This window comes from Streptomyces griseobrunneus, from assembly GCF_046713465.1.
GTDB lineage: Bacteria > Actinomycetota > Actinomycetes > Streptomycetales > Streptomycetaceae > Streptomyces > Streptomyces microflavus.
In genome coordinates, this window is sequence record NZ_CP177080.1 from 5,058,536 (window position 1) to 5,285,900 (window position 227,365).

General features: G+C 71.0%; 197 protein-coding genes, 6 tRNA genes, 5 pseudogenes and 2 riboswitches (1 of these 210 only partly in view). Of the genes and pseudogenes, 112 read left to right on the forward strand and 96 right to left on the reverse strand.

Going from position 1 to position 227,365, the window contains the following annotated elements:
- Positions 1–38: 38 nt before the first annotated feature.
- Both ACK8N7_RS23010 and ACK8N7_RS23015 read right to left on the reverse strand, forming a co-directional pair.
- Positions 39–542, reverse strand: a complete 504-nt coding sequence (locus ACK8N7_RS23010; RefSeq protein ID WP_403213329.1) for a GNAT family N-acetyltransferase — start codon at positions 540–542, stop codon at positions 39–41.
- Between the two features lie 62 nt (positions 543–604).
- Positions 605–1,996 (reverse strand): MFS transporter, encoded by a 1,392-nt coding sequence (locus ACK8N7_RS23015; RefSeq protein WP_500443974.1) that lies wholly within the window; start codon positions 1,994–1,996, stop codon positions 605–607.
- 102 nt (positions 1,997–2,098) lie between these two features.
- Between ACK8N7_RS23015 and ACK8N7_RS23020 the strand changes: the two genes are divergently transcribed.
- The 6 genes from ACK8N7_RS23020 (at position 2,099) to ACK8N7_RS23045 (ending at position 10,199) form a co-directional block, all read left to right on the forward strand.
- A complete protein-coding gene (locus tag ACK8N7_RS23020) occupies positions 2,099–3,070 on the forward strand; it encodes a LysR family transcriptional regulator (RefSeq protein ID WP_403213325.1) in 972 nt (323 codons plus the stop codon).
- 160 nt (positions 3,071–3,230) lie between these two features.
- Positions 3,231–3,899, forward strand: a complete 669-nt coding sequence (locus tag ACK8N7_RS23025; RefSeq protein ID WP_403213323.1) for a hypothetical protein — start codon at positions 3,231–3,233, stop codon at positions 3,897–3,899.
- 138 nt (positions 3,900–4,037) lie between these two features.
- Positions 4,038–6,185, forward strand: coding sequence for a bifunctional polysaccharide deacetylase/glycosyltransferase family 2 protein (locus tag ACK8N7_RS23030; RefSeq protein WP_403213426.1), 2,148 nt, complete (start codon positions 4,038–4,040; stop codon positions 6,183–6,185).
- Entirely contained in the window at positions 6,182–7,438 is a 1,257-nt protein-coding gene (locus ACK8N7_RS23035; RefSeq protein ID WP_500443976.1) for an acyltransferase family protein, read from the forward strand. The genes ACK8N7_RS23030 and ACK8N7_RS23035 overlap by 4 nt, the downstream gene beginning before the upstream one ends.
- 153 nt (positions 7,439–7,591) lie before the next feature.
- Positions 7,592–8,923: a nitrate/nitrite transporter gene (locus ACK8N7_RS23040; protein WP_403213319.1), complete on the forward strand. Its 1,332-nt coding sequence runs from the start codon at positions 7,592–7,594 to the stop codon at positions 8,921–8,923.
- A 133-nt stretch (positions 8,924–9,056) separates the two neighbouring features.
- Entirely contained in the window at positions 9,057–10,199 is a 1,143-nt protein-coding gene (locus tag ACK8N7_RS23045) for a uroporphyrinogen-III synthase (RefSeq protein ID WP_403213317.1), read from the forward strand.
- On the opposite strand, the gene ACK8N7_RS23050 is transcribed toward ACK8N7_RS23045, so the two are convergent.
- Positions 10,151–10,783, reverse strand: coding sequence for a GNAT family N-acetyltransferase (locus tag ACK8N7_RS23050; RefSeq protein ID WP_403213315.1), 633 nt, complete (start codon positions 10,781–10,783; stop codon positions 10,151–10,153). The two genes, ACK8N7_RS23045 and ACK8N7_RS23050, sit on opposite strands and share 49 nt — an antisense overlap.
- 93 nt (positions 10,784–10,876) lie before the next feature.
- Here ACK8N7_RS23050 and ACK8N7_RS23055 point away from each other — a divergent pair, with 93 nt between their 5' ends.
- The 6 genes from ACK8N7_RS23055 to ACK8N7_RS23080 all read left to right on the forward strand — a co-directional run bounded on the left by ACK8N7_RS23055 (position 10,877) and on the right by ACK8N7_RS23080 (position 18,208).
- On the forward strand, positions 10,877–11,542 hold the full coding sequence (locus ACK8N7_RS23055; protein ID WP_500443979.1) for a CGNR zinc finger domain-containing protein: 666 nt from the start codon (positions 10,877–10,879) through the stop codon (positions 11,540–11,542).
- 114 nt (positions 11,543–11,656) lie between these two features.
- On the forward strand, positions 11,657–12,244 hold the full coding sequence (locus tag ACK8N7_RS23060; protein WP_063605777.1) for a sigma-70 family RNA polymerase sigma factor: 588 nt from the start codon (positions 11,657–11,659) through the stop codon (positions 12,242–12,244).
- Entirely contained in the window at positions 12,241–13,173 is a 933-nt protein-coding gene (locus tag ACK8N7_RS23065) for an anti-sigma factor family protein (protein WP_403213311.1), read from the forward strand. The genes ACK8N7_RS23060 and ACK8N7_RS23065 overlap by 4 nt, the downstream gene beginning before the upstream one ends.
- Positions 13,174–13,291: 118 nt before the next feature.
- Complete coding sequence (locus ACK8N7_RS23070; RefSeq protein ID WP_403213309.1) at positions 13,292–15,676, forward strand: HelD family protein; 2,385 nt, start codon at positions 13,292–13,294, stop codon at positions 15,674–15,676.
- A gap of 426 nt (positions 15,677–16,102) precedes the next feature.
- Positions 16,103–17,539: an NAD-dependent malic enzyme gene (locus ACK8N7_RS23075; RefSeq protein ID WP_500443982.1), complete on the forward strand. Its 1,437-nt coding sequence runs from the start codon at positions 16,103–16,105 to the stop codon at positions 17,537–17,539.
- Between the two features lie 387 nt (positions 17,540–17,926).
- Complete coding sequence (locus ACK8N7_RS23080) at positions 17,927–18,208, forward strand: HU family DNA-binding protein (protein ID WP_003968811.1); 282 nt, start codon at positions 17,927–17,929, stop codon at positions 18,206–18,208.
- Positions 18,209–18,321: 113 nt separating this feature from the next.
- Here ACK8N7_RS23080 and ACK8N7_RS23085 read toward each other — a convergent pair whose 3' ends face one another.
- Positions 18,322–18,777, reverse strand: coding sequence for a DUF2000 family protein (locus ACK8N7_RS23085; protein ID WP_403213305.1), 456 nt, complete (start codon positions 18,775–18,777; stop codon positions 18,322–18,324).
- Between ACK8N7_RS23085 and ACK8N7_RS23090 the strand changes: the two genes are divergently transcribed.
- Positions 18,776–19,663 (forward strand): helix-turn-helix transcriptional regulator, encoded by an 888-nt coding sequence (locus ACK8N7_RS23090; RefSeq protein ID WP_403213303.1) that lies wholly within the window; start codon positions 18,776–18,778, stop codon positions 19,661–19,663. The two genes, ACK8N7_RS23085 and ACK8N7_RS23090, sit on opposite strands and share 2 nt — an antisense overlap.
- Positions 19,664–19,780: 117 nt before the next feature.
- Here the strand turns inward: ACK8N7_RS23090 and murA are convergent, their stop codons facing one another.
- Positions 19,781–21,121, reverse strand: coding sequence for a UDP-N-acetylglucosamine 1-carboxyvinyltransferase (murA, locus tag ACK8N7_RS23095; RefSeq protein ID WP_015608864.1), 1,341 nt, complete (start codon positions 21,119–21,121; stop codon positions 19,781–19,783).
- Between the two features lie 287 nt (positions 21,122–21,408).
- On the opposite strand from murA, the gene ACK8N7_RS23100 reads away from it, so the two are divergent.
- The 12 genes from ACK8N7_RS23100 (at position 21,409) to ACK8N7_RS23155 (ending at position 33,526) form a co-directional block, all read left to right on the forward strand.
- Positions 21,409–21,969: a YqgE/AlgH family protein gene (locus tag ACK8N7_RS23100; RefSeq protein ID WP_015608863.1), complete on the forward strand. Its 561-nt coding sequence runs from the start codon at positions 21,409–21,411 to the stop codon at positions 21,967–21,969.
- Positions 21,970–21,999: 30 nt separating this feature from the next.
- Positions 22,000–22,302 carry a DUF3039 domain-containing protein gene (locus ACK8N7_RS23105; RefSeq protein WP_015608862.1) on the forward strand — a complete coding sequence of 101 codons (303 nt, stop codon included), beginning with the start codon at positions 22,000–22,002 and terminating at the stop codon, positions 22,300–22,302.
- A gap of 242 nt (positions 22,303–22,544) precedes the next feature.
- Positions 22,545–23,849 carry an extracellular solute-binding protein gene (locus tag ACK8N7_RS23110; RefSeq protein WP_403213301.1) on the forward strand — a complete coding sequence of 435 codons (1,305 nt, stop codon included), beginning with the start codon at positions 22,545–22,547 and terminating at the stop codon, positions 23,847–23,849.
- A gap of 2 nt (positions 23,850–23,851) precedes the next feature.
- The gene (locus tag ACK8N7_RS23115) at positions 23,852–24,838 is read left to right on the forward strand and encodes a carbohydrate ABC transporter permease (RefSeq protein ID WP_403213299.1); all 987 of its coding nucleotides are present in this window, start codon (positions 23,852–23,854) and stop codon (positions 24,836–24,838) included.
- The gene (locus tag ACK8N7_RS23120) at positions 24,835–25,683 is read left to right on the forward strand and encodes a carbohydrate ABC transporter permease (RefSeq protein ID WP_403213297.1); all 849 of its coding nucleotides are present in this window, start codon (positions 24,835–24,837) and stop codon (positions 25,681–25,683) included. The genes ACK8N7_RS23115 and ACK8N7_RS23120 overlap by 4 nt, the downstream gene beginning before the upstream one ends.
- Positions 25,684–25,687: 4 nt before the next feature.
- Positions 25,688–27,388, forward strand: coding sequence for a beta-N-acetylhexosaminidase (locus tag ACK8N7_RS23125; protein ID WP_500443985.1), 1,701 nt, complete (start codon positions 25,688–25,690; stop codon positions 27,386–27,388).
- A gap of 283 nt (positions 27,389–27,671) precedes the next feature.
- Positions 27,672–28,568, forward strand: coding sequence for an FAD binding domain-containing protein (locus ACK8N7_RS23130; protein ID WP_403213293.1), 897 nt, complete (start codon positions 27,672–27,674; stop codon positions 28,566–28,568).
- Positions 28,565–30,277 carry a (2Fe-2S)-binding protein gene (locus ACK8N7_RS23135; protein WP_500443987.1) on the forward strand — a complete coding sequence of 571 codons (1,713 nt, stop codon included), beginning with the start codon at positions 28,565–28,567 and terminating at the stop codon, positions 30,275–30,277. The genes ACK8N7_RS23130 and ACK8N7_RS23135 overlap by 4 nt, the downstream gene beginning before the upstream one ends.
- Positions 30,278–30,374: 97 nt before the next feature.
- Complete coding sequence (locus ACK8N7_RS23140) at positions 30,375–32,726, forward strand: xanthine dehydrogenase family protein molybdopterin-binding subunit (RefSeq protein ID WP_500443989.1); 2,352 nt, start codon at positions 30,375–30,377, stop codon at positions 32,724–32,726.
- Between the two features lie 38 nt (positions 32,727–32,764).
- Positions 32,765–33,055 (forward strand): hypothetical protein, encoded by a 291-nt coding sequence (locus ACK8N7_RS23145; RefSeq protein WP_500443991.1) that lies wholly within the window; start codon positions 32,765–32,767, stop codon positions 33,053–33,055.
- Entirely contained in the window at positions 33,042–33,401 is a 360-nt protein-coding gene (locus ACK8N7_RS23150; RefSeq protein WP_500443993.1) for a hypothetical protein, read from the forward strand. Before ACK8N7_RS23145 ends, ACK8N7_RS23150 begins: the two co-directional genes overlap by 14 nt.
- Positions 33,398–33,526: a hypothetical protein gene (locus ACK8N7_RS23155; RefSeq protein ID WP_403213286.1), complete on the forward strand. Its 129-nt coding sequence runs from the start codon at positions 33,398–33,400 to the stop codon at positions 33,524–33,526. Before ACK8N7_RS23150 ends, ACK8N7_RS23155 begins: the two co-directional genes overlap by 4 nt.
- 76 nt (positions 33,527–33,602) lie before the next feature.
- Here the strand turns inward: ACK8N7_RS23155 and ACK8N7_RS23160 are convergent, their stop codons facing one another.
- Together ACK8N7_RS23160 and ACK8N7_RS23165 are read right to left on the reverse strand one after the other, a co-directional pair.
- On the reverse strand, positions 33,603–34,154 hold the full coding sequence (locus ACK8N7_RS23160; RefSeq protein WP_403213284.1) for a hypothetical protein: 552 nt from the start codon (positions 34,152–34,154) through the stop codon (positions 33,603–33,605).
- 150 nt (positions 34,155–34,304) lie between these two features.
- Positions 34,305–34,376 (reverse strand) — tRNA-Cys (locus ACK8N7_RS23165).
- 186 nt (positions 34,377–34,562) lie between these two features.
- On the opposite strand from ACK8N7_RS23165, the gene ACK8N7_RS23170 reads away from it, so the two are divergent.
- The gene (locus ACK8N7_RS23170; protein WP_500443995.1) at positions 34,563–36,170 is read left to right on the forward strand and encodes an MFS transporter; all 1,608 of its coding nucleotides are present in this window, start codon (positions 34,563–34,565) and stop codon (positions 36,168–36,170) included.
- A gap of 194 nt (positions 36,171–36,364) precedes the next feature.
- Positions 36,365–38,149, forward strand: coding sequence for a DEAD/DEAH box helicase (locus ACK8N7_RS23175; protein ID WP_403213280.1), 1,785 nt, complete (start codon positions 36,365–36,367; stop codon positions 38,147–38,149).
- Positions 38,150–38,243: 94 nt separating this feature from the next.
- Here ACK8N7_RS23175 and ACK8N7_RS23180 read toward each other — a convergent pair whose 3' ends face one another.
- Genes ACK8N7_RS23180 through ACK8N7_RS23190 form a run of 3 tightly spaced genes read right to left on the reverse strand, consistent with a single transcriptional unit; the run spans position 38,244 to position 41,695 of the window.
- Entirely contained in the window at positions 38,244–38,903 is a 660-nt protein-coding gene (locus ACK8N7_RS23180; protein WP_403213278.1) for a hypothetical protein, read from the reverse strand.
- A gap of 39 nt (positions 38,904–38,942) precedes the next feature.
- The gene (locus ACK8N7_RS23185) at positions 38,943–41,246 is read right to left on the reverse strand and encodes a hypothetical protein (protein WP_500443998.1); all 2,304 of its coding nucleotides are present in this window, start codon (positions 41,244–41,246) and stop codon (positions 38,943–38,945) included.
- Positions 41,246–41,695 carry a hypothetical protein gene (locus ACK8N7_RS23190; RefSeq protein ID WP_403213275.1) on the reverse strand — a complete coding sequence of 150 codons (450 nt, stop codon included), beginning with the start codon at positions 41,693–41,695 and terminating at the stop codon, positions 41,246–41,248. Before ACK8N7_RS23190 ends, ACK8N7_RS23185 begins: the two co-directional genes overlap by 1 nt.
- Before the next feature lie 477 nt (positions 41,696–42,172).
- Here ACK8N7_RS23190 and ACK8N7_RS23195 point away from each other — a divergent pair, with 477 nt between their 5' ends.
- Together ACK8N7_RS23195 and ACK8N7_RS23200 are read left to right on the forward strand one after the other, a co-directional pair.
- Positions 42,173–42,817 carry an IclR family transcriptional regulator gene (locus ACK8N7_RS23195; protein WP_015608848.1) on the forward strand — a complete coding sequence of 215 codons (645 nt, stop codon included), beginning with the start codon at positions 42,173–42,175 and terminating at the stop codon, positions 42,815–42,817.
- Positions 42,818–42,949: 132 nt separating this feature from the next.
- The gene (locus ACK8N7_RS23200) at positions 42,950–43,738 is read left to right on the forward strand and encodes a S16 family serine protease (protein WP_500444000.1); all 789 of its coding nucleotides are present in this window, start codon (positions 42,950–42,952) and stop codon (positions 43,736–43,738) included.
- On the opposite strand, the gene ACK8N7_RS23205 is transcribed toward ACK8N7_RS23200, so the two are convergent.
- The 8 genes from ACK8N7_RS23205 to ACK8N7_RS23240 form a co-directional block, all read right to left on the reverse strand.
- The gene (locus ACK8N7_RS23205; protein ID WP_403213271.1) at positions 43,698–45,008 is read right to left on the reverse strand and encodes an MFS transporter; all 1,311 of its coding nucleotides are present in this window, start codon (positions 45,006–45,008) and stop codon (positions 43,698–43,700) included. The genes ACK8N7_RS23200 and ACK8N7_RS23205 overlap by 41 nt on opposite strands.
- Before the next feature lie 27 nt (positions 45,009–45,035).
- Positions 45,036–45,224, reverse strand: coding sequence for a hypothetical protein (locus tag ACK8N7_RS23210; protein WP_500445822.1), 189 nt, complete (start codon positions 45,222–45,224; stop codon positions 45,036–45,038).
- A 53-nt stretch (positions 45,225–45,277) separates the two neighbouring features.
- Positions 45,278–45,910 carry an ArsR/SmtB family transcription factor gene (locus tag ACK8N7_RS23215; RefSeq protein ID WP_500444002.1) on the reverse strand — a complete coding sequence of 211 codons (633 nt, stop codon included), beginning with the start codon at positions 45,908–45,910 and terminating at the stop codon, positions 45,278–45,280.
- 77 nt (positions 45,911–45,987) lie between these two features.
- Positions 45,988–46,920 carry a glycine betaine ABC transporter substrate-binding protein gene (locus ACK8N7_RS23220; RefSeq protein WP_500445824.1) on the reverse strand — a complete coding sequence of 311 codons (933 nt, stop codon included), beginning with the start codon at positions 46,918–46,920 and terminating at the stop codon, positions 45,988–45,990.
- A gap of 41 nt (positions 46,921–46,961) precedes the next feature.
- Positions 46,962–47,831: an ABC transporter permease gene (locus ACK8N7_RS23225; protein WP_500444004.1), complete on the reverse strand. Its 870-nt coding sequence runs from the start codon at positions 47,829–47,831 to the stop codon at positions 46,962–46,964.
- Positions 47,828–49,093 (reverse strand): betaine/proline/choline family ABC transporter ATP-binding protein, encoded by a 1,266-nt coding sequence (locus tag ACK8N7_RS23230; protein ID WP_500444006.1) that lies wholly within the window; start codon positions 49,091–49,093, stop codon positions 47,828–47,830. Before ACK8N7_RS23230 ends, ACK8N7_RS23225 begins: the two co-directional genes overlap by 4 nt.
- Positions 49,086–49,733 (reverse strand): ABC transporter permease, encoded by a 648-nt coding sequence (locus tag ACK8N7_RS23235; protein ID WP_403213263.1) that lies wholly within the window; start codon positions 49,731–49,733, stop codon positions 49,086–49,088. The genes ACK8N7_RS23230 and ACK8N7_RS23235 overlap by 8 nt, the downstream gene beginning before the upstream one ends.
- Before the next feature lie 66 nt (positions 49,734–49,799).
- A complete protein-coding gene (locus ACK8N7_RS23240) occupies positions 49,800–50,273 on the reverse strand; it encodes an Lrp/AsnC family transcriptional regulator (protein WP_326736431.1) in 474 nt (157 codons plus the stop codon).
- 122 nt (positions 50,274–50,395) lie between these two features.
- On the opposite strand from ACK8N7_RS23240, the gene hppD reads away from it, so the two are divergent.
- The gene (gene hppD, locus ACK8N7_RS23245) at positions 50,396–51,541 is read left to right on the forward strand and encodes a 4-hydroxyphenylpyruvate dioxygenase (RefSeq protein ID WP_403213261.1); all 1,146 of its coding nucleotides are present in this window, start codon (positions 50,396–50,398) and stop codon (positions 51,539–51,541) included.
- Between the two features lie 86 nt (positions 51,542–51,627).
- Here the strand turns inward: hppD and ACK8N7_RS23250 are convergent, their stop codons facing one another.
- On the reverse strand, positions 51,628–53,328 hold the full coding sequence (locus ACK8N7_RS23250) for a tetratricopeptide repeat protein (RefSeq protein ID WP_500444009.1): 1,701 nt from the start codon (positions 53,326–53,328) through the stop codon (positions 51,628–51,630).
- A gap of 97 nt (positions 53,329–53,425) precedes the next feature.
- Here ACK8N7_RS23250 and ACK8N7_RS23255 point away from each other — a divergent pair, with 97 nt between their 5' ends.
- The gene (locus tag ACK8N7_RS23255) at positions 53,426–54,793 is read left to right on the forward strand and encodes an FAD-binding oxidoreductase (protein WP_403213257.1); all 1,368 of its coding nucleotides are present in this window, start codon (positions 53,426–53,428) and stop codon (positions 54,791–54,793) included.
- A 22-nt stretch (positions 54,794–54,815) separates the two neighbouring features.
- Here the strand turns inward: ACK8N7_RS23255 and ACK8N7_RS23260 are convergent, their stop codons facing one another.
- Positions 54,816–55,298: an SsgA family sporulation/cell division regulator gene (locus ACK8N7_RS23260; RefSeq protein ID WP_032759074.1), complete on the reverse strand. Its 483-nt coding sequence runs from the start codon at positions 55,296–55,298 to the stop codon at positions 54,816–54,818.
- Between the two features lie 248 nt (positions 55,299–55,546).
- Here ACK8N7_RS23260 and ACK8N7_RS23265 point away from each other — a divergent pair, with 248 nt between their 5' ends.
- Both ACK8N7_RS23265 and ACK8N7_RS23270 read left to right on the forward strand, forming a co-directional pair.
- Complete coding sequence (locus tag ACK8N7_RS23265; RefSeq protein WP_403213253.1) at positions 55,547–57,007, forward strand: RDD family protein; 1,461 nt, start codon at positions 55,547–55,549, stop codon at positions 57,005–57,007.
- 140 nt (positions 57,008–57,147) lie between these two features.
- Complete coding sequence (locus tag ACK8N7_RS23270) at positions 57,148–57,837, forward strand: RDD family protein (protein WP_403213251.1); 690 nt, start codon at positions 57,148–57,150, stop codon at positions 57,835–57,837.
- Between the two features lies 1 nt (position 57,838).
- On the opposite strand, the gene ACK8N7_RS23275 is transcribed toward ACK8N7_RS23270, so the two are convergent.
- Positions 57,839–58,144: a hypothetical protein gene (locus ACK8N7_RS23275; protein WP_403213249.1), complete on the reverse strand. Its 306-nt coding sequence runs from the start codon at positions 58,142–58,144 to the stop codon at positions 57,839–57,841.
- A gap of 369 nt (positions 58,145–58,513) precedes the next feature.
- Here ACK8N7_RS23275 and ACK8N7_RS23280 point away from each other — a divergent pair, with 369 nt between their 5' ends.
- A complete protein-coding gene (locus tag ACK8N7_RS23280) occupies positions 58,514–60,916 on the forward strand; it encodes an immune inhibitor A domain-containing protein (protein WP_500444012.1) in 2,403 nt (800 codons plus the stop codon).
- Positions 60,917–61,040: 124 nt separating this feature from the next.
- Positions 61,041–61,409: a hypothetical protein gene (locus tag ACK8N7_RS23285; protein WP_364581753.1), complete on the forward strand. Its 369-nt coding sequence runs from the start codon at positions 61,041–61,043 to the stop codon at positions 61,407–61,409.
- A 40-nt stretch (positions 61,410–61,449) separates the two neighbouring features.
- Here the strand turns inward: ACK8N7_RS23285 and ACK8N7_RS23290 are convergent, their stop codons facing one another.
- Both ACK8N7_RS23290 and ACK8N7_RS23295 read right to left on the reverse strand, forming a co-directional pair.
- Positions 61,450–62,046, reverse strand: coding sequence for an isochorismatase family protein (locus tag ACK8N7_RS23290; RefSeq protein WP_403213245.1), 597 nt, complete (start codon positions 62,044–62,046; stop codon positions 61,450–61,452).
- A 169-nt stretch (positions 62,047–62,215) separates the two neighbouring features.
- Positions 62,216–63,544, reverse strand: coding sequence for a nicotinate phosphoribosyltransferase (locus ACK8N7_RS23295; protein WP_403213243.1), 1,329 nt, complete (start codon positions 63,542–63,544; stop codon positions 62,216–62,218).
- Between the two features lie 79 nt (positions 63,545–63,623).
- Here ACK8N7_RS23295 and clpS point away from each other — a divergent pair, with 79 nt between their 5' ends.
- The 10 genes from clpS (at position 63,624) to ACK8N7_RS23345 (ending at position 71,632) form a co-directional block, all read left to right on the forward strand.
- A complete protein-coding gene (clpS, locus tag ACK8N7_RS23300; RefSeq protein WP_403213241.1) occupies positions 63,624–63,941 on the forward strand; it encodes an ATP-dependent Clp protease adapter ClpS in 318 nt (105 codons plus the stop codon).
- A 52-nt stretch (positions 63,942–63,993) separates the two neighbouring features.
- Positions 63,994–64,605, forward strand: coding sequence for a DUF2017 domain-containing protein (locus ACK8N7_RS23305; protein ID WP_403213239.1), 612 nt, complete (start codon positions 63,994–63,996; stop codon positions 64,603–64,605).
- A 333-nt stretch (positions 64,606–64,938) separates the two neighbouring features.
- Entirely contained in the window at positions 64,939–66,384 is a 1,446-nt protein-coding gene (locus ACK8N7_RS23310) for an amino acid permease (RefSeq protein WP_500444016.1), read from the forward strand.
- Positions 66,385–66,567: 183 nt separating this feature from the next.
- A complete protein-coding gene (locus ACK8N7_RS23315; protein WP_018512377.1) occupies positions 66,568–66,990 on the forward strand; it encodes a M67 family metallopeptidase in 423 nt (140 codons plus the stop codon).
- 53 nt (positions 66,991–67,043) lie between these two features.
- Positions 67,044–67,193, forward strand: a riboswitch (cobalamin riboswitch).
- Between the two features lie 38 nt (positions 67,194–67,231).
- Positions 67,232–68,227 (forward strand): ABC transporter substrate-binding protein, encoded by a 996-nt coding sequence (locus ACK8N7_RS23320; RefSeq protein ID WP_500444018.1) that lies wholly within the window; start codon positions 67,232–67,234, stop codon positions 68,225–68,227.
- Positions 68,224–69,264: a FecCD family ABC transporter permease gene (locus ACK8N7_RS23325; RefSeq protein WP_500444020.1), complete on the forward strand. Its 1,041-nt coding sequence runs from the start codon at positions 68,224–68,226 to the stop codon at positions 69,262–69,264. The genes ACK8N7_RS23320 and ACK8N7_RS23325 overlap by 4 nt, the downstream gene beginning before the upstream one ends.
- 31 nt (positions 69,265–69,295) lie before the next feature.
- On the forward strand, positions 69,296–70,093 hold the full coding sequence (locus ACK8N7_RS23330; RefSeq protein ID WP_403213231.1) for an ABC transporter ATP-binding protein: 798 nt from the start codon (positions 69,296–69,298) through the stop codon (positions 70,091–70,093).
- 69 nt (positions 70,094–70,162) lie between these two features.
- Positions 70,163–70,279, forward strand: a complete 117-nt coding sequence (locus tag ACK8N7_RS23335) for a putative leader peptide (RefSeq protein WP_319348922.1) — start codon at positions 70,163–70,165, stop codon at positions 70,277–70,279.
- Positions 70,280–70,403: 124 nt separating this feature from the next.
- A complete protein-coding gene (locus ACK8N7_RS23340; protein ID WP_351096320.1) occupies positions 70,404–70,682 on the forward strand; it encodes a MoaD/ThiS family protein in 279 nt (92 codons plus the stop codon).
- Entirely contained in the window at positions 70,682–71,632 is a 951-nt protein-coding gene (locus ACK8N7_RS23345) for a PLP-dependent cysteine synthase family protein (protein ID WP_403213229.1), read from the forward strand. Before ACK8N7_RS23340 ends, ACK8N7_RS23345 begins: the two co-directional genes overlap by 1 nt.
- A gap of 168 nt (positions 71,633–71,800) precedes the next feature.
- Here the strand turns inward: ACK8N7_RS23345 and ACK8N7_RS23350 are convergent, their stop codons facing one another.
- A complete protein-coding gene (locus tag ACK8N7_RS23350; protein ID WP_403213227.1) occupies positions 71,801–72,304 on the reverse strand; it encodes a type II toxin-antitoxin system PemK/MazF family toxin in 504 nt (167 codons plus the stop codon).
- 249 nt (positions 72,305–72,553) lie between these two features.
- Between ACK8N7_RS23350 and ACK8N7_RS23355 the strand changes: the two genes are divergently transcribed.
- Positions 72,554–73,306 carry an MBL fold metallo-hydrolase gene (locus ACK8N7_RS23355; protein WP_403213226.1) on the forward strand — a complete coding sequence of 251 codons (753 nt, stop codon included), beginning with the start codon at positions 72,554–72,556 and terminating at the stop codon, positions 73,304–73,306.
- Positions 73,307–73,381: 75 nt separating this feature from the next.
- Here ACK8N7_RS23355 and ACK8N7_RS23360 read toward each other — a convergent pair whose 3' ends face one another.
- Together ACK8N7_RS23360 and ACK8N7_RS23365 are read right to left on the reverse strand one after the other, a co-directional pair.
- On the reverse strand, positions 73,382–74,647 hold the full coding sequence (locus ACK8N7_RS23360; RefSeq protein WP_355124541.1) for a PTS transporter subunit EIIC: 1,266 nt from the start codon (positions 74,645–74,647) through the stop codon (positions 73,382–73,384).
- 258 nt (positions 74,648–74,905) lie between these two features.
- Entirely contained in the window at positions 74,906–76,165 is a 1,260-nt protein-coding gene (locus tag ACK8N7_RS23365) for a PTS transporter subunit EIIC (RefSeq protein ID WP_403213223.1), read from the reverse strand.
- Between the two features lie 195 nt (positions 76,166–76,360).
- Between ACK8N7_RS23365 and ACK8N7_RS23370 the strand changes: the two genes are divergently transcribed.
- The 4 genes from ACK8N7_RS23370 (at position 76,361) to rdgB (ending at position 78,724) form a co-directional block, all read left to right on the forward strand.
- A complete protein-coding gene (locus ACK8N7_RS23370; protein WP_256963024.1) occupies positions 76,361–76,621 on the forward strand; it encodes a PTS sugar transporter subunit IIB in 261 nt (86 codons plus the stop codon).
- A gap of 168 nt (positions 76,622–76,789) precedes the next feature.
- Positions 76,790–77,527, forward strand: coding sequence for a ribonuclease PH (rph, locus tag ACK8N7_RS23375; RefSeq protein WP_355292826.1), 738 nt, complete (start codon positions 76,790–76,792; stop codon positions 77,525–77,527).
- Positions 77,528–77,650: 123 nt separating this feature from the next.
- Positions 77,651–78,040, forward strand: coding sequence for a hypothetical protein (locus tag ACK8N7_RS23380; RefSeq protein WP_403213221.1), 390 nt, complete (start codon positions 77,651–77,653; stop codon positions 78,038–78,040).
- An 81-nt stretch (positions 78,041–78,121) separates the two neighbouring features.
- Positions 78,122–78,724, forward strand: coding sequence for an RdgB/HAM1 family non-canonical purine NTP pyrophosphatase (gene rdgB / locus ACK8N7_RS23385; protein WP_500444025.1), 603 nt, complete (start codon positions 78,122–78,124; stop codon positions 78,722–78,724).
- A 56-nt stretch (positions 78,725–78,780) separates the two neighbouring features.
- On the opposite strand, the gene ACK8N7_RS23390 is transcribed toward rdgB, so the two are convergent.
- From ACK8N7_RS23390 to bcp, 5 genes and pseudogenes are all read right to left on the reverse strand, one after another.
- Positions 78,781–78,865, reverse strand: a tRNA-Leu gene (locus ACK8N7_RS23390).
- A 10-nt stretch (positions 78,866–78,875) separates the two neighbouring features.
- Positions 78,876–79,061, reverse strand: a pseudogene (locus ACK8N7_RS23395) (HNH endonuclease signature motif containing protein); the annotation flags it as partial.
- Between the two features lie 126 nt (positions 79,062–79,187).
- Positions 79,188–79,847, reverse strand: a complete 660-nt coding sequence (locus tag ACK8N7_RS23400) for an HNH endonuclease (RefSeq protein ID WP_500444026.1) — start codon at positions 79,845–79,847, stop codon at positions 79,188–79,190.
- 105 nt (positions 79,848–79,952) lie between these two features.
- A complete protein-coding gene (proP, locus tag ACK8N7_RS23405) occupies positions 79,953–81,449 on the reverse strand; it encodes a glycine betaine/L-proline transporter ProP (protein ID WP_500444028.1) in 1,497 nt (498 codons plus the stop codon).
- Between the two features lie 244 nt (positions 81,450–81,693).
- Complete coding sequence (gene bcp, locus ACK8N7_RS23410) at positions 81,694–82,161, reverse strand: thioredoxin-dependent thiol peroxidase (protein WP_015608808.1); 468 nt, start codon at positions 82,159–82,161, stop codon at positions 81,694–81,696.
- A gap of 131 nt (positions 82,162–82,292) precedes the next feature.
- Between bcp and ACK8N7_RS23415 the strand changes: the two genes are divergently transcribed.
- From ACK8N7_RS23415 to ACK8N7_RS23425, 3 genes are all read left to right on the forward strand, one after another.
- On the forward strand, positions 82,293–82,607 hold the full coding sequence (locus tag ACK8N7_RS23415) for a DUF3618 domain-containing protein (protein ID WP_015608807.1): 315 nt from the start codon (positions 82,293–82,295) through the stop codon (positions 82,605–82,607).
- A 136-nt stretch (positions 82,608–82,743) separates the two neighbouring features.
- Complete coding sequence (locus ACK8N7_RS23420) at positions 82,744–83,046, forward strand: GroES family chaperonin (protein ID WP_043974418.1); 303 nt, start codon at positions 82,744–82,746, stop codon at positions 83,044–83,046.
- A gap of 56 nt (positions 83,047–83,102) precedes the next feature.
- A riboswitch (guanidine-III (ykkC-III) riboswitch) is annotated at positions 83,103–83,161 on the forward strand.
- 36 nt (positions 83,162–83,197) lie between these two features.
- Entirely contained in the window at positions 83,198–83,518 is a 321-nt protein-coding gene (locus ACK8N7_RS23425; RefSeq protein WP_327218489.1) for a DMT family transporter, read from the forward strand.
- Between the two features lie 64 nt (positions 83,519–83,582).
- On the opposite strand, the gene ACK8N7_RS23430 is transcribed toward ACK8N7_RS23425, so the two are convergent.
- A complete protein-coding gene (locus ACK8N7_RS23430; RefSeq protein WP_500444030.1) occupies positions 83,583–85,967 on the reverse strand; it encodes a transglycosylase domain-containing protein in 2,385 nt (794 codons plus the stop codon).
- A 219-nt stretch (positions 85,968–86,186) separates the two neighbouring features.
- On the opposite strand from ACK8N7_RS23430, the gene ACK8N7_RS23435 reads away from it, so the two are divergent.
- The 4 genes from ACK8N7_RS23435 (at position 86,187) to ACK8N7_RS23450 (ending at position 89,727) form a co-directional block, all read left to right on the forward strand.
- Positions 86,187–86,987 (forward strand): ABC transporter permease, encoded by an 801-nt coding sequence (locus ACK8N7_RS23435; protein WP_403213212.1) that lies wholly within the window; start codon positions 86,187–86,189, stop codon positions 86,985–86,987.
- Positions 86,980–87,858 (forward strand): ABC transporter permease, encoded by an 879-nt coding sequence (locus ACK8N7_RS23440; protein ID WP_500444031.1) that lies wholly within the window; start codon positions 86,980–86,982, stop codon positions 87,856–87,858. Before ACK8N7_RS23435 ends, ACK8N7_RS23440 begins: the two co-directional genes overlap by 8 nt.
- An 11-nt stretch (positions 87,859–87,869) precedes the next feature.
- Positions 87,870–88,889 carry an ABC transporter ATP-binding protein gene (locus tag ACK8N7_RS23445; RefSeq protein ID WP_500444032.1) on the forward strand — a complete coding sequence of 340 codons (1,020 nt, stop codon included), beginning with the start codon at positions 87,870–87,872 and terminating at the stop codon, positions 88,887–88,889.
- Between the two features lie 112 nt (positions 88,890–89,001).
- Positions 89,002–89,727 (forward strand): DUF1707 SHOCT-like domain-containing protein, encoded by a 726-nt coding sequence (locus ACK8N7_RS23450; RefSeq protein ID WP_403213420.1) that lies wholly within the window; start codon positions 89,002–89,004, stop codon positions 89,725–89,727.
- Between the two features lie 50 nt (positions 89,728–89,777).
- Here the strand turns inward: ACK8N7_RS23450 and ACK8N7_RS23455 are convergent, their stop codons facing one another.
- Entirely contained in the window at positions 89,778–91,019 is a 1,242-nt protein-coding gene (locus ACK8N7_RS23455) for an SGNH/GDSL hydrolase family protein (RefSeq protein ID WP_500444033.1), read from the reverse strand.
- Positions 91,020–91,116: 97 nt separating this feature from the next.
- On the opposite strand from ACK8N7_RS23455, the gene ACK8N7_RS23460 reads away from it, so the two are divergent.
- Positions 91,117–92,652 carry a DUF445 domain-containing protein gene (locus ACK8N7_RS23460; RefSeq protein ID WP_500444035.1) on the forward strand — a complete coding sequence of 512 codons (1,536 nt, stop codon included), beginning with the start codon at positions 91,117–91,119 and terminating at the stop codon, positions 92,650–92,652.
- A 147-nt stretch (positions 92,653–92,799) separates the two neighbouring features.
- On the opposite strand, the gene ACK8N7_RS23465 is transcribed toward ACK8N7_RS23460, so the two are convergent.
- The 7 genes from ACK8N7_RS23465 to ACK8N7_RS23495 all read right to left on the reverse strand — a co-directional run bounded on the left by ACK8N7_RS23465 (position 92,800) and on the right by ACK8N7_RS23495 (position 101,483).
- Complete coding sequence (locus tag ACK8N7_RS23465; protein WP_500444036.1) at positions 92,800–93,741, reverse strand: pseudouridine-5'-phosphate glycosidase; 942 nt, start codon at positions 93,739–93,741, stop codon at positions 92,800–92,802.
- Entirely contained in the window at positions 93,738–93,992 is a 255-nt protein-coding gene (locus ACK8N7_RS23470) for a tautomerase family protein (protein ID WP_500444038.1), read from the reverse strand. The genes ACK8N7_RS23465 and ACK8N7_RS23470 overlap by 4 nt, the downstream gene beginning before the upstream one ends.
- A 103-nt stretch (positions 93,993–94,095) precedes the next feature.
- Positions 94,096–97,929: an amino acid adenylation domain-containing protein gene (locus tag ACK8N7_RS23475; RefSeq protein WP_500444040.1), complete on the reverse strand. Its 3,834-nt coding sequence runs from the start codon at positions 97,927–97,929 to the stop codon at positions 94,096–94,098.
- Between the two features lie 267 nt (positions 97,930–98,196).
- A complete protein-coding gene (locus tag ACK8N7_RS23480) occupies positions 98,197–98,859 on the reverse strand; it encodes an HAD family hydrolase (RefSeq protein ID WP_500444042.1) in 663 nt (220 codons plus the stop codon).
- The gene (locus tag ACK8N7_RS23485; protein ID WP_403213194.1) at positions 98,856–99,881 is read right to left on the reverse strand and encodes a DMT family transporter; all 1,026 of its coding nucleotides are present in this window, start codon (positions 99,879–99,881) and stop codon (positions 98,856–98,858) included. The genes ACK8N7_RS23480 and ACK8N7_RS23485 overlap by 4 nt, the downstream gene beginning before the upstream one ends.
- Positions 99,878–100,522 (reverse strand): uracil phosphoribosyltransferase, encoded by a 645-nt coding sequence (upp, locus tag ACK8N7_RS23490; RefSeq protein ID WP_403213418.1) that lies wholly within the window; start codon positions 100,520–100,522, stop codon positions 99,878–99,880. The genes ACK8N7_RS23485 and upp overlap by 4 nt, the downstream gene beginning before the upstream one ends.
- 592 nt (positions 100,523–101,114) lie before the next feature.
- A complete protein-coding gene (locus ACK8N7_RS23495; RefSeq protein WP_403213416.1) occupies positions 101,115–101,483 on the reverse strand; it encodes a hypothetical protein in 369 nt (122 codons plus the stop codon).
- On the opposite strand from ACK8N7_RS23495, the gene ACK8N7_RS23500 reads away from it, so the two are divergent.
- On the forward strand, positions 101,433–102,242 hold the full coding sequence (locus tag ACK8N7_RS23500) for an alpha/beta fold hydrolase (RefSeq protein ID WP_403213414.1): 810 nt from the start codon (positions 101,433–101,435) through the stop codon (positions 102,240–102,242). The two genes, ACK8N7_RS23495 and ACK8N7_RS23500, sit on opposite strands and share 51 nt — an antisense overlap.
- A gap of 51 nt (positions 102,243–102,293) precedes the next feature.
- A pseudogene (locus ACK8N7_RS23505) lies at positions 102,294–102,855 on the forward strand (hypothetical protein).
- On the opposite strand, the gene ACK8N7_RS23510 reads toward ACK8N7_RS23505, so the two are convergent.
- Positions 102,846–104,051: an alanine--tRNA ligase-related protein gene (locus tag ACK8N7_RS23510; protein WP_500444044.1), complete on the reverse strand. Its 1,206-nt coding sequence runs from the start codon at positions 104,049–104,051 to the stop codon at positions 102,846–102,848. The pseudogene ACK8N7_RS23505 and the gene ACK8N7_RS23510 sit on opposite strands and share 10 nt — an antisense overlap.
- 456 nt (positions 104,052–104,507) lie before the next feature.
- Here ACK8N7_RS23510 and ACK8N7_RS23515 point away from each other — a divergent pair, with 456 nt between their 5' ends.
- Both ACK8N7_RS23515 and ACK8N7_RS23520 read left to right on the forward strand, forming a co-directional pair.
- Positions 104,508–106,721, forward strand: a complete 2,214-nt coding sequence (locus tag ACK8N7_RS23515; protein ID WP_403213188.1) for a pectate lyase-like domain-containing protein — start codon at positions 104,508–104,510, stop codon at positions 106,719–106,721.
- A gap of 220 nt (positions 106,722–106,941) precedes the next feature.
- Entirely contained in the window at positions 106,942–109,092 is a 2,151-nt protein-coding gene (locus ACK8N7_RS23520) for a discoidin domain-containing protein (RefSeq protein WP_500444046.1), read from the forward strand.
- Between the two features lie 68 nt (positions 109,093–109,160).
- Here the strand turns inward: ACK8N7_RS23520 and ACK8N7_RS23525 are convergent, their stop codons facing one another.
- Positions 109,161–109,394 carry a hypothetical protein gene (locus ACK8N7_RS23525; protein WP_403213184.1) on the reverse strand — a complete coding sequence of 78 codons (234 nt, stop codon included), beginning with the start codon at positions 109,392–109,394 and terminating at the stop codon, positions 109,161–109,163.
- A 342-nt stretch (positions 109,395–109,736) separates the two neighbouring features.
- Here ACK8N7_RS23525 and ACK8N7_RS23530 point away from each other — a divergent pair, with 342 nt between their 5' ends.
- Positions 109,737–110,447 carry a DUF642 domain-containing protein gene (locus ACK8N7_RS23530; RefSeq protein WP_500444048.1) on the forward strand — a complete coding sequence of 237 codons (711 nt, stop codon included), beginning with the start codon at positions 109,737–109,739 and terminating at the stop codon, positions 110,445–110,447.
- Positions 110,448–110,780: 333 nt separating this feature from the next.
- Positions 110,781–111,854: a hypothetical protein gene (locus ACK8N7_RS23535; protein ID WP_500444050.1), complete on the forward strand. Its 1,074-nt coding sequence runs from the start codon at positions 110,781–110,783 to the stop codon at positions 111,852–111,854.
- Here the strand turns inward: ACK8N7_RS23535 and ACK8N7_RS23540 are convergent.
- Both ACK8N7_RS23540 and ACK8N7_RS23545 read right to left on the reverse strand, forming a co-directional pair.
- Positions 111,834–112,826 carry an endonuclease/exonuclease/phosphatase family protein gene (locus ACK8N7_RS23540; protein ID WP_500445827.1) on the reverse strand — a complete coding sequence of 331 codons (993 nt, stop codon included), beginning with the start codon at positions 112,824–112,826 and terminating at the stop codon, positions 111,834–111,836. The two genes, ACK8N7_RS23535 and ACK8N7_RS23540, sit on opposite strands and share 21 nt — an antisense overlap.
- A 92-nt stretch (positions 112,827–112,918) precedes the next feature.
- Complete coding sequence (locus tag ACK8N7_RS23545) at positions 112,919–113,248, reverse strand: SDR family NAD(P)-dependent oxidoreductase (protein WP_500445829.1); 330 nt, start codon at positions 113,246–113,248, stop codon at positions 112,919–112,921.
- A gap of 268 nt (positions 113,249–113,516) precedes the next feature.
- Between ACK8N7_RS23545 and ACK8N7_RS23550 the strand changes: the two genes are divergently transcribed.
- Positions 113,517–114,602 (forward strand): hypothetical protein, encoded by a 1,086-nt coding sequence (locus ACK8N7_RS23550; RefSeq protein WP_500444052.1) that lies wholly within the window; start codon positions 113,517–113,519, stop codon positions 114,600–114,602.
- Between the two features lie 56 nt (positions 114,603–114,658).
- On the opposite strand, the gene ACK8N7_RS23555 is transcribed toward ACK8N7_RS23550, so the two are convergent.
- Complete coding sequence (locus ACK8N7_RS23555; protein ID WP_500444054.1) at positions 114,659–115,585, reverse strand: LysR family transcriptional regulator; 927 nt, start codon at positions 115,583–115,585, stop codon at positions 114,659–114,661.
- A gap of 216 nt (positions 115,586–115,801) precedes the next feature.
- Between ACK8N7_RS23555 and ACK8N7_RS23560 the strand changes: the two genes are divergently transcribed.
- Positions 115,802–116,935: a M20 family metallopeptidase gene (locus tag ACK8N7_RS23560; protein ID WP_500445831.1), complete on the forward strand. Its 1,134-nt coding sequence runs from the start codon at positions 115,802–115,804 to the stop codon at positions 116,933–116,935.
- Positions 116,932–117,573: a hypothetical protein gene (locus ACK8N7_RS23565; RefSeq protein WP_500444056.1), complete on the forward strand. Its 642-nt coding sequence runs from the start codon at positions 116,932–116,934 to the stop codon at positions 117,571–117,573. Before ACK8N7_RS23560 ends, ACK8N7_RS23565 begins: the two co-directional genes overlap by 4 nt.
- 99 nt (positions 117,574–117,672) lie before the next feature.
- On the opposite strand, the gene ACK8N7_RS23570 is transcribed toward ACK8N7_RS23565, so the two are convergent.
- From ACK8N7_RS23570 to ACK8N7_RS23580, 3 genes are all read right to left on the reverse strand, one after another.
- Positions 117,673–118,572, reverse strand: a complete 900-nt coding sequence (locus tag ACK8N7_RS23570; protein WP_500444057.1) for a JmjC domain-containing protein — start codon at positions 118,570–118,572, stop codon at positions 117,673–117,675.
- Positions 118,573–118,605: 33 nt separating this feature from the next.
- Positions 118,606–118,893: a hypothetical protein gene (locus ACK8N7_RS23575; RefSeq protein WP_403213164.1), complete on the reverse strand. Its 288-nt coding sequence runs from the start codon at positions 118,891–118,893 to the stop codon at positions 118,606–118,608.
- A 252-nt stretch (positions 118,894–119,145) separates the two neighbouring features.
- Entirely contained in the window at positions 119,146–119,388 is a 243-nt protein-coding gene (locus ACK8N7_RS23580; RefSeq protein WP_500445833.1) for a DUF397 domain-containing protein, read from the reverse strand.
- A gap of 854 nt (positions 119,389–120,242) precedes the next feature.
- Between ACK8N7_RS23580 and ACK8N7_RS23585 the strand changes: the two genes are divergently transcribed.
- Entirely contained in the window at positions 120,243–121,586 is a 1,344-nt protein-coding gene (locus ACK8N7_RS23585; RefSeq protein WP_500445835.1) for an NsdA family TPR-like regulatory protein, read from the forward strand.
- 58 nt (positions 121,587–121,644) lie between these two features.
- Here ACK8N7_RS23585 and ACK8N7_RS23590 read toward each other — a convergent pair whose 3' ends face one another.
- Both ACK8N7_RS23590 and ACK8N7_RS23595 read right to left on the reverse strand, forming a co-directional pair.
- Positions 121,645–124,782 carry a DEAD/DEAH box helicase gene (locus tag ACK8N7_RS23590; RefSeq protein WP_500444060.1) on the reverse strand — a complete coding sequence of 1,046 codons (3,138 nt, stop codon included), beginning with the start codon at positions 124,780–124,782 and terminating at the stop codon, positions 121,645–121,647.
- A gap of 148 nt (positions 124,783–124,930) precedes the next feature.
- Positions 124,931–125,938 carry an SEC-C metal-binding domain-containing protein gene (locus ACK8N7_RS23595; protein ID WP_500444061.1) on the reverse strand — a complete coding sequence of 336 codons (1,008 nt, stop codon included), beginning with the start codon at positions 125,936–125,938 and terminating at the stop codon, positions 124,931–124,933.
- Positions 125,939–126,173: 235 nt separating this feature from the next.
- Here ACK8N7_RS23595 and ACK8N7_RS23600 point away from each other — a divergent pair, with 235 nt between their 5' ends.
- The 4 genes from ACK8N7_RS23600 (at position 126,174) to ACK8N7_RS23615 (ending at position 129,267) form a co-directional block, all read left to right on the forward strand.
- On the forward strand, positions 126,174–126,947 hold the full coding sequence (locus tag ACK8N7_RS23600; RefSeq protein WP_500445837.1) for a class E sortase: 774 nt from the start codon (positions 126,174–126,176) through the stop codon (positions 126,945–126,947).
- Positions 126,948–127,046: 99 nt separating this feature from the next.
- Positions 127,047–127,379, forward strand: a complete 333-nt coding sequence (locus tag ACK8N7_RS23605; RefSeq protein WP_032759949.1) for a DUF6412 domain-containing protein — start codon at positions 127,047–127,049, stop codon at positions 127,377–127,379.
- Between the two features lie 107 nt (positions 127,380–127,486).
- Positions 127,487–128,269, forward strand: coding sequence for a YidC/Oxa1 family membrane protein insertase (locus tag ACK8N7_RS23610; protein WP_403213146.1), 783 nt, complete (start codon positions 127,487–127,489; stop codon positions 128,267–128,269).
- 137 nt (positions 128,270–128,406) lie between these two features.
- The gene (locus tag ACK8N7_RS23615; protein ID WP_319349525.1) at positions 128,407–129,267 is read left to right on the forward strand and encodes a fumarylacetoacetate hydrolase family protein; all 861 of its coding nucleotides are present in this window, start codon (positions 128,407–128,409) and stop codon (positions 129,265–129,267) included.
- A gap of 64 nt (positions 129,268–129,331) precedes the next feature.
- On the opposite strand, the gene ACK8N7_RS23620 is transcribed toward ACK8N7_RS23615, so the two are convergent.
- Positions 129,332–129,811 (reverse strand): heme-degrading domain-containing protein, encoded by a 480-nt coding sequence (locus ACK8N7_RS23620; protein WP_500444064.1) that lies wholly within the window; start codon positions 129,809–129,811, stop codon positions 129,332–129,334.
- On the reverse strand, positions 129,808–130,938 hold the full coding sequence (locus ACK8N7_RS23625) for a Gfo/Idh/MocA family protein (protein ID WP_500444066.1): 1,131 nt from the start codon (positions 130,936–130,938) through the stop codon (positions 129,808–129,810). The genes ACK8N7_RS23620 and ACK8N7_RS23625 overlap by 4 nt, the downstream gene beginning before the upstream one ends.
- Positions 130,939–131,012: 74 nt before the next feature.
- On the opposite strand from ACK8N7_RS23625, the gene ACK8N7_RS23630 reads away from it, so the two are divergent.
- On the forward strand, positions 131,013–132,122 hold the full coding sequence (locus ACK8N7_RS23630) for an ROK family transcriptional regulator (RefSeq protein ID WP_500444068.1): 1,110 nt from the start codon (positions 131,013–131,015) through the stop codon (positions 132,120–132,122).
- An 18-nt stretch (positions 132,123–132,140) separates the two neighbouring features.
- Here the strand turns inward: ACK8N7_RS23630 and ACK8N7_RS23635 are convergent, their stop codons facing one another.
- On the reverse strand, positions 132,141–132,551 hold the full coding sequence (locus tag ACK8N7_RS23635) for a hypothetical protein (RefSeq protein WP_500444070.1): 411 nt from the start codon (positions 132,549–132,551) through the stop codon (positions 132,141–132,143).
- Positions 132,552–132,627: 76 nt separating this feature from the next.
- Between ACK8N7_RS23635 and ACK8N7_RS23640 the strand changes: the two genes are divergently transcribed.
- The 14 genes from ACK8N7_RS23640 to ACK8N7_RS23705 all read left to right on the forward strand — a co-directional run bounded on the left by ACK8N7_RS23640 (position 132,628) and on the right by ACK8N7_RS23705 (position 146,761).
- Complete coding sequence (locus ACK8N7_RS23640) at positions 132,628–133,236, forward strand: TetR/AcrR family transcriptional regulator (protein WP_500444072.1); 609 nt, start codon at positions 132,628–132,630, stop codon at positions 133,234–133,236.
- A 154-nt stretch (positions 133,237–133,390) separates the two neighbouring features.
- Complete coding sequence (locus ACK8N7_RS23645) at positions 133,391–134,545, forward strand: LAVTG motif-containing sortase-dependent surface protein (RefSeq protein WP_500444074.1); 1,155 nt, start codon at positions 133,391–133,393, stop codon at positions 134,543–134,545.
- A gap of 126 nt (positions 134,546–134,671) precedes the next feature.
- The gene (locus ACK8N7_RS23650; protein WP_403213130.1) at positions 134,672–135,436 is read left to right on the forward strand and encodes a GntR family transcriptional regulator; all 765 of its coding nucleotides are present in this window, start codon (positions 134,672–134,674) and stop codon (positions 135,434–135,436) included.
- 135 nt (positions 135,437–135,571) lie between these two features.
- Positions 135,572–136,696, forward strand: a complete 1,125-nt coding sequence (locus ACK8N7_RS23655) for a TIGR03364 family FAD-dependent oxidoreductase (protein ID WP_500444076.1) — start codon at positions 135,572–135,574, stop codon at positions 136,694–136,696.
- Between the two features lie 5 nt (positions 136,697–136,701).
- Positions 136,702–137,427, forward strand: coding sequence for a phosphonatase-like hydrolase (locus tag ACK8N7_RS23660; protein WP_500444078.1), 726 nt, complete (start codon positions 136,702–136,704; stop codon positions 137,425–137,427).
- Positions 137,424–138,611: an ABC transporter ATP-binding protein gene (locus ACK8N7_RS23665; protein ID WP_500444080.1), complete on the forward strand. Its 1,188-nt coding sequence runs from the start codon at positions 137,424–137,426 to the stop codon at positions 138,609–138,611. Before ACK8N7_RS23660 ends, ACK8N7_RS23665 begins: the two co-directional genes overlap by 4 nt.
- The gene (locus ACK8N7_RS23670) at positions 138,604–139,524 is read left to right on the forward strand and encodes a 2-aminoethylphosphonate ABC transporter permease subunit (RefSeq protein WP_500444081.1); all 921 of its coding nucleotides are present in this window, start codon (positions 138,604–138,606) and stop codon (positions 139,522–139,524) included. The genes ACK8N7_RS23665 and ACK8N7_RS23670 overlap by 8 nt, the downstream gene beginning before the upstream one ends.
- On the forward strand, positions 139,511–140,308 hold the full coding sequence (locus tag ACK8N7_RS23675; RefSeq protein ID WP_403213120.1) for an ABC transporter permease: 798 nt from the start codon (positions 139,511–139,513) through the stop codon (positions 140,306–140,308). Before ACK8N7_RS23670 ends, ACK8N7_RS23675 begins: the two co-directional genes overlap by 14 nt.
- Before the next feature lie 54 nt (positions 140,309–140,362).
- The gene (locus ACK8N7_RS23680; protein ID WP_500444083.1) at positions 140,363–141,427 is read left to right on the forward strand and encodes a 2-aminoethylphosphonate ABC transporter substrate-binding protein; all 1,065 of its coding nucleotides are present in this window, start codon (positions 140,363–140,365) and stop codon (positions 141,425–141,427) included.
- 155 nt (positions 141,428–141,582) lie between these two features.
- Positions 141,583–143,127 (forward strand): alkaline phosphatase family protein, encoded by a 1,545-nt coding sequence (locus ACK8N7_RS23685; RefSeq protein WP_403213116.1) that lies wholly within the window; start codon positions 141,583–141,585, stop codon positions 143,125–143,127.
- A gap of 74 nt (positions 143,128–143,201) precedes the next feature.
- Entirely contained in the window at positions 143,202–144,008 is an 807-nt protein-coding gene (locus tag ACK8N7_RS23690; protein WP_043972197.1) for an HAD-IIA family hydrolase, read from the forward strand.
- A 121-nt stretch (positions 144,009–144,129) separates the two neighbouring features.
- Complete coding sequence (locus ACK8N7_RS23695; RefSeq protein WP_403213114.1) at positions 144,130–144,696, forward strand: hypothetical protein; 567 nt, start codon at positions 144,130–144,132, stop codon at positions 144,694–144,696.
- Position 144,697: 1 nt separating this feature from the next.
- Complete coding sequence (locus tag ACK8N7_RS23700) at positions 144,698–145,357, forward strand: class F sortase (protein WP_500444086.1); 660 nt, start codon at positions 144,698–144,700, stop codon at positions 145,355–145,357.
- A gap of 366 nt (positions 145,358–145,723) precedes the next feature.
- Positions 145,724–146,761, forward strand: coding sequence for a glycoside hydrolase family 6 protein (locus ACK8N7_RS23705; RefSeq protein ID WP_403213110.1), 1,038 nt, complete (start codon positions 145,724–145,726; stop codon positions 146,759–146,761).
- A gap of 68 nt (positions 146,762–146,829) precedes the next feature.
- Here ACK8N7_RS23705 and glxA read toward each other — a convergent pair whose 3' ends face one another.
- The 3 genes from glxA to ACK8N7_RS23720 all read right to left on the reverse strand — a co-directional run bounded on the left by glxA (position 146,830) and on the right by ACK8N7_RS23720 (position 151,335).
- Positions 146,830–148,830, reverse strand: coding sequence for a radical copper oxidase GlxA (gene glxA / locus ACK8N7_RS23710; RefSeq protein WP_403213108.1), 2,001 nt, complete (start codon positions 148,828–148,830; stop codon positions 146,830–146,832).
- Complete coding sequence (locus ACK8N7_RS23715) at positions 148,827–150,749, reverse strand: glycosyltransferase family 2 protein (RefSeq protein WP_403213106.1); 1,923 nt, start codon at positions 150,747–150,749, stop codon at positions 148,827–148,829. The genes glxA and ACK8N7_RS23715 overlap by 4 nt, the downstream gene beginning before the upstream one ends.
- A gap of 512 nt (positions 150,750–151,261) precedes the next feature.
- Positions 151,262–151,335: transfer RNA gene (locus ACK8N7_RS23720), tRNA-Lys, on the reverse strand.
- Positions 151,336–151,541: 206 nt separating this feature from the next.
- On the opposite strand from ACK8N7_RS23720, the gene ACK8N7_RS23725 reads away from it, so the two are divergent.
- The 4 genes from ACK8N7_RS23725 to ACK8N7_RS23740 all read left to right on the forward strand — a co-directional run bounded on the left by ACK8N7_RS23725 (position 151,542) and on the right by ACK8N7_RS23740 (position 157,621).
- Positions 151,542–152,834, forward strand: coding sequence for a peptidoglycan-binding protein (locus ACK8N7_RS23725; protein WP_500444089.1), 1,293 nt, complete (start codon positions 151,542–151,544; stop codon positions 152,832–152,834).
- Positions 152,835–153,043: 209 nt separating this feature from the next.
- A complete protein-coding gene (locus tag ACK8N7_RS23730) occupies positions 153,044–155,101 on the forward strand; it encodes an SPFH domain-containing protein (protein WP_403213102.1) in 2,058 nt (685 codons plus the stop codon).
- Positions 155,102–155,323: 222 nt separating this feature from the next.
- Complete coding sequence (locus tag ACK8N7_RS23735) at positions 155,324–155,914, forward strand: lytic polysaccharide monooxygenase auxiliary activity family 9 protein (protein ID WP_015608743.1); 591 nt, start codon at positions 155,324–155,326, stop codon at positions 155,912–155,914.
- 45 nt (positions 155,915–155,959) lie between these two features.
- Complete coding sequence (locus tag ACK8N7_RS23740) at positions 155,960–157,621, forward strand: AMP-binding protein (RefSeq protein ID WP_403213100.1); 1,662 nt, start codon at positions 155,960–155,962, stop codon at positions 157,619–157,621.
- 55 nt (positions 157,622–157,676) lie between these two features.
- Here ACK8N7_RS23740 and ACK8N7_RS23745 read toward each other — a convergent pair.
- The 8 genes from ACK8N7_RS23745 to ACK8N7_RS23780 all read right to left on the reverse strand — a co-directional run bounded on the left by ACK8N7_RS23745 (position 157,677) and on the right by ACK8N7_RS23780 (position 163,649).
- Positions 157,677–157,750 (reverse strand) — tRNA-Lys (locus tag ACK8N7_RS23745).
- A 66-nt stretch (positions 157,751–157,816) separates the two neighbouring features.
- A complete protein-coding gene (locus tag ACK8N7_RS23750; RefSeq protein WP_403213098.1) occupies positions 157,817–158,374 on the reverse strand; it encodes a hypothetical protein in 558 nt (185 codons plus the stop codon).
- Positions 158,375–158,420: 46 nt separating this feature from the next.
- Positions 158,421–159,179: an IclR family transcriptional regulator gene (locus ACK8N7_RS23755; protein ID WP_403213096.1), complete on the reverse strand. Its 759-nt coding sequence runs from the start codon at positions 159,177–159,179 to the stop codon at positions 158,421–158,423.
- 167 nt (positions 159,180–159,346) lie between these two features.
- The gene (gene ehuA, locus ACK8N7_RS23760; RefSeq protein ID WP_403213094.1) at positions 159,347–160,210 is read right to left on the reverse strand and encodes an ectoine/hydroxyectoine ABC transporter ATP-binding protein EhuA; all 864 of its coding nucleotides are present in this window, start codon (positions 160,208–160,210) and stop codon (positions 159,347–159,349) included.
- Entirely contained in the window at positions 160,200–160,841 is a 642-nt protein-coding gene (gene ehuD, locus ACK8N7_RS23765; protein ID WP_500444091.1) for an ectoine/hydroxyectoine ABC transporter permease subunit EhuD, read from the reverse strand. The genes ehuA and ehuD overlap by 11 nt, the downstream gene beginning before the upstream one ends.
- A complete protein-coding gene (gene ehuC / locus ACK8N7_RS23770) occupies positions 160,838–161,569 on the reverse strand; it encodes an ectoine/hydroxyectoine ABC transporter permease subunit EhuC (RefSeq protein WP_500444092.1) in 732 nt (243 codons plus the stop codon). Before ehuC ends, ehuD begins: the two co-directional genes overlap by 4 nt.
- An 18-nt stretch (positions 161,570–161,587) precedes the next feature.
- The gene (gene ehuB / locus ACK8N7_RS23775; RefSeq protein ID WP_403213088.1) at positions 161,588–162,490 is read right to left on the reverse strand and encodes an ectoine/hydroxyectoine ABC transporter substrate-binding protein EhuB; all 903 of its coding nucleotides are present in this window, start codon (positions 162,488–162,490) and stop codon (positions 161,588–161,590) included.
- Positions 162,491–162,674: 184 nt separating this feature from the next.
- Complete coding sequence (locus ACK8N7_RS23780; protein WP_500444093.1) at positions 162,675–163,649, reverse strand: D-2-hydroxyacid dehydrogenase; 975 nt, start codon at positions 163,647–163,649, stop codon at positions 162,675–162,677.
- 211 nt (positions 163,650–163,860) lie between these two features.
- Here ACK8N7_RS23780 and ACK8N7_RS23785 point away from each other — a divergent pair, with 211 nt between their 5' ends.
- Together ACK8N7_RS23785 and ACK8N7_RS23790 are read left to right on the forward strand one after the other, a co-directional pair.
- Positions 163,861–164,625, forward strand: a complete 765-nt coding sequence (locus tag ACK8N7_RS23785; RefSeq protein ID WP_500444094.1) for a maleate cis-trans isomerase family protein — start codon at positions 163,861–163,863, stop codon at positions 164,623–164,625.
- Between the two features lie 165 nt (positions 164,626–164,790).
- Positions 164,791–165,906: an LLM class flavin-dependent oxidoreductase gene (locus ACK8N7_RS23790; protein WP_403213082.1), complete on the forward strand. Its 1,116-nt coding sequence runs from the start codon at positions 164,791–164,793 to the stop codon at positions 165,904–165,906.
- Positions 165,907–165,930: 24 nt separating this feature from the next.
- On the opposite strand, the gene ACK8N7_RS23795 is transcribed toward ACK8N7_RS23790, so the two are convergent.
- A complete protein-coding gene (locus ACK8N7_RS23795; RefSeq protein WP_500444095.1) occupies positions 165,931–167,826 on the reverse strand; it encodes a putative bifunctional diguanylate cyclase/phosphodiesterase in 1,896 nt (631 codons plus the stop codon).
- A gap of 403 nt (positions 167,827–168,229) precedes the next feature.
- Here ACK8N7_RS23795 and ACK8N7_RS23800 point away from each other — a divergent pair, with 403 nt between their 5' ends.
- Positions 168,230–169,471, forward strand: coding sequence for a M6 family metalloprotease domain-containing protein (locus tag ACK8N7_RS23800; protein ID WP_403213078.1), 1,242 nt, complete (start codon positions 168,230–168,232; stop codon positions 169,469–169,471).
- A 63-nt stretch (positions 169,472–169,534) separates the two neighbouring features.
- On the opposite strand, the gene ACK8N7_RS23805 is transcribed toward ACK8N7_RS23800, so the two are convergent.
- From ACK8N7_RS23805 to ACK8N7_RS23835, 7 genes are all read right to left on the reverse strand, one after another.
- A tRNA-Lys gene (locus ACK8N7_RS23805) sits at positions 169,535–169,608 on the reverse strand.
- Complete coding sequence (locus ACK8N7_RS23810) at positions 169,599–170,285, reverse strand: bifunctional DNA primase/polymerase (protein WP_403213076.1); 687 nt, start codon at positions 170,283–170,285, stop codon at positions 169,599–169,601. Before ACK8N7_RS23810 ends, ACK8N7_RS23805 begins: the two co-directional genes overlap by 10 nt.
- Before the next feature lie 156 nt (positions 170,286–170,441).
- Positions 170,442–170,786: a DUF8844 domain-containing protein gene (locus ACK8N7_RS23815; RefSeq protein ID WP_403213074.1), complete on the reverse strand. Its 345-nt coding sequence runs from the start codon at positions 170,784–170,786 to the stop codon at positions 170,442–170,444.
- Positions 170,787–170,897: 111 nt separating this feature from the next.
- Positions 170,898–172,232, reverse strand: a complete 1,335-nt coding sequence (locus tag ACK8N7_RS23820; RefSeq protein WP_403213072.1) for an AAA domain-containing protein — start codon at positions 172,230–172,232, stop codon at positions 170,898–170,900.
- Positions 172,233–172,292: 60 nt separating this feature from the next.
- Positions 172,293–173,969, reverse strand: coding sequence for a hypothetical protein (locus tag ACK8N7_RS23825; RefSeq protein ID WP_403213070.1), 1,677 nt, complete (start codon positions 173,967–173,969; stop codon positions 172,293–172,295).
- Entirely contained in the window at positions 173,960–175,213 is a 1,254-nt protein-coding gene (locus ACK8N7_RS23830) for a hypothetical protein (protein WP_403213068.1), read from the reverse strand. Before ACK8N7_RS23830 ends, ACK8N7_RS23825 begins: the two co-directional genes overlap by 10 nt.
- A complete protein-coding gene (locus tag ACK8N7_RS23835) occupies positions 175,101–176,054 on the reverse strand; it encodes a phosphatase PAP2 family protein (protein ID WP_500444096.1) in 954 nt (317 codons plus the stop codon). Before ACK8N7_RS23835 ends, ACK8N7_RS23830 begins: the two co-directional genes overlap by 113 nt.
- Before the next feature lie 241 nt (positions 176,055–176,295).
- On the opposite strand from ACK8N7_RS23835, the gene ACK8N7_RS23840 reads away from it, so the two are divergent.
- Entirely contained in the window at positions 176,296–176,931 is a 636-nt protein-coding gene (locus ACK8N7_RS23840) for a histidine phosphatase family protein (RefSeq protein WP_403213064.1), read from the forward strand.
- 175 nt (positions 176,932–177,106) lie between these two features.
- Here the strand turns inward: ACK8N7_RS23840 and ACK8N7_RS23845 are convergent, their stop codons facing one another.
- Complete coding sequence (locus tag ACK8N7_RS23845) at positions 177,107–178,501, reverse strand: NsdA family TPR-like regulatory protein (RefSeq protein WP_403213062.1); 1,395 nt, start codon at positions 178,499–178,501, stop codon at positions 177,107–177,109.
- A gap of 244 nt (positions 178,502–178,745) precedes the next feature.
- On the opposite strand from ACK8N7_RS23845, the gene ACK8N7_RS23850 reads away from it, so the two are divergent.
- Positions 178,746–179,210, forward strand: coding sequence for a hypothetical protein (locus ACK8N7_RS23850; RefSeq protein WP_500444097.1), 465 nt, complete (start codon positions 178,746–178,748; stop codon positions 179,208–179,210).
- Positions 179,211–179,303: 93 nt separating this feature from the next.
- On the forward strand, positions 179,304–180,218 hold the full coding sequence (locus tag ACK8N7_RS23855) for a spermidine synthase (RefSeq protein WP_500444098.1): 915 nt from the start codon (positions 179,304–179,306) through the stop codon (positions 180,216–180,218).
- Positions 180,219–180,233: 15 nt separating this feature from the next.
- Here ACK8N7_RS23855 and ACK8N7_RS23860 read toward each other — a convergent pair whose 3' ends face one another.
- On the reverse strand, positions 180,234–180,800 hold the full coding sequence (locus ACK8N7_RS23860; RefSeq protein WP_500444099.1) for a hypothetical protein: 567 nt from the start codon (positions 180,798–180,800) through the stop codon (positions 180,234–180,236).
- Between the two features lie 143 nt (positions 180,801–180,943).
- Between ACK8N7_RS23860 and ACK8N7_RS23865 the strand changes: the two genes are divergently transcribed.
- The 3 genes from ACK8N7_RS23865 (at position 180,944) to ACK8N7_RS23875 (ending at position 184,748) form a co-directional block, all read left to right on the forward strand.
- Positions 180,944–181,660: a response regulator transcription factor gene (locus ACK8N7_RS23865; RefSeq protein ID WP_403213055.1), complete on the forward strand. Its 717-nt coding sequence runs from the start codon at positions 180,944–180,946 to the stop codon at positions 181,658–181,660.
- Positions 181,657–183,120, forward strand: coding sequence for a sensor histidine kinase (locus ACK8N7_RS23870; protein ID WP_403213054.1), 1,464 nt, complete (start codon positions 181,657–181,659; stop codon positions 183,118–183,120). The genes ACK8N7_RS23865 and ACK8N7_RS23870 overlap by 4 nt, the downstream gene beginning before the upstream one ends.
- 155 nt (positions 183,121–183,275) lie before the next feature.
- Positions 183,276–184,748, forward strand: a complete 1,473-nt coding sequence (locus ACK8N7_RS23875) for a glycoside hydrolase family 18 protein (protein ID WP_500444100.1) — start codon at positions 183,276–183,278, stop codon at positions 184,746–184,748.
- Positions 184,749–184,844: 96 nt separating this feature from the next.
- On the opposite strand, the gene ACK8N7_RS23880 is transcribed toward ACK8N7_RS23875, so the two are convergent.
- Complete coding sequence (locus ACK8N7_RS23880; RefSeq protein ID WP_500445839.1) at positions 184,845–186,503, reverse strand: bifunctional aspartate transaminase/aspartate 4-decarboxylase; 1,659 nt, start codon at positions 186,501–186,503, stop codon at positions 184,845–184,847.
- 55 nt (positions 186,504–186,558) lie between these two features.
- Positions 186,559–188,235, reverse strand: coding sequence for an aspartate-alanine antiporter (aspT, locus tag ACK8N7_RS23885; RefSeq protein ID WP_500444101.1), 1,677 nt, complete (start codon positions 188,233–188,235; stop codon positions 186,559–186,561).
- Between the two features lie 320 nt (positions 188,236–188,555).
- On the opposite strand from aspT, the gene ACK8N7_RS23890 reads away from it, so the two are divergent.
- The 7 genes and pseudogenes from ACK8N7_RS23890 to ACK8N7_RS23920 form a co-directional block, all read left to right on the forward strand.
- Positions 188,556–189,881, forward strand: coding sequence for an ABC transporter substrate-binding protein (locus ACK8N7_RS23890; RefSeq protein ID WP_403213048.1), 1,326 nt, complete (start codon positions 188,556–188,558; stop codon positions 189,879–189,881).
- A 139-nt stretch (positions 189,882–190,020) separates the two neighbouring features.
- Positions 190,021–191,019: a carbohydrate ABC transporter permease gene (locus ACK8N7_RS23895; RefSeq protein ID WP_500444102.1), complete on the forward strand. Its 999-nt coding sequence runs from the start codon at positions 190,021–190,023 to the stop codon at positions 191,017–191,019.
- A gap of 14 nt (positions 191,020–191,033) precedes the next feature.
- Entirely contained in the window at positions 191,034–191,954 is a 921-nt protein-coding gene (locus ACK8N7_RS23900; protein WP_500444103.1) for a carbohydrate ABC transporter permease, read from the forward strand.
- Between the two features lie 82 nt (positions 191,955–192,036).
- Positions 192,037–193,494: a GH1 family beta-glucosidase gene (locus ACK8N7_RS23905; RefSeq protein WP_500444104.1), complete on the forward strand. Its 1,458-nt coding sequence runs from the start codon at positions 192,037–192,039 to the stop codon at positions 193,492–193,494.
- Positions 193,495–193,659: 165 nt separating this feature from the next.
- Positions 193,660–194,691, forward strand: a complete 1,032-nt coding sequence (locus ACK8N7_RS23910; RefSeq protein WP_015608710.1) for a LacI family DNA-binding transcriptional regulator — start codon at positions 193,660–193,662, stop codon at positions 194,689–194,691.
- Between the two features lie 190 nt (positions 194,692–194,881).
- Positions 194,882–196,975 (forward strand): TerD family protein, encoded by a 2,094-nt coding sequence (locus ACK8N7_RS23915; protein ID WP_403213402.1) that lies wholly within the window; start codon positions 194,882–194,884, stop codon positions 196,973–196,975.
- Positions 196,976–197,138: 163 nt separating this feature from the next.
- Positions 197,139–197,453: pseudogene (locus ACK8N7_RS23920) on the forward strand (lytic polysaccharide monooxygenase); the annotation flags it as partial.
- Between the two features lie 47 nt (positions 197,454–197,500).
- On the opposite strand, the gene ACK8N7_RS23925 reads toward ACK8N7_RS23920, so the two are convergent.
- The 3 genes from ACK8N7_RS23925 to ACK8N7_RS23935 form a co-directional block, all read right to left on the reverse strand.
- Positions 197,501–197,573, reverse strand: a tRNA-His gene (locus ACK8N7_RS23925).
- Between the two features lie 120 nt (positions 197,574–197,693).
- Positions 197,694–198,299: an oligoribonuclease gene (orn, locus tag ACK8N7_RS23930; protein ID WP_031126138.1), complete on the reverse strand. Its 606-nt coding sequence runs from the start codon at positions 198,297–198,299 to the stop codon at positions 197,694–197,696.
- Positions 198,300–198,309: 10 nt separating this feature from the next.
- Positions 198,310–199,512: a helix-turn-helix domain-containing protein gene (locus ACK8N7_RS23935; RefSeq protein WP_015608706.1), complete on the reverse strand. Its 1,203-nt coding sequence runs from the start codon at positions 199,510–199,512 to the stop codon at positions 198,310–198,312.
- 886 nt (positions 199,513–200,398) lie between these two features.
- Here ACK8N7_RS23935 and ACK8N7_RS23940 point away from each other — a divergent pair.
- Positions 200,399–200,920, forward strand: coding sequence for a universal stress protein (locus ACK8N7_RS23940; RefSeq protein ID WP_015608705.1), 522 nt, complete (start codon positions 200,399–200,401; stop codon positions 200,918–200,920).
- Positions 200,921–201,039: 119 nt separating this feature from the next.
- Here the strand turns inward: ACK8N7_RS23940 and glmS are convergent, their stop codons facing one another.
- The 3 genes from glmS to ACK8N7_RS23955 all read right to left on the reverse strand — a co-directional run bounded on the left by glmS (position 201,040) and on the right by ACK8N7_RS23955 (position 204,241).
- Complete coding sequence (gene glmS, locus ACK8N7_RS23945; RefSeq protein ID WP_500444105.1) at positions 201,040–202,869, reverse strand: glutamine--fructose-6-phosphate transaminase (isomerizing); 1,830 nt, start codon at positions 202,867–202,869, stop codon at positions 201,040–201,042.
- Between the two features lie 83 nt (positions 202,870–202,952).
- Positions 202,953–203,228 (reverse strand): hypothetical protein, encoded by a 276-nt coding sequence (locus ACK8N7_RS23950; RefSeq protein ID WP_015608703.1) that lies wholly within the window; start codon positions 203,226–203,228, stop codon positions 202,953–202,955.
- Positions 203,229–203,356: 128 nt separating this feature from the next.
- On the reverse strand, positions 203,357–204,241 hold the full coding sequence (locus ACK8N7_RS23955) for a DUF4429 domain-containing protein (protein WP_500444106.1): 885 nt from the start codon (positions 204,239–204,241) through the stop codon (positions 203,357–203,359).
- A 132-nt stretch (positions 204,242–204,373) separates the two neighbouring features.
- Here ACK8N7_RS23955 and ACK8N7_RS23960 point away from each other — a divergent pair, with 132 nt between their 5' ends.
- Positions 204,374–206,038, forward strand: coding sequence for a beta-N-acetylhexosaminidase (locus tag ACK8N7_RS23960; protein WP_500444107.1), 1,665 nt, complete (start codon positions 204,374–204,376; stop codon positions 206,036–206,038).
- A 60-nt stretch (positions 206,039–206,098) separates the two neighbouring features.
- Here ACK8N7_RS23960 and ACK8N7_RS23965 read toward each other — a convergent pair whose 3' ends face one another.
- From ACK8N7_RS23965 to ACK8N7_RS23995, 7 genes are all read right to left on the reverse strand, one after another.
- Entirely contained in the window at positions 206,099–207,877 is a 1,779-nt protein-coding gene (locus ACK8N7_RS23965; RefSeq protein WP_403213036.1) for an IucA/IucC family protein, read from the reverse strand.
- A complete protein-coding gene (locus ACK8N7_RS23970; protein ID WP_500444108.1) occupies positions 207,874–208,458 on the reverse strand; it encodes a GNAT family N-acetyltransferase in 585 nt (194 codons plus the stop codon). The genes ACK8N7_RS23965 and ACK8N7_RS23970 overlap by 4 nt, the downstream gene beginning before the upstream one ends.
- A complete protein-coding gene (locus tag ACK8N7_RS23975) occupies positions 208,455–209,732 on the reverse strand; it encodes a lysine N(6)-hydroxylase/L-ornithine N(5)-oxygenase family protein (RefSeq protein ID WP_500444109.1) in 1,278 nt (425 codons plus the stop codon). The genes ACK8N7_RS23970 and ACK8N7_RS23975 overlap by 4 nt, the downstream gene beginning before the upstream one ends.
- Positions 209,716–211,164 carry a pyridoxal phosphate-dependent decarboxylase family protein gene (locus ACK8N7_RS23980; protein ID WP_500444110.1) on the reverse strand — a complete coding sequence of 483 codons (1,449 nt, stop codon included), beginning with the start codon at positions 211,162–211,164 and terminating at the stop codon, positions 209,716–209,718. The genes ACK8N7_RS23975 and ACK8N7_RS23980 overlap by 17 nt, the downstream gene beginning before the upstream one ends.
- A 208-nt stretch (positions 211,165–211,372) precedes the next feature.
- Complete coding sequence (locus ACK8N7_RS23985) at positions 211,373–212,233, reverse strand: siderophore-interacting protein (protein ID WP_500444111.1); 861 nt, start codon at positions 212,231–212,233, stop codon at positions 211,373–211,375.
- 260 nt (positions 212,234–212,493) lie between these two features.
- A complete protein-coding gene (locus tag ACK8N7_RS23990; protein WP_500444112.1) occupies positions 212,494–213,135 on the reverse strand; it encodes a GNAT family N-acetyltransferase in 642 nt (213 codons plus the stop codon).
- Entirely contained in the window at positions 213,132–214,574 is a 1,443-nt protein-coding gene (locus ACK8N7_RS23995; RefSeq protein ID WP_500445841.1) for an MFS transporter, read from the reverse strand. The genes ACK8N7_RS23990 and ACK8N7_RS23995 overlap by 4 nt, the downstream gene beginning before the upstream one ends.
- Before the next feature lie 213 nt (positions 214,575–214,787).
- On the opposite strand from ACK8N7_RS23995, the gene ACK8N7_RS24000 reads away from it, so the two are divergent.
- Positions 214,788–215,231: a winged helix-turn-helix transcriptional regulator gene (locus tag ACK8N7_RS24000; protein WP_403213026.1), complete on the forward strand. Its 444-nt coding sequence runs from the start codon at positions 214,788–214,790 to the stop codon at positions 215,229–215,231.
- Between the two features lie 76 nt (positions 215,232–215,307).
- On the opposite strand, the pseudogene ACK8N7_RS24005 reads toward ACK8N7_RS24000, so the two are convergent.
- Positions 215,308–218,039: pseudogene (locus tag ACK8N7_RS24005) on the reverse strand (DUF6185 family protein).
- A 616-nt stretch (positions 218,040–218,655) separates the two neighbouring features.
- On the opposite strand from ACK8N7_RS24005, the gene ACK8N7_RS24010 reads away from it, so the two are divergent.
- Together ACK8N7_RS24010 and ACK8N7_RS24015 are read left to right on the forward strand one after the other, a co-directional pair.
- Complete coding sequence (locus ACK8N7_RS24010) at positions 218,656–219,549, forward strand: S1 family peptidase (protein WP_500444113.1); 894 nt, start codon at positions 218,656–218,658, stop codon at positions 219,547–219,549.
- Positions 219,550–220,043: 494 nt separating this feature from the next.
- Entirely contained in the window at positions 220,044–220,862 is an 819-nt protein-coding gene (locus tag ACK8N7_RS24015) for a putative adhesin (RefSeq protein WP_500444114.1), read from the forward strand.
- Positions 220,863–220,889: 27 nt separating this feature from the next.
- Here ACK8N7_RS24015 and ACK8N7_RS24020 read toward each other — a convergent pair.
- From ACK8N7_RS24020 to ACK8N7_RS24045, 6 genes and pseudogenes are all read right to left on the reverse strand, one after another.
- Positions 220,890–221,445, reverse strand: a pseudogene (locus ACK8N7_RS24020) (YdcF family protein).
- Positions 221,446–221,516: 71 nt separating this feature from the next.
- Positions 221,517–222,209 (reverse strand): hypothetical protein, encoded by a 693-nt coding sequence (locus tag ACK8N7_RS24025; RefSeq protein ID WP_403213020.1) that lies wholly within the window; start codon positions 222,207–222,209, stop codon positions 221,517–221,519.
- Positions 222,210–222,399: 190 nt separating this feature from the next.
- Positions 222,400–223,566 carry an acyl-CoA dehydrogenase family protein gene (locus tag ACK8N7_RS24030; protein ID WP_355289208.1) on the reverse strand — a complete coding sequence of 389 codons (1,167 nt, stop codon included), beginning with the start codon at positions 223,564–223,566 and terminating at the stop codon, positions 222,400–222,402.
- Positions 223,567–223,574: 8 nt separating this feature from the next.
- Positions 223,575–224,546, reverse strand: a complete 972-nt coding sequence (locus ACK8N7_RS24035; RefSeq protein WP_403213018.1) for a hydroxymethylglutaryl-CoA lyase — start codon at positions 224,544–224,546, stop codon at positions 223,575–223,577.
- Entirely contained in the window at positions 224,543–226,486 is a 1,944-nt protein-coding gene (locus ACK8N7_RS24040; RefSeq protein ID WP_500444115.1) for an acetyl/propionyl/methylcrotonyl-CoA carboxylase subunit alpha, read from the reverse strand. The genes ACK8N7_RS24035 and ACK8N7_RS24040 overlap by 4 nt, the downstream gene beginning before the upstream one ends.
- A 7-nt stretch (positions 226,487–226,493) precedes the next feature.
- Positions 226,494–227,365, reverse strand: the 3' portion of a protein-coding gene (locus tag ACK8N7_RS24045) for a carboxyl transferase domain-containing protein (protein ID WP_032758494.1). It continues 751 nt past the right edge of the window; only the last 872 of its 1,623 coding nucleotides appear in the window; its start codon lies beyond the right edge, outside the window; the stop codon is at positions 226,494–226,496.

Here is a 227,365-nt window from a genome sequence, read left to right on the forward strand (position 1 = left end):
GCTCGCGGGGCAGAGGTTTTTTCATGCCGCAGGGCTTTTCACGGCAACGATCGGGTGAGCCACACCACTTCTTTGGTGCCTTCCATGGAAACGCGGTCCCGCTCGAACCCGAGCTTCTCCAGGACGCGGAGCGACGGCGTGTTCCACGAGCCGACGGTGGACCGGAGCCGCTTCCGCCCGGTCGCGGCAGCGGCGTCGAGCACGGCGCCGGCCGCCTCGGTGGCGTAGCCGAGCCCGTGCGCGTGCCGGAACAGCTCGTACGCGATCTCGGGCTCCTCCAGGGTGGAGCGGCCGATGATCAGTCCGCAGTAGCCGATGAAGTCGCCCTCGGCCCGGCGCTGGACGGGCAGCAGCGCGATTCCCGTGGTCTCCGTCGCGGTGAGCAGCTCCACGATCCCTTTGCGGCCGCGTTCGACCGTGTACGTCTCGTCGCCGCGTTCGGAGAGGAGGGCGCTGAACTCGGCCGCGTCCGACTCCGCCCACGGCCGCAGTATCAGCCGCTCGGTCTCCAGGTGGAAGGGCATGGTCTCGTAGCTCGACATGTCCCCACCCTGCCCCATGACATGGCCGGGCCACAGCGGACACCCGTGCGGCCCGGAACGGGTCAAGCGGACAACCCCGCCCGGATCGGCTTCTGTTCCGGCCGGCTCCTGAACGTCCCGGCGGCGGCGACGGCCAGGGCGAGGGCCGCCGCGCTCGTCGGAGCCGCGTAGCCGGAGACCGTACCCGTGTGTTCCACCAGCCAGCCGCCCGCGGCCGCACCGGCCGCCACCCCGCCCAGCAGTGCGGTGACCGAGAGCGTCATGCCCTCGTTCAACTGCCCCGGCGGTGTGGCCCGTTGGACCAGTGTCATGCCCGTGACCATGGTGGGCGCGGTCGCCGCACCCGCGAGCAGCAGGCAGAGCGCCAGGACGGGCAGGGACGCCGTCGAGGAGGCGGCGAGCAGCGGCAGGGACATCAGTGCGGTCATCGCGGTCAGGCAGAGCAGCAGCCTGCGGTGGACGTTCCGGGCGGGCCGCAGTGAACCGTAGAGCAGCCCCGCCGCGCAGGAGCCCGCCGCCTGGAGCGCCAGGATCGCGCCCCCGGCGTGGGCGATGGAGACGACCTCCAGCGCCCCGAACACCGCCCCCGTGGCGAGGAAGACCGCCAGCAGCGCGGGCATGCCCGGCACGCGGAGGGGGGAGACGGCCGTGCGGTCACGGGGGGTGGGCGGCGGTTCCGTCTTGCGCTGGGCGGCGAAGACCAGGACGCCGGTCATCAGCAGGAACGCGCCCACCAGCGTGCCCGCCTCCGGGAAGAGCGCCCCGCAGAGCGTCGCCGCGACGACCGGGCCCAGCATGAAGCAGATCTCGTCGGCGGCCTGTTCGAAGGAGTTCGCGGTGTGCAGGGCCGCCGGGTCGCCCCGGTGGAGGTGGGCCCAGCGGGCCCGGGACATCCCGCCCGTGTTGGGGGTGGTCGCGGTGGCGGCGTACGCGGCGAAGAGCGTCCAGGCGGGGGCGTCGTAGTGCACGCAGAGCACCAGCGCGAGGGATCCGAGCACGGCGAGCGCGGTCGCGGGCACGGCGATCCTGGCCTGTCCGAAGCGGTCCACCAGCCGGGCCGTGAAGGGGGCGACGACCGCCGTGGCGGCGAGCCCGGTCGCGGTGACGGCCCCGGCGAGGGCGTACGAGCCCCGCGACCCGGCGATCATGATGATCGCGCTGACGCCGAGCATCCCCATGGGGAGCCGGGCGATCAGGTTGCCGGCCGTGAAGGCGCGGGCCCCGGGAGTGGCGAGCAGCCGGAGGTAGGGGTTGGTGGGTGCCCGCCGAGCCGCCCGCCGAGCCGCCCGGCGCCCCGCCCGCCGGCGCACGTCCTCCGGTGCCGCACGCCCCCCGGGCTCCGGCGCGGTGCGCGGGGCCGCGACCAACTGGCCGCCGGTCACCGCGAGCAGCACGGTGGGGGAGCGGTCGGGGAGGGCTGCGGGGAGGGGTCGGGTGGCAGGGGGATTCGGCATGGGGCCAGCCTCGCCGTGCTCCGCCGCCCCGGTCCAACACCTTCTGCCCGCCCATTCACGCACCCCTGTTGTCAATGGGCCGCCGCGTTGTAGATTCACCACGTGCCCGCCCCCGACCCCGCCCCCCGGCTCCTGCGCGCCTTCCTCGCCGTGGCCGAGGAGCTGCACTTCACCCGCGCCGCCGCCCGCCTCTTCGTCGCCCAGCAGGCGCTGAGCCGGGACATCCGCCGGCTGGAGCGCGAGCTCGGTGCGGAGCTGTTCGTCCGCACCACCCGCCAGGTCTCCCTCACCCCGGACGGCGAGCGCCTCCTCCCGTACGCCCGCCGGGTGCTCGACGCGCACGACGGACTCGCCGCCGCCTTCAGCGGCGGCCCGGCCCGGCCGCTGCTGGTCGACCTGAACAGTGACGGGACGACCGCCGCCCGGGTGCTGGAGCGGGCCCGTGAGCTCGCCCCGGAGTGCGAGCTGATGGCGCGGTTCGAGTCCGGGCTGACCTGGGCCGCCTCCGAGATCCTGGCCGGCCGGCTGGACGTCTCCTTCGGCCGGGCCGCCGGGCTCGCCCCGGGGGTGCGCGCTGGACTCTCCGTACAGCCGGTGCGGTACGAGCCGATGGCCCTGATGCTGCAGGCCTCCCACCCCCTCGCCGGGCGTGAGGCCATCGCGCTGTCCGAGCTGTCCGGAACGACCGTCTACGCGGGGGCGGGCAACGAGCGGACGCGGGAGTGGACGGACCTCGCCGCGCAGCTGTTCGCCGCGTGGGGCATCGAGCTGGCCCCGCCCGTTCCGCTCGCCGTGGGAGTGGCCGAATTTCAGCGCGTCATCACCAAGGCGGGCCACCCGGTTCTGGCGGTGGTGGACTTCCCGCCGCTGCCGGGTGCCGTGGTGCGCCCGCTCGTCGGTCCCATTCCGCTTTCGCCGCTGACGCTGGTCTGGCGCAAAGGTCTGCACCATCCCGGTGTAGACGCGCTGCGTACGGCATCTGCCCAGTTGGGTACTGCAAAAGGCTGGCTCGTACCCCCGCCCGGCGCCTGGCTGCCGGAGGGCGATCTGTCACTGATGCGCAACCGTTCCTGATCAACTCCGTTCAGGGGGACTTGGGCGTCAATGTCGTGCGCTACATTCGTGCTCCGGGTGCATGAATGCCAGTTCTCGTTGACGGTGTGGGATCCGCCCAACAGTAAAGAACCGGTCAATTTTTGGCGCCTGTCCGTTGAGTGGGGGATGGGCTACATCTGTGGAAAATTGGCGCGAAGGTGCCCAGAACGGGCATACGCATGAACCTAATGACGTCACCATCCAGCTGGACGGCCTGGGCCGCCAGCTCGCCGAGCTGCCCGGTGAGCCCGTCCCGGCGGGCGGTTCCGACGGTCCGGTCTTCGTCGACGAGAGCGGCCGCCGCAGCAAGACCTACCGCCGGCTCGGCTGGGTGGTCGCCGCGCTCTGCGCCGCGTACGCCGTGACGCTGGTCTTCGCCGTCCTCGGCGGCAACTCCACCGCCCCCTGGCTGCCGCTCTCCGGGCAGAAGGAGGAGGCGAAGGCGGAGGAGGCCGAGGTGCGTCCCGCGCCGAGCGACTCCGCGGAGCCCTCCGACGACCTGGACCCGGCCCCCGGCGCGACCGGTCCGAGCGGCACCCCGGAGCCCGGTGCCTCCGGCCCGGTGGAACCCTCGGCCACCTCCGTCACCGTCCCCGCCGGATCCGGCGGACGCACCCCGTCCGCCTCCACGTCCGTGACGCCCCCGGGCTCCACCGGCGGCGGCGCCACGAAACCGGCCGCCACCTCCCCGGCCCCCGAACCGCCCGTCTCCACCCCACCGCCGTCACCCGAGCCGGAGCCCACCGTCAGTACGAGCGCTCCCGCCGAGACCCCGGAACCTCCGGTGCAAGAAGAGAGCACCCTCTAAATGACACACCCCGCCCCGCGGGGCAGGCACGACCGGTCCCAGCGGACCGCAGGGAAGCACAACGGACCCCAGCAGCCCGCGGGGCCGCGCATCGCACGGAAGCAGAACGTGCGCAGGCGGAACCGCCGCAAGCTCCCGATGCGCTACCTCCTGCCCTTCATGCTGCTGGTCGCCCTGCTCGCCATGCTGATGCTGCGCGGCTATGTGCACAGCGAGATCCTGGCCGACCACCGGGTCCGCGACGCCGACTACAACACCCAGGTGCCGAAGGACGTCCGCTCCGGCGGACCGGTCATCGACGCCCGCTCCGGCGACGCCACGACGCTGCGCATACCCGACCGCCGGATCGTCCTGACCTTCGACGACGGGCCCGACCCGGTGTGGACGCCGAAGGTGCTCGACAAGCTCAAGGAGTACGGCGCCCACGGCGTCTTCTTCGTCACCGGGAACATGGCCGCCCGCCACCCCGGCCTGGTCGAGCGGATGGTCGCCGAAGGCCACGAGATCGGGCTGCACACCTTCAACCACCCCGACCTCTCCTACCAGTCCACCGAGCGCATCGACTGGGAGCTGTCGCAGAACCAGCTGGCGCTGGCGGGCGCGGCCGGTATCCGCACCTCGATCTTCCGGCCGCCGTACTCCTCCTTCTCGTACGCCATGGACAACAAGTCCTGGCCGGTCACCGAGTACATCGGCAAGCGCGGCTACCTCACCGTCGTCAACGACACCGACAGCGAGGACTGGAAGCGCCCCGGCGTCCGCGCCATCGTCGAGCGCGCCACGCCCGAGGACGGCAAGGGCGCCATCATCCTGATGCACGACTCCGGCGGCGACCGCTCGCAGACCGTGGCCGCGCTCGACACCCTGCTGCCGGACCTCAAGGAGCAGGGCTACACCTTCACCCGGCTCACCACCGCGCTCGACGCCCCCAGCGCGCACACCCCGGTCACCGGCTTCGCGCTGTGGAAGGGCAAGGCGTTCGTCTCCGCCGTCGCCGTCTCCGAGCGGGTCACCGGCGTCCTGGTGGTCGGCCTCGCCGCCATCGGCGTCCTGGTCCTGGCCCGGTTCGGGCTGATGCTGCTGCTCTCCTTCCTGCACGCCCGCAAGGTCCGCCGCAAGGACTTCAGCTGGGGCGAGCCCCTCACCCGCCCGGTCTCCGTCCTGGTGCCCGCGTACAACGAACGCGAGTGCATCGAGGCGACCGTGCGTTCGCTGGCCGTCAGCGAGCATCCGATCGAGATCATCGTCATCGACGACGGCTCGACCGACGGCACGGCCGACCTGGTCGAGGCGATGCGGCTGCCCGGTGTACGGGTGGTGCGCCAGCAGAACGCGGGCAAACCGGCCGCCCTCAACAACGGCATCCGGCACGCCCGCTACGACATCGTCGTGATGATGGACGGCGACACCGTCTTCGAGCCGTCCACCGTCCGTGAGCTGGTCCAGCCCTTCGCCGACCCCCGGGTCGGAGCCGTCGCGGGCAACGCCAAGGTCGGCAACCGCGACTCGCTGATCGGCGCCTGGCAGCACATCGAGTACGTGATGGGCTTCAACCTGGACCGCCGGATGTACGACGTCCTGGGCTGCATGCCCACCATCCCCGGCGCCGTCGGGGCGTTCCGCCGCGAGGCCCTGGAGCGGGTCGGCGGCATGAGCGAGGACACCCTCGCCGAGGACACCGACATCACCATGGCCCTGCACCGGGACGGCTGGCGCGTGGTCTACGCGGAGAACGCCCGCGCCTGGACCGAGGCGCCGGAGTCCGTGCAGCAGCTCTGGTCGCAGCGCTACCGGTGGTCCTACGGCACCATGCAGGCCATCTGGAAGCACCGCCGCGCGGTGATCGAGCGCGGGCCCTCGGGCCGCTTCGGCCGGGTCGGGCTGCCGTTCGTCTCCCTCTTCATGGTCGTCGCCCCGCTGCTGGCGCCCCTCATCGACGTCTTCCTGCTGTACGGGCTGGTCTTCGGCCCGACCGGCAAGACCGTCGCCGCGTGGTTCGGCGTGCTGGTGGTGCAGGCCGTCTGCGCCGCGTACGCCTTCCGGCTGGACAAGGAGCGGATGGTCCACCTGATCTCGCTGCCGCTCCAGCAGATCCTGTACCGGCAGCTCATGTACGTCGTGCTGCTCCAGTCGTGGATCACCGCTCTCACCGGCGGCCGGCTGCGCTGGCAGAAGCTGCGCCGCACCGGCGCGGTGGAGGCGCCCGGCGGGACGTCCGCCCAGCGCCCGCGGGGACCCGGCGCCGACGCCGGGTTCGGGGCCGTGGACCGGAGGCCGTACGTATGACCGCCCCGACCTTCCCGACAGCCGGCTCGCCCTTCCCGGCCGCAGGACCGCCCCTTCCGACGACCGGCCCGGTCCTCCCGCCCGATGCCGGGAACGGGGCCGAGAACGCGGCCGGGAGCGGGGCCGGGTCCCCGGCCCCCGCACGCCGGGGGCCCGTCCGCGACCGGTACTTCGACCTGCTGCGGGCCCTCGCCCTCTTCCGGGTCGTCCTGTACCACCTCACCGGCTGGGCCTGGCTGCCCATCGTCTTCCCCTCCATGGGCGTCATGTTCGCCCTGGCCGGGACCCTGATGGCCCGCTCCCTCAAGCGGCCCGCCGCCCAGGTGATCCGCAGCCGCGTCCGGCGGCTGCTGCCGCCGCTGTGGCTGCTCGGCGCGATCGGCGTCACCGGCATGGTCGCCCAGGGCTGGGGCCCGGACGCCGAGGGCCACCCCGGCTGGTGGTGGCAGCACCTGACGTACTGGATCCTGCCGCTCAGCGACCCGCCGTACGCCTACGACGTGGCGGGCATCGAGGGGATCCTCGGCGAGAGCTGGCCCGAGGACCTCGCCGGGCCGCTCTGGTACATCCGGGCCTACCTCTGGTTCGTCCTGTTCTCGCCGCTGCTCCTGCGCTGCCTGCGCAAGCTGCCCTGGCCGACGCTGCTCGCGCCGCTGGCGCTCTCCGTCGTGATGCGTCTCGAACTGTTCTCCACCACCGAACGCCTCGACTCCGCGATCACCGACTTCTCCACCTTCGGCGCCTGCTGGGTCCTCGGCATGGCCCATCAGGAGGGCGTCCTCAAGCGGCTGCCCGCCTACATCGTGCCGTCCATCGCCCCGCTCTTCGCGGGCGCCGGACTGTGGTGGGCGAGCCACGAGGGGTTCCGCAGCGGCTTCGACCTGGACTCCATCCCGCTCGCCCAGGCCCTCTGGTCCTTCGGGTGCGTCCTGCTCCTGCTGCACTACAGCCCGTCCTGGACCGAGTGGCCGAGGCGGCTGCGGGCCTTCGACCGGCCGATCACCCTGCTCAACTCGCGGGCCGTCACCGTCTACCTCTGGCACAACGTCTGCATCCTGAGCGCCGCCACGCTCTACGACCGGCTCTGGTCCGTCGACGCTCTCAGCGAGAACGTGCCCTGGCTGCTGGAGAGCTGGATCCCCGTCCTGCTCGTCACCTGGGCCCTCATCGCGCTCTGCGTGCTCGCCTTCGGCTGGGCCGAGGACGTCGCGGCCAAGCGCCGCCCGCAGCTGTGGCCGGACGGCAGGTCCTAGCGGCGCATCTCACCGGGCCGGCAACGGCCCGGTGAGAGCAAGGTTGCCCACCGGTCACCTCACGGCACCGCACCGAAACGCGCGCTCCCTAGCGTCGGGACAACACCCCGCAGCGACGGGGACACAGCCCCGACCCCCCTGTGGAGGCGCGTGATGGCAGGCCGTTGGATCGAGACCTGGGAGCCGGAGGACGAGACGTTCTGGCGGGAGAAGGGCGAGCGCGTCGCCCGCCGCAACCTGTGGTTCTCCGTGCTCTCCGAGCACATCGGATTCTCCGTCTGGACCCTGTGGTCGGTGATGGTCCTGTTCATGGGACCGGAGTACGGCGTCGACCCGGCCGGAAAGTTCTTCCTGATCTCCACCGCCACCCTGGTCGGGGCGCTGGTGCGGGTGCCGTACACCTTCGCCGTCGCCCGGTTCGGCGGCCGCAACTGGACCGTCTTCACCGCGGTCGGCCTGCTGGCCCCGACCTTCGCCGCGTTCTGGGTGATGGAACCCGGGACCTCGTACGGCACCTTCGTGGCGGTCGCCGCGCTCACCGGGATCGGCGGCGGCAACTTCGCCTCCTCGATGACCAACATCAACGCCTTCTTCCCGCTCCGCGAGAAGGGCTGGGCGCTGGGCCTCAACGCGGGCGGCGGCAACATCGGCGTCCCCGTCGTCCAGCTCATCGGCCTCCTCGTCATCGGGACGGTGGGCGCGGCCCACCCCCGGATCGTGCTCGGGGTGTACATCCCGCTGATCGTCGTGGCCGCCGTCTGCGCCGCGCTGTACATGGACAACCTCCGGCCCGTACGCAACGACACCGGGGCCGCGAAGGAGGCCGTCCGCGATCCGCACACCTGGATCATGTCGGCGCTCTACATCGGCACCTTCGGCTCGTTCATCGGCTACAGCTTCGCCTTCGGCCTGGTGCTCCAGACCCAGTTCGGCCGCACCCCGCTCCAGGCCGCCTCGCTCACCTTCGTCGGCCCGCTGCTGGGCTCCCTGATCCGCCCCGTCGGCGGCAGGCTCGCCGACCGGCACGGCGGTGCCCGGATCACCCTCGCGGCCTTCGCCGCGATGGGAGCCGCCACCGGGGTCGTCATCTTCGCCTCCGCCACCGCCTCCCTCCCCGTCTTCCTCGTCGGCTTCACCGCCCTGTTCGTCCTGACCGGGCTGGGCAACGGATCGACGTACAAGATGATCCCCGGCATCTTCCACGCCCAGGCGCTGGCGAAGGGGCTCGACGGCGAGGCGGCCGCCGCCCACGGACGGCGGCTCTCCGGCGCCGCCATGGGCTTCATCGGAGCCGTCGGCGCGCTCGGCGGCCTCGCGATCAACCTCGTCTTCCGCCAGTCGTTCCAGGCCTCCGGCACCGGAACGGCCGCCTTCTGGTCCTTCCTCGCCTTCTACGCGGTGTGCTCGGCGCTCACCTGGGCGGTATACCTTCGCCGCCCCGCGCCCGTACCGGCAAAGCCGCAGATCCGTTACGCAGAGGTTTAGGAGAGCGACGCTCCGGCGACCGGCGACGTAACGGCCGGGAAATACGGGGGAACCGAGGCTGTCACGCACCGTTGGCAGTCTCGGGCCTCCGCACCATCGCGCATCAGCAGGACACGAGAGCCGGGAACACGCCATGCAGGACGACGGCACAACGCACGGCCCCCTCGCGGGCTTCACGGTCGGGGTGACCGCCGCCCGCCGCGCCGAGGAGCTCGGCACCCTCCTCAAGCGACGCGGCGCCGTCGTCCACCACGCCCCCGCCCTGCGGATCGTTCCGCTCGCCGACGACAGCGAACTCCTCGACGCGACCAAGGAGTTGATCGACCACGCCCCCGATGTGGTGGTCGCCACCACCGCGATCGGCTTCCGGGGCTGGGTGGAGGCCGCCGACGGCTGGGGCATCGGCGACGCGCTCCTGGAGAGGCTGCGCGGTGTCGAACTCCTCGCCCGGGGGCCCAAGGTCAAGGGATCCGTCCGGGCCGCCGGGCTGACCGAGGCCTGGTCACCCGGGTCCGAATCGATGGCCGAAGTCCTCGACAGGCTCCTCGGCGAGGGCGTCGAGGGCCGCCGTATCGCTCTCCAGCTGCACGGCGAACCGCTGCCCGGCTTCATCGAGTCCCTCCAGGCGGCGGGCGCCGAGGTCATCGGCGTACCCGTCTACCGCTGGATGCCGCCGCTGGACATCGCCCCGCTCGACCGGCTGCTCGACGCCACCGCCGCCCGGGGCCTGGACGCCGTCACCTTCACCAGCGCCCCCGCCTCCGCCTCGTTCCTGGGCCGCGCGGAGGCCCGCGGGCTCCTCCCGGAGATCCTCGGGGCGCTGCGCGACGACGTCCTGGCCGCCTGCGTCGGACCGGTCACCGCCCTCCCGCTCCAGGCCCGGTCCATCCCCACCGTCCAGCCCGAACGTTTCCGCCTCGGCCCCCTCGTCCAGTTGGTCTGCGCCCACCTCCCCACCACGGCCCGGGTCCTGCCCGTCGCGGGCCACCGCGTCGAGATCCGCGGTCACGCCGTGCTGGTCGACGACGAACTGCGCGCGGTACCGCCCGCCGGCATGGCCCTCCTGCACACCCTGGCCCGCCGCCCCGGCTGGGTGGTGGCCCGCGCCGACCTGCTGCGGGCCCTGCCCGGCAGCGGCACGGACGAACACGCGGTGGAGACGGCGATGGCCCGGCTGCGCACCGCACTGGGGGCGCCCCGGCTGATCCAGACCGTCGTCAAACGCGGCTACCGGCTGTCGCTGGACCCGACGGGGGACACGCCGGGGGCACGCTGAAAGAGGGCCCCTCCCGACGGCGCCTCGCGCACATGCAGATGGCCGTCCAGCGGGAACTCCGGCGGCAGGGCACCCAGCAGCTCCGCGAACGCGTAACCGGACTTCTCCGCCACCCGGCAGGAAGCCACGTTGTCCACCTGGTGCAGCAGATCGAGACGGACCAGCCCCTCGGCGGCGAAGGCCGTGAACGCCCAGGCGGTGAGCGCCTCCAGGGCCCGGGGCGCCACGCCCCGGCCGCGCGCCCGGGCCGCCGTCCAGTAACCGACCTCGGCCCGCTCGGCGCCCCGTCCCGGCCGCTTCAGCGCGAGGTTGCCGACCAGCTCCCCGCCCCGGCCGGTGTCCGTCACGGCGAAGCTGAACCGGGTGCCCGACTCCCACCCCTCGCGCTGCACCTCCACCCAGCGGGCGGCCTCCTCGGGCGTGGACACGGGCATCCGCACCCACTGCCGCAGCACCGGATCGTCGTACGCCTCCAGCAGCGCCGGTACGTCCTCCTCGCGCCAGGGGCGCAGCAGCAGGGCACCGGCGGTGAGCGTGACGTCCGCCACAGGGTTTCCCCCGGGCCATCCCCCGTGATCGTTCATGGCCGTCACGGTAGCGGGGGTTACGGGCGGGCCCCGCCGGGGGCACTCTGGGGGGTGGCATCCGACCGGTGACCCCGAGGCGGTGACAGGCGCATGGCAGCGAGCAGGAGCGCGTACATGTGGCGGTTCGACTCCGGCCGGATCTGTCTCGACCTGGTGGCCACCGGGCCCGCCGGCGGGACATCCCGGGCCCGGGAACAACTCGAAGGACCGGGGCGGCTCGCGGACTGGCTGACCGCCGCCCGGCTCGTCCCGCCGGGCACGGCGCTCGACGCGCTGGACGCCACCTGGCTCACCCGGTTCCGCGACCTGCGGGCGGACGTGGACCGGCTGATGTCGGCCCAACTCGCCTGGACCGGAGGGCAGATCGACCCGTCGGCGGCCCAACTCGGCCTCCCTCGCGACGGGAACGCCCTGGATCGGGTCAACTCCCTTGCCGCGGCGGCCCCGCCGGGCCCGCGTGCGGTGCGCGGCGAGGGCGGCGCACTGGTGCGGACGCTGAGTACCGAACCCGACTGCGCGGGGCTCCTCGCGGTCGTGGCCAGGGACGCGGTGGACCTGCTCACCGACCCGGTGGCACGGGCCGCGCTGCGCCGCTGCGCCGGCGGGTCCTGCCACCGGCTCTACCTGGACACCTCGCGCGGGGGCCGGCGCCGCTGGTGCTCCGGCGAGGTCTGCGGCAACCGCGAACGGGTCGCCCGGCACCGGCGGCGTACCGCGGGCGCGTCCTCCGGCACGGCCGCCGACGGCAGTCCGTGAGACGGCCGCGATCCACCCCGGCAAAAAAATAGACCCGGGCGTTGAATGATCCGCGGCCCGATCCCGTATCCATCCCCGAAGAGCTCCATTCAGGGTCTCGACCAGGAGGTTCGGGTGCGCAAGGATGCGGCCGTGGCCGATGACCGTCCGCACAGGGCTCGACATCGTAGTGAGCCGCCCACGCCCCCGGCCGGAATACCGGACGAGGAGCTGATGCGGGCGCTCTACCGCGAACATGCCGGGCCGCTGCTCGCGTACGTTCTCCGGCTCGTGGCGGGCGACCGCCAACGGGCCGAGGACGTCGTGCAGGAGACGCTCATCCGTGCCTGGAAGAACGCCGGCCGGCTCAACCGGGCCACCGGCTCCGTCCGACCCTGGCTGGTGACGGTCGCCCGGCGCATCGTCATCGACAACCACCGCAGCCGGCAGGCCCGGCCGCGCGAGGTCGATCCGTCGCCGCTGGAGGTCATTCCCGCGGAGGACGAGATCGACAAGGCGCTGTGGCTGATGACGCTGTCGGACGCGCTCGAAGATTTGACCCCCGCGCACCGGGAAGCATTGGTCGAGACCTACTTCAAGGGACGTACGGTGAACGAGGCCGCCGAGGCGCTCGGCATCCCCAGCGGCACCGTGCGTTCCCGGGTCTTCTACGCACTCCGTTCGATGAAGCTCGCACTCGAAGAGAGGGGGATCACGGCATGAGCGACCAGCAGTGGCAGCCGTTCGGGCCCCGGCCGCCCGGACCCCGTACGCCCACCGGTCCCTCGTACCCCGATGGCTCCGCCCACCCCTCAGGTGCGGTCCACCACCCCTTCTACCCCTCCGGCCCCACCGGCCCCGAGCCGCCGTACGGCGGGGAGCCCGAAGGGTCCGAGCACGACGCTGCCGCCGCCTATGTCCTGGGCATCCTGGACGACGCCCAGGCGAGCGCCTTCGAGGCCCACCTGGCGGGCTGCGCCCGGTGCTCGGCACATCTCGACGAGTTCGCCGGGATGGAGCCCGTGCTCGCGATGCTGGCCGAGGCGCCCGCGGCCGTGCCCGGAGCCCGTCCCGTACCGCACGTTCCCGAGCGGCCCGCGCCCAAGGTCCTCGGCGGGCTGATGGACGAGGTCGCGCACCGCAGGCACCGGCGCACCCGGCGCAGCCGGTATCTGATCGCCGCGGCCGCGGCGCTGATCATCGGCGGCCCGGTCGCCGCAGTCGCCGTCACGGCGGGCGACGGGGACGGCGGCCGCAGCGTCGCCGCGGGGGACCCGCACCCCACCAGCCCGGCCGAGGACGCCTTCTTCCAGCACATGACGGAGAAGGTGTCGGGGACCGACCCCACCACCCGGGTCGGCGCGACGGTCGGCATGGAGAAGAAGGCGTGGGGCACCCACACGGTCCTGGAACTGAAGAACGTCAAAGGACCGCAGAAGTGCACGCTCGTCGCCGTCTCCAAGACCGGCGAGGAGGAGGTCGTGACCTCGTGGTCCGTCCCGCAGTGGGGGTACGGCATCGAGGACTCGCCGCACGCTTCGGCGAAGTCCCCCCTGTATGTGCACGGCGGCGCGGCGATGGCCCGCGAGGACATCGACCGCTTCGAGGTACGTACGTTCGACGGGGAGCGGCTGGTGGAGATCGGCGCCTGAGCGGACCCGCTCGTTCCGACGCGTAATCGCAACACTCGCCATGCGGACGACAGGTGCGCGAAGGCCCCCCTTCGCATAGGGTTGACGGCTGCCCGATGCACGTCAGAAGGGGGCCTCGGTGGCCGCGCAGGATGCCGCTGTCGATTCGCTGCGGGACCGGGAAATCGGTGTCGAGCAGGATCATCTGGACCGCGTTTACCACCGTCTCGAAGAGAAGATCGACGAGGCGGAATTTCTCATGCACGACGCCGTCAAACGCGGGCAGGTCGGCACGCCCGGCGCCCTCGCCGAACGGGACGCCCAGGTCTTCCGGGCGGGCGTCCACCTCAACCGGCTGAACAACGAGTTCGAGGACTTCCTCTTCGGGCGGATCGATCTGCTCCTCGGCAAGGACGGTGAGCGCGGCCCGGACGGCGCGTTCACCTCCGTCGAGCCGGCCGACGACGCCGTAAGGGAGGACGCCACCGCGGACATCGCCGAGACGCTCCACATCGGCCGGATCGGGGTCCTGGACTCCGACTACGCGCCGCTGGTGATCGACTGGCGGGCCCCGGCCGCCGCCCCGTTCTACCGCTCCACCCCGAAGGAGCCGGGCCGGGTGGTACGCCGCCGGGTCATCCGCTCCAAGGGCCGCAAGGTCCTGGGGGTCGAGGACGACCTGATGCGCCCGGAGCTGACCGCGTACCTGGACGGCGGGAAGCTGCCGGTGATCGGCGACGGCGCCCTGATGGCGGCGCTCGGCCAGGCCCGCAGCCACACCATGCGGGACATCGTCGCCTCCATCCAGGCCGAGCAGGACCTGGTGATCCGGGCCCCCGCCGCCTCCGTCACGGAGGTCACCGGCGGCCCCGGCACCGGGAAGACGGCGGTCGCCCTGCACCGGGCCGCCTACCTCCTCTACCAGGACCGGCGGCGGTACGCGGGCGGCATCCTCGTCGTCTCCCCGACCCCGCTCCTGGTCGCCTACACCGAGGGGGTGCTGCCCTCGCTCGGTGAGGAGGGCCAGGTCGCGATCCGTGCGGTCGGATCGCTCTCCGACGAGGCGGCGGGCACCGCCGGCGCGACGACCTACGACGAACCGGCCGTGGCCCGTATCAAGGGCTCCTCCCGGATGCTCCACGTGCTGCGCAAGGCGGCCCGGGGCGCTCTGGAGCAGGGCGGCCGGCCCGCGCCCCAGCAGGGGGGCCAGCTCTCCTTCGGCGAGGAGCCCGCCGACGGGGCGACGGCACCCGCCGCCACCCCGAACCGGCTGCGCGTCGTCGCCTCCGGCGCCCGGGTCGAGCTGGAGGCCGACGACCTCCAGCGCATCCGCAACAACGTGCTGAGCGGCACGGCCCCCGTCAACCTGCTGCGCCCGCGCGCCCGCAAGCTGCTGCTCGACGCCCTGTGGAGCAAGTCGTCGGGGCGCGGCCGCTACACCGACCCGCAGCTGGTGGCGGAGCTGCGCTCGTCCTTCGACGAGGACGTCTCCACCGAGACGCCGTTCCTGGAGTTCCTGAACGCGTGGTGGCCCGAGCTCACCCCGCGCCGGGTGCTGGCCGCGATGGCCGACGAGCGGCGGCTGGCCCGCTGGTCGCGGCGCATCCTCAACCAGGGCGAGGTGCGGCGCCTGGCGCGCTCCCTGAAGCGGCTGGACGCGGACGGCGGCGGTCCGCTCTCCGTCCACGACGTGGCGCTCCTGGACGAGCTCCAGGCGCTGCTGGGCACGGTCGTCCGGCCGAAGCGGAAGCGGGAGGCGGACCCGCTGGACCACCTCTCGGGTCTTGAGGAGCTGATGCCGCAGCGCGAGGAGACCCAGTGGGAGCGGGCCGAGCGGCTCGCGGCGGAGCGCACCGAGTACGCCCACGTCATCGTCGACGAGGCGCAGGACCTGACGCCCATGCAGTGGCGCATGGTCGGCCGCCGGGGCCGCCACGCCACCTGGACCATCGTCGGCGACCCGGCACAGTCCTCCTGGTCCGACCCGGACGAGGCGGCCGCGGCCCGGGACGAGGCGCTCGGCTCCCGGCCGCGCCGCCGCTTCACCCTGACGGTCAACTACCGCAACCCGGCCGAGATCGCGGAGCTGGCTGCGAAGGTGCTGGCGCTCGCCATGCCCGGCATGGAGTCCCCGTCGGCCGTCCGCTCGACCGGGGTGGTGCCGCGCTTCGTGCCGGTGGAGGGCGGCGACCTGGCCGCCACGGTCCGCGAGGAGGCGCGGCGGCTGCTGGCGGAGGTGGACGGCACGGTCGGCGTGGTCGTGGCGATGAACCGCCGCGCCCAGGCCCGCGAGTGGCTCGCCGAGCTGGGGGAGCGGGTGGTGGCGCTGGGCAGCCTGGAGGCGAAGGGGCTGGAGTACGACGCCACGGTGGTCGTCTCGCCCGCGGAGATCGCGGACGAGTCCCCGGCGGGGCTGCGGGTGCTGTACGTGGCGCTGACCCGGGCCACCCAGCAGCTCACGGTGGTGTCGGGGGAGCGGGACATGCCGGACGAGGACGGGGTGCCGGACCTGCTGAGGGAGTGACCCGGACCTGCTGGGAAGTGACGGCGCGCGAGTCAACCTGTCGCACGGGAATCACTTCTCCGGGGTCTTTGTTACCTTGGTACTGGCACCGACTCGATCCAAGCCCCCGGGCCCAACCTTCGTCGCTTCGAGCGACCACTTGCCGCGAGGCGAGCATGGCGGGTCGGTGCCACTCAACTGAAAAACACAGACCCGCGTCACCTGACGGTGGCGCGGGTCTGTTCTTGTTCCAGGGGCCTTTTATGTTCGCGAACGCCGTTGGGGGTTCCGCCGAACGGGTGACTTCTCGTATGGTGGAAAACACTTTCCGAAAGATGGCAGTCATTACCTGCTACCAGTCGGTAGGTGCGACGATCGGGAAGCGTGACCGGAACGAGGGTTCCGGATACGCGGCAATGAAGCTTCAGGAAAGCGAAGGACTCGGCCATGGCAACGGCGCCCAGCGTCTCGTACTCGATGACGGTCAGGCTGGAGGTGCCCGCGAGCGGCACCGCAGTCTCCCAGCTCACCACGGCGGTCGAGTCCTCCGGGGGGTCGGTCACCGGCCTCGACGTCACAGCGTCCGGCCACGAGAAGCTGCGGATCGACGTCACGATCGCGGCCTCCTCCACCTCGCACGCGGACGAGATCGTCGAAGGTCTGCGCGACATCGAGGGCGTCGTGCTGGGCAAGGTCTCCGACCGTACGTTCCTCATGCACCTCGGCGGCAAGATCGAGATGGCGTCCAAGCACCCCATCCGCAACCGTGACGACCTCTCGATGATCTACACCCCCGGCGTCGCCCGGGTCTGCATGGCCATCGCCGAGAACCCCGAGGACGCACGCCGCCTCACCATCAAGCGCAACTCCGTCGCAGTCGTGACGGACGGCTCCGCGGTGCTCGGCCTCGGCAACATCGGCCCGATGGCCGCGCTGCCCGTCATGGAGGGCAAGGCGGCCCTCTTCAAGCGCTTCGCCGGCATCGACGCCTGGCCGATCTGCCTGGACACGCAGGACACCGACGCCATCGTCGAGATCGTCAAGGCGATCGCCCCCGGCTTCGCGGGCATCAACCTGGAGGACATCTCCGCACCCCGCTGCTTCGAGATCGAGGCCCGGCTGCGCGAGGCCCTGGACATCCCCGTCTTCCACGACGACCAGCACGGCACCGCCATCGTCGTCCTGGCCGCCCTGACCAACGCCCTGCGCGTGGTGGGCAAGAGCACCGGTGACGTACGGGTCGTCATGTCCGGTGCCGGAGCCGCCGGTACGGCCATCCTGAAGCTCCTGATCGCCGCGGGCGTCAAGCACGCCGTCGTCGCCGACATCCACGGCGTCGTGCACGCCGGACGCGAGGACCTCGTCGCCGCCGACCCCGACTCGCCGCTGCGCTGGATCGCCGACAACACCAACCCCGAGGGCGTCACCGGCACCCTCAAGGAGGCCGTCGTCGGCGCCGACGTCTTCATCGGTGTCTCCGCCCCGAACGTCCTGAACGGCGACGACGTCGCGGCGATGGCGGACGGTGCGATCGTGTTCGCGCTCGCGAACCCGGACCCCGAGGTCGACCCGACGATCGCCCGCGAGACGGCCGCCGTCGTCGCCACCGGCCGCTCCGACTTCCCCAACCAGATCAACAACGTGCTGGTCTTCCCGGGTGTCTTCCGCGGTCTGCTGGACGCCCAGTCCCGCACCGTCAACACGGAGATGATGCTCGCCGCCGCCGGAGCCCTGGCCGACGTGGTCGCCGAGGACGAGGTCAACGCGAACTACATCATCCCCTCGGTCTTCAACGACAAGGTCGCCGGCGCGGTCGCCGGAGCCGTCCGCGCGGCCGCCAAGGCCGCCGCGGGCACCGGCACGGAATCCTCCACCGCCGTCTGACCCCACCCGTTCACCCCTGTTTCGGGGGTCCCTCAAGGGGTACCCGCGAAAGACCCCGGGCCGCACCCGCCCGTGCCGTACGGCGCGTCGCGGGTCGCGGCGCCCCAAACGCCCCTTTAGGGTGGGCGGGCAGTGGGCCCCGTAGGGCCCGGCATCCGCTGCGGACCGCTAAGGGAAGCCGACGGAACGTCACCACGAGCAAACAGTGGCGCTTTTCGTTGACCCTGAAGGGTTCCGGATTGGCTTTCCCGCCGCAGGTGGGGGCAGGATGCGTAATCGGGCGCGAGGGTCTGACATCAGACCCGGGTCCGGGGACTGTCAGAGGGCCCTGGCAGCATCGGCTTCGATCTCACGCCTCACAGGCAAGAAGAACACGGGAGTAACAACATGAACCGCAGTGAGCTGGTGGCCGCCCTGGCCGACCGCGCCGAGGTGACTCGCAAGGACGCCGACGCCGTGCTGGCCGCGCTCGCCGAGACCGTCGGTGAGATCGTCGCCAAGGGCGACGAGAAGGTCACCATCCCCGGCTTCCTGACCTTCGAGCGCACCCACCGTGCCGCTCGCACCGCTCGCAACCCGCAGACCGGCGACCCGATCAACATCCCCGCCGGCTACAGCGTGAAGGTCTCCGCGGGCTCGAAGCTCAAGGAAGCCGCCAAGGGTAAGTAACCCTCAAAGGCGCAAGGAGGGCGGCCACCCCCGACCAGGGGTGGCCGCCCTCGCGCATGCCAGGGGCACATGCGCCCCGCACAGGCCCCCGCACGCGGCGGCCGCCCGGAAGGTCAGGAATGCATCCGCGCGCCCTTGAGGACCTTGTCCACGGCGTTGCGCGGCCCGTACACGGCGAGGCCCACCAGATCCAGCGCGTCCCGCCCCACCGCCCGTACCGCCGCCCGGTTGTCCCGGTCGTTCCCCGTAGCGAACAGGTCCGAGGTGAACACGGCCGTCGCCAGGGACCGGGAGAGCGCCTTCGTGTGCGCGGCGGTCAGCGTCTCCTTCGCCCCCTCGAAGACCAGCACGGGCTGCCGGAGCATCGGCAGGTACGCGGTCGAGTCGGCGTCCGCGTAGGGCTCGCCGATCACCTCGGGCACCGCCGTCCCCAGGCCGCTGACCAGGAAGGCGGTCACGTTCAGGCGCTGCCAGGACTCCAGGTCGTCGCGGAGCAGCACCGCGATCTTCGTGTCGAAGCGGACGGGAGCCTCGCCGGTTCCGCTTCCGGTCTCGTGCGTGTTTCTCATGGTCCGAGACTGGCCGGTGGCCCCGGACGAGGTCTTGTACGTTCTTTGCGTGACGCCAAGGCAACAGGTACGGCATGAGATCTCGGCCTGGCGTCCGGCGGTCCCGGGCGTCGTGGAGGTCTTCCACGCCCGCTTCACCGAGCACGCCTACCCCATGCACGTGCACGACGCCTGGACGCTCCTGATCGTCGACGACGGCGCCGTCCGCTACGACCTGGACCGCCACGAGCGCGGTACCCCGGGCGGCACGGTGAGTCTGCTGCCGCCGCAGGTCCCGCACAACGGTTCGCCCGCGACCTCGGACGGCTTCCGCAAACGGGTGCTCTACCTGGACATGACACAGCTCGACGCGGGCTACATCGGGCCCGCCGTGGACACCCCCGACCTCGCCGACCCGCTGCTGCGGACCCGCGTCGCCCGGCTGCACACGGCCCTGGCGGACCCGGGTGACGCGCTGGAGGCGGAGAGCCGCCTGGCGTTCGTCGGGGAGCGGCTGCGGGGCCACCTGCGCCCCGCACAGGCCCTCACGGGCGCCCTCGCGGGCCCGCCGCCCGGCCAGGGCGTCGCCCAGGACCTGCGCGAGCTCCTGGACGAGCGGCTGGACCGGGGCATCACCCTGGCGGAGGCCGCCCGGCTGGTCCACGCGCACCCCACCCATCTCGTACGGGCGTTCAGCGCGGCCTACGCGATCGCGCCGCACCAGTACGTGACGTCCCGCCGGGTCGACCGGGCCCGCCGCCTGCTGCTCGACGGGGTGCCGCCCGGTGAGGCGGCGACCGCCGTCGGCTTCCACGACCAGTCCCACCTGACCCGGCACTTCAAGCGGATCGCGGGCACCACCCCCGGCCGGTACGCCCGCTCCCGAGGGGCCCCACGGCCCCTCTGAAGCCCGAAAGCCCGCCGCCCCGGTCCCTGGTGAAGGGGCCGGGGCGGCGGGCTGCTCACGCGGTGCGCAGCGCTGTGTGCGGCAGCACTGTGCGGGCCCTGGAGGCACGCGGGTGGGTCAGACGAGCGAACCGCCCGGCAGCTCCACCTTCGCGCCGAGCTTTTCGAGCTTGTCCATGAAGTTCTCGTAGCCGCGGTTGATCAGGTCGATGCCGTGCACCCGGGAGGTTCCCTGGGCCGCCAGCGCCGCGATCAGGTACGAGAAGCCGCCGCGCAGGTCGGGGATGACCAGATCGGCGCCCTGGAGCTTCGTCGGTCCCGAGACGACCGCCGAGTGCAGGAAGTTGCGCTGCCCGAAGCGGCAGTCCGAGCCGCCCAGGCACTCGCGGTACAGCTGGATGTGCGCACCCATCTGGTTGAGCGCCGAGGTGAAGCCGAGCCGCGACTCGTACACCGTCTCGTGGACGATGGACAGCCCCGCGGCCTGCGTCAGCGCCACCACCAGGGGCTGCTGCCAGTCGGTCTGGAAGCCGGGATGGACGTCCGTCTCCAGCGCGATGGCGTTGAGCGCGCCGCCCGGGTGCCAGAAGCGGATGCCCTCGTCGTCGATCTCGAAGGCGCCGCCGACCCGGCGGAAGGTGTTCAGGAAGGTCATCATCGAGCGCTGCTGGGCGCCGCGCACGTAGATGTTGCCCTCGGTCGCCAGCGCCGCCGACGCCCAGGAGGCCGCCTCCAGACGGTCCGGGATCGCCCGGTGGGTGTATCCGTCGAGCTTGTCGACACCGGTGATCCGGATGGTCCGGTCGGTGTCCATGGAGATGATCGCGCCCATCTTCTGCAGTACGCAGATGAGGTCCTCGATCTCCGGCTCGACGGCCGCGTTGGACAGCTCGGTGACGCCCTCGGCGAGGACGGCGGTGAGCAGCACCTGCTCGGTGGAGCCCACCGAGGGGTACGGCAGCCGGATCTTGGTGCCGCGCAGCCGCTGAGGGGCCTCCAGGTACTGGCCGTCCGCCCGCTTCTCGATGGTCGCGCCGAACTGGCGGAGCACCTCGAAGTGGAAGTCGATCGGCCGGCCGCCGATGTCGCAGCCGCCCAGGCCCGGGATGAAGGCGTGGCCGAGGCGGTGCAGCAGCGGGCCGCAGAAGAGGATCGGGATGCGCGACGAGCCCGCGTGGGCATCGATGTCGGCGACGTTCGCGCTCTCGACGTGCGAGGGGTCGAGGATCAGTTCGCCCGGCTCGTCGCCGGGGCGGACGGTGACGCCGTGCAGCTGCAGCAGTCCTCGGACGACCCGTACGTCACGGATGTCGGGAACGTTGCGGAGACGGCTGGGCCCGCTGCCGAGCAGCGCGGCGACCATTGCCTTCGGCACCAGGTTCTTGGCGCCTCGGACGCGGATCTCGCCCTCCAGCGGGGTGCCGCCGTGGACAAGCAGGACATCGTCTGTGCCGGTCATGTATCTCGCGTTCCGGAGTGGTCGGGCAGGGGGCCAACGAAAAGGGTAATGGCCTCCTACCCCCCTTCCGTAAGGCGAAGGGGGGTGTACGAACGTCATGAATCCGCCACAACACCCTCCGCGCACCTGATCTTGCGGAGGGTCACCGTCCGGATGGCCCCCTCCACACCCCCCGTGCGGTGCGCTCCCCATGCCTCCGTGCGCCCTGAGCTGCGCTCGCTCTCCTGAGGTGGTCATCACGGTCGCCGGGACCCCGCGGAGGGCGAAGATGCGGGATCATTTCTGCCATGACGGAGGTGTCCTCGCTCACAGGGCGACTGCTCGTGGCCACACCCGCCCTGGCGGACCCGAATTTCGACCGCGCGGTGGTGCTCCTCCTCGACCACGACGAGGAGGGCTCCCTCGGCGTGGTCCTGAACCGCCCGACCCCGGTCGGCGTCGGTGACATCCTCGGGTCCTGGGCCGGCCTCACCGGTGAGCCGGACGTCGTCTTCCAGGGCGGTCCGGTCTCGCTCGACTCGGCGCTCGGCGTGGCGGTGATCCCCGGCGACGAGGGCCCCCTCGGCTGGCGCCGGGTCCACGGGGCGATCGGCCTGGTCGACCTGGAGACCCCGCCTGAGCTGCTCGGACCGGCCCTGGGATCGCTGCGGATCTTCGCCGGGTACGCGGGCTGGGGCCCGGGCCAGCTGGAGGGCGAACTGGGCGAGGGCGCCTGGTACGTGGTCGAGTCCGAGCCCGGTGACGTCTCCTCCCCGCGGCCGGAGAACCTATGGCGCGCGGTGCTCCGCCGCCAGCGCAGCGAGCTGGCGATGATCGCCACGTATCCGGACGACCCTTCGCTCAACTGAAGGCCCCGGCTTTCAGTACCCTTGGCGGTTATGAGCACTCTTGAGCCCGATCGCGGGGCAGGTACGGGGACCCTCGTAGAGCCGACGCCGCAGGTGTCGAGGGGCGACGGCGACCACGAGCGCTACGCCCATTACGTCCAGAAGGACAAGATCATGGCGAGCGCCCTGGAGGGCACTCCCGTGGTCGCGCTGTGCGGCAAGGTCTGGGTGCCGGGGCGCGACCCCAAGAAGTACCCGGTCTGTCCCATGTGCAAGGAGATCTACGAGTCCATGGGCGCCGGCGGCGACAAGGACAAGGGCAAGGGCGGCGGCAAGGACAAGGGCAAGAAGTAGGGCCCGGGTCCCACTAGGTCCACGGCCCCCGGTGCGCGCGGTTGACGCGCGCACCGGGGGCCTTTTGCGTTCCCGGTCACCGAGGGTGACCGGATGCTCGCGTTGCACGGGCTGCGTCGGCTGGTCACAGAGTGGTGGAGACCACTTGTCGGGCGCCGGAACCGGACTTACTCTCCTGCCAGTTGTGCAGAACGAAACGCGCGTTGCACATGATGCAACGAATGACCGGTAGGGGTTCCCGGATGAAGCTTTCTGCCCGAATTGCCGCCCCGGTTGCGGCGCTTGTGCTGGCGGGCCTCACCGCCACCGCCTGCGCGCCGCAGACCTCCGACACCAGTGCGAAGGGTGACGAGAAGAGCGGGACTCTCCGTGTCTGGCTCTTCCAGGAGGTCGGCAACAAGCCCAAGGAGAAGGTCGTCGACGACGCCGTCGCCGCGTTCGAGAAGAGCCACAAGGGCGCGAAGGTCGAGGTGGAGTACATACCCGTCGACACCCGCGCCCAGCGCATCAAGGCCGCGTTCAACGACCCCGAGAGCGCCCCGGACCTCGTCGAGTACGGCAACAGCGACACCGCCGGATACGTCAAGGACGGCGGCCTCGCGGACATCACCGAGGAGTTCGGCGCCTGGGAGGAGGCCAAGGACACCGACCCGATCGCCAAGCAGTCCGTCACCGTCGGCGACAAGGTCTACGGCGCCCCCTTCTTCGTAGGCGTCCGCGCCCTCTACTACCGCACCGACGTCTTCAAGGACCTAGGCATCCAGCCCCCCAAGTCCCAGGCCGAGCTGGTCTCCACCGCCAAGAAGATCCACAAGGCGAAGCCGGACCTCTACGGCCTCGCGGTCGGCGGCGCCTACACCTACGGCGCGATGCCCTTCATCTGGTCCCACGGCGGCGAGATCGCGGGCGAGAGCGGGGGAACGTACAAGTCGGCCATCAACAGCGAGAAGGCCCGCAAGGGCATCGAGGCCTACACCTCCCTCTTCGGCGACGACAACTGTCCGGCCGCCAAGTGCGCCTCCATGGGCGGCAACGCCACCGTGACCGCCTTCGCCTCCGGCAAGGCAGCCATGGCGATCGGCGGCGACTTCAGTCACGCGGCCGTCGAGGCGGGCTCGGTCAAGGGCAAGTACGCCGTCGTCCCGCTGCCCGGCATCGCCCCGGACTCCATCGCCCCCGCCTTCGCGGGCGGCAACAACATCGGTGTGCTCAAGAGCAGTTCGCACCGCACCCTCGCCGTGGACCTGATGAAGTCGCTCACCGGCAAGAAGACCCAGGCCGAGATGTTCGACGCGATGGGCTTCCTGCCCACCTACACCGACGTCCTGGACAACGCCGCGAAGAAGCAGCCCTTCGTCGCCCCGTTCGTCCAGACCCTCGGCGCGGGCGCCAAGTTCGTCCCCGCCTCGCCCGCCTGGGGCCAGATCGACGCATCCCTGGTCCTGCCCACGATGTTCCAGGAGATCGTCTCCGGCCGTAAGGACGTGGCGCAGGCCTCGGACGACGCGGCGAAGAAGATGGACGCGGCCTTCACCGCCGCAGGCTGACGATGACCACGCACACCACCCCGTACAAGACCCCGGTCGCGGGCGCGTCCGCGGCGGGCACCGGCGCCCCCGCCGGCCGCCCGCCCCGGCGCGGCCGCTCCGTGTCGCCCAAGGGGCACTCCGGCTGGACCCCCTGGCTCTATCTGCTGCCCGCCCTCGTCCTGCTCGCCGGGCTGCTCGTCTACCCGATCTACCAGCTCGGCCTGATCTCGTTCCTGGAGTACACCCAGGCCCAGGTCAGCGGCGGCGAACCGACCACCTTCCAGGGGTTCGGCAACTACGCCACCCTCTTCAACGACAGCCAGTTCTGGCAGGTCCTCCTCGCCACCGTCCTCTTCGCCGCGGCCTGCGTGGTCTCCACGCTGTTCGTCGGCTGCGCGCTGGCCGTCCTGCTCACCCGCATCCGCGCCCTGCCCCGGCTCGCGCTGATGATGGCCGCGCTCGGCGCCTGGGCCACCCCCGCGATCACCGGCTCCACCGTCTGGGTCTTCCTCTTCGACCCAGACTTCGGACCGGTCAACAAGGTGCTCGGGCTCGGTGACTTCTCCTGGACGTACGGGCGCTACAGCGCCTTCGCGCTCGTACTCCTCGAAGTCCTGTGGTGCTCGTTCCCGTTCGTCATGGTCACCGTGTACGCGGGCATCCGGGCCATCCCCGCCGAAGTGCTGGAGGCCGCCTCGCTGGACGGCGCCTCCCAGTGGCGGATCTGGCGGACCATCATGGCGCCGATGCTCAAGCCCATCCTGATCGTCGTCACCATCCAGTCAATCATCTGGGACTTCAAGGTCTTCACCCAGATCTACGTCATGACCAACGGCGGCGGTATCGCCGGGCAGAACCTGGTGCTCAACGTGTACGCGTACCAGAAGGCGTTCGCGTCCTCGCAGTACAGCCTCGGCTCCGCGATCGGCGTCGTGATGCTGGTGATCCTGCTGGCCGTCACGCTGGTCTATCTGCGCCTGGTGAGGCGCCAGGGGGAGGAACTGTGAGCGCACGCACGCTTCTGCGCGTCAAGAGGCCCGGCAGGCTGGCGGCCGAGGCCACCGCCCTGCTGATCGCCGTGGCGGTCGCCTTCCCCCTCTACTGGATGGTGCTCTCCGCCTTCAAACCGGCCGGCGAGATCCAGTCGACCACCCCCCGCCCCTGGACGCTGGCCCCCTCGCTCGACTCGTTCCGCCGGGTCTTCGAACAGCAGGACTTCGGCCGCTACTTCCTCAACAGCCTGCTGGTGGCGGGCACGGTCGTCATCGCCTCCGCGCTGATCGCCTTCCTGGCCGCCACCGCCGTGACCCGCTTCCGCTTCAAGTTCCGCACCACCCTGCTGATCATGTTCCTGGTCGCGCAGATGGTTCCGGTGGAGGCGCTGACCATCCCGCTGTTCTTCCTGATGCGGGACTTCGGCCAGCTCAACACGCTCGGCTCGCTGATCCTCCCGCACCTCGCCTTCTCGCTGCCGTTCGCCATCTGGATGCTCCGCGGCTTCGTCAAGGCGGTCCCCGAAGCGCTGGAGGAGGCCGCCTACATCGACGGGGCGAGCCGCACCCGCTTCCTGTGGCAGATCCTCTTCCCGCTGGTCTTCCCCGGCCTCGTCGCGACCAGCGTCTTCTCCTTCATCACCACCTGGAACGACTTCCTGTTCGCGAAGTCCTTCATCATCAGCGACACCTCCCAGTCGACGCTGCCCATGGCGCTGCTGGTCTTCTTCAAGCCGGACGAGAACGACTGGGGCGGGATCATGGCAGCCTCGACGGTGATGACCATTCCCGTCCTCGTCTTCTTCGTACTCGTACAGCGACGCCTCGTCTCCGGACTGGGCGGAGCGGTAAAGGACTGACGTCATGACATCCAAGAACGCCGAGGGCCCGGACGCGCTGACACCCGGGGGCGAGGCGGTTCCCGGGCTCGTCCCCGCCCCGCGCGGCCTGACCTGGGGACCGCCCGGCCAGGAGCCGTTCCGGCTGGGCGAGGCAACGGTCATCAGCGCCGCGCCGGGCACCGAGGGCGTCGCCCGTCGGCTGCGCGCCACCGTCGGCGCCGCCACCGGGCTGCCGCTCGCCGAAGCCGCCGAGGGCGCCGCCGGCACCGTCGGTCCTCGCGTGGAGCTGTCGCTCGACGCGGCGCTTGCGCCCGAGGCGTACCGCCTGGCCGTCGACGCCGGTGCCGTACGTATCACCGGCGGCAGCGCGGCCGGCCTCTTCTGGGGGACGCAGACCTTCCGTCAGCTCCTGGGCCCGGACGCCTTCCGGCGCGCACCCCTCGCGCCGGGGCGCACCTGGGACGTCCCCGCCGTGGTCGTCGAGGACGAACCCCGCTTCTCCTGGCGCGGCCTGATGCTCGACGTCTCCCGGCACTTCCTGCCCAAGGACGACGTCCTGCGCTACCTGGACCTCCTCGCGGCCCACAAGCTGAACGTCTTCCACTTCCACCTCACCGACGACCAGGGCTGGCGCATCGAGATCAAGCGCCACCCGCGCCTCACCGAGGTCGCCTCCTGGCGCTCGCGCACCAAGTACGGGCACCGGGCCTCCGAGCTGTGGGACGAGACCCCGCACGGCGGTCACTACACCCAGGACGACATCCGCGAGATCGTCGCCTACGCCGCCGAGCGGCATATCCGGGTGGTCCCCGAGATCGACATCCCGGGCCACGCGCAGGCCGCCATCAGTGCGTACCCCGAGCTGGGCAACACCGACGTCATCGACACCACCACCCTCTCCGTCTGGGACACCTGGGGCATCAGTCCGAACGTACTCGCCCCCACCGACAACACCCTGCGCTTCTACGAGGGCGTCTTCGAGGAACTCCTGGAGCTGTTCCCCGCCGAGACCTCGCCGTTCATCCACGTCGGCGGCGACGAGTGCCTCAAGGACCAGTGGAAGGAGTCCCCGGCCGCCCAGGCCCGGATCGCCGAACTCGGCCTCAAGGACGAGGACGAGCTGCAGTCCTGGTTCATCCGCCACTTCGACACCTGGCTCACCGCACGCGGCCGCCGCCTCATCGGCTGGGACGAGATCCTCGAAGGCGGCCTCCCCGAAGGCGCCGCGGTCTCCTCCTGGCGTGGTTACGCGGGCGGCATCGCGGCCGCCGAGGCCGGGCACGACGTGGTGATGTGCCCCGAGCAGCAGGTGTATCTGGACCACCGTCAGGACGGCGGCCCCGACGAGCCGATGCCCATCGGGTACGTCCGCACCCTGGAGGACGTCTACCGCTTCGAACCCGTTCCGCCGGGCCTCTCCGAGGAGGCCGCCGGGCACATCCTCGGCACCCAGGGCAACGTGTGGACCGAGGTCATGCAGAACCGGTCCCGCGTCGACTACCAGGTCTTCCCGCGCCTCGCCGCCCTCGCGGAGGTCGCCTGGACGCCCCTGCCGGCCCCGGCCGACCGGGACTTCGGCGCCTTCGAGGAGCGCATGACGGACCATTACACCCGGCTCGACGCCCTCGGCGTCGACTACCGCCCGCCGGGCGGCCCGCTGCCCCGGCAGCAGCGGCCCGGCGTCCTCGGCCGCCCGATCGAGGGGGCGCCGCCGGTGGTGTGAGATCGCCGCGGGCCCGCGCCGGACCTGCTCCGGCGCGGGCCGAACACCCTGCGGCACGAACGGAATAAGTCGCACAAGCCTCGCTTAAGAGTGGCAATTCACCCTCCACTCCGAAGAGGTGCGAAACCGGATCATCCCCCAGGTCAGGGACGGATCCACCCTTCGCGGACCCTCGCGCCGGTCCCGTCGGAAGATGTGCCAGAGTTGCCACGTCCGGCCTGTGAGCACGTACCGTACGGCGGAACAGGCGGACCAGCCGGGAGACCGGGAAGGGGCAGCTGGGTTGACCACGCACGCACCGCAGGCGATGCAGTCGGTGACGCTGCCGGCCTCGCTCGACGAGGCCGTGGCGGCGCTGGAAGTCATGCCTGCCGCCGTCCCCGTGGCGGGGGGAACGGACCTGATGGCGGCCGTGAACAAGGGGCTCCTGCGCCCCTCGGGACTGGTCGGCCTCGGCCGGATCAGCGAGCTGCGCGGCTGGCACTACCAGGACGGCCACGCCCTGCTCGGCGCCGGCCTCACCCACGCCCGCATGGGACGGCCCGACTTCGCCGCCCTGATCCCCGCCCTCGCCGCCTCCGCACGCGCCGCGGGCCCGCCCCAGATCCGCAACGCCGGAACCCTCGGCGGCAACATCGCCACCTCCGCGCCCACCGGCGACGCCCTGCCGGTGCTGGCCGCCCTGGAGGCCGAGCTGGTCGTCGCGGGACCCGGCGGAGCCCGCCGCGAGATCCCCGTCTCGCACCTGCTGGCCGGCCGCGAGATGCTGGCCCCGGCCGAGCTGATCGGCTTCGTCCGTGTACCGCTGCTGCACGCCCCGCAGGTGTTCCTGAAGGCCACCGGCCGCACCGGACCCGGCCGTGCCACCGCCTCCGTCGCCATCGTCCTGGACCCGGCCCGCCGCGGGGTGCGCTGCGCGGTCGGCGCCATCGCCCCGATGCCGCTGCGCCCGCTGGAGGCGGAGCGCTGGATCGCCTCGCTGATCGACTGGGACGCTGAGCGGGGCCTGGCCCCCGACGCGCTGGCGGCCTTCGGCGAGTACGTCGCCGCCGCCTGCATCCCGGACAACGCACCGCCGGCCGACGGATCAGAGGCCCCGCCGCTGTCCCCGGCCGTACTCCACCTGCGGCGCACCGTCGCCGCGCTCGCCCGACGCGCACTGGGGAGGGCACTGTCGTGAGCAATGAGGAACGCCCCGACCAGCACGGGCAGCAGGGCCCCGACCCCCGGTACGGGGGCTGGGAGCCGACGCCGCAGAGCGGTGAGTACGACGCGGACGCCACGGCGTTCGTCCAGCTCCCGCCTGAGGACCTGGCGGGCGTCCCGCTGGCCGCGCCCGGCCACGGGTACGTACCGCCGATGATCCTGCCGCTGACCCCGGCCGCCGGTCTGGACCCGGCCGCGACGGGCAGCTGGGTCGTGCAGACCCAGAGCCAGCAGCAGGCGCAGGCCGAGCGGCGCGCCCAGGAGGCGGCCCCGGGCGCGGTGCACTGGCCCGACCCGAACCAGCAGGGCGGGTACGCGCAGCCGTACCAGGAGACCTCGCACTCCACGGCCCAGTGGAACTTCACCGAGGCGATGGGGGAGAGGCCGGGGCAGTCCGGGCAGTCCGGTGCGGGGGCGGGGCCCGGGGAGTACCAGGAGCACAGCGGCCACAACGGTCCGGCCCGCTACACGGACCACACGGGTCCCAGCGATTACGCGAGTCCCGGCGACCACACCGGCCACACCGACACGTCCGCGCACTCCGACGCCTCCGCGCACTCCGAGCACACAGGCCACACCGGCCAGTGGACGATCCCGGTCGCGGACGGGGATCTTCCGGACGAGTCGGGCGAGTTCCTGGCCTCGGCGGCGGCCTCGCAGCAGTGGTACGCGGACGACACGCGCCCGGCGACGCTTCCCGGCGGCGCCCCCGCCCCCTGGGCCACGCAGCCGCAGCCCGAGGAGTCCCCGGCGCCCGTGCGCCCCGGCCCGGACGAGGAGCACACGGCGGCCCACCCCGCCGCCGACCCCGAGACAGGTGCCCACCCGCTCTCCGCCGAGGAGACGGAGGAGCCGGCCGAACCCCTCACCGCGGCGGAAGCGGAACCCCCGGCCGACACAGCCCCGGAAGCGCCCGCCGACTCCGACTCCGGCCCCGAGCCCACCTCCGAGGACACGGCAGCAGCCGCCCCCGAGGCGGACGCGGAGCAGGCCCCCGAAGCGGAACCCGAGCCGGACCCGGCCCACGACCCCGCGCACGACCCGGCCACCGCCCCCGTCGACGTACCGAGCGAACACCCCTCCGCCTCCTACCTCCTGCACGTGAACGGCGTGGACCGCCCGGTCGCCGACGCCTGGATCGGCGAGTCCCTGCTCTACGTGCTCCGCGAGCGCCTCGGCCTCGCCGGGGCCAAGGACGGCTGCTCGCAGGGCGAGTGCGGGGCGTGCAACGTCCAGGTCGACGGCCGGCTGGTCGCCTCCTGCCTGGTGCCGGCCGCCACCGCCGCGGGCAGCGAGGTCCGTACGGTCGAGGGGCTGGCCGTCGGCGGCGAACCCTCCGACGTCCAGCGGGCGCTCTCCGCCTGCGGAGCCGTCCAGTGCGGCTTCTGCATCCCCGGCATGGCGATGACGGTCCACGACCTGCTGGAGGGCAACCACGCCCCCAGCGAGCTGGAGACCCGCCAGGCCCTCTGCGGCAACCTCTGCCGCTGCTCCGGCTACCGGGGCGTGCTCGACGCGGTCGCGGACGTCGTGGCGGGCCGTGAGGCGAGCGCGGATGCGGCCGCCTCCGCCCAGACGGCCACCGCCCAGGACGAGCCCCGCATCCCGCACCAGGCCGAGCCCGGCGCCGGCGGCGTACAGCAGCAGCACCAGCACCACCCGCACGAGGGAGGCGCGCAGTGACCGGCGCGCGCAGACCCACGTCATCCGGACAGCACCCCGCGACACCACAGCTCACCCCCCGCCCCCGTAGCGGCGGGGCGAACGACAAGGAGGCGGCGTGAGCGGCGACGCAGCCACCGCGGCCAACGCGACGAGCACCACCCTGCCCAGGATCGACGCGGCCGCCGGGCCGGGCGACGGTCCCGGCCAGGAGCCGCCCCTGATGGGCCTGGGCGCCTCGCTGCCGCCCGCCGACGCCCGTGCGAAGACCGAGGGCACCTTCCCGTACGCCGCCGACCTCTGGGCCGAGGGGCTGCTCTGGGCCTCCGTGCTCCGCTCCCCGCACCCGCACGCCCGCATCCTGTCCATCGACACCTCGGCCGCCGCCGCGATGCCCGGGGTGCGCGCGGTTGTCACGCACGAGGACGTCCCCGGGGACAGCAACTACGGCCGCCGGGTCGTCGACCGCCCGGTCTTCGCCTCCGAGCTGGTCCGCCACCACGGCGAGCCGATCGCCGCCGTCGCCGCCGACCACCCGGACACCGCGCGCCTGGCCGCCGCCGCCATCGCCGTCGAGTACGAGGTGCTGGAGCCGGTCACGGACCCTGAGAAGGCGTTCGCGGCGGAGCCCCTGCACCCCGACGGCAATCTGATCCGGCACATCCCCCTGCGGTACGGCGACGCCGAGGCGACCGGCGAGATCATCGTCGAGGGCCTCTACCGCATCGGCCGCCAGGACCCCGCTCCGATCGGCGCGGAGGCCGGGCTCGCCGTGCCCCGCCCGGACGGCGGCGTCGAGATCTACACCGCCTCCACCGACCCGCACACCGACCGCGACCTGGCCGCCGCCTGCTTCGGACTGGAGCCGGACCGGGTCAAGGTCGTCGTCACCGGCGTCCCCGGCGCGACCGGCGACCGCGAGGACCCCGGCTTCCAGATCCCGCTGGGCCTGCTCGCCCTGCGCACCGGCTGCCCGGTGAAGCTGGCCGCCACCCGCGAGGAGTCCTTCCTCGGCCACGCCCACCGCCACCCCACCCTGCTGCGCTACCGCCACCACGCGGACGCGGACGGCCGGCTGGTCAAGGTGGAGGCCCAGATCCTGCTGGACGCGGGAGCGTACGCCGACGCCTCCTCGGAGTCGCTGGCCGCCGCGGTCGCCTTCGCCTGCGGCCCGTACGTCGTCCCGCACGCCTTCATCGAGGGCTGGGCGGTCCGCACGAACAACCCGCCCTCCGGTCACGTACGCGGCGAGGGCGCGATGCAGGTCTGCGCGGCGTACGAGGGCCAGATGGACAAGCTGGCCGCCAGGCTGGGCGTCGACCCGGCCGAACTCCGCCTCCGTAACGCGCTCTCCACGGGCGACATCCTGCCCACGGGCCAGACGGTGACCTGCCCGGCCCCCGTGGCCGAACTGCTCCGCGCGGTACGCGACCACCCCCTCCCCGCCCTCCCCAAGGACACCCCGGAGGACGACTGGCTGCTGCCCGGCGGCCCCGAGGGCGCGGGCGAGCCCGGGGCGGTGCGGCGGGGCGTCGGCTACGGGGTCGGCATGGTCCACATGCTCGGCGCCGAGGGCGCGGACGAGGTCTCCACGGCGACGGTCCGGGTCCACGACGGCGTAGCCACCGTCATCTGCGCGGCGGTCGAGACGGGCCAGGGCTTCACCACCCTCGCCCGCCAGGTCGTCCAGGAGGTCCTGGGCATCGACGAGGTCCATGTGGCGGCGGTCGACACCGATCAGCCGCCCGCGGGCCCGGCGACGCACGGCCGCCACACCTGGGTCTCCGGAGGGGCGGTGGAGCGGGCGGCGAAGATGGTCCGCACCCAGCTCCTCCAGCCGCTGGCCCACAAGTTCGGCATGTCCACGGAGCTGCTCCAGATCGCCGACGGCAAGATCACCTCGTACGACGGTGTCCTGTCGACCACCGTCATGGAGGCGATGGACGGCAAGGAGCTCTGGGCCACCGCCCAGTGCCGCCCCCACCCCACCGAGCCGCTGGACGAGTCCGGCCAGGGCGACGCCTTCGTCGGCCTCGCGTTCTGCGCGGTACGGGCGGTCGTCGACGTCGACATCGAGCTCGGCTCGATCCGCGTGGTCGAGATGGCGGTCGCCCAGGACGTCGGCCGCGTCCTGAACCCCGCCCAGCTGGCGACCCGGATCGAGGCGGGCATCACCCAGGGCATCGGCGCGGCCCTCACCGAGAACCTCCGCACCGCCCGCGGCCTGATCCGCCACCCCGACCTGGCCGGCTACGCGCTCCCGACCTCGCTGGACGCGCCGGACATCCGCATCGTCAAGCTGGTCGAGGAGCGGGACGTGGTGGCCCCCTTCGGCGCCAAGCCGGTCTCCGCCGTCCCCGTCGTGACGGCCCCGGCGGCGGTGGCCTCGGCGGTCCGCTCGGCCACCGGCCGCCCGGTGAACCGCCTGCCGGTGCGCCCGCAGGCGGCGGTGGTGACCCCCAAGGGCTGACGGGGGCGCACGTGTTCGACAGTTGTCGCCCAGGGGGAGTGCCGGACACGATTTCCGAGCCGGAGCTGATCGGTGAGTTCGGGCCGGAGCACACCGCGGAGGCGGTGGGCGGGTTCGACCGGAAGCCGCCGTCCGGGCGCCGCAGCGGGCACGGCCTGCTGTGGGGCGTCGCCGGGGCGCTGGCCGCCTCCGCGGTGTGGGTGACGGCCGTCTTCGCGTACGGGGACGGCGTCACGCGGAAGCCGGGACGCGCGCGGCCACCGGGTGGACGGCCGCTCGTGTTCCGCGATGCAGCTGAAGGCGTTGACCGCGTCCGTGGGGAAGCGTGAAGACGCCCTCGCCCTCGCTCCGGGACGTATCGAACACCCGGCGCTCAACCAGGTCCGCTGCTACATGGGACTCGCCTCCGAGGAGGGCGCCGAGACGTACGCCAAGGTCTGGAGCGTCTACGCCCACATCGGGTTGACGGTCGAGCTGTACGAGGAGACCGACCCCCGGTCCGAGTTCGAGGCCCGCGAGGGGCCGTCAGCTCTGACGGATGGCGAGGAGAAAAGGCCCGAACTGGTGCCCAACCTCGGGGACCGGGCCTATCTGCCGGTCGAGGACGGGGAAGGGACGCGGCTGAGCGGCTGGACGGCGCTGTGGTCCTCACGCTCACCATCACCGCCTCCATGAACCGCGCGGAACCCGAGAGCGACGAGGAGCCGGACGAGTGGCCCGACGGCCCCGCGCCGGAGTCGTTCCACGCCGACATGATCAGTGACATGCGCGATGTGATGGAGAAGCTGAAGACGGCCTGAGCGCCGCCGGGCGCTCAGCGGGTCCGGGGGAGGGGGGGAAGCGATGAACACGGTGTCCGCACGCCACCCGCCCGGTTCAGCAAGCGCCGTCCTCGACCGTCGCGGTCAGGTCGTACGTGGCGATGGAGCCGCTGCCGCCACCCGCCTCCGGCACGAAGATCCCGCCCTGTGCCGACTTCACCTCCGTGACGTGCACGCAGACCTCGGAGCCGTCCGCCGAGATCACGTAGGAGTGACCGTCACCGGCTCGTTCGACGGAGACGCGGTACGAGGGTCCCTGACCCTCTCCTGCCTCGCGGACGGCCGCCTCGATCAGTGAGGTGTAGCCGTCCGCCGGATCGCGGCGGATCTGCGGGTCGGAGGCCATCAACTCCGCTGCGTCCTCGGAGGCTTTCCGGACCTCGCTCGCCGTCCAGGCCCCTTGGTCGGCCGCTTCCTGGGCCGAGCAGCCCGCGAAGACGAAGACCCCGGAGACCGCGAATGCGACGACCCGCCCCACCGCGAGAGCCGTCTCCGAAGGCTGCTCCGCCGCTCGCGGCCGGGCCCGCCAGTACAGCCGGTACGGGCCGATCAGGGCGACGGCGAGAAATGCCGCGGCTATGAGGAACAAGATGACGACGACGGCCATAGGTGCGATCCCTGTGATTCTGCGGGTTCGTTGCTTTCGGCGCTCAGGGGGGAGAGCGAGCCCTGGCCGCGCCGGTGCCCGTGACCCCGGACACGGCAACGGCCGCCCCCGCAGAATAGGGGCGGCCGTAGCCTTTCGGTGCCTCATCGGAGGCCGTGACCGGAATCGAACCGGTGTAACTCGAGTTGCAGTCGAGCCCCTGAGCCTCTCGGGCACACGGCCGGGTGTTGCTGTTGTGTCCTCGACGTTAGGGGGCGCGGGTAGCGGACCACAAGGGAAGCGGCCGGTACGCAATGCGACTGCCATACGCCGTTCACGCCCCGGGGCCTTCGGCCTACGACCAAGGGACGACCCCGGGCGGGCCCAGCGACAGGGCTCAAACTGCCTCACGCCCCTTACTCTGGGGCAATGACCGCCCCCGAACAGCGTGACGGCACCGATGCCGCGCGCCCCGCGCCGACCGAGCTGCCGCACGACCTGCCGGGCGGTCCCACCGACCCCGCCACCGGACTGCCCGCAGACCTCCCCACCGACCTGAAGACCGGCATACCCGGGGATCTGCGGCCCGGGATGCCGGACGCCCTGCCCGACGATCTGACCGGGGCGGTCGCGGGGGCGGCCGCCGAGGGGGTGCTCGGGCGCACCTACCGGGCGCTGAGCATCGGCATCGTCTCCGTGGTGTTCCTCATCGCGTTCGAGGCCACGGCGGTCGGTACGGCGATGCCGGTGGCCGCCCGGGAGCTGCACGGCATCCCGCTCTACGCGTTCGCCTTCTCCGCGTACTTCACCACCAGCCTCTTCGCCATGGTCCTCTCCGGCCAGTGGGCCGACCGGCGCGGACCGCTCCAGCCGCTCGCCACCGGGATCACCGCCTTCGGGGCGGGGCTGCTGCTCTCCGGGGCGGCCGGCTCCATGTGGGTCTTCATCGCGGGCCGGGCGGTCCAGGGGCTCGGCGGCGGGCTGGTGATCGTCGCGCTGTACGTGGTGATCGGGCGGGCCTACCCCGAACGCATCCGGCCCGCGATCATGGCCGCCTTCGCCGCGAGCTGGGTGATCCCGTCCGTGGTCGGGCCGCTGGCCGCCGGCACGGTGACCGAGCACCTCGGCTGGCGCTGGGTCTTCGTCGGCATCCCCGTCCTGATCGTGATCCCGCTGGCGCTGGCCCTCCCGGCGATCCGCCGGACGGCCTCGGGCCCGGCGGACCCGGACGCGCCGGCGCAGCCGTACGACCGCCGCCGCATCCGCCTCGCGCTGGGTATCTCGGCGGGGGCCGGGCTGCTCCAGTACGCGGGCCAGGAGCTGAACTGGCTCGCGGTGCTGCCCGCCGCCGCGGGTGTCGCGCTGCTGGTGCCCGCCGTACGGGGCCTGCTGCCCACCGGGACCGTACGGGCGGCCCGCGGGCTGCCGTCGGTGATCCTGCTGCGCGGGGTCGCGGCCGGTTCGTTCATCGCCGCGGAGTCCTTCGTACCCCTGATGCTCGTCACCCAGCGCGGCCTGACCCCGACCATGGCCGGGCTCTCGCTGGCGGTGGGCGGCGCGACCTGGGCTCTCGGCTCGTACGTCCAGTCCCGGCCGCGCCTGGAGCCGTACCGGGAGCGGCTGATGGTGAGCGGGATGGTGCTGGTGGCGGCCTCGATCGCGGTGGCCCCCACGGTGCTGATCGCGGCGGTCCCGGTCTGGATCGTCGCCGTGGCCTGGGCCTTCGGCTGCTTCGGCATGGGCATGGTGATCGCCTCCACCAGCGTGCTGCTGCTGAAGCTGTCGGCCCCCGAGGAGGCGGGCTCCAACTCCGCCGCCCTCCAGATCTCCGACGGCCTCTCCAACGTCCTGCTGCTGGCGACGGGCGGTGCGGCCTTCGCGGCGCTCGGCGGCGGCGCGATGGGCGCGGCGGCGCACGGCCCGGTGGAGTCCGGCGCCACGGGCTCGCACCCGGTGGCGTTCGCGGCGGTGTTCCTGCCGATGGCCGTGGTCGCGGTGGTGGGGGCGTGGGTGGCCACACGGGTACGGGAGAAGTAGCGGTACCACGAGGTTCGCCCGGTAGCCGCACCTGTGAAGAGCGTCTCAACGGACTCGAACCGCGACTCGTTCGCACGGGTTCTCAGCCGGGCCCCCGGTAGGGTGGCCCGGTTGTCGTATCGCGGGCCGGGTCCATCGGGCCCGGTGCGGTGCGGACAGCGCCCCACGTACCCGAGCGCCCCGAACCGGAGACCGTGACTACTACCACCGCCTCCCACCACCTCTCACCCGCCTTTCCCGGCCGCGCCCCCTGGGGCACCGCCGGCAAGCTGCGAGCCTGGCAGCAGAGCGCCATGGAGAGGTACCTCCAGGAGCAGCCGCGCGACTTCCTCGCCGTCGCGACGCCCGGCGCGGGCAAGACCACGTTCGCGCTGACCCTCGCGTCGTGGCTGCTGCACCACCACGTCGTCCAGCAGATCACCGTGGTCGCCCCCACCGAGCACCTCAAGAAGCAGTGGGCGGAGGCGGCCGCCCGGATAGGGATCAAGCTCGACCCGGAGTACAGCGCCGGCCCGCTGAGCAAGGAGTACCACGGCGTCGCCGTCACCTACGCGGGTGTCGGCGTCCGCCCGATGCTGCACCGCAACCGCTGCGAGCAGCGCAAGACCCTGGTCATCCTCGACGAGATCCACCACGCCGGTGACTCGAAGTCCTGGGGTGAGGCCTGCCAGGAGGCGTTCGACCCGGCGACCCGGCGGCTCGCGCTGACCGGTACGCCGTTCCGGTCGGACACCAACCCGATCCCCTTCGTCGCGTACGAGGAGGGGAACGACGGCATCCGCCGCTCCTCCGCCGACTACACCTACGGCTACGGCAACGCCCTCGCCGACGGTGTGGTCCGTCCCGTGATCTTCCTCAGCTACAGCGGCAACATGCGCTGGCGCACCAAGGCCGGGGACGAGATCGCGGCCCGCCTCGGCGAGCCGATGACCAAGGACGCCATCGGCCAGGCCTGGCGCACCGCACTGGCGCCCACCGGTGACTGGATCCCCAACGTCCTGAGCGCCGCCGACAAGCGGCTCACCGAGGTCCGCAAGGGCATCCCGGACGCGGGCGGGCTCGTCATCGCGACGGACCAGGACTCGGCACGCGCTTACGCCAAGATCCTCAAGAAGGTCACCGGCGAGACGCCGACCGTCGTCCTCTCCGACGAGAAGGCCGCCTCGAAGAAGATCGACAAGTTCAGCGCGGACGAGTCGCGCTGGATGGTCGCGGTCCGCATGGTGTCCGAGGGCGTCGACGTGCCACGGCTGGCCGTCGGCGTCTACGCGACCACGATCTCGACGCCCCTCTTCTTCGCCCAGGCCGTCGGCCGCTTCGTGCGCTCCCGCAGGCGCGGTGAGACGGCCTCCGTCTTCGTACCGACGATCCCGATGCTCCTCGACTTCGCCAACGAGATGGAGGTCGAGCGGGACCACGTACTCGACAAGCCGAAGAAGGGCAGCGACGAGGAGAACCCGTTCTCGGAGGAGGACAAGCTCCTCGCCGACGCCGAGAGGCTTGAGGACGAGGAGACCGAGGAGCAACTGCCCTTCGAGGCGCTGGAGTCCGACGCCGTCTTCGACCGGGTGCTGTACGACGGCGCCGAGTTCGGCATGCAGGCCCACCCCGGCTCCGAGGAGGAGCAGGACTACCTCGGCATCCCCGGCCTCCTGGAGCCGGACCAGGTCCAGCTCCTCCTCCAGAAGCGGCAGAGCCGGCAGATCGCGCACAGCCGCCAGAAGCCGGCCGAGGAGGCCGACCTCCTGGAGAAGCCGGCCGACGCCCGCCCCGTGGTCACGCACAAGCAGCTGCTGAGCCTGCGCAAGCAGCTCAACACGATGGTCTCCGCCTACACCCACCAGAGCGGCAAGCCCCACGGGGTGATCCACACCGAACTGCGCCGCGTGTGCGGCGGCCCGCCGAGCGCCGAGGCGACGGCCCACCAGATCCAGCAGCGGATCGCGAAGGTCCAGGAGTGGGCGACCCGGATGACCTGAGCGGGTACGCGCGGAAGTGTCCGTGCGTGGCGAGCTGAGGGAGGGCGGGACGCGTATCCGTACGTGTCCCGCCCTCTCGTCCGTTCGGAGGCCGTCAGCCCTTCGCGGGCTCGGGCACCTGGTCGGGCAGCGCGGCCTCGTCGGCGCAGCCGAGCTGCTCGGCCATGGCGCGGGACACGTCGTTGAGGATGGTCATACGGTCATCCGGGGCAGAGGCGGGGGCCAGCTGGCCCGGTGAGGAGTACATCCTCGCCCTTACGTATGGGGATGTGCCATCGGGCCCGTCGGTCGAGCAGGCAAAGTACAGATTGGCCCCACTGTCGCCGTTGACCTCGGCGTAGGAGCCCAGAGGGAAGATAAGTCGGCTCCTCTCTCCGCGTCGCGCTTCCTCCTCCGGGTCCGGGTGGTTCTTGTTGGGCTCGAACTCTATTCTTAGCAGAGGGATTCCGCTGTCGCTGTCCGCCTTGTAGATGTTACATATGTTGCGTTCTTTAACGCCTCCGTGGAGTCTTTTTGCTGCCAGCTCCAGAGAGAACTTGTTCGAATCGCCTCGTGCGTTGGTGCCGGTGAGTTCGGTGAAGCTTTCTGCTGCTGCCAGACGTTCGATGGCCTTCGTCGAGCGCGGGCTCAGTGTGCTGTCGCACACCTGCGATGCCGAAAGCGTTTCTGCTTTCCCGTTCTCTTCATCGGTGCACGCGGAGGACGCGAGGAGCATCAGGCTGCCGCACAGCACCCAGTGCAATCTATTGCGCATGACACGTTTCTGCCTTTGTGAGATCCGGAGTGGGCAGGGTCAGTCCTTGTAGGCCGGGCGTCCCCGATAGTCGTTCTGCTGAGATCCGGTGCCGAAATAGCTGTGCTCGATATCTTGAGGCCAATTCCGGAGATTCGTGTCCTGCTTGAGTTGGGGATTCCCATCGATGTACGACATGTAGGCGTCGGCCTGCTGCTGGATTCCCTGGCCGTAGAACTGCTGGCTGGTGAGCTGGGCCTGCTCCGCCGGATCCTTCTCGGCCTTGTCGATGCCCTTGTCGATCTCGTGGCCGATAAAGGTGTTCACCGCGTTTCCGACCGTGTCCGCGGCCAGCGGGGCGACCACGAGCGCGGCCGCCGTCGATCCGGGCACCGGAATCGCTGCGATCCCGCCCCCCACCACGACCCCGGCGCCCAGCTTGACCCAGTCCCCGGAACGGCCGAGCGACTTGTTCTGCTGCTCCGCCTCGTCCTTGAAAGTGGTCTCTGCCTGCTGCACACGCGAGTGGTCCAGGATGCCCCGCGCCTCACCACCGGTCGTCAACGCGTCATGCGCGTTGTTGATGTTCGCCTCGCTCGTGGGGGGATTGGCATCCAGCATGCTCAGCGTGTACAGGTGCTGCGCCGTCGTGACCACACCGTGCGAGGTTTCGTTCTGACCCAGCACGCTGAGGAAGTTGATGGCCCCCTGCTCGCCGAGGCCGGCCCGTCCTTGGTACTTCGGCGGAAAGAGCTCTTCATCCTTCGCCCGGTCGCCGATCCCCGACAAGCTGTAATTGATGTCATCGATATACGCAGCCCCCATCTTGCCCAGGCTGTCGGCCAGCTGTGACTGCTCGTGGAGCATCTTCGGCCCGTCCTCGCTTCCGTACAGGAACGCGACCTGCTCCATCACCCCCGCCGTCTCCGCCGTCCGCAGGTCGCGGTTGCCCGGGATCATCGGGTCCTTGGCGGTCATCGGATCGGCGTCGTACGCGTAACCGGTGGTGGCGGCCTCCAGGGCGTGGCCGAGGGAGTCGTGGCCGGCGATGACCTTGTTGTCGCCGCCCATGATGTAGACGTCGGACAGCCAGATGCGGTCCTTCGTCAGGTACTCGAGGTTCTCGTTCACCTCGGATTCCTTGTCGACGCCCGCTCCGGCACCGTCCGGTTGGGCGAAGAACTCCGTCGCGGCGCCGGGGTTGTGGCCGAGCGCTTCCAGGAAGCCGGTCATCGGGTCGCGGCCCCGGTCGTTCTTGCTGTAGAAGTTCAGGTCTCCGTTGTTCCAGTTGTTGATCCACGGGCTCATGTGCTCGACGTTGCGCTCCTTGTCGAACGCCACGAGCTTCTGGCCGTAGTCGTTGAGGAACTGGTCGTCGTAGTCGCCGAACCGCATGAGGTTGCTCATGACGGCGAACCCGCGCGGATTGTTCGCGTGGTCGGTGCCGAGTTCGTCCGGACCCAGCTCGACCATCTTCTGTTCCCAGGACCGCATCGCCCCACTGTCGGAGAGCGTGGCGGTGCCCAGGGCGATGCCCAGGTTCTTCTGGAGGAGCTTGGCCTGCTCCGTCCGCTGCTTCGGGTCCGCCCCGTACCCCTGGTAGGGGTCGGCGATGCCGGCGTAGAACTTCAGGAGCCCGTCGGGCGTCGTGGAGGTGGCGAGCCTCTCCGCGAACAGCGGGTCCCTGCCATAGGTGGCGAGCGTCCCGTTGACCTTGTTCAGCTCGGTCGGCGTGATGTCGGCCGGGTCCTTCTTGAGGATCTCGGCGATCGCCTCCGCCTCGGCTACGGCCTTGGCCGCCGAGTCCCGGTCCGCGTAGTCGGCACCCGAGAACCCGTACGCGGCCTGGTCGACGATGAGCCGCAGCGCCTCGGCGGCGCTGGTGTCGCTGTGCGTGGCCTTCTTCAGGATCGCCTCGACCCGGTCGCGCAGTCCGTCCACGTCGCTCTGGCTGTGCTCGGGGAGCGTGGTGCCCTTGGCGGCGCGGTCGGGGTGGATGTTCATCGTGACGGTGAACGAGCCCTCGCCCGTGTCCCTGACCGTCAGGTTCTTCTTCGCGCCCTGCGTGATCGCCTCGGTGAGCTCGGTCCGGAAGGAGACCAGTTCGTCCCGGGTGTCGCTGAGGATGCGGGTGACCGTACGGGCCTGGGTGTGGGCGTCGGCGAACTCGCCCGCGGTCTTCTCCACGAAGGCCCGGGTGACCGTGGCGTTCTCCCCGGCCCAGCGGGCCTTGGCCGCCTTGCCGCCCAGGTTGTCCTTGGCCTCCCCCTTGAGGGTCTCCAGCTGCTTGGCCATCTGGTTCCAGTCGGTGATCGCCTCACCGAGCTGGGAGAAGTTGCCGAAGCGGAGGGCGTCGAGATCCATCAGGCACCCTTCCGCTCGTTGAAGCCCGAGTCGAGTGTGGAGATGCTGCTGACCGTCCCCGCGATGTGGACCTCGTCGCCCGCGTGGGCACCCTTGGTGTAGTCGAGGTGGTTGGAGATGTGGGCCGTTGCGTCCAGTAACGACCTGGACTGGTCGATCCAGCGCGAGGCGACGTGATCCAGCGCGCCGCCGAGCGCGAACCCCTCGGACTTCAGCCCGCTCGCCGCCTTCTGCGAGGCGGTACGAGCGTGGTTGCTCACCTGCTCGAATTCCTGGCGGAGTTCGAACGCGGCATCCCCGATCGCGGCCAGGTCCTTCTGGTTGACCTCCAGGTCACCCTGCTGGTTGCCGCCTCCGCCCGGCTCGGGGGCCAGCTGGTTCAGCCGCATCCGCGTCGACCGCTCTTCGGCGGCCTGGGTCTTCAACTGTTCCCACTCGTCCCATGCCATGGATCTGAGCGCCTCCCGTGAAGCCGGCCACCTCCGGCAGGTGGCCGCTTGCCCACGGAAGGTACCAACGGCGTTGTGAGCTAAGGCCGTTCGATTGCCGTGCGAAGAAAAAACATGCACCCGTTCTTCACGATGAGTTAACGCCCATTCACACGAGGTACACGAAGCGTCACAACCGCGTCGGCCGACCTGGACGCGCGTAGATGTTCGCGTTCCGGACGCCACCGCGCTGACCGGCGGTTATGTCGTACGGTCGGGTCCCCGCCCACGGGAGCGCCCGGATTCTGGACGAGGGCTTCCGCTGAGCGGACTGGCTCGCTACTGTCCCCGCCATATGAACGCCCCGTGGCAGAGCCGCCGCGGAGCGCAGCCGGTGCCTTGGCCAGACCGGCGGCCTCTCCGTGCGTCGCCGCTGGGACCGGCGTCGCAACCGCCGGAAGAGGGCCGTCGTCGCTCACCCGAAGAGGAGAGGGCGTCGTGACCGCGGAGACTTCCCAGACGCTCGACCGAGGACTGCGCGTCCTCAAACTGCTCGCCGATACCGACCACGGCCTGACCGTCACCGAGTTGTCCAACAAACTCGGCGTCAACCGGACCGTCGTCTACCGGCTGCTCGCCACCCTGGAGCAGCACGCCCTGGTCCGCCGTGACCTGGGCGGCCGCGCCCGGGTCGGACTCGGTGTGCTGCGCCTGGGCCGACAGGTCCACCCGCTCGTCCGGGAGGCCGCGCTGCCCGCGCTTCGCTCCCTGGCCGAGGACATAGGGGCCACCGCCCACCTCACGCTCGTCGACGGCAGCGACGCCCTCGCGGTCGCCGTCGTCGAGCCGACCTGGACCGACTACCACGTGGCCTACCGGGCGGGTTTCCGGCACCCGCTGGACCGGGGCGCCGCGGGGCGGGCCATCCTGTCCGCCCGCCAGCAGACGACGGCCGGACACCCCGGCTACACCCTCACCCACGGCGAGCTCGAAGCCGGTGCCAGCGGGGCGGCCGCGCCGCTCGTCGGGGTGACGGGGGTGGAGGGGAGCGTCGGCGTGGTCATGCTCGCCGACGCCGTACCGGAGCGGGTCGGCCCCCGGGTGCTCGACGCCGCCCGGGAAGTGGCGGACGCCCTGCGGTAGCTCCCGGCGCGGAGGTGGGGCGGGGAGCGTGGCGGGGCATACGCCTGGCGCGCTCCCGGCGGCGCCGGGCCGCGAGACCGGGGGCGTACGCCTGGCGCGTTCCCACCCGTGCGCGGCGGCTAGATTGGACGAGTGCTCACTCGTCTCTCGCGCCCCCGCGCGCTCGCCCTCTGCGCGCTGCCCGTCCTCGCCCTGTTCGGTACGGCGGCCTTCGCGCCGCTGCCGTTCACCCTGGCGCAGCCCGGGGTGACCGCGGACGTGCTCGGCAAGGACCGCGGCAGACCGGTGATCACCATCACCGGTGCGGAGACCCGGCCCACCGACGGGCAGCTGCGGATGACCACGATCGTCGCCACCGGTCCCAAGGCGGACATCCGGGTCGGCAGCGTGCTGGACGGCTGGTTCCGTACGGACCGGGCGGTCATGCCCCGGGACGCCGTCTATCCGACCGGCGGCTCCGAGCAGGAGATCGAGCAGCACAACCTGAACGACATGAAGGAGTCCCAGAACGTCGCCGTCGACGCCGCCCTGAACCAACTGGACCGCAAGCCCGGCTCGATGCGGGTGACCGTGGACCTCGGTGACATCGGGGGGCCCAGCGCCGGTCTCTTCCTCTCCCTCGGCATCATCGACAAGCTCGACGGCGACGGCAGGGGCGGCGATCTCACCGGGGGCCGCACCATCGCCGGTACGGGGACGATCAGCGCGGACGGCAAGGTCGGCGCGGTCGGCGGGGTCTCCATGAAGACCCAGGCCGCCCACCGCGACGGAGCCACCGTCTTCCTCGTCCCGAAGGCCGAGTGCCGGGAGGCGGAGGCCGAGCGGCCCGACGGGCTGCGGCTGATCCCCGTCACGACACTGGGCGGCGCGGTGGACGCGCTCAAGGCGCTGGAGCACGGCGGGAAGGTGCCGAGCTGCTGACCTCAGGCGGTACGGAGACCTCCTGAGCCGCCGCCTCCTCCGCCGGCCTCTCCATCGTCCGCCACGCCGGGAACACCAGCGGGCTCAGCGTCGCCAGGAAGTACACCCCGCCCATCGCCAGCAGCGCCCCCGACGGGCCCAGGCCCTCCACCAGCAGCCCGGCCGCCAGCCCGCCCAGCGGCATCGCGAACTCGCACCCGGCCGTCAGCGCCCCCGAGACCCGGCTGCGCAGCCGGTCCGGTACGCGTTCGTAGAGGACCGTCGTCAGGATCGGGTTCAGCACCCCGCCCGCGATCCCGCCGAGCAGCATGGTCACCGCCAGCGGCAGCGTCGTCCCGGTCACCGCCGCGACCAGGAACCGCGGTGCGCCGCACAGGATCACGCACACCGTGAACACCGCCCGCCTCGGGAAGCGGTGCCCCACCGCCCCGTACACCAGCGCCCCCGTCAGACCGCCCGCCCCGAACAGCGCGGTGAGCAGCCCGATGTCCCTGGCCCCGCCCAGCTCGGACTCGGCGTGCACCGGGAGCAGGACGGCGTTCCAGCCCTGGTCGGTGCCGTTCATGAACATCACCATGACCACGACCGACAGCAGCAGTCGGTTGCCCATCAAGTGGCCGTACCCCTCGCGGAGTTCGGTGCCGTATGTGCGCATCGAGACGGGCGCCCCGCCCTTGCGCGGTTCGGCCGAGGCCACCCCCCGTACGCCGACGGCGATCAGCAGGGCGGAGAGGCCGAACGTCGCGGCGTCCAGGAGGAGTACGGTCTCCGAGCCGACGAAGGCGATGAGGACCCCGGCCAGTGCCGCGCCGACCATCCTGGCCCCGCGCGAGACCGCGTCGAAGAGGCTGGCGGCGCGGGGGAGCGTGGTGCCCGCCTGCTCCGCGAGGTCGGGGATGAGGACGTAGCGGGCGGTGTTGCCCGGGGTGTGGGCGAAGCCGTTCAGCGCCATCAGCGCGCAGAGCATCCAGAATTCGAGGGCGCCCAGGTGGTGCAGCAGCGGGATCGCGGCGATGGCGAGGCCGCAGACGGTGTCGGACGCGACGGCGACCCTGCGGCGGCCGATCCGGTCGATGAACGGTCCGCCGATCAGCGCGGCGAGGACGATCGGCAGGGTGGCGCAGAAGGCGACGACGCCGGCCCGGCCCGCGCTGCCGGTGGTCTCCAGGACGAACCAGGGCACGCCGATCAGGGTGAGTGAAGTCCCGGCGGTGGAGATGGAGTTGGCCGCCAGCGTGGCGGCGAGCGGAGTGCGGTGGTGGCGGTGCATGGCCGTGCTTCCCCCGGAGGCGGTCGGCTAGGCGGTACGGAACGTCTGGCCGCAGGTCGTCGTCGGCCCGCTCCGGGCCAGCCGGAGGCCGACCTCGACCATCGTCCAGCCGATCCGGGTGCGGAGCCGGGGCCGGGGGAGGCGGAACTCCCGTGCTTCGTGACGCAGTTCGGCGGCCCGGTCGGCGTGCAGGGCGAGGTGGATGTCGGTGTGCATGTCGGCGTGCATGAGTAATTCCCTTCGGACCCTGGGCTGTCGGGGTGCGCTGATCATTCGGACGGGCGGGGGAAGGCGTGCAGATGGGTCCGCACGACCGCCGAGCCCTCGGTGCCCTCCGGGACGCGGTCCCGGTAGCTCTCCACGACGGCGTGGAGCTTCTCGGACAGCTCCTGCGCCAGATCGGGAGTGAGCCGGATCTTGAAGTCGCTGATGTCCCAGCTCCGTTGCCACTCCTCCGGCCACTCGTCCATCGTGCCGAGCCAGGTGCTCAGCTCCTGGGCGTGAGTGGTGGCCACCTCGTGCATGACGAAATCGATCGCCCCGCGCACCTCCGGGTCGGCGTGCGTCCGGAAGTCGGCGGTCTCGAACATCGTTCCCTCGTGCACCGCCCGCCACCACCGCTCCCGGCCCTTGCCCAGGTCCGGGGCGTCCTCGACCAGCCCGCTCTCCGCCAGTTGGCGCAGGTGGTAGCTGGTCGCGCCACTGGACTCGCCCAGCCGCTCGCCGAGCCCGGAGGCGGTGGCGGGGCCGAACTCCCGCAGGGCGTTGAGCAGCCGGATCCGCAGGGGGTGCGCGAGGGTGCGCAGCGTACGGGCGTTGATGTTGTGGATGTTCCGGTCGCCGGTGGGGGCGGGGGCGGGGGCGGGGGCGTGGGTGGCCCGGCCGGTCTCGTCGTCCGTCATGCCTCGACCGTAGGCTTGCAAAGCAACCTTTGCAAGAGATTCTTTGCAACGGATCCTTTGTAAGTGGCTCCGGCTCCTCACCCCTCCTCGATGAACCCCTCCGCCACCAGCCAGTCCTTCGCCACCTCGTGCGGGTCCTCGCCGTCCACGTCCACCTTCGCGTTCAGCGTCTGCGCGACCTCGGTCGTCAGCTTCTTCGCCAGCGGGGCCAGCAGCTCGGCGATCACCGGGTACTTCTCGAAGGTCGCCAGGTGGATGACCGGGGACGCGTTGTAGTTGGGGAAGAAGTTCTTGTCGTCCTCCAGCACGTCCAGATCCATGGCCTTGATCCGGCCGTCGGTGGTGAACACCTCGCCCAGCAGGCAGGAGCTGGACTCCGAGACCTGGGTGTAGATGATCCCGGCGTCCATCTTCTGGATGTTGCCCGCAGGGATCTTCATCCCGTACCGCTTCTCCATGCCGGGCAGCCCGTCGTCGCGGGAGGCGAACTCGTTCTCCACGCAGATCGTCACCGCGCCCGGGTCCTTCTTCGCGAGGGCCGCCACATCAGAGAGGGTCTTCAGCTTGTACTCGGCGTTGTTCTTCTTGCTGATGGCCAGTGCGTACGTGTTGTCGAGCGGGGCCGGCGGCAGCCAGACCACCCCGTTGCCCTTGTCCTCGTCCCGTACCGCCTCGTACTGCTTCTGCGGGTCGACGATCGGGTCCGCGTGACCGAGGAAGGTGATCCAGCCGGTGCCGGTGTAGTCCCACTGCGCGTCGGCGTCGCCGTTGATGATGGCCTCGCGGGCGCTGATCGAGCCCGGCAGGTTCGTCCGGTCCAGGACCTCCGCCCCGGCCGCCTTGAACACCAGGCCGGTCATCTGGCCGAGGATGATGTTCTCGCTGAAGTTCTTCGAGGTCACCGTCAGCGTGGCGCCCTTGAGCGGCTCGCCCTGCCCGACCGAGCCGGGCGACACGTCGTCCACCATCGGAGAACCGCTCTTGAGCCCGCAGCCGCCCAGCAGCAGCATCAGGGACGCGGCTGCCAGGACCCGGATGCCGTACGTACCCCTCACCGCTCCTCCAGCCCGCGCGGCGTCAGCGCCAGTTCGGCCAGCGAGGCCAGCCAGTCCACCAGCAGCGCCAGCACCACCGTCAGCACCGAGCCGATGATCAGCACCGGCATCCGCTGCGTCTGGATCCCCGAGGTGATCAGGTCACCGAGCCCGCCGCCCCCGCCGAACGTGGCCAGCGTCGCCGTACCGACGTTCAGGACGAGTGCCGTACGCACCCCGGCCAGGATCAGCGGCACCGCCAGCGGCAGCTCCACCTTCATCAGGACGCCCCGCCCGGACATCCCCATCCCGCGCGCCGCCTCGATCATGTTCGGCTCGATCGCCCGCAGGCCCGTCACCGTGTTGGAGAGCACCGGCAGCACCGCGTAGATCACGATGCCGATGATCGCGGTCCGCGGGCCGATGCCCAGCCAGATCACCAGCAGCGCCAGCAGGCCGATCGCCGGGGTCGCCTGCCCGATGTTGGCCAGCGCTGTGAACGCCGGGGCCGCCTTGCGCAGCCGCCGCCGGGTCAGGGCGATGCCGAGCGGGATCGCGATGATCAGCACCCAGAAGGTGGAGATCGCCGTCAGCCGCACGTGCTGCCACCAGCGCAGCTGCACGTTGCCGCCGGAGAGCGAGTTCTCCGCGATCGAGTCCAGATGGATGTTGGTGATCCACACGTAGGTGACGACCAGGATGACCGCCAGCACCGCCGGCAGGACCACCAGCTTCCGCCAGGTGAACCGGCGTTCCGGCGCTGCCGGGGCGGGGGAGGGGTCGCTCTCCTCGTCGTGGAACGCGTGGCCCTTGACGTCGTGCTCGCCCGGCGGCCGGGTGGGGGTGGCCGGGCCCTTGCCTGAGCCGGACGTATGGCTGGGACTCATACTCCGCCGCCACCCCCCTCCAGCTCCTGCTCCGTCCGGTGGACGCGCAGCTCCTCCAGCTCGTGCTGGTGCTCCATGGCCGTCAGCCGGTCCGCCTCCAGCAGCTCCTGCACGTTGTCCATCAGCGTCTTCATGTCGACGACCCCGATGAACTCGCCGCGCCGCCCGGTCACCGCGACCCGGCCGCCGCTGTCCGTCAGTACCGCTTCCAGCGCGTCGTGCAGCGTGGCGTCCCGGGTCACCGTGTCGTGCACCAGCTGCCCGGCCCGCGCCAGCGAACCGCGCGCCCGCATCAGGTCGCCGCGCCGCAGCCACTTGTACGGGCGGTTCTGGCGGTCCAGCATCAGCAGCTCGTTGTGGGTGCCGCTGCGCAGCTTGTTGAAGATCGACTGGAGCGGGTCCTCGACCGTCACCGTCGGGAAGTCCGCGATGCCCACATCCCGTACGCGGGTGAGATTGAGGCGCTTGAGGGCCGCGCCCGCCCCCACGAAACCCGAGACGAAGTCGTCCGTCGGGTTGGTCAGGATCGCCTCGGGGGTGTCGAACTGCGCGATGTGCGACCGCTCCCGCAGCACCGCGATCCGGTCGCCGAGCTTGATCGCCTCGTCGAAGTCGTGGGTGACGAACACGATCGTCTTGTGCAGCTCGTGCTGCAGCCGGATCAGCTCGTCCTGGAGGTGGTCGCGGGTGATCGGGTCGACCGCGCCGAACGGCTCGTCCATCAGCAGCACCGGCGGGTCGGCGGCCAGCGCCCGCGCCACGCCCACCCGCTGCTGCTGCCCGCCGGAGAGCTGGCGAGGATATCGGCCGTGGAACTCGCGCGGGTCCAGGCCCACCAGGTCGAGCATCTCCTCCACCCGGTCCTTCACCCGGGACTTGGACCAGCCGACCATCTTCGGCACCAGTGCGATGTTCTCCGCGACCGTCATGTGCGGGAAGAGGCCGGAGGACTGGATCGCGTACCCGATCTTGCGGCGGAGCTTCACCGGGTCGATGTCGGTGACGTCCTCGTCGCCGATCCTGATCCGGCCCGAGGTGGGCTCGATCAGCCGGTTGATCATCTTCAGGGTGGTGGACTTCCCGCAGCCGGACGGGCCTACGAAGATCACGGTCTCGCCGGCCTTGATCTCCATGGAGACGTTGTCGACGGCCGGATTCGGGCTGCCCGGGTACCTCTTGGTCAGGTTCTCCAGCTGGATGGTGGCCCCGGAGGTGGCCGCGGTCCCCTCCTCCGTGACGGCGCCGGTCTCGGTCTCAGGCACGGATCCCCCTCGGGATGGTCAGCCGCCCCAGCAGGACGTACGCGGCGTCGAAGAGCAGGGCGAGCACGACGATGCCGAGCGTGCCCGCGAGGACCTGGTTGATCGCGTTGGCGCTGCCCAGCGAGGCGATGCCCCGGAAGATCTCGTTGCCGAGGCCGGGCCCGGAGGCGTACGCGGCGATCGCGGCGATACCCATCAGCATCTGGGTGGAGACCCGGATCCCGGTCAGGATCGGCGGCCAGGCCAGCGGCAGCTCCACCCGGCAGAGCCGCGCCACCCGGGACATCCCGATGCCCGTCGCCGCGTCGACCAGCGCCGGATCGACGCCCCGCAGCCCCACGATGGAGTTCCGGACGATGGGCAGCAGCCCGTACAGCGTCAGGGTGATCACGGTCGGCGCGACGCCGAGCCCGACCAGCGGGATCAGCAGACCGATCGCGGCGAGCGAGGGGATGGTGAGGATCGTCGCCGTGGAGGTGATGGCGAGCGAGCCGCCCCAGCCGCTGCGGTAACTCACCACCCCGATCACCACACCCAGCACGGTGGCGATGACCATGCACTGGAAGACCGCGCTGACGTGCTGGAACGCGTCCGTGAGGAGCTGCTGGTGGCGGGTGCTCAGATACTCCCAGAAGCTCACACGCACTTCCTCGGCTCAGTCGGCGGTCGGGCTTTCCGGATCATCCACTGCCCGGATTCCCCTGGCTCAGTCGGTGTCCTGGGCCGCCTGTTCCACCAGCGGGATGATCCGCAGCGGAACCGGGTTCTCCATGACGATCGCCGTGGAGGCCCGGACAATGCCATCAAATCCGACAACCCGGTCGATCACCCGCTGGAGATCGGCGTTGGAACGGGCCACCAGCCGGCAGAGCATGTCCCCGTGCCCGGTGGTGGTGTGCAGCTCCAGGACCTCCGGTACGCCGCCCAAGTGGGCCCGTACGTCGGCGCCTTGCCCCTGCTTGATCTCCAGCGTCGCGAACGCGGTCACCGGATAGCCGAGCGCCGCCGGATCGACGTCCGGGCCGAACCCCCGGATGGCGCCATTCGACTGAAGGCGGTCCAGCCGCGCCTGCACGGTCCCGCGCGCCACGCCGAGCCGCCGGGATGCTTCGAGTACGCCGATACGCGGCTCACGTGCGAGCAGCACGATGAGCCGGCCGTCCAGATGATCGATCGCCATAATCCCGCCTCCGGTGGTCACCCTGTACAGATAGCCCCGCCATCATGGCGACCGACTGCACACATTGACCAGCTGATGCGTGAACTATTGCGCACCTTGCGATGCGGGGAGAGCCTTCGAACATGACTGAGACTCTGCACACCAGCCCTGACACCGCAGCGCAGGCCGACCGCTTCCCGGTCAAGGGAATGGACGCGGTCGTCTTCGCCGTGGGCAACGCCAAGCAGGCCGCGCACTACTACTCGACCGCCTTCGGCATGAAACTCGTGGCCTACTCCGGACCGGAGAACGGCAGCCGCGAGACCGCGAGTTACGTCCTGACCAACGGCGCCGCCCGCTTCGTCTTCACCTCCGTGATCCGGGCGTCCACCGAGTGGGGCACCTTCCTCGCCGACCATGTCGCCGAGCACGGCGACGGTGTGGTCGACCTCGCCATCGAGGTCCCGGACGCCCGCGCCGCCTACGCGTACGCCGTCGAGCACGGCGCCCGCGGTCTCACCGAGCCGCACGAGGTCAAGGACGAGCACGGCACCGTCGTCCTCGCCGCCATCGCCACCTACGGCAGGACCCGCCACACCCTGGTGGAGCGCTCCGGCTACGACGGCCCGTACCTCCCCGGTTTCGCGGCTGCCACGCCGATCGTCGAGCCGCCCGCCAAGCGCACCTTCCAGGCCATCGACCACTGCGTCGGCAACGTCGAGCTCGGCCGGATGAACGAGTGGGTCGGCTTCTACAACGAGGTCATGGGCTTCACCAACATGAAGGAGTTCGTGGGCGACGACATCGCCACCGAGTACTCCGCCCTGATGTCGAAGGTCGTCGCCGACGGCACGCTGAAGGTGAAGTTCCCGATCAACGAGCCGGCGATCGCGAAGAAGAAGTCGCAGATCGACGAGTACCTGGAGTTCTACGGCGGCGCCGGCGTCCAGCACATCGCGCTCGCCACCAACGACATCGTCTCCACGGTCCGCTCGATGCGCTCGGCCGGTGTGCAGTTCCTGGACACCCCCGACTCGTACTACGACACCCTCGGCGAGTGGGCCGGCGAGACCCGGGTGCCGGTCGAGACCCTGCGCGAGCTGAAGATCCTGGTCGACCGCGACGAGGACGGCTACCTGCTGCAGATCTTCACCAAGCCGGTCCAGGACCGCCCGACCGTCTTCTTCGAGATGATCGAGCGCCACGGCTCCATGGGCTTCGGCAAGGGCAACTTCAAGGCCCTCTTCGAGGCGATCGAGCGCGAGCAGGAGAAGCGCGGCAACCTCTGAGCCCAGCCTTTTCACGGATACATACGCCACCGCGGCCCGGGGCAGCACCCCGGACCGCGGTGGCGTACGCCGTTCCCGGCCGTCCGTCACGGACTCTTCGAGGCGTCGGCCTCCACCGCCGCCGGGCTGCTCGGGGCCGCCTTCGACGGGGCAGGGGCCGTCTTCGAGGGGGCCGGTGCCGGGGCCTCCGGCCGGGGGGACTCCTGCTTCCGCTTCGGCTCCGGCTTCTGCTCCGGCTCGGATTCCCGCTTCGGCTCAGGGACGGGCGCCGGGGGCGGCGGGGGCGGCGGCTGCGTGTCCCCCGGACCGCCCGGCGACGGCTCACCGAGCGACTCCAGCGCCTCCCGGGCCTTCGGTGCGTCCAGCGGCGAGAAGGCCGGGTTGGTGCGGAGCGCCTCCTCCAGGTGGCGGCGGGCCGGACCGTACTGCGCCAGCTTCTGTTCGATCACGCCCAGGTGGTACGCGTACGAGGCGTTCCGCACACCCGTGTCCACTGCCTGCTGCGCGTACTCCAGCCCCTCCTCCGACTTGCCCGCCCGGTGCAGCGCCCAGCCCAGCGCGTCCGCCACCGCCGCACTGCGGTGCTGCTTCTTCCACTGGCCGCGCAGCAGCTCCACCGCCACCGCCGGGTCCCCGTGGTCGCTCTCGTAGCGGGCCCGGATCACGGACTCGTCGACCCCGGCCGCCTTCGCCTGCTCCAGCAGCCCGCCCAGCTTCTCGTACTGGCTCCGCGCGTCCCCGTCGAGCTCCAGGGACTCGTACAGCTCGCCCAGTTCGAGGACGTACTCCGGGCGCGGGAGCTCGGTGACCGCGCTCTGGTAAGCGGCCAGAGCCTCGTCGGTGCGCTCCAGCGCCACCAGGGCCCGCGCCCTGCCCGCCAGGGACGCGTGGTGGCCGGAGTCCGTGCGCAGCGCCGCGTCGAACTGCGCCACCGCCTCCTCCGGCTCGCCCCGCTCCCAGGCCAGCTCGCCGAGACGGTGCAGCGCCTCGGCCTTCTCGGTGGGCGTCGTCGCCCGGTCCGCGGCCTCCCGGGCGGTGGCCAGCGCGTCCTCGCGCCAGCCCTGGCCCCGGTAGAGATCGGCGGTGCGGGCCAGCGCCGGAACGCCCTTGCGCAGCTCGCCGAACTTCTCCGTCGCCGCGGTCGCCGCCTTCTGGTCCCCGAGACCCGTGTACGCGTCGATGAGGACCGGGTACACGCTCCAGGTCTTCGGCTGCTGCTTCCGTACCGTCTCGCCCCACCGCTTCGCCGCGAGGAAGTCGTGCCGCGCGTTGGCCAGCGCCGCCATCCCCACCCACGCCTCCCCGTTGCCGCGCTCACCCGGCCGGGCGTCCAGCGACCGCTTCAGCGCCTCCTCGGCGCGCCCGTAGTACGCCGCGTCCGCCGAGCGCCGCCCCCACTCCACGTACGCCGAACCGAGCGTCGCCCACGACGGGGCGTCGGCCGGGTGGGACTCCACCCACTTCTGCCGGTCCCCGATCAGCGCGGTCAGGTCCGAGAGGGAGGCGGGGGAGCCCGCGGTCGCCGCCGCCTCGGCCCGCTCCCCCGGTCCCGGCTCCTTCGGGGCGTCCCGGTCCCCGTCGGGGACCGCCACCAGCGCACCGGCCAGCAGCACACCCGCCGCCACCGCCCCGAACGCGGCCCGGCGCAGCGTCGTCCGCAGGGTGGGAGGGGGCGGGGGTACGGCGGTGGCGCCTTCGGCGGGCAGCGCGTCGGGGTCGTGCGGGTCCTGCGGGGACGGCTCGGGCGGCCGGCGGGACTCGGGATCCTGCTGGGGCATGACATCCATGGCCATCACTGTGCGTCAGTCATACGAGCACACCGCGCCTTGGGATCGCCACCGCCTACGGGTTCACACCATTGGCCCCGGGTGTCACGCTTGGATCATGAGCGATCTTCTCGAACGCCTGCGCACGGGTCTCCCGCCCGAGGCCCTGATCACCGACCCGGACGTCACCGCGTCCTACGCCCACGACATGGCGAGCTTCTGCGAGTCCGGCACCCCGGCCGTCGTCGTGCTCCCGCGCACGGTGGAGCAGGTCCAGCACGTCATGCGCACCGCCACCGCGCTGCGCGTCCCGGTCGTCCCGCAGGGCGCCCGTACCGGCCTGTCCGGCGCGGCCAACGCCTCGGACGGCTGCATCGTGCTCTCCCTGGTGAAGATGGACCGGATCCTGGAGATCGGCCCGGTCGACCGGATCGCCGTCGTCGAGCCGGGCGTCATCAACGCGGTGCTGTCACGCGCGGTGAACGAACACGGTCTGTACTACCCGCCGGACCCCTCCAGCTGGGAGACGTGCACCATCGGCGGCAACATCGGCACCGCGTCCGGCGGCCTGTGCTGCGTGAAGTACGGGGTCACCGCCGAGTACGTCCTCGGTCTCGATGTCGTCCTGGCCGACGGGCGGCTCCTGACCACCGGCCGCCGCACGGCGAAAGGCGTCGCCGGATACGACCTCACCCGGCTCTTCGTCGGCTCCGAGGGCAGCCTCGGAATCGTCGTCAAGGCCGTCCTCGCGCTCAAACCGCAGCCGCCGCAGCAGCTCGTCCTCGCCGCCGAGTTCCCCTCGGCAGCCACCGCCTGTGACGCTGTGTGCCGGATCATGGAGCGCGGTCACACCCCGTCACTCCTCGAACTGATGGACCGGACGACCGTGCGTGCCGTCAACAAGCTGGCGTCCATGGGGCTGCCGGAGACCACCGAGGCGCTCCTCCTCTGTGCCTTCGACACCCCCGACCCGGCGGCCGACCTCGCCGCCGTCGGAGCGCTCTGCACCGCCGCCGGAGCCACCGAAGTGGTCCCGGCCGATAACCCCGCCGAGTCCGAACTCCTCCTCCAGGCCCGCCGGATGTCGCTCACCGCGCTGGAGACCGTCAAGTCCGCCACGATGATCGACGACGTCTGCGTACCGCGCTCCCGGCTCGGCGCGATGCTGGAGGGCACCGCCGCCATCGCGGAGGAGTACGGCCTGACCATCGGCGTCTGCTCCCACGCGGGCGACGGCAACACCCACCCCGTCGTCTGCTTCGACCACACCGACCCCGACGAGTCCCGCCGGGCCCGTGAGTCCTTCGACGCGATCATGGCGCTCGGTCTGGCACTGGGCGGGACCATCACCGGCGAACACGGCGTCGGCGTCCTCAAGAAGGAGTGGCTCGCCCGCGAACTGGGCGAGACCGGTATCGAGTTGCAGCGCGGTATCAAGGCCGCCTTCGACCCGCTCGGCCTCCTCAACCCCGGCAAGCTCTTCTGATCCCCGCTCCCTGCCGGGGCCCTCACACCTCACCGTCCTGGGACGGCGACTCGTCCGCCGACCACGGGTCGCTCAGCCACAGGTCGTCCGCCGGCAGCGGGGCCAGCAGCTCCGCCAGCGCCTCGTCGATCCCGAGCCGGTCGCTCTCCGTGCCCGGCGGCACCACACGCAGGGTCCGCTCCACCCAGGCGGCCACGGCGGCCGAGGGCACCTCCAGGAGGGCGTTGCCGTCGGGGGAGGTGAGGGCCACGCAGATCACGCTGCGGTTGTCGATCTTCGTCGGCCAGATCCGTACGTCCCCGTGCCCGCACGGCCGGAACACCCCTTCCACCAGCAGCTCCCGGGCGAACGTCCAGTGCACGGGAGACTCGGAGCCGATGTGGAAGGCGATGTGCACGGCGTACGGGTCGTCGGTGCGATACGTCAGCCGGGCGGGTACCGGGATGGACCGCTCGGGGGACAGGACGAGCTTCAGCTCCAGCTCACGTTCCACGATGTTCATCATGAGAATGCACGACCTTCCGGTGCTCGTGGGCCGGTCCCGTGACCGTCCCGCACAAGGAGAGAGCGCCCTCCCCGCCACCTATTACGCGACTTCTCAAAAAAACTTCGATCCGTGGCGAAAGTGGTCCCAAACAGGTGGACCGGCCCGGGGATACGTGGCGGTCTGATAGATGTGGACCCTTGTATTGAGGCCGTCCGCCCTCCCGGCGCCGAACGGCCTGAGGCCTCGAAGAGATACGGGACCCGCTGATGAGCGCGCCAACTCCGGCACCCGGTGACGACAGCCCCCGTGAGGGCTACTACCCCGATCCCTCCATCCCCGGTTACGTCCGGTACTGGAACGGCGCGTCCTGGGTCCCCGGTACGAGCCGGCCCGCGCCCCCGCAGGCCGCTCCGGTGGAGGAGACCGGGCCGATCTTCTTCGACGAGGAGGAGGGCCTCCCGGCCGGTTCCGGAGAACCCGCCGCGGACCGCTCCGACGCCGGGTCCGTCTGGCAGGCGGACTCCGCGCGCCAGACCGGCTTCGGCGGCGAGCGGGACCGCCGGGTCGCGTGGGGCGGCCCGACGCCCGAGCCCGCCCCGGCCCCCGCCGACCCGCGGGCACCCCTCGCGCAGGACCCGACCGGCGGGGTGCTGCCGGGGATGCGGGACGGCGGCCGGGCACCCCAGGAGGCGGGCGCGCGCCCGCCGGCCGAGGGGACGGTCACGATCCGTGCGACGGGCCCGCAGGCCGGTGCCGTACAGCCGAACGCCTCCCTGTCCAACGCCGGTACGCCGCAGGGGCCGCAGAACGTGAGCGCGGCACAGAACCTGAGCTCGGCGCAGGCTCCCGCCCCCGCCCCCCGGGAGGCGCGGCAGGGACCGGTCCAGGCCCCCGCTGCCCCCGCCGTACCCACACCGTCCCCGGCCCCCGCCGCCACCTCCGCACCTCCGGCGGCCCTGCACACCCCGCTCACTCCGGGCCCCGGCGGCGGCTCGGCGTCCTGGGCGCAGCAGGTCCATCGACTGGCCCAGCCCGAACCGCAGCAGCAATCCCAGCATCAGCAGGCACACCAGCAGCAAGCCCCCCAGCAGCAACAGGCCCACCCCCAGCAGCCGCTCCACCCGCTGCCGCACCAGCAACAGCAGTCCCCGTTCGCGCAGTCCGGGGCGGCGGACCAGCCCGTCGTGCCCTGGAAGCCCCCGGCGGCCGACGACCCCTTCCAGCAGCTCGTCCGCGCCCAGGCGGCGGCCAGGCCCGCCGGGCTCGGCAAGCGGTTCGCCGCCCGGCTGGTCGACAACCTGGTGCTCGGCGCGGCCGTCGGCGCGGTGGCCGTCCCCCTGGCCACCCAGGCGCTGGACCACATCGACCAGAAGATCACCGCGGCGAAGCAGACCGGCGAGACCGTCACCGTCTGGCTGCTGGACTCCACCACCGGAGCGCTGCTGGGGGCCCTGGTCGCGGCCTTCCTCCTCCTCGGCTTCCTCCTGGAGGCGCTGCCCACCGCCAAGTGGGGCCGGACGCTCGGCAAGAAGCTCTTCGGGCTCGACGTACGGGACATCGAGTCCCACGACGCGCCCACGCTGGGGGCGGCCCTGCGCCGCTGGCTCGTCTACGGCGTGCTGGGGCTCCTGGTCATCGGCGTGGTCAACGTGCTCTGGTGCCTGATCGACCGCCCGTGGCGCCAGTGCTGGCACGACAAGGCGGCCCGCACGTTCGTGGCGGGCTGAGCGGGCTGAGTCACGCGGCCGGCCAGAGCGAGCTGAGCGGGCAGCCCCTGCGGCCCCGCCGTAGACTCGTATGCCGCTCCGCGTCCCCCGAACGCACCTGAGCCGTTGCGGGCCCCGGTGGCACGGGGTGCACTGCCCCCATGAGCAACGACCAGCCGACGCCCGGCCAGCCGCCCGAGGACGACGATCCGTTCCTCAAGAAGCCGCAGGAGCCCCCGCCGCCGTCAGACGGTCAGCCGCCCTACGGTCAGCCCCCGTACGGAAGTGCCCCGCCCCCTCCGCCGCCTCCGCCCCCGCCGAACGACCCGTACGGGAGCGGTGGGGGTTTCGGGGCGCCGGACCCGCTGGCGGGGATGCCGCCGCTGGCCGAGCCGGGCAAGCGGATCCTGGCGCGCCTGATCGACTTCCTCATCATCTCGATCCCGCTGTACCTGATCTCGCTGCCGTGGGGCGGCGCGGTCGACGTCACGGGCGACAACGGCGACGACGGTTTCGGCGACGCGATCAGCAACTCCTACAGCGGCCACCAGTTCCTGTGGTCGCTGATCGGCCTGGTCGTCTATGTCGCCTACGACACGTACTTCACGCACAAGGACGGCCGGACCCTGGGCAAGCGGCTGCTGAAGCTGCGCGTGGCCATGCTGAACGACGGCCGGGTGCCCGACGTCGGCTCGTCGCTGATGCGCGCGGTCGTGCTCTGGCTTCCGGCGCTGCTCTGCTGCCCCTGCCTGTGGTGGCTGATCAACATCGTGCTGATGTTCACGGACAAGCCCTACCGGCAGGGGCTCCAGGACAAGGCGGCCAAGACCGTGGTGGTCTCGGCCCGGTAGCTCAGCGGCGCAGTGAGTGCTCGCCCGCCCGCTGGGACGGGCGGGCGGCCGGCACCCGCTCCCGGGCGCCGATGCCGTCCAGGGCGTGGTGCGTACGGGCCGCTCCCTGGTGCGCCGCCCGGCCCGGCGCGGTCTGCCGGGGCTGGGGCAGGCGCACGGCCACCAGCAGGCCGAGCGCGAGCGCGGTGGTGGCGGCGAGGGCCACGCCGATCCCCGATTCCGTGCCGGAGAGCAGGAGCAGGGCGAGGGTCGTCACGACGACGGTGGCCGAACCGTAGACGAGCTGTGCGGCAGTCGGACGCGGCATGGCGGTTTCCGTCCTCGGGACGTCGGATGGGCGGGCGGTCGGCACGTTGGGGGGCGTTTTCCGACCCTACGACGGTGGATGCCCGACGGGGACCGGTAGTAAGCGTGACCTAACCCCCGGTACCGGTGCACAGGGGGCGCACGGAGTCACGCCTCTCACCAACCGGACGGCACGGCGCGCCCGTTGGCGGTGATCCTGTCCGCATACCGGTAAAGCGCTCCTGCATAGTGCACTTGGTCTGTTCAAGTCAAGGTCTGTCTTTTCTCTCGCAACTCCGATCAAATGTCGTCACTTGTGACGCGTTTACGCGCGCGGCCCTCTCCATACCCCCCTGGCCGCTGCGCGGACGCCCGGGGAGGACTGCATCAAGTGACCAATCAGAGACGGGCGCTTCGCGCCGCTGCTGTTGTCGTGGCCATGGCCGCCACCGCAGCGACGGCGTCGACCTTCGCCACCGCCCAGGCGCATGACACCACGTCAGGCTCCGCCGCGTCTTCCGCCGACCGCCGTGACCCGGCGCCGGCGAAGGGGCATGTGGAGCACAACCTCGAAGGCCCCTTCAGCGAGCAGCAGGCGGCGCAGCGGGAGGCCGCGCTGGAGCAGGTGCTCTCCGGGGACAAGAAGGTGACCACCCGCAGCGGCTCCAAGGTCGTCAAGCTCGGCGACAAGAAGTACGTGGAGCTCGGCCGCGAGAAGACCGACAAGATCTTCACCATCCTGCTGGAGTTCGGCGACCAGGTCGACGACACCACGCTGTTCGACCCGGACGGCGACGGCCCCAAGCCGCCCGTCAAGAAGTTCGGCGGCACCCCCGGCCCGGCGCACAACAAGATCGCCAAGCCGGACCCGAAGAAGGACAACAGCACCGCCTGGAAGGCCGACTACAACCAGGCGCACTTCGAGAAGCTGTACTTCGGCGAGGGCAAGAACGTCCACTCGCTCAAGACCTACTACGAGAAGACCTCCTCGGGCCGTTACTCGGTCGACGGCGCGGTCTCCGACTGGGTGAAGGTCCCCTACAACGAGGCCCGGTACGGCTCGAACTACTGCGGCCAGTCCAACTGCGCCAGCGTCTGGGACGCGGTCCGCGACGGCGTCAACGCCTGGGTCGCCGACCAGAAGGCCAAGGGCCGTACGGACGCGCAGATCAAGGCGGACCTGGCCGAGTACGACGAGTGGGACCGTTACGACTTCGACGGCGACGGCAACTTCAACGAGCCGGACGGCTACATAGACCACTTCCAGCTGGTCCACGCCGGTGAGGACGAGTCCGCCGGCGGCGGCGCCGAGGGCCCCAACGCCATCTGGGCGCACCGCTGGTACGCGTACGGCACCAACGCGGGCGCGACCGGCCCGGCCGACAACAAGGCCGGTGGCGCGCAGATCGGTGACACGGGCATCTGGGTCGGCGACTACACCGTCCAGCCCGAGAACGGCGGCCTGGGCGTCTTCGCCCACGAGTACGCCCACGACCTCGGCCTGCCGGACCTGTACGACACCTCCGGCGGCGGCGAGAACTCGGTCGGCTTCTGGTCCCTGATGTCGGCGGGCTCCTGGCTCGGCACCGGCAAGGGCGAGATCGGCAACCTGCCCGGCGACATGACCTCCTGGGACAAGCTCCAGCTGGGCTGGCTCGACTACGACACGGCCAAGGCGGGCAAGACCTCGCTGCACAAGCTGGGCGTCTCGGAGTACAACACGAAGGACCCGCAGGCGCTCGTCGTAGAGCTGCCGGCCAAGGCCGTCACCACCACCGTCGTCAAGCCCGCCGAGGGTACGAAGCAGTGGTGGAGCGACCGGGGCGACAACCTGTCGAACACCCTGACCCGCTCGGTCGACCTGACCGGCAAGTCGTCGGCGAAGCTGGACCTTTCGGGCTGGTACGACATCGAGGCCGACTACGACTACCTCTACACCGAGGTGTCCGACAACGGCGGCACGAGCTGGACCGCGCTCGACGGCACCGCCGACGGCAAGGCCATCCCGCGCGACGCCAGCGACAAGCCGGCCCTGACCGACGTCTCGGGCGCGTACAAGAAGCTCTCCTTCTCCCTCGACGCCTACGCGGGCAAGAAGGTCGACCTCCGCTTCCGCTACCAGACGGACGGCGGCGCGGGCGGCAAGGGCTTCGCGGCCGACGAGATCACCGTCACGGCCGACGGCGCCACCCTCTTCTCGGACAACGCCGAGGGTGACGACAACGGCTGGACCGCGAAGGGCTTCTCGCGGATCGGTGAGTCGTTCTCGCAGGAGTACCCGCAGTACTACATCGCGGAGAACCGGCAGTACGTGTCGTACGACGAGACCCTCAAGGTCGGCCCGTACAACTTCGGCTTCGCCAACTCCCGCCCCGACTGGGTCGAGCACTACGCGTACCAGACCGGTCTGCTCGTCTGGCAGTGGGACACCTCCCAGAAGGACAACAACACCTCCGTCCACCCGGGCGAGGGTCTGATCCTTCCGGTCGACGCGCACGCCAAGCCGCTGAAGTGGAAGGACGGCTCGATCGTTCGCAACAAGATCCAGCCGTTCGACGCCCCGTTCAGCTGGTACCCGAACAAGGGCTTCACGCTCCACAACGCGGACGTGCCGCTGAAGATCCAGCCCTCGCTGGGCAACCCGGTCTTCGACGACCGCAAGGGCACCTACTGGTACAAGGAGAACCCGACGGGCAGTGTCAAGGTTTCTGACACGAACACCCGCATCTCCATCCTCCTGGAGCCGGCCAGCGGCTCCTCGATGACCCTGCTGGTCAGCCCCTCGGGCCGATAGTTCCATAGAACCGCAGGTCAGAGCATGATCGGCCGTCGCCCTCTAGCGGGCGGCGGCCGATCGTGTTTAGGTGCGTCTTGTTCACATCCTTATTGACACGACGTCTCACGGGGGAGTGCGGAGCATGGCAGGCGGAGGTTTCTGCAGGTTGCCGAACGGCACGGTGGTGGTGGCCCTCACCCTCACCAGACCGACGGAGGGCGCACCCTCCTGCGTCGGTACGGGGGCGGGCCCAGGGGCCCCGGTACGGGTGCTGGTCCACGCGGTGAACCGGGCGCGCGCCCTGACCAGGCTGCGCAATCTGGGGCTGCGGGCGGTCTACCTGCGCGGCAACGCGCAGCCGCCGACACCGGACGAGATCACGGCGGTGCTGCATCATCCGGACGGCCTGCTGTGGCGGGCGGCGCCCCAGTCCGGCCAAGAGCTGTGGCACCCGATCAGGGCCCTGCTGGGCCCGGCGGGGCACGCCGGACCCGCCCGCCCGGCGGCGTAGGGGCGGGCTCGCACAGGGCTGTGGCGGGGCTTTGGCAGGGCTACAGCGCCTCGGCCACGACGGGTTTCCCGGAGAGCTTCACGCCCGCCGTCCGGAGCTCGTCCAGGGCCCGCTCGGTGGTCGCGCCGGAGACCCCGGCGGTCAGGTCGAGCAGCACATGGGTGACGAAGCCCTCACGGGCCGCGTCCAGGGCGGTGGCCCGTACGCAGTGGTCGGTGGCGATGCCGACCACGTCGACCTCGGTGACGGACCGGTCGCGCAGCCACTGGGCGAGACCGGTCCCGTTCTCGTCGGAGCCCTCGAAACCGCTGTACGCGGCCGAGTAGGCGCCCTTGTCGAAGACGGTGTCGATGGCCCCGGAGGCGACGGCGGGCGCGAAGTTCGGGTGGAAGCCGACGCCCTCCGTACCGGCGACGCAGTGCACCGGCCAGGAGTGCTCGAAGTCCGGGGTGTCGGAGAAGTGGTCGCCGGGGTCGACATGGTGGTCCCGGGTGGCGACCACGTGCCGGTAGCCGGGCTGGGCCTCACCGATGAGATCGGTGATGGCGGCGGCGACGTCGGCACCACCCGCCACCGCGAGGCTGCCGCCCTCGCAGAAGTCGTTCTGAACGTCCACGACGATCAATGCGCGGTGCATGGCGGGTGTCCTTAGGTGGGGGAGAGAGCGGTCATGGTCCGGCGTTCACGGGGATGCAACGAGCGTAGAGACTGGGGGCTGACAATCAACCCCTACCCCGTCCCGGCCCGTCCGGCGTTTGAGGACGGAACCCTCGCGGCGGGGCCCCCGCACCTTCCGAGGCCCGGCCTCACACGTACTCCGTCCCGATCACCGGCTCCCCACGGGACAACTGCATCGCCGACATCGGCAACCCCGCCCGCGCCACGACATGCCGCTCCCGGGCCGCCTCCAGAGGCTCCCGCGCGACGACCTCCCCGCCCCGCACCAGCTCCACCAGCAGCTCCCGCCCGGCCAGCTCCTCCGGCACGGGCCCGGTGCCGATCACCTCGGCCTCGGCGGCACCGTCCTCGTCCGCCCGGCGCGCGGCCCACTTGCGACCGCCCTTCGACGACTTCGCCCCGAGCGACTTCTTCGCCACCGGCACCAGCGGAGCATCCGGCTCCGCCGACCCGGCCCGGGCCACCAGCTTGTAGACCATCGAGCACGTGGGGTGCCCGCTCCCGGTGACCAGCTGCGTGCCGACCCCGTACGCGTCCACCGGCGCGGCCGCCAGCGAGGCGATCGCGTACTCGTCCAGGTCCGAGGTCACCACGATCTTCGTGCCCGTCGCCCCCAGCTCGTCCAGCTGCTGCCGCACCCGGTGCGCGACCAGCAGCAGGTCGCCCGAGTCGATCCGTACGGCTCCCAGCTCGGGCCCCGCGATCTCCACCGCCGCCCGCACCGCCTCGGTCACGTCGTACGTGTCGACCAGCAGCGTCGTGCCCCGCCCCAGCGAGTCCACCTGCGCCCGGAACGCGTCCCGCTCGGTGTCGTGCAGCAGGGTGAAGGCGTGCGCGCTGGTCCCCACGGTCGGGATCCCGTAGCGGAATCCGGCCGCCAGGTCGGAGGTGGCGTCGAACCCGCCGACGTACGCCGCACGCGCCGACGCCACCGCCGACAGCTCGTGCGTCCGCCGCGCCCCCATCTCGATCAGCCGGCGGCCCCCCGCGGCGGCCGACATCCGCGAGGCGGCGGCCGCGATCGCGGAGTCGTGGTTGAGGATGGAGAGGATCACCGTCTCCAGCAGCACGCACTCGGCGAAGGAGCCCTCCACCCGCAGGACCGGCGAGCCCGGGAAGTACACCTCGCCCTCCGGGTAGCCCCAGATGTCGCCGCTGAAGCGGTAGCCCGCCAGCCATTGCAGGGTCGGCTCGTCCACGATGTGCTGCTGGCGCAGGAAGCCGATCATCTCGTCGTCGAAGTGGAAGTTCTCCACCGCGTCCAGCACCCGCCCGGTGCCCGCGACGACTCCGTACCGCCGCCCCTCGGGCAGTCGGCGGGTGAACGCCTCGAAGACCGAGTGCCGGTCGGCGGTGCCCGCCTTGAGGGCCGCCTGCACCATGGTCAGCTCGTACTGGTCGGTGAAGAGCGCGGTCGACGGAACGCCGACCCGTCGCCCGAGGTCCGCTGAGTTCATGGCTGGGATGCTACCCCCTATTCGTCAAAGTGACGAGATGTGGGGTCCGTTTGTGCGTGGGGACCGCCCGGGTGGCAGCATGGGACAGGTGAGCGTTGCTACCCCCGTAGAGATCGAACGTCCTGATTCGGCCGAGGAGACCTTCGCGGTCCCCGAGCCGGACGTCCCGTGGGTCACGCTCGTCCACAACGACCCGGTCAATCTCATGAGCTATGTGGCCTATGTCTTCCAGGCCTACTTCGGCTACCCCAAGGACAAGGCGCACAAGCTGATGCTCGACGTGCACCAGAAGGGCCGCGCCGTCGTCTCCAGCGGGAGCCGCGAGGAGATGGAGCGCGACGTCCAGGCCATGCACGGCTACGGGCTGTGGGCCACCCTCACCCAGGACCGCAACTAGGGCTTCGCCCGCCCCCGCCACCTGCCCCGTTCGACCCACCATCGGAGAATCCATGGCCGGCCATTTCGAGGCCACCCCGGGCGGCGGCGCGGCCGTCGCGCTCGACGAGGTCGAGATCTCGATCCTGCGCTCCCTCGCCGTGCAGCTGCTCGAACTGCTCGGCCCGGGCGACACGCCCGCCGAGGGCGAGGACCCGCTCGCCGCGCTCTTCACCGAGGGCCCCAGCAAGCCGCCGTCCGACCCGGCCCTGGCCCGGCTCTTCCCGGACGCGTACGGGGGGCCCGACGGGCCCGCCCCGCAGGAGAAGTCCGAGGAGGAGCTGCGGGAACTGTCCGCCGAGTTCCGCCGCTTCACCGAGAACGACCTGCGCTCCCGCAAGCGTGAGGACGCCCTCGCCGTCGTCCGGACCCTGGACGCCCTCTCGCCCGCCGGGGGCGGCGGAGCCGTACTCGTCCTCACCGCCGACGAGTGCCGCTCCTGGCTCGGCTCGCTCAACGACCTGCGGCTCACCATCGGCACCCGGCTGGAGGTCTCCGACGAGGACGAGGGCGAGGAAGGCTCTCTCTACCGGCTCCCCGACAGCGATCCGCGCAAGCCCATGGTGATGGCCTACCTGTGGCTCGGGGCCCTCCAGGAAACGCTCGTCGAATCACTGATGCCGTAATCCGCCGGCTGTCCCTCCGCAGAGCCGGGAAAGACATCCTGTTCGCTCAACGGACGCTCAGATCCGGGTAACGATCCCCCCAAGTCATTGATGGCATTCATGGGGGATGGGGTTCCTTGTCCCCTTTTGCCTGTGGGGTGCGCCACAGAATGTCCCGTGGTGTCCTGTGACGGCCGTGATAAATCTTCACGATCGCCCGGGGACGCCACCCCTGTTCCCGGGGCCGCCACAAGCCGGCCGAACGCCGGTGGCACTCCATCCATATCCGGGGGGATCAGGACCTGATCCGCAGCCTTGCAGGCGCGGATCGGCGTGGAGAAAGGCGCACCACACATGACATCGGCACAGGTCGACGAGGGACAGGCCGACAAGGGAAGGCCCGGCGCGGAAGCCGGAGAGGCCGAGACCGGTGGCGAGGGGTACCAGCGCGGTCTGGGAGCTCGTCAGATCCAGATGATCGCCATCGGCGGAGCCATCGGTACCGGGCTCTTCCTCGGCGCGGGCAAAGCGATCGACCGGGCCGGGCCCAGCCTCATCCTGGCCTACGTCCTCGCGGGCCTGGTCATCTTCTTCATCATGCGGGCCCTGGGCGAACTCCTCATGTACCGCCCGGTTTCCGGCTCCTTCTCGGAGTACGCCCGCGAATTCATCGGACCGTTCTTCGGATTCGTGACCGGCTGGACGTACTGGCTGTTCTGGGTCGTCACCGGAATCACCGAAGTCACCGCCGCAGCCACCTATATGACGTACTGGTGGGACATTCCGCAGTGGCTGTCCGCACTCGTCTTCACCGTCATTCTGTACGGCGCCAACCTGATCTCCGTGAAGCTCTTCGGTGAGCTGGAGTTCTGGTTCTCGATGGTCAAGGTCACCGCGATCGTCGGCATGATCCTCATCTGCGCCGGCGTCCTGACCCTCGGCTTCTCCGACGTGGGCGACACCGCGACCGTCTCCAACCTCTGGAACGACGGCGGGTTCTTCCCCAACGGCGTCGGCGGCATGCTCATGACGCTCCAGATCGTCATGTTCGCCTTCCTCGCCGTCGAACTCGTCGGCGTCACCGCCGGTGAGTCCAAGGACCCCAAGACCGTGCTGCCCAAGGCCATCAACACCGTGCCGTGGCGCATCGCCGTCTTCTACGTCGGCGCGCTGATCATGATCCTGTCGGTCGTGCCGTGGTCCACCTTCAAGCCGGGCGTCTCGCCGTTCGTGAAGGCCTTCGAGGAGATGGGGCTCAGCGTCGGCGCCGCCATCGTCAACTTCGTCGTCCTGACCGCGGCGCTCTCCTCCTGCAACTCCGGCATGTACTCCACCGGCCGTATGCTCCGCGACCTGGCCCTGAACGGACAGGGCCCGCGCGCCTTCACCAAACTGACGAAGAACGGCCTGCCGCTCACCGGCACCACCTTCTCCGCCGCCCTGATGCTCGTCGGCGTCTGGATCAACTACCAGTGGCCGGGCGAGGCGTTCAACTACGTCGTCTCCTTCGCGACCATCTCCGGCATGTGGGCCTGGATCATGATCCTGTTCAGCCAGATCCGCTACCGCCGCCTGGCCGATCAGGGCGTGCTCCCGCAGTCCTCGTTCAAGGCCCCGGGCGCCCCGTACACCAGTTGGTTCGCGCTCGCCTTCATCGGCATGGTCATCGTGATGATGGCGGTCGACAAGGACGCCAGGATCTCGCTCTACTGCGCCCCGATCTGGGCGCTCCTCCTCGGCGTCTCCTACCTGGTGCTCAAGTCGCGCAACCCGGAGAACAACGCCTTCGTCAAGCGCTGACCCGAGGGCGGGCCCGGGTCACCGGCCCCCCTCCGCCAACCTGAGGGCGGGCCCGGTCTCCCCGGCCCACGACCACCCTCCTCCCGGACCGCCCCGGCCACCCCCACGGCCCCGGCGTCCACCATGCGGCCCTCTCCGTACCACCCACCGGTACGCAGAGGGCCGCATGCCTATCCTGGCGCCATGCTGACCATCACCCAGGCGCTCCACGACCAGATCGTCGCCCACTCCCGCGCCGACCACCCCGACGAGGCGTGCGGCGTGGTGGCGGGCCCGGCCGGAACGGGGCGCCCCGAGCGCTTCATCCCGATGCTCAACGCCGCCCGCTCGCCCACGTTCTACGAGTTCGACTCCGGCGACCTCCTCAAGCTCTACCGAGAGATGGACGACCGAGACGAGGAGCCCGTGGTCATCTACCACTCGCACACGGCGACCGAGGCCTACCCCTCCCGCACCGACGTGACGTACGCCAACGAGCCCGGCGCCCACTACGTCCTGGTCTCCACCGCCGACACCGACGGCGCCGGCCCCTTCCAGTTCCGCTCGTACCGCATCGTGGACGGCGAGATCACCGAGGAAGACGTGCAGGTCGTCGAGGCGTACTGAGGACTGCCGGCCTCTCCGGGGCCCTGCGGAGCCGCCGCCCGGGTCTGGCACACTGCCCCCAGAACCCATCAAGGCAGCAGGAACCAGGAAGCCGGTGCGAATCCGGCACGGTCCCGCCACTGTGACCGGGCCCCCTCCCGTACGGACTGACGTACCGGAGGGCGGCCCGGAAGCCAGGAACTGGCCCGCCGCCTTCTCGCATCGACCAGGGGACGCGGAAATCCCCCGGAGAGGCCCCGCCATGTCCCGGCGCACCCCCGCGCTCATAGCCGCCGCCGTGCTGCTCCCGCTCGCCCTCACCGCCTGCTCCACCCCGGAGGGCGACGAGCCCACCGGGAACAAGGCCGCGGCGAAGAGCGACGGCTTCCCGTACACCGTCACCAACTGCGGTGTCACCACGACCTTCAAGGCCCCGCCGAAGCGCGTGGTCACCATGAACCAGCACGTCACCGAGATCATGCTGGAACTGGGCCTGGCCAAGTCCCTCGTCGGCACCGCCTACCTCGACGACAAGGTCCTGCCGAAGTACGAGAAGGACTACGCGTCCGTCCCGGTCATCGCCAAGGAGTACCCCTCCTACGAGCAGGTCCTCGCCACCAGCCCCGACTTCGTCTACGGCGGCTACAGCAGCGCCTTCACCTCGGGCGACGGCCGAGGCCGCGAGGCCTTCAAGAAGTCCGGCATCGAGACCCGGCTCAACACCGAGAGCTGCGCCAAGGCCGACACCCCGATGGAGACCCTCTACGAGGAGGTCCGCGAGGTCGGCCGCACCTTCGGCGTCACCGACCGCGCCGAGGCCTGGATCAAGCAGGCCAAGGCCGGCAACGCCGCCACCGCCGAGAAGCTGAAGGACCTGAAGCCGCTCTCCGTCTTCGTCTACGACAGCGGCGACAAGACCGCCTTCACCGCGGGCGGCAAGGGCATCGGCAACGAGCTGATCAAGCGCGCCGGCGGCACCAACATCTTCGCCGACCTCGACAAGTCCTTCGGCGACGCCTCCTGGGAGAACGTGGTCGCCCGCAAGCCCGAGGCGATCGTGATCTACGACTACGGCTCCACCACCGTCGAACAGAAGAAGAAGCGCCTCCTGAGCGACCCGGCCCTCGCCGACGTGCCCGCCATCAAGAACAAGCGGTTCGCGGTCATGCCGCTCTCCGACGCGGTCCTCGGCGTCCGCGTCCCCGCCGCTGTCGAGAAGCTCGCGGCGCAGCTCCACCCGGCGGCCACCACCCCGTGACCTGCCGCACCCCCGCACCGCGGCGGCTGCTGCGCTACACCCTGGTGGTCGGCGTCCTCGCCGTACTCCTCGCAGCCGCCGTGGTCGCCGCCCTCGCCCTCGGCTCCGTCCGCATCCCGCCCGGCCAGGTGCTCGACATCCTGACCGGGCGGGCGGAGGCGAGCCCCTTCCGCACGATCGTCCTGGACGTCCGGCTGCCCCGGGTCCTGCTCGGGATCGTCGTCGGCGCCGGACTCGCCGTCATCGGCACCGTCCTCCAGGCCCTCGTCCGTAACCAGCTCGCCGACCCGTTCCTCCTCGGCGTCTCCTCCGGCGCCTCCACCGGCGCGGTCCTGGTGATCGTCCTCGGCATCGGCGCCACCCTCGCCACCACCGTCACGATCCCCGCCGCCGCCTTCGCCGGCGCGCTGCTCTCGCTGCTGCTCGTCTACACCCTGGCGCGCGGCGGAGGCGGCCTCACCACCAACCGGCTCGTCCTCGCCGGGGTCGCCGTCTCCTACATCCTCTCCGCCCTGACCAGCCTGATCCTGGTCACCTCCGCCCGCGCCGACCACCTCCAGGAAGTCCTCTACTGGACCCTCGGCGGCCTCGGCGCGGCCCGCTGGGACATGCTCGCGCTCCCCACCATCGCCCTGGTCGCCGGCACGGGCGTACTCCTCACCCTGGCCCGGCCGCTCGACCTGCTCCTTGTGGGGGAGGAGGGCGCGACCGTGCTGGGCCTGGACACCGCCCGCTTCCGGGCCGCCGTCTTCGTCCTCGCCTCGCTGATGACCGGGGCGCTCGTCGCGTACAGCGGAGCCATCGGCTTCGTCGGGCTGATGGTCCCGCACATGGCCCGGATGGCGGTCGGCGCCTCGCACCGCGCGCTGCTCCCGGTGGCCGCGCTCGGCGGGGCGGTGTTCCTGGTCCTCGCGGACCTGGCCGCCCGTACCCTCGCGGCCCCGCAGGACATCCCGGTCGGCGTGCTCACGGCCCTCACCGGCGGCCCGTTCTTCCTGTGGATGCTGCGCCGCCGCCCCGAGGGAGCGCCCGCATGACGACCGTACGTACCGCCGGGGGAGCCCGCCCGTGACCACCCTGCGCACCGAGGGCCTCTCGTACGGAATCGGCGAAGGCCGCCACCTCGTCGACGCCGTCGACCTCACCGCCGCCGACGGCGAGACGGTCGGCCTGGTCGGCCCCAACGGCAGCGGCAAGACCACGCTCCTGCGCTGCGTCTACGGCACCCTGCGCCCCACCCACGGCCGGGTCCTCCTCGACGGCGACGACCTCGCCACCCTCCCCGTGAAGGCCCGTGCCCGCCGCGTCGCCACCGTCCCGCAGGACGGTCACGCCGGGTTCGAGCTCACCGTCGGCCAGGTCGTCGCGATGGGCCGCGCCCCGCACAAGCGGTTCTGGGAGGCGGACAGCGCCGCCGACACCGCGCTCGTCACCGACGCCCTGGAGCGGGTGGGGATCGCCGCACTCGAACCCCGTACGTTCGCCTCCCTCTCCGGCGGCGAACGCCAGCGCGCCCTGGTCGCCCGCGCCCTGGTCCAGCAGCCCGCGCTCGTCGTCCTGGACGAGCCGACCAACCACCTGGACATCCGCTACCAGCTGGAGATCCTCTCCCTGGTCCGCGAGCTGGGCACCACCAACCTCCTCGCCCTGCACGACCTGAACCTCGCCGCGTACTACTGCGACCGGATCTACGTCCTCAAGGACGGCCGCGTCGTCGCCTCCGGCACCCCTCAGGAGGTCCTCACGGCGGAGCTGCTGAGCGAGGTGTACGGCGTCGCCGCCGAGGTCAGCACCCACCCGAAGACCGGCGCCCCCACGGTGATCTACCTCCCGCAGGACCACACCAGACGGCATCGGTCCGCATAGTGGTCGCTCGCCATCCATCATGTGGGATCACACTCGGGTTTCCGGACCGGGAATCGATACGATGCCCGCATGGTTCCCCATGACGTGAGCAACAGGACGCCGGGCACGCTGCTCGTCGCGCGGCTGCACGTCGACCTGTGCAGGCTCGCGAGCGCGATCTGTCCGCCGCCCGCGGCCTGCCCGTGAGCCGCCCGGCCTGAGTCCCGGTCCGCGCGAGCCCCACCCGTACGCACCACGCACCACACCCCCTGCGCGGGGGAAGAAACGCGCGCCCCACGCCACCTCCCCGCTTTCGACAGGAGCCCACGCCATGGCCATCGAGGTCCGCATCCCGACCATCCTCCGCACCTACACCGACGGCGCCAAGGCCGTCGAGGGCAACGGGGACACCCTCGCCGACCTCTTCGCCGACCTGGAGAGCCGCCACACCGGCATCCGTGAGCGCATCGTCGACGGCGAACAGCTCCGCCGCTTCGTGAACGTCTACCTCAACGACGAGGACGTCCGCTTCCTCGACGGCATCACCACCAAGCTCAGCGACGGCGACAACGTCACCATCCTCCCGGCCGTCGCCGGCGGCATGCGCTGATGCGGTACGACTCCCCGCTGGCGGCCGTGGGGAACACCCCCCTCGTCCGCCTCCCGCGGCTGTCCCCGTCCGAGGACGTCCGCATCTGGGCCAAGCTGGAGGACCGCAACCCCACCGGCTCGATCAAGGACCGCCCCGCGCTCCACATGGTCGAACAGGCCGAGAAGGACGGCCGGCTGACGCCCGGCTGCACCATCCTGGAGCCCACCAGCGGCAACACCGGCATCTCGCTCGCCATGGCGGCCAAGCTCAAGGGCTACCGCATCGTCTGCGTCATGCCGGAGAACACCTCGCAGGAGCGGCGCGACCTGCTCGCCATGTGGGGCGCCGAGATCATCTCCTCGCCGGCCGCGGGCGGCTCCAACACCGCCGTACGCGTCGCGAAGGAACTTGCGGCGGAGCACCCGGACTGGGTGATGCTCTACCAGTACGGCAACCCCGACAACGCGGGCGCCCACTACGCCACCACCGGACCGGAGATCCTCACCGACCTCCCGTCCATCACGCACTTCGTGGCGGGCCTCGGCACCACCGGCACCCTCATGGGCGTCGGCCGCTACCTCCGCGAGAACCGCCCGGACATCCAGATCGTCGCCGCCGAACCGCGCTACGACGACCTGGTCTACGGCCTGCGCAACCTGGACGAGGGCTTCGTCCCCGAGCTCTACGACGCCTCGGTCCTCACCACCCGCTTCTCCGTCGGCTCCGCCGACGCGGTCACCCGCACCCGCGAACTCCTCCAGCAGGAGGGCATCTTCGCGGGCGTCTCCACCGGCGCCGCACTCCACGCGGCGATCGGCGTGGCCAACAAGGCGGTCAAGGCGGGGGAGAGCGCGGACATCGTCTTCGTGGTGGCGGACGGCGGCTGGAAGTACCTGTCGACGGGCGTCTACACGGCAGAGACGACGGAAGCGGCGATCGAAACACTGCAGGGCCAGCTCTGGGCGTAGGGCCTGGCCAACTCCGGGCTCAAGCCCTGCTTGCAGCCCGTCCGCACCATCCCGGCCCGTCCGGCGTTCGAGGACATCTTTCAAGCCCCTCCGGCGATTGAGGAGCGGGGCCCGGGGCAGCGCCCCGAAAGGCCCCGCCCCTCACCCCGCCCGCGCCACCGCGAGGTGTCACCCCGCCCCCAGCCCCCGCACCCGCTCCCACAGCTCCGCATCCACGGCCCCCACCCTCCGGCGGAACCCGGCGACCCGCACCTCACGCAGCTCATCCGTCTCCAGGAAGCTCTGCCGCCCCCGCTGATCCCCCACCGTTCCCGCGGGCAGCGCGATCACCCCGGGCCGCTCCTCGTGATGCTTGCTGGTGATCTTGGCGACGACGGCCGTGCGCCCCCGGCCCCGGCCCCGTACGGAGAGGACCAGGCACGGCCGGTCCTTGGACCCGGGCCCGTCCTCGTACGGCACATCGGCCCACCACACCTCACCCGCCCGCGGCGTACGCCCGTCCCCGCGCCCCGCCGGGCCGGACGGCCGTGACGGCGGCCGGGTCGACCCCTCCGGCTGCCGGGGCCGCCGCGACCGGGGCCCCCGGTCCGAGCGCCCCCGCCCGTCCACCACCGCGGCGACGAGGGCCAGCAGAACCACGGCGACCAGCGCCACCCACCAGAACATGTCCATCCCCCGACCGTACCGGCGGCCGGCGGGCACCCCTCCCGCGTCAGGACGCCGCGCCCGGGCCCCACCATGGACGCGCTTCCATCGAACCGGTGACAGAGCAGGTGAGTTCCCCCACAACGGCAGGCGGCAGAGGAGCGACGCGGAGTTTTGCGCCTTACGCTCGACAAACCGCAAAACGTTCCGGCAGGAATTGCACGACCCCTTCCGCACGAACCCTCCCCGTTCCCACGTCTCGGAGGTTCACGCTCCATGAAGCTCACCGTCGTCGGCTGCTCCGGCTCGTTCCCGTCCCCGGGTTCGGCATGCTCGAGCTACCTCGTAGAGGCCGACGGCTTCCGGCTGCTCCTCGACATGGGCAACGGCGCCCTCGGCGAGCTGCAGCGCCACGTCGGTCTCTACGACCTCGACGCGATCTTCCTCAGCCACCTCCACGCCGATCACTGCATCGACATGTGCGCGTACTTCGTCGTGCGCTACTACCGCCACGACGGCGCCCGCCCCGTCCCCCTTCCGGTCTACGGACCCGAGGGCACCGAGCAGCGCCTGACCACCGCCCATGCCGACACCCCTTCCGACCGGGCGATGAGCGAGGTCTTCGACTTCCACACGCTCAAGGCGCACTCCTTCGAGATCGGCCCCTTCTCGGTCCGTACGGAGAAGCTCTGCCACCCCGTCGACACCTTCGGCATCCGGATCGAGCACGGCGGCTCCACCCTCGCCTACTCCGGGGACACGGGAATCTGCGACGCCCTGGAGGAGCTGGCCCGGGACGCGGACCTGTTCCTCTGCGAGGCGTCGTTCGTCGACGGCAAGGAAGACATCCCCGACCTGCACCTCAACGGCCGCGAGGCGGGCGAGGCCGCCGCCCGCGCCGACGTACGCCGGCTCGTCCTGACCCACATCCCGCCGTGGACGGACGCGGACCGCAACCTCGCCGACGCGCGGACGGTCTACCCGGGCCCGGTGGAACTGGCCGTGCCGGGAGCGGTGTACGAGTTCTGAGTTCCGAGTACGACGGAACCCCCGCCCTCCGGGAGGGAGGGCGGGGGTTCCGTGTGTACGGGTTGGGGCTGAGGGCTACTTGGCCTCGGCCTTCTGCAGCTCGGCGAGCTCCTCGTCCGATTCCCGGCCCGGGGTCGGGAGGTTGAACTTGGTGATCGCGAAGCGGAAGACCACGTAGTAGACCACCGCGAAGCAGAGGCCGACCAGGACCAGCAGCCAGGGCTTCGACGCGATGCCGAGGTTCAGCAGGAAGTCGACCAGACCGGCGGAGAAGCCGAAGCCGTCCTTCATGCCGAGCGCCCAGGTCAAGGCCATCGACACACCGGTCAGCACCGCGTGGATCGCGTACAGCACCGGGGCGATGAACATGAACGTGAACTCGATCGGCTCGGTCACACCGGTGACGAACGAGGTCAGCGCCAGGGAGAACATCATGCCGCCGACGACCTTGCGGCGCTCGGGGCGGGCACAGTGGACGATCGCGAGGCAGGCCGCCGGGAGGGCGAACATCATGATCGGGAAGAAGCCGGTCATGAACTGTCCGGCGTCCGGGTCACCGGCGAGGAAGCGGGCGATGTCGCCGTGGGCGCCGTTGTACTCGCCCGCCTGGAACCACGGGAAGGAGTTCAGCAGGTGGTGCATGCCGACCGGGATCAGCGCACGGTTGGCGACACCGAAGATGCCCGCGCCGACCGCGCCGGAGCCGACGAGCCACTCACCGAAGTTGTGCAGACCGGCGCCGAGGACCGGCCAGATCAGACCGAAGACGATACCGATGAGCAGACCCGCGAAGGCGGAGAGGATCGGGACCAGGCGGCGGCCGCTGAAGAAGCCCGCCCAGTCGGGCAGCTTCGTCCGGTAGAACTTCTGGTACAGCAGGGCCACGACTATGCCCATCACGACACCGCCGAGGACACCGGCGTTGACAGGGGCGTCGCTCATCACGATCTTGCCGTCGGCCACGCTCGCGACCTGGGGCAGGTTGCCGTCCGTGAAGGTGGCGAGCACCTTCTGGAAGACGAGGTAACCGGTGACGGCGGCCAGCGCGGTCGAGCCGTCCGACTTCTTCGCGAAGCCGATGGCGATGCCGACGGCGAACAGCAGCGGCATGTTGTCGAGGATGGCGCCACCGCCCGCGGCCATGTAGCTCGCGAGCTTCGTGATGAAGGTCGGGAACGATTCGCGGCCCAGCATGTCGCCGTTGCCGAGGCGTACCAGGAGCGCGGCAGCCGGCAGCACGGCGACCGGCAGCATGAGGCTGCGGCCGATGCGCTGCATGACGGCCATCGCGCCGGCGCCCTTCTTCTTCTCGGCCGCGGGTGCGGTCTCAGCCGTGGTCATCAACATCCTCCATGGGGCACGGTGCCGCCCGGGTCATTGATGCGGGGAGGCGGCGACTCGACAGACGCGGCAGACAGCCGTGGTCTGGACCACTCAGTGGTGTAGACCAGTTTTAGCACGGTGAGGGTTAGATAAGGAACCTGCAATTCCCTCCTGATTCGCGGTAGTAGATCCGGCACGTTCGGTGACATGCCGAAGGCCCCCGGACCGGAGGGTCCGAGGGCCTTGGGCGAGCGGGGCGGCAGCCCCTCTGTCCTGCTACTTCGTGAGGTCCTGCTCGATCTCCTTCTCGATCTCCTCCGGTTCGCGCCCCGGAGTCTTGAGGTCGAACTTGGTGATAGCGAAGCGGAAGACCACGTAGTAGATCACCGCGAAGCACACGCCGATCGGGATGATCAGCCATGGTTTCGTATCGAGATGCCAGTTGACGACGTAGTCGATCAACCCGGCCGAGAAGCTGAACCCGGCATGCACCCCCAGCAGCCAGGTGATGCCCATCGAGGCGCCGGTGAGCACCGCGTGCGCGCCGTACAGCAGCGGTGCGACGAACATGAACGAGAACTCGATCGGCTCGGTCACACCCGTGACGAACGAGGTCAGCGCCACCGACACCATCAGCCCGCCCACTTCCTTGCGGCGCTCGGGCCGCGCGGTGTGGGTGATGGCCAGGGCGGCCGCGGGGAGGCCGAACATCATGATCGGGAAGAAGCCCGAGGTGAACTGCCCGGCCGACGGGTCCTCGGCGAAGAACCGGGAGATGTCGCCCTGGACGGTCGCGCCGTCCGCCCCGGTGAACTCGCCCGCCTGGAACCAGAAGAACGTGTTCAGGAACTGGTGCATGCCGATCGGGATCAGCAGCCGGTTCGCGAAGCCGAAGATCGCCGCGCCCCACGAGCCGAGGTCGATGAGCTGCTTGGAGAACCAGGTCAGCCCGTCACCCACCGGCTGCCACAGCAGCCCGAACAGCACGCCCAGGATCACGCAGAGGAACGCCATCAGGATCGGCACCAGGCGCCGGCCGTTGAAGAAGCCGAGCCAGTCCACCAGCTTGGTGCGGTGGTAGCGCTGCCAGACCACCGCGGTCAGCAGGCCGATCAGGATGCCGCCGAGGACCCCGGGGTTCTGCGGCTCACCGGCGGGCAGCTCGTCCGTCACGCTGCCGTCCATGGGGAACGCCCCGAGGACGCCCCGGTAGACCAGGAAGCCGACCACGGCCGCGAGCGCGGTCGAGCCGTCGGCCTTCTTCGCGAAACCGATGGCCACGCCGATGCAGAAGAGGAGCGGCAGGCCGACCTGGCCGTCGAGGATCGCGGTGCCGCCGTTGAGCAGCACCAGGGAGGTCTTCTCCCAGAAGGCGCCGTGAAGGTAGGAGGAGAACAGGTTCCCGAGGCTGACGAGCAGACCGGCCGCCGGGAGGACGGCCACCGGGAGCTGGAGGCTGCGGCCGACCTTCTGCAAGCCCTGGACCGGCCCGTTCCACCATTTTGGCTGCGGTGCCGCAGCGGCGCTCGAACTCATCGGCATCCTTCCGGAACAAGCCTCGTTTGGCGGTCGTTGGAAACTGGTGTAGACCAGTTGCGTCACGGTCCGGGGTCCGCCCCGAAGTCAGGGCACCGGTGATCGTCATCTTTGGTGATAGTCCGGTTACCCGCCCGCGAAGTTGGGCCAACCGTGCGTTACCGTGACGAAACGGACCCGCAGCGGGCGGCCCGTCTGCACGCGAAAACCAGGGAGAAGGACATGGCCACCAAGGCTGAGAAGATCGTCGCCGGGCTCGGCGGCATCGAGAACATCGACGAGATCGAAGGCTGCATCACCCGCCTCCGCACCGAGGTCCACGACGCCAGCAAGGTCGACGAAGCCGCCCTCAAGGCCGCCGGCGCCCACGGCGTGGTCAAGATGGGCACCGCGATCCAGGTCGTCATCGGCACCGACGCGGACCCCATCGCCGCCGACATCGAAGACATGATGTGACCGGCTGACACCCCGCCGGACACCACGGCCGCCCCCCTGGGGGACGGCCGCCCCCGCAGGCCCCGCACCCCACCGGTGACGGGGCCTGCGCCGTACCGCCGGACGCCCGCCCCACCCCTCCACCGCACCCGAACGGAGCCACCCCCGCCAACGGATAAAGTCGGCCCCATGTCTCGCATCGACGGCCGCACCCCCGAACAGCTCCGCCCCGTCACCATCGAACGCGGCTGGAGCAAGCACGCCGAGGGCTCAGTCCTCATCTCCTTCGGCGACACCAAAGTCTTCTGCACCGCCTCCGTCACCGAAGGCGTCCCGCGCTGGCGCAAGGGCAGCGGCGAGGGCTGGGTCACCGCCGAGTACTCCATGCTGCCCCGCTCCACCAACACCCGGGGCGACCGCGAAGCCGTCCGCGGCAAGATCGGCGGACGCACCCACGAGATCAGCCGCCTGATCGGCCGCTCCCTGCGCGCGGTCATCGACTACAAGGCCCTCGGCGAGAACACCATCGTCCTGGACTGCGACGTCCTCCAGGCCGACGGCGGCACCCGTACGGCCGCCATCACCGGCGCGTACGTCGCCCTCGCCGACGCCGTCGCCTGGGCCCAGGGCAAGAAGATCGTCAAGGCCGGACGCAAGCCGCTCACCGACACCGTCGCCGCGATCAGCGTCGGCATCGTCGACGGCACCCCGCTCCTCGACCTCTGCTACGAGGAGGACGTCCGCGCCGAGACCGACATGAACGTCGTCTGCACCGGCGACGGGCGCTTCGTCGAGGTCCAGGGCACCGCCGAGGGCGCCCCGTTCGACCGCAAGGAGCTCGGCTCGCTCCTGGACCTCGCCACCGCGGGCTGCGTCGACCTCGCCACACTCCAGCGCGACGCACTCGCAACCACCCGGGACGTGTAACGACTCACCCTCCGCGGGTAAAGAAGCAACCAAATACGCACCACAGAGCGTCATCACGAGCACGGGCGTACGGGTCGAACCGTGCGCCCGTCCGCGTACCGATCCCCGGGGAGGGACCGCACCATGGCTTCGCGCCGCCACCAACGCCTCGCACTCGCCACCGCCGCCACCTTGCTGACACTGACCACGGCCGTGGGCTGCGCAGGGCTCGACAAGGCCCTCGACTGCGTCCGCACCGCCGACGCCATCGCCACCAGCGTCGGCAACCTCCAGCAGGCCGTGTCCAGCGCCTCCGAGGACATCACCCAGGCATCGGAAGCCCTGGACGACATCGACCGCGAGCTCAAGAAGCTCGACGACACCACGGACAACGCCGACCTCTCCAAGGCGGTCGACGACCTCCAGACGGGCGTCACCGACGTGCGGGAGTCCATCGAGAGCGGCGACGCCACCCCGGACATCACCCCGGTGACGAACGCGGCGACGGAGATCGGCAAGGTCTGCACGCCGTAGGGGCGGTGGCGGGCGGACGGGCGGGCCGGCACGGGCGAGGGGCCGGGCCGGCCGGACACCTCGCCCGGCGATAATCGGTCCATGAAGCGCCTGATCCTCGCCACCCGCAACGCCGGGAAAATCACCGAACTGCACGCCATCCTCGCCGACGCGGGACTCGACCTCGACCTCGTCGGCGCGGATGCGTACCCGGACATCCCCGACGTCAAGGAGACCGGCGTCACCTTCGCCGAGAACGCGCTCCTCAAGGCCCACGCCCTGGCCCGGGCCACCGGCCTCCCCGCCGTCGCCGACGACTCGGGCCTCTGCGTCGACGTCCTCGGCGGCGCCCCCGGCATCTTCTCGGCCCGCTGGTCCGGCACCCACGGCGACGACGGGGCCAACCTCCGCCTGCTCCTCGCCCAGCTCGGCGACATCGCGGACGCACACCGCGGCGCGTACTTCGCCTGCGCCGCCGCCCTGGCCCTCCCCGACGGCACGGAACGCGTGGTCGAGGGCCGCCTGAACGGCACCCTGCGCCACACCCCGTCCGGGACAGGAGGCTTCGGCTACGACCCGATCCTCCAGCCTGAGGGCGAGACCCGCACGTGCGCGGAGCTCACCCCGGCGGAGAAGAACGCGATCAGCCACCGCGGCAAGGCGTTCCGGGCGCTGGTGCCGGTGGTGCGGGAGTTGGCGGGGTAGGCCGGAGACGGGAAACGGCCTGCGCATCAGTACTTCGATGCGCAGGCCGTTCTCGGTGCGGCGGAAGGGATTCGAACCCTCAAGCCGTTTCACGGGCCACAGATCCTAAGTCTGCTGTGTCGCCAGTTGCACCACCGCCGCCAGACGCATGTCATCGTACCGGGCGAGGCGGCCCGGCCGGTGTGAGAGTTCCCTGGCGCGCGACCCTGCGTGCGCCCCCTCGGCACCAGGTGGTGGTGACGGTATGGCAGTTCGGGCAGAGCAACTGAAGGTTCTCGGCGCGGTCGTCGCTCCGGTCGCCGTTGATGTGGTCGATCTCCAGAGTGATGGGCGATCCGCCTCAGCAGATGGAGGTGGAGCTTCGCGTAGGGACGAGTACCAAGGAACCTGATGACCTCGTCGATGTCCGAGCAACGCTCTGCGGCCTCGATCAGCCGCTCGCGGGTGTACTGCTGTCTCTGGTTCACCGGCCGCCGCCGTGCCCGGCACGACGCCCCTTGCCGCGACCGCGGTACGTGTCCGTAGCCGAATGACAGTTGGGGCAGAGGAGCCGCAGATTCTCCGGACGGTTGTCGCTCCACCTGCCGTTGATGTGGTCCACCTCAAGCGGGAGCGGCCTGCCACGCCAGAGCGGTTCCGTTCCGCAGAGGGCACAGCGTTCCGCCACACCGAGCGCGGCCATGGCGGTCTTGAGGCGGGAGCTGGGAATACGGCGAGGGTGTGGTGAGCAGTCGACCACCAGCAGCTTTTCGGGCGGAAGGTGACGCTTCGTTGTCCCGGCACGCGAGGGTGGGGCGAAGTGTGAGGTGTCGATGCCGTACGCCTTGATGCGTCTGCTGATGTTGCTGTGGTGGCCCCCCACAGCCTCCAGGCCGAGGCGCCGCAACACGTCGTAGACGCTGTTCGACAGGGCGACCACGGGCACCAGCACTTCTCTGGTCCAGCGAGTGCCCTCGCGCTCGAAGTGCTCCGTGGCTATGCCCATCTTCCGCATGCGGTCACGGACATACCGCCGCGTCGGGCTCTTCGGATCCACCCCGAGCTTCGTCAACGCCTCCGAGAGCGTCCGCGACGACGCGGCCGCCCCCGCCAGTCGCTCCCGTGTGTACGGGCTGTTCCCCATGCCCCTCCGTCTCCGGCCGCGCGTTCGAAGCCTCGTACGGAGCAACGAACCGTTTATCGGATGGGCACGTCCGAAATCCGGAGGGGGCTTTCAAGAGGGAAGGCGTCAGAACTTCGGTTCCGGCGCCTGCGCGTGGACCAGTTCCGCCGCCTCCTCGTCCGTCTCCACCGAGGGCGGGGAGCCGGCCAGGGGCTGTTGGGCGGTCTCCTTCATGCAGGCGACCGAGATCACGCCGACCAGGGCCGCCGCCATCGCGTAGTACGCGGGCATCAGGTTGGAGCCGGTCCAGCTGATCAGGGCCGTGATCACCAGCGGGGTCGTACCGCCGAAGATCGACGCGGAGAGGTTGTAGCCCACCGACAGGGACCCGTAGCGGACGTGCGTCGGGAACAGGGCGGGCAGGGCCGCCGACATCGTGCCGAGCATGCAGACCAGGGAGAGGCCCAGCAGCAGCATGCCGACCGTGATCGGGAGGATGCCGTCGATCCGGATGAGGAGGAACGCCGGGAGGGAGAGGAAGAGGAAGCCCAGCATGCCCGTCATCAGCAGCGGTTTGCGGCCGAAGCGGTCGGAGAGCTTGCCGACCTGGCTGATGATCGCCATCAGGAACACCATCACCGCCAGCAGGATCAGCAGCCCGTGGGTCTCGCTGTAGCCGAGCTCGTCGGAGAGGTACGTCGGCATGTACGACAGCAGCATGTAGTCGGTGATGTTGTACGCGCCGACCAGGCAGATGCAGAGGATCAGCGTCGGCCAGTACTCCCGGAAGATCTTGGCGAGGTCGCCCTTGGCGGTCGACTCGACGCCGTCCGCCGCCTCGCTCGCGTGTGCCGTGCCGCCCTCCAGCTTCTGGAAGGCCGGGGTCTCGTCCAGGCGCAGTCGCAGATAGAGGCCGACCAGGCCCAGCGGGCCCGCGACGAGGAACGGGATCCTCCACCCCCAGGACTCCATCTGCGCGTCGTTCAGGAGGGCGTACAGGGCCGTCACGAGGCCCGCCGCGCCGACGTACCCCGCCAGGGTGCCGAACTCCAGGAAGCTGCCGAAGAAGCCGCGGCGCTTGTCGGGGGCGTACTCGGCGATGAACGTGGACGCGCCGCCGTACTCACCGCCCGTGGAGAAGCCCTGGAGCATCCGGAAGAAGATCAGCAGGACCGCGGCCCAGACGCCGATCGTCTCGTGCGAGGGGATCAGGCCGATGGCGAACGTGCCGACCGCCATCAGGATCATCGTCAGCGCGAGGACCTTCTTCCGGCCGACCTTGTCACCCATCGGGCCGAAGAACATGCCGCCGAGCGGTCGTACGAGGAAGGCCACCGCGAAGGTCGCGAAGGAGGAGAGGAGCTGCGTCGTCTCGTTCCCGGACGGGAAGAACACGTGTCCGATGGTGACGGCCAGGTAGGAGTAGATGCCGAAGTCGAACCACTCCATGGCGTTGCCCAGCGATGCGGCTTTCACGGCGCGCTTCACCGCGGCGTCGTCCGTGACGGTGATGTCCGTCCGGCGCAGCCTGGGGTTCCTCCGCTTCCGGACGGCCCGGAAGAGCGTGGGGTGGCGCTTGACCGCTTCGGGGTCGGCCGCCTTGTGGGGGTCGGGGGCCGCCATGGCCGGTTCCTTTCCTCGGAGGGTGTTCCAGGAAAGGCTTCTGCGCGGTCGTGGCGGTCGCAAACCGACTTCTTGGCCGGTTGCGATGTCCCTCACATGTTCTCGACATCGTTCCGGGGCGGACCCGGGGTTGCCGTGCGGGCTGGGCGCCCCCTGGTGCCCGGGGCGGAGGCCCGCCCGGCCCGGCCGCCCCGGTGGCCCATCCGGGGCGGTTGAGCCGGGGCGGACCGGGCGAGCCGGAGGGTCAGATGCCCAGGTCCCTGATGATCTTCGCCACGTGACCGGTCGCCTTGACGTTGTAGAAGGCGTGCTCGACCTTGCCGTCCTCGTCGACGACGACGGTGGAGCGGATGACGCCCGTCACCACTTTGCCGTAGAGCTTCTTCTCGCCGAAGGCGCCGTACGCCTCCAGCGTCTCCTTCGACGGGTCGCCGACCAGCGTGACCTTGAGGTTCTCCTGCTCGCGGAACTTCGCCAGCTTCTCCGGCTTGTCGGGCGAAACGCCGATGACGTCGTACCCGGCGCCCGCGAGGAGGTCGAGGTTGTCCGTGAAGTCGCAGGCCTGCTTGGTGCAGCCGGGGGTAAGAGCTGCCGGGTAGAAGTAGACGATGACCTTGCGGCCCTTGTGGTCCGCGAGCGAGACCTCGTTGCCGTCGGCGTCGGGAAGGGTGAAGGCGGGGGCGGGGTCGCCGGGCTTGAGTCGCTCGCTCATGTGGTTCTCCTCGGGTGGTGCGCGGGTCGGACGGGACCGAGCGTAATAGGGGTGCCGCCGGGTGCGCGGGGGTTCGAGCTGACAGACTGTCGATGAAGGTTTACCGGAGAGACGACCACGGAGGCGGCGCAGTGTCGGATGCCAGGACCCCTGCGCAGATCGAGGCGGACATCATCAGCAGGCGTGAGCAGCTCGCTGTGGTGCTCGACGAGATCGGGGTGCGGGTACACCCGAAGACGATCATCGGCGATGCGAAGGCCAAGGCGGCCCAGACCGTGGACCGGACCGCCGGCCGCGCGTTCGTCGCGGTGAATCGTTCGGTGTCACAGGTGAAGGCGCAGTTCGTCGCGGCGGACGGCTCGCCGCGACTGGAGCGGGTGATCCCCGCCGCGCTGCTGGTGGTGGGTGTGGTGGGCCTGCTCACCCTCTCGAAGCGCCGCACGTGACCGGTCTCCCCCGGGAGGCGCACGGGCCCCTCAGGCGTGCGCGCCGGAGCGGTGACGGTAGGTTGCGGGCGTGAGCGACAGAACCCACGACATCACGCGCGGCAGCGGCCACGACGATGACAAGCTGCCCATCCGCATGCTGCACGACCGTGTCCTGGTGCGGAACGACACCGCCGAGGGCGAGCGGCGCTCCGGCGGCGGCATCCTGATCCCGGCGACGGCGGCGGTGGGCCGGCGGCTCGCCTGGGCCGTGGTCGTCGCGGTCGGTCAGAACGTGCGGACGGTGGAGCCCGGCGACCGGGTGCTGTACGACCCCGAGGACCGTGCCGAGGTCGAGGTGCGGGGCGTGGCGTACGTGCTGATGCGGGAGCGCGATCTGCACGCGGTGGCGGCGGACCGGTTCGAGGGTTCGGTGGACTCGACCGGGCTGTATCTGTAGGACCCATGGCGGGAGGGCCTGGTGACCATGGTCACCAGGCCCTTTCCTCGTTTTTTGCTACGGTGGAACCACCCCGACGAGACGCGCCGTACCGGGTTGGCAAAGACGACGCACCCGTTCTGTTCGCGTGGTTTCGTCGGAGGTGCCTGTCATGGCCTGGATTCTGTTGCTCGTCGCCGGTCTGCTCGAAGTGGGCTGGTCGATCGGGATGAAGTACACCGAGGGGTTCACCCGGCTGTGGCCGAGCGTGTTCACCGGCCTCGGGATCGTGGCGAGCATGGTGCTGCTGTCGCACGCCGCGAAGACGCTGCCGATCGGTACGGCGTACGGCGTGTGGGTCGGCATCGGCGCTGCCGGTGCGGCGATCCTGGGCATGGTCGTGCTGAACGAACCGGTGACCGCCGCCAGGATCTTCTTCGTCTGTCTGCTGCTGGTCGCGGTGGTGGGGCTGAAGGCGACGTCCGGGCACTGACGCCTGGGGGTGCCCGGTCACTCACCTCTGGGGATGTCCGGTCACCGGTCCCTGGGGAAGTGGGTCACTCGCCCGGGTAGCGGGCGCCCCGGACGCCTTCGATGAGACCGCCGAGGGTGCCCGTTCCGCCGTCGCCGGTGTCCCCGGTGGTGCCTCCGTCCGTCCCCGTTCCGGTTCCGCCGTCTCCTCCGGTCGCTCCGCCGTCCGTGCCTCCGCTCCCGCCGTCCGTGGTGGATCCCGTGGTGTTGTCGCTGCTCGGCGGGGCTGACGAGGTGGGGGCCGAGGGGGTGGTGGCGGCCGGGGCGCTGGGGGAGGTGCCGGTGGGGGAGTCGTCGGGCGTGACCGGTTCGGTGGTTCCGGTCTCCTCGTCACCCGGCTCCTGCGGTTCGTCGGAGCCGGGGGCCGTTTCGAGATCGAACTCCTGGGCCGGGGAGGAGCGCAGGGCCGCCTCCGTGTAGGCGGCCCAGGTCTCGGCGGGGACCCCGCCGCCGTTGACGCGGTCCAGGCCGAGGGCTCCGTACAGCGGGGTCTGGACACCGGATTCGGGGTCCTGGCCCATCACGGCGACGACGGTCGCGAGGTCGGGGGTGTACCCGGCGAACCAGGCGGCCTTGTCCTCCTCGGCGGTGCCGGTCTTGCCGACGGCGGGGCGGCCCGCTGCCTGGGCGGCGGAGCCGGTGCCGCCCTCGACGACGGAGCGGAGGAGTGCGGTGGTGGTGTCGGCGGCCTCGCGGGTGACGGTCTGTTCCGTCTTCCGGTCGGGCAGCTCGATGTCCGTACCGTCCTTGGTGATCTTCTCGACGAGGGTGTACGAGCTGTGCCGCCCGTGGTTGGCGAGGGTCGCGTACGCCTCGGTGAGGTCCAGGACGCTGGCGGTGGCGGGGCCGAGCGCGATGGAGGGGGAGGCGGTGAGGTCGGGGGTGGTCTTCGGGATGCCGAGGGCGAGTGCGGTCTCGCGGACCTTGTCGGGGCCGACGTCCTGGGCCATCTGCGCGTATACGGAGTTGACGGACTTGTCGGTGGCGGTGCGGACGGTGATCTGCCCGTAGTCGACGTCGTCCTCGTTGGCGGGCTCGTATCCGGTGGAACCCTGCGGCCCCTGGACGGTCCGCTTGTTGGTGCCGTCGTAGTACGTCTCGGGGGTGATGCGCCGCCCGTCGAGGGTGGTCGAGTCGTTGGCGACGGCGGAGGTGAAGACGAACGGCTTGAAGGTGGAGCCGACCTGGTAGTCGCGGCGGGTGGCGTTGTTGACGTACTGCTTCGTGTAGTCGACGCCGCCGTACATCGCGACGACCTCGCCGGTCTCCGGGACGATGGAGGCGCCCCCGACGCGCACGTTCTTGTCGGCCTCGCGGTCGCCGCTCCGCTTCTTCATCACGTTGTCCCTGACCGCTGCGACGAAGGCGTCCTGCTTCTTCTTGTCGAGGGTGGTGGTGATGCGGTGGCCGCCGGTGGCGAGGGTCTTCGCGTCGATGACGCCGTTGCCGGTGAGGTACTCCTCGACGGCCTGCACCAGGTAGCCGCGCTGGCCGGAGAGGCCGGTGGAGGGCTTGGCCTCGCCGGGTACGGGGAACTCGGTCGTCGACCGTTCCCCGGAGTCGAGCCAGCCCTCCTTGACCATGCCGTCCAGGACGTAGTTCCAGCGGTTCAGGGCGGCGGGCCTGTTGTCGGGGTGGGCGACGACGTCGTACGCGCTGGGGGCGTTCAGCAGGGAGGCGAGGTACGCGCCCTCGGCGGTGGTGAGGTCCTCGACGTTCTTGCCGTAGTACGCCTGGGCGGCGGCCTGGATGCCGTACGCGTTGCGCCCGAAGTAGCTGGTGTTGAGGTAGCCCTCGAAGATCTGGTTCTTGCTCTGCTCGCGGTTGAGCTTGATGGCGATGAAGAACTCCTTGGCCTTGCGGACGACGGTCCGCTCCTGGCCGAGGTAGTAGTTCTTGACGTACTGCTGGGTGATGGTGGAGCCGCCCTGCTTGCCCTTGCCGGTCGCGGTGTTCCAGCCGGCCCGGAACATGGCCTTCACGTCGACGGCGGGCTGGGAGTAGAAGTCGCGGTCCTCGGCGGCCAGCACGGCCTGCTGAACGGTCCGGGGCACCTGGGAGAGCTTGATCTTCTCCCGGTTCACCTCGCCGTCGCGGGCCAGGACGCTGCCGTCCTTGTAGAGGTAGACGTTGGACTGCGCGTCGGCGCCGGCGTTGGCGGCCGGGATGCCGACGAGCTGGTAGCCGGCGAAGAACCCGCCGCCGAGCAGGAGGGCGGCGAGCAGGAAGGTCCCGAGGAGCATCCGCCAGGTGGGGAAGAGGCGGCGCCAACCGGTCCGCTTGGGGCGTTTCGTGCGCCCCTTCTTTCCCGGTGCCTTGCCCTGCGCTCCCTGCGCGCCCTCGTCGTCCCCGGGGCTCGGCGAGGCGGCTGAGGGGTCCCGAGGGGCCCAGGTCTGGTGCTCGTCGCTCATGTCGGTGGGGGCTCCTCGGGTGCGGTCGGTGCTCCCATAGTGCCCGTTTCGCGGGGAAACCCTCGTATCATCCTCCGATCTCCCCCGTTCTCCGGTACCCGGCACCGCTGGAAAAGCGGTCGCGGCCGTCCTCTTCGGTGCTCTAAGGTCTTGCGCTTTGGTGTCCGGAGCCGGGGAGCGGGTCTCCCGGCCCGGTGGCGGCGGGGGAGAGGGGGCGGCGTGCGGCTGTACGCAGTGGTGGCGGCGGGCGGGTTCCGGCGTTACGCCACGTACCGGACGGCGACGGCCGCGGGGGTGTTCACCAATACCGTCTTCGGCTTCATCCTGGCCTACACCTACATCGCCCTGTGGGACGAACGTCCCCAGCTCGGCGGGTACGACATGTCCCAGGCGCTGGCGTACGTCTGGATCGGGCAGGGCCTGCTCGCGGCCTGCGCCATGATGGGCGGCGGCTTCGAGGACGAGCTGATGGAGCGGATCCGTACGGGGGACATCGCCGTGGATCTGTACCGCCCGGTCGACCTCCAGCTGTGGTGGCTGGCGGGGGACCTGGGCCGGGCGGCGTTCCAGCTGTTGGGGCGCGGGGTGGTGCCGATGCTCGCGGGGGCGCTCGCCTTCGACATCGCGCTCCCCGGCTCGCCGTGGATCTGGCCGGCGTTCCTCCTCTCCGTGCTGCTGGGCATCGTCGTGAGCTTCGCCGTGCGCTTCCTGGTCGCGCTGTCGGCGTTCTGGCTGCTGGACGGCGCGGGCGCGACCCAGATGGCCTGGCTGCTGGGGCTGTTCTTCTCCGGGATGCTCCTGCCGCTGCCGCTGTTCCCCGGGCTGCTGGGCGAGGTGGCCCGGATGCTGCCGTGGTCCTCGCTGCTTCAGATCCCCGCCGATGTGTTCCTCGGCAGGTACACGGGGTGGGAGCTGATGGAGGCCTACGCGTTCCAGGGGGCCTGGGCGGTGGCGCTGCTGCTGGCGGGGCGGCTGCTCCAGAGCGTGGCGACGAGGAGGGTGGTGGTGCAGGGTGGCTGAGACGGTGGCGGTGCGGCCCGACGAGAGCCGGGAACCGGTCGGCTTCGCGTACGAGGAGCGGCCCGGGCTGCTGGAGGGGCTGCGCGCGTACCGGCTGATCGTGGCGATGTGGGTGCGCTCCACGATGGCGTACCGGGCCTCGTTCGTCATGACGACGTTCGGGAACCTCGCGGTGACGGCATTCGACTTCCTCACGATCGTGCTGATGTTCACCCACGTCGACGCGCTGGGCGGCTACACGCTGCCGGAGATCGCCCTGCTGTACGGGGTGTCGGCGACCGCGTTCGGCCTGTGTGACCTGCTCCTGGGGTCGATGGAGCGGCTGGGCCGCCGGGTGCGGGACGGAACGCTCGACACCCTGCTGGTACGGCCGGTCCCGGTGCTGGCGCAGGTGGCGGCGGACCGGTTCGCGCTGCGCCGGATCGGGCGGGTCGTCCAGGGGCTGGCGGTGCTCGGCTACGCGCTCATCACCCTGGACATCGCGTGGACGCCGCTGAAGGTGGCGATGCTGCCGGTGATGGTGATCAGTGGTGCGGCGGTCTTCGGGGCGGTCTTCGTGTTCGGGGCGGCCTTCCAGTTCGTCGCGCAGGACGCCTCGCAGGTGCAGAGCGCGTTCACCTACGGCGGGGCGACGCTGCTCCAGTACCCGCCGACGATCTTCGCGAAGGACCTGGTGCGCGGGGTGACGTTCGTGGTCCCGCTGGCCTTCGTCAGCTGGCTGCCCACGCTGTACGTGCTGGACCGGGAGTATCCGCTGGACCTGCCGGAGTGGGTGGCGTTCCTGTCGCCGGTGGTGGCCGTGGCGTTCGGGGCGCTGGCCGGGCTCGCGTGGCGGGCGGCGCTGCGGACCTACCGGAGTACGGGCAGTTGAGGAAGAGGGAGTTGGACACGGTGGACGGGTTCGCACAAGAGGTCACGGGCGCGGGCGGTGACGGCTTCATCACCCTCGACGGCGTCGAGAAGGTCTTCCAGGTCCGCCGCCGGGCAGGCCTGCTGCGCCGGGAACGGCATGAGGTCCGGGCCGTGGACGGGATCAGCTTCCAGGTCGCGCGCGGTGAGATGGTCGGCTACATCGGCCCGAACGGGGCCGGCAAGTCGACCACGATCAAGATGCTGACCGGCATCCTCACCCCGAGCGGCGGCCGGCTGCGCGTGGCGGGGATCGACCCGTCCCGGGAACGTACGCGCCTGGCGCACCGCATCGGCGTGGTCTTCGGCCAGCGGACCACCCTCTGGTGGGACCTGCCGCTGCGCGACTCGTACCGGCTGATGCACCGCATGTACCGCATCCCGGACCGCCGTTACCGGGAGAACCTGGACCGTTGCGTCGAACTCCTCGACCTGGCAGCGCTGTTGGAGGTCCCCGTACGGCAGCTCTCGCTGGGCCAGCGGATGCGGGGCGATATCGCGGCGGCCCTGCTGCACGATCCCGAGGTGCTCTATCTGGACGAGCCGACGATCGGGCTCGATGTGATCTCGAAGGCCAAAGTGCGCCAGTTCCTCAAGGAGTTGAACGCGGAACTCGGGACCACGGTCCTGTTGACGACGCACGACCTGACCGACATCGAGCAGCTGTGCCGGCGGGTGATGGTGATCGACCACGGCCGTCTGATGTACGACGGTCCGCTCGCCGGTCTCCATGAGGTGGGGGAGAGCGAGCGGATGCTGGTGGTGGACCTGGAGCGCGAGCTCCCGCCGATCGAGCTGAAGTCCGACGGATCGGGGCCGGGTCTGCGGGCGGTCAAGGTGGAGGGCCCGCGCCAGTGGCTGGCCTTCCCCGCCTCGGCGTCGGCCGCCCCGCTGGTGGCGCGGATCGCGGCGGAGTACCCGCTGATGGACCTGTCGGTGCGGGAGCCGGACATCGAGGCCGTGATCGCGAGGATGTACGAGGCGGCGCCGTGAGGGGTCTTCGGCCCACCGGCCGAGCCGACGCGCGCGAGGCCCGGGTCTGCATGTCTGTGCCGGAACGGCTGTGTTCAATAGGCTGCGCGGTATGACAAGTGACCGTCCGGAAATGCGTGCCTCCGATGCTGAGCGTGAGCGGATCGCCGAGTTGCTGAGGGAGGCCGTGGCCGAGGGCCGGCTGGAGATGGACGAGTTCGAGCAGCGCCTCGAAACGGCCTACACGGCCCGTACGCACGGGGAGTTGGAGCCGCTCGTCCAGGACCTTCCGGCGCCCGGCACGGCGGTGGCCCCGGTGGGCTCCTCCGCGCCCGCCCCGCTGCGGGGTTCCGCCGCGAACTGGCCCGCCCGGATCGGCTCCACCGCCACCTCCAACGGCGGGTTCGCCCTCTGGGGCGGCTTCAACCGGAAGGGCCGCTGGACGGTGGGCCGGAAGTTCACCGCGTTCGCGATGTGGGGCGGCGGTGAGATCGACCTGCGCGAGGCGGACTTCGAGGACCGCGAGGTCGTCATCCGCTGCATCGCGATCATGGGCGGCATCCATGTGACGGCCCCGCCGGAGCTGAACGTGGACGTCCGGGGCGTCGGCATCATGGGCGGTTTCGGCGAAGGCCCGAACGAGGACGGCGAGACCGTTCCGGAGGCCCCGCGTGTACGCATCACTGGCCTCGCCCTGATGGGCGGCGTCGGCGTGGAGCGCAAGCGGACGAAGGCGGAGCGCCGCCGTCTGAAGGAGGCGGAGGAGGCCGCGGAGATCGAGCGGGCGGTCCGCGCGCGGCAGCGGCTGGAGGGCCCGGACACGGGACCGGGGGGCGGCGGCCGCAAGGAGCTGGGCTGAGAGCCCTGGCCCGACGTCACCGCACGGCGCCTACGTCATCTCACGGCTCCTCACAGCTCGTCGGACTTCGGTGTGCGGGCCCGCTCCACGGACGTCAGGTCCACCCGCTCGCCGAGCGCCCGGTACCCGGCGTCGTTGAAGTGCAGGTGGTCGCCGGAGTCGTACGCCGCCCGGACCCTGTTCGGCGCGTAGGGGTCACGTACCGCCTCGTCGAAGTCGACGTACGCGTCGAAGACGGTGCCCGACCGGATCTGCTCGTTGACCGCGAGGCGTACGGCGTTGCGCTCGGGCGTCCAGGTGGGGAAGCCCTCGAACGGGGTCAGGGTCGCGCCGACGACCGTCAGTCCGCGGGCCCGCGCCTGCTCGGCGAGGGTGCGCAGGCCGGCCACGATGCGTCCGGCGTCGGGCTCCTGCGGGGCCTGCTGCACGTCGTTGATGCCGAGGGCCACGATCACGGTGCGGGCCCCGGTGACCGAGAGCGCGTCCCGCTCGAACCGGGCGGTGCCGGCCTCGCCCGCCGAGCCCCGGGTGAGGAGCCGGTTGCCCGCGATGCCCGCGTTGGCGACCCCGTACCGGCCGCCGAGGCGGTCCGCGAGGACGTCGGTCCAGCGGGTGTTGGCGTCGTCGGTGGAGCCGCTGCCCGCGGTGAGCGAGTCCCCGATGACGACGACGGTGCCGGGTACGGCCTCGTTGCGGACGTCCACGGCGGTCAGGTGGCGCCACTTGGTGGTGGACCAGGTGGCGTTCCCGTCGGCCAGGTAGGACGTCTGGTGGGTGTTCGGGTGGTAGGTCACGGGGCCGCCCGCGCGCGGGGTGCGGAAGGCGACCTGGAGGTCGGAGTCGGGTGCGACAGGCACGACGACCGGGTCGCTGACGACCCGCCCGCCGGCCGCGACGGTGACGGAGGTGGCGCCGTCGAAGGTCACCGGCCGGGTGTTGACCGTGGCCCGGTCGACGAGGAGCGGGACGGTCCCGTAGAGGTTGGAGAGCGTGATCCGGGCTGCGTCCCCGCCGACGCTGGTGTGCACGACGTTACGGATGGTGCTGCCGGGAAGACCGTTGCCGGTGCCCGGCTCCGCGCCGACGGGTGCGGTGGTCCAGGTGGCGACCCAGTTCCCGCCGGTGTTGGCGGGGGCGACGGGGTTGCGGGCCGCCGCGTGCGTCTCGGCCGGCGGCAGCGGGGCCGCCCGGGGGCCGGTGAACAGCGTCGTGCCGAGCACGGCGGCGACGGCGAGTAGGGCGGTGCCCGCCAGTAGGGCGATGAGCAGGGCGTACCCCTGGCGCCTGGGCATGTGCGGTGGTTCTCCTTGTGATGATCGTGCTGGTCCCATGATGCGGCAGGCCGCGGGGAACTCGGCGTGCGGCCCGGGAGTAGGGGAAGTAGGGACAATGCGTACCTCGCGGGGGCGAGGGGTCCGCGGACGGCTGGATCGGCGGGAACGGGTGGAACGGGTGGAGCGGATGGAACGGACCGGTTCCGGAGAGCAGGACGCGGTGCAGCAGCCAGGGGATGAGCCGAACTCCGGAGGAACCGGGTCCGGAACGCGGACCGACGCCCGTAAGGAGCTCGGACCGGGCACGGCGGGCGGCGCCGGGCTCGGGCCCGGGAGGGGTGCCGGTTCCGCGAGGGGGTCCAGGTCGTCCGGGCTGGGCCCGCTGGCCTCGTTCGCGTACACCGCCGCCGACGAGGAGAAACAGCGCGGCGTACGGCGCATGAAGCTCACGGCGACCGGCCTCCTTCTGCTCGTCGCACTGGTCTATGTCCTGGCCACCTGGGCTGAGCACTCAGGTGTGAAGGGCTGGCCGGGCTACGTCGCGGCGGCTGCCGAGGCGGGGATGGTGGGCGCTCTGGCGGACTGGTTCGCCGTCACCGCGCTCTTCCGGCGCCCGCTCGGCCTGCCCATCCCCCACACCGCCATCATTCCCACCAAGAAGGATCAGCTAGGACAGTCCCTCGGTTCCTTCGTAGGCGAAAACTTTCTCTCCGGAGACGTCATTCGTGACCGAATTCACGCTCTGGGGGTCGGCCGCAGGGTCGGCGCGTGGCTTTCTGAGCCGGCCCACGCCGACCGGGTCACCGCCGAGTTGGCGACGGCGCTGCGCGGCGCGCTGACGGTGCTGCGTGACTCCGACGTCCAGGCGGTCGTCGGCGAGGCCATCACCCGGCGGGCGAACGCGGCGGAGGTCGGCCCCGGGCTCGGCAAGATGCTGGAGCGGGTCGTGGAGGACGGCGGCCACCGCAAGGTCGTCGACCTCGTCTGCGTACGGGCGCACGACTGGCTGGTGGAGCACGGCGACTCGGTGATGGACGCGGTGCAGGGCGGGGCGCCGGGCTGGACCCCGCGCTTCGTGGACAAGCGGGTGGGCGAGCGGGTCTACAAGGAACTGCTGCGGTTCGTCACGGAGATGCGGGACATGCCGGGCCACCCGGCGCGCGGCTCCATCGACACGTTCCTCACCGACTTCGCGGCCGACCTGCAGAGCGACTCCGACACCCGGGCCCGGGTGGAGCGGCTGAAGTCGGAGATCCTGGGCCGCGGTGAGGTGCAGGACGTCATCGCGTCGGCATGGTCCTCCGTCCGTACGATGATTCTCGCGGCGGCCGAGGACGAGCGCAGCGAACTGCGGCTGCGGGCCCGCGCGTCGCTGATGTCGCTGGGCGCGAAGCTGGCGAGCGACGAGCGCCTCCAGGGCAAGCTGGACGGCTGGCTGGAGGACGCGGCGGTGTACGTGGTCACGACCTACCGGGCCGAGATCACCTCGCTGATCAGCGAGACGGTGGCGGGCTGGGACGCGGACCAGACGTCGAAGAAGATCGAGGCGCACATCGGCCGTGACCTGCAGTTCATCCGCATCAACGGCACGGTGGTGGGCGCGCTGGCGGGCCTGGCGATCCATACGGTGTCGCGGGCGCTGGGGGGCTGAGGCGCCCCACGGGGCCGGGGCTTTTTGCGGAGCCGTGGGTTCCGGGTGCGTACCCGTCCTGTCGTACGGATACGCACCCGGCTTACACGGGGGAGTTGCCCGGTAGTACGGGGCCGGGGCGGCGGGTGTTCAACGCGCCGCCCCCCGTCATGAACCGGTGCCCAGGTGACGGGCGTAGGCGGCGGCCAGTCTGCCCCCGGTCTCGGCGGTGGAGATGAGGACGGCCATGTTGGCCTGGGCCGTCCGGCCTCCGGTCGCCCGGTCGACGGCACGCATCAGGTACTTGGTGAGTCCCTGGCCGCTGACCCCGTCCTGTTCCGCCTGGGCGAGCGCCTCTGTGATCGCCTGCTCCGCCTCGGCGGAGTCCACCGCGTCCTCGGGGCGCGGGGGTGTGGTGATGACCACCGAGCCGGGGTGGCCGGCCGCCCAGTGGGTGGCGACGATCCGGGCCAGCAGGTCGTCGTCGTCCACGCGGTGCGGGGAGCGCACCCCGCTGGAGGCGCAGTAGAAGGCCGGGAAGTCGTCGGAGCCGGTGGAGATCACCGGGACGCACTGGGTCTCCAGGTACTCCATGGTCAGCTTCAGGTCGAGGATCATCTTGGCGCCCGCGCAGACGACCGCCACCTTGGACCGTGTCAGCTGGATCAGGTCCGAGGAGACGTCCATCGTGGTCTGCGCACCCCGGTGGACCCCGCCGAGGCCGGCCGAGGCGAAGAACGGGATCCCGGCGAGCTCGGCCGCGACCAGGGAGGAGGCGACGGTGGTGGCGCCCCGCCCTCCCCGGGCCAGGACGACCGGCAGGTCACGGCTGGAGACCTTCGGGATGCCCGGCTCGGAGGCGAAGCGTTCGATGTCGCTGTCGGTCATGCCGACCCTTATCGCACCGCCGTCCAGGCAGATCGTGGCGGGAACGGCGCCGCCCTTGCGCACGGCGGCCTCCACCTTGTGGGCGGTCTCCGCGTTGTCCGGGTAGGCCAGACCGTGCGTGATGACGTTGGATTCCAGCGCGACGACCGGGCGGCCCTCGTGCAGGGCCTCGCGGACCTCTTCGGTGTGGACGACCGGGATCGGGGAGGTGGCGGTGGTCATCGGCTTCCTTCGGTCGTGGCGGGCTGGTCGTAGCCGGGGCGCTTCCACAGCAGGTGGGAATGTGCCTCGATCTGCGGCCGGTAGACCCGCTCGGTCCACTCGGACGGCTCGACAGGTTCCACGGCTATGGACACGGCGTCCGGCCCGGTGCCGAAGACCCGGGTGACGGCTTCGGTCAGGGCGTCGACCAGGTCGGCCTTCTCGGCCTCGGTGAACGTGCGGGTGAAGTGCTGGATGTGTACGTGTGGCACGCGGTGGGTCCCTTTCGGTTGTGGTCACTCCCCACGGCTGAGGAACAGCGGTACGGGGGAGTGGTGTTCCGGGCCGGTGAGCGGCCCGATGGCGGAGTCCGGGCTACAGGAAGGCGTCCAGGCCGCGTATGCGGGCGGTCAGTTCCCCGACACCGTTCTCCTTCAGCACGTCGTAGTGGTCGCCCGCCAGGCAGATCACCCGTGGCGGTTCTGCCGAGTAGCCGGAGCTGTTCTCCAGGAACGAGTAGTCGTCACCCCGCGCCTTGAATATCGTCACCGGGGCTTCGATACGGCGCTCGCGCAGTTCGCGGAAGGTGTACTCGAACTCGTAGGTCGCTGCGACCACCTTGGTGATGCGGCGGATCGTCCCCTCGTCGAGCGCGGGCATCCGCCGGTGCACGAAGGCCACGAAGGAATCCTCGTCGGCGGTCTCGCGGAGGCAGGCGTCCACTGCGGGCCCGTGGACTGTCCCCGCGAACACGGAGTGGAGGATGGTGACGTAGACCGGGTTGGCGAACGACGCCTCGCGGCCCCACCGTCGGCCGGCCTCCGTCCGGACGTGCGGGTTCCCCGGGCAGATCAGCAGCAGGTTCTCCACCTTCTCGCCCGCCTGCTCCAGCTGCCAGGCGGCCTCGAAGGCGACCCGGGCGCCGAATGAGTAGCCCCAGAGCGTGTACGGCCCCGTGGGCTGGGTCCGGCGTATCTCGGCGATGTCCGCCTCCGCCATCCGCCGGATGGTGGCGTGGGGTGACTCGCCGGGGTTGACGCCGTACGCCTGGACCCCGGTCACCGACAGCTCACCGCCGAAGCCCAGCGCCAGCGCGCGCAGGTTCATGGGGTAGCCGCCGAGGCCGGGCCAGGCGAAGACCTGGGTGTCCGGGCCTTCGGCGTTGAGCCGCACCAGTCGGGAGGCTGCCCCACGGGCACCGCCGTCGATGCACGCCGCCAGATCGGCCAGCATCGGTGTGTCGAAGACCGTCTGCAGGGGGAGTCGCGTCCCGAACCTCCTGTTCACCCGGTTCACCAGCGCCACCGAGTGCAGGGAGTTGCCGCCCGAGGAGAAGAACTCGTCCTGGGTGGAGACCTCTTCGTAGCCCAGCAGCCGGCCCCACTCCGCGGCCAGCCACCGCTCGGTCGGTGTGGTCGGCTCGACGTGCGGGGCGGCGGTGCCCACGGCGCTCACCTCGGGCAGGTGAGCGGTGGCCTTGAGGTCGGTCTTGCCGTTGGCCGTGACCGGCAGCCGGTCCACCACGACCACGCGCGCGGGGACCATGTAGTCGGGGAGGAACTGTGCGGCGTCGTCGCGGATCATCTCCGCGGGCCCCTTGGTGTGCACGGCGTCCTCGTTCATCCCCTCGTGCTCGGCCTGTTCGGCGGAGACCTGTCCGCCCACGAAGAAGTACGAGGCCGGGGCGGCGGGTACGCCTGCGCGGGTCAGCAGATCGTCCAGGCGCAGCGAGGCCGGCAGCGGGTGGCCGGACCGCGAGGAGTACCCCGATGACATGAGCCCCATGCCCGGAACACGCTGGAGGCGGTGCAGCAGGGTCCCGAGGACGATGTAGTGCCGCCACGCGTCACTCGCCCGCGACACGGCGCTCACGCCGAAGGAGGCCCGGTCGAACACGCCCTGGTTGATCGCGATGACGTGGCGCCGGTCCACCACCTGCTCGCCCAGCGGTTCCAACGAGCCCTCCTGGTACCGGTACAGCCCGCCGGGCAGCCCGTCGACCCGGTCACCGTGCGCCTGGACGAACAGCTCCACCTCCTCCGGGCGGGTCCCGTCCTGGTGGGGGACCACCGCGAAGGTGCCGAGGTAGTGGTCCTCCTCCGCCACGTCGAGCCGTGACTTCGCGGCGGGGGTGAAGCCGGCCGGGAGTACCGCCAGGCCGAGGCGGGGCAGTACCTCTTCCAGTACGCCGAGCATGTGCCCGGCCTCGAACTCCAGTACCTCGACGATGTTGTTCTTGTAGACCGGCTCGATCGCCCGCCGCTTCCCGAGGAAGTGGAGCCTCAGACCGGGGGCGTTGCCCTCGTGGGGGTGGTCGCCGACGCGGACCAGGGTGTGGTCGACCGGGTGGTGGTAATAGATGCCGGAGAGCCCGGCGACGCCGTCGATCTCCAGGTAGAGCTGGGTGGCGTAGAGGGCTCCCGGTGAGGCGTAGGCGTACTTCGGCAGCAGCCTGTCGGGGCTGCGGTGCGGCCCCAACCACGCCAGTAACCATCCGAGTTCCCCGGTCGTGAGCGCGGTGACCTCGCGTGGGGGCGCGGCCTGGACCGGGCGCGGGGCGAGCAGTGCGCGCAGACCTTCCGCAGTCGCCCGTCCGCCCTCGTAGAACCGGTAGGACTTGCGTGCGAAAGCTGCCTGCCGCTGCTCCGCCGACGCCCCCGGGCCCGGGAGGCGGACGGCCGGTCGCCCGATGAGCTCGGCCGGCTCCCGCAGCCCGGGGTTGGCGAGCTGCGCCTTGACCTGGAGTTTGGAGGACTTCGACTGGTGATGCCCGGCGTCGGTGCGGCCCTGGTCCATCACCGCCGCCGTACGCTCGTTGAGTTCGACCGCGGCGACGAGGACCTGTGAGCCGGTTCTGGGGTTGTCGGTGACCACTGCGGCGGCCTTGCGCACCCAGGTGTGCTCCTCGACGCGCGAAGCGACCTCTTCCAGCTCGACCCGGTAGCCGCGCAGTTTGACCTGGTTGTCGGTGCGGCCCTCGTACTGGATCGTGCCGTCGGCGTTCCACCGTGCCAGGTCGCCGGTCCGGTACAGGCGCCGGGTGGGATCGGACGGCGGGACGATGAAGCGCTCCCGCGTCACCTCGGGCCGCCCGATGTAGCCGCGGGCCACCTGGACCCCGCCGATGAACAGCTCCCCGCTCCGTCCGACGGGCACAGGGCGGAGGTCCTGGTCCAGGATGTGGCAGGTGACGTCGTCCGCCGGTCTGCCGATGGGCAGCAGGTGGGGGCTCGCGTCGTCGAGGGCGTCCGGGTCTATTCGGTGGGAGGTCGCGTTGATGGTGGCCTCGGTCGGGCCGTAGAGGTTGACCAGTGAGATGCCCGGCAGGGTGCGGAACAGATCCTGGCCGAGGGAGCGGGTCAGCGCCTCACCGCCCGAGAAGATCCGTGTGAGTGTGGAGCAGGTGTCGAGTTCACCGGTGTCGACGAGGGCCCGCAGCAGTGTGGGCACTCCCTGGAGGGCGCTGACGCCGTGTTCGCGGATCACGGCGATGATGCTCAGGGGATCACGGAACGAACCTGGCGGGCTCATGACAATACGAGCGCCGGCCGCGCAGGCGAGGACCTCCCACTGCGCCGCGTCGAAGCTGATCGGCGTCTTCTGCAGGACGGACACTTCCGGGCCGAGGTATCCGCAGCGCTCCAGCCACCGTAACTGCGCGACGATGCTGCGGTGTTCGATCATCACGCCCTTGGGGCTGCCCGTGCTGCCCGAGGTGTGGATGACGTACGCCAGGTGGCGCTCCCGTGCCTCGGGCAGCGGATGTCCGCCGCCCGGGGCCGTGGCCTCCTCGACGGTGACCACCACGGTCCCCTCGGGAACCAGGCCCCGGAGGCGGTCGCGTAGGTGGGACTGGGTGAGGACCACCTGGACACCCGCGTCGGCGGCCATGTAACGCAGCCGCGAATCCGGATAGTCGGGCGAGAGCGGGAGATAGGCGGCGCCGGCCGCGAGGATGCCCCACACGCTCGTCACCAGGTCGGCGGAGGGCTCCACGAGGAGCCCGACACAGGTGTCGGGCGAGACCCCGATGCCGACCAGGTGGGAGCCCACCCGTTCGGCGGCGGCGTTGAGCTCTCCGAAGCTGAGGCGGCCTTCGGCCGAGACCACGGCGACGTCGTCGCGCCGCTCACGCGCCTGGCGGCGCAGCAGGCCCGGCAGCGACGCGTGCCGCTGGAGTATTTCGGGTGCCGACGTTCTTGTGCTCATTTCTGAAGATCCCCCGGGAAGTGTGATCTGCGATGGTTCCGGCCGCGTCGGCCGGGTGTGCCGGTGCCGGCTGGTGCTGATCGTGCGAGGCGAACTCATGGGCTGAGACATGCCCTGCCGCCTGCCGTGCGGCGGCAGGGCGCGGTCCGTTGCGCCGGGACAGGGCAGGCCGGATCGTCGGGCCGGGGGAACTGATGCCCCCGGCCCGGAGACGGAAGCGGGCACCGGACGCGCGCGGTTCAGCGGCGCCGGGGATCCGCGCGCGGTCTATGCGGCGTTGAGGATCTGCTCGACGGCGGCGGGGAAGGTCTGCACGGTCCAGGTGGGCTTCGCCGCCGCCAGCTGGGCGGGCGAGTGGATGCCGTAGGTGACGGCCACGCTCCGCATGCCGGCGTTGTGTGCCATGTAGATGTCGTGCGTGGTGTCACCGACCATGATGGCGCGGTCGGCGGGATGGCCGAGCTCGGCGGCGATGAGCAGGCCTGTCTCCGCAGCGGGCTTCGGCTCCGTCACGGCGTCCGCGCCGACGACCATGGCGAAGTGGCCACGGATCCCTGCCGCAGTCAGCAGTACCTCGGCACTCGCGGTGTGCTTGCTGGTGGCGATCGCGAGGACCAGGCCCGCGTCGCACAGCTCGGCCAGGCCGTCGGCCACTCCGGGGTACAGCAGGGACTGCGCCCGCGGCACGATCTGCTCGCGGTACAGCCGCTGGTAGCGCAGTACGGCCGCCTCGACCGTGGCAGCGGGGGCGGAGGCCCCGATGAGCTGGGCGAACGCCTTCTCCAGTGGCAGCCCGATGGTGCCCCGGATCTCCTCGGCAGAGATGCCGGGGACACCCAGCGAGGTGAGGGTCTCGGCGAAGGTCTCGACGATGGCGTTCGGGGTGTCGACCAGGGTTCCGTCGAGGTCTAGCAGGATCGGGCGCGTCACGGCTGCTCCCTGTCTGTGGTCTGCCGGGGGGAACGGGCAGCCGGACGGGTTCCGGCCTGGGAAGAGGGTGGCGCCGGGTGGGCGGGCCCCGCGGCCGCGGGGCTGTCCGAGCCCTGCTCGGTGACCGGCGGTGGCAGTCCGGGCTCGCGGACCGGCCGGGACTCCCGAGCTGTCGACCGCTGAGCGAGCAGGACCGCAGCCACCACAGCGATCGCGCCTGCGCCCTGCGCGAGCGTCAGACCCTGTTGCAGGAAGAGGTATCCGAGGATGGTGGCGGCGAGCGGGCTGGCGAAGCCGAGAAGCGACACGGTCAGGGCGGGGAGCCGTTCGATACCGCGGAACCACACGGCGTAGGCGAGCAGAGCACCGATGAGGCTGAGGTAGGCGAATCCCGCGAGGTTCGGCCAGGTCAGACGTGCGGGAAGTCCCTCACCCACCAGGGCCACCGGGGCGATCAGCAGACCGCCCACGGCGAGTTGCCATCCGGTGAAGGTGAGCAGCCCGACTCCCGGCGGGCGGCCCCAGCGCTTGGTCAGGACGATGCCCGACGCCATGCACAGCGCGCCGCCGAGACCGGCGGCCACCCCGATCGCGTCAAGTCCCGCCTCCGGTCCCAGGACCAGCATGCCCACGCCGGCCGTTCCGAGCGCGCATGCGCCGACCTGCCAGCCGCGGATCGCCGTGCGCAACAGCAGCGCGGACAGCAGAAGCACGAAGACCGGCTGGATGGAGCCGACCAGAGCGGCGACACCTCCCGGCAGGTGGTACGCGGCGACGAAGAGCAGGTAGAAGAAGACGCCGATGTTCAGGGCTCCCAGCGCCAGGATCCGCCACCACCAGTGGCCCTGCGGGAGCTTCCTCCCCGCCAGGGTGAGGATCAGCCCACCCGGCAGGGCGCGTACCGCGGCGGCGAGGAGCGGGCGGTCCGGCGGAAGGAACTCGGTGGTCACCAGATAGGTGCTGCCCCATACGACCGGGGCCAGGACGGTGAGTGCGGAGTCGAATCCGAGACGCTGCTTCATGAGGTGCCCGCTGGGACCGTGCCGAAGAACCTGTCTCCGAAGTCGCCGATCCCGGGGACCATGAACGCGTTCTCGTTCATTCCGTCCTCGATCGAGGAGGTCACGATCTTCACGTCCGGAGCGGCGAGGCCGACGCGCTCCAGTCCTGCGGGAGAGGCCAGGAAGTTGATCAGAACGACGTTCCCGTCCGGGACTCCGGCCTCGCGCAGCACATCCAGGGCGGCGAGCGCCGACCCCCCGGTGGCCAGCATGGGTTCCATCAGCAGGACATGGCCCGCGCCGATGTCACTGGGGAGGTGTTTGTAGAACAGCTCGGGCTGCTTCGTCCGTTTGTCCCGCTGGATCAGGATCTTTCCGATGCGGATTCCGGGAACCATGTCGCGCAGCTCGGCCTCCATGCTCTCTCCGGCACGGACCACCGAAACCCCGGTGACGCGAGGAGTGAACCCGAGGCCGTGGTAGGTCTCGCCCACCGGTGTGGTGACCTCGCACTTCTCGAAGGGGAGCAGGTCGAGCCCCGCCTCGAGCAGCAGCCGGATAATTCTTCGGGAGTAGACCTCGAAGTCCCTCCCCGACGCGTTCTTGTCGCGTATGACGGTGTGCAGCGCGCGTAACTGGTTGGTCTGCGGCAGCAGTAACACATTTCGGGCAGACATCACGACGACCCCCAATTGCGGATGGAACGGCGAGCTGGTACGCCGCAATACCACACCTGGGGCGCGATGCCATCTCCCCCCAGGTCACATCGGACGCTCCGGAGTCGAATCTTCCGACGCCGAACGGTCCGGAACACTAGGTGGCTGATATGCGCCTGTCAAACATTCGCATGCTGAGATGCCCGGCGAATCCGGGAATGGAGTTTTAAAAGGTTCTTGCATCAACATGCCTGCACGCAGGAGGGTTTGGGATTCTTTCCGTAGGGCAACCTGGCCATGGTGGCGTTGCCTGCCTGCCGCATTCTCCGGAGATGGCCAGTAAGTGAACGTTCGTGTGCCGTATATCGCGGAGTTCGACTCGCGGAGTTCGGTATTTCGGCGATTCCCAGGTTCTCCGGACCGCGTGGAGAATGAACGCCAGCCGTTCGGCGGGCCGGACGGGCGTAAGCCGGTCGTTCTTGACCGCAGCCCCTGCCCGCCGGCATGAGGCCGTTCGCGCTCCGCAACCGTGTGCTGGCAGCCACTTCACGGCCTGGGCGATCGCTGCCGCACAGGCCACCGCGAACGAGCAGGAGGACTACTGGACACGGCGGGTGACGGCCCAGGACGCGGCGGCCACGCCACCCGCGACGGCGAAGACGGCGGGCCAGGCGCCGACCTTCTTGGCGAGCGGGTGCGACCCGGCGAAGGCGGCGACGTACGCGAGGGTCAGCGCGGTGGACGCACGCGGGCCGGCCTGGCGGTTCCACTCGTACGCGGCGAGGTACCCGGCGGCGGCGGGAGCGACCCCGCCGAGCGGACGCTTCTTGGCCCACCGGGCGACGCCGTAACCCCCGCCGAGCCCACTCGACGACGATCGAGGTGGCCGGGCGAGCGCGACGACCGGCCCGTCCGCCTGTTCTGCACCGACAGCGGCGGCGACGGCCCACCGCTGCTCCTGCTGCACGGCCTGGCCGGTCACTGCGGCGAATGGGACGTGCTGGCGGCCCGGTTCACCGCCACGCACCGGGTGGTCGCCTTCGACGCCCGGGGCGGCGGCGCGAGTACGCGACGCCCCAGGGACGTCTCCCGCGCGGCCCATGTACGGGACGTGCTGGCGGTCGCCGACAGGTTCGGGCTCGACGCCGGGCAGCTGACCCTGGTGGGCCAGTCCATGGGCGGAGTCACCGCGCTGCTCACCGCGGCGGCCCACCCGGAGCTCGTCCGCGCCCTGGTCCTGATCGAGGCGGACCCCGACGGCCCCAGCCCGTCGCTGCCGGGGGCCATCGGCGCCTGGCTGGACTCCTGGCCGGTCCCGTTCCCCGGCGCCGGGGCGGCGACCGCGTTCTTCGGCGGGGGAGCGGCGGGCCTCGCCTGGGCGGCCGGTCTGGTCCCCGGCCCCGGTGGCCTGCACCCGCGCGTCGACCGGGACGTCATGGTCGCCACGGTCCAGGAGAACGCCCACCGCGACTACTGGGACGCGTGGGGCGAGGTGCGCTGCCCGGTGCTGGTGCTCCGGGCCGGCAAGGGGCTGCTGAAGCAGCAGGAGGCGGACCGCATGGCCGAGCGTCACGGGGCGACCAGGATCGCCGTGGTCCCGGACGCCGGACACGATGCGCACCTGGACGATCCGGCGGCGGTGTACGGGGAGATGGCGGCGTTCCTGGCGGAGGTGACGGCGGCGGAGTCCGAGGCGGGCGCGGCGGGGGACGGGGCCGGGGCCTGAGTGCCCGGCCTTGCGACAGTAAGGTCCGGACCCATCACACGAGGGGGCCTCATGGCTGTACGTACGACCGTCCGGAACCGCATCCGCAGATCGGCTGCCGCAACGGGCCTCCGCACCAGGGCAGTTGCCGTACTGGCGGCCGCCGCGCTGGTCTCCTGCTCTCAGGGCCGGACCGGTGGTGGCCTCGGCGCCGCCCCTTCCGCGCCGTCCGCCACGGTGTCGCCGTCGGCCGACCCGGCGGACAACGCCGACCAGGCCGAACGGGCGGCCGCGGAGGCGACGGAGGAGCCCACCGCCCCCGCCGAACCGGAGCCCGCAGCCGTACGCGACGCCTTCGCGACCCTCGGCGAGACCTGCACGCCGGGGGCGGGGGGACTGCGCCTACTTCCTCGGCCGGGTCACCCAGGAGCTCACGGAGCTGGACGAGTCGATGCGGGCGGACGGCAAGGGCCCCGGCCACTTCAAGAAGCCGCTCGCCGACCTGAAGGTCCTGTTCGACACGTTGGGCGAGGACCGGTCGACGCCCAGCCTGGAGAAGCACTTCTCCGAGATCGTCGCCACCCGCGACGGCATCAACGCATGGATGCAGGACCCCCCGGACGACTACCGCTGAGGGCGACCGCCGGCACGAGTACCTCGGTCCTCGTGCCGGCGCAGGCTCGTGATCAGGTCGCGCGGCAGCCCGTGGGTGTCGTGGAGATGGTCGAAGTCGTCCTCGGTCAGCGGGCCTTGGAACCGGGGCCGGGCGAGTACCTGCCGGCCGCGCTCCAGGAGCCGGCTGAACCGGTGCTCCTCCTCGCGGAGCATCCGGAGCACGTCGCCCGGGCGGGCGTCCTGCCGGAAGTGGTCAAGGGTGTGCCGGACCAGCTCTTCCGGCAGGTCTTCGATGCTGCGCGAGGGGTCGTCCCGCCAGAGCACGGTGAGTACCCGTCGTACCAGGCGCCGCAGCACATAGCCGCGCCCCGTGCTGGCCGGGCGTACGCCGTCGCCGAGCACCACGACGGCCGAGCGCAGGTGGTCGCAGACCAGACGCAGCGAGGGTTCGTCCAGCGGCCACAGGACCGGTAGGTGGCGGCGCCAGGGGTCGAAGACGTCGCAGGCGAAGACGGACGACCTGCCCTGGAGCAGTGAGGCCAGCCGCTCCAGGCCGAGCCCGGTGTCTACATTGCGCTGGGGAAGAGGGACGAGGGAGCCGTCGCCGAGCCGGCGATGGGTCATCGTCACGTGGTTCCACACCTCCACCCAGCGGTCGTCGCCGGTGGGTGTCGACCGCGGCGGGCCCTCACCGCTCCACAGGAAGATCTCCGAGTCGGGGCCGCAGGGTCCGACAGGTCCGTTGGACCACCAGTTGTCGTCCACGGTGAGTTCGACGGGGACGCCGAGGCCCTGCCACAGCTCGACGGAAGCGGTGTCCGGCCCTGTCCGGCTGTCCCCGGCAAAGGCGGTGGCGTGCAGCAGGCCGGGATCGATGCCCAGGCCCTCGGTGAGCAGCCCGTACCCCCAGTCGAGGCTGAGGGGGCCCTCGTAGTCGCCCAGCGACCACGTGCCGAGCATTTCGAAGACGGTCAGGTGGGTGGCGTCCCCGACCTCGTCCAGGTCCGTGGTGCGCAGACAGCGCTGTACGTTCACGAGCCGCTTGCCCAGCGGATGGGGGCGGCCCTCCAGGTGCGGAGTGAGCGGGTGCATCCCGGAGCTGGTGAAGAGTACGGAGTCGCCGTCGGGCGGCAGCAGGGTCGAGCCGGTGATCCGGCGGTGGCCGCGCTCTTCGTAGTACTCGACGAACGTGCTGATCAGCTGTTCCGTATGCATGGGATGGCTCCTTCGCGTCACAGCGGGGGAGGCACACCGGAGAACGGGACCGTTCGGTCGCCCGGCCGGAGCCAGGGGCTCCACGGCACTGCCGACGGACCGTTTCCGGTCGCCGGGGGGAGGGAACGTCAGGCGGCGGCAACCGGCGAGCTGGTCGCTCGCGCGGTCGCGGTGGTGCTGAGGCCGGTGACGTTCATGCGGGTGACCATAGCGCGGCCCGGCCGACCGCAGCACGCGGATTTACGGTCGGATCGCCTGCCCGGGCCACCGGGCCGGGCCGACGAGGGCGGTGCTGCCCGCGCAGCGGTCTGACCCGACATCAGCTCCTGCACAGGGGGAGCGACTTAATACAAGACGAAAGAAAAGTGACGTCAGGATTCTTGACCGTGACCGGCGCGACGGGCAAGGTTCCGGGAGAGCGCTCTCCCACTCAGTCTTATCTCGAGGAGCCCCCGCATGCCCGCAGTCGGCATATCCCCAGCGGCCCTTGTGCCACGCGGCCCCGGCCGCCGTACCCCAAGACCAGTGACCCGCGGCGTAGTCGCGGCGATGGTCACCGCTCTGGCCGCCACCCTTCTCGCCTTCGTCCCCGCCACGAAGGCCGAGGCCGCACCCGTACTGCTCTCCCAGGGCAAGCCGGTCACCGCGTCCAGCGAGGAGAACTACGGCACCCCGGCCACCGCGGCCGTCGACGGGAACGCCACCACCCGTTGGTCCAGCGCCGCTTCCGACCCGCAGTGGATCCGCGTCGACCTCGGTGCGACCACGCAGCTCAGCCAGGTGGTCCTGGACTGGGAGACGGCCTACGGCAAGGGCTACCGCGTCGAGCTTTCGACCAACGGCTCCGACTGGTCGACCGCCTACCAGACCACCAACGGCGACGGCGGCACGGACACCCTGAACGTCAGCGGTGAAGCCCGCTACGTCCGCGTCTACGGCACCGCCCGTGGCACCGGATACGGCTTCTCGCTCTGGGAGTTCAAGGTCTACGGCGAGTCCGGCGGCACCGGCGGCCCGCAGCTGCCCGGCGGCGGCGACCTCGGTCCGAACGTGCACATCTTCGACCCCTCCACACCCAACATCCAGGCCAAGCTCGACCAGGTCTTCGACCAGCAGGAGGCGTCGCACTTCGGCAACGGGCGGCACCAGTTCCTCTTCAAGCCCGGCACCTACAACAACCTCAACGCCGAGATCGGCTTCTACACCTCGATCTCCGGCCTCGGCCTCAAGCCCGACGACACCACCATCAACGGTGATGTGACCGTCGACGCCGGCTGGTTCAACGGCAACGCGACGCAGAACTTCTGGCGTTCGGCCGAGAACCTGGCGCTGAACCCGGTCAGCGGCACCAACCGCTGGGCCGTCTCCCAGGCCGCCTCCTTCCGCCGCATGCACGTCAAGGGCGGCCTCAACCTGGCCCCGAACGGCTACGGCTGGGCCAGCGGCGGCTACATCGCCGACTCCAAGATCGACGGCCAGGTCGGCAACTACTCGCAGCAGCAGTGGTACACCCGCGAGAGCACGATCGGCGGCTGGTCCAACTCCGTCTGGAACCAGACGTTCTCGGGCGTCGAGGGCGCACCCGCCACCTCGTTCCCCGAGCCCCGCTACACCACGCTCCAGACCACCCCGATCTCCCGCGAGAAGCCGTTCCTCTACCTCGACGGCAACACGTACAAGGTCTTCGTCCCCGCCAAGCGCACCAACGCCCGGGGCGTCTCCTGGAACGGCACCCCGCAGGGCACCTCGATCGACCTGAACCAGTTCTACGTCGTCAAGGCCGGCGCGACCGCGGCCACCATCAACCAGGCGCTGGCCCAGGGCCTCAACCTGCTCTTCACGCCCGGCATTTACCACGTCGACCGGACCATCAACGTCAACCGCGCCAACACGGTCGTCCTCGGCCTCGGTCTCGCGACGATCATCCCCGACGGCGGTGTCACCGCCATGAAGGTCGCCGACGTCGACGGCGTCAAGCTCGCCGGTTTCCTGATCGACGCCGGGACGGTCAACTCCCCGACCCTGCTGGAGGTCGGCCCGCAGAACTCCTCCGCGGACCACGCCGCCAACCCCACCACCGTCCAGGACGTCTACGTCCGGATCGGCGGCGCGGGCGCCGGCAAGGCCACCACCTCCATCGCCGTCCACAGCGACGACGTGATCATCGACCACACCTGGGTGTGGCGGGCCGACCACGGTGAAGGCGTCGGCTGGGAGACCAACCGCGCCGACTACGGGGTCCGGGTGTACGGCGACGACGTGCTCGCCACCGGGCTCTTCGTGGAGCACTTCAACAAGTACGACGTCGAGTGGTACGGCGAGCGCGGCCGCACGATCTTCTACCAGAACGAGAAGGCGTACGACGCACCCAACCAGGCCGCCATCCAGAACGGCGACACCAAGGGCTACGCGGCCTACCGGGTCGACGACTCGGTCAATGTCCACGAGGGCTGGGGGATGGGCAGTTACTGCAACTACAACGTCGATCCGACCATCCGCCAGGACCACGGCTTCAAAGCCCCGGTGAAACCGGGCGTGAAGTTCCACAGCCTGCTCGTGGTGTCGCTCGGCGGAATGGGCCACTACAACCACGTCATCAACAGCACCGGAGCCTCCACGGTCCCGGCCGGCACCTCGACCGTGCCGTCCACTCTGGTCTCCTTCCCCTGATCCGTCCCCCGCGGTGGAACGCCCTGCGGTGGCCCGCAGGGCGGGGGACGACTCCCCGGGCCGGGCCTGACCCCGGCCCGGGGCAGCTCCCCGCGGCACTCCCGTACACCGGCTCACCCACCGGGCCTCCTCCACCTCCCACGGACGGCCGCCGTCCTCCCCGACGGCGGCCGTCCGCGCCCCTCACCCCGTCATCCGCCCCCCCTCCTCAGGAGCCGCCATGCCTTCCCTGCGCAGACCCGCGCTCACCCTGACCCTCGCCGCCCTGCTCGCCTCCTCCCTCACCGTCATCACCGCGCCCACCGAGGCACGGGCCGCCGACCCCCTGATCTCCCAGGGCAAGACCGCCACCGCCTCCTCGCAGGAGGGCGACGGCCTCTCCGCCGCACAGGCCGTCGACGGCAACCTCACCGGTACCCGCTGGGCCAGCCAGTGGTCCGACCCGCAGTGGATCCGGATCGACCTCGGCAAGAAGTCCGACCTGAGCCGGGCCGTGCTGACCTGGGAGGGCGCCTACGGCAGGGCGTACGAGATCCAGGCCAGCGACAACGGCACCGACTGGACCACCCTGAGGAAGGTCACCGACGGCGACGGCGGCACCGACGACCTCGCTCTCACCGGCTCCGGCCGCTATGTCCGGATGCTCGGCACCGCCCGCCCCGGCGGCTACGGCTACTCCCTCTGGGAGTTCCAGGTCTACGGCACCCAGGGCGACACCCCGCCGCCGGCCGGCGGCGCCGTCAAGGTCACCGGCGGCCAGGGCGCGTGGCAGCTCACCGTCGGCGGACAGCCGTACACCGTCAAGGGCCTGACCTGGGGCCCGTCCATGGCGGACGCCCCGAGATACATGCCCGACCTCAAGTCGATGGGCGTCAACACCGTCCGCACCTGGGGCACCGACGCGAGCACCAAGCCGCTCCTCGACGCGGCCGCCGCGAACGGCCTGCGCGTCATGAACGGCTTCTGGCTCCAGCCCGGCGGCGGCCCCGGCAGCGGCGGCTGCGCCAACTACGTCACCGACACCGCGTACAAGACGACCATGCTCACCGAGATCGCCAAGTGGGTCGAGACCTACAAGAACCACCCGGCGACCCTCATGTGGAACGTCGGCAACGAGTCCGTCCTCGGCCTCCAGAACTGCTACAGCGGTACGGAGCTGGAGGCCCAGCGCAACGCGTACACGACCTTCGTCAACGACGCGGCCAAGAAGATCCACTCCATCGACGCCGACCACCCGGTGACCTCCACCGACGCGTGGACGGGCGCCTGGCCGTACTACAAGCGCAACGCCCCCGACCTCGACCTGTACTCGATGAACGCGTACGGCGACATCTGCGGCGTCCGGCAGGACTGGGTGGAGGGCGGCTACACCAAGCCCTACATCATCACCGAGACCGGCCCGGCGGGTGAGTGGGAGGTGCCCGACGACGCCAACGGCGTACCCGACGAGCCGACCGACGTGCAGAAGCGCGACGGCTACACCAAGGCCTGGGACTGCACAACGGGCCACCAGGGCGTGGCCCTGGGCGCGACCCTGTTCCACTACGGCCTGGAGCACGACTTCGGCGGGGTGTGGTTCAACCTGATCCCCGACGGTCTGAAGCGGCTGTCGTACTACTCGGTGAAGAAGGCGTTCACGGGCTCCAACGCCGGTGACAACCTGCCGCCGGTCATCAGCAACATGACGGTGACACCGGCCGGATCGGCCCCGGCGGGCGGGGAGTTCACCGTACGGGCGGACATCCGCGACCCCGAAGGCGACCCGGTCACCAACAAGATATTCCTCAGCGGCAACTACGCCACCGGCGACAAGGCGCTCGTGCCGGCGCAGTTCAGGTCCACGGGCAACGGAACGTTCGCGGTCACCGCTCCCGAGAAGCTCGGCGTGTGGAAGGTCTACATCCAGTCCGAGGACGGGAAGGGCAACGCGGGCATCGAGACGGAGTCGGTCAAGGTCGTCGCCCCGCCGGTGAACGGCACCAACGTGGCGCTCGGCAAGCGCACCACGGCCTCCAGCTCGCAGGCCTCGTACGGCGACTGCCCCTGCCCGCCGGAGCGCGCCACGGACGGGCGGACCGACACCCGCTGGGCCAGCGACTGGAGCGACCCGCAGTGGATAGCGGTCGACCTCGGTGCGCGGACGCCCCTCCGCACCCTGCAGCTGGTGTGGGACCCGGCCTACGCCAAGTCGTACGAGGTCCAGGTCTCGGACGACGGCAACGCCTGGCGCACCGTCCACACCACGACGACCGGCAACGGTGACATCGACACCATCGCCCTGACCGAGACGGCCCGCCACGTGCGGCTCCAGCTCACCGCCCGCGGCACGGGCTGGGGCTACTCGCTGCACGAGTTCGGCATCTACAGCTGATCGGAGCCATTCAGTGGGGGCCGTTCCGACGTGGAGCGGCCCCCACCGCATGCGGCCCGTCGGCGGCGCTAGGCAGGGGGGAGGGCCCGTACCTGCCCTTCGTCACCGAAGCGGCCGAACGCGGAGAACGCACGCTCCTCCCGCTGGGCAGCGGCGATGCGCAGACTGCTCCAGTCCAGCACCCGCCGTGCCGTGTCCTGGGTCTCCCGGGCGGCGGTGCGGGCCTCGGCCCGGACGTCCCCACGCTCCTGGACAAGGAGGTCGTAGATCGGCGTTCCCGTTGATATCGCTGAAGTACTCACGACAGGTCCTCCTGCCCGTTCTTCACCGTTTCACCGGCTGTCGCGTGCCGACAGGGTTGAAGCGCACTCACACTTTTCGCGCCCCGGCGTGAGCTCCCTCCGGCCAGGAGCGCTGCAACGGGATGAAGGTGCGGCATCGCTGCAGCTCGAAGCGGTGGGCTTCCAGAGGCGTACGCCACCGCTCACGCGCCCCGGTACCCGCCGGGCATCGGCTCCTGCCCCTGCGGTGCGGGGCCAAGGACCGCAGGGTCCTCTTGGCGGCGTTCGGCCCGGACCGCACACTCCGAGAGGGTTCTCGCACAGGGCCCCGCCGCGAGGCGTCGTACGAACCGGAAGGCCCTGATGCGTACACCGCGCCTGCCCATACCCTCCGCGTCGTCGGTAGCCACTCTGCCAGCCGCAGCTCTCCTGCTCTGCGCCACAGCCACAGCCACTGCCTCGGCCACTGCCAGTGCCCCGGCTTCGGCTTCGGCCTCGGCCTCGGCTTCGGCTTCGGCGGCGGCGCCGGGTGCGGACGACGCGGCCGCGAAGACGTTCCCCACCGGTCTGCTGTCCGGCGGTTTCGAGAACCCGGTCGTCCCGCCCCCGACTCTGTTCACCGTCCACACCGCCGGGCAGACACTCGCCCCCTGGACGGTCGGTGGCGACAGTGTCGACCTGGTCTCCGACCGGCTCTGGGACGCTGCCGGCGGCCACCAGTCCGTCGACCTGAGCGGCAACGCGCCGGGCAGCGTCTCGCAGACGGTCGCCACCCTGCCGCTGACCTCGTACATCGTCCGATTCAAACTGGCGGGCAACGTCGCGCAGCCGCCGGCTGTGAAGAAGGGGGAGTTCAGGGTCAACGGCGCGGTCGTGCGGACCTTCAGCTTCGACGGCACGGGCCGCGGGCTCCGCGACATGGGTTACGTGCAGCAGACCGCGGTCTTCACCACGCTCCTCCACACGTCCGCGACGCTGACCTTCGCCAGTACCACGCCCGGCTACGCGGGCCCGGTCATCGATGACGTCGTGGTCCAGAGCTGTCTCCTGGTCATCTGCCCGCCCACCGGCTGACCGTGCCTCTGTGTCCGGATCGCCCCGGCTCGGCTCAACCAGGCGTCGGCGTAGACGGCCATCCCATCCCGCTGGTAGTCGGCCGGCCCTAAGGGGTGACGCAGCGGCAACCGCGACCGCAACCGCCAGCGGGGCCGGGCCGGGTCGGGTCGGATCGCGGCAGGGAGAGGGAGGACAGTCTGAACGTATGTTCGCGTGGAGGTCGATGGGTCGATCGGGATACGGTGACGAAGCCATCACCCTATGTGCGCACCCGTGCGCATAGGGCGGCCCCCGGAGGTGCTAGAACACCCGCCGAGGGCCTACACCCCCAGTGGACAGGACCCACTAGAAATGCTGCGTCATGTTATCGCGCCCTCTTCGGGCTGGACCAAGGCCTCGCACACCGTCGTACGCGACCGGCGGATGAACAGCGACGCCAAGATCCTGCTCCTGTACGTCCAGGGCCTACCCGAATCCGCCACCGGCCGCCCGCTCGGCGAACTGGCCCGGAAGCTTGAGATGAAGGGCCGCGCGTACCAGCAGGCCAAGAAGCAACTGATCGAGCACGGCTACGTCCACGAGTGGCGGGGCCAGGGCGACGGCGGCCGTTGGGTGACGGAACAGCTCTTCACCAATACGCCGCTGACGCGGGACGAGGCGAGGGCGGTACGCGCCCGGCTGTCGCCCGAGGCGGCGGGGCCGACGCGGGCCGAGCGCCTCTCCGCGCCGCCGAGTGCGCAGTCTCCGACGGTCGGTGAGCCGACTCCTCCGTCGGCCGGTGGCTATGTACCGGAGGAAGAACACGTTGATGAGAACACCCCCCACCCACCCTCCGAAGCGGAGCCGGAGCCGGATCCGGAACCGGAAGCCGGGCATCGGCCAACTCCCGCACAAGAAGCGGGAGCAGAGGCGACGCCGCCCCCACCGCGCCCCTCCCCACAACTGACCCGAGCCGAAAGGGTGTTGCTCTCCCTGCGCCACACCCGCCGCGAGCTGCTGCTGGGAGTGGGCGAGGCGCGAGCCCTGGCCGTGGAGGCGGCCAAGTGGCTGGAGCGCGGCCTGACGGAGCCGGAGCTACGGCACGCTCTCCTGGCCGAGCCTCCGAAGGGCGGGGTGCGCTCGGCGGTCGGCTTCCTGCGTCACCGCCTGACCCACAAGTGCCCGGTGGCGCTTGCCCCCGTAGCGCCTCCGGAGCCGCCGCCCCCGCCGGTCCGCGCCCTGATCACCTGCACGAGCGAGGCCGAGGAGGACCACGTCTTCCGGCCGCTGGGCGACGAGACGGAGTGTGCGGACTGCCGCCGGGCCACGGCGTACGCGAGCTGGATGGTCGACACGGACACGTACGACTTCCCGCCCGACATGACCTGGCGCCAACGCTTCGTGGCGGTGGCGAAGGCGGACGCGCTACGGGGCAAGCCGGCCTGAGGCCTGGAGCGGGTCGAGGGTGACGCGGGCGGCGACGGGAAGGTGGTCGCTGCCGGTGGCGTGCAGCGTACGGATGTGGCCGACGGTCGCGGAACGGGCCAGGACCTGGTCGATCCGGGCCAGCGGAAAGGCGGCAGGAAAGCTGAGGGCGAAGCCGCGCTCGGCAACGTTCAACTGCGAGGTCAGTGGCTCCAGTCCGCGATCGTCGACGGTGCCGTTGAGGTCCCCCATGAGGATCACGGCCCCGACTTCCTCACCTCGGACGGCGTCTCCCAGCATCCGCGCGCTCTCGTCGCGCGGCGAGGAGGCGAGCCCGCCGGCTCCGACCCGTACGGAGGGCAGGTGGGCGACGTACGCGGCGACGTCCCCGTACGGCGTCCGCACGACGGCGCGCAGCCCGCGGCTCCACCCCTCCTCGAACGCACGAGGCCGGATATCCACCAACCGCTCGTCCGTGATCGGGTACTTGGACCAGAGCCCGACGGTGCCATGGACGACATGATGCGGATAGTCGGCCCCGAGAACGTCCTCGTACACGGCCAGCGCGGGCACCACCACCTCCTCCAGCGCGATGAGGTCGCCCCCGGCCGCGACGAGCGCGCGGGCGGTCCCGGCCGGATCGGGGTTCTCGTCACTGACGTTGTGCTGCACGACGACCAACTCCCGCGCACCGGAGCGGACTCCATCCCCGGGCAGGAGCAACCCCCCAAAGGCCTGCACCCAGACAGCCACGGGCAGCAGCAGAGCCACCAGGCCGACACCGGACCGCCGCACGAGGGCGGCGACGAACAACAGGACGACAACGACCCCGGCCCACGGCAGAAAGGACTCGACCAGACTCCCCACCCGCCCAGGGGAGTTGGGGATCGCCCGATGAAGCCCCATCACCCCGGCCACCATCACGGCAAGCCCGGCAACCACCATCCCCCGCCGCCCCTCACCGACCGGGGCCCGCCCCTTCGCCGCCGCCATCACACCACCGCCCGCCTGCCGCACCATGTCTTTCCGTCCCCTTGGCCTTGCCTCTCAGGACGAGCGGTGGCGGGGATCAGTTTCCGGGCGGATCACTTCGGTACGAGCGGTCCGAGGTAGGTGCCTCCGGAGACGTCGATGGTCTGGCTGGTCACCCAGCGGCCCTGTGGGCCCGCAAGGAAGCCGACCACGTCCGCGATGTCATCCGGCTCGCCCATCCGCCCGAGTGCGGTGATCGACTTGAGCGCGGCCACTGCCTCGGGAACTGTGGCGTAGTCGCCGATCATGTCGATGAGCACGACTCCGGGTTCGACCGTGTTGACGGTGATGCCGCGGTGGCCCAGTTCGTTGGCGAGCGACGGGCCGAGGGCTGCCAGCGCCGCCTTGCTGACGGTGTAGCCGATCTGGACGGAGTTCGCGATCCGGGTGGCCGTGGACCGCGATCAGTGCCCCGTCGGCGGCGAGCCGCAGGGTGACCGCGCGCCCGATCCCACGCGAGCCGCCCGTCACCAGCGCGGTCCTGCCGTCCCATTCCCCCATGGCCGCCTCCCCTCGTGTTGCCCCGGCCGGATCCGGGACCGATTCAGCCTAAGCGGCCTCGGCGAAGTGCGGTCGGCGATCTCGAAGACGTACGCTGACCGCCGCCGACGCCCATTCGGCGGGTCACCGAACGCACTGGGAAGGCTCTTCATGACCCGCACCACCCCGCCGCGTCCCGTCGACATCGAAGCGGTTTTCCCCGCCCTCGCGGCCCACCGGCGCACAGCGACACGTCTGCACCCCCGGCACGGGGTGCCTGGTGCGGAGGACAGCTCGGTGGCGGGCCCCCTGCTGTGGCCGGCCGACGAACCGTGGCCGGTGTGCACAGCCGTGCACCCGAAGGGCACCGGCCACCTCCTCTCCGACGTGCGGTCGCGCCGCCGGATCCAGGACGACGCACGGGGGCGGGACTTCACCGAGGACGAACAGCGCCTGCTGGATGCCATGAAGACGGCCGACCACGTCCCGGACCTCCGCGACGACGACGCCCTGCCGATGCTGGCCGTTGCGCAGTTGTCCACGCGGGACGTCCCGGATCTGGTGGGGCCTGAGGGCCAGGACCTGCTCCAGGTCTTCTGGTGCCCGTTCGAGGCCCATGGGCCCGACCGCACGATCGACGTCGTACTGAAGTGGCGACGCTCGGCCGATGTCGGGACCGTGCTCACGCCACAGCCCGAACCCCCGGTCGCCGGCCGTGAGGAGTGCGTCCCCACGATGTGTGTCGTGCATCCGGAGCAGGTGGTGGAGCACGAGTATCTCGGCCTGCTGGACGAAGGGCTTCAGGAGGAGGTCTCCGCATGGGAGGAGGGGCTCCTCGACGAGGACGACGACGATGACTACGAGGAGGGTCCCTCCTCGGCGGCGAGTTACGCGACGTACGAGGAGTACGAGGCCGCGATGGCCGCGGCGCGCGCGGAGGAACCCGAAGAGATCGACTACATGAGCGACCTGTCGATCGCCCCCGGCTGGAAGGTCGGAGGATTCGCCTCCTGGCACCTGACCGACCCCGCTCCGGTCGACTGCCGGATGTGCGGGACTGCGATGCCGCCCCTGCTCACCGTGGACAAGTGGGAGTGTGACGGCGCCTCGCGCAGCTGGCTGCCCCTCGAGGACCGGGATGCCGCGGACGACCCGCGCGTGATCGACCCGGTCGGTGTCTACCTCGGCCGCGGCCTGATGCGCGTGCACACCTGCCCGGCCGATCCGCTCCACCCGCACCGGCTGAGCTTCCAGTAGGCGGTGGCCACCGTGGACGAACTCGGTGGCCACCAGGCCAACCCGGATCCGACGCCTCAGGCGGGTCCCGCTGGGGCCGGAGCCTGGAGCCCCCGGCCGTCGGTGGCTGCCGTTCGGAGCAGACCGCGCAAGGTCAGCGCGGCCGGCAGCGGGGTGGCGGGCAGGGCGATGTGCAGGGTCCGGCGCAGGGCCGGGTCGGTGAGCCGGACGAGTACGAGTCCGTCCGGTACCGCCCAGGCGGCCAGGGACGGGACCAGCGCGACGCCGAGGCCCGCTGCCACGTAACCGAACTTCCCCGCCCACTCGGCGATCCGGACGATCTTCCTGGGGGCGAAGCCCGCCCGCGCGCAGGCGTCGGCGAGCATCGTGGGGCGGTCCCCGTACGCGTCCTGAAGCCAGGCCTCGTCGCACAGTTCGCGCAGATCGATCAGGTCGGCTCCGGCCAGGCGGTGCTCGCGGGGGAGGGCGACGAGCAGTTCGTCCTCGCACAGCGGTGTCGTGGTGACTCCGTCGGCGGAGGGCAGCCCGGAGGGGTAGTCGCTGACCACGGCCAGGTCGAGCGCCCCGTCCGCGAGCCGGGCCGTCAGCGTGCCGCTGCGGCCCTCGACCGCGATGACCTCGACATCCGGTCTGGCCTGCCGGAACGCCCGTAGAGCGGCGGGCACCAACGAGATGTTGGCCGTGGAGAACGCCCCCACGTGCAGCAGCCCGCCATGCCCCTGGTGGAGTACGGCCAACTCCTTTTCCGCACGCGACAGTCGGTCGAGGACGTCCACGGCGTGCCGGTACAGGGCGCGGCCGGCCGGGTTCAGCCGTACGCCTCGCGGAAGCCTCTCGAAGAGCGGTCCGCCCGCTTCCCGCTCCAGGGACGCGATGCGCCGGGAGACCGCCGACTGCGTGTAGTTGAGGCTGACCGCCGCCTTGGTGAAGGAACCCGTCCCGGCCACGGTCACCAGTAACCGCAGTGCGTCGATGTCGAACACGGGACAACCCTCCTCAGTGCGACCCATTCTCTTGCCGCATGGCTCCCATGCAATCCAGTCGCTGGTGGAATGTATCGCCTCGCCCTAGCGTCGATGAGGCGGCCGCACACGGGCCGCTCCGATCACTCCGGGGGATGTGACTCCCCCTGCCCGAAGAGGGGAAGTACCGTGCTGAACAGACGTGTTGATACGGGAGAGGCGGACGCGTTACCGGTCATGCTCGCCGATCTGGAGGCGCTGGTGCGCTGCGAGTCCTACTCGGCCGACCACGCCGCGCTCGGGCGGAGCGCCGAGGCGGTGGGCGCCCTGGGGGCGAGGCTAATGGGGACCGCTCCCGAGAGCATCGTGATCGACGGGGTGACCCATCTGCGCTGGGTCTTCGGCACCCCAAGGGTGCTGCTGTTGGGGCACCACGACACGGTGTGGCCGCTGGGCTCACTGGATGCCCGGCCGTGGTCGGTGACCGCAGGGATCGCGCGGGGACCGGGCGTGCTCGACATGAAGGCCGGACTGGTCCAGATGTTCCACGCCCTGGCCTCCCTCCGCATCCTGGACGGGGTGTGCGTGCTGGTCAACGGGGACGAGGAGATCGGCTCCCCGACCTCGCGCGAGCTGATCGAGGAGGCGGCGCGGAGGAGTGTGGCGGCGTTCGTGCTGGAGGCGTCCGGCGACCGGGACGGGGCCTTGAAGACAGCGCGTAAAGGGAGCTCCCGCTACGAGGTGACCGTGCACGGACGGGCGGCGCACGCGGGGCTGAACCCCGAGAAGGGGGTCAACGCGGCGGTCGAGGCGGCGCATCAGGTGTTGGCCATCGCGGGAATCGGAGCGGCGGTGGCTGGGGGCGCGGGGGCGACCGGGGTGGCAGGGGGCGCGGGGGCAGTCGGCGGGGGCGCGGACACGTCGACCGTCACGCCCACCCTGCTGTCGGCCGGCAGCACACCCAACACGGTGCCCGCACAGGCGCGGATCGCGGTGGACGTACGCGTACCCACCTCGGCCGCGCAGGATCACATCGACACGCTCCTACGGGGGCTCACACCCCGCACACCCGGGGCCCGGCTGGAGATCCAGGACATCGGCGGACGCCCGCCGATGGAACCCGGGGCCTCCGCCGAACTCTTCGCCCTCGCCTCCCGGATCGCCCGGGAACTGGGCCAGAGCCCCCTGCGCGGGATCGCCGTCGGCGGCGTCTCGGACGGCAACTGCACGGCGGCCGTGGGCTGTCCGACGCTGGACGGACTGGGAGCGGTGGGCGCGGGCGCTCACGCCGACGACGAGTACGTGGAGGTTGCGAGCATGATCCCCCGGTCCCGGCTGCTGGCCGAACTGATCACCAGGACCCTGCGATGAACCGCCCCGGACGCGCCCGCGTCGCACTGCTGATCACGGTCGTCACCGCTGCGCTGCTCACCGCCTGCACGGGAACCGATGCCGATCAGGCCCGGTCCGGCGCCACGCCGACCACGCAACCGACCCCAACCGTGACCCCGACCTCATCCCCGCCTCCGAGCTCGCCCCCACCCCCGTCTCCGACCGCCTCGCCCACACCGAGCACCGCCGCCGAGATCGCTGAAGCCGTCGACAAGTGGTACACGTACGGAGGCGAGACGGCGATGGTCAGCCTGATCAAGGAAGCCCGGAACGCCGAATCCGACCGCCCCCGCGAGGCCTTCGAACTCGTGATCCTGGACTTCGGCGGCCTCACGGATGCGCTCAGCACGGCCCGGCTGATGGGCCCCATCCCCGACCCCAAGACCCAGACGGCCTGGGCGGCCGCCATCGAGCACCTCGACGGGGCGGTGCGCGAGATCCTGGATTCGGTGCCGAAGGGCGGCAGAACGATCCAGTCGCCCCAGGAGACCGGACAGATGTTGCGGGGGTGGTCCACGTTCGACGAAGGGATCAAGAGCCTCAAAGCAGCGCAGGCGCTGCTGAACCGGAGGTTTGGCCTGAAGCCGTCGGTGGACCCTTGGGAGGCGGGGGCGTAGTTCTGAGGCCGTTTGCGTCCACCTCGGGTGGGCGTGAGGCGTCTCAACCTTCCGCCCCACGCCCTCTGGCAAGCCGGCCCGGACTGCCGGTTCATCGGCTCAAGTGGTGTATTCCTTCTCCGCGAGAGCGGCTCGGTGCAGGGACTGTGCGAAGCCGTCGACGTCGAGACCGGCCAAGTGCTCGACGAGGGCCTGTCTGACGTCTCGCACTTGCTGCGAAAGCCGATGCGCTCCGATGTCATGGGGAAGGATGACGCGCCGGAAGCTGTCCTTCTCGATCACGCGGTCGACGAGCTTCTCCGCGACCCAGACCGGCGTACGTTCCCGGATCGCGAACGTCAGGTGGATGCTTCGGACCTCGGAGTCGAGTGCGTGGGGATTGTGGACCCACCCCCGCGGCAGAAGCAGGGACTGACCCGGCCGGAGATCGATCTCCAGGTCGGGGCCCATGGCTTCCCACCGGGGGATGAACCCGGGGTCCCAGACACGGAAGGATTCCTGGTGCTCCCGCATCGGGGAGGGAAACATCGGGCGCCAGAGCTGCCACCGCTTGATGCCGGCGATCTGCACGATGACGGCCATCTGCTGGTCCCAGTGGTGGAGCAGGCCCTGACGTCCGGGTGGGGTCACGAAGGCGTGCAGGTAGTTGCTGTAGCCGGTCTCCTGCTGAATGCCACGGGAGACGTCCGCCAGGAAGGGGACGACCCGCTGGAGGTTGCCGAGCCGGATCGTATGGCCGTCCTCGTAGAGGCTCCGCAGCTTCGCCGGGTCGGTCCGGCCCGCCGTTCGATGGCGGTCGGGATGCAGCGCGGCACCGTTGCTCACGACGGCGATCTCGTCGGCGGGTACGCACCCGGTTTCCAGGTAGTGGTCGATGCTCTCCGGGGTGATCACACGGTCGAGTTCGCTGGCCTCACGTTCGTAAACGTGTGGCTCGTCCGGCCACGAGGTCAGGAGCGCTGTCACGCCCGGGCCGGGCAGTAAGAGACTCAGGGACATGGGTGTACTTCCTCGCTTCGCTTCGCCGAGAGGTCAGGAGGGCGGAAGGGGGCACGGGATCCCGGGATGGTGGCGGTTGAGGCAGCACACCACCGAGAAGGAGATCAAGCTCTGGGACTTCGTGTAGTGCACCCAGCAGACGTCGACCCCTCGGGGAAGGGAGTCCACCGCGTAGGCGATCTTGTCTTCGAGGGTGACGTAGGCGCGGCCGCCGTCGTCCCTCTCGCCGGGGGGATTCGCCTCGTACGTGCTCTTCAGCCAGGTGACGGCACCCACCACACGGGTCCAGGTACGCTCCACGGCCGTCTGGTTCTGTCGCATGAGCCAGTGCCCGGTCATGAGGGGCGGCAGCGTCGAAGCGACGAACGCGCGGGTCTGTTCGGAGTTCAGTTCTGCACCCGGACGGCGTAGGGCCTCCTGGCCGTACGCGTCTCTGCTCCCGGTCCACGGACCGTATCCATGCCAGTGCCCTGACCAGGTCATCTGCGCCCTTCGATAGGGGAGTCGGGCCGTCCCGGAGGGTGTCCGGTCCGGCCCACTGCGTGGTGCTTCGTGCTCAGGAAGGGGGCCAGGTCAGAGCGTCAGCCCCCTCGTCCTGACCCACCCGGCGGCGAAGTCGTCGAGCTCGGCCGCGGTGAAGCGCAGCTCCTTGCCCGCGCCCTCGGGCTTGCTGTCACGGATGACGAAGGAGGCCTCCGCGCCGGGGATGGCGGCGAGGCTCACGCAGGTCTCGTTGGAGCCGCCCGCGTTGCCGCCGCAGTGGGTGGCGAAGGCGTCGGCGGCCGGAATCGGCAGCGCGTAGAGGTTTCCGGTCATGGTCATGGGAAAGTCCTTCCGGTGCTGATGTTGCGGAGAGACGGTCTCCGCACCGTCGTGCTCCTGGCCCCGCCGGGCTGCCGACCGTCCATGGAGACAGCCGGGCGGGAGTCTGTGGGGTGGGGGCCCGAGCCGGACGTCGGCTTGCGGCGGCCCGGGGCAAAGGGCCTACGGGTAGGGCCTATTCGCGCCTACGCCGACGGCGTCACCGCTCGAACCACACCGCCGAAACGATCGATGAGCCGATCGCTGCGAGGCAGACGACGTAGGCGATCTGCCGGGCCCGTTCGCTCATCGCGCTGAGCCCCGACCCGGAGTCGGCCGTACGGGAAGAGGCGGGCGGACCGGAGCTGCTGCCCCCTTCATGGCGACAAGCCTGCGGAGAACCCGAGCCAGAGCCCTGACGTGGGAGTAGACCTCATGGGACAGGGGGCCCGGGGCCGGAGGATTGTCGAGGAGATGAGTGGCCTCCAGAAGGAAGCCACGGTCAGCGTTGCTCCAGTGGCCTTCTCCCTCCCTGGCGGATGGATCGCCGAGAAGCGCGCCGACCCGACCGTGCAATGAGGCCACGGCATCGTCGAGTTCCGAGCGGGTGGTCGTACCCAGCTGGAACGCGAGAACACGCCGCACCTCACGCTCTGCCTGCTCCGCTTCCGTACTCGCCACAGCATCGGAGGATCGGTCCGCGCCGGTAGAGCTGCTCGTCTTCATCAGGTTGGTCACCACGCATCTCCGTTCATGGCCGCTTTTGATCGCGGTCTGTGTAGAGATAACTGCGTGGAGTGCTCATCCCGGTACCGTTGGAGGCAGGCGTAACCGTGAAAGCCATGAATTTACGGGGAGTTGGTGTGACCGTGGCGCCCGAAAGCAACCGCAATTCCGGCCTTGAGAACCTCCTTGAGCAGGCGGGATGGTCCAGGACTCAGCTCGCGAACGCTGTGAACCGGACCGCTCGCGAAGCCGGCATGACGCTGAAGTACGACCAATCCGCGGTATCGCACTGGCTGAGCGGAACGCAGCCCCGGGCGCAGGCCAGGCCGGTGATCATCGAAGCGCTGGAACGAAAGCTGGGCCGCCCGGTGACTTTCGCCGAGGCAGGGCTGCGCTCGCCGAAGGCAGGTTCGACGGCGGACGCCGGAGACACCGCCGCCTCCCTCTTGGATCTCGGAAGGGCTGACATGGATCCGTCGCGACGTGGAGTTCTCGCAGCAGGCCTGTACTCGGCGGCCTTGGCCGTTCCTCTCTTCGCCGGGGAGGCTTACGCGGAGGAACGTGACCGCTCGGTCCGGCCGACCGGGCACATCGGCGCGGCAGAGGTCGCGACCGTACGTACGATGACCGACCGCATCGCGGACATCCTCGACGAGCTGGGTGCGGGGCATGCCCGGCCGATGGCAGCCGCGTTCCTGGTCAACACGGTCGCACCGTACTTGCGCGCCTCCGCCGTCGGTCCGGTCCGGCGCGACATGCTCTCCGCCGCGTCCGACTTGACGTACCTGACGGGCTGGATGGCGATGTACGAACGCGCCCATGGCCTCGGGCAGCAGTACTACGTGAAGGCGTTGCGCCTCGCCCAGGAGGCGGCCGATCACGTCACGTACTGCCGCACGCTACGCGGCATGAGCCTCCAGGCGTCCAACCTTCGCTACGGCCAAAAGGCCCTGGAACTGGCGGACTCGGCAGCCGAGGCAGCGCCGGACGCCGGCCCCCGGCTGGTGGCCTTTCTCCGCGGGCAACAGGCCCACGCGTCCTCGATGGTCGGTGACCGCCGCCAGGCCTTCGGGAGGCTGCGCGAGGCCGAGGCAGCGCTCTCGAAGGCCGATTCGCGGCGGGAATCCATCGGTGGGTACGACCAGTCCGCCTACCAGTTCCACGTCGCCCACGTCCTGTATGAGACACGCGACCTGCCGGGCTCCATCGCGGCCCTGAAGACGTCGCTCCGCACCCAGCCGAAGCAGGAGCGACAGGGCCGTCTGCACGCCAACGCGGTCATGGCCCAGCGGCAGTTCGAGTTCGGCCATATCGAGGAGGCCTGCACCACGTGGGGCACCTTCCTCGACGACTACGTGGGGCTCTCCTCGGCACGAGGCGACGAGCACTTCGAGGCGATGCGCAAGCGCATCGCGCCGTACGGCAAGCTCCGTGCGGCGCGTGAGCTACAGGAGCGGTCGCGGCAGGTGGCGGGGATGAAGGGGTAGCGTGGGCTCGGTTTCCACTGGATGGACGTGGTGGATCTTGCCCACCTGGGCGGGGGCGTCAGCCGGCGGCGATTGCAGAGTAGGTCAATACATCGGCCGGAATCTGCTGGTAGAGCTTCCACTCGATCGCCATAGGGTTACTGCCCGTGTGCTTGACGTATTCCGCCGGGCCCAAAAGCATCCACGGCTGAGGTCCACCGATATCCGTCTTCTTGTATCGGCGCACGAAGAGAAGGACGTGAGTGCCTCTCTCCTTGTGGGTCCGATAGCGGACTCCCGTGGGTGAGCTCTCCGATGTCTGGTTCTGTGACTCCCAGTGGAACAAGGAGTCGTTGAGGGCATAGTCCTGGTAGCGGGTCTCAGGCGAGAAGTCCTTTTCATCCTTCTCCAGGGTGACGAGCAGGGCATCCGTTTGGATGTTCTCGCACCACTTCACGCCCTCGCGAAAATGTCCCGGCTTGAATCCGTCAACAGCAGCCTGGCCCAGCGCGGGGAGGATTTCTTCGCGGCTGTACGAAGCGTGGACGGTCAGAGGGACGGCTCCGTGAGTCCCGAGCAGCGGCACCGGCACGTGGTCGGCCTTTTGCAGGACGTGGGCGAGTACTTGCCTGAGTTCGTCACGGAACGCGTGCTGATCACGCAGCGAATCCAGCCCTGCCTGGTAGCTGGGGAAGTCCCCGCCCAACGGCCAGAGCGAGAAGAAGAGCATGCGGGCGTACCCCTGCTCCTGCTCGCTGAGTTCGTCGTAGGCGGGAGCGTCATCGGCCAGTAGCTTGCTGTATGCCGAGACGCGCAGTGGGTCATCGACATGAAGGAAGGCTGAGACCCGCTTGAGGAGTGGCAACTCGCCTTCAGGACCGACCGCGTCCAGGAGCTTCGCTCGACGCAACAGGCCCGTCCATGAGTTTCCATTGCCGCGGTAGAGCTCCTTGAGCTCGCGGCCGCTCTCCTTGAGGAAGTCTGCAAGACGTGGTTTCGCGTAGGAAGCGACCTCGCGGGCCAGCTGAGTGACGTTGACCGCGATCTGCGTGCGGATGTTGTCAATGATCAGTTCCTTGGCCTTCGTCTCAAGGATGATCTGGCAGCCGGAGGGCAGTTGCGGAAAGTCCTGCTCGACGCTGTCGAGGAGGCGGTTGCGCGTCAGGTTCGTCAGGGCGCGGAACTGCGCCTCGAAGCGGAACTCCTTGCGGTGCTGGCCGATGAAGTCCAAGACAGTGAGGACCGCCTTGTCCTCGGTGCGACGCAACCCGCGGCCCAACTGCTGAAGGAAGACCGTGGCGCTGGAGGTGGGGCGCAGCAGGAGCAAGGTGTCGACGTCGGGGATGTCGAGACCCTCGTTGAACAGGTCAACGGAGAAGATGACTTGGAGGGCTCCCGAGCGCAGGTCATCAAGTGCTGTCTTGCGGTCGAGTGCTGGAGTCTCACCAGACAGCGCGACAGCGTTGAGGCCTGCCTGTCGGAAGAAGTCAGCCATGAAGTGCGCGTGCGCGACCGATACACAGAATCCCAGGGAGCGCATCGAGTCAGGGTCGGTGACCTTGTCCCTCACTGCTTGCACCACGAGCCGAGCTCGTGCGTGGTTACCCGTGAACAGATTGCTCAGCGCTGTCGAGTCGTAGGCTCCGCGCTTCCACGTGACAGCGCTCATGTCCGTGTTGTCGGTGATGCCAAAGTAGTGGAAAGGACTGAGGAGTTCGTTCTCCAGCGCCTCCCAGAGGCGCATCTCCGCTGCGATTCGGCCATCGAAGTACTCGTCCTGAATGTTCACGCCATCCATGCGTTCAGGGGTGGCTGTGAGGCCCAGGAGCTCTCGGGGCTGAAAATGGTCCATGATCTTGCGATAGGTGGGGGATGTGCCGTGATGGAACTCGTCGATCACGATGACATCGAAGTGATCAGGGGCGATACGGTCCAGAGCCTGCTCTGTGAGCGATTGGACACTGGCGAACACGTGGTTCCACCTGTTGGGGATCTCGCCGCTGAGCAACAGCTCACCGAAGTTCGCATCGATGAGTACGTTCTGATAGACGCGTAGGGACTGTTCGAGAATTTCCCGGCGGTGCGCTACGAAGAGCAGGCGCGGGTCGCGACCGAGCGTCTGGCGCAGGCGCTTGTAGTCCAGTGCCGCCATGACGGTCTTCCCGGTGCCCGTTGCTGCGACGAGAAGATTTTGGTGCCGGTTATGCACTGTGCGTTCTACTTCGAGGCGTTCGAGCATGTCCCGCTGGTGAGCATACGGGCGGACCTCTAGGCCGGAGAGGGTGATGCTCGTCGACCCGGGGCGGCCGCTGCCGCCAGCGCGGGACAAGGCATCGTCCAGCCGCTCTGCGTCCTTGTCAGGGTCGTACGACTCGAAAGCAGGCTCACTCCAGTACGCATCGAAGGTCGCCTCGAACTTACGGATCACCGAGGGCGTCGCGACGGAGGAGAGGCGGACATTCCATTCGAGTCCGTCGAGAAGCGCTGCTTTGGAGAGGTTCGAGCTGCCGACATATGCCGTGTCGAAGCCGCTGGCACGTCGGAAGAGCCACGCCTTGGCGTGCAGACGCGTGGAGCGGAGCTCGTAGTTGACCTTGACCTCGGCACCGAAGTCCCGCACCAGCCGGTCCAGGGCGCGGCGTTCGGTGGCGCCGATGTAGGTCGTCGTGAGTACACGGATGGGAATACCGCGCTCGCGCGCCGACGACAGAGACTTCTCCAAGACGCGGAGTCCATGCCACTTCACGAATGCGCAGAGGAGGTCGACTCGGTCGGCGGTGGCCAGCTCGGCGCGCAGCTCGAAGCCGAGGCTGGGGTCCTCCGGGGAGTTCGTGATGAGTGCTGTTTCGGACAACGGCGTTGCTGGGCGTATGGCGTAGACGCCCGGCGCCTCCTGTTCCGCGACGGCCAACAGCTGTCGCGGCCCATCAGTGACGAGATCGACCCACTCTGCCGCACCCTCTATCGTATTAAGCGATTCCAGGATGTGATTGGCCGCAATCACCTGCTCGGCAGGGGTGAGGCCCTGGAACACACGCCGCACTGTGGCTCCGATATGGCGGGAGAGCACGTGCGGTGCCGACTCCTTGCCGACCGCGGCGTCGACGGAGTGCCAGCCCGTGGAGTCGAGCTGCTTCATTCGTTCAGCCAGCCGATGAGTGATGAGCGATTCGTAAAGCCCGGCAACTGGTGCGTCGTCCGAAATGTCGTTGGGCATGCCCCGAGTTCCCCCTCATTTGGCTGTGTGCTGCATATGCAGTTGTATCAAGGAGGGCTGACAGTCGGGGCAATGGCTCTTGAAACCAGCAGGGGCCACTACCGCGAAATCGCAGTTTGTGGCCCCTGTCAGGGATGTGTAGGAGATGTCACCCGCCCCCGTGGCACCCCCCATAAGCCTCCCCCGACCCGCACCAGCAAGCAGCCGTGCGGGAAGGGGGCCAAGGGGTGGCGCGGCCCCGGGCGGCGAGGGTGGTGGCGTACTGGGGGAGGAGGTGGCCGTCGGCGGGGGAGGCGGCTTCGGAGGCGGCGAAGGCTTCGTACGAGGGGACCGTGCCCGTGACGATGCCCAGGTTCGGGGTGCCCGTCGCGTGCAGGTCGCGCAGGGACTCCTCAAGGCGGGACAGGTGGGTCGCGCGGTCCACGTACTCGTCCGCCAAGTCCGGGTATGCCGTGAGCAGTTCGCGGAGTTCGTTCGCGGGCCAGTGCAGCACCGCCACCGGGAACGGGCGCGAGAGCGCCGTGCGGTACGTGCCCAGCTCCGCGCGCAGGCGGGTGATCTCGGCCTTCAGCTCCACCGGGTCCGAGGAGCCCAGGGACCACAGGCGCTTCGGGTCGTGGAGTTCGTCCAGGGGGACCGGGGCCGTGTGCAGCGAGCCGGCCAGCTCGTCCCACGTGTCGTGGTCCAGGCCCATCAGCCGGCGCACCCGGTGCCTTCCCGTCAGCAGGGACTGCGTGGCGTACGGGACCTCCTCGCCGGGGGCCAGCAGCAGCGTCAGCGCGGTCGAGAAGAAGTCGTGCGCCGACTCCAGCTCGTCGTGCGCCTCCAGGGTCTCGGCGGCGACCTGCCAGGGCGCCGCGTCCAGCGGGCCCGCGGCGCGGATGCCCTCGATGATCGCCCGGGCCTCGGCCTCGTGCCCGTACTCCCAGAGGTTGGCCGCCTTCAGGGCCTTGACCAGGTGCGGGTTCTCGACGGTGGACTCGGGGGCGGCCAGCAGGTCGTCGTAGAGGGTGCTCGCGCGGGCACGGTCACCGGCGAGTTCGAGATGGGCCGCGGCCTGGAGGACCAGCGGTTCCTGGTCCTCGGGGTACTGCGCCGCGGTGCGCAGCAGGCGCTCGGCTTCGGTGGTGTGGTCGGCAGGCGTGTCGGGGCGCATGGACCACACGGTACTGCCGGAAAGCGGCCGCCGGGAGGAGAGGTCGGAGGAGAGGCCGGGACGTGTAGGGAGGGGTGTGGGGAGAGGTGTGGAGGAGTGGTTTGGTGGAGACGTATGGAGAGTTATGGGGTTTGGGCCTATCGTGCCCGCCGTGTCGGAGCAGGAGCAGGAGCAGGAGCAGGAGCAGGAGCAGGAGCGGGGGATAAGGCGGGGGCCGGTGTCTCTGCCCCTGGTTGTGCGGTCCACGCGGCGTGGCCGTGGTGGGCGGGACCTCCTCGCGCGCGGTCTCTGGGTCTCCGCCGAGTTCGTCGTCACCCTCGGCGTCGTCCTTCTTCTCCTTGTCGTCCATCAGCTGTGGTGGACCAATCAGCAGGCCCGCGCGGACGCCGGGCGTACCGTCCAGGATCTCCGGCGGGAGTGGGACCTGCCTCCTCCGGCCGACCCGGGCGGCGGGCCCGTAGTGCCCGAGCCCCCGCCCTCCGCCTCCGGCCCCACCGGCACCAGGAGCCCCGCTGCCCCGCCCGGCCCAGTCCCCGCCCGCACCACCTCCCCCCGCTGGGACCAGGCCTACGCCGTCCTCCGTATCCCCCGCATCGGGCTCACCGCCCCCGTTGCCGAGGGCACCAGCAAGGGCGGCGTGCTCGACCGGGGGTACGTCGGGCACTACTCCCGTACCGCCCAGGCCGGGCAGGCCGGGAACTTCTCGCTCGCCGGGCACCGCAACACCCACGGCGAGCCCTTCCGCCGCATCGACCGGCTGCGGCGCGGGGACCGGATCACCGTCGAGACCCGGGACGCCGTCTTCACGTACACCGTCGACAAGAGCCTCGCGCAGACCGCTCCCTCCGACAGCGGGGTCATCGCGCCCGTGCCCCGCAGCAACATCACCACCTCCGCCGGGTACAGCGAGCCCGGGTACTACCTGACCCTCACCACCTGCACCCCCGAGTTCAGCTCCCGCTACCGGCTCGCCGTCTGGGGGAAGCTCACCTCCATGCGGCCCCGGTGACCGGAAGCCCCCTCCGACGCGGCCGGGCCCGGCCGATCATCGTGTATAACGAATGGAGTGCCAGGATCGGCCGGTACGCCGTACGGAGAGGAGAAGCCCATGCGTGACGCCAGCCGTCTGCGCGGTGCCTTCGCCCGGCTGCTCCGGCCCGTCGGCCTCCTCGTCCTCCTCCTCGCCGAGGTCCTCCTCACCGAGGGCGGCAGCCTCTCCGCCGCCGTCGCGCTCGCCGCCACCGCCGCGGCCGGCTCCGCGCTCCTCGCCTGCTCCGTCATCAGCGCCCGCTGCGCGCCCCCGGTGCCCCGCACCCGGGTCCGTACGGCGATCAGGGACCGGGAGAAGCGCACCGCCTTCCTGCCCCAACGCGACCCCGACGCCCGCGGCAGGACCAGGCCCCGAGCACCCGGGCATGCCCTCCTGACGGCCATCGCGTAGGGCGCTCCCGCACCGCAGTCCCGTAGCGCCCCCGCGTGGGTCGTCATGCCGAGTACCGAGCACCACGTACTTCTCCCGGCACGACGAGACCCCCGGAGGGCTCATCCATGTCCGCCTTCATGTCCGCTTTCGCGAGCCTGGTCGGCTCCCTCGCCGATCTGCTCCAGCCGCTGTTCCACGGCGCGTCCGCCGCCGCCGCGATCATCCTGTTCACCGCCCTCGTCCGGCTCGCCGTCCACCCCCTCTCGCGGGCCGCCGCGCGGGGGCAGAAGGCCCGCACCCGGCTCCAGCCGCAGGTCGCCGAGCTCCGCAGGAAGCACGGGAAGAACCCCGAGCGGATGCAGAAGGCGATCATGGAGCTGCACGCCGCCGAGAAGGTCTCCCCGCTCTCCGGCTGCCTGCCGAGCCTGCTCCAGATGCCCGCCTTCTTCCTGCTCTACCACCTGTTCTCCAGCGGCTCCATCGGCGGCGAGCCCAACGCGCTCCTCAGCCACGACCTCCTCGGCGCCCCGCTCGGCGGGCGCTGGCACGACGCCCTCGCGAACGGTGGGGTCTTCGGAGCGCACGGACTGGTCTACCTCGGGCTCTTCGCGCTCGTCCTCGCCGTGGCCACCTTCAGCTACCGGCTGACCAAGCGGCAGATGGCGGCCAACCCGGTGGCACCCGCCACCGGCCCCGACGGGCAGCCCGTGCCCGGTATGGGCGCGATGGTGAAGATGATGCCGCTGCTCTCCTTCGCCACCCTGATCACCGTCGCCGTCGTACCGCTCGCCGCCGCCCTGTACGTCGTCACCACGACCGCCTGGAGCGCCGCCGAGCGGGCCTACCTCCACCGGGACACGTACCGGGACACGGCCGCCCCCAGCGGCGCCATGGCCAAAGCGGCGTAGTCGGGGCGGGCGACCGCGCCGGTCCAGTGTGTGAACGAGGTCTTGCGGAGTGATCGCAACTCTTGGAGGATCGGCCAAGTCCTTCGCCGGCCGCAACCCGCCGAGGGGCCCCACCTCGAACAAGAGGAGTTGGACCGTTGAAGCTGCTTCGAGTCGGTACGGCGGGCGCGGAGCGCCCCGCGCTTCTCGACCGGGACGGGACTCTGCGTGATCTGACGGGCATCGTCCCCGACATCGACGGCGATCTGCTCGCCGACGCCTCCGCCCTCGCCCGGGTACGGGCAGCCGCCGACGCACCCGGTGTGCTGCCCGCGCTCGACCCCGCGGGGCTGCGCGTCGGGCCGCCGCTGGGGCGCATCGGCAAGATCGTGTGCATCGGGCTGAACTACCACGACCACGCGACCGAGACCGGGGCGGCCATCCCGGCGGAGCCGATCCTGTTCTTCAAGGCCCCCGACACCGTCGTCGGGCCCGAGGACACGGTCCTCGTGCCGCGCGGCAGCCGCAAGACGGACTGGGAGGTCGAGCTCGCGGTCGTCATCGGACGCACCGCCCGCTACCTGGACTCCGCCGAGGAGGGGCTCGCCCATGTCGCCGGGTACGCGACGGCGCACGACGTCTCGGAGCGCGAGTTCCAGATCGAGCGCGGCGGCACCTGGGACAAGGGCAAGAACTGCGAGACGTTCAACCCGCTGGGCCCCTGGCTGGTGACCGCCGACGAGGTGCCCGACCCGCAGGCCCTGCCGCTGCGCCTCTGGGTCAACGGCGAGCTGAAGCAGAACGGCACCACCGCCGACCAGATCTTCCCGGTGGGTGAAGTCGTGCGCTACCTCAGCCACTTCATGACGCTCTACCCGGGCGATGTGATCAACACCGGGACGCCCGCCGGGGTCGCCATGGGGCAGCCCGATCCGAAGCCGTACCTGAAGGCGGGGGACGTGGTGGAGCTGGAGGTGGAAGGGCTCGGCCGGCAGCGGCAGGAGCTGAAGGGGGCGTAGGGCGCGGAGCGGGGGCGCCGTCACTTCTACGGTGACTGCGCCCCCGGTCGCGTACGTACGCCCCTCAGTTCCCCAGCGTCGCCGTGAACTGCTCCAGCGCCTCGACCACCATCGCGTGGTCCTCCGCCTGCGGCAGCCCGGAGACGGTGACCGTGCCGATCACGCCCGCCCCCTCCACCGCGATCGGGAACGAACCGCCGTGCGCGGCGTACGTGTCCGGGTCCAGGCGCGAGGACTCCTCGAACGTCGTGCCCTTCGACCGGAACCGGGTGCCGACCAGGTACGAGCTCTCGCCGTACCGCTCGACCACCTTGCGCTTCCGGTCGATCCACGCGTCGTTGTCCGCACTCGAACCCGGCAGCGCCGCGTGGAACAGCTGCTGCGCCCCGCGCCGGATGTCGATCGCCACCGGGGCGTGCCGGTCCCGGGCGAGTGCGACCAGCAGGCTGCCGAGCGCGAACGCGTCGTCGTAACCGAAGTGCGGGAGCGTGAGCCGGCGCTCCTGGGCGATCAGCTCGGAGATCGTGAGGGAGGTGGTGGTCATGCGCGGTTCTGCTCCTTGCCCGAAGCGTGCGGTGCCTCGTCGTGGTGGGGGAGGAGAGTTACGGAGACCCCTTCGCGGGCCGAGCGGCGCGCCGCTTCCAGGACGTCCAGGGCCGCTGCCGCCTGGAGCGCGGTGACCGGGTTCTCGCCGGTGGAGCGCACGGCGGCGGTGACGGCGGCGTAGTACGCGGGGTAGTCGCCGGGCAGCGTACGGACCGGGGCGCCGCCGCCGGTCAGCGGGGACTCGCCGGAACCGATCCGGCCCCACAGCTCCTCGGGCTCCTCGCCCCACGGCTCACCGGCCGCCGGGCGCTTGCCCTCGCGCAGGGCCGCCTCCTGGGGGTCCAGGCCGTACTTCACATAGCCCGCCGTCGAGCCGAGCACCCGGAAACGGGGGCCGAGCTGGGCCGTGGTGGCGCTGACGTACAGGTGCGAGCGGACACCGTTCGCGTGCGTGATCGCGATGAACGTGTCGTCGTCGGCGGCCGCGCCCGGACGCCGTACGTCGGACTCGGCGTACACCTGCACCGCCGGGCCGAAGAGGACGAGCGCCTGGTCGACGACGTGGCTGCCCAGGTCGTACAGCAGACCGCCGATCTCCTCCGGGTCGCCCGACTCGCGCCAGCCGCCCTTCGGCTGCGGGCGCCAGCGCTCGAACCGGGACTCGAAGCGCTGCACCTCGCCCAGCTCACCGTCGGCGATCAGGGCCTGGAGGGTGCGGAAGTCGTTGTCCCAGCGGCGGTTCTGGAAGACCGAGAGCAGCAGCCCGCGCTCCTCGGCGAGGGCCGCCAGCTCACGTGCCTCGGCGGCGGTCCCGGCGATCGGCTTGTCCACGACCACGGGGAGACCGGCCTTGAGGGCGGCCGTCGCGAGGGAGACGTGCGTCTTGTTCGGGGAGGCGATCACGACCAGGTCCAGCTCGTCCGCGCGCTCCCACAGCTCGTCCGGCGAGGCGGCGAACCGGACGTCCGGGCAGGCGGCGCGGGCCTCGGCCCGGCGCTCCTCGTTCGACGTGACGACCGTGTCGAGGACCAGGCCCTCGGTCGCGGTGATCAACGGGGCGTGGAAGACGGAGCCGGCCAGGCCGTAGCCGACGAGGGCGACGCGGAGAGGGGCATTGGCAGTCATGCATTCCACTTAAGCAACGCTGTTGCCAAAGTGCAAGCGACCGGCACAATGGGGCGGGTGAAGGGGAGTGAACCGTGAACACGAGCAGGGCGAAGGCCCCGGCCGGGGTGAACCTGCCGGCGCTGCGCCACCACAACGCGGCCCTGGTCCTGGACCTGCTGCGGGCCGCCGGGGCGGAGGGCATCAGCCGGCTGGAGCTCGCCGAGCGCACCGGCCTCACCCCGCAGGCCGTCAGCAAGATCACCGCCCGGCTGCGGGCGGAGGGCCTGGCCGTCGGCGCGGGCCTGCGCCCCTCCACCGGCGGCAAGCCGCGTACGGTGCTCCGGCTGGTCCCCGACGCCCAGTTCGCTGTCGGCCTCCACCTGGACCGCGACGGGCTCACCGCAGTCCTGGTCGACCTCGCCGGGCGCCCGGTCGCCGTCACCACCGCCCCGCTCGACTTCGGCGCCCCGGCGGAGAAGGTGCTCGCCGACGCGGCCGACGCCGTACGGGACCTGAGCGCGGCCGAACCGCACAAGCCGGTGCTGGGTGTCGGCGTCGCCGTACCCGGCCCGCTCGACCACCGGGACGGCGTACTGCACCGGGTCACCGGTTTCCCGCAGTGGGACGGCTACCCGCTGCGCGACGCGCTCGCCGAGCAGACCAGGCTGCCCGTCACCGTCGACAAGGACACCAACGCCGCCGCCCTGACCCTCTCGCTGAGTGAGCCGCCCGGCGACTTCGCCTACCTCCACCTCGGTACGGGGCTCGGCGCCGGGCTCGTCCTGGGAGGTCAGGTGCACCGGGGCGCGCGGACGGGGGCGGGGGAGTTCGGCCACCAGACCCTCCAGCTGGACGGGCCCCTGTGCGAGTGCGGCGGGCGCGGCTGCATCGAGGCCCTCTGCCTGGCCGCCGAGGCGCGCGGCGACCGGGCGGAGGCGGCCCGGGTCCTGGGCGCGGGCGCCGCGAACCTGGTCGGGCTCCTCGACATCGACCGGGTGGTGCTGGGCGGGCGGACGGTGGCGGCCGACGAGGACGCGTACGTACGAGGCGTCCGGGCCGTGATCGAGGAGCGGGCCGCCCGTGGCGGGGGCGGGGGCGGGGTGGTCGTCACCGTCGCGGGCGGCGGGGACCGGCCCGTCGCGGAGGGGGCCGCCCAGCTGGTGCTCGCGCCGGTGTTCGGGCGGGTGGGGGAGCGGGGGTAGGAAGTGCCGGGGGGCCGGTCAGGCTGCGGGGGTGTCCGGAGCCGACGGTCGTACGGAGGCGGGTGCGGGGCTGGCGGCCGCGCCCACCAGCAGTGCGGCCAGCGCGAGGGGAGCCGCCGTCAGGTACGCGGTCCACAGCTCGCCCCCGGCCGTGCTGCCCTGCCACGCCAGCACCAGGGCGACGGCGCTCGCCAGTACCCAGCCGATGTCGTAGGCGATCATGAGCCGTAGGCAGGTGGCCATCGGGCGGCGGCGGACGTGGACGGCCTCGATCCCGCCGCCGATCAGCAGGGCCGCCCCCGAGACGGCCAGCAGCCAGGTGGGCGCACCGAGCAGATTGCCGAAGCGGGCGCCGCCGATGAGGAAGGCGGCGCCGAGCACCACCTTGAAGACGCCGTCACCGATGGCCCCCGCCAGCATGCGTGTCATGAGTGTTCCTCCCTGAGGTCTGCCCTGCGTGCGTGCTCTTCCGTAATTCAGTTACTAGAATAACGAGATTATGAGAATGACGAGAGCCGAAACCAAGGAACGCAACCGCCGCGCCCTCCTGGACGCCGCGTTCCACGTCGTCTCCCGGGAAGGGCACCGCGCCAGGCTCGACGAGATCGCCGAGCGGGCCGGGCTGACCACGGGGGCCGTCTACTCGCTGTTCGGCAGCAAGAGCGGGCTGCTGGGCGCCCTGGTCACCGATCACCTGCAGCCGCACTACGAGGAGATCGAGGAGGTGATTCCGGCCGACGCGGATCTCCTGGGGGCGGTCGACGCCTTCGCCCGGTACTACCGGCGGAGCTGCGACGCCGTCGACGCGCCGGCCGGCCAGTCGCTGCAGTTCACCCTGCTGGACATGGCCCTGCGCGACCCCGAGGTGGGCCCCCGGCTGGCCGGGTCGGTCCGGGCGGAGGAGGACCGGCTGATCGCCTTGTTCACCGGCAGGCCGCATGTTGGGAGCATCGTGACGCGGCATCAGGCGCAGCGTCTGACCACGGCACTGCGGGCCGTGCTCATCGGCCTCAGTCAGGGCGTCCTGCTCGGCCTCGCCCCGGACGCCGATGAGCAGTACTTCGCGGACACGGTCCGCGCCCTGGTGTCCGGGGCGAGCCTTGTCGACCCCTGACCCTGGCTTGAGGGCGAAGCTAAAAGCCGGTCGGGTGATCGTATGAACGGTGTCGGCATGTCGACTCTCTGAGTCCGCGCGCGCGTGCTTGCGTCGGAGGCCACAACCGGTGGCCACCGCCCCGGTCGTTCGCGAGCAGCGAAGGGTGTCCCCCATGTACCCCACCTCCTGCGCGCGGCTGCGTGATGCCCGTGCGCTCGCCGCCCTCGGGCTGGCCGCCGGGATCGCGGTGCCCGCCGCGCTCCTGGGCGGTCCGCAGGCCGCCGCCCACCCCGCGTCCTTAGTGGCCGGGACGGCCGCCGAGGCTGCCGACGAGCAGCCCGCCTGCGGTGATCCGGGCGCCAAGGAGTTCCCCATCGAGACCCGGATCCAGGAGGCCCCGAAGACGTACGTCTCCGGCGGCGGCTACGGCACCTGGTTCCTCGACCTCACCAACACCACCGACACCTCCTGCCGCGCCCTGCACCCGGTGCTCGTGCTCAACGACGAGGACCGCAAGCTGACCGCCGACCAGATCCAGCTGAAGTTCTCCGAGCCCGGCCGCCCCGGAACCGAACACCGGGTCACCTGGGAGACCACCGACCGCCACGAGCAGATCGGGGTCTTCGACGGCGGCGAACCCGGCCCCGGCCACACGGAAGGCTCCGCCGACTCCGGCGGTTCCGACGGCTCCGACGACGGCTTCCTCGGGTTCACCATCCCCGCCGGAAGCACCGTCAGCGTCCGGGTCCGGATGGCCTTCACCTCCGACACCGGCCCCGGCCGGGTCACCGCCCATGCCGCGGTCGTCCAGCGCCGCCACCAGGACAAGGCCAAGGGGGGCGGCCGTGAGGACGGCGACTGGGTGGGGGAGTCGGGGGAGTACCGGTTCGTGATCGCCGACGGTTCCACCGGCGAGGTCCCCCGGCCGGAGCGCACCGGCGAGGTCCCCCGGCCGGAGCGCACCGACGAGGACAGCGACACCCGTACGGACGTCCCTGCCGAGCCCCGGCCCCGTACGGACGCGTCCTCCGGCGCACCGACGCCCGCCCGCACCCCCGCCCCCACCCACACGGGCCCCGGCAAGGAGCGCGCGCCGGAGCCCAGCGCGCTGCCCCGCCCGGACGGCTCGGCGACTTCCCGGGAGGACGGCGGCGGCAAGGAGCGGCCCGCGCGTCCGCCCCATTACGGGACGGGGCGCCCGCTCCCCGAACTGGCCCGCACCGGACCGGAGCTGCTGCCCTGGGCCGGAGCCCTCGCCGGGGTTCTCGTCCTCTGCGGTGGAGTCCTCGTGATGCAGGGCCGCCGGATGCGCCGGACGGCGGGCTGACCGCGACCCTGCCCCCGACCGCAACCGCGACCGCGACCGTGATCCCGACCGTCACCCCGACCCTGACCCGACCGCGCCACCGCCACCCCCACCGGGCCGTTCACCCGCGTCTGCCACCATCGGGCGGTGGACTACCCGAACGACCAGGCACCTGGCGCACCGATCCGCTCCGGCATCCCGGAGCACGGCCGTATTCCCAAGTACTACGCGGTAAAGGCCCAAATCTCTCTCCTCCTGGATGAGTTGGGCGAGGGTGGGCTGCTGCCCACAGAGCGGGATCTCGCCCTGCGCCACGAGGTGTCGCGCGAGACCGTCCGGCAGGCGCTGCGCGAGCTCCTGCTGGAGGGGCGGCTGCGCCGCCAGGGGCGCGGGACCGTCGTCGCCGGGCCCAAGCTGGAGCAGCCGCTCTCGCTCGCCAGCTACACGGAAGGCGTCCGGCGCCAGGGCCGACGGCCCGGCCGGCACCTCATCGGGCTGGAGCGCTTCCCGTGTCCCGAGGCGCTCGCCGCCGAGATCGGGGTGGGCCGGGGCGAACCCGTCTGGCACCTGGAGCGGGTGCTGCTCGCCGACGACGAGCGGGTCGGGCTGGAGAGCACGTACGTCAGTGTCGCCCGACTCCCGCAGCTGGATACCGGGTTCGAGCCGGACTCCTCCTTCTACGCCTACCTCCGGGACCGGCTCGGCATCGCGTTCGGGGACGCCGACGAGCGGATCGAGACCGTGCTCGCCACCCCCCGCGAGGCGCTGCTCATCGGGACCCCGCCCGCCCTGCCGATGCTCCTGATCCACCGGCTCTCCAGGGACACGGCGGGGCGGCCGCTGGAGCGGGTGCGGACCCTGTTCCGGGGGGACCGGTTCTCCTTCACCACGCATCTGGACGGCGAGCGCTGACGTAGTCCGACGGCACGGACGAGCCCTCGTCGGTAACGGAAACGTAACGGGTCTAGTCCAAGCTTGGGGGGTCGTTCACCGTCCCGTCGTCGACCGGATGCGTCCGGGACACCCGCCCCGAGGAGCGTGGCCGTCGTGAGAGTCATCGTCGTAGGAGCCGGCGTGGTGGGAACCATGCACGCCTGGCACGCAGTCAGCCGCGGCCACGAGGTCGTACAGATCGAGCGCGAGAGCGAGGCGCGCGGGGCATCGCTCCGCAATTTCGGACAGATATGGGTCAGCGGCCGAGCCGGTGGCGAGGAGCTGGAAACCGCCCTGCGGGCCAGGGAGCTGTGGGAGGGGATCGGGCAGCGCGTGCCGGGGCTCGGCTTCCGGGCCTGCGGTTCGCTCACCCCGCTGCGAACCGCCCGCGAGGTCGCCGTCGCCGAGGCGGCGCTCGCCCGGCCCGACGCGGCGGCGCGCGGCTACAAGCTGCTCACCGCCCAGGAGGCCCGCGCCCTCAACCCCGCCCTGCGCGGCACGTTCACCGCCGCCCTGTGGTGCGAGCGCGACGCGGCTGTCGAGCCGCGCACCGCCCAACTCGCCTTGCAAGCAGAGCTGTTGGCCTCCGGGAGGTACACCTACCTCGGGGGCCGCGAGGTCCGCGAAGTCGCCGGTGCCGCCTCCGTGCGCGACGACCACGGTGACGTCCACACCGGTGACGCCGTGATCCTGGCGACCGGCGCCTGGCTCGGCGGGCTCGTCCGCGAACTGGCCGGACCCGAGCTGCCCGTCCGTCGCGTCCGCCTCCAGATGATGCAGACCGACCCGCTCGGCGAGCCCCTCACCACCTCGGTCGCCGACGCCGACAGCTTCCGCTACTACCCCGCGTACCGCAGCGAGGCCCTCGACGCCCTCAACGCCCACCAGCCCCAGGACCCGGTCGCCGCCGAGCACCGCATGCAGCTCCTCATGGTCCAGCGGAACGACGGCGGGCTGACCATCGGGGACACCCACGAGTACGAGCACCCCTTCGCCTTCGACACCGTCGAGGAGCCGTACGAGCACCTCACCCGGGTCGTCGAGGCCTTCCTCGGCCGCCCGCTGCCCCGCATCCGGCGCCGCTGGGCGGGCGTCTACGCCCAGTGCACCGACACCTCACGCGTCGTCCACCGCCAGCAGGTGCGCGACGGGGTCTGGCTGGTGACCGGGCCCGGCGGGCGCGGCATGACGTGCTCGCCCGCCATCGCCGAAACGACCGCAGACCAACTGGGCTGGTGAACAACATGACTTCAGCAGAGCAAGCGAACGATGCGACCGAGCGCAACCCCTTCGGCCTCGTCGTCCTCGACATGGCCGGGACCACCGTCGCCGACGGCGGTCTCGTCGAGCAGGCCTTCTCCGCCGCCGCCGAACGCCTCGGCGTGAAGCCCGGATCCGGTGAGCACGACCGCCAACTCGCCTACGTACGGGCCACCATGGGCGAGTCGAAGATCTCCGTCTTCCGGCACCTCTTCGGGGACGAGGAGAAGGCCCAGTACGCCAACACCGCCTTCGAGGAGGCGTACGGGGCACTCGTCGACGGCGGCCGCATCGCCCCGATCCCCGGTGCCCGGGAAGCCGTGGAGCGCCTCACCGCCGAGGGACGGACCGTCGTCCTGACCACCGGGTTCGCCCGCACCACCCAGGACGCCATCCTCGCCGCCCTCGGCTGGCAGGACCTCGTCCCCCTCACCCTCTGCCCCGCCGACGCGGGCGGCCGGGGGCGCCCCTACCCCGACATGGTCCTGGCCGCCTTCCTGCGCACGGGCGCGGTGGACGACGTTCGGCGGGTCGCGGTGGCCGGGGACACCTCGTACGACATGCTCGGCGGCGTACGCTCCGGCGCCGGGCTCGTCGTGGGGGTCCTGACCGGCGCGCACGACGCCGGTCAGCTGGACCGGAACGGCGCGACCCACGTCCTCGGGTCGGTCGCCGAGCTGCCGGACCTCATCGCGCGGGCCGAGGCATGAGCCGCGGGCCCACCACCGCCCCCAGCGGCACCGGACCGGCCGCCTCCGTGCCCAGCACCACCGGACCGGCCACCACCGCCCCCAGCGGCATCCGGTTCGACGGCGTCAGCGTCGCCTACGGGGAGAACACCGTCCTGGACCGGCTCGACCTCACCGTCGAACCCGGCGAGGTCATGGCCCTCCTCGGGCCCTCCGGCTCCGGGAAGACCACCGCCCTGCGGGCCGTCGCCGGATTCGTCCGGCCGGCCTCCGGGCGCGTGTCCATCGGCGGGCGTGACGTCACCCAACTGCCCCCGCACCAGCGGGGGATCGGGATGGTGGTCCAGCAGTACGCCCTTTTCCCGCACCTCAAGGTCAAGGACAACGTCGCCTTCGGCCTGAAGGCCCACCGCACCCCCAAGGCCGAGATCGCCGGGCGGGTGACCGAGGCCCTCGAACTCGTCGGCATGGCCGCCTACGCCACCCGCTACCCCCGCGAACTATCCGGCGGGCAGCAGCAGCGCGTCGCCATCGCCCGCGCGCTGGCCATCCGCCCCGGCGTACTCCTCCTCGACGAACCGCTCTCCGCGCTCGACGCCCGGCTCCGCTCCGGCATGCTCGCCGAACTGGCCCGGCTGCACCGTGAGTTGCCGGACGTCTCCATCCTGTACGTCACCCACGACCAGGTCGAGGCGCTGACCCTGGCCGACCGGATCGCCGTCATGGACCGGGCCCGGCTCCAGGACTGCGGCACCCCCGAGGAGCTCTACCGCCGGCCCCGTACGGAGTTCACCGCCTCGTTCGTCGGCAACGCCAACCTCCTCCCGGTCACCGTCACCGGCCCGGGGCGGGTGGACCTGGCGGGCGCCGCCCTCGACGTCCCCACCGGCACCGCCGCCCCCGGGGCCTCCGCCACCCTCTGCGTCCGACCGCACCTGGTCGGCATCGGCGCCGGGCCCAACGCGCTCACCGGCACGGTCACCGAGGTCCAGTGGCGCGGCTCCACCCACCGCGTCCACGCCGACATCGACGGCCACCGCGTCATGGCCGACCTCCGTGAACTGCGCGACCCCCCGGCCCTCGGTGACCCCGTCACCCTGCACTTCGCGGCCCAGGACGCGGTGCTGCTCCCGGCGGGCACCGCCCCGGAAGCCCCGGAAGCCCCGGAAGCCCCGGCCAGGGAACGGGAGGCGGCCAGTGGCTAGCACCACCGCCCCCAGCGGCACCGCGACCGTCCGCCGGAAACCCGCGGGCCCGTCCGCCCCCGGCAAGTCACCCGCCCGCCTCACGAGGACGCCCACCTGGGCCTGGGCCCTCCCGCCCGTCCTCGTCCTCGCGCTCGGCTTCCTCTACCCCCTGGCCCTCGTCGTCCGGCAGTCCTTCACCCCCGAATCCCTGGAGGACGGCGGCGCCTCCCTCACCCCCTACACCGAGGTCTTCGCCTCCACCGCCTTCCGCGAGGCGCTCACCACCACCGTCTGGCTCGCAGCCGGCGCCACCGTCGGCTGTCTCGTACTCGGCTTCGCCCTCGCCCTGGTCATCGCCTTCGTGCCGTTCCCCGGCGGCAAGGCGGTCGCCCGGTTCATCGACGTCTTCCTCTCCTTCCCGTCCTTCCTCATCACGCTCGCCCTGCTCTTCATCTACGGGTCGGTCGGGATGGCCAACGGGGCCTGGACGGGAGTCACTGGGGCGGCCGAGGGGCCCTTCCACTTCCTGACCACCCCCTGGGGCGTCCTGCTCGCGGAGATCACGTACTTCACGCCGTTCGTGATGCGCCCGCTGCTCGCCGCGTTCTCCCAACTCGACACCGCCCAGCTGGAGGTGGCCTCCTCCCTCGGTGCGGGCCCGGTCCGGATCGTGCGGCAGGTGATCCTGCCCGAGGCGCTCCCCGCGCTGGCGGCGGGCGGCAGCCTCGTCCTGGTGCTCTGCCTCAACGAGTTCGGGATCGTCCTGTTCACCGGGGCGAAAGGGGTCACGACGCTCCCGATGCTCGTCTACAGCAAGGCGATCCTGGAGTCGGACTACCCGGCCGCCTGTGTCGTCGCCGTCGTCAACATCGTTCTCTCCGTGGGGCTTTACAGCCTGTACCGGGTGGTGAGCCGTCGTGCTGGTGCATAGCCGTACGGGCAAGTGGGCCACCTGGTCCGCGTTCGCCCTCCTCTTCATCCCCCTCTTCGCCGTGCCCCTCCTCGTCATCCTCGCCGCCTCCTTCTCGACGAACTGGTCCGGCGCCCTCCCCTCCGGCCCCACCGCCGAGCGCTACACCGCCGCGACCAGCGGCGACTCCCTCCAGGCGCTCACCACCAGCCTGGTGACCGCTCTCTGCGCCGGCGTCCTCGCCCTGGTCCTCGGCGGCTGGGCGGCGCTCGCCGCGAGCTCCCTCGGCCGGCGCGGCAAACGGCTCCTGGACGCGCTGTTCATGCTGCCGGTCGCCGTGCCGTCGGTGGTCGTCGGCCTGGCGGTGCTCGTCGCCTTCAGCCGGCCGCCGGTCCTCCTCAACGGCACCCGCTGGATCGTGATCATCGCCCACGCCGTGCTCGTCACGGCCTTCGCCTACCAGTCCGTCTCGGCCGCCGCCCGGCGCCTGGACCCGATGTACGAGCAGGCGGCGGCCAGCCTCGGCGCGAGCCCCGCCCGCGTCCTGTGGCGGGTCAGGCTGCCGCTCCTGCTGCCCTCGCTCACAGCAGCGGCGGGGCTCTGCTTCGCCCTGTCCATGGGGGAGCTGAGCGCCACGATGATGCTCTACCCGCCGGACTGGACCCCGCTGCCGGTGCACATCTTCGCCGCCACCGACCGCGGCTCGCTCTTCACCGGCGCCGCCCTCGCCGTGGTCCTGATGGGGACGACGCTCCTCGTCTTGACGGCCGTCTCCCGCATCCGGACCCGCGCCTCCTACCGCTGAAAACCCTGAACTCCCCGAACCCCTTCACGTAACCGCTCCAGGAGAAGACATCCCATGCGCACCCATGCCCTCAAGCAGCCCGTCGCCGTCCTCGGCGCCCTCTCCCTCGCCGCTCTGACCCTCACCGCCTGCGGGGGAACTTCCGCCGCCTCCGACGAGAAGGTCGTCACCGTCTACAGTGCCGACGGCCTCAAGGGCGAGAACGGCGACGGCTGGTACGACAAGGTCTTCAAGGACTTCGAGAAGGAGACCGGCATCAAGGTGAAGTACGTGGAGGGCGGCTCCGGCGAGATGGTGCAGCGCACCGTCCGCGAGAAGTCCAACACCCAGGCCGACGTGCTCGTCACCCTGCCGCCCTTCATCCAGCAGGCCCACGCCAAGGGGCTGTTGGCGGCGTACGAGCCCGAGGGCGCCGGCCAGGTCGACGCGGCGGACAAGGCGCCCGACGCCAAGTGGACCTCCGTCGTCAACAACTACTTCGGCTTCATCTACAACAAGAAGCAGCTCACCGCCCCGCCGCGCACCTGGGAGGAGCTGCTGGACCCCTCGTACAAGGAGAAGGTCCAGTACTCCACCCCCGGCGTCGCGGGCGACGGCACCGCCGTCCTGATCAAGGCGATGCACGACTTCGGCGGCAAGGAGCCGGCGATGGAGTACCTCAAGCGGCTCCAGACCAACAACGTCGGCCCGTCCGCCTCCACCGGCAAGCTCGCGCCCAAGGTCGACAAGGGTGAACTCCTCGTCGCCAACGGGGATGTCCAGATGAACTACGCCCAGTCCAAGGACATGCCCAACCTCGCCATCTGGTTCCCGGCCAAGGGCGACGGGAAGCCCACCAGCTTCGCTCTCCCGTACGCGGCCGGGCTCCTCGCCAAGGCCCCGCACAGCGAGAACGGCAAGAAGCTGCTCGACTTCCTCCTCTCCGAGCAGGCGCAGCGCGATGTCAGCGCGGTCGGCGGAGGGTTCGCCGCACGCAAGGACATCAAGGCCACCGACGCCAACGCCAGCGAACTCAACGGCCTGTTGGAGGGCGTCGAGATATTCGAGCCGGACTGGTCGGACATCGGCACCAACCTCGACACGTACATCGACGCCTGGAAGACGGCCACCGGAAGCTGACCGGCCACCTTTCGGCCATGGTCTGCTGCGAAGGTCTCATCCGCACCGCGAAGCTCTGGACTCGGCCCGCTTGTCTCGCGAAGGTAACGGGTCTGGTCCAGAGGGCAGTTCACGCCCCGCCGGCCACCTGTGTCACCGTCCCCCTGGAGGATCACGTGTCCCGATCCGTCTCCCGACGCTCCGTGCTCGCCACCACCGCCGCTGCCGCCTCGGCCGCAGCCGTCGGCTCCCTCGCCACGGCCACCACCGCCCATGCCGCCCCGCCCACGCTCCCGAACGGCACCAGCAATGACAAGGTGCTCGTCGTCGGCATCGACGGGCTCCGCCACGACGTCATCGCCGCCGCCAACGCCCCGCACCTCAAGTCGATGATGGCGAACGGCACGTACGGCACCTCGCTGCTGTACGCGAACCCGATGGCCGCCACCTCCTCCGGCCCCGGCTGGTCGACCATCTCCACCGGTGTCTGGCCCGACAAGCACGGCGTGAAGGAGAACTCCTTCGCCGGCAAGAACTACGGGCAGTACCCCGGCTTCCTCGCCCGCCTCGCCCAGGTCCGGCCCCAGCTCTCCACGTACGCCGCCGTCGACTGGAAGCCCCTGGACACCCAGGGCACGGTCACCGCGGGCGCCGACGCCAAGCTCGTCCTGGACGGCGACCGCGACGGCTACACCGGCCACGACGCCACCATCGCCGCCGACACCGAGTCGATCCTGCGCAACCAGAACCCGGACGTCGTCTTCGCCTACCTCGGCCAGGTCGACATCGTCGGCCACAACCTCGGCGCGGCCAGCCCCCAGTACCGTGCCGCGATAGACACCGTGGACGGCTACCTCGGCCGCCTCCTCGCCGCGATCAAGGCCCGCCCCTCGTACGCCACCGAGCGGTGGACCGTCATCGTCGCCACCGACCACGGCCACACGAACGCCGGCGGCCACGGCGGCAGCTCCGTCGAGGAGCGCCGCACCTTCGTCCTCGCCCAGGGCCCCGGTATCGCCGCCGGTGCCACGCCCGCCGACACCCGCCTCGTCGATGTCGCCGCCACCGTCTTCAAGCAGCTCGGCATCACACCGGACCCCGCCTGGGGTCTGGACGGCAAGCCCATCCAGGAGCGCTCCACCGACCCCTTCGAGGCCCTCTACCCGGCGCTCGCGGGCCGCGTGGACGAGACCGGGATCCCGGCCGGGGTCCTCGGCTGGACCCACACCGCGCCCAGCGGCTGGTCGGTCATCAACTCCGCGATGGGCACCGGGGGAGTGGCCGAGTGGCGCGGCTGGTCCTTCGCCACCGACGAGTTCTGGAGCCGCTCCCAGCGCGACCAGTCCCGTGAGCTGAACGTCCGCTCGCGCGGGATCTTCGCGGTCGCCGACTCCGACGAGTGGGACGACAAGGCCTCCTCCGGCCCGTATGACTCCACGCTCGTCACCCCGGCGCACGCGGTCGGCGGCAAGTCCACCGTCACGCTGGACTTCACCACCCTGTACCGGCAGGAGGGCAGCCAGAGCGCCCGCGTCCTCGCCTCCTGGAACGGCGGCACCCCGACCGCCGTCAAGAGCTACACCTCCGACGTGATCTCCCAGCCGCAGTCGCTGAAGCTGAGCGTCCCGGCCGGAGCGACCAGCGTGAGCTTCCGGTTCCACTACACGGGCGCCAACAACTGGTACTGGGTGATCGACGGGGTAAAGATCACCGCAGGCTAATTATGCTGGGGGTGCCGGGACGGTGTGGTCCGGGCACCCCCAGCGTGCAGTACGTACGGCAGGAGTCCCGACCCATGGCAGACCGCAAGCCGATCACTTCCTGGCTCACCGACATGGACGGCGTCCTCATCCACGAGGGCACCCCCATCCCCGGAGCCGACGCCTTCATCAAGCGGCTGCGGGATTCCGGGCTCCCCTTCCTCGTCCTCACCAACAACTCCATCTACACCGCGCGCGACCTCCACGCCCGCCTCAGCCGCATGGGCCTGGACGTGCCCGTGAAGAACATCTGGACCTCCGCCCTCGCCACCGCCCAGTTCCTGGACGACCAGCGCCCCGGCGGCACGGCGTACGTCATCGGCGAGGCCGGGCTCACCACCGCGCTGCACGACATCGGGTACGTCCTGACCGACCACGACCCGGACTACGTGGTGCTCGGCGAGACTCGTACGTACAGCTTCGAGGCGCTCACCAAGGCGATCCGGCTCATCAACGCGGGCGCCCGCTTCATCTGCACCAACCCGGACGAGACCGGCCCGTCCGCCGAGGGCCCGCTGCCCGCCACCGGCTCGGTCGCCGCCCTGATCACCAAGGCCACCGGCAAGGAGCCGTACTTCGCGGGCAAGCCCAACCCGCTGATGATGCGGACCGGGCTGAACGCCATCGGCGCCCACTCCGAGACCAGCGCCATGATCGGCGACCGGATGGACACCGACGTCCTGGCGGGCCTGGAGGCCGGGATGCAGACCTTCCTGGTCCTTACCGGCCTCACGGGCCTCGCGGACATCGACCGCTACCCGTTCCGGCCGTCCCACGTCGTCGACTCCATCGCCGACCTGGTCGACCTCATCGACCTGCCGGACCAGGCCGACCGCCCGTAACCAGCGGCACCGCCCCTGAGCTGCACGGATCGCATCCGCAGTCGCGCGACCTTCGCTCGAATGGAGGACTGCGGATGCGGGTCGGCACCGCAGGCGTGAACCTTCCCCTAGGAGGTTCACGATGCGTTCGATGCCCATCACTTTCTGTGCCGCAGCGGCGGCCGCGCTCATAGCCCTGCCCGTGTCCGCCGCCCAGGCATCCCCGGCCGCCCGGGCCGGTGACGACGACCGGGGAACCGGGACCGTCTCGGTCACCCCGTCCACGATCGCCCCGGGCGGGCAGGTGGAACTCTGGGTCGACGTCTGCGGCAAAGGCCGTCAGGCCAAGGGCAACTCCGACGCCTTCGTCTCGGAAGCCCACTTCACCCCCGCCGACGCCAAGGGCCTCTTCGCCGAGGCCACCATCCGCTCCGACGCCGAACCCCGCTCCTACGACGTCTGGGTGACGTGCAAGGACGGCAAGGGCAAGGCGACCGGCACCCTCACCGTCATCCACCACACCCGCCCCTCGCCCGTGGCCCCCGTCAAGGCGGGCGGCGGAGGCACCGCCACCCTCGCCGAGCGGGCCACCGAGTCCCAGGGCCCCGGCACCCGGCACGCGGTGATCGGTCTCGTGCTCGCCGCTGTGGCCTCCGTGGCCGTCGCCGTGCGCACCTCGCGCCGCCGCCGCGAACCGGCCGCGGACTGACATGTCCGCCCCGGACCGCCCGGCAGGCACCGGGCGACTGCTCACCGGTGTGGCCTGGGCCGTGCTGCTGCTCGGCCTCTGGCTCTGGGGGCGTGACGCGTCGGGCGGGATGTCGGCGCCCACGACCGGCGATGTCGCCGCGGTCGGCCGCCCGCTCGGGGCCCCGCTGCCCCCGGCGCGCGAACCGCTCGACGGCGCCGCCCCGCGCAGTGTGGAGGTCCCCTCGGTGGGGATCGACGCCCCGGTCGTCCCGCGCGGCCTCGACAAGGACGGGGCCATCGACCCGCCCCCGTACGACCTGCCGCAGACCGCCGGCTGGTACGGCAAGGGCACCGAGCCCGGCGCCGAGGGGGCGGCCCTGCTCGTCGGCCATGTCGACACCGAGACCAAGCCGGCCGTCTTCTACGGGCTCAGCGCGGTACGGCCGGGCGAGAAGGTGCGGGTGGTCCGGGACGACGGCAGCGTCGCCGAGTTCACCGTGGACGACGTCCAGGTCGTCACCAGGGCACGCTTCGACGCCGAGAAGGCGTACGGGCCCCGCGTGGACGGCCGGGCGGAGCTCCGGCTGATCACCTGCGGCGGGAAGTACGACCGGAAGACCCGCTCCTACACGGCGAACGTGGTGGTCTCGGCCTACCTCACGGGGGCGCGGGACGCGTAGGTCACCGCGGGACGCATAGGAGTCACGCGGCCCGCTCAAGAACATCCGGTCCGGCCGGCACGCCCTGGGAGGGGCGCGCCGGCCGGGCCGGCCTCGACCGCGTGCACCGGGCCGCGGGAGTTGCCCGGCGCGGTACGGGAGGTCGGTGCGGTACGGGGTCGATCTCTGCCGCCACTGTAGGGGGACGGGTACCCGGGGACACCGGTTTCGAACAGGATGTCCGGAACAGGATGCCTCTGTGCGACGGTGGTGCTCCTCGGCACCGCCGCAGGACGGTACCGGCCCCTGTGCCAGGATGGCCCGGACCGGCAGCACAGCGGTGCGACCCGTGAGAACAGTGCAGGCAGTGCACCCAAGGGGGAGTGGATGTACGGCAGTTACACCGGCCGGTCCCGGCCGCGCAGACGCGCGGCGGCCGGCTTCAGGGTGACCGGTACGGCGGCGGTCTGCGCCGCCCTGCTGCTGGCCGGCTGCTCCGGCGACGGCGACGGGGACAGCGCTCCGGTCGTCGGGCAGCAGCCCAAGGAGAAGGACCCGTACTGGGTGAACCCGGAGGGCAGCGCGGCCCGGCAGGTCGCCGCGTACGAGAAGGACGGCGACCAGGAGAAGGCCGGCCTGATCCGGAAGATCGCGGAGCAGCCGGTCGGTGAGTGGATCGGCCCCGACGCCCCCGAGAACGAGGCGCGGCGGGTCACCGAGGCGGCCGCGAAGGCCGACCGGTACGCGCTGCTGGTCCTCTACAACATCCCGCACCGCGACTGCGGCCAGTTCTCCAAGGGCGGCGCCGCCGACGGCAACGCCTACCGGTCCTGGGTGGACGGGGTCGCCAAGGGCATCGGGGACCGCCAGGCGACCGTGATCCTGGAGCCGGACGCCCTGCTCCACCTGGTCGACGGCTGCACCCCGCAGGAGCACCACGACGAGCGGTACGACCTGCTGAAGGGCGCCATCGAGCGGCTGAAGAAGCAGCCCGCCACCAAGGTCTACGTGGACGCGGGCAACGCGGGCTGGCAGTCGCCCGAGACCCTGCACGAACCGCTGTGGCGGGCGGGCATCGAGAAGGCGGACGGCTTCTCGCTCAACGTCTCCAACTTCCGGACGACGGCCGTCAGCACGGAGTTCGGCAGGAAGCTGTCGGTCAAGGTCGGGGACAAGCCCTTCGTGATCGACACCAGCCGCAACGGCAACGGCCCCTACGAGGGCGGCGACCCGGCCGAGACCTGGTGCAACCCGCCTGGCCGCGCACTGGGCGAGCCCCCGTCCACGACGACGGGCGACGAGCGGGTCGACGCCTACCTGTGGATCAAGCGCCCCGGCGAGTCCGACGGCGACTGCAAGGGCGGCCCGAAGGCGGGCGACTGGTGGCCGGAGTACGCGCTCGGCCTGGCCCGCGCCACGAAGTAGCGAGAAGGCCGCCTCCGGGGAGGCGGCCTTCTGTCATCACGTACGAACTGTCATCACGTACGTACGCCCTATGGGATCTCCACCCACGTCCCCTCGGACGGGGTGCCCTTGGCGTCGGTGACGAACAGCATGTACCAGCCCGACGGCACCAGCGCCCGGTTCTTCGGCACGGTGACCGTGATCCCGTCCGCCGACTTCTCCAGCTCCAGCGCGATGCTGCGCTGGTCGGTGTCGGTGACATGGGTGACCGCCGAGGGCCGCATCAGCTTCGCCGAGGTGATCGAGGAGGCGTGCTGCGTGGTGAACATGCCGGTACCGCCGCGCTTGACGCTCTTGGGCCCGGCCGTCAGCTCCGGCCGGGAGCCCCGGTAGAGATACGGCGGGGTGTAGATCTCGACGCGCTGCTCGAAGGTGCCCGGACGGGTGTTGAGCTTGTCCGAGTAGAGCGGGTCCGAGCCGAAGATCATGACCCGGCCGTCCGGCAGCAGTACGGACCCCGAGTGGTAGTTGCGCCCCACCGCCGGGTCCGCGACCCGCTGGTACGAGTCCGTCTTCGCGTCGTACAGCCTGGCCTCCAGCACGTCCGAACCGCCGCGGCCCCGGTAGTCGCTCGATCCGCCGGCGACGAGCAGGGAGTCGTCGGGGAGGAGGGAGGCGCTGGGGTAGCGGGTGCCCTCGTCCAGCGAGGCGCCGTCGGTGAACTTCGGGTTCTCCGCCCGGAGGTCGACCAGCCGGGACTTCGGGGTGGCCTTCTCCGACTCACCGACCCCGCCGCCGCCGATGACCACGAACTTCTCGTCCTGGGCCGGAGGCAGCCGTACGGTCGCCGAGGTCTCCATCTGGTCCGGGTCGCTGAGGCCGGGGATCTCCTCGTACTCGTTCGTCCGCACGTCCCAGATGCCGGGGGCGCGGCCCTCGTCCTGGAGGCCGTAGCCGGAGTTGGAGCCGGAGTAGAAGAGCTTGCCGTCGTTGAGCAGGAAGAGCGCCGGGTAGGTGGCGAACTTCCGGACGACCCCGCTGTACTCCCAGGTCTTGGTCTTCGGGTCGTACACCTCGGCTTTGCCCGGGTCGATCTGGCCGATCTCGTCCAGGCCGGAGACCGCGAGGACCTTGCCGTCCTTCAGCGTGGTGAGGGTGGGGTACCAGCGGGCCTTGTCCATCGGGTCGACGGGGATGTACTTCTCCGCCACCGGGTCGAACTCGTAGGCGTCGTTGATGCCCTGGAAGTCCTTCTTGTCCAGGGCCAGCTTCTGGGCGATCCCGTAGACGTTGCGGGTGTCGGCGGTGGAGAGGCCGGAGACACGGTAGTTGTCCTCGGTGCCGGTCTCGTGCTTCCGCCCGGACTTCGCGGCCTCCACGTAGATGCGGCCGACGCCCGCTTCGTTGCGGAGGTACTCACCGGTCTTCTTGTCGAAGACCTTGGTGGCCTTCTCCACCAGCAGCGGGTCCTGGGAGATGAAGGTCTTGCCGCTCTCCTTGCCCGTGAACCGGGTGCCTGCGGGGAGGGTGATCGGCTTGCGGGGGTTCTCGTTGCGGACGATCATCAGGCCGCCGGCCTTGGTGACGTCGCCCTCCAGCTTCTCGTAGCGCTTGGTGCCGCCGGCTATGAGGAGGTTGCCGCCGGGCAGCTGGGTGTGGCCGGAGCAGAACAGGTCCTTGGGCGTGTCGATGTCCTTGAAGACGTTCGTCTTCGGGTCCCACAGGATGGAACGGAAGCTCTTCGCGTCGAAGTTCTTCTGGTTGTTGCCCGAACCCGCGACGAGCAGCACCTTGCCGGTGTGCAGCAGCGCGGCGTGGACGGCGTTGACCCGGAACTCGGCGGGGATGTCCAGGAAGTCCCAGTGGCCGTTGGCCTCTTTGTAGGACTGCGTATTGATCGTGTACTCGTGGTAGCGCTCCGTGGTGAAGCGGTAGAGCCACGGTCCGTTCGCCCCCGCGAGGGCGAGCACGGCGACCGTGCCGATCGCGAGCCGGCGCGTCCGCAGACCGGAGCGGCGGGCCCGCGCGCCCGAGCGGCGGGAGGCCGGCCCGGCGGAACGGCGGGCACCCCGGCCCGATTGGCTTGTCATGACTGCTGTCCCCTCAGGGCGATCTTCATGGTCTCGTCAGGGCCGGGTCCTTGCGGGCCCCGTGGTGGTCCGGCCTGCGGCTTCGGACCGGACGGCCCCGCCCGGCGCCGGCCTCGGCGCTTCTTCTTCTCCTCGGAGCGGACCGTGTGCCGCCAGCCGATGATCGGCGCGACGGTGATCAGCAGGGCGAGCGAGGCCCAGGTGAGCATGGCCGGATGGCTGTTGCCGAAGAAGAACGAGGAGACCATCGACGCGGCGAAGACGAAGATGAAGAAGAGGTGGATGCGGAAGGTGCCGAAGAGGGTGTCCGGGCTGGAGGAGTCCCCCTTGGGGGTCACCACGAACGAGCTCTTGCGGCGCAGCGCGGCGTCCATCAGGGAGCGGGCGTAGATCGGCGCGGAGAGCGCGGACATCAGCATGCCGGCCAGTCCGCCGGAGCCCTCGGGCTCGTGCGGCGAGACGTTGTGGCGGCGGTTCCAGACGTAGAGGCCGATCTGGAGCGCGGAGGCGTTCCCGTACAGCATCATCCAGATGACCGGGTCGATCTGGACACCGGAGGCGCCCATGCCGAGGAACAGGGCGCAGCTGAGGGCCGCGAGGATCCAGTTCATGGCCGACATCGGATAGAAGATGATCATCATCGTGTAGTTGAAGAGCTTGCCCGCGGGCATGGTGCCGAAGCCGCGCCAGTACTGCTTGAGGATCGTCTCGTACGTCCCCCTCGACCAGCGCAGCTGCTGGGTGAAGAAGTCGGTCCACGCGGTCGGGCCCTCACCGACGGCCAGCACGTCCGGGGTGTATACCGAGCGCCACTTGTTGCCGGTGTGCGGATTGCGGTGGCGGTGGATCTCGAAGCCGGTGGCCATGTCCTCGGTGATCGAGTCGTACAGGCCGCCGATCTGCTTGAGCGCAGAGATGCGTACTGCGTTGCTCGTGCCGACGAACATTGGGGCGCCGTAGCGGTTGCCCGCGCGCTGGATCAGGGCGTGGAAGAGGAACTGCTGGGACTCGGCGGCCTTGGTGACGAACGTGTCGTAGTTGCCGTAGACCTGCGGGCCGATGACGAAGCCGATGTCCGGGTCGCGGAAGTAGCCGAGCATCCGCTCCAGGTAGTTCGGCAGCGGGATGTGGTCGGTGTCGACCGAGGCGAAGAAGTCGTAGTCGCCGCCGTGCGCGTCCAGCCAGGCGTTGTAGTTGCCGTGCTTGGTCTTGGCGCGGTGCGGCCCCTTGGCCTGGTTCCAGCGGGCCACTCCCTTGCGGGAGAAGTGGTGCACGCCGAGCCGGGCGCAGACCTCCTTGACCGCCGGGTCGTTGCCCTCGTCCAGCAGCCAGACGTGCATCAGACCGCGGTGGCGGATTCTGACGGCCGCCTCCAGGGTCTTCGTCACCATCTCCAGCGGTTCCTTGCCGGGGACGAAGGAGGTGAGGAAGGCGACCTTGGTGCCGGTCTCCGGCACCACCGGGATCGGGTCCCGGGCGACGAGGGTGGCATGCGCGTTCGACAGGACGTTCAGCGTGCGGAACAGCTCGATCAGACCGATCGAGACCAGCATGACGATGTCGAGGACCAGCAGCAGGTCGTTGTCGAGGTTCGGATCGCGGTCCGTCCAGTGGCCCGGCTGCATCAGCCAGGCGAAGAGCCCGAGCGAGACGAGCGGAGCCCCGCCGAGCAGGAGCGCCGCGCGCACCCGGTGCGGTTCCTGGGATATCAGCGAGCGGTAGCGCACCTTGTACGGCCTGCCCGCGGGGGGCTGCGTCAGCGGCCCGGCCAGCCGGCTGTAGTGCTCGTAGTCGTAGCGCGGCAGCTCTTTTTTGACATACCGGCGCTGCGCCCCGGCCCGTAGCTGCGGGGGTATCCGAAGCTGCGTGGTCCGGGACGCGTCGTTCTCCTGCCGGTCGCCTGGCGGCGTCGACGTCATGGGTCATCCCCCCGCACGCACGCTGGTGCGTGATTGGTCGGTCACTCGGTGCCCGGTGGTTCCCCGTCCCTCACCGCGCATGCCCGCTGGGCGGGCCGTGGCCCGCCCAGAAAGGAAAAGGTGTATTCCGCTTGCATGATGCCCCCTGGGCATCCGTCCGCGAACGGGACCCCCGCCTCGCGGCACATAAACGGAACATCACGCTCTGCTGATCCAACTGTACGGATCAGCCGCTCCCTTGGAGCTGAATGCTTCCAGATAGATTGTCCGACAGTGGAGGCGTCCGCAAGAGCGAAACAGGCTATTTGTCGGCCATGCGTACGATTTGGGTGGCCCTTGTGGCAGGGGCGTGACGAAGTGGTGATAAGCGCCCCGTAGCCTCCCCCTCATCGACCCGTGACGCTCCGCACTCCTTTTGTTGCTGTGAGTTGATGGCGTATCGGTGTCGCCGGTCCCGGGACAGGGAATGATCAAGGCCCCCTCACACTCGGTGAGGGGGCCTTGATGGTGCGTGCGCCGTCAGGGACTCGAACCCCGGACCCGCTGATTAAGAGTCAGCTGCTCTAACCAACTGAGCTAACGGCGCCTGCTGACCTGGAGAACTCTACCCGACTCCGGCGAGTGCTCCGGACCATTTACCCGCCGCCACGCCCTGTCAGATGGTCGTTTTTTCTCATTGGTCCGTCAAAATACCTTATGTCGGGAGAGTTGAGACACTGACGCCCGTCGCAGCTGCGCCCAAAGATCTTGACGAGTGACGAGTGACGAGTGACGAGTGCGGAGGGGAATCGCATGACTGTGCCGGTCTTCGAGGAGTACGAACCCGCCATCGACTGCACCTGTGCGGGGTGTGCCCTGCAGCGGCGGACCGCGGCACGGGTGGTCCCGGTGCGGTACGGCGGCCACCCCGCCGCGCACGGAGCCCGCCGGGCCCTGGTCCTGGCCACGGCCGCCGGGGTGGTCCTGTCCTGCGGGGCCGCCGGAGCGGCGGCCGCCGCGGGCCACAGCGCCGGTGCCCCCCGGGCCGACAAGGACTCCGAGCCCGTACCGGGCACCCCGCAGGGCGAGAAGGGCCCGCTGAAGGGCTCCGGCGCCTCCGGGCCGCCGTCGGACAGCGCGGTCCTGCGCAAGACGACCCGGGCCGAGATCATCAACCGGGCCAAGAAGTGGGTCGCCGCGAAGGTCCCGTACAGCATGGAGAAGTACTGGTCGGACGGGTACCGCCAGGACTGCTCCGGCTATGTGTCGATGGCCTGGAACCTCGGCACCAACGAATGGACCGGCAGCCTCGCGAACTACGCGACCCGGATCGCCCGCGACGACCTCCAGCCCGGCGACATGCTCCTCTTCCACAACCCCGCCGACCCGTCCAAGGGCTCCCACGTCACCATCTTCGGCGGCTGGACCGACTACACGCACAGCCACTACATCGCCTACGAGCAGGCGCGCCCGCAGACGCGGAGGCAGTCGACGCCCATGGCGTACTGGAGCAACTCCGACCGTTACGTCGCCTACCGCTACAAGGGCGTCAGCGGCGGCTCGCCCGGCTCGGGCTCCGACACGGCCTTCCCCGGCGCCGGCCAGTTCGGCCCCGGCGCGAACAGCGCCCATGTCACCCGGCTCGGCGAGTTGCTCGTGGCGCGCGGCGGCAAGCGGTTCTACGCGGTCGGGCCCGGCCCCGTCTGGGGCACGGCGGACCAGCGGGCCACGCAGGCGTTCCAGCAGGCCCAGGGGTGGAGGGGCAAGGAGGCGGACGGCATCCCCGGCCCGGACACCTGGCGCCTGCTGGCCACGGGCACGGGCCGCGACATCCCGGCCGCGGTCACGGGCGGCAGCCCGAACACCTCGGTGGTCTTCCCCGGGCGCGGCTATTTCCAGCCGGGTCGGTCCAACAGCCATGTCGAGCGGCTCGGCAGACAGTTGGTGAAGAAGGGATACGGCAAGCACTACGTGTCGGGCCCCGACCCCCGCTGGACCGAGGCGGACCGCCGCAATGTCGAGGCCTTCCAGCAGGCCCAGGGCTGGCGCGGCAGCGCGGCCGACGGCTACCCGGGGCCGGAGACCTGGCGCCGGCTCTTCGCCTGACGGACTCAGGGCCCTGAGGGCTTGTGGAGCCGATTGCGCGAGGCCCGAGGCCCGAGGGTCCTGAGTACCTGAGGCGCCTGAGTACCTGAGGCGCCGAGGTACCTGAGGACCTGAGGCACCAACGGACCTGAGGACCTGAGAAACCCGAGGGGCTGAGGACCCGACAGACCCTACGGACCCGACGGATGACGGAAAGGAACCGGGAACCGGTGACCCCAGACCAGAACCCCCACCCCCTGACTGACCACGACGGCCACGCCCCCCACGGCGAGACCCCGATGCCACTGGTGGACGGCGTGGCCCTGCACGGGCCGGGCCCAGCCACTCCGCCGCCACTGTTCCGCCCGAGGGAAGAGGCGGAGAAGCCCGCACCGGGGGAGATGAGCCCGGAGAAGGGCGCCACCGGCGATCCGGCCCGGGGGGCGGGTGCCTTCGGTGACCCGTTCCCGGGGGAGGGCCCCTTCGGTGACCCGGCCCCCGCCGAGGGCGCCGGCGCAGACCCGGACCCGCTCCCGGCTGCGAACGCCTTCGGCGACCCGGCCCGGGCGGGGAATGCCATGCGCGACCCGTTCCCGGAGGAGGGTGCCTTCCTCGATCCGGCCCGGGGGGCGGGTGCCGTCCGTGACCCGTTCCCGGCGTCGGGCGCCGCCGCCGACCCGGCCCCCGCACAGGGCGCCACCGGCGACCCGGCCCCCGCAGCGGACTCCATCGCTGACCCGGCCCAGGACCCGTCCCCGGCCCCTGATCCCGACCTCCCCCTCAAGCCCGACCGCCCCGATCACCCGAGCCGAAGCCTGCACCTGGAAGCGGGGGCCCCGCATGTCAGGCCCGTGGGCCCGGGGAGCCCTGCGGTCCCGGACGGACCCGCGCACTTCCAGCCCGTCCGCCGTTTGAGGACGGAACCCTCGGCGGAGTGGACCCCGCTCCCCTCGTACGGCGAAGAGGCAGGGCCCCGCCCGGAGCCGGACAGGGGCACGGGCCCGGACCGAGGCGCGGCCACCCCCTCGACCGGGACCGACGACCCCGGCCCCGGCCCGGAGCTGGACCTCGTCCTCGACCTCGCCCCCGGCGCCCGCGCCACCTCCGCCACCTTCTCCGTACCGGCCCCTTACCCTCCGCCCCACCCCCGCCGCCACTCCGTCATCGCCAACGAGTCCACCGCCTCCATCCCCGTACACCTCCTCTTCCGTGACGATCCGGAGACCCCCGAACCCACCGCACTCCCCCCGGCCGTCGGCCCCCGCCCCACCACCCCCGACCGCACAGCGCCCCGCACCGGAGCCACCACCGCCGACCGCACCCCCCGCCCCCGCTCGCCCCACCCCCGGGTCGAGCCCCCCACCCGCCCCGCCCCCCTCGCCGACCCCCGTCTCGCCGAACGCCCCGGGCCCGCCCTCTCCGGGTACGCCGCCCTGCTCACCGGAGCCGCAGGACTCCTCGGCGTCCTGGCCGTCCTGTGGTGGCGCGGCGCCCTGCCCGCCGACGCACTGAGCGCCGTCGGCCTGGCCCCCCGCCCGTACGAGGGCATCGGCGCGGGAGCCTGGGCCCTGCTCGCCCTCCTGGTCACCGTGGTCGTCCTCGCACTCGGCGGCCTGGGCCGCGGCCGTGTCGGGTACGCCTGGGTGCTCACACTCTTCGGCGACTACCGGGGGAGCGTCCGCCGCACCGGCCTGGTCTGGGTCTCGCCTCTGCTGCTGCGCCGCCGCGTCGACGTACGCCTGCGGCACTGGCGCAGCGAACCGCTCCCCGCGGTGGACGCGAACGGCACCGCCCTGCGCGTCGTCGTCCTGGTGGTCTGGCGCATCAAGGACACCGTGCGCGCCGCCCTCGGGATCGAGGACCACGAGGCGTACCTGAGCGCGCAGGTCGAGTCCGCGATGGCCCGGGTCCTCTCGCAGCTCCCCGCCGACGCGTTCCACGAGGACGCCCCCACGCTCCGTAACGCGGAGGCGGTCGGCGACGCCCTGACCCGGATGCTGAAGGCGGACTGCGAGCCGGTCGGTGTGGAGGTGTACTCGGCGCAGCCGACCGGGATCGAGTACGCCCCCGAGGTCGCGGCGGCGATGCAACGGCGGCGGATCGCCGCCATCGACGCCAAGCACCGTGACAGCGTGCTCACTTCGGTGGTGGACGCGGTCGACGACACTGTCAACCGGCTCACCACGCGCGGCATCGTGGACCTGGACGACTATGAACGTAAAGCGCTGGTCAAGGACTTGACGGTGGCCTTCTACACCGGCCGCAGCGGCGGAGGCGACGGCGCCTGAGCGGACCGTGCGCGGTGGAAGGGGCCCGGAGGCGTCACTCCGGGCCCCTTCCGCTGCTCAGGACCGGCTCCGGATTCCGATGCTCATTGGTCTGGACATGTTCATGTGGCGTCAATAATCTAAGACTTGGTCTAGACCGCAGTATCCCCACCCAGCACCAAGCGCGCAGCATGTCGAGCAATGCTCATGGAACCTCCCCCACGTTCTAGAGGAGCGACAGCAATGCGGAAAAAGGCAAGCGCGGCCGTGATCGGCCTGGCGATAGCGGGCGTTTCGGTGCTCGCGACCAGCACTGCCAGCAGTCACGGCTACACGGACACCCCCATCAGCCGGCAGAAACTCTGCGCCAACGGCACGGTCACCGGCTGCGGCAACATCCAGTGGGAGCCGCAGAGCGTCGAGGGGCCCAAGGGCTTCCCGGCGTCGGGTCCCGCCGACGGCAAGATCTGCTCCGGCGGCAACGGGCAGTTCGCCCAGCTCGACGACCCGCGCGGCGGCAACTGGCCCGCCACCCAGGTCACCGGCGGCCAGGGCTACAGCTTCCGCTGGCAGTTCACCGCCCGCCACTCCACCAGCGACTTCCGCTACTACATCACCAAGAACGGCTGGGACTCCACCAAGCCGCTCACCCGGGCCGCGCTCGAATCGCAGCCCTTCATGACCGTGCCGTACGGGAACCAGCAGCCGCCGGCCACGCTGACCCACCAGGGCACGATCCCCACCCAGAAGAGCGGCAAGCACGTCATCCTCGCCGTCTGGAACGTCGCGGACACCACCAACGCGTTCTACGCGTGCTCGGACGTCAGGTTCTGACACCGGCATTAACCTCTGACGCTTCGTCAGTTATCGTGCGGCGCCATGGAGAGTACCGGCACCGTCGCGGAGCTCGTACGACGTCAATGGGGCGACCACCGTCCCGCCGTGAAGCACGGCCCCACCGTGCTCACTCATCACCAGGTGGTCGAGGGCGCCGCCCGCCGGGCGGCGCTCCTGGCGGATCTGCTGCCGGCAGGCAGCGAACCGCACCTCGGGGTGCTGCTCGACAACACCCCTGAATTTCCGCTGTGGCTCAGCGCGGCGGCCCTGGCCGGGGCCGCCGTCGCTGGCATCAACCCCACCCGGCGCGGGCCCGAGCTGGCCCGCGACATCCTGCACACCGAAGCCCGCGTCCTGATCACCGAGCGCGCCCATCTGCCGCTGCTCGCCGGTCTGGAACTGCCGGGCGTACGGGTGCTGGTCACCGACACCGAGGCGTACGCGGAGCTGCTCGCCCCCTACACGGGCGCCCGGCCCGGCGACGCCGTCGTCGCCCCGGTGAGCCGCGACAGCCGCATGCTCCTCTACTTCACCTCCGGTTCGACCGGCGCCCCCAAGGCCGCGATCTGCACCCAGGGCCGGCTCGCCGCCGCCGGGCAGTCGCTGGCCGGGCACTTCGGGGTGCGCCCGGCGGACGTCCACTACATCTGCATGCCGATGTTCCACGGCAACGCGGTCCTCGCCGACTGGGCCCCCGCCCTCGCCGCCGGAGCGGCCGTCGCCCTGCGCCCGCGCTTCTCCGCCTCCGGCTTCCTCGACGACGTACGCGCCTACGGGGCTACGTACTTCACCTATGTGGGCCGGGCCGTGCAGTACCTGCTGGCCACCCCCGAGCGCCCCGACGACCGGGACCACCCGCTGCGGCTCGGCTTCGGGACCGAGGCGGGCGCGGTGGACGCGGCCCGGTTCCGGGAGCGGTTCGGGGTGGAGCTGGTCGAGGGGTACGGCTCCTCCGAGGGCGGCGCCGCCCTCCAGCGAACCCCCGGCACCCCGCCCGGCGCGATCGGCCGGGCCGCCCCCGCCGACGATCTCGCCGTCGTCGACCCGGAGACCGGCGAGGAGCGCCCGAGCGCCCGGTTCGACGCCGGCGGGCGGCTGCTGAACGGGGACGAGGCGATCGGGGAGCTGGTCAACCGGGGCCGGACCCCCTTCGAGGGGTACTGGCGCAACCCGGAGGCGGACGCGGAGCGGGGCAGGCGCGGCTGGTACTGGACCGGGGACCTCTTCTACCGGGACACCGACGGCTTCCTCTACTTCGCGGGCCGCACCGACGACCGGCTCCGCGTCGACGGCGAGAACCTGGCCGCCGCGATGATCGAGAACATCCTGGCCCGCTGGGACGCGGCGGCCGCCGTCGCCGTCCACGCGGTGCCGGACCCGGTGACCGGAGACCAGGTGATGGCCGCCCTGGCCCCGCGCGAGGGCCACACCTTCGACCCGGCCGCCTTCGCCGCGTTCCTGCGGGCCCAGCCGGACCTGGGGACGAAGATGGCCCCGCGGTTCGTCCGGATCGTGGAGCACATGCCGGTCACCGCGACGAACAAGGTTCACCGGGTGGCGCTGCGCCGGGAGGGGTTCCGCTGCCCGGACCCGGTCTGGTGGGACCCGGCGGGGGAGAGGGAGTACGTACCGCTGGACGGGGAGGGGCTCACCGGCCTGCTCGCCCGGTACGCGGAGCACGGGACGCGCCCGCCGGGTGAGTGAGGAGAAAAGCACTGTGGGCGGCCTCCGCGAAGGAGACCGCCCACAGGCTTTGTCGTGCGCCGTCAGGGACTCGAACCCCGGACCCGCTGATTAAGAGTCAGCTGCTCTAACCAACTGAGCTAACGGCGCCTGCTGACTCGAAAATAATACCTGGTCCCGAGGAGTGCTGATGACACCCGCCTGCCGAGGCCGCCCCTACGCGCTCCGGCGGGAGCTCAGCGCGTCCGGGATCAGCGGGCCGATCCAGGCGGCGAACGGGTCCCACAGCTCGTCCCCGGCGGCCCGGACGATCTCGTCGGGATCCTCGGCGGCGTCAAGGCCCAGCCGGTCCCGCAGCCAGCTCCGGAACGCCGGGTTCGCCGGGCAGGGGTCCCACCCGTCGCCGCCCTCCCCGTCCGCCTCCTCGCGTTCGTCGTGGTAGTCGGTGCCGTCCCACCCGCACATCGGGGCCCACCCGGCGGCGACGACGCGCAGCAGCTCGGGCAGATCGCGGGCGACGACGTGGACCCCGCCCTCGTCGCCCAGGAGGAGGACCGGGAGCGTCGAGAGGTCGGCGCGGTCGTCCCGCAGCCAGATCGCGTACGTGGAGCCGGAGCCGTTCGCCTGCGCGAAGGGCCGGATGCGCTCCGAGAGCTGGGGGTAGCCGCCGTCGTCCTCGCCGAACGGAATCAGCTCGAAGCCGGCGGCGTAGTAGTCGTCGACGCTGCCGTCGAACTCCCTGAGCTGCTCCAGCAGCGGTATCGGTGCGTGCACGGCGGTGACGCTACCGGTCGCCGGGCCCCCGCTACGGGCCCCGCCCCTACAGCGCCAGCGACAGCAGCACCGGAGCGGCGCGCCGGTTCAGGGTGTCCGCCGCCTCGCGGAGCCGGTGGGCCTCCTCGATCGGCAGGGAGAGGGCGAGGCATCCGGCGGTGGCCCCGGCCGTCAGCGGCACCGCCGCGCAGACGGTGCCCACCGCGTACTCCTGGAGGTCGAGCACCGGGACCGTCGCGGGCTGGGCCTCCAGCTTGGAGAGGAGGACCTTCTCGCTGGTGATCGTCCGCGAGGTGAGCCGGGCGATCCTGTGCCGGGAGAGGTGGTCGCGCCGCCCCTCGTGGTCGAGCTGGCCCAGCAGGCACTTGCCGACCGCGCTGGCGTGCGCGGAGGAGCGGAAGTCCACCCACTCGTTGACCGCCGGGGTGAGCGGGCCCTCGGCGACCTGTGTGACGCTGACCTCCCCGTCCACGTACCGGCTGAGGTAGACGGCGGCGCCGACCGAGTCGCGCAGCTGGTCCAGTGCGTGCTGGAGCCGGCCCTCCAGGGCCTGGCGGCGGGCCGCCCCGGAGCCGAGCAGCAGCAGGGACGCCCCTATGACGTACGCGCCGTCGCTGACCTGCTTGACGTACCCCTCGCGGCGCAGCGTCAGGAGCAGGGAGGCGAGATGGCCGGTCGGCAGGCCCGTCTCACGGGAGATCTGGGCATCGGTCACACCGTCGCCGTGCTGGGAGACCGATTCGAGCACGCGCAGGGCGTACTGCACCGAGTGGAACGGTGCGGTCGGCTCGGGCTTCAACGCCACGGTGTCCCCCTACAAGGTTGTGACCGCAAGCTTCGGCCCCACGATAGCCGCCGGGCCCCGGTTTCGGGGTGGCAGTTGACGAGTCAGTAGGGGCGCCCCACCCCTGTCAACTGGGGCGCACTCTTCTGGCATATGCCGCAGTCATGGTCGATGCCTCAACTGCGAGGTCACAGCACCGCGTTGAGGAACTCGCGCGTACGTTCGTGCGATGGATCGGAGAAGATTTTCTCCGGGGTCCCGGACTCCACGACCCGGCCCGCGTCGAACATCAGCACCTTCTCCGAGACGTCCCGGGCGAAGTTCATCTCGTGGGTCACGCAGACCATGGTGATGTCGGTGTTCCGGGCGATGTCACCGAGCAGCTCCAGCACCCCGGCCACCAGCTCCGGGTCGAGGGCGGACGTCACCTCGTCCAGGAGCAGGATCTCCGGCTCCATCGCCAGCGCCCGGGCGATCGCCACGCGCTGCTGCTGGCCGCCGGAGAGCTGGGAGGGGTGCGCGTCGACCTTGTCGGAGAGACCGACCAGCTCCAGCAGCTCCCGGGCCCGGACCTCCGCCTCCTCGCGGCCCTTGCCCAGGACGCTGACCGGGGCCTCGGTGATGTTCTGCAGCACCTTCATGTTGGGGAAGAGGTTGAACTGCTGGAAGACCATGCCGATCTTCTTCCGGGACTCCCGCAGCTGCTTCTCGCCCGCGGGCTTCAGGGCCCCGCCCGGGGTGCGGACGTGCGACAGCGGGGAGCCGTTGACCCAGATCACCCCGTCGCTGACCTTCTCCAGCGTCATCAGCAGCCGCAGGATCGTGGTCTTGCCCGAGCCGCTGGGCCCGATCAGGGTGACGTGCTCGCCGCGGTCGACCGTGAAGTCCAGCTGGTCCAGGACGACATGGTCGCCGTAGCGCTTGACGACCTTGTCGAAGCGGACCAGTGGTTCGCCCGTGCTCCCGGCCGCCGGGACGGCGTCCTCGGGGGCACCGGCCGGTCCCGGGTCTGCGGACTCCGTCTTCTGCGGGGGGAGGGGTTCAGTGGCCAAGGCGCTTCTCCAGCTTCCTCATCAACAGCGACGTGGGGTAGCTCGCGACCAGGAAGATCAGGCCGGCGAGGGTGAACACCTCGGTGTACGCGAACTGTTCGGCCCCGTACTTCCGGGCCTCGAAGACCATCTCCTGGACCGTGATCACGGCGAGGAAGGGGGTCTCCTTGAACATCGAGATCGCGTAGTTCCCGAGGGCGGGCAGCACGTTGCGTACCGCCTGCGGCAGGATCACGGCCTGCCAGGTGCGCAGGAGCGGCAGCGACAGCGCGCGGCAGGCCTCCCACTGGCCCTTCGGTACGCCGTCGATCCCGGCCCGGTAGACCTCGGAGGTGTACGCGGCGTAGTGGATGCCCAGCACCGTGATGCCGATGTACAGCGGCTCGACCGTGTTGAACAGGGCGGCCGCGCCGACCAGTTGGACGAGCAGGGGGGTGGAGCGGACGAACTCCGTGACGACCCGCACCGGGACCGTCACGAACCTGCTCGGCGCGCGTCCGGTCACCGCCACGGCCAGCCCCAGCACGGCCGCCACCAGGGTGCCGAGCACGGTGGCGAGCAGGGTGACCTTGAACCCCTCCAGCAGGAGGGGCAGGGACTCCCCGACGGCGTCCCAGTCGAAGCCGTTCATCGGGTACCTCCCACGGCGGTCGTGGACGCGCTGCGGCTCTTGAACAGGCTCTTCGCGCCGGTGTCCAGGCCGAGCCGCCGCTTGGCGCTCCGCTCCAGCAGGTTCATCAGCATCGTCAGCGCGTAGGCCAGGACGAAGTAGGCGGCCAGCAGGGTCAGATAGGCGGTGAGGGTCTCACCGGTGCGGTCGCGCAGCTGCTGGATCACCGTCATCAGGTCGGCGGCCGCGATCAGCCACAGCAGCGGGGTGGCCTTCAGCAGCTGGATCAGCAGATTGGTGAAGCTCGGGATCATCTGCACCCAGGCCTGCGGCAGGATCACCTTCCACAGCCGCCTGGACGGGGACAGGTTGAGCGCGATCGCCGCCTCGTACTGCGCGCGCGGTACGGAGTTGATGGCACCGCGCACCACTTCGGCGCCGTACGCACCGAAGTTGAGGCCGAAGGCGACCACCCCGCAGATCACCGGGGTCAGTTCGTAGCCGGTCAGCAGCGGCATCACGTAGTAGAGCCAGAACAGCTGGATGTAGAGGGAGGTGCCCCGGAAGAACTCCACGACCACCCGGGAGAACCCGCGGGCCAGGAGCAGTCGGCTGCCCGCCGTCAGACCGAGCGCGAAGGCCAGGACCACGGCCAGCAGCGCGCCCAGGACGGTGGCCTCCAGGGTCACCCACAGGCCCGACCGGACCTGGGGGAACTCCTCGGCGAGGAGGGAGAAGAAGTCACTCATGCGTGTGCGCCCGCCCCGTCAGCCCTTGCACAGATCCGCGGTCCTCAGGTCCTCCGGCGGGATCTCCGACTCCCCGAACCCGTACTCCTTCAGCAGCCCCACATAGCGGGAGCGGTCCGAGACGATCTTCTTCAGCTCGCGGTTGAAGGAGTCCCGCAGATCCTCGTTGCCCTTGCGGAAGACCGCGCCGCCCGGCGAGAACTGCGCGTTGCCGTCGATCTGCGGCACGAACGCCTCGGTGACCTCGGTGTCCGGGTTGGTCTTCGCCAGCCAGCGCAGCGAGATGCCGGTGAGCAGGAACGCGTCGATCCGGCCGCCCTTGACGGCGTCGGCCCCGTCCTGCGGCTTCTGCAGCGTCTTGATCCTGTCCTCGGCGATGCCCGCGCCCTTGGCGTACGACCCCTCCACCGCACCCGACATCACCCCGACGGTTATCCCGGCCTCCTTGGCGGAGGCGAGGTCGGTGACCTTCTTCGGGTTGCCCTTCCGCACCATCAGCGCGGTCGGCGAGATGAACTCCGGCTCGGAGAAGATCGCGTTGCCGCAGCGCTCCGGGGTGATGGCCATGCCCGCGCTGACCACGTCGTACTTCCCCGCCTGGAGCCCCGGGATCAGCCCGTCCCACTCGGAGAGCGTCGGCTTCAGCTCCTCCACGCCCAGCGCCTTGAAGATCTCCCGGTGCAGGGTCGGGGCCTCGCCCTTGAGCTCCTTGCCCTCCAGGTAGCCGTACGGCGCCTCGTTGGCGTACGCGACCCGTACGAAGCCCTGCTTACGGAGCTTGTCGAGGGCGCCCTCGCCGGTGGCGGCACCCGAGTCGGTCTTGCTGCAGGCGGTCAGGAGCCCGGGCACGACCAGGAGGCCACCCACGGCCGCCGATCGATTGAGGAAGCCCCGGCGGGAAAGGTGAGGAAAGTCAGCCATGGTTCGCGGTCTCCTGGAGGTCGAACAGTCCGGACAGGGTGAGCGCCTGCCCGATCCCGTACGTCTATGCAGGAACCCGGTCCATGTAATCGAACGGTGGCCGGAGGGTGACCTCCCCGTGGCCTGATGCGGGCGGAGGGTGACGGGACCGCTGCGGTGAGCGGCCCCCGGCGGCCTCTGTCCCTTATGTGCCGTCCGGGCCCTCGGAGTTGTCGGTGGACGGGACGTAACCCCGTTCCTTGTCCACCACGTTGGGCAACGGGCGGCCCTCCGCCCATAGTTCGTACATCGCCACGAACTGCTCGCCCAGCCGGTCCCGCCAGCCGGCCGTGTCCCCGCTCAGATGCGGCGAGACCAGCAGCCCCGGCACGTCCCACAACGGGCTCTCCTCGCCCAGCGGTTCCTCCCGGAACACATCCAGCGCCGCCCCCGCCAGCCACCGGCGGTTCAGCGCCTCCACCAGGTCCGCCTCCACCACACTCGCCCCGCGCCCCACGTTGATGAACCGGGCCGAGGGCTGGAGCACCCCGAAGAAGCGGGTGTCGAACATCCCGTACGTCGACGGGGTCAGCGGCACCGCGGAGATCACCCAGTCCGCCCGCGCCGCCAGCGGGCCCAGATCCCCGATGCCATGGATGGTGCGCCGGGCGGTCCGGCCCACCAGCGCCACCTGGACGCCCAGGCCGTGCAGCAGCCGGGTGATCTCCCGCCCGATGGGGCCCGCGCCGACGACCACCGCCCGCGAACCGGCCACCTGCCGCCCCTCCCGGTGGTGCCAGCGGTGCTCCCGCTGGAGGGCCAGGGTGGTGGGCAGGTCCTTGGCGAAGGCCAGCACCAGACCCGCCACGTACTCCGCGACCGGCCGCTCGAAGATGCCCCGCGCATTGGTCAGGACGGTGTCGGAGGCGGCCAGCTCCGGGCAGAGCAGCCGGTCCACCCCCGCGCTCGCCGCGTGCACCCAGCGCGGCCGCGGCCCGTCCCCGGGCCAGGCCTCGCGCACCGCGTCGGAGGTGAAGTCCCACACCAGCAGCACATCGGCGTCCGGCAGCCGGGCGGCGAGCTCCGCCGCACCGGTCCGCACGACCCGGGCCCGGCCGGTCAGCCGGCCGAGGCGAGGGGGCGGATCGGTGTCGAGGACGAGAACGACGGGTTCCGGCATCGGTGGCTCATCACTCCGCAACGTCGCAGGTCGCCCCAGGTGCAGGCTTGATCATGACCTCTGCGCGGACCACGCTCGCAGCAGCTTCCCTCCGCGTCAACAGGGCCCGCGGCGCGCCCCGCCCACCCGCCGTCGCCGCCCCATCGGGGGAATACTTGACAGGGACAGGGGCACCAGTGGCTTCCGTGCCGACGCCGACGGAAGGGTGAACATGACGACCGTAGGACTTCTCTATCCGGGTCACGCCGCCGAGGACGACTTCCCCCGGCTGGAGATCACGCTCGACACGGACATCAGGCTGCCGCTGTTCCACACCGAGACCGGCGAGGACACCTATCAGCCGGGCGTGCTGCTGGAGACCGGTGCGCCGGACCGGCTCGCCGAGGGCGTCGAGGAGCTGCGCCTCGCGGGCGCCGAGGCACTCGTCTGGGCGAGCCCCGCAGGCAGCTTCGTCTACGGCTGGGCGGGCGCCCACAACCAGATCGCCACCCTCGCCCGGAGCGCGGGCCTGCCCGCCTCCAGCACCGCCTTCGGCTTCGTCCACGCGGCACGGGAGCTGGGCGCCGGCCGGGTCGCGATCGCCGCCGCCTGGCCCGAGGACGTCACGACGTTCTTCACGCAGTTCCTGGTGGCGGGCGGTGAGGAGGTGGTGTCCTCCCGGAGCGCCGGTGTCACCACGGCCGCCGAGCTCGCCACGTGGGAGGTGGACCGGGTCAAGGAGCTCGCACTCGCCGCGGACCACCCGGACGCCGAGGTGCTGCTGCTCCCGGACGCCGCCCTGCACACCGCCGCGTTCATCCCCGAACTGGAGGAGGCGCTCGGCAAGCCGGTCCTCACGGCAAGCCAGGTGACGGTCTGGGAGGGCCTGCGGCTGACCGACCGCCGGATCTGGGCCCCGACCCTCGGCACCCTCTTCGCCGCCCGCCGGCCGGCACCGGGAGCGGTGGAGCCCAAGGGCATCGAGGTACGCGAGTAGCGCCGCCCGGCGCCTGACAGCCCCCGCCGCGAGCGGGCCGCCCGGCCCCCTGACGCCCCCTTCCCGGCCCCTGGCAGCCCCGCCCGGAATAACCGGAGCCATCCTCCTGTTGTACGCCTCCGATACGCGTACGTACGACGAGCAGCACCGGGAGAGGGCCGACACGTGGACGAGATCCGAGGCGACGAGACGGGCGGCGACGGAATCCGAGGTACGGCGGCCGGCAGCGCCCCCGTACCGCTCTCCGTCCTCGACCTGGTGACCGTGGGACAGGGCCGCACCGCGACCCAGGCCCTGCGCACCGGCGTGGAGATCGCGAAGCTCGCCGAGAGCCGCGGCTTCGGCCGCTACTGGGTCGCCGAGCACCACTCCATGCCCGGGGTCGCCTCGTCCTCCCCGGCCGTGATCCTCGCGCACATCGCCGCCCACACCGAGCGCATCCGCCTCGGCTCCGGCGGCGTCATGCTGCCCAACCACGCCCCGCTGGTGATCGCCGAGCAGTTCGGCACCCTGGAGGCGATGGCCCCCGGCCGCGTCGATCTGGGCCTCGGCCGCGCCCCCGGCACCGACGGCGCGACGGCGGCCGCCCTGCGCCGCAGCGACCGGCTCAACGAGGGCGCCGATGATTTCCCGCAACAGCTCAGTGAGCTGATCCGGTTCCTGGACGACGACTTCCCCGACGGGCACCCGTACGCCCGGATCCACGCCGTACCGGGCCCGGTCCAGGCGACCGCACCCGGCGGGGTGCAGTCCGCGCACCGGCCGCCCGTCTGGCTGCTCGGTTCCTCCGGCTTCAGCGCCCGGCTGGCGGGGACGCTCGGCCTGCCGTTCGCCTTCGCCCACCACTTCTCGGCGCAGAACACGATCCCGGCGCTCGACCTGTACCGCAGCTCCTTCCGGCCCTCCGCCGTGCTGGACGCCCCGTACGCCCTGATCGGCGTCTCCGCGCTGGCCGCCGACGACGAGCGCGAGGCCCGCCGCGAGGTGCTGACCGGCGCCCTGTCGATGGTCCGGCTGCGCACCGGGCGCCCGGGGCTGATCCCGAGCCCGGAGGAGGCGGCGGCGTACGACTTCTCCCCGATGGAGCGGGAGTTCGTCGACGGCTGGCTCGCCAACGTCATCCACGGCACCCCCGACGAGGTCCGCACCGGCCTGGACGACCTGGCCAAGCGCACCGGCGCCGACGAGCTGATGATCACCGCCAACGCGCACGGCGGCGACGCGCGGCTGCGCAGCTACGAGCTGATCGCGGACGCGTACGGGCTGCCGCGCGGCGCCTGAGCCGTACGGGCTGCCGAGAAGCGTCTAGCTCTCGGCGGCCGGCCGGGCCGTGATCAGCGCCGCGATCAGCTCCGGCGCCACGGCCCGGGAGTACAGCCACCCCTGCCCGGTGTCGCAGCCGATCCGGCGCAGCCGCTCCGCCTGCCCGGCCGTCTCCACGCACTCCGCGGTGACGGTCAGGCCCAGGCGGTGCGCCAGCTGCACCATCGCCTCCACGATCGTCTCGTCGGCGGGGCTGGGGTGCGTACCGTCCTCGTACCGGAAGCCCTTCACGAACGCCCCGTCCAGCTTCAGCACGGAGACGGGCAGCCGGCTGAGGTAGGCCAGGTTCGAGTACCCGGTCCCGAAGTCGTCGATGGCGATCCGTACGCCCATGTCGCTCAGCGCCTGGAGCGCCCGCAGCGGGCGGCCGCCCGATCCCATCACCGCCGACTCGGTCAGCTCCAGCTGGAGCAGCCCCGGGGCCAGGCCCGTCTCGTTGAGGATCTGCGCCACGTCCGCCACCAGGTCGGAGTCCCAGACCTGGCGTACGGCGACGTTGACGCTGATGAAGAGCGCCGGCTCGTCCGGGTGGTCCAGCTGCCAGCGCCGCGCCTGGCGGCACGCGGTGCGCAGCACCCACCGGCCGAGCTGCACGATGGAGCCGTCCTCCTCGGCGATGGCGACGAAGCGGTTCGGCGACAGCACGCCGAACTGCGGGTGGTTCCAGCGCACCAGCGCCTCCACCCCGCGTACCACCCCGTCCGCCATGCCGACCAGCGGCTGGTACTCCAGCGTGAACTCGCCGCGCTCCACGGCGGGCCGGAGCGTGGAGGAGAGCGCCTGGCGGGTCATGCGGTGGGCGTTGCGCTCGGGGTCGAAGAGGGTCCAGCGGGCCCGGCCGTCGGCCTTCGCCCAGTACAGCGTGGTGTCGGCGGCCTGCATCAGCCCGGTCGGCGAGGTGCCTGCCACCGGTCGCTCCACCACCCCGATCGAGGCGGAGACCGAGAGCCGCTGCCCGGCCAGGTCGAAGGGGTACTGGAGGGCCGCCAGGACCGAGCGGGCCAGCTCGGTCAGGGCCTCCGTACCGCCGGAGTCCTCCACCAGGATCGCGAACTCGTCGCCGCCCAGGCGCGCCACCAGGCGGCTGCCGCCGGGGCTGCGGCTCGCGTCGTTCTCGGCGCAGTCGGTGAGCCGCCCGGCGACGGCGGCCAGCAGCCGGTCGCCGATCCGGTGGCCGAGGGTGTCGTTGACCGCCTTGAAGCCGTCCAGATCGAGGTAGCAGAGCCCGATCCGGCCGTGCCGGGGGAGCATCGAGTCGTCCTGGTACGGCGGGGTCTCCAGGGCCACCGAGAGCCGCTCGAAGAACAGGGTCCGGTTGGGCAGCCGGGTCACCGGGTCGTGCATCTGGAGGTGGCGCAGCCGGTCCTGGAGCTCGCGCCGGTCACTGATGTCCGCCACCGTCAGCAGGACCCGCGCGGGCTCCGCCGCCGAGGTCCCGGTCATCGGTACGACGGTGACCTCGGCCCACAGGGTGCGCCCGTCGGGGTGTTTGAGGCGGCGGGTGCAGCGGAACCGGGAGCGGCGGCCCTGGAGCACCTCGCGGTAGGCGTGCCAGGTGCGGTCGTCGGAGGCCAGGTCGACCAGCTCGCACGCCTGCCGGTCGGCCAGCGCCCCGGGCGTCGTGCCCAGAAGCCCGCCGAGGGCGTCGTTGGCCCGTACGACGTGTCCCCGGCCGTCCACGACGGCCATGGGGAGGGTGGCGGCGTTGAACGCGGCCCGGTGGTCGCGCAGCTCGGTGGCGGCGGTGTCCGCCGCGCTCCGGATCGCTTCCGGGGGGCGTGCCGCAGGTCCTGACGTATGACGCTCCGTGACCGGGGTGTCCACGGCGTCCGGGGATGTGCCCGCCGGGATCCGGGGCCCTTCGGAGGTTCCGCTCACCGCTCGCTCCCGCTGTGAAGGTTGTCGTGAACAGGTGGGGTCGGACAGGGCGCCGGGTGGTGAACCCGTGAAGGGGCCCGATCCACGCGGGAAAGCGTGGTGAAGCATAGAGGGTGGTGCGTCGGGCGTTCCAGCTCGCATCCGGCCATGGCTCGACCGAACGGCCGGTCTGTGACGTTCCGCTTTGCCCGGTACTGATGTTTTATGCGCGGTTCTGTTGTATCGGGCCGCCGGCCTGATCGATGGTGACGTTCCGTGAAGGTCTGGGGTGTGGTGTCGACGGGGTGCCGGCGCTGCGACCCGTGTGGCCCATGTGACCCGTGTGGGGCAGCACAACAGGGCGCATCGCCACGAAACGGCACAAGGTGGACGAGACGTACCGCGTTCCCACCCGGAGGTCGATGTGCAGCGTGAGCCCGGACCCGGGGGAGCAGAGCGGCTGAAGCTGCGCAGTCTTGCGGCCGCCCTGACCTCCCTTCTGGCGCTCGCCGCCACCTCGCTCGTCGCCGGCCCCGCCGCGGCCGCCTCGCGCGATGCGACCCCGTGCGCGCTCCCGAGGACATCGGCGCACCACTCGCTGGGCCTGGACAGCTGGAACGGGGCCTACCCGCAGCCCGGCCGGCGCCTCGACGCGGTCATGATCTTCCTGTCGTTCCCGGACTCCGAGCCCGTGCTCACCCCCGAACTGCTGACCGCCGACCACTTCCCCTCGACCACCCGCTTCTTCGAGCGCGCCAGCTACGGCAGATTCACCCTGCGCCCGCACCCGCAGCGGACCTGGACACAGATGCCGCGCCCCTCCACCTGGTACGGCATAGAGCGCGACTGGGACGCCAGGAAGCGCACCGCCTACCTGCGCGACGCGATCGCCGCCGCCGACGAGGACGTCGACTTCTCGGCGTACGACATCGTCTACCTGGTAGCCGACCCGGACGCCCCGGGCGTCGACTCCGACGCCACCAAGGTCGTCAACTTCGAGCGGCCGCTGCGCGCCGACTCCACCGACATCCGGCGCGTCGTCACCGTCTTCGAACAGCACCCGCCCGACCGCAACGTCCTCGCCCACGAGACCGGACACGTCTTCGACCTGGCCGATCTCTACCACCGGCCCACCGACGGCAAGGGCGACTGGGACACCTACGTCGGCGACTGGGACGTCATGGGCAGCCAGTTCGGCCTGGCCCCGGACCTCTTCGGCTGGCACAAGTGGAAGCTCGGCTGGCTGGAGGGGCCCCAGGTCGTCTGCGTCCAGGGTTCGGCCGACCTCACCCTGGAGCCGGTCGCCGCCGCCCCCGTGCCCGGCGGGTCGATCGGGACCCGGCTCGCCGTCGTGCGCACCGGGGCGGACAGCGTCCTGGCCGTCGAGGCCCGCAGCGCCACCGGCAACGACCGGGGGACCTGTACCGAGGGCATCCTGATCTACCGGATCCGCAGCGGGACGGCCTCCGGCGGCGGCCCGGTCGAAGTGGTGGACACCCACCCGGAGACCGGATCCTGCTGGGACCGCTCGGTCTACCCGCCGCTCGCGGACGCTCCGCTCACCGAGGGCGAGACCTACACCGTGCCGGGCGAGCGCACCCGCGTGGAGGTCGCCGACCGTACGCCCTCCGGCTCCTGGACGGTCCGGATCACGGCCGGAGTCTGAAGCCCTCTTTCCGCACGGAACACGAAGAAGCCCCCCGCTTCCGCGAGGGGCTTCTTCCGTCTGTGCGCCGTCAGGGACTCGAACCCCGGACCCGCTGATTAAGAGTCAGCTGCTCTAACCAACTGAGCTAACGGCGCCTGGTGACGTCGTAGACATTAGCACCCTGATCCGCCCGAGGAAAAATCGAATGTCCGGCCCCCTGGGATGTCCTCGACCGGCTCACCCGCACACACGCCCAGAGCAGCACATCGGGCCCGGGCAGCCAGGGATTACGGGTGTCGGGCGCCACCAGCCAGCGCGGCCCGGAACCATCGGACGGGCAGGTCAGGGGCGGTACGGTGACGGCGTCGCCGGTGCCGTGGCAGAGCAGCGGAGGCACCTCCCCGCGCTGCGTGCGGGACGGCTCCCCAGCGCCGGATCCCCACTCCTCCCAGGCCAGCAGCGAGGGCAGCCGCTGGGCCGTTCCGGGGGCGGCGAAGAGCAGCATCCGGCCCCGGTGCACGGCGACGGGACCGGTGCCGGGGCCCTCGGCCCAGAGCTGCTCCAGCATCCGCCGCCCGAACAGCGCGGGCACGTTGACGACGTCGAACTGCGAGCCGCAGGGAAGCACCCCGGGCGCGGCCGGGCGCTCCTCCCACTGCGCGAGCGTGGAGCGGGGGTAGGCGGAGGCCCCCGCCAGCCAGGCGGCTCCGGCGGCGGTCACCTGGGCGGCCTGCGCCCCGGTCTGGTCCCGCAGCAGGGCGAAGATGTCGACGGCGTGGGGCGCGGCTCCGCCGGCCTGCCGGGTCGTTTCGTCTTTCAGCCAAGCGCTCATGGAGAAAAGGTCTACCGGGAGTGACGGAGCTGATTCCGAGAGTTGCCGGAAACCGGGACGCGGCGGGAGGGGAGGGAGTATCTTGCCCGCCCGGAATATGCCACGGGACCTGACCCCCGGCCTGAGAGCCCCGCGCCCTCCCCGTACGGCCGGCTGTCAGGTGGTGGAGGAGGCGTCCAGCAGGGACCGCCCGAACTCGATCATCTTCTTCGCGTAGTCCTCGGTCCACTCCGCGCGTTCCGCGACATCCGCCGCCGTCAGCCGGTCGAACCGGCGCGGATCGGCGAGCTGCGCCGCCGCCATCGCCTGGAACTCCACCGACCGGTCCGTCGCCGCACGGAAGGCCTGCGTCAGCTCGGTCGCGCGGGCCAGCAGCTCACGGGGGTCGTCCATGGACTCCAGGTCGAAGAAGTGCTCCGGATCGGCCCCCGCCTCCGACGGCTCGAAGAGCAGGGGCGCGGGGCGCAGCCGCTGCCGTTCGTTCCGCTCGGACTGTGTCATGTGCTGTTCCTCCCTCGGACGGCCCGGACGGCCACCCTCCATTGTCCAACCCCGCGCAAGAGGGCCACAGGCCTAGGACATGTCCGGCGGATCTCGGCCCCTGCGGCTTCGCTACGGCTTCCACCGCACCCGGTGCTCGGCGAGGCGGGCCAGCACCGCGTGGTTCGCCTCCCAGCCGTCGGGGAACTTCACCGTGACGCCGAGCTGCACCGGCTCCGTGGAGGGGTGCTCGTCCAGCAGGTCCGCCACCCCCTCCCGGCACACCACGATGCAGGCGTGCCGGTGGCGCGAGGCCAGCACGCACAGGCGGCCCGTCTCCAGGTGGAAGGCGGTCGCGTCGGGGCGGCCCGACAGCGGGTGCAGGACCACCGTGACGTCGAACTCGCGGCCCTGGAGGCGGTTCGCCGTGTCCACCGCGACCCCCGTGACGCCCAGCTCCGCGAGGGCCGCCCGCACCGCCGCCGCCTGGTCGCGGTGGGCCGTGCCGACCGCCACCCGGTCCGCCGTCACCGGCACCGGGTCCTCCGCCCGCTCACTGGTGGCGACGCCGCCCCGGTCCAGCAGCCGCCGGACCACCAGCGCCACCGCCCGCACCGCCTCGGGGTCCGTACGCGGGGTGTGCCGGGCCGGCAGCTCAAGCAGCCCCCACCCGGCCTCCGCCGCCTCGTCCAGCACCCGGTCTGGGCCCGAGCCGTCGGAGGCCACCCCGAAGGAGAGCTTCCGGTCCCCGTGGCCCGTACCGCTGCGGAACGGTGTGTACGGGTAGAACGCGTCCGACACCAGCGGGGCGGCCGACGCCGGCAGCCGCCAGGAGACCGGCAGCCGGTGCTGCGGCAGCTCCGGGTTGTGCGCGAGCAGCGTGGAGACCGCGCTCGCGGAGGGGTCGTAGCTCAGCCCCGCCCACTGGTCCGCGCCGACGATCGAGAACGGGTCCAGCTGCCCCGGGTCCCCGACGAACAGCGCCCGCTCGAACAGCCCGGCCACGGCCAGCAGCGCGTCGGAGCGCATCTGGTACGCCTCGTCGACGATCGCGTGCCCCCACGGCTCCACGTTCTTCACGTGCGCCCACTTGGCGGCCGTCGAGATCACCACGTCGAGCCCGGCCAGATCCGCCGCCTTCGCCGATTTCCGTACGTTGTCGAGCCCGTCCAGGACCTTGTCGTACGGGTCGGAGTCGCTGCTGTGGAGCCGGCCCACCGGCAGCTCCGGGTCCTTCTCGGCGAGCCGCACCACCAGGTCGTCGACCTGCGCGTTGGTCTGGGCGATCACCATCAGCGGGTGCCCGGCGGCGGCCAGCTCCAGCGCCGCCCGGACCACCAGGGTCGACTTCCCGGCACCGGGCGGGGAGTCCACGACGATGCCCCGGGCGCTGCCGCGCAGGGTGTCGTCGAGGATCGCCCCGGTCGCCCGCGCGGCCTCAGCACCGGGGTCGAAGACGGTCCTCACAGCAGGCCCTCCCGGGTGGCGGTCCTCACAGCGGTCCCTCCGTGGTGACGGGGGTCGAGGTCACAGCAGGTCCTCCGGGGTCACGGGGTCGGGGTGCTCCGCGCGGGTGGTGGCGTCCGCGCCCGGCGGGCCGCCGTGGGTCCACGGGGTCTCCTCCGGGTCCGGCAGCTTCGGCCCGCCGCGCTGGTCGTGCTCGAACAGGGTCCAGGTGATCCGCTCCCCGGGCTCCGGCAGCGAACCCGGCGCCGGCTCCTTGCCCCGGCCCATCCGGTCCATGATCCGCAGCACCAGGACCACGGCACCGCCGCCGGAGCCGTCCGCGCCGGAGCCGTCGCCGGTGGAGCCGCCGTCGCCGGAGCCCTCATCGCCCGGGTCCCCGGAGGCGTACCGCACGAACTCCGCCGTCTGCGGCTTGCCGTCCAGCGAGCGGTACACCTTGGTCCGCTCGCCCAGGTGCGGCCGCTCGTCCGTGCGGAGGGTGACCAGCGGGCGCGGGGACGGACGCTTGGACTCCGTGTACGCCATCTCGACCTCGGTCACATCCGCCAGGAACGCCTCGCCCGCCAGCCGCCGCCCCGCCAGCACCAGCGGATCGTCCAGCGCCTCCTGAGCCTCCAGCTGGGCCTGCGCGGTCTCCCGGGAGGCCAGCTTCTGTGCCGCCGTCACCGCGTCGTCCCGGCGGGGCTGCGGCGGCTCACCCGAGCTCACCCGGTCCCGGTGGGCGGTGAACGACCAGCGGTCCCGGGTCCAGCGGTCCTCGGCCCGGGACCCCTCGGGCAGCTCCCGCAGCAGGTCGAGCCCCTGCCACACCCGGTCCCAGGTCGGCAGCATCACCTGCGCGAGCCGCGACCGGATCTCCCGCTCGGCCTTGCTCAGCTCGCCGAGCCGCTCGTCCGCCGTCAGCCCGTCCTCGGCCGCCGCGAACGCCGTACGCGCCCGGTCGTACCGCTCGATCGCGGGGGCGAGGAGCCGGTTGTCGAAGGCCGGGTCGGTGGCGGGCCCGGCGGGCGGGCAGAGGAGCTGCCCGTCCCGGTCGCGGGCCAGCTCCGCCCGGAGGGCCTCCTCGGCGCCGGACGCGCCCTGCGGCGGGTCGATCCAGGCGAGCAGCGCCCCCAGGTGCTGGTCCTCCAGGCTGCTCTGACCGGTCGCCCAGTGCCGGTTCAGCAGGTCCGTGGCGGCGAGCAGCAGCGAGGAGCCCGGCACCCGCGCCCGCTCCCCGTAATGCGTGAGCCAGCGGCCGAGCAGCGGGACGCGCACCGGGGCCGGGTACGGCGTCTCCGGGTCGTCCTCGGCGGTCCGGCGGAACCGCATGGAGCGGCCGAGCAGCCGGACGAACTCGATGCCGGCCCGGCTCGGCACGATCAGCTGCGGCGCGTCCGTGCACAGCTCGACCTCGACCTTGGTCTTCTTGCCGGTCGCCGGGTCGGTCTCGTTGCGCTCGGCGGGCTCGACCACGTCCGCGTACGCCTCTATGTGCGGCAGCACCGCCTCCGCCAGCTCGGCCAGGAACGCGAACCGCAGGTCACGGTCGCGCGGCTGGGCGACCGCCAGCAGCCGGGGCGCCTCACGGTCGGTGCCGACCAGCGCCCCGAGCGGGGCCCCGGCCTCACCGGCGGTGGTGAGCGGCACGATCACCAGCGGCCGGTCGGTGAGATGACGGTGGCGGACGGTCGCCAGCGGCTGGGCGCGGCCCGCTTCGACGGCCTCCAGCCGGGCGAGGGTGGTGATCAGCGACATGCGGCCGCACCCTCCGGAGCCTCGGCGCGCACGGCGGCGGCGCTCTCCAGCGCTTCGGCACGCAGAACGGCAGCACTTTCCAGCGCCTCGGCCCGCAGCGCGGCGGCCCGGCGCAACGCGGCCACGGTCGGGTCGGCGGGGTCGCCCTCCTTGCCCGCGGCGGCGGCCAGCACCCCGGCGACCGTGGTCAGCCCGCCCAGCTCACCGCGCACGCTCCGGCCGAGCGACTCCACGGCCCCTTCGGCCCGGGACCGCGAACGGCAGTGGAAGGCCAGCTCGCAGGCGGCCAGGCACTCGGGGGCGTAGGCGGCGGCGACCGAGGAGACGGCGGACTCCAGCTCCTGCGGCGCGCACGCCGGGTCGAAGGTCGTCCCCTCCGGAAGGGCCTGTGCGATGTCCTCGACGCGGGTCAGCCGGGTCAGCTGGCGGCGGGTGACCGCGCGCTGCTTGCGTACGTCGACGACGGAGGCGGTCGGCAGGTTGGAGAAGTCCTTCGGGCAGACCAGCAGCACCTGGTGGCCGACCTCGGCCCCCTCGGTCACCGCCGCGACCCGCTCCAGCGCCAGCACGTAGACCGCGGCCTGACGGGCGGCGGCCCCGACCTTCGCGGCGTCGGCGGAGGCGTCGATCATCGGGAACGACTTGATCTCGACCACGGTCCAGCGGCCGTCGGGGTGGACCACCACCGCGTCCGGCTCCAGATAGGCGGGGGAGCCCGCCACCTCCAGGGCCAGCATCGGGTGGTCCAGCAGCGCCCAGCCGCCCGCCGCCGTCGCCTCGCGCAGGGCGAGCGCGGTCCGCGCGGCCCGGCCCTCGGGACCGGCGGCGCTCAGGTCGGGCGTGGCGGCGTGCTGGTCCGGGGCGGGGGCGCCGCCGCCGAGCCGCTCGTACAGCAGCCGCAGCAGCTCCGCTCCGCCGTCGGCCTTGACCTTGGCCTCGAACGCGTTCCCCCGCATGAAGGCGAACTGGGACTGGCCGAAGGGGGCGGGGGAGCCGAGGGCGGTGGCGAGCACTCCCTTGTCGACCCCGGCGCCGTCCAGCAGGGCGCGGCGCTTGCAACCGGGGTTGGCGGCCAGCGCGGCCAGCGCGCGGGCGTCGAGCGGGTGCGGTGCGACGGTGGGGCCGCGCAGCTCAGCGAGCCGCTGCCGGAGCGTCGTCGTTGGCCGCTGCGCCCGCGGTACGTCCGTCGGCTGCCGCGTCGGGGGAATCTGCGGAGGAGGTCCGCTGGCCGGGGATTCGCTCACCCGCGGAAGTCTTGCATCCGGCACTGACAATCGGGGACCTCACCGGCTCGGAGGCCGCGGACACGGGGGAGAAGGCGGCCCGCAGACGGTCCTTGACCCGGTCGGCCAGCCGCATGACCGGCCTGGTCAGCAGGGCTCCGAGCGCCATCACGGCGCCGCCCGCGACCGCGTCCAGGAAATAGTGGTTGGCGGTGCCCATCACGACGATCGTGGTGATCAGCGGGTAGGCGATGCCCGCTCCCCGCAGCAGGGGGTGCCTGGCGTGGCGCCAGAGCAGGACGCCGCACCACAGGGACCAGCCGACGTGCAGGCTCGGCATGGCCGCGTACTGGTTGGTCATCCCGCTCAGACCGCGCGGGGCGCTCGCACCGGCGCCCCACCAGCCGTACGCGCTGTACTGCGCCATCGTGTCGACGAAGCCGTGGCTCGCGTCCAGCAGCCGGGGCGGGCAGGTCGGTATCAGCGTGAAGCCGACCAGACCGAGCAGGGTCGAGTTCATCAGCCAGACACGGGCCGCCCGGTACGCGGCCGACCTGCGCCGGAACATCCAGACCAGGATCGCCGGGGTGACCAGGTAGTGCAGGGAGGCGTACGCGAAGTCGGCGGTTATGCCCAGGGAGGGGGTGCTGGTGAAAAGACGATTCAGCGGGTGCTCGGCGTTGAGATACAGCGCCTGCTCGAACCGGAGGATCGCCAGACCGTTGCCGACGGCCGTCGACACGTCCCCGCGCACCAGGAGGCGGCCCATCGAGTAGAGGCCGTACACCACCGCGATCAGTGGGAGTTCCGTCCACCAGCGGGGCCGATGACCGGTCGCGGGCGGCGCGGTGGCGTGCGGCATCCGGTAGCTCTCCCCATGTTCATGCGGCCGACGACGGGCGTTCAACCGTACGGCGGCGGTCGGCCGCCGGCTCCCCCGGGGGTCCCCGAGCGGACGCCCCCACTCAGCCTGCCCCGTCATGGCTCCGGCACCGCGGCGGGTGGCTGCGCAGGGAGGGACGCCCGGACCGCCCCGGAGGTTGCCTTCAGGGGCGGTGCGGGATGATGGAAGGCCCAGTACCACCGTTCCAGGGAGAGCCTTCATGGCACCGCGCATCCTGCTTGCCCGGCATGGTCAGACCCAGTGGTCGGTCCAGGGCAACCACACCGGCAGGACGGACATCCCGCTCCTGGACACCGGCCGCGCGGGCGCGAAACTCCTCGGCGAACGGCTGCACCGGGCGCCCTGGGGCGGGCTGCCCGGGGTCGAGGTCCGCACCAGTCCGCTCGTCCGGGCCGCCGAGACCTGCCAGATCGCGGGGTTCGGGGAGCGGGCCGAGCGGTGGGACGCGCTGATGGAGTGGGACTACGGGGCGTACGAGGGGCTGACGCCGGCGCAGATCAAGGCGGACCGGCCGGACTGGCTGATCTGGCGCGACGGGGTGCCCGAGGGCGAATCCGTCGCGGAGGTCACCGCCCGTGCGGACGAGGTGGTCGGCTGGGCGCGCTCCGCCGACCGCGACGTGCTGGTCTTCGCCCACGGCCACATCCTGCGCGCCCTCGCCGCGCGCTGGCTGGGCGAGGACCTGTCCTTCGGCGCCCGCATCCGCCTGGAACCGACGTCGCTGTCGGTGCTGGGCTGGGCGTACGGTGCGCCGGCGATGGAACGCTGGAACGACACGGGCCACCTGGAACTCCCCAGCCCGTCCGGCGCCCACCCCAGCCCGTCCGGCGTTTGAGGACGGAACCGGTAAGCCCGTTCCTGGGTGCCATCTCCGGTCTGTCCGGCGCCCACCCCAGCCCGTCCGGCGTTTGAGGACGGAACCGTCGAGCACGTTCCGGGTGCACCGCATTGGCTCTCCCGCGCCCCGGGATCCGAAAGGGTGCCCCCTCACCCAGGCAAGGGTTCCGTCCTCAAACGCCGGACGGGCTGGATGTGCGGGCCGACTCCCGGTGGCGGGTCAGGAAGGACGCCGCCCCCGGCACCCCACCCGGCCGGGCCTCCAGCACGCGGACCGCCCCCGCCACCATCCCCCGGATCCGCGAGGACTGGACCCGGTCCAGCAGGTCCAGCACCTGGTGCCCCGTCGCCGCCGCCTCCTCCACCCGCCCCGCCCGCGCCAGGTCCCCCGTCAGCTGCGCCCGGTACAGCGCGAGGTTCCGGGTGAAGTGCGCGTCCTGGAGCCCCACCGCCCGCCGCCCGTGCCGCGCCGCCCGGGACCAGTCGCCCAGCGCCGACCAGCACTGCGCCTCCAGCAGCTCCAGCTCCGCCTCCCGGAAGAAGCTCATCCACTCCGGGTCACCCCCGGCGGGCCCCCGTTCGAACGTCGCCCGGGCCCGCCCGATCGCCCGGTCGCACCCCGTACGGTCCCCGAGCCCCGCCCGGCCCCCCGCCTCCCGCAGCGCGAGCAGCGCCAGCAGCCGGGGTGAGCCCAGCGTGCGGGCCGCCCGCTGCCCGGCCTCGGCGGCCCGTACCGCCTCCCGGGGCCGCCCCGAGTCCCGGGCCAGGAACGACGTGTTGCAGAACGCGTGCGCCTCAAGACCCGCGTCCCCCGCCAGCCGCGCCGTCGCCAGCGCCTCCGCGTAGTGCGAGCGCGCGTCGTCGAAACGTCCCGAGTCGTGGGCCAGCCACCCCACCGAGATGGCCAGCTCCCCCGCGCCCGCGTGCAGCCGGTCCGCGGTGGCCCGCCGCGTGGTGGTCCCGGCGTCCAGCAGCTCGTACGCCGCCTTCAACGGCCGCGCGGCCTGCCGGTAGAGCCCGTCCGCGCCGTGCCGGTCGTCCAGCACCCGGATCCGCCGTACCGCCTGCTCCACGGCGTCCACCTCGCTCTCACCGACCCGGCGCTGTGCGGGCAGGGAGATCCGGGCGGCGGAGGCGGGAGCCCCGCCGAGACCCAGGGAAGCGGCGGCCACGGTGGCCGTGCCGCTCATCATGAACACGCGACGCAGCACGTCGCTCTCCTCGTCGGTGTGGTGGGTGCCGCCGTGCGGGGCGGCGGGCTCGGACAGCGGAGCCGGCGGCGGCTCGGAGACGACCCGCGCCCCCCGCCCCCGTACGGTCTCGCGGGCCGAGAACCCCAGGTCGGCCAGGGAGGCCCCGGGGAACATGTGCAGGAAGACCCGTTCGTACGCGTAGTTGGGGCAGCGGATCTCCCCGGACTCCACGCGTCCGATGTACCGGGCATCGCACGCGACCTGCTCACCGATCTCCCGCGCCGCCCTGCGGACGGCGGCCGCGAACTCGCCTGCCGAGCGCTGTCCGCGCAGCTGGCGGAAGACGAGGTTGGGAACTGCCCCTGTCGACACCATGGCCGGCCCCTCTCTGGCGCAAGCCGGGTTCTGCTTTCCGGTGTCCCGGCGGAGCAAGAACGTACCTGCTGTGACAGGGAACACACCCCAGCGATTCGGCATATATAAGGGCATCTCGTCCACGATCCGCCATGAACTGCCACCCTTTGCGGCGGTGTGCTCCCGTAGCCCTTGACGCTCTGCCGCCGTTGGTCCATGTGGAGACGGAGTGTGGCTCCGTTCGGCGATGAGAGGAGGGGTTCCCTTGCTGCACATCGGCCAGGAGACCGGCTCACGGACGACCGCGACGAACCCGACGACGACCACGACCCCCACCACGGACCCCGCACCGGCCCCGGCACCCGCCTCGGCACCGGCCGACCAGTCCTGCGACCTCGTCACCGTCCCCGCCCGCCAGGGACTGGAGGCCGTCGACATCCTCCGCCGCGGCCGGGACCACGAGGCCGTCGGCCCGGTCCTGCACAACGGAGCCTGCGACACCCTCGGCTTCCTCGTACCGTCCGGCACCGCCGACGCCTGGGACGTACCCGGCAGCGCCTGTACGCGGACCGACGGCCGCGGGCTGCGCCTCCCCACCACCCCGCCCGCCGCCGGTTCCGGCTGGCTGCTGCCGCCCGCCGAGGACGCCCCGGTCACCGACCCCGCCGTACTCCGCGCCGCCCTCGACCAGGCTGCCCGCCTGCTGGAGGCGGCCGACGGCTGCAGCTGAGCCTCCTCCTGGCGCTGCGCCCATAATGGCGGCACGGGCGGAACCTCCGCCGCTGCCGGTATCCCGGGCCCCCACCAGCAAGGACCAGCGCACGTGGCACGTCGAGGAGCGCCTGGCGGGGGCAAGGACAGGAGCAAGGGCAAGAAGGACCGCCCGAGCGGCAGGGTGGAGCGCGAACCCTTCTCCGGCCCCGTCGACAGCGGTCTCGCCGAGCTCATACCCGACCGGGAGCGCCCGGCCGGCTGGACGCTCCTGCTCGACGGCGCCCCGCAGTCCCACGTGGACCTCGGCGACCCCGCGTACCTCTCCTTCGCCTACCAGCGCAGGCTCGGCCACATCATCGACCTCGCCGCGCCCCCGCTCCAGCCCCTCCACGTCCTGCACCTCGGCGGCGGCGCCTTCACCCTCGCCCGGTACGCCGCCGCGACCCGCCCCCGCTCCACCCAGCAGGTCGTGGAGGTCGACGCGGCCCTCGTCCAGCTCGTCCGCGACCGGCTCCCGCTGGACCCGCAGGCCCGGGTACGGGTCCGGGCGGTGGACGCCCGCGAAGGGCTCGGCAAGCTCCCGGACGGCTGGGCGGACCTGGTCATCGCGGATGTGTTCAGCGGGGCCCGCACCCCCGCCCACCTGACCTCCGCCGAATTCCTCGCGGAGGTGCGCCGGGTGCTGAAGCCTTCGGGGCAGTACGCCGCGAACCTCGCGGACGGGCCGCCGCTCGCCCACCTGCGCGGCCAGGTGGCCACCGCCGCCGCCGTCTTCCCCGAACTGGCGCTCGCCGCCGACCCGGTGGTCTGGCGCGGCCGTCGCTTCGGCAACGCGGTCCTGCTCGCCTCCGCCCTGCCCCTGGCGGTCGCCGAGTTCACCCGCCGGGTGGCGAGCGACCCGCACCCCGGCCGGGTCGAACACGGCCGGGCGCTCACGGACTTCACCGGCGGCGCGGCGGTCGTCACCGACGCGGCCGCCAAGCCGTCACCGGCACCCCCGCCGTCCGTCTTCGAGAACCCCTGATCAGGACCTGGAGGGCTACGGTTCGACGACCTGCACGGTCGGCGGTGTCCCGTTCCAGGTGCAGAACACCGAGTACGTCTTCCCGTCCACCCCGCCCCCGTCGCTGAAGTCGACCCGGATCCAGGCGTCGTTCGTCCACACCTGCATCGACCAGCCCGGCTCCGGCGTCGCCGAGACCAGCTTCGCCGAGCTCTTCCCCAGCTCGAACACGACCCGGCCGCCGGCGGTCCGGTACCCCTTCACCTCACCGGAGTTCGCGGCCGGAATGGAGGACGCGGGCGGCTTCGCCGGGGCGCTCGACGGCGTACGGGAGGGGCGTGCGGCAGACGGGGAAGGGCTCGCACTGCTGCTGCGTGCCGAGGGGGAGGGGGACGGCGAGGAGCGGTACGTGGACGAGACGAGCGGCTCCTCGGTGGACTGCCCGATGCGCTTCGGGCCCCCCGCGCCCACGGAGATCGGCACGGCACGGGGTGGGTCGTACGCCGTCCCGGTCATGACCGTGTGCACACCCCACCACGACAGCGTGACCGCCGCGCCGGTGGCGAGCGACCACGCGAGCGCGTGTACGAGTCCTCGTTGCATCCGGCACATCCTGCACCACCCGGACCTGGACTGTCCCCCTCCGGTAGCTCCTGTTCCGGCTCCGGCCACCCCTGTTCCGGCCTTTGCGGAGGTTTCCGGCGGCGGCGGGACCGGGGCCGGCGCCATGGCGTACGGTGCCGCCCATGGCAAGTGTGCTCGTGGTCGAGGACGACCAGTTCGTACGTTCCGCCCTCATCCGGCACCTCAGTGAGGCCTCCCACACGGTACGGAGTGTGGGCACCGCGCTCGAAGCGCTGCGCGAGGTCGCGCACTTCCGCTTCGACGTGGTCATCCTCGATCTCGGGCTGCCCGACCTGGACGGCGGCGAGGCGCTCAAGATGCTGCGGTCCATCACCGACGTACCGGTCATCATCGCCACCGCGCGCGACGACGAGAGCGAGATCGTCCGGCTGCTCAACGACGGGGCCGACGACTACCTGACCAAACCTTTCTCCGTCGAGCACCTCTCCGCCCGGATGGCCGCCGTGCTGCGCCGCGCCCGCGCGGCCGGCGGCCAGGCGCCGCCGCCCCGGGTCATCCGCGTCGGCGGGCTCGCCATCGACCCGCTGCGCCGCCGCGCCGAACTCGACGGCGCCGAACTCGACCTCACCCGACGCGAGTTCGACCTGCTGACCTTCCTGGCCGGACGCCCCGGGGTGGTCGTCGCCCGCAAGGAGCTGCTGGCCGAGGTCTGGCAGCAGTCGTACGGCGACGACCAGACCATCGACGTCCACCTGTCCTGGCTGCGCCGCAAGCTCGGTGAGACCGCCGCCCGGCCCCGCTATCTGCACACCCTGCGCGGTGTCGGCGTGAAGCTCCAGCCGCCCGCCGACGCCCCGGCCGGGGAGCCGCCCGCATGAGATGGGCCCTGGTCAAGGTGTGTCTGGCCGTCACCGCGATGGTCGTCATCGCCTTCGCCGTACCGCTCGGACTGGTCATCCGGGAGATGGCCAGCGACCGGGCCTTCTCCGACGCTGAACGCCAGGCCGCGATGATCGCCCCGGCGCTCTCCATCACCACCGACCGCGAGGAGCTGACCCGGGCCGTCCTCTCCACCGAACCGGGTGACCGGGGGCGGCTCGCCGTCCACGTACCGGCGCCCGAGAAGGCCGGGGACGGAACCGAGGGCGAGGCCCTGGACGTCGGCACCCGGCGCGCGACGCCCAAGGACGTCGCGACCGTACGCAAGGCCGGGCGCGCCTCCATCACCGAGGTCACCGGCGGCTTCGCCCTCCTCCAGCCCACCGCGCTGTCCACCGGTGACATCGCCGTCGTCGAGGTCTTCGTCCCCGAGGGGGAGGTGTCCAACGGGGTCGCCACCGCCTGGCTGATCCTCGCGGGCGTCGGAGTCGCCCTGATCGTCGGCTCGGTGGCGGTCGCGGACCGGCTCGGCGTACGGATGGTCCAGCCCGCCCAGCGCCTCGCGGGCGCCGCCCAGGACCTGGGGGAGGGGCGGCTCGGCACCCGGGTCCCCGAGGAGGGCCCCACCGAACTCCGTTCCGCCGCCGTCGCGTTCAACTCCATGGCCGACCAGGTCGTCCAGCTCCTGGCCAACGAGCGAGAGCTGGCCGCCGACCTCTCGCACCGGCTGCGCACCCCGCTCACCGTGCTCCGGCTGAACGCCGCCTCCCTCGGCGAGGGTCCGGCGGCCGACCAGACCCGGGCGGCGGTCGAGCAGCTGGAGCACGAGGTCGACACGATCATCCGGACCGCCCGCGAACAGCGCCCGCAGACCCAGGGCATCCAGACCGGCGCCGGGGCCGGGTGCGACGCGTCCGAGGTGATCCGGGAGCGCATGGGCTTCTGGTCGGCGCTCGCGGAGGACCAGGGGCGCGAGGTGCGGCTCGCGGGAGTGGACCGTACGGTACGCATCCCTGTCGCCCGCCCCGAACTGGCCGCCGCCCTCGATGCGTTGCTCGGCAACGTCTTCCGCCACACCCCCGAGGGCACCGCCTTCTCCGTCGACGTCCACCACAGTGGCGACGCGGTGATCGTCCTCGTCTCCGACGCGGGCCCCGGGATCGCCGACCCGAAGGCGGCCCTGGCCCGGGGAACCAGCGGCGGCGGCACCGGGGCGGGCGCGGTCGGCTCCACCGGACTCGGCCTGGACATCGTCCGCCGGGTCGCTGAATCCACCGGCGGCGACCTGCGCATCGGCCGGTCCGTGCTCGGCGGCACCGAGGTCCGCATCTGGATCGGCCTGCACGGCAGCAGCCCTGAGCGCGGAAGGCGCGGCCACGGCCGCCGGGTCGCCCGCGGATTCGGCCGCCGGCGCCCCAAGGAGCCCCGGACCGCAGCCGGCCCCGGGGCTCAGCATTAACCCGCTCCCATGCGTTCCTTAAGCGCACCCTAAGAACATCAACTCCGGTCCGTAAAGACCGCTTTGCCCGTTCCGCTGCCGCTAGCGTCTGTCACACACCCCCAGGGAAATCAGCAGGACGCAGAGCAGCACACACAGGCAGGCAGGGCACGTTGATGGGTTCCAGTACGCACCGCCGCACGGCGAGCACCCGTACCAAGGCGGTCGGCGCGATCGTCGCCGCAGCCGTCATCGGCGGGACGGTCTTCGCCCTGACCGGTACGGCGCAGGCAGCCGCGATCGGGGCCGCGTACACCCGCACCAGCGACTGGACCAGCGGCTACACGGGCCAGTACGTCGTCACCAACGAGACGGACAAGGCCCTCACCGACTGGACCCTCCGGTTCGACCTCCCGGCGGGCACGAAGATCGGCTCGCTCTGGAACGGCGAGCACACGGTGCAGGGCAACCGCGTCACCGTGAAGCCCGCGAGCTGGGACAAGGAGCTCGCCCCCGGGAAGTCCGTGACGGTCGGCTTCGTCACCTCCGCCACCGGCACGGCGGGCGACCCGGCCTCCTGCCTCATCAACGACGTCACCTGCTCCGTGGACAGCGGCCCGGTCCCCACCCCCAGCGGCCGCCCCACGGACACCCCCACGACCGCGCCCACTCCGACCCCCACGGAGCCGGACCCGGTCACACCGACCCCCACGCCGGCCCCCACCGCCACCGGTCGCCCCGGTGGCGGCGGGGAAACCGGCTCCCGGTTCGCCCCCTACATCGACACCTCCCTCTACCCCGCCTACGACCTCCTCGACACCGCCACCAAGACCGGGGTGAAGGAGTTCCACCTCGCCTTCATCACCTCCGGCGGCAGCTGTGCCCCGCTCTGGGGCGGAGTCACCGGCCTCGCTGACGACCATGTGGCAAAGCAGATAGGCGCGTTGAGGGCCAAGGGCGGTGACGTCCGGGTCTCCTTCGGCGGCGCGGCCGGTGCCGAACTGGCCCTGAACTGCTCCTCCTCCGCCGATCTCGCCGCCGCATACGGCAAGGTCGTCGACGCCTACAAGCTCACCAAGGTCGACTTCGACATCGAGGGCGCCGCCCTGCCCGACACGGCCGCCAACACCCGCCGCGCCCAGGCCATCGCCCAGCTCCAGAAGAAGTACCCGGACCTGGACGTCGCCTTCACCCTGCCCGTGATGCCCGAGGGGCTGACCCAGCCCGGCATCGACCTGCTCGCCGACGCCAAGAAGAACGGCGTCCGGGTCGACGGGGTCAACATCATGGCCATGGACTACGGGCCGGCCTACAGCGACGACATGGGCACGTACGCGATCCAGGCGGCGACCGCCACGCAGGCCCAGATCAAGGGCGTCCTCGGACTCTCCGACGCCGCCGCGTGGAAGGCCGTCGCCGTCACCCCGATGATCGGTGTGAACGACGTCGTCACCGAGATCTTCACGGTGGAGGACGCCACGCAGGTCGTGAAGTTCGCCCAGGAGAAGGGCATCGGCCGCCTGGGGATGTGGTCCGGTACCCGGGACAAGGCCTGCCCGGGCGGGCCCAAGCCGGCCGCCGACGCCACGTGCAGTTCCATCGACCAGGAGCCGCTGGCCTTCACGAAGGCGTTCGCGGCCTTCGGATAGCCCCTTGGACCACCCCGCGCCCCCCACGCGCGCGCCCCGGCCGGGCCACCCCACCTCCGGCCGGGGCGCGTTCCTTTCGGCGCCCGGACGATGTCCTCAAGGGCTGGAAGAACCCCGCCACTCCTCCGCGTACTCGTCGAAGATCGCCCGCAGATGGTGCCCGATCTTCAGGTAGTCCAGGTCGTCCAGGTTGGCCAGCGACACCCGTACCGACCACTCCGGCCCGTCGAAGCCGCCGCCGTTGAGCAGGACCACCGACGTCTGCTCGGCCAGCCGGAAGAGCGGGTCCACCGGTTCGTAGTTCGCCTCCAGGAACTGGGCGAACGGCTTCCCGTGGACGCGCTCCGCCTCCGCCAGCAGGTCCAGTTCGATGTAGTACGCGGCCCGCTTCGGGTCCTCCGAGACCTTCATGTGCACGCCCTCCAGAAGGAGTTGGAGCCGCTGCTGCACGATGGCCCGGATGCGGTGCTTGTACGCCTGCCCCTCGTCCAGCATGTCGAAGAGCGAGAACAGCGCCATCATCACCTGCTGCGGGAGCGAGAGCCCCGCCGTGTGGTTCAGCGCCACCTGCCGGGAGTCCGCCACCATCCGGTCGATGAATTTCATCTTCTCCGGCTCCAACGACAGAGTTCCGTAACGCTTGTTGAGACGTTCCTTCTGCTCCGCTCCCTGGTCCTTCAGCATCGCGTCGATCACGTTGTCGTCGTGCAGCGCGATCACCCCGAGCCGCCAGCCGGTCGCCCCGTAGTGCTTGGAGTAGGAGTAGACGAGCAGCGTGTTCCGCGGCAGGTCGGCGGCGAGCGAGCGGAACCCCTCCACGAATGTTCCGTACACGTCGTCGGTCACGATGACCAGGTGCGGGTTCTGCTCGCCGACGATGGAGACGATCTGCTCGGTGACCCGCGAAGAGAGCGCCAGCGAGGGCGGGTTGCTCGGATTGACGCAGCAGACCATCTTCACCGACGGGTCCGCCAGCTTGGCGATCTCCTCCGGCGGGTAGCGCCACTGCCGCACCCCGGTCTCGGTGAACAGGTTCGCCTCCACGTGGACCACGTCGAAGCCGTACGTGTCCAGCTCGGGGATCTCCAGGTACGGGGTGAACACCGGGACCATCAGGGCGATCCGGTCGCCCTTCTTCAGGATCCCGTTCTTCAGCAGCGAGTCGAAGATGTAGCACATCGCCGCCGTGCCGCCCTCGGTCGCGAACAGGCTCAGCGTCTGCCCCTCGGGCGGCCGGTGGTCGAACATCTCGTCCGCGAGGTAGCCGCGCACGATCTCCTCGGTGTGGCGCAGGATCCGGTCCGGCACCGGGTAGTTGTCCCCGATCGAGGAGTCCGCCAGTTCGTGCACGAACGCGTCCCGGTCGAAGCCGAACCGCTTCACCGCCAGGTCCACGCTCGCCTTCAGCAGCTCGATGCCGGGCAGCTCCGGATGCGTACGGACGAAGTGCTCGAACCGCTCCGCACACCCCTCCTCCTCGGGCATCCCGCCGAGGTTGTCAGCCGTCCAGACCCGGCGGGACTCTTGAATCGCGAAGTAGCCGAGCGCGTGGTACGCCTCGCGCGGGCCGGTGGCGGTCCAGTTCGGGTTGCCCCGGCCCGCGTTGAGCATCGCCCGGGTCGTCTTCCCCTTCTGGCCGGGCTTGTCGCTCTGCGCCTCCGTCGCGATCCGGATGAATTTGTCCTTCAGCTCGAAGGGCGAGAGCTGGGCGAAGGACCGGATCTCCTCCCGGCTGAGGCGGGTGGTCTTGGGCATGGCGGTGTCCGCTCCGTGGAGGTCGTCGGTGGTCGGGGGGCCGGCCGTCGTCATCTCAGGCCCCCAGCACGCCGACGAGGATGGGGCCGGTCAGCGGCAGCAGGAAGTTGGAGAGCGTGTACGTGATCGTGTAGCCGAGCAGCGGTACGGAGCTCTGGGCCACCTGGGTGATGGAGGTGATCGCCGGGGTCGAGCACTGCTGTCCGGCGATGGCACCGATCAGCAGCGGTTTCTCGATCTTCAACAGCTTCCGCCCGACGACGAGCGAGATCGTCGCCGGCACGAGGACCATGGCGATCCCGGCGAACGGCAGCAGCGCCCCGTACTGCTTGAGCAGCGGCCAGGCCTGCGGCCCCGCCGCCAGTCCCGTACAGGCGATGAAGACGGCCAGGCCCATGTCCTTGAGCGTGGTCGCGGCCTGCGGGGGGAACGCGCCGAAGGTCTGTTTGCGGGAGCGGAACCAGCCGAAGACGAGGCCGGAGATGAGGCAGCCGCCGCCCGTGCCGAGCGACATCGGGACGTCCCCGAGCTTGACCACGATCTGGCCGAGCAGGGAGCCGGCGACGATGCCGAAGCCGATGTAGACGAAGTCGGTGGAGTCGTTCTTGACCACCGCGCCGATCTTGGCCACCAGCTTGTTCAGCCCGCCCCGGGCGCCGACCAGGGTGAGGACGTCACCCCGCTGGAGGACGGTCTCCCCGCTGGCGGGGAGGTGCTGGTCGTTGCGGAGGACGTCGGTGATGTAGACGCCGTCCTTGCGGAACTCCGGATGGTTCTTCTCCAGCCGGTCGATGGTCGAACCGGCGGTCGCCTTCTCGGTGACGGCGACCTGGCTGGTGGCCAGCGGGGTGTCGAGCCCCGGGACGGCCGGGGTCTCCGGGCCGATCTCCCGGCCCGCCTCGATGATCGCGGAGCGCCGGCCGACGATCTGGACCAGGTCGCTGAGGGTCAGCTCCAGGCCGGGGGAGGGCGTGAGTAGCTTGCTGCCGCGCTTGACCCCCTCGACCGTGATGTGGCCGCCCAGTGAGCTCTCCAGGTCACCGATCGTACGTCCGTCGGCCAGGGTCACCAGATAGGTGCGGCCGACCATGCCGGGCAGCGCCTCGCGTTCGTCGGACTCCAGTCCGGCGTGGCCGCCGCGCATCTTCTCCCACAGCTCGCGGGAGGCGTCGGCCAGGTTGATACGCAGCAGCATCGGCATGATCTGGCTGGTGAAGAGGACGATGGTGATCAGGCCGAAGAGGTAGCAGACCGTGTAGGCGGTCGCCACGTGCCCCTGGTACTGGGTGATCTGCTCGGAGGTCAGATCGCTGAGCTTGCCGATCGCCTCGGTCGCCGTCCCCACGACGGCGGACTCGGTGGCCGCCCCCGCCAGGATCCCGGCGGCCGTGCCGACGTCCAGGTCGAAGGCCTTGGCCAGCCCGTAGGCGATACCGAGGACACAGACCAGTTCGATCAGGCAGAGCACGAAGAAGCGCAGGCTGGAGCGGTTGAGGTTGGCGAAGAACTGCGGCCCGGCCATATAGCCGAGCGAGAAGATGAACAGCGCGAAGAAGACGGTCTTGACGTCGTCGTCGACGCTGACGTGCCGGGTGCCGATCAGCAGCGACACGATCAGCGTGCCGCAGATGCCGCCGAGCGTGATCGGTCCGACGCGGAGCTTGCCGACGAGATATCCGGCGGCGAGACAGAAGAAGAGGGCCAGTTCGGGATGGTCGCGCAGAATGCCCATCCCGCCTCACCCACCCGGTCCGGTGTCGGGGGCCAGAATGATCAAAGGGGGCATAAGGGCGAAATTAACAGGGGTGGGTCCACCTGGCATTTCGCCGGGCGCCGACCGCCCCCGTTCATCTTCCGACGGGTGGGCGGCCCGGTCGCCGCCGCGTGACGCGGTGGACATCCCTCGGCAACGGAATCGTCTTCAACTCTTGACACCCACCCCCTTGAGGCAGGAACCTTCCGGCATCGGCGCATGGGAGCGCTCCCACAACAACGGGAGGGGATCTCGCGCGCTTCCTTTCCGTAGGACTCCCCGGAACAAGGAGCAGTGGAATGCGCATCACCCGCAGCGTTGCCGGTCGACGCCGGAGAACCGCGATCGTGGCCACCACCGGCCTGACGGTCACCGCCCTGTTGCTCACCGGCTGCGGCGGCTCGTCCGACTCCGGCAGCAAGGGGGCCGACGCCGACGGCAACATCACGCTGACCCTGGCCGACTTCGGCCAGTTCGGGTACAAGGAGGCCGGGCTCTTCGAGAAGTACCACGAGCTGAACCCGAAGATCACGGTCAAGGAGGACACCACCGCCGAGGAGAAGAACTACTACCCCAAGCTGCTTCAGCAGCTGAACTCGGGCAGTGGCCTCGCGGACGTCCAGGGCATCGAGGTCGGCCGGATCAAGGAGATCGTCGACACCAAGGCGGACTCCTTCGCCGACCTCTCCAAGGTGATCGACGTCGACGAGTGGGTGTCGTGGAAGGCCAAGCAGGCCACCGCCCCCAGCGGCGCGGTGATCGGCGCGGGCACCGACATCGGCCCCATGTCCCTCTGCTACAACCGTGAGCTGTTCGAGAAGGCCGGCCTGCCCACCGACCGCACCGAGGTCGCCAAGCGGACCGCGGGCGGCTGGGAGGACTTCCTCGCGCTCGGCGAGGAGTACAAGAAGAAGGCGCCGAAGGGCACCTACTTCATGGACTCCGCGAGCGCCATGTTCAACGCGGTCGTCAGCTCCAGCCCCGAGCAGTACTACGACGCGAGCGGCAAGCCGGTCTACAAGGAGAGCGCAAGCGTCGCCAAGGGCTGGGACCTCGCCGCCGAGGCCGCCTCCAAGAAGCTGACGCAGGGCCTGGCCCAGTTCGAGGACCAGTGGCAGTCGGCCCTGCGCAAGAGCACCGTCGCCACCGTCGTCTGCCCCGCCTGGATGGCCGGCCAGATCTCCACGTACGCCGGTGACGCCAACAAGGGCAAGTGGGACATCACCAGCGCCCCCGGCACCACCGCCGCCAACTGGGGCGGCTCCTTCCTCGCCGTACCGAAGTCCGGGAAGAACGTCGACGAGGCCACCAAGCTCGTCAAGTGGCTGACCGCGCCCGAGCAGCAGGCCGCCGTCTTCAAGGCGATCGGGGTCTTCCCGTCCAACCAGGGTGCCTACGAGCTGCCCGACGTGAAGAGCGCCACCCTGCCGTACTTCAACGACGCCCCCATCGGCCAGATCTACGCGGACGGGGCGAAGTCCATCCCCGAGGCGGTGCTCGGCCCGAAGGACGGCGTGATCAAGGACTCGATCTCCACGCAGATCAACAACATGGAGCAGCGCGGAACGAAGCCGGACGCGGCCTGGGACGTCGCTGTCCGGACCATCGACAAGGCGATCGGCTGAGCTGAACCGGCCGCACACCGGGGCGGGCGGGCGACCCCTGCCGCGCCCGCCCGCCCCGGCCGCGCCCTCCGCCCCTCCACACACATTCCGCCCGCCCGTCCACCTCCGGCGGAGCGCCCCCAGGGAAGGACTCCCGCCCGTGGCAACCTCGACCCCCACCCGGGACGCGTACGCGTCCCCGCCCCGCGAACCACGGAAGGAAGCACCGTCCGAGCGGCGGCAGTTGTGGCGCAGCCGGCTGTGGCGGTTCGACGACAAGGCGTCCCCGTACGCGTACATCGCGCCGTTTTTCCTGGTCTTCGGGGCCTTCGGTCTCTACCCGCTGCTCTACACCGGCTGGATCGCCCTGCACCGGGTGGAGATGACCGGCCTGGACTCCATGGAGTGGGTGGGCTGGGAGAACTTCGACAAGATCCTGCACGACCCGGAGTTCTGGACCTCGGTCAGCAACACCTTCCTGATCGGGGTGATCTCCACCGTCCCGCAGCTCCTGGTGGCCCTCGGCCTCGCCCATCTGCTCAACTACCGCCTGCGCGCCAGCACGTTCTGGCGCACGGTCATCCTCACGCCGTACGCGACCTCCGTCGCCTCCGCGGCCCTCGTCTTCGCGCTGGTCTTCCGGGCGGACGGCGGACTGCTGAACTGGACGCTCGGCCTCGTCGGCTTCGACCCGGTCAACTGGGCCAACGGGCACTGGACTTCGAAGCTCGCGATCTCGATCATCGTGATCTGGCGCTGGACCGGCTACAACGCGCTGATCTACCTGGCGGCGATGCAGGCGGTCCCCAACGACCTCTACGAGGCGGCCTCGTTGGACGGCGCGTCGCGCTGGCAGCAGTTCCGCAAGGTCACCATCCCCTCGCTGCGGCCGACGATCCTGTTCACGATCGTCATCTCGACCATCGGGTCCATGCAGCTGTTCGGTGAGCCGCTGCTGCTGGAGGGCGGCGCGCTCGGCGCCACCGGCGGCAACGAGAACCAGTACGAGACGCTCAGCATCTACCTCTACAACTACGGCTGGAACCTCGGACACCTCGGTCCGGCGGCCGCCGTGGCCTGGGCCATGCTCGCGCTCCTGCTCATCATCGCCGCGGCCAACTGGTTCATCGGCCGCTTCGTCCGCAAGTCCGCGGTCTGACCGGGAGCCCTTCCATGACCATGACCAGCCCCACGCCCACCGCCCCGGTGAAGCTCGCGCCGGCCCCGAAGGGCAGCGCCCCGCACCGCCCCAGCCGCTTCAAGATGGGCGCCGGCCAGCAGATGAAGGGCGGCCCGTTCGCGTATCTCGCGCTCGCCGTCGTCGGCTTCGGCTCACTGCTGCCGCTGTACTGGACCCTGGTGGCGGCCTCCCGCACACAGGACGAAGTCCTCGCCACCACGCCGCCGTTCCTGCCGGGCGGCAAGTTGCTGGAGAACGTCTCCACGGCCTGGGAGCAGGCCAACCTCGGCAAGGCGATCCTCAACAGCATCATCGTCTCGTCGTCCATCACGGCCGCGACGCTCTTCTTCTGCACGCTCGCCGGGTACGCGTTCGCCAAGATGCGTTTCCGGGGCCGCGGCTGGCTGATGACCGCCGTCATCGCCACGCTCACCATCCCGCCGCAGCTCAGCGTGGTCCCGCTCTTCATGATGATGTCCGGCCTCGGCTGGGGCGGACAGCTCGAATCGGTGATCTTCCCGACGCTGGTGAGCGCGTTCGGCGTGTTCTTCATGCGCCAGTACCTGATCGAGGCGCTGCCGTACGAGCTGATCGAGGCGGCCAGGATCGACGGGGCGAACAACCTCCGCATCGTGGTGAGCGTGGTGCTGCCGGTGGCCCGCCCCGCGATGATGGTGCTGGGGATGCTCACCTTCGTCCAGGCGTGGAACGACTTCTTCTGGCCCTACCTCGCCCTCAACCAGCAGAACCCGACCCTGCAGGTGGCCCTCGGCCAGCTCAGCGCCTCGTACACCCCCGACCAGTCCATCGTCATGGCGGGCGCGCTGATCAGCACGCTGCCGCTGCTGGTGGTGTTCGTGGTCTTCGGCAAGAAGATCGTGGGCGGGATCATGTCGGGCGCGGTCAAGGGCTGACGCCACAAGCGGTGCGGTCGGCCCGGACCGCACCGCCGCCTCCACCCCTCTCCTTCCCCTACCCCCATGGGAGCGCTCCCACATGACAGTCGTACGATCCGACACCGCCCCGCAGCAGGCCCCCACGGCCCCCGCCCCCTTCCCGACCGGCTTCATCTGGGGCGCCGCCACCGCCGCGTACCAGGTGGAGGGGGCGGCCACCGAGAACGGCCGCACCCCCTCGATCTGGGACACCTTCAGCCACACCCCCGGCAAGGTCCTGGGCGGCGACACCGGAGACGTGGCCGCCGACCACTTCCACCGCTACCGGGACGACGTCGCGCTGATGAAGCGGCTCGGCCTCAAGGCGTACCGCTTCTCCGTCTCCTGGTCCCGGGTCCAGCCCACCGGCCGGGGCCCCGCCGTCGAACGCGGCCTGGACTTCTACCGGTCGCTCGTCGACGAGCTGCTGGAGGCCGGCATCACGCCCGTCGCCACGCTCTACCACTGGGACCTGCCCCAGGAGCTGGAGGACGCGGGCGGCTGGCCCGAGCGCGCGACGGCCGAACGGTTCGCGGACTACGCGGCCATCATGGCCCGCGCGCTCGGCGACCGGGTCGGCATGTGGACGACGCTGAACGAGCCCTGGTGCACGGCCTTCCTCGGTTACGGCTCCGGGGTCCACGCCCCCGGCCGCACCGAACCGGCCGCCGCACTGCGGGCCGCCCACCACCTCAACCTGGCCCACGGCCGGGCGACCGAGGCGCTGCGCACCAACCTCCCCGCCACCGCGCAGACCTCGGTCACCCTCAACCTCCACCAGGTCCGCCCGCTGACCGGCAGCGAGGCGGACGCCGACGCGGCGCGCCGGATCGACGCGGTGGGCAACCGGATCTTCACGGGCCCGATGCTGCACGGCGCCTACCCGGAGGACCTGCTGGCCGACACGGACCGCCTGGTGAAGTGGTCCTCCCTGGTCCACGACGGAGACCTGGCGGCGATCGCCCGCCCCATCGACGTACTGGGCGTCAACTACTACACGCCCACGATCGTCTCCACGCCCGCGTCCGGCGCCGGTGACACCCGTAACGACGGCCACGGCAACAGCGACCACTCCCCGTGGCCGGGCTCGGAGCACGTGGCGTTCCACCTCGCCGAGGGCAAACCGCGCACGGCCATGAACTGGTCGGTCGACCCGAACGGCCTGCACGCCCTCCTCATGGACGTCTCCCGTGAGAACCCGGGCCTGCCGCTGATGGTCACCGAGAACGGCGCGGCCTTCGAGGACGTCCCGGACGCGGACGGCCGGGTCCACGACCCGGAGCGCATCGCCTACCTGCACGGCCATCTGGCCGCCGTGCAGCGGGCGGTGGCCGACGGGGCGGACGTTCGCGGCTACTTCCTCTGGTCGCTGATGGACAACTTCGAGTGGGGGTACGGGTATTCGAAGCGGTTCGGTGCCGTGCACGTCGACTACGAGACCCAGCTCCGCACACCCAAGTCCAGCGCCCACTGGTACAGCGAGGTGATCGCCCACCACGGCCTGCCGTCGGAAGCCTGACCTCGTGAGAGCCGCGGGCCCCGGTCACCCCCGACCGGGGCCCGCGCCATTCCCCGGCTTGGGAGCGCTCCCAATACACTGACCGTACGCTCGTCGGGGTGATCGATCCAGGACTTGGATTGACTGTACGGCTGTGAGAAATTGACCGGGAACGGGGAGGCAGCCATGGCGGCAGCGCGAGTACGGAACGGCGGGCGGCCCACGCTCGAAGAGGTCGCGGCCAGGGCCGGGGTCGGTCGCGGCACCGCCTCCCGGGTCATCAACGGCTCGCCCCGGGTCAGCGAGGCGACCCGCGAGGCGGTCCAGGCGGCCGTGGCCGAGCTGGGCTACGTCCCCAACCGCGCCGCCCGCGCCCTCGCCGGCAACCGCACCGACGCCATCGCGCTCGTGGTGCCGGAGCCGGAGACCCGCTTCTTCGCGGAGCCGTACTTCTCCGCCATAGTGCGCGGCGTGGGCGCGGCTCTCGCCGACACCGAGATGCAGCTGCTCCTCACCCTGGCGGGCAACGACCGCGAGCGCCGCCGGCTCGCCCAGTACCTGACCGCGCACCGGGTCGACGGCGTCCTGCTGGTCGCGGTGCACGCCGACGACCCGCTGCCCGAACTGCTGGAACAGCTCGGCATGCCGTGCGTGATCAGTGGGGCCCGGCACGCGAACGAGCCGCTGGCCTCGGTCGACTCGGACAACTTCGACGGGGCGAGGGCGGCCGTCGAGCACCTGATCACCCGGGGCCGCCGCTCGGTCGCCACGATCACCGGCCGCCTGGAGGTCTACGGGGCCCAGCGCCGCCTGGACGGCTACCGCGCCGCCCTCGCCGCCGCGGGCCTGCCCCCGGACGAGCGCCTCATCGCGCCCGCCGACTTCACCGAGGAGGGCGGCGCACGGGCGATGCGCGAACTCCTGGCCCGCCGCCCCCACCTGGACGCGGTCTTCGCGGCCTCCGACGTGATGGCGGCCGGCGCCCGCCAGGTCCTGCGCGAGGCGGACCGCCGCATCCCCGACGACGTGGCCCTGATCGGCTTCGACGACTCGGTGGTCGCCCGCCATATGCACCCGGCCCTCACCAGCGTCCGCCAGCCCATCGAGGAGATGGGCCGCCGCATGGCCCAGCTCCTCCTGGAGGAGATCGCGGGGCGGACGGGGGAGCGGCCCACGGTGGTGCTTCCGACGGAGCTGGTGGTCCGCGACTCGTCGTGACGGTGGCCGGGAGTCGCCTGCCCCGGTAGCGGCGGCGGGACTTCCGGATTTCACAAGTTCTTCACGCGTCTCCGCTCCGAGGGCTACTGTTCGCTGCGTACGACGAATGTGTGACGCACCACACACGTCACACAGCTGGCTGCCGGGTGCGTTCCGAGCGGCTGTGCATCTGGGGGGCCTCGTGCACGAGATGGTCAAGGGCGCCAATGTCGGACTTGCGGCGCTGAGCGAGGACGTCGGCTCGGTGATGGTCAGCCTGGGGTGGAGCAGCGCCACGGGTGAGGGCGACGCCGACGTCTCCGTACTGCTGCTCGACGGCGCCGGGAAGGTCCGCAGCGACGTCGACTTCTGCTTCTACAACAATCCGGTGGCCGGCAACGGAAGCGTGCAGCTGCTCGGCAAGACACCCACGGCCGACGGCAGCGAGGACCGGATCAGCTTCGATCTGGATGCCGTGCCGGAGGAGATCGACAAGGTGGTCGTCGCCGCCAGCCGATACGGCGGATCCCGCTTCGGCGAGCTGGACGACCTCCGCCTCACCCTCGCGGACAGCGCGGGCGACGGCCTGGTCCGGTTCGCCGTGAGGGAGGCCGACGAGGTCAGCGCGGTCATCTTCGGCGAGCTGTACCGGCGTTCGGGGGAGTGGAAGTTCCGCGCCGTCGGCCAGGGGTACGAGTCGGGGCTCGCCGGGCTGGCGACCGACTACGGCGTCGACATCGACGACGACGCGGCGGAGGAAGCCCAGGAGCAGGGCGAGCAGGGGCCGGAGCAGGAGCAGGAGTACGCCGAGGGGGCGCCGCCGCCGGGTGCGGAGACCGCGCTGCCGGAGCCGGTGGCGGGTGGCCGGCCCGCCGCCCCGGCCCGGGTCCCCGCCCAGGCCACCGGTGCCCGCGCGGACCACGCCCCCGCGGCCCCGGTGCCGGACGGCCCCGCCACGCCGCCCAAACCCGCACGCCGCCCCCGTACGGCGAAGAAGAAGGTCACCCTCCCCCGTACGACCAGGAAGAGCCTCGCCGACAACGAATCGTGGCGCTCCGCCCGGCTGTTCCCCGTGTCGGCGCTCAAGAGCGACCGTGAGCGCGAGACGCGGGCCACCTCCGTCGTCCTGTCGGTGATGGCCCAGGTGCCCGAGTTCGGCCGCCGTCTCACCGCCGGGTTCGGCGCACCGGCCGGCCGGATGGAGACGTTCACCGAGGTGACGCTGCCGCACGGGGAGTCGCCCCGGCGCCCGGACGGCGTGGTCCGGGTCGAACGGGCGGGCAAGCTGTGGACGGCGCTGGTCGAGACCAAGACCAACGGCAACGCGCTCAAGCCCGACCAGGTGCAGGCGTACATGGACATCGCCGCCCGCCGGGGGTACGAGGCCGTCATCACCCTGTCCAACGACGTGGCGCTCGAAGGCAGCCCGCTCGTCGACGTACGGATCGACGGCCGGCGCAAGCACAAGGTGGCCCTCTGGCATCTGTCCTGGGCCGAGGTCGTGCACCAGGCGCAGATGCTGATCCGTCACGATGGCGTCGGCAACGCCGCCCACGCCTGGCTGCTCCAGGAGCTCCTCCACTACCTCCAGCACGAGAACTCCGGCTGCCACGGCTTCCAGAACATGGGAGCGGCCTGGGTCCCGGTGCGCCGGGGGATCGACGACGAGACCCTGTGCCAGGGCGACGCCCGGGCCCTGGAGGTCATCGAGAACTGGGAGCGCCTGGTCCGGCAGGTCTGCCTGCGGCTGGGCGGCGAACTGGGCCAGAAGGTCCTGCCGGTCCAGCGCACCCGGCGCGGCTCCGACCCGAGTGTCCGCCGCACGGAGCTGGCCGACCACCTCTGTGAGCAGGGGCGGCTGAACGCGGAGATCCGGATCGAGGGCACGCCGGGCGTTCTGGCCATCACCGCCGATCTGCGCACCGGCAAGCTCCGTACGTCGATCGAGGTCCCGTCCGCCGAGCCGGGCTACCCCCTCAGCCGGGTCAAGCGGCTGATCAGGCGGCTCTCCGAGGCCCCTGCCGACCTGCACATCGAGACGCTCGTCGACGGCCGGGGCGCCGGTCCTCGCGGCACGCTGGAACGGCTGCGCCCGGAGCCCGCCGACATCGTCCCCAAGGACGGGGCGCAGATCACCGGCTTCCGGCTCTCCCTGTTCAAGGGCATGGGCAGCGGCCGGGGCAGCGCCGAGACCGGCTTCATCCGCAGCGTCGACGAGGCGGTGGACCGCTTCCACGCCCAGGTCGTCGCCCAGGTGGAGGCCCCCGCCACCCGCCGCTCCCGCAGCGAGGAGCCGGCGGGCTGACGAGGGCCGGAGCCGCCACCCGTAACAGCCCTCAATGGTATGGACATGACCAAAAGGCAGGACTAGCCTCCGTCCTGGTCTAGACCAAGTGTGGCGAGCCGCCGTCCGGCCCGGACCCGATCCATCTGTCCGCAAGCTCCACCCCTCACCTCAGGAGCACCACATGCGCAGAGAGATCACCGCCCTATTCCTCGGCCTCGGCGTCGCCGGGGTCTCCCTGCTGGCCACCTCGGGCAACGCACAGAGCCACGGCTACACCGATTCACCCGTCAGCCGGCAGCAGCTCTGCGGCAACGGGACCGTCCGCGACTGCGGGCAGATCCAGTGGGAGCCGCCGAGTGTCGAAGGCCCCAAGGGGTTCCCGGCCGGCGACCCCCGTGACGGGCTGATCTGCGCCGGAGGCAACCAGCGCTTCGCCGAGCTGGACGACCCGCGCGGCGGGGCCTGGCCCGCCTCCGCCGTACAGGCCGGGAAGAGCAGACACGAAGAAGGGCCCCGGTCCGAAGACCGGGGCCCTTCCGTCAGGGTGAGTAACGGGACTTGAACCCGCGACATCCTGGACCACAACCAGGTGCTCTGCCAGCTGAGCTATACCCACCATGTCGTCCGGTCGTTTCCGACCGGCCGAGAAAAAGTGTACAGGGTCCGGGAGGGTGCTCGCGCCCCCGTTTCCCGGGGCCGGTCCGCGGGCGTCGGAACGCCCTTGACCAGCGGTTTTCTACTGTGTGGCGCGGGTCACCTGGCGCGCCGCGATCTCCTTGGCGCGCTCCGAGTCCGGGCCGGGCTGCGGTACGAAGACCGCCTCCCGGTAGTAGCGGAGTTCCGTGATGGAGTCACGGATGTCCGCCAGCGCCCGGTGGTTGCCGTTCTTGTCCGGGCTGTTGAAGTACGCCCGGGGGTACCAGCGCCGGGCCAGCTCCTTGACCGAGGACACGTCCACGATCCGGTAGTGGAGGTAGCCCTCCAGCTCCCGCATGTCCCGCGCCAGGAAACCGCGGTCGGTGGAGACCGAGTTTCCGCAGAGCGGTGCCTTGCCGGGCTCCTTCACATGCTCGCGGATGTACGCCAGGACCTGCTCCTCGGCGTCGGCCAGGGTGGTGCCCCCGGCCAGCTCGTCGAGGAGACCCGAGGTGGTGTGCATCTGCCGCACCACCTCGGGCATGGTCTCCAGCGCCGCGTCCGGCGGGCGGATCACGATGTCCACCCCGTCACCGAGCACGTTCAACTCCGAGTCGGTGACCAGGGCGGCCACCTCGATGAGTGCGTCGTCCGTCAACGAGAGCCCGGTCATCTCGCAGTCGATCCACACCATGCGGTCGTTCATGCGCCCCACCCTACGGGGCGCTCCGCTGTCCCGGCAGGGCCGGGCGCCCGGGAACGTACGCGTCAGGGACCGGCAGCGAGTGCTCCGAGGAGCCCGCCGACGCCGATACCGAGACCGGTGTGCCCCTGCGGCCGGACGGCGCACCCTGGCTGGGCACGACCGTCTCCAGCACCGTCGCGGCGCTCTCCGCCACCCCCTGCGGACGACGGGCCCGGTAGGCGGCCCGGTACGCGGCGGGGGAGGAGCCGAGCTGGCGGCGGAAGTGCCCGCGCAGCGCGACCGGTGAGCGGAAGCCGCAGCGGCCGGCGACCTCGTCGACGGAGTAGTCGGAGGTCTCCAGCAGCCTCTGTGCCTGAAGCACCCGCTGGGTGATCAGCCACTGGAGCGGTGCGCTCCCCGTGAGCGAGCGGAACCTGCGGTCGAAGGTCCGCCTGCTCATGTAGGCGCGCGCCGCGAGCGTCTCCACGTCGAACTGCTCGTGCAGATGCTCCAGCGCCCAGGCCACGACCTCGGCGAGCGGGTCGGAGCCGATCTCTTCAGGTAGGGACCTGTCCAGGTAGCGCTCCTGCCCGCCGCTGCGCCGCGGTGGCACGACGAGCCTGCGGGCGAGTGCGCCCGCCGCCTCGGTGCCGTGGTCGGTGCGGACTATATGGAGGCAGAGATCGATACCGGCGGCCGTACCGGCGGAGGTGAGCACATCGCCGTCGTCCACGAAGAGTTCTCGCGGATCGACGTGCACCGACGGATAGCGCTTGGCCAGCGTCGGTGCGTACATCCAGTGCGTGGTGGCCGGGCGGCCGTCCAGCAGGCCGGCCGCCGCGAGCACGAAGGCTCCCGTGCACAGGCCGACGATGCGGGCGCCCTCCTCATGGGCGCGCCGCAGCGCGTCCAGTGCCTCGGCGGGCGGCGGCGAGGTGATCGACCGCCAGGCGGGCACCACGACGGTGCCTGCTCTGCTGATCGCCTCCAAGCCGTACGGCGTGGTCAGTTCGAGTCCACCCGTCGTGCGGAGTGGTCCGTCCTCGCCGCCACAGACCAGCAGGCGGTAGCGGGGAACTCCCGCGTCCTGCCGGTCGATTCCGAAAACGGAGAGCGGGATGGAGCTCTCGAAGATAGGGCCGCCGCTGAAGAGCAGCACGGCAACGACTTCCCGGCGTCGCCGCCCGGTCAGCTTGCGTGCGGCCTCCGTCGCGGTGGCGGAGTCCTGGCTCATGACGCTAAGCCCCCCTCGGTGTTCGCGTCTCCCTGGTCCTTACGGGCCTGCCGCTCCTGCACGTTTCCCCTCGGTTTCGCACGTTTCCCCAGTCCCCGATTTTCAAGATCGAATCTACTGCGTCGCGTGGTCCCGCCGTGACACCTTCCCCCACCGGCGCTATGTCGATAAGGAAACGTGGCGTGAAGCGTTCGATCACGAAGCGTTTCACCCGCGAAGCGCACAGGGAAGTGCCCTTCACGAACGTGGCCCGTCCGCGTCGGGTGAAAGCGTACCGCGCGGTCTCTTCCTGCCTGGTGGGCGGTAGGTCCTCCGGCCATTCCGCGAAGGGTTCGGCCGAGATATGAAGTTGGCTGAAAACAAGCGGTTGTGTGCGCGGGTTCCAGTCACGCCCGGCGCACAACTCCCGCCTGACGGCCGCCCCGATGCGCTCCCTCGGCCCGGTGAAGCGTGGCGCGTTCGGGCCGCCGGGGCGGAAAGCGCCGGGCTGCCGGGGTGTGGGCGGCTCCTGGGGCAATGGCAGTCGGATTACCGACCGGTGGGCGGCAGTCGACGGGAACCGGCGGTACGGGCCGCCGGCCCGGCGCGCGTCGCTCCCGAGTGCTCCGCACGGCCGCCGAGTGCCCCGGAAAACAGGGCGGGCACCCTTGTCCGGAGTCTCCGAGGCCCGTGTACGACACAACCGGCATTGCCATCCCGGACCACCTCGGGCATGCTCCCTCCAACGTCACGCGTGCTTTTGCGGGGGTCTGGGCGGTGGAGGAGTGACGCCGTACCCTTGGGGGTATGGGGTTGGGAAGATGATTCCCGGACAGAGCTCTCCACCTGCAGACGCACCTCTCGAAACCGCTCCCTCCTCAAGAGGACTCTCTTCGCCGAGACACCGATGGCCGGTCACGAAATCCCTGAACCCGCAGACCGCAAGCAGGTAGCCGACCCCCGGTCGGAGCCGCGGACGGTCGAAGAGGCGCGCCCTGCGTGCGATCCCGCCTTCCGGCACGGAGTCGTGGTCGGTTTCGACGGCTCCACCTCCAGTGAGCGGGCCCTCGCCTACGCGATCGGCATGGCCGGCAGATCGGGCTCCGGCCTGATCATCGTCCACGTGGCCAACCGGCTCCCGACGACTGTCTGGGCAGGCTGCGAGCCCCCCGTCTTCGTCGACGTCCCCGACCACCGCACCGAGGTCCTCGGCCTGGAGCTGGCCTGCGCGGACTACCTCTCCGACGTGCCCTGGGTGCTGGTGGAGCGCGGCGGCGACATCTGCCACGAGCTGGAGGAGGTCGGCCGCGAGTATTCCGCCGACGCCATCGTCGTCGGCTCCACCCACGGCATCGTCGGCCGGATCTTCGGCTCGGTGGCGGGCCGCCTCGCCCGCCGGGCCCAGCGCCCCGTCATCGTCATCCCCTGAGGGTCCGGCAGCCTCCTGAGGGGCCGCCAGAAGGCCTTCCAGCACAACGGGTCGGGCCCCGGCACCGTCGCGCAAACGACGGTGCCGGGGCCCGACCCGCTGTACGTCCTGCCGACCGACTACTCGACCGTCACCGACTTCGCCAGGTTGCGCGGCTTGTCGATGTCCCGGCCCATCGCGAGGGCCGTGTGGTAAGCGAAGAGCTGGAGCGGGATGCCCATCAGGATCGGGTCCAGCTCGTTCTCGTTCTTCGGTACGACGATGGTGTGGTCCGCCTTCTCCTGGACCTGGTGCGCGACGGCGAGGATACGGCCGCTGCGCGCCTTGATCTCCTCCATCGCGGCCCGGTTCTTCTCCAGCAGCTCGTCGTCCGGCACGATCGCCACGGTCGGCATCGCGGGCTCGATCAGCGCGAGCGGGCCGTGCTTCAGCTCGGAGGCCGGGTAGGCCTCGGCGTGGATGTACGAGACCTCCTTCAGCTTCAGCGAGGCCTCACGGGCCACCGGATAGCCGCGCACCCGGCCGATGAACATCATCGACTTGGCGTCCGCGTACTCCGCCGCGAGCCGCTTGATCTCGTCCTCGCCCGCCAGGATCTCGCTGATCTGCCCGGGGAGCTTCCGCAGCCCCTCGATGATCCGCTTGCCGTCGGCGACCGACAGGTCACGGATACGGCCCAGGTGCAGGGCGAGCAGCGCGAAGGCGACCACGGTGTTGGTGAAGCACTTGGTGGAGACCACGCAGACCTCCGGGCCCGCGTGGACGTACGTACCGCCGTCGGCCTCCCGGGCGATCGCGGAGCCGACCACGTTGACCACGCCGAGGACGCGGGCGCCCTTGCGCTTCAGCTCCTGGACGGCGGCCAGCACGTCGTACGTCTCGCCCGACTGGGAGACCGCGACGTACAGGGTGTCGGGGTCCACGACCGGGTTGCGGTAGCGGAACTCGGAGGCCGGCTCGGCGTCGGCGGGGATGCGGGCGAGCTCCTCGATCAGCTGGGCGCCGATCTGGCCCGCGTGGTACGAGGTGCCGCAGCCGAGGATCTTGATCCGGCGCACCCCGCGCGCCTCACGGGCGTCCAGGTTGAGACCGCCCAGGTGGACGGTGGAGAACCGGTCGTCGATCCGGCCGCGCAGGACGCGGTCCACGGCGTCGGCCTGCTCGGAGATCTCCTTGTGCATGTACGTGTCGTGGCCGCCCATGTCGTACGACTCGGCCTCCCACTCCACGGTGGTCGGCGTGGCCGTCGTGGTCGAGCCCTCCGTCGTGTACGTACGGAAGTCGTCGGCCTTCAGGGTGGCCATCTCGCCGTCGTCCAGCGTGACGACCTGGCGTGTGTGGGCGACCAGGGCGGCGACGTCGGAGGCGACGAACATCTCCTTCTCGCCGACGCCGAGGACGACCGGGGAGCCGTTGCGGGCGACCACGATGCGGTCGTTGAAGTCGGCGTGCAGCACGGCGATGCCGTAGGTGCCCTCGACCGAGCGCAGCGCCTCGCGGACCTTCTCCTCCAGGGTCTCGGCCTGGGCGCGGGCGATCAGGTGGACCAGCACCTCGGTGTCGGTCTCGGAGAGGAAGACGGTGCCGTCCGCGGTGAGCTTGGCGCGCAGCTCGGAGGCGTTGTCGATGATCCCGTTGTGGACGACGGCGACCTTGTTCTCCGCGTCCATGTGCGGGTGGGCGTTCTCGTCGCTCGGGGCGCCGTGGGTGGCCCAGCGGGTGTGCGCGATGCCGGTGGTGCCGGCGAACCGCTTGGGGACCTTGGCCTCCAGCTCACGGACCCGGCCCTTGGCCTTGACCATCTTCAGCGCACCCGGCTTGCCCGCCGCCGCCTTGCCGGTGATGACGATGCCCGCGGAGTCGTACCCCCGGTACTCCAGCCGCTGCAGGCCTTCCAGCAGCAGCGGTGCGACATCACGCTTTCCGATATATCCGACGATTCCGCACATGGATTCTCTGCCCCTCCTCGACGTACACGTACACGCATGCGTTCGGCGCCCCGCACGGGCGCCCGGCTGCCGGCCGTGGCCGGTCAGCCGTAGACGATGCGGCGCAGCTGGCGGAGCGAGAGCTCCGGCGGCGCCACGGCGCGGTGCGGCAGCTCGGCCGCGATCCGCTCGAAGATCTCCGTGTTGACCAGGCCGCCGGACTGCAGTTCGCGGTGGCGGCGCCGGACGAAGTCGTCGGTGCCCTCGTCGAAGTACGCCAGCACGTCGAGGATCACCCGGGCCGCCTCGCCGCGCTGGAGCGCGGTGGAGCGTACGAGGTGATCGATGAGGTCGTCGTGCGACGAGCGGCGTTCAAGCACGCGTCGATATTGCTCGGCGGAGCGCCCTTATGCAAGAAATCTGCCCGATATCGGGCAGGTGGGGGCTGAAAAGGTGCTCGAATCGGTCACATGGATGAGGTGTGGCTCCCATCCGGGTCACATGCGGCTCACATGCGGCTCAGGATCGCCTGCTTCGCCGTGCTGAACTCCTCGTCGGTGAGGACCCCGGCCCGGTGCAGCTCGCCCAGCTCCCGCAGCCGGCGCAGCAGCACGTCGTGATCGTCCGCCGCCGGGGCGGAGGCAGGGGCGGGCGCCCTGGTGAGGGCCGGGGGCCCGGCGGGCGCCTCCACGGCCGTACGGGCCTGCGGCAGCCGGGCCAGGACCGCCGCCGCGACCAGGACGGCCGTGTACTCCTTCTTGGACAGCCCCCACAGATCCAGGGAGTACGTGTCGTACTTCGGCGGGGCCGAGACGGGTCCCTCCGCCGGCTCGAACCGCAGGGAGCCGTTCTCCATGCCTATCGAGGGCAGCCAGCGCACCCCCGCGATCCGCGACAGCGGGAAGGACACCGGACCGCCGGCGGTCTTGGCCTCCTCGGCCTTCCAGTTCCAGGTGAGCCGGACGGTCTCGCCGTCGAAGGACGCCGTGCCGTCGCCGCCCCCGCCGGAGACCGGCAGCGCGGGCCCCGGCAGCAGGAAGCGGTCCACCGGCCCTTCGGGGACCTGCTCGATCAGCAGCGCGTTGCGGACCTCGTCGACGAAGTACTCCGCCACCCCCGTACGGTCCTTCTCCACGGCCAGGACGTACGGGTCGGAGCCATCCTTGAGGCGCCCGTCGGCGGCCCGCAGCACCGGGCAGGCGCCACCGCGCAGCCGGAGCCGCAGCCGGCCGCCCTTGCGCTCCTGCTCGAACGAGATGCCCGCCAAGGCCTCCACGGGCACGGCGAGTTCACCCAGCGCCAGCCGGACGGGGTGCGCCTTGCCCCCCGGCACGATGCGTACCGTCTCCCCGTCGAACGTCCATGTGCCGTCCCGCTGGATGATTTCTGCCATGCCCGCGATTCTGCCAGCCGGTGGCCGGGGGCGGCCCTCGGTCCTTGACCCGTCCACGGCTCCGCGATACGCATGACCGGCGTTCGAGTTGCCCGTTGGATCCGCAGGTGGACCCGTCGAAGGGACAGGCTTGTGCGACAGCGACGTACGACCCGGCAGACCCCAGGTACGACCCGGCGGACCGCACCTCCCCGTACGGCCCGGCGCAGACCCCTCCCCACCCTCCTCGGCACGCTGCTGATCGTCGTGGCGGCCGCCCTCTCCTCCACCGCCGCGACCTCCTCCGTCGCCGCCGCCTCCGTACCCCGCCCCCTCGGGCAGCTCGTGCCCGTCCCCGCGAAGGTGGTGCCGGGCGGCTCCCCGTACGCCATCACCTCCACGACCCCGGTCAGGGTGGCGGGCGGCTCCGCCGAGGTCCGGCGGATCGGGGCGTACCTGGCGGAGCTCCTGCGCCCCGCCACCGGCTACGCGCTGCCCGTCACCGACCGGCCGGGCCCAGGAGGCATCCGGCTGGAGCTGGGCTCCCGCGACCGGAGCCTGGGCGAGGAGGGCTACCGGCTGCGCTCCACGCCCGCCGCGCTCACCATCACCGCCCGCGCCCCGGCCGGGCTCTTCCACGGCGTCCAGACGCTGCGCCAGCTCCTCCCGGACCGGGTGGAGGAGGACAGCCGGCGGAAGGGGCCCTGGAAGGTCGCGGGCGGCACGGTCACCGACGCGCCGCGCTACGGCTACCGGGGCGCGATGCTGGACGTCTCACGCCACTTCTTCTCGGTCGCCGAGGTGAAGCGGTACATCGACCAGCTCGCCCTCTACAAGGTCAACAAGCTGCATCTGCACCTCTCCGACGACCAGGGCTGGCGGATCGCCGTCGACTCCTGGCCCCGGCTCGCCACCTACGGCGGCTCCACCGAGGTCGGCGGCGGCCCCGGCGGGTACTACACGAAGGCGCAGTACCGCGAGATCGTCCGGTACGCCGCCTCCCGCTACCTGGAGGTCGTACCGGAGATCGACCTGCCCGGCCACACCAACGCCGCCCTCGCCTCCTACGCCGAGCTGAACTGCGACGGGATCGCCCCGCCGCTCTACACCGGCACCACGGTCGGCTTCAGCTCGCTCTGCGTGCCCAAGCCGCTGACGTACGACTTCGTGGACGACGTGCTGCGCGAACTGGCCGCCCTCACCCCGGGGAAGTACCTCCACATCGGGGGCGACGAGGCGCACGCCACCAGCCATGAGGACTACGTGGCCTTCATGGCGAAGGCCCAGGCGGTGGTCGGGAAGTACGGCAAGACGGTGATGGGCTGGCACCAGCTGACCGGCGCGGTGCCGGTGAAGGGCGCGGTGGCGCAGTACTGGGGGTACGACCGGACGGGCGCCGCCGAGCGCAAGCAGGTGGCCGAAGCGGCGAAGGGCGGCACCAAGCTCGTGCTCTCCCCGGCCGACCGGGTCTACCTGGACATGAAGTACACCAAGGACACCCCGCTCGGGCTGAGTTGGGCCGGACTGGTGGAGGTGCGGAGGTCGTACGACTGGGATCCGGCGACCTACCTGGAGGGAGCCCCGCAGGAGGCCGTCCTCGGGGTGGAGGCGCCGATCTGGACCGAGACGCTCACCGACAGCACGGAGATCGAGCGGATGGCCTTCCCGAGGCTGCTCGGCGCCGCCGAGATCGGCTGGTCACCGGCGGCGGCCCGGGACTGGGAGACGTACAGGGTGCGGCTGGCCGCCCAGGGGCCGCGGCTGACCGCGCTGGGGATCGACTTCTACCGCTCCCCGCAGGTGGACTGGGGGCCGTGAGGAAAGAAGGTGAGCGCCCGGGGGACCGTCCCCGGGCGCTCACCGGTCTGTGACGACCGCTCAGAACTTCGCGATCGGGTTCTTCAGGCGGCCCACCAACTGAAGCGCTCCCGCTGGGTCGTTGAGGTCGACCATCTGCTGGTTGTTGCGCAGCTGGAGGCGGTTGAGGCAGGAGAGCGCGAACTCCGGCTCGAACAGGTCGTACTGCTTGAACTTGTCCGCGAGGTAGGGCACCGACTCCTGGTAGCCGCGCACGCACTCGGCGACCGTCCGCCAGAAGGTGTCCTCGTCCAGGACCCCCTCGGTGGCCAGGCCCGCGCCCAGGAAACGGAAGAAGCAGTCGAAGACATCGGTGAAGACCGACAGCAGCTTCATGTCCTCGGGGACCTCGGCGCGGATCCGGTCGACCTTCGGCGGCAGCACCGCGTCCGGGTCCATGACCGCGATCTCCTCGGCGATGTCCTTGAAGATCGTGCGGGTGACGACACCGTCCTCCACGACCAGGATCACGTTCTCGCCGTGCGGCATGTAGACCAGGTCGTAGGCGTAGAAGCTGTGCAGCACCGGGACGAGGTAGGCGTCCAGGTAGTGCCGCAGCCACACCTGCGGGTCGAGCCCGGACTCCTCGATGAGCGCCCCGGCCACCGAGCGGCCCTCGTGGTCGGTGTGGACCAGGGAGGCCATGGTGGCGACCCGCTCACCCGGCTCCAGACCCGCCACCGGGCTCTCGCGCCAGAGTGCGGCCAGCATCTTCAGGTAGGGGGAGCCCTTGGCGGTGGCGGCCTCGTACGCCCGGTGGTGGTAGCCGATCGCGGCCCGCTCCCGGATGATCGAGAACCGGGCGCCGGTCAGCAGCCTGTCGCGCTCGATCAGCCCGGCCAGCCAGTCGTTGATGGCGGGCGTGGCCTCCATGTACGCGGCGGAGAGCCCGCGCATGAAGCCCATGTTCAGGACGGACAGCGCCGTTTTGACGTAGTGCTTCCCGGGGTGGTCGGTGTTGAAGAACGTACGGATCGACTGCTGGGCGAGGTAGGCGTCCTCGCCCTCCCCGAGCACGACCAGGCGGCGCTCGGCCAGCTCACCGGCGAAGGTGACGGCGAGCTTGTTCCACCACTGCCAGGGGTGCACGGGCAGCAGGAAGTACGCGTCCGGGTCCAGGTCCAGGGAGCGCAGGGTGGCGGCGAACCGCTCCCGGGTCTCCTCGCTCAGCTCGTCCGCGACCAGCGAGTCGTAGTCGAGACCGGCGCCCGCCGTGAAGGTGGCCCGGTCGCGGCGGGCGGCCAGCCACACCAGCCGGATCGGGGAGGCGGCCTCGGGGGCGTACGCACGGTACTCGTCGACCCCGAAACCGAGCCGGCCGTTGTTGGCCACGAAACAGGGGTGGCCCTCGGTCATCCCGGTCTCGATGGCCTGGAAACCGGCGGCGACGAGCTGCCGGGAGGTGGCCGGTTCCTTGGTGAGTTTGTAGGCGGTTCCGGCCAGGGTGGAGGAGATCTCCTCCAGGTAGACCGGCAGGATGTCCTCGGTCAGCCCGAGTGCGACCCGCAGCTCGATGAAGAACTCCAGCGCGTCGAGCGGCACTTCGGACCCGTGCCGGTGGCGCGTGATCGACTCGGCCTCGATCTGCCAGTGGTCCAGGGCGAAGAGGCGTGCGGTGAAACGGTACTCCGTGCCCGCGTCGTCGCTACGGAGGGTGTAGCGGCCTTCGCCGAGGGGAGCGGGGGTGAGAAGCCGTTCGTGGCTGAATTCCGCCAGTGCTTTGCGGACCAGCAGTCGGTTTGCGGTGGCCCAGCGGTCCGGGGAGAGGTGGGCGACGCTGTCGGTGAGGGCGGTCGTCATCGGTCGGTTCCTCCGGTTGCTGCTTCGAACTGCTCGCGGGTGCAGGCGCTGAGCAGTGCGTCCTTCTCCGGCTTGGCGATCTCCCGCAGCACCTCGAAGCCGACGGCTTTGTTGAGGGCCTGTACGGCGCCGTTGGTGACATCGGGCTCGACGACGACCCGGCGCACCACCGGGTCGGTGAAGAGGAAATCCATCACGGCGGTGATCACGGCCCGGGTGAAGCCGTGCACGGGGGTGTCGGTCGGCGCGACGAGGAAGTGCATCCCGACATCGCCGGGCTCCGCCTCGTACAGGCCTTTCAGCTCGACCTCGGTGGGGTCGTACCGCTCGATCAGGAACGCGGGCTCGCCGTCGTGCAGGCCGATGAACGCGTCATGGTGCGGGTGGGCGGCGATCGCCATGTACTCCCGCTCCACGTCCTGGAGTTTCGCCCCGCCCATCAGCCAGAACACGGCCTTGGGGTGGGTCACCCAGCCGTGCACCAGCTCGGCGTCGGCGAGGGGGTCGAGCGGACGGACGGTGAACGCGCCGAGTTTTCCGGGCGATCCGGCTTCGGCACGGCTGGTGTCGGGGCGGTTCATATCGCGAACTCCTGGAAGGCGATGGACTTCTCGACCGGGTAGTACTCACGGCCGAGCAGTTCGCCGATGATGTACGCGTTGCGGTAGGCGCCCATGCCCAGGTCGGGCGAGGTGATCGAGTGGGTGTGCACCCCGGCGTTCTGCAGGAAGATCCCGCGCCCGGTGGTGTCGATGCTGTAGTTGCGGGCCACGTCGAAGCGGCCCCGGCTGTCGTGGCGCAGCCGGCCCTGGACGGGCGCCAGGAAAGCGGGCGCCTCGTAGCGGTAGCCGGTGGCGAGGATGAGGCCCTCGGTGGTGAGGGAGTACTCCTTGCCCTGCTCCTCCTGGCGCAGCCCCAGGCTGTACGCGCCGCCCTCGTCGTCGTAACGCGCGCTGAGGAGCGCCGAGTTGGTGAGCAGCCGGGTCGGGACCGGGCCGGGCAGGTTCTTCTGGTAGAGCAGGTCGAAGATCGCGTCGATCAGCTCCCCGTCGATGCCCTTGAACAGCCCCTTCTGCCCGGTCTCCAGCCGGTAGCGGGTCTCCTCGGGCAGCGCGTGGAAGTAGTCGATGTACTCCGGGGAGGTCATCTCCAGCGTCAGCTTGGTGTACTCCAGCGGGAAGAACCGCGGGGAGCGGGTGACCCAGTTGAGCCGGTAGCCGTACGTGTCGATCTCGGAGAGCAGGTCGTAGTAGATCTCCGCCGCGCTCTGCCCGCTGCCGACCAGCGTGATCGACTTCTTCTTCTGGAGTTCGGATTTCCCCTCCAGATAAAGGGAGTTGTGCAGGAAGTCCCCGCCGAGGCCGTGGCACGCCTCGGGGATGTACGGCGGGGTTCCGGTGCCCAGGACCAGGTGCCGGGAGCGCAGGACGGTCCCGGCGGCGGTGGTCACGGTGTAGAGCTGGTCGCCCTCGTCGTACGTCACCGCCTCCACGGTCTCGTCGAACCGGATGCTGCTCAGTTTGCCGGCGGCCCAGCGGCAGTAGTCGTTGTACTCGGTCCGCAGCGGGTAGAAGTTCTCCCGGATGTAGAACGAGTAGAGCCTGCCGCGCTCCTTGAGGTAGTTGAGGAACGAGTACGGCGAGGTCGGGTCGGCCATGGTGACCAGGTCCGACATGAACGGCGTCTGGAGATGGGACCCTTCGAGGAACATCCCGGAGTGCCACTCGAAGTCCGGCTTGGACTCCAGGAAGACACCGTTCAGTTCGTCGATCGGCTCGGTCAGGCAGGCCAGTCCGAGATTGAACGGGCCGAGCCCGATCCCGATGAAGTCGTGGGGGTCAGGAAGCGCGGACAAGGGAGTCTCCCAGGTACTGCTCGGCGTGGCCGGAGACCAGGTCGAGGACCGCGGCGATGTCGTCCACGGTCGTTTCGGGGTTGAGGAGGGTGAACTTCAGGTACTGGCGGGCACCGACCCTGGTGCCCGCGACGATCGCCTCGCCGGAGGCGAACAGGGCCTTGCGGGCGTAGAGGTTGGCGCGGTCGATCTTGTCCGGGGAGGTGACACCGGACGGGATGTGGCGGAAGACGAGTGTGGAGAGCTGCGGCTGGACCACCACGTCGAAACGCGGGTCGGCGGCGAGCAGCTTCCACCCCTCGGCGGCCAGGTCGCAGACCTCGTCGAAGAGTTCGCCGATGCCGTCGGCGCCCATGACGCGCAGCGTCATCCACAGCTTGAGCGCGTCGAACCGGCGGGTCGTCTGGAGGGACTTGTCGACCTGGTTGGGTATCCGCTCCTCGGCCATCCGGCGCGGGTTCAGATACTCCGCGTGGTACAGGGCGTGGCGCAGGGTCGCCCGGTCGCGGACCAGGACGGCGGAGGAACTCACCGGCTGGAAGAAGGACTTGTGGTAGTCGACGGTGACCGAATCGGCGTGCGCGATGCCTTCGAGGAGGCCGCGGCGCTCACGGGAGGCCAGCAGGCCGCAGCCGTACGCGGCGTCCACGTGCATCCAGGTGGCGAACTGCTCGCAGAGCGCGGCGATCTCGGGCAGCGGATCGATGGAGCCGAAGTCCGTGGTGCCGGCGGTGGCGACGACGGCCATCGGGACGGCGCCCTCGGCGACGCACTGCTCAAGGGCGTGGGCGAGGGCCACGGCCTGCATGCGCTTGTTGCTGTCGACGGGGACGGAGATGACCGCGTCCGGGCCGAGGCCGAGGAGTTTGGCGGACTTCTGCACGCTGAAGTGGCTGCACTCGGAGGTGAAGATCCGCAGCCGGGTGTAGTGCTCGGGCCGGACCTTCGCCTCCTCGCGGGCCAGCAGCAGGGCTTGGAGGTTGGACTGCGTACCGCCGCTGGTGAAGATGCCGTCGGCGGCCGGTCCGAGTCCGATGCGCTCGGTGGTCCAGTCGATCAGCCGGCGCTCGATGAGGGTGCCGCCCGCGCTCTGGTCCCAGGTGTCCAGGGACGAGTTGATCGCGGAGAGCACCGCCTCGCCGAGGACGGCCGGTATGACGACCGGGCAGTTGAGGTGGCCCAGGTAGCGGGGGTGGTGGAAGTAGACGGCGTCGCGGAGATAGACCTCGCCGAGCTCGTCCAGGGCGGCGGTGGCATCGCCCAGTGGCCGGTCGAGGTCGATCGCGTCGACGACGGAGGAGAGCTCGTCGACGCCTACTCCGCTGAAGGGGCGGTCGGTGGCGGCGATCTTGGCCGCGACCCGTTCCACTCCTGCGGTGACGGTACGCCGGTACTGCTCCGCAGTCGTGTTGTTGAGCAGGTGCGAACGCATGAAGGGATCCTCCCGGGTGAGGGGAACTTCATCGCGTCCCTCCGGGCAGGGAAAGGGGGGACGAGAGACGCGATGTCGAAGTGAGGTGAGCCTAACCTAACTCGATCCCCGGCTCTCCCCGGGCTCTGGTTGGTGCGGAAGTTGTCCGCTTTGATTCGCCTTTGGGGTGCCTCTGTGTGCTGAGGGCGGGGGCTGGGGAGCTGGAGGGCTAGTCCACGGCCCCGGCCCGGGCGAGCGTCTCCGCCCGCAGCTGCTCCTCGCTGAGCCCGCGCCGCCAGTACCCGACGAAGGTGACCCGCTTGCGGTCGAAGCCGCGCTCCTGGACCAGGTGGCGGCGGAGCGCCCGCACCTCGGACGACTCGCCCGCGATCCAGACGTACGGGGTGCCCTCCGGCAGCTCGGCGGCGCGTACGGCCTCCACGGCGGGCAGGGCACCCTCGCTCCGGACGAGCCAGCTGATCCGGGCCTTGGCCGCGGTGTTGAGGGCCTGCCGGTCCTCCGTCTTCGGCACCTCCAGCCAGACCCGGGCGGGCATCCCCGCGGGCAGCCACTCCAGGGCGGCGGATGCGGCGGGCAGGGCTGTCTCGTCGGCCCGGATGAGGACCCAGTCGGTGTCCTCCGGCGGCCGGAAGCGCGCGGAGGTGTTGTCCTCGGCCGCGGGGCCCAGCACCTTGAGCGGGTCGCCCGCCGTGGCCATGAGCGCCCAGCGGGAGGCCGGGCCGCCGTCACCGTGGAGCGCGAAGTCGATGTCCACCTCGGTGGAGCCGTCGGCCTTCACGCGCTGGGCCCGCACGGTGTACGACCGCATCACCGCCCGGACGTCCTCGGGCAGCGCCCGCCATTTCGGGTACCAGGCCCCGTCCTCACCCTCGGGCACCACGGCCTCGCTCTGCCCGGGGTGCGGCAGGAAGATCGACAGGCTCTGGTCGCGGCCCCCGGCACTGAACCCCTTTGCCCCGGGCCCGCCCAGGGTGATCCGGAGCATGGAGGGGCCGAGCCGCCTGACCCGCAGGACGGCTAGGTCGAAGAACCGGAACGGGGCGACATGGGGCACGGCGGCAGTCGTCAACGAGGGCTCCTCCGGAACGGGCCAGGAGCAGCGGGCGGACGGGCCCGGCTCCGGCGACGGCAGCTCGAAGGAGGGTTGGCCTAACCTTGCTAGGCGGTCACGGTGTCGTGCGGACCCCGGCCGTGGGTGTCGGCCCCGCCGGAAGGCCGAGGGCGGGCGCGCCTCCATGACGCCCGCCCCGGCCCGCCTCCCATGGCGCCCGCCTCGCTTCGCCCCGCCAGCCATGGCACCCACTCCGCTCGCCCCGCCCCCCGGGGGCCTCAGACCCCGAAGTCGGCGCGGCAGGCGTCGAGTCCATCCACGGTGACGTCGACGCTGCGGTGCTTCTCCCACCCGGCCCGGTCCAGCCGCAGCCGCTGCAGGGTGGTGGCCGCCCCCCGGATCACCTGGATCTGGAGGCCGTCGGGCTCGTACCCGAGCCGCCGCGAGACACCGAGCGAACTGCCGTTGTCCGTCCTGGCATCGGAGACCGCGTACCGGGCGCCGAGCCCCTCGAAGGCCAGATGGAGGGCGGCGGCCCGCATCTCCGTCCCGATGCCCTGCCCCTGGTGGGCGAGGCCCAGCCACGACCCGGTCACCACCTCGCGCCGTACGCCGAACTCCCGGCCCATCACGTCCTGGCGCCCCACGACCTTGCCCTCGTGGAGGACGGCCAGGGAGAGGTGCCACTCCTGGGCCGTCCACCCGGCGATGGTGCTCAGCACGTGCTGGTAGGTGGCCCGGCCGATCTCGTCGGGCTCGCCGTCCGTCCACGGCACGGTGAACGGCATCCGGTCCTGGGCGTGCACCCCGCCGGCGCCGACCGAGGCCAGCTCGTCGAGGAGCGCCTCGTCGGGCAGCCGCAGTTCCAGGCGGGGCGTACGGATGCGGAGTCCGTGGAGGGGCCAGTACCGGTGGTTCATGCAGGGACTTTGCCCGACGGCCGGTCGGCCTGTCGAACGGATTCCGGGGATGAGGAGGTCCCGGACACGGCCGGGCTGCCCGGCCGGCGCCGCAGTCCGAAGGCGCTGACGGCGGCGGCGATCAGGGCGGCGGCCAGCGGGACGACGAGCGCCGCCCGGTAGCCGTCGAGCAGGGCGGCCGGCGAAGTCCCGTCGGTGGCAGCGATGTTGACGGCGGCGACGGAGGAAAGGCCGATCGCGGCACCGAACTGGAAGGAGGTGTAGAGCAGCCCGCCCGCGACGCCCTGCTCCTCCTCGGCGATGCCGTCGGTGGCGGTGATCGTCAGCGGACCGTACGCCAGTGAGAAGGCCACACCGAGCATGACCAGGCTCGGGAGCATCGCGAGGTAGGTCCAGTCCGCGCCGAGCGGCAGGAACAGTGCGTACGCGAGGGAGGCGAGGAGCAGTCCGCCGAAGATGACCCGCGCGTTGCCGAACCTCGCCACGAGCTTCGGGGTGAGCAGCGGGGAGAGAACGGCGTCCACGCCGATGACGATCAGGGCGAAACTCGTCTGGAGGGACGACCAGCCCCGCAGCTCCTGCAGATAGAGCACGGCGATGAACTGGAAGCCGAAGAAGCCCGCGGCGAAGAGCAGCCCCGACACATTGGCGCGGACCAGCGACCCGTTGCGGAAGATGCCCAGGCGGACCAGCGGCGAGGCCGAGCGGCGCTCGATGAGGACGAACGCGAGGAAGAGCAGGAGCGCGGTGCCGATCGTGGCGGTCGTCCAGGCGGCCGAGGCGTGGGTGGCCCGCTCGACACCGAAGACGAGGAGCAGGATGCCGCCGGTGACGGTGACCGCTCCGGCCAGGTCGACCCCCTGCCCGGAGCGGTCGGGGCGCGGCGACTTGGGGACGAGCCGCAGTGCGGCGAGCAGGATGCCGGCGGAGAGGATGACCGGGGCGAAGAAGACCCAGCGCCAGTCGACGGCGGAGAGCAGACCGCCGACGACCAGCCCGATGGAGAAGCCGCCCGCCGCGGTGCCGGAGTAGACGAGCAGGGCCTTGTTGCGCTGCGGCCCCTCCGGGAAGCCGGTGGTGATGATCGACAGACCGGCCGGGGTCATGAAGGCGGCGGCGATGCCCGTCACGAACCGGGCGAGGATCAGCATCCACCCTTCGGTGGCCAGCCCGCCGAGCCCGGAGAAGAGCAGGAAGACCACCAGCCAGAGGATGAACATCCGCCTGCGCCCGAACAGGTCGGCCGCCCGTCCGCCCAGCAGCATGAAGCCGCCGTAGCCGAGGACGTACGCGCTCATCACCCACTGGAGGGTGCCGGTGGACAGCCCCAGGTCGGCGCGGATCGCGGGCAGGGCCACGTTCAGCATGGCCACGTCGATGCCTTCGAGGAAGATCGCACCGCAGAGCACGAGCAGCACACCCCACGCGCGGCCGGTCATGCGGTCGGTGCCGCTGCTCGAAGGGGAGGGTGGTGTGGACACGGGGCTTCTCCTTGGACGAGGAAGAGGGCATGGCGAACCGCCGCAACAGCGGTCCGGGGTGGCGGATTCGAGGGGCGCGGCGCTCAATCCGCTTGGACCGAACGTGAGTTACCGAAGTGCTGGTCGGTTCCCTCTTGTAACCACTCGAAGCATGCGGCACTGTGGGGGACCATGGAAGAAGGCACTTCGAAGTCACCGAGTCACTGCTGCGATACCGGCGACGAGCAGGACTTCGACATCAGTCAGTGGGACGTCCGCGAGGGCTGCGAGGTGCGGCAGATCCTCGACCGCGTCGCGGACAAGTGGTCGCTGCTCGCCATAGCGCACCTGGAGCGCCGGACGCTCCGCTTCTCCGAGCTGCGCCGCCTGATCGACGGCATCAGCCAGCGCATGCTGACGGTGACCCTGCGCCAGCTCGAACGCGACGGCCTGGTGCGGCGCACGGTCTATCCGGTGGTCCCGCCGCGCGTGGAGTACGAGCTGACGCCGATGGGCGCGACCCTGCACACGACGATCCGGACCCTGGTCGACTGGACCGAGGGCCACCAGCAGGAGATCGCCAGGGCGCGCGCGGAGTACGACAGCCGCCAGGCCGCGGAGGCGCCCGTCGCCTGAGGGGCGGGGGAGCTGAGGTCGGCTTCGAGTGAGGGGCCGGTACGGGAGGGGGTTCTTCGCTCGCTCGGCGAGCCGCTCACCTGCTCACGGAACCTCCCCCGGACGGTGGCGTGTCGGGGGCCCCGAAGAACTGCCAGAGTGTGACCACGGCGACGAGCTGCGCCAGGACCCAGGCTATCTGCGGGGAAAGAAAACGTATTTGGTAGACGGAGAAAAGCAGTTGTATCCGGGAGGGCCGGAACGCGCGCTCCGTTCGGAAGGTGTGCAGGTCCACGGCCACCGCCGTGAGGGTGAGGACGAGCAGGATGGACGCCGACGCGAAGGCGAGAACGCCCTGTTCCTCGCTGAGGAGTTGGTTGCCGACGGCGAAGAGGCCCACCGGTACGGTGTAGGCGACGGCCAGAAGCAGGACCTTCATGGGACCGTGCCGACCGGGAAGGCGGCGCCACAGGGCTCCCAGGAGGAAGCCGGCCGAGGCGAAGGCGACTATCCAGGACGCGGGGGACCAGATGACCTCGAAAATGCCGAAGGGGTCGTGCAGCGTGCCGGTCAGTGCGTCGCCACGCAGCGTCTGCACCCAGGTCAGGAGGCCGGCGAACGGGAGGGAGAGAAGGGCGCTGTACCGGGCGGCGGTTGTGGCGTTCTGCCACCATGTGTCCCCCGGGCCGAGAGCCAGCACCGCGTCGACCGCTGTCACGTCCGGCGGCAGCTCGTAGTGCTGAGCGGTGTCGCGTGCCCTCACCCACCGTCGGGAGAGCCTCAGCTCCTCCTCGACCAGGTGGCGGTCGATCACGGCTTCGTCCGACTGCCCGTGGTCGAGGCGGCGGAGCTTGGCGAGCTTCTCACGGTGTCCCCGTGCCGCGTCCAGCAGTTGGGGGCGGTCCGCGACAGTCAGCAGATCACCCAGCCGTCGCCCGTTGCTGACTTCGCGGTACAGCACGGCACGCCGGATCCCCAGGCGCAGACACAGGGACAGAGCTGCCAGATCGATGAGGAACCAGAGCAGGGCCGGTGCGCTGTTCGCGGCGTAGACCCCGAGGAACAGCAGCACGACAGCAGGAAGGGACACCCGCAGCAACCACTGCTCAGCAGGGCTCGGTTCGGTGCTGAGCACGGGCGGCTGGGCGGCAGGCGGGGTCACGCCCACACGCCTGTGCGCGGTGACGTACAGAAAGGCCAGCATGGCCAGGGCGGTCAGGGTCCACAGCGTGCCCGTCCACCAGCCCTGCGCGTAGGTGGCGGACCACAGCAGCCCGCTGCGCAGCTCGGCCTCGTGCCAGGCGCCGTACCCCACATTGTGGGAGATGAGAGTGCCGTCGGTCCACCACAGTCGGTACGTCGGGTCGACCAGGGCGCTCGGCCAGCTGTCCCGCAGCCAGTCCCGCTCCTTTGCGGCGGCCTGGGACACGGCCGTCAGAGCCACACCGCCCGCGGAGAACGCGAGAGCTCTGCCGAGGGGGAAGTCCACCGCGCGCCTGCGGAGGAGCCCGGCGTCGCGCAGGAGCCTCCACGCGGCAGCCCAGGTGCTCACCACCAGGAGCAGGGACGATGCCAGGGCAGCGGCGGCGACGACGCCGATGGTGTACCAGGAGTGGCCGTGGGTCTCCGGGCGGACGAAGGCCGGTGCGTCCAGCCCGACAGCGCTCGGCAGGACTCCTGGAACCGCCGCCACCACGGCGAGTGCGACGCCGCCGCGGCGCAGTCGGCCGCTCGCCCGTGCGACCAGGAGGAGGACGGCTCCGGCCAGCGCACTCAGCCACCACGCGTGTACGGCCGAGCGAGCCTGTGGCACCCACTGGCCGGGGTCATCGAAAGCGCCCGTGGCCACGAAAACGAGGTCGTCGGCGTTGGCCAGCAGAGAGAGACAGAACAGGGCCGCTGCCCAGTTGGTCAGGTTGACGACGGCGCGATGCTCGGCCGGATCGAGCCTGCGGCGCTGCCTGCGGTACAGGACTGCCGCGCGCCACAGTGCCGCGGCGACGAGGACGTCCCAAAGCAGGTACCCGTGGCATTGATGACTCCGAAGGGTGCGCTGTCGTCCTGGGCGGACCAGGACCGCGGCCAGGAGGGTTCGATCCACACGGTGATGGGCCGCTCGGGCGCCGCGCTGTTCCACCGAAGGCCATGAGTGCCTTCGCCCTGGGCGGCGCGCGGAATCGCTCTCGTGACTCCCGGCGCACCGGGGTCCACAGTGACGCCCTGCCACACCACCGAACCAAGAGTTCTCGGGGGCGCGAACCGTACCTTCCATGAGGCCGACCCCACGGTGACGACCCAGGGCCCGACGAGGAGCGTCCGCCGCTGGTCCACCCAGGTGTGGGCTCTGACGCGGATGGTCACGGACTTTGCGCCGGGCTTGACGACGGGTTCGTGTGCCCGCCACTCCTCCCGGCGCGTGTCGAATCGTTGGTCCCCCCGTACCAGGCAGCGCATGGCCGGCCGGTAGCCCTCACTCGCCGTTCCGAACCCCAGCTTGTCGGCGCGCTTCCAGGACATCGGAACGGTGATCGTGACGTCGCTGGTGGCCTTCGTGTAGGTCCGGCCCCGGTGCTCGAACACGATCCCGGCTCTGCCGGTGGCACCCTTCGACCCGTTGTCGGCGCAGTCCGGCGGGGCCGGCAGCCCTTCGGCTCGGCCGGCCGTGGGCCAGAGCAACACCTGCCCGATGAGAATCCCGCACAGGAGCACCAGCAGCAGCCCCGCCCCTCGAACCCTCGGCACCTCGGCAACCGCCTCCCCCCGACGGGCCCCATCGGACGACGACCCCGTCCGCAACGCTTCGACCGGAGCCTTTCCCCATTTCGGCACCCTTGATGGGTGGTGGGCGTCGCCAACTCAGCGGGGTGGGGTGGACGCCTGTCCTCAGAGTCACGATCACGTTCGTAAGGGGGCCGAAGGTAAAAATTAGGCCAGCTTCCATATGCGGGTGATTAAATAGGGTATCTCCTTAAATGCCTTAGTTGCGGAATTGATGAACGTTGACGTCGGTGCCCCGTTTATGTGGAATATGCGTCAATCGTCGAGACGCGTCCGGTCGGGGCGTCGCACGGGCCCCTTGCGTAACCCGTGGTCACTTTTTTTGTAAAGATGTAGCAAAGCAGCCAGGCTTCGCAGGGTTTATTAGGCGCACGTCAGATACCGCAAAAATAGGTTCTATCGAGGCATTGATCAGTAAGTAATTATGTAATTCGCAGAGAATAGCCATACGCGACCAATGGGTCTCGGTCGGCTCCTTGGTCTCCGCGTCGTTCAGGGGCCGCGGGCCGGAATCCGACCTTGCGTCCGGAGTCGTCGCCGTTGACCATTCAACCGTGCAACTTGACAGGTTCACGTCCAGCGATCGCCGGACGGGAACCTGGCGCCCCGACTGCCCCACCCCACCCGACGGGGCTGTCCATCCCCCCCCATACCTGCGGAGGATCTCGTGACCTTCAAGCGCTTCTCCCTGCTGACCAGCACCACCAGACGAGCCCGGCTCGTCGCTGTGGCGTCCGGTCTGGTGACCGCCCTCGCACTGGCGGCACCCTCGGCCGTCGCCGCCCCGGAACCCCAGGTCAAGGCGACCGCCTCGCAGCTCGCCGACGCCAGCTCCGCCGTGCTCGGCGCCGATGTGGCCGGCACCGCCTGGTACACCGAGGCAAGCACCGGCAAGATCGTCGTGACCATCGACAGCACCGTGTCGAAGGCCGAACTGGCCGAGGTCAAGGGCGCGCTGGCGAACTCCAGGGCCCAATTGACCATCAAGCGCACCACCGGCAAGTTCACCCCGTTGATTGCCGGCGGTGAGGCCATCACCACGAGCGGCAGCCGCTGTTCGCTCGGCTTCAACGTGTCGGTCGGCGGCGTGGCCCACGCGCTGACTGCCGGCCACTGCACCAACATCGGCGCCAGCTGGTCCATCGGTACGCGTACCGGCACCAGCTTCCCGAACAACGACTACGGCATTATCCGCCACTCCAACCCGGCTGCGGCCGACGGCCGGGTCTACCTGTACAACGGCTCCTACCAGGACATCACCACGGCGGGCAACGCGTTCGTGGGTCAGTCCGTCCTCCGCAGCGGCAGCACCACCGGGCTGCGCAGCGGTACGGTCACCGGCCTCAACGCCACCGTGAACTACGGTTCCAGCGGCATCGTGTACGGCATGATCCAGACCAACGTCTGCGCCGAGCCCGGCGACAGCGGCGGCTCGCTCTTCGCCGGAAGCACCGCTCTGGGCCTCACCTCGGGCGGCAGCGGGAACTGCCGTACCGGCGGAACGACGTTCTACCAGCCCGTCACCGAGGCCCTGAGCGTCTACGGCGCAACGGTCCTCTAGCATCTCTTGCCGGATCTTCGGGGGTGACGGCCGGCCGAGCTCCCGAAGTCCGGTGCAGTGACGCACCCCGGCGGACCGCGTTGATCGCGCGGTCCGCTGTCGTGTGGGTCCTCTTCGTCACCCGGCACGGCGAGCCGGTCTCCGGAGGGGGCGCTGCCTCCGGGGACACGGGCTGTTGCCCAGCTCTTCCCCTGACGGCCCGCTGCGGGAAAACTGTGCCGAGCACTGTGGTGCCTGCGTCCGGACGGGGGTTGGATAACGTTGTCATATTTCTGTCCGCCCCTTCCCCGGGTCGGCGATCCACGCCTTAGCTGAAGACTCTTCCGCCGTACGGCCCCCGGGCTCGCAGGGTGCCGCCCCCGGTGGCCCCCGAGGGCAAGGGACACTGTCCCCGGCCACCGCCCCCGCGCTCTGCCGCCGTCGGTCCGGGCGCCCTAGTGTTGATTTCTTCCCGCGCCCCCTCCGCGTGGATTCCGTACCGAAGGGAGTGGCTGATGCACACGCGTGAAGAGGCGGAAGAGGGCCACCGATCGCTCAGGCTCCCGCAGCCGGGAGCTCTCGCGGCTGCCACGTCACCCGCGTCCGCACAGGAGACCGGCGGCCGCCTGATGGAGCTGCAGCGCTCGGCCGGGAACGCCGCCGTGTGCCGCATGCTCGACAGCCGGGCGGCGCTGCCGGTGCAGCGGATGCCGGGGGAGGACACCGGGGAGCCCGAAGCGAGCACGAGCAGCCAAAGCACCACCGTGATCAGCGGGCACGGGCGGTTCGGCGACAACCAGCGCCTGCCCAAGAACCCCGACAACCCACGCAGCCGCGCGCTCAAGGCGACCTTCACCGTGCCGGCGGGCATCGAGCTGATCGTCTACGCCCCGCCGGGTGCGTGGCTGGAGAACGAGGTGGCGAAGCTCGTGGAGTCCGGCGAGCCGCCGGCCGCGGACAACCTCGAACTGGTCGGCCCCAACAACAAGCGCAAGCCGATGCCCGACGGGTTTCCCAAGACCTACACGGCGGGCCAGGAGGTCATCAACTACAAGCTGATGCCTCTGGAGGCCAAGCATCTGGCCGAGGGCGCGACCTCGGTGGAGGGCGGCACCCTGCGTGACAAGGTGGCCGAACTCGCTGCGGCCCACGAGGCACAGGGGAACGACGAAGCCCCCCTGACCGTGCACTACGCCTGCTGCGGGGTGGGCTCCTCCAGCGTCCCGGAGATCGAACGGCTCTTCGAGCACCGCAACTACACGGTCATGCTCCGCACCACGTCCCCGTCCCCCTCCCCGGAACCGGAGAAGCCGACCAAGCGCCGCAAGAAGTAGGAGGGGCCGGGGTGTTGCCAGGGGCCCTCAGCGGGCGGACGGGCTTCCCGAGCCCTGCCCGGCGACCAGCCGACGGGTGGACCCGGCCCGGCGCAGCCGCTCGTACGCCGCCGTGACCTCGTCGGGGACGGGCTGCTCGATCATGAAACCCTGAGCCGGGTAGAGAAGCAGCCGCTGCAGGGCCCCGACCAGCATGTCGATGACCAGCCGGTCGTCCCCGATCGAGGCCACGTACTCCTCGAAGGTCATCGCACTCGACGCGCTGACGACGTCCACCTCCGGCCACGGCTTGCGGGCCGTGGCGTACGCGCGCCGCTCCTCGTACGGCTTGCTGACCAGCAGTACGGAGTCCACGTCCGTACCGGCCTCCGCGAGGCATCCGGTCGCGAGTGGTGGGGCTGGTCGAGCCGGTGAACACGATGACGGGGGCCAGCCCGCGCAGGTAGAACCCCGCCGATACGTCGGCCACCCCCAGGTCATGGATGCCGAGCCCGATGATGACCGAGCAGGCGCGGGGGGCGTGGTGCATGAGGTGGTGGTCCCACACCTGCCGGGCGTCCGACCAGGACTGGGCGGAGACCATGATGCCTTGTCCTTCTGTCACAGGCCGGCCCCGTTGGGGCCCTGAGTGGGACGTCAGCTGTGTGCTGGGTGTCAGCCGTGGTCCCACGATGCAGGGGGCGGACCGAATGCGCGACGAGCGGCCCTCACCGCGAGAGCGCCGATGGCCGCATTGGCGCCACCGCCGATCACAGCGCCGATACCGAAGGGTGCCACTCGACCGAGAACGATGATTCCTTGCTTGGTCCCGTACTTCGTGACGAAGTTCTTCCCCAGGACCTTGTTGATCTGCCGCAAGGTCTCGACAGGCACCTTGGCGACGACCTGACGTCCCCAGTGTTGCCCCGTACGCTCAGCGACCCCGGCGATGGTGGCCGTGCCGCTCCCGCCGAGCATGACGCCCATCACGATCGTGCGGCGGCGCTCGATCTCGTCGATGGGGACTCCATGGACTTCTGCGATCGAGAGCGCGAAGAGGGCGCTCATCTCCAGGGAGGTGAGCACCTCGCCCGCCGACAGCGCCAGCGAGATTCCTGTGCCGACGCCGGGCGCGGCTGCTGCTCCCCCAACTGCGGCACCCGACCCGGTCAATGCGCTGACATACATCCGTTCCAGATTGCGGATCACCTGTGCTGGTGTCGCCTCCGGGTTCCGCTGGCGTGCCCGGGCGATCTTCTTCCGCACCGGTGAACTCTGGACTTCGACCGCTTTGTCCAGCAGGGCGAGGACTCGTTGTCCACGTATGGCTTCTTCCGGAACCGGTCCGTCAAAAGCATCTGTTGCCATGCCCTGAACTCCTTGGATCGCCACGTGTCCGCCGAGTCTCCCACCTGGCTCAGGCGAGTGAACGGCGAATCGCAAGAAGAAGGGCCACTCACCGTGACAAGGTCCCTGGCGGCCGGCTGGCACGACCGCCCCAGCTGCCATGAGCACATCCACGGCGGCCGAGGCGGCAGTTGGAGCACCGGGCGGCAGATCAGGCCGGCAGCCCCAACTCCCGTGCGATCAGCATCCGCTGGACCTCCGACGTCCCCTCGCCGATCTCCAGGATCTTCGAGTCGCGCCACATCCGCGCCACCGGGTACTCGTTCATGAAGCCGTAACCGCCGTGGATCTGTGTCGCCTCGCGGGCGTTGTCCACCGCGACCGTGGAGGAGTACAGCTTCGCGATCGCCGCCTCCTTCTTGAACGGTTCGCCCGCCACCAGCCGCGAAGCCGCGTCGCGCCAGCCCACGCGGGCCATGTGGGCGCGCATCTCCATGTCGGCGATCTTGAACTGGATCGCCTGGTTGGCGCCGATCGGCTTGCCGAAGGCGTGGCGCTCGGCCGCGTACTTCACCGACTCGTCCACGCAGCCCTGCGCCAGGCCCGTGGCCAGGGCGGAGATCGCGACCCGGCCCTCGTCCAGGATCCGCAGGAACTGGGCGTAGCCCCGGCCCTCCTCGCCCAGGAGGTTCGCCGCCGGGACGCGGACGTCGGTGAAGGACAGCTCGCGGGTGTCCGAGGCGTTCCAGCCGACCTTGGAATACGGGGCCGCGACCGTGAAGCCGGGGGTGCCGGACGGGACGATGATCGCGGAGATCCGGGGGCGGCCGTCCTCCTTGCGGCCGGTCACGGCCGTTACCGTCACCAACTCCGTAATGTCCGTGCCCGAGTTGGTGATGAAGCACTTCGAGCCGTTGATGACCCACTCGTTCGTCGCCTCGTCCAGCACCGCCGTCGTCCGCGTGCCGCCCGCGTCCGAGCCGCCGTCCGGCTCGGTCAGGCCGAACGCGCCCAGCGCCTCGCCCGCACAGAGCTTCGGCAGCCACTGCCGCTTCTGCTCCTCCGTGCCGAAGAGGTGGAGCGGCATCGCGCCCAGCGAGACCCCGGCCTCCAGCGTGATCGCAACCGAGGAGTCGACCCGGGCCAGCTCCTCCAGGGCGATCCCGAGCGCGAGGTAGTCGCCGCCCATCCCGCCGTACTCCTCCGGGAACGGCAGCCCGAACAGGCCCATCCGGCCCATCTCGCGCACGATCTCGTACGGGAATTCATGGCGCTCGTAGAAGTCGCCGATCTTCGGCGCGACCACGTCGTGCGCGAACGCCTCTACCGTGCGGCGCAGTTCCTCGTGCTCGGCGGTCAGCCGGTGGTCCAGGGACATGGTGTGACTCACTCCTTGTGGGAGGCGGAAGAGGGAGAAGGGGTCAGGGCGCGGACCGTGCGGGATGGGCTCGGTCGGCCCAGGTGTTCGGCCAGCCAGACGCTGGTGGCGGTCAGTTCGGACAGGTCGACGCCCGTTTCGATTCCCAGGCCGTCGAGCATCCACACCAGGTCCTCGGTGGCGAGATTGCCCGTGGCGCTCTTCGCGTACGGGCAGCCGCCCAGGCCGCCCGCCGAGGCGTCCACCGTCGTCACTCCGTGCTGGAGCGCCGCCAGGGTGTTGGACAGCGCCTGGCCGTACGTGTCGTGGAAGTGCACCCCGATGACGGGGGTCGTCACGCCCGCCTCGTTCAGCGCTGTCAGCAGTGCTGTTACGTGGCCCGGCGTCGCCACCCCGATCGTGTCGCCCAGCGACAGCTCGTCGCAGCCCAGGTCCATCAGCGCCTTCGCGACCCTGACCACCTGTGCCACCGGCACCGCGCCCTCCCACGGGTCGCCGAAGCACATCGACAGGTACCCGCGCACATGCACCTTGTCCGCCTTGGCGCGGGCCACCACCGGCTCGAACATCGCGAGCGACTCGTCGACCGTCCGGTTGAGGTTTCGTGCGGCGAACGTCTCCGTCGCCGAGCCGAACACCGCGATCGACCGGGCCCCGAGCGCGAGCGCCCGGTCCAGGCCGCGTTCGTTCGGGACAAGGACCGGGAGGGACACGTCACCGATGTCCGCGACCTCGCCGAGGAGCGGGAACAGCTCCTCCGCGTCGGCCAGTTGGGGCACCCACTTCGGGTGCACGAAGCTCGTCGCCTCGACGGTCGTCAGGCCCGCCACGGCCAGGCGGCGGATGAACTCCGCCTTCACCGGCGTCGGGACGGTCTCCTTCTCGTTCTGCAGGCCGTCCCGCGCGCCCACTTCGTGGATGCGGACCCGGGAGGGGAGACCCGGGGCCGGGACCTTCATGGGGAGTGGTCGCGTGGTCATGAGTCCTCCCGAGGGGCCACGACCGCCAGGATCTGGTCCATCGCCACCGTCGCTCCCGCCGTGACGTCCAGCTCGGTGACGGTCCCCGCGTGCGGGGCGGAGATCACGTGCTCCATCTTCATCGCCTCCACCACGAGCAGGCTCTGTCCCGCCTCGACCTCGTCCCCGACGGCCACCTTCACCACCGTGACCGTGCCCGGCATCGGCGCCGCCAGCGTGTCCGCCCCGCCCCGGCCGGCCCCGCTCAGGGAGGCCTCGACCGGGTCGTGGTCCTGGACGTGCCAGGTGTCGCCGTCCCGGCCGAGCCAGTCGCCGGAGCGGTGGAAGTGGTGCGCCAGGCCGTCCAGTTCGACGGAAACCCGGTTGGGCGTCACCCGGGCGTCGGTTGGGGAGCCATGAGCAACGGGTTCAAGTCCCGACACCCGCAGCGGGAACACCAGCGGCGCCGGGATGCCCCCCGTCCGCCACCCGCTCGGCACCGAGAACGGGTCCGTCCAGCCCCCCGCGTCCGGCCGGGGCTCCAGCGCCTCCCGGCGGACCGCGGCCGCCGCCGCGTAGACCTCGACCGGCACCCCGTCCGGCACCAGGCCCTCCGCCTCGCGTTCCACGAGCCCCGTGTCGAGGTTGCCGGAGATCACGTCCGGGTGGGCCAGCAGGCGGCGCAGGAAGCCCGTGTTGGTCGGGACGCCCAGGATCACCGTGTCCGCGAGGGCCGCCCGCAGCTTGCGGATGGCCGTCGCGCGGTCGGGGCCGTACGCGATGACCTTCGACAGCATCGGGTCGTACAGGCTGCCCACCGGCACGCCCTCACTGAGCCCCGAGTCCGTCCGCACCCCGCCGCCCTGCGGCTCGCGCAGCGCCAGCACCGTACCGCCCGAGGGCAGGAAGCCCCGGGACGGGTCCTCGGCGCAGACCCGGGCCTCGATGGCCCAGCCGTTCAGGTGGATGTCCTCTTGTGCGTACGGGAGTTGCTCGCCCGACGCGACCCGCAGCTGCCACTCCACCAGGTCGAGCCCCGTGATCAGCTCGGTGACCGGGTGTTCCACCTGGAGGCGGGTGTTCATCTCCATGAAGTAGTACGAGGCCGGGTCGTTGCCCGGGACGATGAACTCCACCGTCCCCGCGCCGACATAGCCGCAACTGCGGGCCGCCTGCACGGCCGCCTCGCCCATCGCCGCCCGGGTCTCCTCGTCGAGGAGGACCGAAGGGGCCTCCTCGATGATCTTCTGGTGGCGGCGCTGGAGCGAGCACTCGCGCTCGCCGAGGTGGATCGCGTTGCCGTGGGCGTCGGCCAGGACCTGGATCTCGATGTGGCGCGGGCGGTCGATCCACCGCTCCACGAGGAGGGTGTCGTCGCCGAACGAGGCGCGGGCCTCGCGCCTCGCCGCCGCGATCTCCTCCGCCAGCACCTCCGCGTCCCGGACCAGGCGCATGCCCTTGCCGCCGCCGCCCGCAGAGGGTTTCAACAATACGGGGGTGCCGATCTCCCTTGCCGCCGACTCCAGTTGGGCGTCGGTCAGGCCGCTGCCGGACGAACCCGGGACCACCGGGACCCCGGCCGCCGAGACCGTCTCCTTGGCCCGGATCTTGTCGCCCATGAGCGAGATCGCGGAGGCGGGCGGGCCGATGAAGGTCAGCCCCGCCTCCGCGCAGGCGGCGGCGAAGGCCGCGTTCTCCGCGAGGAAGCCGTAGCCGGGGTGGACTGCCTGCGCCCCCGTGCGGCGGGCCGCCTCCAGGAGCGCCGGAACCGACAGGTAGCTCTCGGCGGCCGGCGGCGGGCCGATCCGTACCGCCGTGTCCGCCTCCCGTACATGCCGGGCGTCCGCGTCCGCGTCGCTGAAGACCGCGACCGAGCGCACCCCCAGCTCGCGCAGGGTCCGGATCACCCGGACGGCGATCTCGCCGCGGTTGGCGACCAGAACGGTGTCGAACATCGTCATCTGTTCCTCACATCCGGAAGACGCCGAAGCCGGGCCCGGCCGGGTCCTTCTGGGGCAGCGGGGCATTGGCGCAGGCGGTCAGGGCGAGGCCCAGCACCTGGCGGGTGTCCACGGGGTCGATCACACCGTCGTCCCAGAGCCGGGCGGTGGCGTAGTACGCGTTGCCCTGGGTCTCGTACTGCTGGCGGATCGGGGCCTTGAACGTTTCTTCGTCCTCGGCGCTCCAGTCGTCTCCGAGCTGGTCGCGCTTGACGGTGGCCAGGACGGAAGCCGCCTGCTCGCCGCCCATGACGGAGATCTTGGCGTTGGGCCACATCCACAGGAAGCGGGGCGAGTACGCCCGGCCGCACATGGAGTAGTTGCCCGCGCCGTACGAACCGCCGACCACGACCGTCAGCTTCGGCACCCGGGTGCACGCCACCGCCGTGACCATCTTCGCGCCGTGCTTGGCGATGCCGCCCGCCTCGTAGTCCCGGCCGACCATGAAGCCGGAGATGTTCTGCAGGAAGACGAGCGGGATGCCGCGCTGGTCGCACAGCTCGATGAAGTGCGCGCCCTTCTGGGCCGACTCGGAGAACAGGATCCCGTTGTTCGCGACGATCCCCACGGGGTGGCCGTGGATGCGGGCGAACCCGGTGATCAGCGTCGTACCGTACTCCGCCTTGAACTCCTGGAAGCGCGAGCCGTCCACCACCCGGGCGATGACCTCGCGTACGTCGTACGGGGTGCGGGAGTCCACCGGGACCGCCCCGTACAGACCCGCCGGGTCCACCTTCGGCTCCTCGGCCGGCTCGACCGACCAGGGGAGCGGGGCGCGGTCCGGGAGGGTCGCCACGATGTTGCGGACGATCCGCAGGGCGTGCGCGTCGTCCTCCGCGA

Excerpts from the sequence above, each read along its gene's own strand:
- ACK8N7_RS23485 (WP_403213194.1), bottom strand. The coding sequence starts at position 99,881 with ATGAAGCAGCGTCTCGGATTCGACTCCGCACTCACCGTCCTGGCCCCG.
- ACK8N7_RS23460 (WP_500444035.1), top strand. The coding sequence starts at position 91,117 with ATGCGTACCTCGCGGGGGCGAGGGGTCCGCGGACGGCTGGATCGGCGG.
- rdgB (WP_500444025.1), top strand. The coding sequence starts at position 78,122 with ATGAAGCGCCTGATCCTCGCCACCCGCAACGCCGGGAAAATCACCGAA.
- ACK8N7_RS23350 (WP_403213227.1), bottom strand. The coding sequence starts at position 72,304 with ATGGACATGTTCTGGTGGGTGGCGCTGGTCGCCGTGGTTCTGCTGGCC.
- ACK8N7_RS23100 (WP_015608863.1), top strand. The coding sequence starts at position 21,409 with ATGACGGAGGTGTCCTCGCTCACAGGGCGACTGCTCGTGGCCACACCC.
- ACK8N7_RS23940 (WP_015608705.1), top strand. The coding sequence starts at position 200,399 with ATGGCCGGTCACGAAATCCCTGAACCCGCAGACCGCAAGCAGGTAGCC.
- ACK8N7_RS23645 (WP_500444074.1), top strand. The coding sequence starts at position 133,391 with ATGTACCCCACCTCCTGCGCGCGGCTGCGTGATGCCCGTGCGCTCGCC.
- ACK8N7_RS23970 (WP_500444108.1), bottom strand. The coding sequence starts at position 208,458 with ATGAACCGCCCCGACACCAGCCGTGCCGAAGCCGGATCGCCCGGAAAA.
- ACK8N7_RS23030 (WP_403213426.1), top strand. The coding sequence starts at position 4,038 with ATGCGCTACCTCCTGCCCTTCATGCTGCTGGTCGCCCTGCTCGCCATG.
- ACK8N7_RS23725 (WP_500444089.1), top strand. The coding sequence starts at position 151,542 with ATGACTGTGCCGGTCTTCGAGGAGTACGAACCCGCCATCGACTGCACC.
- ACK8N7_RS23115 (WP_403213299.1), top strand. The coding sequence starts at position 23,852 with ATGACCACGCACACCACCCCGTACAAGACCCCGGTCGCGGGCGCGTCC.
- ACK8N7_RS23900 (WP_500444103.1), top strand. The coding sequence starts at position 191,034 with ATGACCATGACCAGCCCCACGCCCACCGCCCCGGTGAAGCTCGCGCCG.
- ACK8N7_RS23785 (WP_500444094.1), top strand. The coding sequence starts at position 163,861 with ATGACGACCGTAGGACTTCTCTATCCGGGTCACGCCGCCGAGGACGAC.
- ACK8N7_RS23870 (WP_403213054.1), top strand. The coding sequence starts at position 181,657 with ATGAGATGGGCCCTGGTCAAGGTGTGTCTGGCCGTCACCGCGATGGTC.
- ACK8N7_RS23170 (WP_500443995.1), top strand. The coding sequence starts at position 34,563 with ATGACCGCCCCCGAACAGCGTGACGGCACCGATGCCGCGCGCCCCGCG.
- ehuC (WP_500444092.1), bottom strand. The coding sequence starts at position 161,569 with ATGAGTGACTTCTTCTCCCTCCTCGCCGAGGAGTTCCCCCAGGTCCGG.
- ACK8N7_RS23860 (WP_500444099.1), bottom strand. The coding sequence starts at position 180,800 with ATGCAACGAGGACTCGTACACGCGCTCGCGTGGTCGCTCGCCACCGGC.
- ACK8N7_RS24035 (WP_403213018.1), bottom strand. The coding sequence starts at position 224,546 with ATGACCACGCGACCACTCCCCATGAAGGTCCCGGCCCCGGGTCTCCCC.
- ACK8N7_RS23225 (WP_500444004.1), bottom strand. The coding sequence starts at position 47,831 with ATGAGTCCCAGCCATACGTCCGGCTCAGGCAAGGGCCCGGCCACCCCC.
- ACK8N7_RS23995 (WP_500445841.1), bottom strand. The coding sequence starts at position 214,574 with ATGACCGGCCGCGCGTGGGGTGTGCTGCTCGTGCTCTGCGGTGCGATC.
- ehuB (WP_403213088.1), bottom strand. The coding sequence starts at position 162,490 with ATGGCTGACTTTCCTCACCTTTCCCGCCGGGGCTTCCTCAATCGATCG.
- ACK8N7_RS23210 (WP_500445822.1), bottom strand. The coding sequence starts at position 45,224 with ATGCACACCGACATCCACCTCGCCCTGCACGCCGACCGGGCCGCCGAA.
- ACK8N7_RS23450 (WP_403213420.1), top strand. The coding sequence starts at position 89,002 with ATGCGTGCCTCCGATGCTGAGCGTGAGCGGATCGCCGAGTTGCTGAGG.
- ACK8N7_RS23845 (WP_403213062.1), bottom strand. The coding sequence starts at position 178,501 with ATGGTGTCGACAGGGGCAGTTCCCAACCTCGTCTTCCGCCAGCTGCGC.
- ACK8N7_RS23835 (WP_500444096.1), bottom strand. The coding sequence starts at position 176,054 with ATGCCGCACGCCACCGCGCCGCCCGCGACCGGTCATCGGCCCCGCTGG.
- ACK8N7_RS23610 (WP_403213146.1), top strand. The coding sequence starts at position 127,487 with ATGTCCGCCTTCATGTCCGCTTTCGCGAGCCTGGTCGGCTCCCTCGCC.
- ACK8N7_RS23400 (WP_500444026.1), bottom strand. The coding sequence starts at position 79,847 with ATGGGGAACAGCCCGTACACACGGGAGCGACTGGCGGGGGCGGCCGCG.
- ACK8N7_RS23335 (WP_319348922.1), top strand. The coding sequence starts at position 70,163 with ATGGTTCCCCATGACGTGAGCAACAGGACGCCGGGCACGCTGCTCGTC.
- ACK8N7_RS23355 (WP_403213226.1), top strand. The coding sequence starts at position 72,554 with ATGAAGCTCACCGTCGTCGGCTGCTCCGGCTCGTTCCCGTCCCCGGGT.
- ACK8N7_RS23160 (WP_403213284.1), bottom strand. The coding sequence starts at position 34,154 with ATGGCCGTCGTCGTCATCTTGTTCCTCATAGCCGCGGCATTTCTCGCC.
- ACK8N7_RS23705 (WP_403213110.1), top strand. The coding sequence starts at position 145,724 with ATGTACGGCAGTTACACCGGCCGGTCCCGGCCGCGCAGACGCGCGGCG.
- ACK8N7_RS24000 (WP_403213026.1), top strand. The coding sequence starts at position 214,788 with ATGGAAGAAGGCACTTCGAAGTCACCGAGTCACTGCTGCGATACCGGC.
- ACK8N7_RS23905 (WP_500444104.1), top strand. The coding sequence starts at position 192,037 with ATGACAGTCGTACGATCCGACACCGCCCCGCAGCAGGCCCCCACGGCC.
- orn (WP_031126138.1), bottom strand. The coding sequence starts at position 198,299 with ATGAACGACCGCATGGTGTGGATCGACTGCGAGATGACCGGGCTCTCG.
- ACK8N7_RS23875 (WP_500444100.1), top strand. The coding sequence starts at position 183,276 with ATGGGTTCCAGTACGCACCGCCGCACGGCGAGCACCCGTACCAAGGCG.
- ACK8N7_RS23425 (WP_327218489.1), top strand. The coding sequence starts at position 83,198 with ATGGCCTGGATTCTGTTGCTCGTCGCCGGTCTGCTCGAAGTGGGCTGG.
- ACK8N7_RS23345 (WP_403213229.1), top strand. The coding sequence starts at position 70,682 with ATGCGGTACGACTCCCCGCTGGCGGCCGTGGGGAACACCCCCCTCGTC.
- ACK8N7_RS23780 (WP_500444093.1), bottom strand. The coding sequence starts at position 163,649 with ATGCCGGAACCCGTCGTTCTCGTCCTCGACACCGATCCGCCCCCTCGC.
- ACK8N7_RS23215 (WP_500444002.1), bottom strand. The coding sequence starts at position 45,910 with ATGACGGACGACGAGACCGGCCGGGCCACCCACGCCCCCGCCCCCGCC.
- ACK8N7_RS23265 (WP_403213253.1), top strand. The coding sequence starts at position 55,547 with ATGAGCGCGCCAACTCCGGCACCCGGTGACGACAGCCCCCGTGAGGGC.
- ACK8N7_RS23810 (WP_403213076.1), bottom strand. The coding sequence starts at position 170,285 with ATGAGCGCTTGGCTGAAAGACGAAACGACCCGGCAGGCCGGCGGAGCC.
- ACK8N7_RS23560 (WP_500445831.1), top strand. The coding sequence starts at position 115,802 with ATGCTCGCCGATCTGGAGGCGCTGGTGCGCTGCGAGTCCTACTCGGCC.
- ACK8N7_RS23035 (WP_500443976.1), top strand. The coding sequence starts at position 6,182 with ATGACCGCCCCGACCTTCCCGACAGCCGGCTCGCCCTTCCCGGCCGCA.
- ACK8N7_RS23015 (WP_500443974.1), bottom strand. The coding sequence starts at position 1,996 with ATGCCGAATCCCCCTGCCACCCGACCCCTCCCCGCAGCCCTCCCCGAC.
- ACK8N7_RS23290 (WP_403213245.1), bottom strand. The coding sequence starts at position 62,046 with ATGCACCGCGCATTGATCGTCGTGGACGTTCAGAACGACTTCTGCGAG.
- ACK8N7_RS23080 (WP_003968811.1), top strand. The coding sequence starts at position 17,927 with ATGAACCGCAGTGAGCTGGTGGCCGCCCTGGCCGACCGCGCCGAGGTG.
- ACK8N7_RS23640 (WP_500444072.1), top strand. The coding sequence starts at position 132,628 with ATGACGAGAGCCGAAACCAAGGAACGCAACCGCCGCGCCCTCCTGGAC.
- ACK8N7_RS24025 (WP_403213020.1), bottom strand. The coding sequence starts at position 222,209 with ATGGCAACAGATGCTTTTGACGGACCGGTTCCGGAAGAAGCCATACGT.
- ACK8N7_RS23220 (WP_500445824.1), bottom strand. The coding sequence starts at position 46,920 with ATGCTGCTGCTGGGCGGCTGCGGGCTCAAGAGCGGTTCTCCGATGGTG.
- ACK8N7_RS23360 (WP_355124541.1), bottom strand. The coding sequence starts at position 74,647 with ATGACCACGGCTGAGACCGCACCCGCGGCCGAGAAGAAGAAGGGCGCC.
- ACK8N7_RS23340 (WP_351096320.1), top strand. The coding sequence starts at position 70,404 with ATGGCCATCGAGGTCCGCATCCCGACCATCCTCCGCACCTACACCGAC.
- ACK8N7_RS24030 (WP_355289208.1), bottom strand. The coding sequence starts at position 223,566 with ATGTCCCTGGACCACCGGCTGACCGCCGAGCACGAGGAACTGCGCCGC.
- ACK8N7_RS23065 (WP_403213311.1), top strand. The coding sequence starts at position 12,241 with ATGAGCGACCAGCAGTGGCAGCCGTTCGGGCCCCGGCCGCCCGGACCC.
- ACK8N7_RS23880 (WP_500445839.1), bottom strand. The coding sequence starts at position 186,503 with ATGCCCAAGACCACCCGCCTCAGCCGGGAGGAGATCCGGTCCTTCGCC.
- ACK8N7_RS23990 (WP_500444112.1), bottom strand. The coding sequence starts at position 213,135 with ATGAACCACCGGTACTGGCCCCTCCACGGACTCCGCATCCGTACGCCC.
- ACK8N7_RS23190 (WP_403213275.1), bottom strand. The coding sequence starts at position 41,695 with ATGGCATGGGACGAGTGGGAACAGTTGAAGACCCAGGCCGCCGAAGAG.
- ACK8N7_RS23085 (WP_403213305.1), bottom strand. The coding sequence starts at position 18,777 with ATGAGAAACACGCACGAGACCGGAAGCGGAACCGGCGAGGCTCCCGTC.
- ACK8N7_RS23090 (WP_403213303.1), top strand. The coding sequence starts at position 18,776 with ATGGTCCGAGACTGGCCGGTGGCCCCGGACGAGGTCTTGTACGTTCTT.
- ACK8N7_RS23695 (WP_403213114.1), top strand. The coding sequence starts at position 144,130 with ATGCGTTCGATGCCCATCACTTTCTGTGCCGCAGCGGCGGCCGCGCTC.
- ACK8N7_RS24015 (WP_500444114.1), top strand. The coding sequence starts at position 220,044 with ATGCACACGCGTGAAGAGGCGGAAGAGGGCCACCGATCGCTCAGGCTC.
- ACK8N7_RS23520 (WP_500444046.1), top strand. The coding sequence starts at position 106,942 with ATGCCTTCCCTGCGCAGACCCGCGCTCACCCTGACCCTCGCCGCCCTG.
- hppD (WP_403213261.1), top strand. The coding sequence starts at position 50,396 with ATGACTGAGACTCTGCACACCAGCCCTGACACCGCAGCGCAGGCCGAC.
- ACK8N7_RS23540 (WP_500445827.1), bottom strand. The coding sequence starts at position 112,826 with ATGGCGGCGGCGAAGGGGCGGGCCCCGGTCGGTGAGGGGCGGCGGGGG.
- ACK8N7_RS23890 (WP_403213048.1), top strand. The coding sequence starts at position 188,556 with ATGCGCATCACCCGCAGCGTTGCCGGTCGACGCCGGAGAACCGCGATC.
- ACK8N7_RS23665 (WP_500444080.1), top strand. The coding sequence starts at position 137,424 with ATGAGCCGCGGGCCCACCACCGCCCCCAGCGGCACCGGACCGGCCGCC.
- ACK8N7_RS24040 (WP_500444115.1), bottom strand. The coding sequence starts at position 226,486 with ATGACGATGTTCGACACCGTTCTGGTCGCCAACCGCGGCGAGATCGCC.
- ACK8N7_RS23620 (WP_500444064.1), bottom strand. The coding sequence starts at position 129,811 with ATGACCACCACCTCCCTCACGATCTCCGAGCTGATCGCCCAGGAGCGC.
- ACK8N7_RS23700 (WP_500444086.1), top strand. The coding sequence starts at position 144,698 with ATGTCCGCCCCGGACCGCCCGGCAGGCACCGGGCGACTGCTCACCGGT.
- ACK8N7_RS23055 (WP_500443979.1), top strand. The coding sequence starts at position 10,877 with ATGGCAGCGAGCAGGAGCGCGTACATGTGGCGGTTCGACTCCGGCCGG.
- proP (WP_500444028.1), bottom strand. The coding sequence starts at position 81,449 with ATGGCGGCCCCCGACCCCCACAAGGCGGCCGACCCCGAAGCGGTCAAG.
- ACK8N7_RS23690 (WP_043972197.1), top strand. The coding sequence starts at position 143,202 with ATGGCAGACCGCAAGCCGATCACTTCCTGGCTCACCGACATGGACGGC.
- ACK8N7_RS23365 (WP_403213223.1), bottom strand. The coding sequence starts at position 76,165 with ATGAGTTCGAGCGCCGCTGCGGCACCGCAGCCAAAATGGTGGAACGGG.
- clpS (WP_403213241.1), top strand. The coding sequence starts at position 63,624 with ATGGGACAGGTGAGCGTTGCTACCCCCGTAGAGATCGAACGTCCTGAT.
- ACK8N7_RS23205 (WP_403213271.1), bottom strand. The coding sequence starts at position 45,008 with ATGCACCGCCACCACCGCACTCCGCTCGCCGCCACGCTGGCGGCCAAC.
- glmS (WP_500444105.1), bottom strand. The coding sequence starts at position 202,869 with ATGTGCGGAATCGTCGGATATATCGGAAAGCGTGATGTCGCACCGCTG.
- ACK8N7_RS23105 (WP_015608862.1), top strand. The coding sequence starts at position 22,000 with ATGAGCACTCTTGAGCCCGATCGCGGGGCAGGTACGGGGACCCTCGTA.
- ACK8N7_RS23430 (WP_500444030.1), bottom strand. The coding sequence starts at position 85,967 with ATGAGCGACGAGCACCAGACCTGGGCCCCTCGGGACCCCTCAGCCGCC.
- ACK8N7_RS23155 (WP_403213286.1), top strand. The coding sequence starts at position 33,398 with ATGAACCGCGCGGAACCCGAGAGCGACGAGGAGCCGGACGAGTGGCCC.
- ACK8N7_RS23910 (WP_015608710.1), top strand. The coding sequence starts at position 193,660 with ATGGCGGCAGCGCGAGTACGGAACGGCGGGCGGCCCACGCTCGAAGAG.
- ACK8N7_RS23420 (WP_043974418.1), top strand. The coding sequence starts at position 82,744 with ATGCTGCACGACCGTGTCCTGGTGCGGAACGACACCGCCGAGGGCGAG.
- murA (WP_015608864.1), bottom strand. The coding sequence starts at position 21,121 with ATGACCGGCACAGACGATGTCCTGCTTGTCCACGGCGGCACCCCGCTG.
- ACK8N7_RS23740 (WP_403213100.1), top strand. The coding sequence starts at position 155,960 with ATGGAGAGTACCGGCACCGTCGCGGAGCTCGTACGACGTCAATGGGGC.
- rph (WP_355292826.1), top strand. The coding sequence starts at position 76,790 with ATGTCTCGCATCGACGGCCGCACCCCCGAACAGCTCCGCCCCGTCACC.
- ACK8N7_RS23010 (WP_403213329.1), bottom strand. The coding sequence starts at position 542 with ATGTCGAGCTACGAGACCATGCCCTTCCACCTGGAGACCGAGCGGCTG.
- ACK8N7_RS23815 (WP_403213074.1), bottom strand. The coding sequence starts at position 170,786 with ATGACACAGTCCGAGCGGAACGAACGGCAGCGGCTGCGCCCCGCGCCC.
- ACK8N7_RS23260 (WP_032759074.1), bottom strand. The coding sequence starts at position 55,298 with ATGATGAACATCGTGGAACGTGAGCTGGAGCTGAAGCTCGTCCTGTCC.
- ACK8N7_RS23185 (WP_500443998.1), bottom strand. The coding sequence starts at position 41,246 with ATGGATCTCGACGCCCTCCGCTTCGGCAACTTCTCCCAGCTCGGTGAG.
- ACK8N7_RS23865 (WP_403213055.1), top strand. The coding sequence starts at position 180,944 with ATGGCAAGTGTGCTCGTGGTCGAGGACGACCAGTTCGTACGTTCCGCC.
- ACK8N7_RS23980 (WP_500444110.1), bottom strand. The coding sequence starts at position 211,164 with ATGCGTTCGCACCTGCTCAACAACACGACTGCGGAGCAGTACCGGCGT.
- ACK8N7_RS23295 (WP_403213243.1), bottom strand. The coding sequence starts at position 63,544 with ATGAACTCAGCGGACCTCGGGCGACGGGTCGGCGTTCCGTCGACCGCG.
- ACK8N7_RS23825 (WP_403213070.1), bottom strand. The coding sequence starts at position 173,969 with ATGTCGCTGATCACCACCCTCGCCCGGCTGGAGGCCGTCGAAGCGGGC.
- ACK8N7_RS23255 (WP_403213257.1), top strand. The coding sequence starts at position 53,426 with ATGAGCGATCTTCTCGAACGCCTGCGCACGGGTCTCCCGCCCGAGGCC.
- ACK8N7_RS23550 (WP_500444052.1), top strand. The coding sequence starts at position 113,517 with ATGACCCGCACCACCCCGCCGCGTCCCGTCGACATCGAAGCGGTTTTC.
- ACK8N7_RS23590 (WP_500444060.1), bottom strand. The coding sequence starts at position 124,782 with ATGCCCAACGACATTTCGGACGACGCACCAGTTGCCGGGCTTTACGAA.
- ACK8N7_RS23580 (WP_500445833.1), bottom strand. The coding sequence starts at position 119,388 with ATGACCGGAAACCTCTACGCGCTGCCGATTCCGGCCGCCGACGCCTTC.
- glxA (WP_403213108.1), bottom strand. The coding sequence starts at position 148,830 with ATGACAAGCCAATCGGGCCGGGGTGCCCGCCGTTCCGCCGGGCCGGCC.
- ACK8N7_RS23575 (WP_403213164.1), bottom strand. The coding sequence starts at position 118,893 with ATGCGACAGAACCAGACGGCCGTGGAGCGTACCTGGACCCGTGTGGTG.
- ACK8N7_RS23570 (WP_500444057.1), bottom strand. The coding sequence starts at position 118,572 with ATGTCCCTGAGTCTCTTACTGCCCGGCCCGGGCGTGACAGCGCTCCTG.
- ACK8N7_RS23275 (WP_403213249.1), bottom strand. The coding sequence starts at position 58,144 with ATGCCGCGTCCGACTGCCGCACAGCTCGTCTACGGTTCGGCCACCGTC.
- ACK8N7_RS23270 (WP_403213251.1), top strand. The coding sequence starts at position 57,148 with ATGAGCAACGACCAGCCGACGCCCGGCCAGCCGCCCGAGGACGACGAT.
- ACK8N7_RS23605 (WP_032759949.1), top strand. The coding sequence starts at position 127,047 with ATGCGTGACGCCAGCCGTCTGCGCGGTGCCTTCGCCCGGCTGCTCCGG.
- ACK8N7_RS23050 (WP_403213315.1), bottom strand. The coding sequence starts at position 10,783 with ATGAACGATCACGGGGGATGGCCCGGGGGAAACCCTGTGGCGGACGTC.
- ACK8N7_RS23045 (WP_403213317.1), top strand. The coding sequence starts at position 9,057 with ATGCAGGACGACGGCACAACGCACGGCCCCCTCGCGGGCTTCACGGTC.
- ACK8N7_RS23955 (WP_500444106.1), bottom strand. The coding sequence starts at position 204,241 with ATGGCAGAAATCATCCAGCGGGACGGCACATGGACGTTCGACGGGGAG.
- ACK8N7_RS23310 (WP_500444016.1), top strand. The coding sequence starts at position 64,939 with ATGACATCGGCACAGGTCGACGAGGGACAGGCCGACAAGGGAAGGCCC.
- ACK8N7_RS23530 (WP_500444048.1), top strand. The coding sequence starts at position 109,737 with ATGCGTACACCGCGCCTGCCCATACCCTCCGCGTCGTCGGTAGCCACT.
- ACK8N7_RS23515 (WP_403213188.1), top strand. The coding sequence starts at position 104,508 with ATGCCCGCAGTCGGCATATCCCCAGCGGCCCTTGTGCCACGCGGCCCC.
- ACK8N7_RS23285 (WP_364581753.1), top strand. The coding sequence starts at position 61,041 with ATGGCAGGCGGAGGTTTCTGCAGGTTGCCGAACGGCACGGTGGTGGTG.
- ACK8N7_RS23465 (WP_500444036.1), bottom strand. The coding sequence starts at position 93,741 with ATGACCACCGCCACCTCCCCGATCCCGGTCGTCCACACCGAAGAGGTC.
- ACK8N7_RS23305 (WP_403213239.1), top strand. The coding sequence starts at position 63,994 with ATGGCCGGCCATTTCGAGGCCACCCCGGGCGGCGGCGCGGCCGTCGCG.
- ACK8N7_RS23840 (WP_403213064.1), top strand. The coding sequence starts at position 176,296 with ATGGCACCGCGCATCCTGCTTGCCCGGCATGGTCAGACCCAGTGGTCG.
- ACK8N7_RS23935 (WP_015608706.1), bottom strand. The coding sequence starts at position 199,512 with ATGAGCCAGGACTCCGCCACCGCGACGGAGGCCGCACGCAAGCTGACC.
- aspT (WP_500444101.1), bottom strand. The coding sequence starts at position 188,235 with ATGGGCATTCTGCGCGACCATCCCGAACTGGCCCTCTTCTTCTGTCTC.
- ACK8N7_RS23315 (WP_018512377.1), top strand. The coding sequence starts at position 66,568 with ATGCTGACCATCACCCAGGCGCTCCACGACCAGATCGTCGCCCACTCC.
- ACK8N7_RS23735 (WP_015608743.1), top strand. The coding sequence starts at position 155,324 with ATGCGGAAAAAGGCAAGCGCGGCCGTGATCGGCCTGGCGATAGCGGGC.
- ACK8N7_RS23475 (WP_500444040.1), bottom strand. The coding sequence starts at position 97,929 with ATGAGCACAAGAACGTCGGCACCCGAAATACTCCAGCGGCACGCGTCG.
- ACK8N7_RS23565 (WP_500444056.1), top strand. The coding sequence starts at position 116,932 with ATGAACCGCCCCGGACGCGCCCGCGTCGCACTGCTGATCACGGTCGTC.
- ACK8N7_RS23510 (WP_500444044.1), bottom strand. The coding sequence starts at position 104,051 with ATGCATACGGAACAGCTGATCAGCACGTTCGTCGAGTACTACGAAGAG.
- ACK8N7_RS23110 (WP_403213301.1), top strand. The coding sequence starts at position 22,545 with ATGAAGCTTTCTGCCCGAATTGCCGCCCCGGTTGCGGCGCTTGTGCTG.
- ACK8N7_RS23625 (WP_500444066.1), bottom strand. The coding sequence starts at position 130,938 with ATGACTGCCAATGCCCCTCTCCGCGTCGCCCTCGTCGGCTACGGCCTG.
- bcp (WP_015608808.1), bottom strand. The coding sequence starts at position 82,161 with ATGAGCGAGCGACTCAAGCCCGGCGACCCCGCCCCCGCCTTCACCCTT.
- ACK8N7_RS23635 (WP_500444070.1), bottom strand. The coding sequence starts at position 132,551 with ATGACACGCATGCTGGCGGGGGCCATCGGTGACGGCGTCTTCAAGGTG.
- ACK8N7_RS23455 (WP_500444033.1), bottom strand. The coding sequence starts at position 91,019 with ATGCCCAGGCGCCAGGGGTACGCCCTGCTCATCGCCCTACTGGCGGGC.
- ACK8N7_RS23595 (WP_500444061.1), bottom strand. The coding sequence starts at position 125,938 with ATGCGCCCCGACACGCCTGCCGACCACACCACCGAAGCCGAGCGCCTG.
- ACK8N7_RS23240 (WP_326736431.1), bottom strand. The coding sequence starts at position 50,273 with ATGGCGATCGATCATCTGGACGGCCGGCTCATCGTGCTGCTCGCACGT.
- ACK8N7_RS23380 (WP_403213221.1), top strand. The coding sequence starts at position 77,651 with ATGGCTTCGCGCCGCCACCAACGCCTCGCACTCGCCACCGCCGCCACC.
- ACK8N7_RS23320 (WP_500444018.1), top strand. The coding sequence starts at position 67,232 with ATGTCCCGGCGCACCCCCGCGCTCATAGCCGCCGCCGTGCTGCTCCCG.
- ACK8N7_RS23125 (WP_500443985.1), top strand. The coding sequence starts at position 25,688 with ATGACATCCAAGAACGCCGAGGGCCCGGACGCGCTGACACCCGGGGGC.
- ACK8N7_RS23250 (WP_500444009.1), bottom strand. The coding sequence starts at position 53,328 with ATGGATGTCATGCCCCAGCAGGATCCCGAGTCCCGCCGGCCGCCCGAG.
- ACK8N7_RS23680 (WP_500444083.1), top strand. The coding sequence starts at position 140,363 with ATGCGCACCCATGCCCTCAAGCAGCCCGTCGCCGTCCTCGGCGCCCTC.
- ACK8N7_RS23535 (WP_500444050.1), top strand. The coding sequence starts at position 110,781 with ATGCTGCGTCATGTTATCGCGCCCTCTTCGGGCTGGACCAAGGCCTCG.
- ACK8N7_RS23040 (WP_403213319.1), top strand. The coding sequence starts at position 7,592 with ATGGCAGGCCGTTGGATCGAGACCTGGGAGCCGGAGGACGAGACGTTC.
- ACK8N7_RS23180 (WP_403213278.1), bottom strand. The coding sequence starts at position 38,903 with ATGCGCAATAGATTGCACTGGGTGCTGTGCGGCAGCCTGATGCTCCTC.
- ACK8N7_RS23715 (WP_403213106.1), bottom strand. The coding sequence starts at position 150,749 with ATGACGTCGACGCCGCCAGGCGACCGGCAGGAGAACGACGCGTCCCGG.
- ACK8N7_RS23660 (WP_500444078.1), top strand. The coding sequence starts at position 136,702 with ATGACTTCAGCAGAGCAAGCGAACGATGCGACCGAGCGCAACCCCTTC.
- ehuD (WP_500444091.1), bottom strand. The coding sequence starts at position 160,841 with ATGAACGGCTTCGACTGGGACGCCGTCGGGGAGTCCCTGCCCCTCCTG.
- ACK8N7_RS23965 (WP_403213036.1), bottom strand. The coding sequence starts at position 207,877 with ATGACGACCGCCCTCACCGACAGCGTCGCCCACCTCTCCCCGGACCGC.
- ACK8N7_RS23075 (WP_500443982.1), top strand. The coding sequence starts at position 16,103 with ATGGCAACGGCGCCCAGCGTCTCGTACTCGATGACGGTCAGGCTGGAG.
- ACK8N7_RS23915 (WP_403213402.1), top strand. The coding sequence starts at position 194,882 with ATGGTCAAGGGCGCCAATGTCGGACTTGCGGCGCTGAGCGAGGACGTC.